This is a genomic window from Pseudomonas sp. S49 (genome assembly GCF_009866785.1).
Classification (GTDB): domain Bacteria; phylum Pseudomonadota; class Gammaproteobacteria; order Pseudomonadales; family Pseudomonadaceae; genus Aquipseudomonas.
In genome coordinates, this window is the sequence record NZ_CP019432.1 from 2,824,600 (window position 1) to 3,055,285 (window position 230,686).

Below are 230,686 nucleotides of genomic sequence, written 5' to 3' on the forward strand. Positions count from 1 at the left end.
TTCACTGTTGTCTTCCTGCGGATTACCGATGCGAATGCGCTGGGCGCGTTCGACCAGTCGATTGACGAACTCGTCGTAGATTTCGTCCTGCACCAACAGCCGTGAACCCGACACGCAACTCTGCCCGGACGCGGCATAGATCCCGGCGATCGCGCCGTTGATCGCGCTGTCCAGATCGGCGTCGGCGAAGATGATGTTCGGCGACTTGCCGCCCAGTTCCAGCGACAACTTGGCGAAGTTTTCGGCGCTGCTGCGTACCACATGCCGTGCCGTCGCCGCACCGCCAGTGAAGGCGATCTTGCGGATCAGCGGATGGCGGGTGAGGGCGGCGCCAGTGCTTGGGCCGTAACCGGTGACGACGTTGACCACGCCCGGCGGGATCCCGGCTTCGAGGGCCAGACGCGCCAGTTCAAGAATCGTTGCGGAAGCGTGCTCGGACGGCTTGATCACAATCGTGTTGCCGGCGGCGAGGGCCGGGGCGAGTTTGATCGCGGTCAGGTACAGCGGGCTGTTCCACGGAATGATCGCCGCGACTACGCCCATCGCCTCGTGCACGGTGTAGGCGAACAGATCCGGCTTGTCCAGCGGCAGGGTGCCGCCTTCGAGCTTGTCGGCTAGGCCTGCGGTGTAGTGGAAGAACTCCGGCAGATAACTGACCTGGCCACGGGTTTCGCGGATCAGCTTGCCGTTGTCGCGGCTTTCCAGCTGCGCCAGTTGTTCCTTGTTTTCCGCGATCAAGTCACCGAGACGACGCAGCAATTTGCCGCGCGCGGTGGCAGTCAGACCACGCCATGCCGGGCTGTCGAAAGCGCTCTGCGCGGACTGCACGGCGCGTTCGACATCGGCTTCGTCAGCGTCGGGCAGTTGCGCCCAGGCTTGTGCCGTGGCCGGGTTGAGGCTTTCGAAGGTCTTGCCGGAGAGGGCGTCTACCCATTCTCCGCCGATGCACATCTGGAAGCGTGCGAGTGTCATGCAACGATCCCCTTTATAGGGTTTTGTCGGGAGTGTGCGAATTGGAGAAATTCCAGCAGCGTCTGATTGACCAGACGCGGCGACTCTACGGGCATCATATGCCGTTGCTCGGGCAGCACAGCAACCTTCGCACCGGGGATGCGCCGGGCCAGTTGCTCGGCCATTTCCGGGGTTGAACCGGGGTCGAGTTCACCGGTGGCGATCAGCGTCGGCGCCTGAATGCTGCCCAGGTCGTCGGCGCGGTACATGTCTTGGGTGGCGAACAATTCATAAGTGGTCAGGTAACCCTGCGGATCATTATTGGCTAGGGTCTGGCGCAATGCGGCGATCTGCGCCGGATTGGCCGCCTGATATTCGCGACTGAACCAGCGTGACAACGCCGCTTCGGCATTGGCGTCCGGGCCATGTTCGGCGGCTTGCGCGGTGCGCGCGATGACGCCGGCACGCTGTTCTTCACTGCGGTTGAACACGCTGTTCAACACCACCAGGCTTTGCAGGCGCTCCGGGTAATGCAGGGCAAAGGCCCGCGCGACCAGACCGCCCATGGAGAAACCGATCACCGCTGCCTGCGGCAGATTGAGGTGATCGAGCAACTCCAGCAACTGATCGGCGTAGCCGAGCAGGGCGGTGCCGCTGGCCGGTCGCGGGCTGGCGCCATGACCGAGCATGTCGTAGGCGATCACCCGGTACTGGCTGGACAGGCCGACAATCTGCCCGCCCCACATTTCTTTGTTCAGGCCCACGCCGTGGATCAAAACCACGGGCTGGCCTTGGCCGGTCGCCAGGTAACTGGTGCCAGCCGGGGTGAGTTCAGCGGTGAGCCGAATCATGGAGCGCTCCTGCAGTGCCTTTTTATTGTGATTACTGGGCTTTTTCGGCGGCCAGTTCTTCCAGATCGATGTAGCGGTTGCCGATGCGCGGGTGCAGGCGACCACCGTCGGCGCAACCCAGCACCACAACGATTTCGTCGGCACGCGGCGCGTCTTCGATCTGCATTTCCAGAGTGATGTAGTGCGAACGCTGGCCTTCGTCGTCCTTGTGCATCATCGGGATCTGAATCGAGGTGCCCGGACCGCCGCGCTTGTTGGTGAAGCTCAGGTAGCTCTTGGCGTTGACGGCTTCGCGGTAGTGGTTGCCGAAGCGCAGGGTGTGGATCACGGCGGAGGCGTGTTCGATCTCGCCATCAGCGCCGACCACGGCCGCTTTACCGTAGGCCTCGATTTTTTCCGCACCGCCGATGATGCCGATCAGACGCTCGACCATCAGTGCGCCGAGGTCAGAGCAATTGGCGCGGATCTGCGGCTTGAGGTCTTCAATGAAACCGTTGCCCACCCATGGGTTTTTCATCACCACGGCGAGGCCGACCATGGTCACTGGCTTGTCAGTGGCTTTGCCGCCTTCGATAAAGGTTTCTTCGACATAGCTGACGATCTTGCGAATTTCGAAACTCATGAGCTGCTCCGTAGGGGGATTGAGAGTGTCTGTGCGTCTGATGGTATACCATAATACCAATCGTGCAAGTCCCCCGCGCAAGAATTGCGTCATACATCCGGCGAATGGCGCTGCATTCACTGGCAACCACAAATACCAAGACCACCCCTAACCCCTGTGGGAGCGAGCCTGCTCGCGAAAGCGGTGGGTCAGCCAATAAACTGGGTGACTGGTGCACCGCATTCGCGAGCAGGCTCGCTCCCACAATGGAAATCAGCGTCGGTAGAGGGCCGCTTTCGGTTAACAAAAGATAACGTGGCGCCGATTGTCAGACGTTTCGAAAGCCCGATAGGATGAGCCAGCTTCCGAAGTGGCTCTGGATTGCGGGTTTCAGGACTATGCTCCTGAGCAGCCATCAGCGGAGCACACTTGCGGCGCCCTTGAAGGTCAGATGGCCTAACAATAATAAATAGGGGAAGGTCTATGAGTCGTTGCCGCCCGCCGGCGTTACGCAACACCGCGTTGCTGGCCACAGCACTCTCTCTGCTGGGCTTTGCCACGTTGTCGGCACCTGTGATTGCCGCCGAGGCCCCGGCCGATGTGGTCTATGCCACCGAATCCGCCAAAGCCGCGAAAAGCCTGATTCTCGACGTCGTCCACGCCGGTGCGCGACTGGTCGCGGTCGGCGATCGCGGGCACATCCTTTATTCCGATGACCAGGGCAAAACCTGGAAACAGGCCAAGGTGCCGAGCCGGCAACTGCTGACGGCTGTGTATTTTGTCGACGACAAGCACGGCTGGGCGGTCGGTCACGACGCACAAATCCTCGCCAGCGCAGACGGCGGTCTGACCTGGACCAAACAATTCGAAGACCTCAAACGTGAATCGCCGCTGCTCGACGTCTGGTTCAAGGACGTCAACAGCGGTCTCGCCGTGGGCGCGTACGGCGCGTTGATGGAAACCACCGACGGCGGTAAAAACTGGCAAGACGTCAGCGACCGCCTCGACAACGAAGACCAGTTCCACCTCAACGCCATCGCGGCGGTGAAGGATGCCGGGCTGTTCATCGTCGGCGAGTCGGGCAGCATGTTTCGCTCCGCCGACGACGGCCAGACCTGGGAAAAACTCGAAGGCCCGTACGAAGGTTCGCTGTTCGGTGTGATCGGCACGGCGCAGCCGCAGACCCTGCTGGCGTACGGCTTGCGCGGCAATCTTTATCGCTCCACGGATTTCGGCAGCACCTGGGAGCAGGTCGAACTGAAAGCTGCACGTGGGGCGCTGGAGTTCGGCCTGTCAGGTGCGACCCTTCTTGAAGACGGCTCGATCGTGATCGTCGGTAACGGCGGCTCGGTGATCAGCAGCAGCGACAACGGCGAGACCTTCAGTGTGTTCAACCGTCCGGACCGCATTTCGCTGTCATCGGTCACTGCTGCCGGCGACGGCAACCTGATTCTGAGCGGGCAGGGCGGCGTTCACACCACACTGCCTAACGGTGCCGAGATCAATAACAAGAAGGCGGGGCTATGACTTCCTTGATCACTCCTCAGCAGGACAAGGCGACGTTTCTTGAACGCCTGATCTTCAACAACCGCCCGGCAGTGATCCTGATCTGTCTGGTGGTGAGCATTTTCCTGTTCTGGCAGGCCACGCTGATCCGGCCGTCGACCAGTTTCGAAAAAATGATCCCGCTCCAGCATCCGTTCATCGAGAAGATGATGGAGCACCGCAATGATCTGGCGAACCTCGGTAACACCGTGCGTATTTCGGTGGAAGCCAAGGACGGCGACATCTTCTCCAAGGAGTACATGGAGACCCTGCGGCAGATCAACGACGAGGTGTTCTACATCTCCGGCGTCGACCGCTCCGGCCTGAAGTCGCTGTGGAGTCCGAGCGTACGCTGGACCGAAGTGACCGAAGAGGGTTTTGCCGGCGGTGAAGTGATCCCGCAGAGCTACAACGGCTCGCAGGACAGCCTCGATCTGCTGCGCAACAACGTGCTCAAATCCGGCCAGGTCGGGCGTCTGGTGGCCAACGACTTCAAGTCGAGCATCGTCGACATTCCGCTGCTGGAGTCCTACCCGGACCCGGAAGACCAGGGCAAGTTGCTCGCGCTGGACTACCGCAAGTTCTCCCATGAGCTTGAAGACAAGATCCGCAACAAGTTCGAAGCGCAGAATCCCAACGTCAAAATCCACATCGTCGGTTTCGCCAAGAAGGTCGGTGACCTGATCGACGGTCTGGTGATGGTGGTGCTGTTCTTCGGCATCGCCTTCGTCATCACCCTGATCCTGCTGCTGTGGTTCACCAACTGCGTGCGCAGCACCATCGCCGTATTGAGTACGACGCTGGTGGCGGTGGTCTGGCAGCTCGGCTTGATGCACTTCTTCGGTTTCGGACTCGATCCGTATTCGATGCTGGTGCCGTTCCTGATCTTCGCCATCGGTATTTCCCACGGCGTGCAGAAGATCAACGGTATCGCCCTGCAATCCAGCGAGGCCGACAACGCCCTGACCGCAGCGCGGCGTACCTTCCGGCAACTGTTCCTGCCGGGGATGATCGCGATTCTCGCGGATGCGGTGGGTTTCATCACGCTGCTGATCATCGACATCGGCGTGATCCGTGAACTGGCGATTGGCGCGTCGATCGGCGTGGCAGTGATCGTGTTCACCAACCTGATTCTGCTGCCGGTGGCGATTTCCTATGTCGGCATCAGCAAGCGCGCGATTGCCCGGAGCAAGAAGGACGCCAACCGCGAGCATCCGTTCTGGCGCCTGCTGTCGAACTTCGCCAACCCGAAAGTCGCCCGCATCTCGGTGCTGCTGGCATTGATCGCCTTCGGTGGCGGCCTCTGGTACAGCCAGAACCTGAAAATCGGCGACCTCGACCAGGGCGCACCGGAACTGCGTCCGGACTCGCGCTACAACAAGGACAACAACTTCATCATCAGCAATTACTCCACCAGCTCTGACGTATTGGTGGTGATGGTCAAGACCAAGGCCGAAGGTTGTTCGCGTTATGAAGCCATGGCGCCGATCGACGAGTTGATGTGGAAGATGCAGAACACCGAGGGCGTGCAGTCGGCGATCTCGCTGGTGACCGTGTCCAAGCAGATGATCAAGGGCATGAACGAGGGCAACCTGAAATGGGAAACCCTGTCGCGCAACCCGGACGTGCTGAACAACTCGATTGCCCGCGCCGACGGTCTGTACAACAACAGTTGCTCGCTGGCGCCGGTGCTGGTGTTCCTCAACGATCACAAGGCTGAAACCCTTGATCGTGCGGTGCACGCGGTGCAGGAATTCGCCAAGGACAACAACAAGGACGGCCTGGAATTCATCCTCGCGGCCGGTAACGCCGGGATCGAAGCGGCTACCAACGAAGTCATCAAGCAGGCTGAGCTGACCATCCTGATTCTGGTGTACATCTGCGTGGCGGTGATGTGCATGATCACCTTCCGTTCGTGGGCGGCGACCCTGTGCATCGTCCTGCCGCTGGTGCTGACCTCGGTACTCGGCAACGCGCTGATGGCGTTCATGGGCATCGGCGTGAAGGTTGCGACCTTGCCGGTGGTGGCGTTGGGTGTGGGGATTGGTGTCGACTACGGCATCTACATCTACAGCCGTCTGGAAAGTTTCCTGCGTGCCGGGTTGCCGTTGCAGGAAGCCTATTACCAGACGCTGAAATCCACCGGTAAAGCGGTGCTGTTCACCGGCCTGTGCCTGGCAATTGGTGTGTGCACCTGGATCTTCTCGGCGATCAAGTTCCAGGCCGACATGGGCCTGATGCTGACCTTCATGCTGCTGTGGAACATGTTCGGTGCGCTGTGGCTGCTGCCGGCACTGGCGAAGTTCCTGATCAAGCCGGAGAAACTGGCGGGGCAGAAGGGGAACTCGTTGTTTGCCCACTGATCTGAAGGGCTGAAAAGACAAAGCCGCAACCTTAGGGGTGCGGCTTTTTTTGTGTTTTAAGATCAAGAGCCCCTCACCCTAACCCTCTCCCGGAGGGAGAGGGGACTGACCGAGGTGTGCGGCTTGATCCATCGACCTGAGATACCGAGTCGATTATGGATTCACAGCAAATCGTTCAAGTCGGCGTAAATCTCGAATATTCCCCAATCGGTCCCCTCTACCTCTGGGAGAGGGCTAGGGTGAGGGCAGAGGATCTCAAGCGTTAAGTGAGTTCAGCGCCAAGCACAACACTCAACGCACTACGCGCATCATCCAGCTGCACCAACGTCGCATGCCGAGCACCCAGGGCATCACGATTTTCAATGGCGGTCAAAATCGCCTTATGCCGTGGCAACGCCAATTCATGCAGATTCGGCCGCTGATTCGAATGCTTCAATGCCTCGGCAATCGCCACCGACAACATGTTGCACAGGTTCGCCAGCAAATCATTGTGCGTCGCATCGGCAATCCGGCTGTGGAAGTCCAGATCCGGCTGCAACAACGCTTCCGGCGTCGGCGCGGCTTCCATGCGCTGGTAAGCCTCACCGATCCCGGCAATTTCGGCATCGGTGGCATGCTGGGCGGCGAGGGCAGCAGCGGCCGGTTCGATAATGCTGCGCACACTGGTCAGCACATTGAAGAATTCATTCTGCGGGCTGCTTTGCATCAGCCAGTGCAGAACGTCCGGGTCGAGCATGTGCCATTCGCGGCGGGCCTTGACCACCGTGCCGACGCGTGGCTTCGAATACACCAGACCCTTGGCTACCAGTACTCGCGTGGCTTCGCGCAACACTGGCCGGCTGACCGCGTACTCCTCGCACAGCAGGGCTTCGGCGGGCAGTTTGTCGTCGGGCTTGAAGCGTCCGGAGACGATCTGCATGCCCAGTTCCTGGACGATGCGCGAGTGCATGCTTTTGCGGTCGGAGGGTTTGCGGTAATCCATGGGGAGTGGCGCGATCCTGAGCGATGGAGATGCCGCGCATCATAGCAGGCACCAGACAATCTTGAGGCGGGTAATGATCGTTCCCACGCTCTGCGTGGGAATGCTGCCCGGGACGCTCTGCGTCCCATTTCAGAGCTGGAACGCGGAGCGTCCCTTGAGGCATTCCCACGCGGAGCATGGGAACGATCGGTGGAGAAGGTCAGTGAGAGTGGCGGGGGACTTCCGCGCCTCGGCAACCGACCAGGAAGTCAAAGTCACAACCCTGATCCGCCTGCAGCACATGGTCGATGTACAGCTGACGATAACCGCCCACCAGCAACTGCTGCGGCGGCTGCAGATCCGCCATGCGTGCCGCCAGTTCGGCGTCCGAAATGTCCAGGTGCAAGCGTCCGGTGGCGCAGTCCAGCTCGATCCAGTCGCCTTCTTTCACCGTCGCCAAAGGCCCGCCAGCCGCGGCTTCCGGCGCCACGTGCAAAACCACCGTGCCGTACGCCGTGCCGCTCATCCGCGCATCAGAAATGCGCACCATGTCGGTCACGCCCTGCGCCAACAGTTTGGCCGGCAAGCCCATGTTGCCGACTTCAGCCATGCCCGGATAACCCTTCGGCCCGCAGTTCTTCATCACCAGAATCGAATCTTTATCGACATCCAGCTCCGGATCATTGATCCGCGCCTTGTACATATCGAAGTTTTCAAACACCACCGCACGACCGCGATGCTGCATCAGTTCCGGCGTTGCAGCGGAAGGCTTGAGCACCGCACCGAGTGGCGCCAGGTTGCCACGCAGCACACAGATGCCACCGTCAGCACGGATCGGATTGTCGAGCGTGCGGATCACCTCGTCTTCGCCATAGATCGGCGCGTCCTTGGTGTTCTCGCCGATCGACTTGCCGTTGACGGTCAACGCATTCGGGTTAGGAATCAGATTGGCCTCACCGAGACGACGCAACACCGCTGGCAAACCACCGGCGTAATAGAACTCTTCCATCAGGAAGCGCCCCGACGGTTGCAGGTCGACGATGGTCGGCATGCCGCGCCCGATACGGGTCCAGTCGTCCAGATCCAGCTCGACGCCAATGCGCCCGGCGATGGCTTTCAAGTGAATCACCGCGTTGGTCGAGCCGCCGATCGCGGCGTTGACCCGGATGGCGTTTTCGAAAGCTTCCTTGGTCAGAATCTTCGACAGTTTCAAATCTTCGCGAACCATCTCCACCGCCCGCATGCCGGACATGTGCGCCAGCACATAACGCCGCGCATCCACGGCCGGAATCGCCGCGTTGTGCGGCAGCGAAGTGCCGAGTGCTTCAGCCATGCAGGCCATCGTCGACGCCGTGCCCATGGTGTTGCAGGTGCCCGCCGAGCGCGACATGCCGCCCTCGGCTGCAAGGAAATCGTCGATGGTGATGGTGCCAGCCTTGACCTGTTCGCTGAGCTGCCAGACCACCGTGCCGGAACCAATGTCCTTGCCCTTGTGCTTGCCGTTCAACATCGGCCCGCCGGTGACAACAATCGCCGGCACGTCGCAACTCGCCGCGCCCATCAGCAGCGCCGGGGTGGTTTTGTCGCAACCGGTCAGCAGCACCACGCCGTCGATCGGGTTGCCGCGAATCGCTTCCTCAACGTCCATGCTCGCCAGGTTACGGGTGAGCATGGCGGTCGGGCGCAGGTTCGATTCGCCGTTGGAGAACACCGGGAATTCCACTGGGAAGCCACCGGCCTCGATCACCCCGCGTTTGACGTGCTCCGCGATCTGGCGGAAGTGCGCGTTGCACGGGGTCAATTCCGACCAGGTATTGCAGATGCCGATGATCGGCTTGCCATGGAACTGGTGGTCGGCGATGCCCTGATTCTTCATCCAGCTGCGGTACATGAAGCCGTTCTTGTCGGCCGTGCCAAACCATTGGGCGGAGCGCAGGGTGGGTTTCTTATCAGACATGATCGATTCTCTTATTGTATGACTATAGTGTTCCAACTACGGCTTAATCTAAGCGCAAAATCCTAGGTTTGGAAGTGTTGTTGGTAAATTAGTATTACTATATAGTCGTTTTCGACGGAGGGATGGCCCTGACGGTTTTCCGTGAGAGGCGTCCCCCGAGGTTCTATAAAAACAACAATCGGAGACCGATCTCATGAGCCAGGAACTGCGGCTGATACGGCGCATTACGCTGAAACTGATTCCCTTCCTGATCCTGCTGTACCTGATCGCCTATGTGGATCGCTCCGCCGTCGGCTTCGCCAAGCTGCACATGGGCGCCGACATTGGCATTGGCGATGCGGCTTACGGCCTCGGCGCCGGGCTGTTCTTCATTGGCTACTTCCTCTTCGAAATTCCCAGCAACCTGATGCTCGAACGCTTCGGCGCACGACGCTGGTTCGCGCGGATCATGATCACCTGGGGCGCCATCACTATCGGCATGGCCTTCGTCCAGGGCCCGCACAGTTTCTACGTGATGCGCTTTCTGCTCGGCGCGGCCGAGGCGGGGTTCTTCCCCGGTGTTCTCTACTACATCACTCAATGGTTCCCGGTGCGCCATCGCGGCAAGATCCTCGGGCTGTTCATCCTCTCGCAACCGATCGCAATGATGATCACCGGCCCGGTGTCTGGCGGTTTGCTTGGCATGGACGGCGTCCTTGGCCTGCATGGCTGGCAGTGGCTGTTCATCGTCATCGGTACTCCGGCGATCCTGCTCACCTGGCCGGTGTTGCGCTGGTTGCCGGATGGCCCGCAGCAAGTGAAGTGGATGGATCAGGCAGAGAAAAACTGGCTGACCGGCGAGCTGAAAAAGGATTTGCAGGAATACGGCCAGACTCGCCACGGCAATCCGCTGCATGCGCTGAAAGACAAACGTGTGTTGTTGCTGGCGCTGTTCTATCTGCCGGTGACGTTGAGCATTTATGGCTTGGGTTTGTGGTTGCCGACATTGATCAAACAGTTTGGCGGCAGTGATCTGGTCACCGGTTTCGTCTCGTCGGTGCCGTACATCTTCGGGATCATCGGCTTGCTCATCATCCCGCGCAGTTCCGATCGTTTGAATGATCGTTACGGGCATCTGGCTGTTCTGTATGTGCTGGGCGCGATTGGCTTGTTCCTCAGTGCGTGGCTGTCGTTGCCGGTGGCGCAACTGGCGGCGCTGTGTCTGGTGGCGTTTGCGCTGTTTTCCTGTACGGCGGTGTTCTGGACCTTGCCGGGGCGGTTCTTTGCTGGTGCGAGTGCGGCGGCGGGGATTGCCTTGATCAACTCGGTAGGGAATCTCGGCGGGTACATCGGGCCGTTCGTGATTGGTGCGTTGAAGGAGTACACCGGCAATTTGGCTTCGGGATTGTATTTCCTCTCTGGAGTGATGGTGTTTGGCTTGATCCTGACGGGCGTTGTCTACCGTGTGCTGGAACGCAAACATGTCCTGCCGGTTGACCAATTTGCCGCCAGTGCCCGAGGCGCTACCCGCACCTGAATTTTTAAAGCAACGCAAATCCCTTGTGGGAGCGAGCCTGCTCGCGAAGAGGCCGGCACATTCAACATTTGAGGTGACTGACACACCGCTTTCGCGAGCAGGCTCGCTCCCACAGGGGATAGCGGTGTTTTTGAGAGAATAGGAGAAGAACATGCATCTGGTTCAATTCGAATTAAGCAACCGCGAACGCCGCGTCGGCGTGGTCGACAACGGTCTGGTGCGCGAAGTCCAGGACGCCCGCAGCGTGCGCGATCTGGCACTGGCCGCCATCGAAGCCGGCAACACTTTTGAGCAGCAAGTGCAAACCCTCGGACTCGGCATCAGCCACGACTACGCCGAGTTGCTGTCCCAGTTGCGCATCCTGCCGCCACTCGACCACCCGGACCCGGCGCACATGCTGATCAGCGGCACCGGCCTGACGCATCTGGGCAGCGCCTCGGCGCGGGACAAAATGCACCAGCAGGCCGGCGATGAAGCGACGATGACCGACACCATGCGCATCTTCAAATGGGGCGTGGAGGGCGGCAAACCGGCGGCGGGGCAGGCTGGCGTACAACCTGAATGGTTTTACAAAGGCGACGGCAGCATCGTCGTCCGCCCGGGCCAACCCTTCCCGGTACCGCCATTTGCCGAAGACGCCGGTGAAGAGCCGGAAATGGCCGGCCTGTACATCATCGGCAACGACGGCAAGCCTTATCGCCTGGGTTTTGCAGTCGGCAACGAGTTCTCCGATCACATCATGGAACGCAAGAATTACCTGTACCTCGCGCACTCGAAATTGCGCAGTTGCAGTTACGGCCCGGAACTTCGCACTGGTGAACTGCCTCAACATCTGGCAGGCACCAGTCGCATTCTGCGTGACGGCGAAGTGCTCTGGCAGAACGAATTTCTCAGCGGCGAAGCGAACATGTGCCACAGCCTCGCCAACCTCGAATACCACCACTTCAAGTACAGCCAGTTCCTGCGTCCCGGCGACGTGCACATTCATTTCTTCGGCACTGCTACCCTGTCGTTCGCCGATGGCATCCGCACCCAGCCGGGCGACGTCTTCGAAATCAGCCAGGCCGAATTCGGCGCGCCGCTGGTCAATGGCATCGTTCCGGTTCCAGCGGCTTTTGTACCGGACAGCATCGGCACCCTTTAAGGAGATCCCATGACTCAGATTCTCGGTCACAACTACATCGGCGGTCAGCGCAGCGCCGCTGGCAACGTCAAACTGCAATCGGTCGACGCCACGACGGGCGAACAGCTGCCGCACGATTTCATCCAGGCCACGGCTGAAGAAGTCGACGCCGCCGCTAAAGCCGCCGCTGCCGCGTATCCGACTTACCGCAGCCTCAGCGCCGAACGCCGCGCGCAGTTTCTCGACGCGATCGCCGATGAGCTGGATGCGCTCGGTGATGATTTTGTCGCCGTGGTCTGCCGCGAAACGGCGTTGCCGGCCGGACGCATTCAAGGCGAGCGCGGTCGCACCAGCGGGCAGATGCGTCTGTTCGCCAAAGTGCTGCGTCGCGGTGATTTCTACGGTGCGCGGATCGACCTGCCGCTGCCGGATCGTCAGCCGCTGCCGCGCCCGGATCTGCGTCAATACCGCATTGGTCTTGGCCCGGTGGCGGTGTTCGGCGCGAGCAACTTTCCACTGGCATTCTCCACCGCTGGCGGCGACACCGCATCGGCGCTGGCCGCCGGTTGCCCGGTGGTGTTCAAGGCCCACAGCGGTCACATGGCCACGGCTGAACGGGTCGCCGATGCGCTGATTCGCGCCGCCGAAAAAACCGCCATGCCCGCCGGTGTGTTCAACATGATCTACGGTGGCGGCGTCGGCGAATGGCTGGTCAAACATCCGGCGATCCAGGCAGTGGGTTTCACCGGTTCGCTCAAGGGCGGACGTGCACTGTGCGACATGGCCGCGGCACGCCCGCAACCGATTCCGGTGTTTGCCGAGATGTCGAGCATCAACCCGGTGATCATCCTGCCGCAGGCCCTTGCCGAGCGTTCGGAAACGGTCGCCCGCGACCTGACTGCTTCGGTGGTGCAGGGCTGCGGTCAGTTTTGCACCAATCCGGGCCTGGTCATCGGCATCCGCTCGCCAGAGTTCAGCGCGTTCGTGCAGCAGGTTGCGGGTTTGATCGGTGATCAACCGGCGCAAACCATGCTCAACGCCGGCACCCTCGGCAGCTACGGTAAAGGCTTGCAGAAACTGCTGGCGCATCCCGGCATTGAGCATCTGGCCGGCAATCCACAGCAGGGCAATCAAGCGCAGCCGCAGTTGTTCAAGGCCGATGCCAGCCTGTTGATCGATGGCGATGAAGTGCTGCAGGAAGAAGTGTTCGGCCCGACCACGGTGATTGTCGAAGTGGCGGACAAGGCGCAACTCAGCGCTGCCTTACACGGCCTGCATGGGCAACTGACGGCGACCATCATTGGCGAGCAGGCGGACTTCGAACGCTTCGCTGAATTGACGCCGTTGCTGGAACAGAAGGTCGGGCGGATCCTGCTCAACGGTTATCCGACCGGTGTCGAGGTGTGTGATTCGATGGTGCACGGCGGGCCGTATCCGGCGACATCCGACGCACGCGGCACCTCCGTCGGTACGCTGGCCATCGACCGCTTTCTGCGCCCGGTGTGCTTCCAGAACTACCCGGACAGCTTGCTGCCCGAGCCGCTGAAAAATGCCAACCCGTTGCGTATCCAGCGCCTGGTTGACGGCAAGTCCTCACGCGACGCGCTCTGACATCACACCAATCCCGTGTAGGAGTGAGCCTGCTCGCGATAGCGGTTTCACATTCAACATATCTGTTGGATGACACAACGCGATCGCGAGCAGGCTCACTCCTACAAGGGCCGCGTACGACAATGAGCTATCATTGGCCCTTTCCCCCCTAGAAAGACTGTTTGCCATGACTGCCCAAACCCTTCTCGACGTCCTCGAACAATCCGATATGGTCGAAATCGACGGCTTGCACGCCTTCGAATTTTTCCTCGATGAAGACGACAATCTGCACATCGAATGCATCGACGGCCGAGCGGCCAAGCATTGGGAATTCACCCCGGTTCAGGTTGCCGCTGCAACTTTCGACGACTCTTTGCAGAGCTGGTTGATCGTCGGTTATTTCAATGAAACCAAAGCGATCGGCGAACACCGCTTGGTTTGTCATGGCGACGTAGTCAGCAGCAGCGATGACGAGGATGACAATCAATGAAAATGCGTAAATTCTGGCCGCTGCTGATGGCCGGCAGCGTCGGTGCCATGGGGCTTTCCAGCGCATCCGCCGAGAACTTCCAGTTGCTGGTCGGTTCCTACACCGCCAACACCAGCCAGGGCCTCTATCGAATGAACTTCGACAGTGCCACCGGCCAGATCGCCGCCAAACCGCTACAGGTGGTCAAGAGCGAAAACCCGTCATGGCTGACCCTGTCCAAAGACCAGCGTCGCCTGTTCGTGGTCAACGAAAACGGCCCGGGCCAGAAAGACCCGGTCGGCCGTGTCAGCAGCTATTCGATCGATCCGAAAACCCACACGCTGACCCTGATCAATCAAGTGCAGAGCCTGGGCAACGAGCCGACCCATTCGAGCCTCAGTGGTGATGCCAGCCACTTGTTCGTCAGCAACTATTCGGTGATGGAAGATCCGGGTGGAACGCTGGCGGTATTGCCGGTCGGTGCCGACGGCAAACTCAAACCCGTCGTGCAGATGAGCGCGCACCCGGCGAGCCGGATCAATCTTGAGCGCCAGGCCTCCAACCACGTGCACTCGACGGTTTCTTCGCCTGACGGCCGCTACGTGTTCTCCAACGATCTGGGCGCGGACAAAGTCTTCGTTTACCTGTTCGATCCGAAGGCCAACCCGGACTTGCCGCTGACGCCGGCGATGACCGCCGCAGTGCCCTTGCCGGCCGGCAGCGGTCCGCGTCATCTGCTGTTCAGTGCTGACGGCAAACACGCCTGGCTGACCATGGAAATGAGCGCGCAAGTCGCGGTGTTCGATTACCACGATGGCGTGCTGAGCCAGACGCAACTGGTCGATCTGGCCGCTGGTCAGCCAACGTCGGACAAGGCCGGCGCCGCGCTGCATGCCTCGGCCGATGGCAAGTTCCTCTACGTCAGCAACCGCGGTACCGCCAATCAATTGGTGGTGTTCGCGATCGATCCGGCCACCGGCCAGCTCAAAGAGCTGCAAAAGCGTTCGGTGGACGGTGATCACCCGCGCGAGTTCAGCCTCGATCCAAGTGGCAAATTCCTGCTGATTGCCAACCAGAAGAGCAACGAAATTGTCGTCGTCGAGCGCGATGGCAAGACCGGTCTGCTCGGCAAAACCGTGCAGAAACTGCCGATGGACGCGCCCAGTGACCTCAAGTTCATAGTGCGACAATAAGCCACAGGCCCCGGTTTACGGGGCCTGTCTCTTTGTATTAATCGCGCTGATATCGGGTAATGCTACAAAGCATTTCAAGCGATCAACCCTCGAGCGTTAAGTTTGCTTCACGGCCCAACCGGGCAAACCAGCTAACTGAACACGAGGGTTACCGCCATGAACTTCAATCTCTTCTCCGTGATTGCCGCTTCCGCCATCTCTGCCACCGTTGTGCTGCCAGCCAGTGCCAACGTTGAAATCAACAGCAAAAAATCCCACACCCAGAGCTACACCCAGAAATACCTGCAACAAAGCGCCAACTTCTACGCCGCCCTGGATCACAAAGCCCAACACTGAAATGCCCGTTCTGCACAACTCCCTGTAGGAGCTGCCGAAGGCTGCAGTCTTGATCTTGCCCTTGGGATCGTTCCCACGCTCCGCGTGGGAACGCAGCCCGTGACGCTCCGCGTCACTGGACGCAGAGCGTCCCGAGAGGCATTCCCACGCTGAGCATGGGAACGATCAGATCGCAGCCTTCGGCAGCTCCTGCACGTGTGTTTTTCGCAGCACGATAGTTTTGTTCAAACACGCAAATAGACTGGCTAAATAATCAACGAAGCTGATGTTTACTATGGCAAACCCTGAGTGGTTAGCGCGGCTTTTTTGATTGATTCTGTGGACATCGAAACATGCCCACGGGAGAACACCATGGCCAGCGCAATCCTTCATTCAGCCAAACGCGGCGCCTACCTGGTCATCGGTCTGTACCTGGCCGTGGTGCTGGTCGTCAGCATCGCCTCGCAGATGGAACACAGCTTTGACGCACCGATTCAAGTCGACCACCCCGGCATCCAGTTCGAAGTCCGCTCGCAAAGCGTGATGGTCCACCGGGCCGAACTCGCAGGAGTCGGCGGAGCATGAAAGGCTACAGACTTTGGGTAGTCGCCGGTTTGGCGTTTTTCACCAACGGCGCTTCATTATTGGGTATCGGTCAAGGCTCGGTGGGCGCACTGGCCCGGGCCATAGAGGCCAATCACAACATTGCGCACAATATCGAACGGGCGAACACGCTGGGGCTGATGGCCGGCAATCCACCGGTAAAGGCTTCGGCCGATTTTCTCGGACCGTTCGAAGTCGATTGCATGGCACTCGGCATGTGCCAAGCGCTGGCCTGACTGATCGTTCCCACGCTCCGCGTGGGAATGCAGCCCCGGACGCTCCGCGTCCGATTGGAACGCAGAGCGTCCCTTGAGGCATTCCCACGCAGAGCGTGGGAACGATCATCAAGCAGGAAGGTGAGGGTTATTTCTTCATGATCGAGGTGAATAGCTCGGATTCGAGGAAGCGCTGCAACCAGGCCTGTAAGCGAACATAAGGCGTCTGTGCAAACCACTCACGATCAACATGGGCAAACTGCCGAACGAAGGGCAGCAGGGCGATATCGGCCAGGCACGGATGGTCAGCCAACAGGTAGTCGTATTCACCCAGCGTCAGATCCAGATGATGCGCAATCATTGAGCATCGCATCCGATAGACCTCCATCGGCTCCTCGGGAAAGCGCTCGGCGTATTTGTAGTGGTTCAGCGATGTTTTGAAAACCTCATCGTTGGTTTTGATCAGCATGTCCATGATGACTTGCGCACCTGCGTCATCTTTGAGCAACCAATCATCCGGATCATTCTGCGCCAACGCCCAGCGCATGATCTCCAGGCTCTCATCAATCACCCGCCCATCGGCATCCAGCACCGGCACTGTGCCCTTCGGCGAGATCGCCAGCATCTCCGCTGGCTTGGCCTTGAGGCTGACTTCAACGATGTCCACCGCCACGCCCGAATAACGCAGCGCCATCCGCGCCCGCATCGCGTACGGGCAGCGGCGGAAGGAGTACAGCGTGTTCATTTCACCTCCAGCGTGCTCAAACCATTGCCTTGGCGCTGCACCTGAATCTGCACCGGAATCCGCTCGTGCATTTCCTGCACATGGGAAATCACCGCGACCTTGCGCCCCTGCGCCTGCAAACCATCGAGCGCATCCATCGCCAGTTGCAGCGATTCCGGATCAAGGCTGCCAAAGCCTTCATCGATAAACAGCGATTCGATTTTCAGCGTGCTCGACGCCATCGACGCTAGTCCCAATGCCAACGCCAGCGACACCAGGAACGTCTCGCCGCCGGACAACGAGTGCACCGAACGCAGTTCATCGCCCATTTCGGTGTCCATCACCAGCAGGCCAAGCATGCTGCCACCGCGCTTGAGGCGATAGCGTTTGACCAGTTGGCGCAACTGCACGTTGGCGTGGTGCACCAGCAGGTCGAGGTTGTAGGCCTGGGCGATCTTGCGGAAGGTGTCACCGGTGGCCGAGCCGATCAAGGCACTCAGTCGCGCCCAGCGTTGATATTCGGCGTAGGCATCGGCGATCTGCTGGGCCAGCGCCTGGTTGGCGTTCTGCCGGCGCTGATCTTCAGCCTGTTCGGCACGCAGTTCGGCACATTGCTGCTCGCTGACATTGAACTGATTCTGCAAATCGCTCAGGGCGGTGGCCAGTTGCTCGGCATCAAGATTGCCGTTGTGTTGCGACTGATGATCGAGCAACAACCGATCACGCTCCTGCAGCAAGACCCTGGCTTGTTCGATGGCTTTTTCATTGAGCTGCAAGCGCTGGCGCAATTGCGCGACATGCTCATCATCGACCCGCAACAAGTCTTCGAGGCCGCCGTCATCCAGCTCGGGATGACGAGCGCGCCAGTCGGCAATCTTGCTTGCCAGATCCTGTTCCTCGCTTTGCAGCGCCTGCAAACTCTGTTGCTGCGCCTTGAGTTCAGCGGCGATCTGCACAATCTGCGTGCGTACGTTTTGCAGGTCTTGAGCGGTGCCAGTTTCGGCAGAGCGCGCTTGCTCCACAGCCTGTTCCAGTTGCTGCTGCCACTGCTCGGCGCTGCCGTGTTCACCCAGCAACTGCGCAAGTTTGTCCTGGCAGAGTCGTTGCTGTTCGGCCAGCGCATTGAACTGTTGCTCAGCCGTTTGCGCCTGCTGGACGCGGGTCTGCTGGCGATCCTGCTCTTTCTCCAGCGTCTGCTGACGCTGTTGCTGCTCGGTGAGTTCTTCCTTCTGCTGGTCGACTTGCGCCAGACGCTCGGCGATCTGCCGGTCGAGCTGCATGAAGGTCGCCGCCGGTTCCAGGCGCAAGGCTTCAAGGGTATCGGCGGGGAGCAGCGTGGCGAACGCTGTCAGTTCCTCATCAAGGCGCTGACGGTCGCTGCCGAGTTCGCGCTGCTGATTGCTCAGGTGCTGCGCGGCTTGCTGATGCGCAGTTTCGGCCTGACGCAATTGCTGGGTCAGGCGCGCAGCATCCTGTTGCAGGGTGAGCAGGGCGCTCTGGCGTTGCTCGTCCTGAGTAATGCTCTGGTTCAGTTGCTCGTTTTGCCGGGCGAGCCAGGCATCGCGCTTGTCGGCGTCCTGATTGAACAACTGCGCGGACAGCGGATGCGCATCGAGGCTTGGCGCCAACGCTTGCTGCTGGTTCACCAGTTGTTCTTGCTGTTGCAGCAGTTCTTTCTGTTGCGCAATCACGCCACCGACTTCGGCGCGCAGTTCGATGAGCTTTTCCTTGAGCTGATCGACCACTTGCTGGGCGTTGGCCTGTTCGCTTTCATCATGGCGACCAAGACTTTGCAGCAGCGCTTCGGGCTGATGATACGGATGCTCGTTGCTGCCGCAGACCGGGCATGGCTGATCGTCCTGCAACTGCGCGCGCAACTCTTCGACACTGGCACTGCGCGCCAGCCGCTGGCGTTCAAGCAGCTCGCGGGTGACGTTGAGGGTTTGTTCGGCGACGGTCAGTTCGGCTTTGCTTTTCACCCCGTCTTGAGTCAGGCGATCACGCTCCTGCTGGGCGTTGAGTTGACGCTGTTGCAACTCGGTGCTGCGCTTGTCGAGATCCTGCTGCGTGGCCCACAGGCGCGACAGGTCTTCGAAGGCGCGCAGTTGTTTGCGGTTGTCCTGCAGCAGCGTGCCGAGGAGGCCGATTTGCTCGGCGACGGCATCGGGTTCGGCGCCGGCCTCTTTGAACAGCACTTCCAGTTGCTGCTTCTGCGTGGTCAGTTCTGCGGCGCTGCGCGTGGCATTTTCTTCGAGGCTCGCCAGTTCGGCTTGGCCCTTGTTCAAGCGGTTGCCGATCAGCATCAGCTGTTGCAGGCGATCGCGGTAGGCATTCCACGCGTCGCTCAATGGCGCCAGATGAGCACTCTGCTCAAGCTCGGCGGCGATACGTTGCAGGCGTTCGCCGACCTGGGTCTGTTTTTCCAGCAAGGCTTGAATGGCGTTTTGGCCGTCAGTGCAAGCCTGCTGCGCACTGAGCCTGGCTTCGGCACTTTGCGCGACATCCTTGGCCAGACGGGCGAGGGTGCTTTGCTCATCAAAGGCCTGACGCAACAGCGGCGCGTTTTCACTCTGCCGTTGCTGCGCTTCGCTCAGGGCGACTTTCGCCGTTTCGAGGTTGTGCTCCAGTTGCGTTTGGCGCTCGGTCAGCTCGGTGTGTTGCTGCGAGTGCGCAGCAATCTGTGCGGCCAACGGCGTCAGCAGCGCATCGAGTTCGGTTTTACGCGCGAACTGGTGCCGCTGCGGGCCGAGCTGCTCCAGTCGCGTCAGTGTCACCCGCTCGCCGGCCAGACTTTCCGATTGCTGCTGGGCGCTGTGCAGTTGTTCTGCGGCGGCTTGCTGCGCGTCCTGCAATACACGCAAGTCCTTGAGCCAGCCGTGCTGCTGCTCAAGTTGTTTGAGCTGCGCCTGCTGCAACTTCAACTGCTGTTGCGCGGCGTTGAAGCGCTCGTCCAGCTCGGCCCGGGCTTCGGGCGCCAACGGGGTCACGCCGGTGGCCTGATCCTGCAACAGCTTGTGCGCTTCGCGGGCCTCTTTGGTCTTGTCGAAGGCGCGGCGGCCGAGGCGGGTATACAGCGCGGTGTCGGTGAGTTTTTCCAGCAGTTCGCTGCGGTCGTTGTCGTCCGCTTTGAGGAACGCACTGAACTCGCTCTGCGCCAGCAGCACGGCGCGGGTGAACTGTTCGAAGTTCAGGCCGAGTGCGGCTTCCAGTTGGGTTTTGTATTCGCCTTTCTGGCTGGCGAGCAGTTGATCCTGATCGATGTCGCGCAGACTCTGACGGCTGGCTTGCAGCTTGCCGCCGGCCTTCTCACGGGCGCGATTGGCCTCCCAGCGCGCACGGTAGCGCCGGCCATCGACACCGACGAAATCCACTTCGGCGTAGCCTTCACCGGTACCGCGACGCAGCAACGTGCGCGGGTCGCCGGTGGCGATTTCGCCGTCGGCATCGGGGACTTTGGCGTCGCGGCCAGTGTTGTTCAGGCGCGGCACGGCGCCGAAGAGCGCCAGGCACAAGGCGTCGAGCAAAGTACTTTTACCGGCGCCGGTCGGGCCGGTGATCGCGAACAAACCGGCACTGGCCAGCGGTTCAGCGGTGAAATCGATTTCGAAAGGGCCGGCCAGCGAGGCGAGGTTTTTCAAACGAATGGCGAGAATCTTCATGGCTGCTCGCCCTCCAGTTGTACGTCTTGCAGCAGTTCGGCGAAGTCCTTCAGCGTCTGTTCATCGACCTCGTTGCCGTAGTTGTCGAACCAGGCGCGGCTGAACAATTCCTGCGGGGTGAGTTGGTCGAGTTCGATCAGGGAGGTGCCATCTTCGACGCCGTCAGCGCCACGGTTGCCAGCGTATTCAGCGGCGATACGCACCAGGCGCACGGCTTTGCCTTGCAGGGCGCTTTCGACTTGATGGCGCAGATCCGGCTGTGGTTCATCGAGGGTTACGCGCACTTCTAGCCACGGCTGCCGCTGGGTTTCGGCGAGCAGGTCGATGTTCGGCAGATCCGCCAGTTGCAGCAGAATATCGGCCAGCGGTGCCGGGCCGATGCGCTGCAGGTTGACCGAGCGCGGGATCAGTTTCGGCTCGACGCTGACCAGGGTTTCGCCGTCGAGGGTGATGTCGAGTATCTGGTGCTGATAGCTGATTTCCGAAAACGACAACGGGATCGGCGAGCCGCTGTAACGAATGCGTTCTTCACCATTGACCTTCTGCGGCTTGTGCAGGTGGCCGAGGGCAACGTAGCTGATGCTCGGCCCGAACAGGCTGGCGGGCAGGGCTTCGGCGTTGCCGATGATCAGGCTGCGTTCGGAGTCTTCCGACACCGAACCGCCAGCCATGTGCGCGTGGCTGATGGCGATCAGCGCCTGACCGGGTTGGCGCTTGGCGTTGGCGGCTTCGATCAGCCATTCATGCACCTGACCGATGCCACGCAAATAGTTGTCGCCCAGATGCGCGCCGGTCACCTCCGCCGGGCGCAGAAACGGCAGCGCCAGGCACCACGCGGCGACTTCGCCGGTTTTATCCGGCAACGGCAGCAGCAGGCGTTCGGCATCCAGTTGCCCGTCATCCAGCCACAACACCCGACCCAGCGCATGCGTGCGCAAACGCCTCATCAACGGCGCGGGCAGTTCGATCCGCGAGCCGGAATCGTGGTTGCCGGCAATCATCACGATGGTCAGCAACGGCTGCTGCTCGTGGGCGCTGACGATGAAATCGTAGAGGCGTTCCTGGGCTTTGACCGGCGGATTGACCGTGTCAAAGATATCCCCGGCAATCAGCAGCACATCCGGCTGCGCCAGTTGCAGTTGGCGCAGCAGCCATTCGAGAAAACAGGCGTGCTCGAAATCGCGCTCCTGGCCGTGCAGGTTTTGCCCAAGGTGCCAGTCGGAGGTGTGAAACAGACGCAAGGTGGACTCCGCAACAATTAAAGAGGTGATGGCCGCAGGTAAAATGATGGCGGCGAAAGAGGGGAGAGTTTACAGATTATTGCGGCGGGAGGGCTTGTTATACGGGTGAGCAACTATTACCCAGGACGCGGTTTTATTCATACCGCTCATCGGGATCGACGGCTCAAGTGATTCAAAAATTGACGCCAAAATAGTGGCCATCTAATATCGCGCCACGATGTTGATATCAATACGCTACTACCGGGGTGCAATGGGGCGTTTCGCGATCTGCTCCGTGATTGACTGCGCTCTGACGTTATCTCCCTTTACCCGTTATTGGCTCTGATTGGCACCCGTGTGGGTGCCAGTCAGCAGGTAGTGCGCCTGCCGTCAATCCAACTATTACTGCCGTTGTAAAGAGATCTTCAACATGGACGTTCGCCAGTACGCCTTTCTCGCTCGTCAGCCTGCTGCTGCCGTGAAATCCCGCGAGTCATTCCTCGGCATGCCCAAGCGCGGCCTGGCGTTCCTGCTGGCGAACGTCATGTTCTGGCAACCGATGTGGGCGCAGGCCGACGGCATTGTGGTGGCCAACCCCAACACCTCGCTGGATCGCGCCGGTAACGGCGTGCCGATCATCAATATCGCCACGCCCAATGCCAGCGGCCTGTCGCACAACCAGTTCTACGACTACAACGTCGGTGCGCAGGGGCTGATCCTCAACAACGGCTCGACGCAGAACAATCTCACCCAGCTGGGCGGGCACATCATCGACAACCCGAACCTGAAAAACAGCGGTTCGGCGCAGGCGATTCTCAACGAAGTCATCAGCGGCAACCCGAGCCAGCTGCGCGGCTACACCGAAGTGGCGGGGCAGTCGGCGCGGGTCATCGTTGCCAACCCTTATGGCATTACCTGCAACGGTTGCGGCTTTATCAACTCGCCGCGCGTCACGTTGACCACCGGCAAACCGGTGCTCGACAACGGTCGGCTAGACCGTTTTCAGGTTGATCAGGGTTCGGTGGCCATCGAAGGCGCGGGCCTTAACGCGACCAATGTCGACCGCTTCGAAATCATCACCCGCAGCGCAAAGATCAACGCGCAACTTCAGGCGCAGAACCTGACCATCGTTGCCGGTCGCAATGACGTCAACGCACAAACCCTCGATGCCACGGCCCGCGCCGATGACGGCAGCAGCAAACCGCAACTGGCCATCGATTCCTCGGCGCTGGGCGGCATGTACGCTGGCGCGATCAAACTGGTTGGCACCGAGGCCGGGGTCGGGGTGAAACTCGACGGCAAGCTGATTGCCAGCGGCGGTGATATTCAACTGGATGCCAACGGCCAGTTGAGTCTGGTCGACACCTCGGCCACCGGCGCAGTCAACGTCAAGGCCGCGAGCCTTGATGCACGCGGCCCGGTCTACGCCGGCACCGCGCTCAACGTACAAACCCAGGGCAACCTGACCAACCGCCAGACCCTCGCGGCTCGCGACAGCATTAACCTCAGTGCTGGCGGCCAACTGACCAACGCCGGCGCCATCGATGCCGGCGTCAATACCGACGGCAGCCGCAATGCCAACGGCGATCTGAGTATCACCGCGCAGAACCTCGACAACACCGGCAAAAGCCTCACCGCCAGCCGCAGTCTGACGGTCAACACCGCGCAAACCCTGAACAACCAGGGCGGCACGCTCAGCGGGCAAACCGCGGCCATTACTGCCGGCACACTGGACAACCGCAACGCCGGCAAAGTGCAGAGCAACACCACCCTGAACCTAAACGCCGCGCAGGTGCTCAACAGCCAAGGCGTGATCAACAGCAACGCCATTCTTGCCGCCAACATCGGCCAGTTGATCAACAGCAACGGCGAACTCAGCAGCCAGACCGACGCGGTTCTCAACGTCACCTCGCTGGACAACGTTGCCGGCCTGATGAGCGCCGGCCGTCTGCTCGACATCAGCGCCCTCGGCGCGATCAACAACCGCACCGGCAAGATCGGCGCCAAACAGACCCTCACGCTAAAAGCCCAACAACTCGACAATAGCCAGCAAGGCCAGTTGACCAGCGAAGGCACACTGACCACGCGGATCCGCGAGCAACTGAACAACCAGAACAAGGGCCTGATCCAGGCCAACGGCGCCATGGACGTGCAGGCCACGCGCCTGGATAACCGTGCCGGCAAGATTTCCAGCCTCAACACCCTGACCGTCAGCAGCGCCAACACCGACAACCGCGGCGGGACGATTCGCGCCGATCAGGCTGCCAAACTGCTGATCGACAACCTGGACAACCGCGACAAGGGCCGCCTCGAAAGCAAAACCGCGCTGACCTTCGACGGCAACACGCTGGATAACAGCAATGGCGGCCTGCTCACCGCAACCGGTCTGTTGAGCCTCAAAGCCAAAGCCGTGACCAACGACGGTGGACGGATTTCCACCAAGGGCGATATCGACGCCAACATCGACAGCCTCAATCAAGAACACGGTGAACTGGTCGCCGAAGGCAACCTGTTGCTGACCGGCAAAACCCTCAACAACCATCAGGACAGTCTGGTTGGTTCGCTCAAGACTTTGACCGTCAATGTCGAGCAGATCGACAACCGTGCCAGCACACTCTCCAGCCAGCTGGACCTGCACATCAACGGCGCACGGCTGGACAACAGCGATGGCGGCAAGGTGCTGTCCGACACCACGCTGGCGCTGAAGGTCGCGCAGATCATCAATGCCAGCAACGGCCTGATTTTCAGCAAAGGCGCGAGCACCCTCAGCGGCATCGGCCTGAGCAACGTTGGCGGGCGCATCGTCAGCCAGAACACTCTCGGGCTGACCTTTGACGAGACCATGGACAACCAGCAAGGCCTGATCAGCAGCGAAGGGCAGATGACCCTCAGCGCCGGCAGCCTCGACAACCGTCTGGGCAAACTGTCGAGCCTTGAAGCGATGGCGCTGACCGCCAGCGGTTCCGTGCTGAGTCAGGGCGGCCTGATCGTTTCGCAGAAAGGCCTGACCTTTAAAAGTGGCAGTCTGGATAACAGCGACAACGGCATCATCAGTGCCAAGGCCGATTCGACCCTGACCACCGGTGAGTTGAAGAACCGACAGGGCGGCAGTATCGCCACCGATGGCTCACTATTATTGACCGCCGCGCACCTGGACAACTCCGGTGGTAGCCTCGGCAGTCAGCAGAAACTCGAGGCGTCGGTGACCTCGCTGGAACAGGACGGCGGCGAGCTGTTCAGCAACGGCGACCTGACCCTGGACATGAACAACGGTCTGCTCAATAACCAGCGCGGCAATATCCATACGCCGGGCCAGTTGCTGCTGAAAAACCTCAAGGACGTCAACAACAGCGCCGGCGAAATCTCCGCCGCCAAGGCCTGGAGTGTCAACGCGCAAAGCCTGGACAACGACGACGGCAAACTGCTCAGCAACGAAAAGCTCACCCTGGTCATCGAGCGTGCGCTGAGCAACGTCAAAGGTGTGATCGCTTCCGCCAGCCTCGACAGTCGCAGCGACAGTCTGAACAACAACAGCGGTGACATTCGTGTACGCGGTGATGTCGATTTCCGCGTCACCGGAATGTTCGATAACCAGAACGGTGTGGTCATCGCCGACAACGGCCTGACGATTACGGCCGCGAGTCTGGATAACCGTCAGGAAGGTCTGATCGGTTCGACTAATGCGCTGAAGCTCAACGTCGAGCGTGTCGACAACCGCAGCGGCGAGCTGTCGAGCAAGAGCGATGTCAGCCTGATCGGCGCCTGGCTCGATAACAGCGACAGCGGCTACATGCTCGCCGGCGGCAATCTGGCGCTGACGGTCAACGACGTCATCAACCGCAATAAAGGCCTGCTGTCCGGTGATACCGGGCTGACGCTGAGCGGCGAGACGCTGGAAAACAGTGGTCGCCTGACCAGCCAGAAAGACCTCGCGATCAATCTCTCCGGGGATCTGAATAACGCACAGGGCAGCCTCGTCAACGAAGGCGCCCTGGCGATCAACGCCGCTAGCCTCAACAACGACGCCGGCACGGTCTCCAGCGCCAAAGCGCTGACCGTCGACACGCGTGGCGCCATCAGCAACCAGGGCGGCAGCCTGCTGACCGATGGCGATCTCACCCTCAACAGCAGCGCGCTGGATAACCAGCAAAAAGGTGTGATCAGCAGCAAGGCCAATCTCAGCATCAACACCGGTGCACTCAACAACAACCAGGCGAACATTTACGCTGACGACCACGTCGACATCACTGCCGCTCAGGTGACCAATACCGGTGGCAGCCTCGGCGCCGGCAAGACACTGACCGCCAATGTCCAGGGCCTCGACCAGCAGGGCGGCAAGCTGTTCAGCGGCGGGACTGTCAGCGTCGATCTGAACGGCGGCGCGCTGAATAACCAGGGCGGCGTGATTAACGCGCCGGACCAGTTACTGCTGAAAAACCTCACCGACGTGAACAACCGTGGCGGCGAGATTTCCAGCGACCAGGCTTTTGAACTGATCGCCAAGTCGCTGGACAACAGCGGCGGGCAACTGCTGAGCAACCAGAAACTCACCCTGACCCTCGACAATGCACTGACCTCGATCAAAGGCACGATTGCCGCCGCTGCATTGCAGGTTCGCGCGGAAAGTCTGGATAACAGCGACGGCGGTGTGTTGCTCAGTGACAGCGACATCGAGGTCAGCGTCGATGGCCTGCTGAACAACCAGAACAAGGGCAGCATTCGCGCCGCACAACAACTGACCCTGAACAGCACCGGCCTGAACAATCAGGGCGGCACGCTGGTCGGTGTCTCAGGCCTGAATATGGATCTGGGCGCCAGCGCGCAGGATCTGAATAACCAGGACGGTGTGATCAGCAGCAAAGGCGGGTTGAGCATTGCCCATCTGCGCGACCTGAATAACCAGAACGGCGTGATCAACAGCAAAGGCGTGCTGAGCATCGCCACCCTGCGTGACCTGAATAACCAGCAGGGCGAAATCTCCAGCGTCAACAGCTTCAGCCTCACCGGCAACCGTTTCGATAACCGCGGCGGCAACCTGATCAGCAACGATCAACTGACCGTAAAAGCGGCCGACCTGAACAACCAGAACGGTCTGCTCTCCGGCTGGAAAGGCGTGAGCCTCAGCGGCGGCACCCTCGACAACAGCCTGGAAGGCGCGATCTCCAGCCAGCTCGGCAACGTCAACATCGACCTCAGCGGCGCACTGCTCAACCACAGCAAGGGCGGCATCGGCGGCCTCGGCGAAGTGACCATCACCGCCGCCAGTCTCGACAACAGCGCCGGCACGGTCAGCAGTGACGGCAAACAAACCCTGACCATGGCCGGCGGCGCGATCAATAACGCTGCCGGAGGCTTGATCAAAAGTGGCGACACCCTCGACGTCCGCGCGGCCAGCCTGAACAACACCTCCGGCAACGTCATGGCGAAAAAAGCCCTGACCTTCACCGGCGGCCCGCTGAACAATACGAAGGGCAGTCTGGTCGGTGACGACAGCGTCACCCTCGATCTGCTCGGCGCCCTGACCAACGTCAATGGCGCACTCGGCAGCGGCGCTGCGCTGCTGATCAAACGCGCTGCCAGCGTCGACAACCAGGGCGGCCAGTTGATCAGCCAGACTCTGCTGAGCCTGCTCACCAGCGGCGATCTGAACAACAGCCAACGCGGCACCGTTTCGGCCAACGGCCAACTGGACCTCACCGCCGGCGGCACGTTGCGCAACGACGCCGACGGCCTGCTCTCCAGCCGCGATGCCGGCGTGTCCATCACCGCCGCCGCACTGAACAACGCTAAAGGCGCGGTGCAAAGCATGACCGCGCTGACCGTGAACACCGGCAACGGCGCGATCGACAACCAGGGCGGCAAAATTATCGCCCAGAACGGCGACCTGACCCTCAACGCTGCCAGCCTCGACAGCCGTGGCGGGGTGCTCTCAAGCCTTAACGGTTTGCTGCAAACCCGTCTGAGCGGCGTGTTGCGCAACGGTCAGGGCGGCAAGATCGAAGGCAGCCGCCTCGACCTGCAAGCACTGGGCGGTATCTACAGCGACAGCGGGCGCATCGCGGCCAACACCGGCAACATCCTGCTCAACGCCGGCGGCAACACCCTCGATAACAGCGGCGGCGGGATCTATGCCAAAGGCGTGGTGAAAACCATCGCCGGCCTGATGAGCAACAACAACGGCCAGATCAGCGGCAGCAGCATCGAGCTGGGTGCCGACGGCAACTTGAGCAACCGCAGCGGCCTGATCGAAAGCGCCAGCACACTGGCGATTCGCGCCGCCAATCTCGACAACCAGGGCGGCAAACTGCGCGCGCTCGGCACCAGCGGCAAAACCGATTTCCAGATCGGCAGCCTGTTCGACAACCGCAACGGTCTGGTGGAAACCGCCAACACCGATTTCACCCTTGCAGCCCCGAGCTTTCTCAATGCCGGTGGTTCAGTAACGCATGTCGGTCTGGGTGAATTCGGCATCTCCACCGCCAACGTGATGAACGCCGGCGGCTCGCTGGTGACCCGTGGCGGCCTGACGCTGAACGCGGACAGCTGGACCAACAGCAGCGTGATTCAGGCCGGGCGGTTGACGGTGAATGTCGGCAATTTTGTGCAGACTGCGAGTGGGCAGTTGCTGGCTTCCAATCAACTGGTGGGGCGTGGTGGTAACTGGACGAATGAAGGCTTGATTGCCAGCGATGGCAACATGGATATCCAGCTCTCCGGCAACTATGGCGGCAACGGTCGGGTGAGCAGCGTCGGCGATCTGGGGCTTACTGCTTCGCGCATTGACTTGAGCAATGTGGCGAGCATCACCGGAGCTTCCACCGCCACGATTACCAGCCGTGGCAACCTGACCAATCTGGGCCGACTCACCTCGGTCGACAGTCTGACCGTCAACGCCGCGTCGTTGGTCAACAACGGTACCTTGGGCAGCGCCGGCAATCTGCGGATCAACAGTGATTCGTTGCTCAACCAGAACGGGCTGATCTTCAGCGGCCGCGACATGAACCTGCGCGTGGGTTCGCTCACCAACCGTTATGCCGATATTTACGGCATGGGCAACATCAGCATTGCCCGCGATGACAGCAATGGATGGAGTTCATCGATCAATAACATTTCGGCGACCATCGAAAGCGTTGGTGATCTGAGTCTGGCGGCTGATCACATCGAGAACCGCAAGGATGTGTTTGAAGTAACCGGCGGGGCACTTATCTCCGGAGCCATCGGAGTTCGATGCGAAACCTGTACCGATTTCCGTAACATTTTTTACGAAACCCGCCTGCCAAGCCACATGGTGTGGGTCGAAAAATATCAGGCAACCGTCGTTCAGGATTCGGCGTCAGGCACATTGACCGCAGGTCGTAACCTGACCGGTATCGGGCGGGAGTTCATCAATAACGCCTCGGTGGTCAGTGCCGGGCGCGATATGACACTTAACGTTCAGGACTTCTCGAATAAGGGCGCCAGTGTCGGCGAATACATGGTCACTCGCTGGTTCGCTGCGCCAGGGCGTTTCGATGTGCCTTTCTGGAGGTCTGTCCTCAATTACAACGCTGCCAATGATCCGGATTACGATTCCGGCAAGACGGGGGTTTCCGACGGGAAAATCAAGATGATTCCCAACCTCCATACCTGGAACAAGGACAACGTCGAAACGTTGACCACGGTGGGAGGCCGTCACTCTGGGGGTGAAGCGGCAAATTTCTTCCTGTTCGGTTCGATCCTTCTCGATTACGACGGTAAGTTGTCTTTTCCCGCGCCGAGCTATAGCAGTGGGGTGCGCGTAGAAGCTCCTGACGTTGTCAAGAACGCGGCTTTTACCCAAAACACCATCACCGAAAGTAGCCCGACAGCCAATGCCAACGCTGTAGTTCAAGCAGGCGGCACCGTTTACATAAACGCCACGAACAAACTCGACAATGGCGTGGTTCGCAACGGCAATGCATCGGCCGCCGGCGCATCGCGTCTGGGTTCCACCCAACTGGCCGGCCAGGTCACGCCGACCGTCATCCGCATCAACTCACAGCTACCGCCAGACCTCGCCCAACAACAGGTCAACCCGCTGGCCTTGCCGGGCTTCACCCTGCCAACCGGCGATAACGGTCTGTTTCGACTCAGCCGCAAGGACGGCAGCGAACAATCGATCTCGCCGATCAAAGACTGGACGATCGGCTCGATCACGGCTGCATCCTCTGGACATACCACCGGAATGCCGGTCAGACATGCGACCGATTTCCAGATCGACAAAGACGCTCCGGTCTCGATGAAAAAACGCGATCTGGCGTTGAGTGATGCCGCTTCGCTGAATCTCAACGACAGAACGGCTCAGTTCAACGTGGGCGCAACTGCGGCTGACGGTCCGGTCGGTGTGCTGGTGCCTGGCCGTGGCAGCCCTTCCTTTGACGTACCGCGCGTACAAGGCTTGCCCGACACCAGCGTGCGCTCCAATCCGCACAAATACCTGATCGAAACCAACCCGGTGCTGACCAACCTCAAGCAGTTCATGAGCTCGGACTATCTGTTGGGCAAGCTCGGTTACGACCCCGACACCAGCGCCAAACGTCTGGGCGATGGCCTGTTCGAGCAGCGCATGGTCCAGCAGGCCGTGGTGGCCCGCACCGGCCAACGCTTCATCGACGGCCAGACCTCTGACGAAGGCATGTTCAAGTACCTGATGAACAACGCCATCGCCAGCAAGGATCAGCTCAACCTGTCAGTGGGCGTCACCCTGACCGCGCAACAAGTGGCGGCACTGACCCACGACATCGTCTGGCTCGAAGAGCACGAAGTGAATGGTGAAAAAGTGCTGGTGCCGGTGCTGTATCTGGCCCAGGCGAATAACCGACTGGCGCCGAACGGGGCGTTGATTCAGGGCGGCGACGTCACTCTGATCGCTGGCGTCAACCTCGATAACGCCGGCACGCTGCGAGCCTCCAACAACCTGTCGGCCGAAGCCGGTAACAACCTCACCAACACCGGACTGATCGAAGCTGGCGAACGCCTCACGCTCAAGGCCGGCAACGACATCATCAACAAGTCCGGCGGCATCATCTCCGGCAAGGACGTCAGCCTGACGGCCACCAACGGCAGTGTGATCAACCAGCGTGATGTGACCAGTGTCGATGTCAGCCGCGGTGGCAGTGTGTACCACCGTGACTATCTGGATAACGCTGCGCGGATCGAAGCGGCCAATGATCTTACGATCAAGGCTGGGCAGGACATCAACAACATCGGCGGGGTGCTGAAAAGCGGCCAAGACATGAAGCTGGATGCTGATCGCGATGTGAACATCACCTCGGTGCAGAATCGCAGCACCGATGCACGGGGCGGCAGTTACCTCAATCAGACGATCACTCAGCACGGCGCTGAAGTGAAGTCCGGGCGGGATCTGTCGATCAGTGCTGATCGGGACGTGGCGATTGTGGCCAGTCGGCTGGATGCCAAGCGCGATGTCAACCTGAATGCGGGCAACGATTTGCTGGTGACTTCCGCGGCGAATGAAAGCGAGTATGTAGCGCGCAGCAAACGCACGCAGGTCGAATCCCTCAATGTTTCCCAGCAATCGAGCGTTATCAGCTCGGGCCGTGACATTGCTGCCAGCGCCGGCAAAGACCTGAACCTGATTGCCAGTCGCATCAGCGCCAGCAACGAGGCGTACTTGTTCGCTGGTGATGACGTCAATATCGCGACGGCAGAAGACGTCGATTACGACTACTACTCGAAAACCAAAAAGGGCTCCTTCGGCAAGAAGAAATCGACGATGAGTGAAAGCGAGACGGTCTTGTCCGTCAGTTCGACAGTCGAGGCGGGTACCAAGCTGGTGGTGTCGGCAGGTCAGGACATTAATCTGACCGGAGCCAAGCTCAACAGTGATGGGACTTTGCTTACTACCGCGGGGCGCGACATCAACTTGTTGGCTGCTGAAGATTCTTACAGCCAAGCCAACGCGTCATCGAAGAAAAGCTGGAACAAGAGCAAGTCCAGCAGCAGTGAGCAGACGCAGACACGTCTGAACAGCACCGAACTCAGCGCCAAGGATATCGAGCTCAAATCGAGTCACGACATCACTTTGCAAGCGGCTGCCCTGCGCGCGGAAAACGAAGTGAAGCTGACAGCGGCCAATGATGTTCTGATCGGCACCGCTGAAGAAACCCAGACATCCAGTCAGTCCAAGAGCTCCAGCAAGACCGGGATGACAGTTACCGGCTGGCTCTCCAATACGCAGAAAACCCAGCAATCACAGCAATCATCCACACAGAGCATCGGCAGCGATATCAGCGCTGGCAGCATTCAGATCAACAGTGGCCGTGATTCTGTTGTTGAAGGCAGCACGCTGGTGGCCGACAAGAATATTGGCATCAATGCCGGGCGAAATCTGGAAATCACCAGTGCAGAGAACTCGGCGTCGTCCAGCTCGAAATCCGGCAGTAAAAAAGTCGGCGAGGTGGGCTCCTGGTGGCAAGGCGCGACCGGGATCGTCAAAACCAAAGAAACCGATGACAGCACTTCAACGCGCCAGTCGGGCAGTCAAATCGCCTCCCTCGGCGGCAATATTTCCCTGACCGCCGGGGATCATTACACCCAGAGCGCGAGCCAGTTGGTCACCCCTCAGGGTGACATCAGCATCAAAGCCAAGCATGTCGATATCGAGGCCGGATTCGACACGCTCAACACCAATAAAACCGCGAGCACCAGCCGCACGGCAATCGGCGGCACCGTCAGCATTCCGCTGGTCGATGCCCTGCGTGGCATTCAGCAAATGGGCGAAGCGGCGCAGAAAACCAGCGATGATCGAATGGTCGCACTGGCAGCGGTGAACGCCGCCATGAGTGCCAATCAGGCGCTGGATGCCGGACAGGCGATGATGCAGAACCCGGTGGGCGGGGTGAAGGTCAGTGTCAATCTGAGCAACAGCCAGAGCAAAATGAACAGCAGCCAGAGCGGCCGCAATGTGGTTGCCAGCGATGTTGTCGCGGGTGGCAACGTCAACATCGTTGCAACGGGAGCCGGTGCTGACAGTGACATCAATGTCGTAGGCAGCCGAATCGAAGGCGGCGGCGATGTCAGCCTGAAAGCTGACGGCGAAATCAATCTGTTGTCCGCACAAAACACCGCACATCAACAAAGCGCCAACAGCAACAGCGGCTGGAGCGCAGGCATCGGTTTTGGCTTCGGTGAAAGCAACGGCTTCACCTTCGAACTCGCCGCCAACGTGGGACGGGGCAATAGCGATGGCGATGACGTCACTCACACCAACACCTCGATCAAGTCCGGTCATACGCTCAACCTGGAGAGCGGTGGCGACACCAACATCAAAGGCGCTGTCGCCACCGGTGAAACGGTCAAGGTAAAAGTCGGCGGTGACCTCAATGTCGAGAGTCAGCAGGACACCAGCACCTATACCTCCAAACAGATGAGTGCGAACGTCGGCCTGAGTGTCTGTATACCGCCGTTCTGCTACGGCACCAGCAGCGTCAGCGGCGGTATTGCTGCGCAGCACATGCAAAGCGAGTACGCCAGTGTGTCCGAGCAATCGGGCATCAAGGCCGGCGACGGCGGCTTCCAGGTTGAGGTCAAGGGCAATACTGATCTGGTCGGGGCGATAATCGCCAGCACCGACAAAGCGGTCGCCGACGGCAAAAACACCCTGAGCACTGGCACGCTGACGAGTTCTGATATCAAGAACAAGGCCGAGTACGACGCCAGTAGCATCAATCTCAGCGGCGGCTACGGCTTCAATGTGAAGGGCGGCGGCAATGCCAGTGGTACCCCGACCCGAGGCGGGCCGGTCGTAAGCACCAAGGAAGGTGCGAACGCCAATACACCGATCGTCCTGTTTGCCAGCGGTGATTCAAGCAGCACCACGCACAGCGGGATCAGCGGTGCTGCAGTCACCATCACCAACGGTGCCAAACAACAGGAATTAACCGGCAAAACAGCTGAGCAAACCATAGCCGCGATCAATACGGATGTGTCCAGCGACCGTGACGGCAGCAACAAGCTCAAGCCGATTTTCGACGCCCAGGAAATTGGCGTGGATTTCGAAATCGTCGGCAAGTTTGTGCAGAATGTTTCGCAGTTTATCGAAAACCGTGCAAACGAAGCTGATAGCAAGAAGAAGGAGGCTGAAAGAGAGTACCTCGCAGCACATGACGACAGCCTTTCGCAGGAAAAAAAGGATGCCCATCATGAAAAATATGTAGAGCTCACTCAGCAAATCAAGGACATCAACAAGAACTGGGGGCCTGGAGGCACTTATCGGCAGATCACTACCGCGTTGGTCGCCGGGATCACCGGCGGTGTCACCGGTACTAGCGCGCAGTTCGCGCAAAACATGGTGGTCAATTACGTCCAGCAGCAGGGATCGGATTACATCGGGCAATTGGTCCTCAAGGGACTCAAAGAGGGCAGCCCGGTACACGCAGGCTTGCATGCGATTCTTGGTTGCGCAGGCGCTGCTGCCAGTAGCCAAAGCTGTTCGGCGGGTGCGTTGGGTGGAGCGGCAGCCAGTGTGCTGACAGCACTGTTTGCGGACCCTGATCCAAACGAAACAGCTGCGGATCGCGAAACCAAGCGCAACCTCATCACCAGCCTGGTGACCGCTATTGCTGCGGCTAGCGATCCAAGCGGTGCAGCGACGGCCAACAACGCTGCGATTGCAAACGTTGATAACAACTGGTTGGCAACGCAGCAGAAAATACAAAGAGATAAAGAGCTGGAAGCAGCGCCAAGTCTTATTGAAAAGATAAAGATATGGCGGAAGTGGGCGAGCGTTGATAGCACCCAAGATATGGCTACAGGCCTTGGTGTAATCATTGGCCTGCAGGAAGGTGGCTGGAGGGATCTGGATGGCCTATCGGGCTTCTTGGCAAGTCCGTTGGAGAGTCTCAGCGGTCTACGACAAATTGTCGAAAGCGAAGCGCTGCGAGCCAAGCTTGGTAATGCCGCGGTGGACAGTTTGCTCGCGACTATTGGTAGGATGGAGTACGCACTGGAGTTTGGTGGAACCGATCAGGCGTTGCAGCTTGGACGCGATCTAGGTTTGCTTTTGTATACCGTCGGTGGCGTTGTATCGGACGTAGGTGGTCTGGCAAAGGGAGCCGCCGCTTTAGGGAAGGTGGGAGTAACCGTTTCGAGTAAAACTTTGGGCCAACTTTTAGGAAAAGATGGAGCAGAGATTGGAGCAACAATCGCGCGTTTGGAATTGGACAGCGCGGGCAATCTGAAGTCAGTTGTCATGCCTAGCGGCGGGAAACTACTCAATCAATACAACCCGCTCAATCAAGGTCCTCTGCCAGCTTCGATTGCAGACACGTTCCGGAGCGCTACCTACGCAGAGGTCGTAACTCAGAAACCGACAACTTTGTATCGGGTATATGGAGGCTCGGCTAAGGAGCTTGGGGCTTATTGGACCGCGACAAAACCGACAGGCCCTGTGCAATCGATCATAGACAGTGCTTTGAATCCTCAATGGGGAAATACGGCGGTAAATGTGGTGAAGATTGAAGTTCCAGCAGGTACTAAGTATTTTGAAGGTGTAGCCGCCCCTCAGGGAGGGCTTGTGGGAGGGGGAAGTCAGGTTCTTTTTCCAAAAGACTTCAAAATTGATCCATCCTGGGTGAGATAAAGTATGGCGGGCTGTGGCTGGGAAGTAATAGAGAGCTTTTTTTCGCCGGACGAATACCGTCGATTTGTTGTTTGGATCAATAACCAAGTAGTAAATGGTCGAGTAGAAAGTGTTCGCGTATTAGATGATTACGCTGGACCTGGATTTGATGAGTTTTGGTTCAAGTGTTGTGATTCCGCAGAGGTTTGGAGATTGGTTGCGCCGCAACCTCCTTTTCGCGGATATTGGGGGCCAGTAGCAACTGAGGAGAATAATAGGGCGGAGGATAATGGGGCAGATCACATTTAAATGGGTAAATGGGGACAGACCACGTTTAGAAAGTGCTCCGAAAACGTAGTCTGTCCCCGTTTTACTCTGTGTTCGATCTCTGATGAAAAATTAATCTTCCAGACCCTTTTTGGCGGGCGTTTTCAGGAGGTTGGCAGGTGGACTTTGCATTTTTGCTGTTCGGCGCGGTAGGGCCGCTGAATGGAACTCTGGTCAGAGCACAGGCGTGCAGCCTGTTGGGCAGGGCTTCGAAGTGTTCAGAGGGATAAATGGGACAGACTACGTTTAAATAAACGTGGTCTGTCCCCGGTTCCGCTTGAATTTCATGGATCTTGCGAATTTTTTCAGGGATATCTATGACGATCTGGATGCGTTGCTCGTAAAACCAGTTTGGCCTGACATTCCCGAAGGGTTTGATTATGGAAAGAACTCGAATTAACGGGCCTTATCCTCTGGCTGGGAGGATATTGGGACAGACCACGTTTAGAAAGTACTGCGAAAACGTAGTCTGTCCCCGTTTTACACTGCAGGGAGTCATTTCGGGTGAAGAATTCGATGCGACGGTGAAGTTTCATCTGCTGCGCCCAGGGGAAACCTGGCTGAGCGATGACCTTGAGGGGTATGAAGAAGCAGTGCTTACCGTTGAATCGAGTGACAAGGGGTTTCTTGAGACATACGGGTAAATGATGGGAAATGATGGGGACAGACCACGTTTAGAAAGTACTCCGAAAACGTAGTTTGTCCCCGTTTTACTCCTGAAGAGGTTTGTATGCTTTGCCCAAGATGTCAGCAGGACTATGTTGTTAAGGCGAAAATCAAAGTAACCGAAGCTGTTATTTTCACTTGTCCGGAGTGTGATGCAACGTGGTTCAAGATCGAAGAAATCGGGGTTGTGCCTTTTCTGGATTACGCTACTTACATGAATAGTATTGGCCTTGCCGGAATATGGGAAGAGCTAGAGATTATTGCTGAAAGAATATGAGTTTAATTAATTTCGGGCGAGGAGTGAAAAGGTCAACGTGTCGTTAGGGACAAGCCTGCCCTAGATGACAGTGCGGTATAGCCTGCTCTGGGAGTTGGTGTAAATTCCCACGCTAGCTTCCCGGCGTTAGTGGGATAAAAGGGACAGACCCCGTTTAAATTAACGTGGTTTGTCCCCGGTTCTGCACGATTGATGGCAAGACCAAGTCTGTAGTGTTTGAGAACGAAGCCCGAAAAATACCGGAGATAATCGAGTGATTACAGATGATCTAGAAATCGTCAAAAAAATTTTTCAGATGGTCCACGAGGGTATTGTTCACGGATACGACGCCTTCCGTTACGAGATAGAGATGGGTGAAGGGTTCATGGAGGCCGAACTGACAGTCGAAAAAGACGGAGTTGAGGTAACGGACGCTGAAATCGATTTCGATGTCTCCGACGTGTATTTTTTGGCAAAAGATTTAAAGGCGAATGCCGTGCAGCGTGGCGAGCCCTGGAAATCTTTTGTCATGTCTTATCGCGACGGTGAGCAAGTGAAGACCAAATTCAATTATTGATTCACCCAAGTCTTTTCAAAACGTGACCTTATGTCCGGAACCACGGACGGCACTCGCCGTCCGTTTTTTTGCATTTGAACTACTTCGTTGCCTGCGCTTCGTGGCAGCATCTCGAAGCGTTTCCTCCTTCATACCGGAGGATAATGGGACAGACCACGTTTAAATAAACGTGGTCTGTCTCGAGGGATCAAAGGTCTTTAATTTATGACAGTTGTGAATGAAGAAGGCCATCTCCTGACTGTTATTGCTGGAATTGGCGTATTGGAGTGGCAAAAGTATCAACAGCGTTTTCCAAAAGTAAGGGTGGGGAATGAAATGCAGCGGGAGGATCATTCTGCGCTGCCACCCTTCATCGCTTTCAGGTTTGAGTGTATTAGCAAGGTTGATATCGACAAGTTGAAGGTCGCCGTGGAAGGCTACAAGGGGGCTTTATCATGGTCGATTGTTGGCCGGTCACGCGAAGGGCTACCCGGGATTAACTGGATGATTGCACCGTCAAGGATGTGGGAGGTGGGTGAGTGTGCTCTGCAAGCAAACATGACGGCAGCGGTCTATTTGTCCATTCATGAACCTTTACTTGCTCCGCTGGCATACAAGGATTTAATTGGACTTGCGGAACATGTTCGTTCTGCGGTAAATGGGGAAGACTACGTTTAAATAAACGTGGGCTGTCCCCGGTTCTGCCCCGGTTCTGCCGGTTCTGCGGTTGAACTAGTTGCTTGGGATTGGGCGATTGAAGTTGACAGGATGTCGAGGCCAACTGTGTCGAGTTTTTCCGCACACATTTAGAAGAGGGGATGATTGGAACAATCAATTTCCGGAGGTGAGAGAGTGATTGCTGAAGATTTTGAACTTGTGACAGCTATTTTTCAGCTGGTTGAGGCCGGAATTGTTCACGGTTATGACGCCTTTCGATACCGCGTTGAATGGGGGGGTAACTATATGGAGGCAGACCTCGCCGTTGAAAAAAATGGCTCAGAAATCTGGGACGCTGAAACTGATTTCAATCATTCGAAAATCTATGCGCTTGTAGAAAAATTACACGAGCATGCAGTCGCTCGCGGTGAGCCCTGGAAGGCATTTGTTCTCTCCTATCGCGAAGGCGAACAAGTGAAAACGAAATTCGACTATTGATTCCGATTGTCTTCTGCCTGTTATCCCTAAAGCAAAATCGAAAGATCGCAGCCTTTGGCAGCGCCTACACATACCCTCTGTAGGAGTTGCCGAAGGCTGCGATCTTTTGCTTTTACTTCGGATAAAGCGGCGGCAACCCGCTATCACCCACCGGATCCTGCACCCGTTCCGCCGCTGGAATCGTGCGGATCGCCCGCCACAAATCCTCACCCTGCCAATGCTGCCCCGTCTCACTGTACAGCGCACCATTCAACCCATCCAGCGCATCTGACAACGGCACAAACCGCGCCGCCATGTCCGCCAGTGTCTCCGGCTGCTGCCGCGCCCAGGCATCCAAGGCCTGCCGCGTCGCCTGCGGATCATTCGCCTGGCTCGCGCGCTTGATGTCATCCATCAAGGTGCGCGGGCTCGGGCCGGTTTGTGCGGCACGATGCACCGCCGGTTGCCAGCGTGCGCGCCACCACAGGCCGAAGCCGAGGAGGGTGGTGCAGGCGAGGATCAGGGTGCTGAGTTTCCACCACCACAACACGTCGTTATCGACGGCGCTCACTTGCAGATTGCCGGCCGGGGTGTCGACTTGCAGGCTCGGGTTGTTGGCCACTTGCAGCGTGCGCGCGGGCAGGCTGCTGTGTTCCAGATGGTCTTCGAAGGTGTTCCACCAAACCACGTCCACCGTCGGCAAATCGATGGCGCCGCTGCGGCTCGGCACCAAGGCTTCGCGCTCTTCGCGGCTGCCGACAATGCCGCGGTCGGTGCTTTGGTTGCTCAGCACCGGTTGATCGGGGTAGCGGCGCAGGCCGTTGACGTCGGTGGCGGGCAGCGCTGGCAGTTGCGAGCTGGCGAGGCCTTCGACTTTCAGGGTCAGGCTGCGCGTCATCGAATCGCCGACCTGAGTGTGTTCCGGTTCCGGGTTCCAGCTTTCGCTGAGACTTAGGCTGCGCGCGGGAAGCCATGGTGCGTCGACCGGATAAGTCAGGGGTTTGGGTTTCACGGTCAGGGGGATTTCGGCGGAACTGACGCGCATCAGTTTGCCCGGTTTCGGTCCCTGCGCATTCGCGTCCTGAGACGGCTGCGTGTCGACCAGTGTCGCGCTGAAAGTCTGCGGGGCGATGGTCAGCAAACCGCTGTGTTGCGGGTAGATCGCATAGCGCATCTCGATCACGCCATGACGGACACCGTTGAGGTCTTTCTCGTAGGTGCGTGTGTCACCGAGTTGCTCGATGCGCGCATCGGCGATTTGCAGCGGCGTCAGGCTGCTGTCGTCGTACAGCGACACCGAATGGTAGATGCGCAACGTCAGGATCGCCTGCGCCTGCACGTAGACGCTGGACTGATCGAGACTGGCTTCGATGAACACCGGATCAAGGCTGTTCTTGTTCTCGCGGGTGTCGCTTTCGACCACTTGTACGGTGATCGGCTGGCTCTGCGCGTCGCCCAGTTGCAGCGGCGGGATCACCACGCTGCCGTTCTCTTTCGGCAGCAGGGTGATGATCCAGCGCGTGGTCGCGCGGTTGTCACCGTTGAGGGTGTTGAGCTGGTTGACCTGGCGCGTGCCGCGCACTTCGAACAACGCTTCGAGCGCGGTCAGGTCGGGTTTGCCGAACTGGGTGACGTCGCTGGTTTCGAGGGTGAGTTCGACCGTCTCGCCGGAGTTCAGGCGACTGCGATCCACGCTGGCCGTCAGCTCGGCCGCCTGGGCGGTGGCCGTGCAGAGCAGCAGGGGCAGCAAGAGAGCGGTGAAGCGGGTCATCGAGTGTTTTCCTGATCCTGATGTTGTTGCTGTTCGTACCAGAATTTGCGTCGCAGCAGTTCGCCCGGATCATCCGGGATCTTGCCCAGCCATTGTTCCAGTGCCTGGCGTTGCTCGCCTTCGAGGTTGTCTTCACTCGGGCGCAGCGTCGGCACGGTGTCCGTTTGTTCTTCCTCGTCGCTGCCCGGCACTTCGTTGGGGCCTGGCTGCGGCGGTGTAGTCGGTGGCGGTTCGCTGGCCGATTCGCTCGGTTGCGCTTCGCTCTGGGTTTCACTTTTTACCGCCGGTGGCGGCGTGGTCGCGGGCGCTGGTTCGTCGCCCGGCAGACTTTGCTGCTCGCTTGGCTTGGTGTCCGGCTCGGCGGGCGGGGGGGCGTTTTTCTGCTTGAGCAGATTTTCCACCAGCGCCTTGTTGGTCTGCGCCGGACGTAAATCCGGTTGCTGTTCCAGTGCCTGCTCATAGGCGTCGATCGCCGCTTCCAGCTCACCGCTTTTCGCTAGCGCGTTGCCACGATTGTAGTGGGCGCGGGCATCGCTGCCTTCGGCGAAACGCTGGGCGGCGCCACTGTAGTCGCCGGCCTCGTACAACGCCACCCCTTGCCACTGGTGATCGTCAAAATGCTGCGCGGCTTCGGCCGGGCGTTTTTGTTTGAGCAGGTGCAGGCCCTGTTGATCGGGGCGCAGCCACAAATCCTCAAAGTCAAAAGCGTAGCTCGGCTGTGGCAAGCAAAACAGCAAAGGCAGGCAAAACAACCAGCCGCGTCGCCCGGCGCACGCCGCGAGCAGCAACAGCGGCAACAGCAGCCAGTAACCCTGATCGGCCCAGGTATCGAGGCGCACGGTCTGGCCGTCGTCGCGCAGGCTGCGTGGGCCGTTGAGCAGGCCGAGCGCGCCGAGATCAGCCTCGTCGAGACGGGCAGGGTGGTATTCGCCGCCGACACTGTTGAGGAACGCACTCAAGGCCGGGCTGTCGAGCTGCGGCACGCGGATCGCGCCTTGTTCGTCCTTGAGGAAACTGCCGTCCTCTTGAGCGATTGGCGCACCTTCGGCAGTGCCGACGCCGAGCATCAACAATTGTGCCGACTGTCCGCTGAGTGCGCGGCGAATGCCTTGGCGTTCTTCTTCGTTCAATGACGAACCAATCAGCAGAATTCGTCCCTGACCGAGCGCGCCCTGTTTCAGCAGGGCCAGCGCTTTGCTCACGGCCAGATCGGCGCGATGACCGCTTTCCGGCATCAACGACGGTTTGAGCGCGTCGAGCAAATTGCGACTGGTCGCGAGGTCATCCGACAGCGGCACCAGCGTGTGCGCGCTGCCGGCGTAAACGACGATCGCGGTCTGCGCATCGCTGCGCGCCTGCAACAGATCAAAGAGCTTACGCCGCGCCTGTTCCAGCCGCGTCGGTGGTGAGTCGGTGGCGAGCATTTCCGGGGTCAGTTCCAGCACCACCACCAACGGGTCGGCGGGTTTCTGGCTGGTCTGTTCGACGCGCTCCCAGCTCGGCCCGAGCAGCGCCAGAATGGTCAGCAACCACGCCACGCCGAGGGCAATCCACGGTAGTTTGCTGTCGCGACCGTTCCCGCCACTGAGCAGGGTGGCATGAAACGCCGGTGGCAAGATCATCTGCCAGCGCCCTGCACGTTTCTGCCGGTGCCAGAGTTGCCAGATCAGCCAGCCCAGCAGCGGTAGCAACAGCAACCACCAAGGACGGAACCAGTGCGGCCAGAGCGCGATCATCGGCGCCTCCGCAGACGCAGGCGTTTGAGGCGCTCGCGCCAGTCAGGCAACGGACTTTGCAGATACAGCTCCTTGGTAAACAGGCGTTGCAACGGGTTGTCCGGCCACAATTCACGGGTGACCAGCAACAGGCTCAACCACAGCGCCAACGCCAGGGGCCAGTGATACAAGGCTTGCGCCGGGCGCGCCTGGGTCGGTTGTTGAGTCACCGGTTCGAGCTGGTCGAGTGTGTCTTTGATGGCTTGCAGTTCTTTGCCGTCGTGGGCACGGAAATACTGGCCGCCGGTGACTTCGGCGATGGCTTTGAGCGCCGGTTCGTCGAGGTCCAGGCTCGGATTGACGCCCAGCAGGCCGGTTGAGCCGCTGTCTTCAGGATTGGCGCCGATGCCGATCGGATAGATTTTCACGCCTTCGCTGGCCGCCAGTTTTGCCGCCGTCAGCGGATCGATTTCGCCGCCGTTGTTCGCGCCGTCAGTGACCAGAATCAGCACACGACTTTGCGCCGGACGCATGCGCAGGCGTTTCAGCGCCAGACCGATGGCGTCGCCGATCGCAGTGTTCTTACCGGCAATGCCGATCCGCGCTTCGTCGAGCCAGACGCGCACGGTGTGGCGATCAAAGGTCAGCGGCGCTTGCAGATAGGCCTGGCTGCCGAACAGGATCAGGCCGACACGGTCGCCATCGCGGCTTTCAAGGAAGTCGCCCAGCAGATGCTGAACCAAGGTGAGACGACTGACTTCTTCGTCCTGCCACTGCATATCGGGGAAATCCATCGAGCCGGACACGTCCACCGCCACCAGCAGATCACGCCCACTGGCGGCAATCGGCAGTGGTTCGCCGAGCCATTGCGGGCGCGCGGCGGCGGTCAACAGCAACAACCACAGGAGCATGAACGGCGCTTGTTGACGCCATGCAGGCAGATTGGCGCGAGCGCGACGGCGGGCGAGGCCTTCGAGGTCGGCGAGAAAACTCACTTTCAAGGCTGGCTCGCCACTGTCGGCGACCGGCAGCACCAGACGCATCAGCCACGGCAGCGGCACCAGCACAAAGATCCACGGCCAGGCGAACTCAAACATGTTTGCGAATCCACGTGTCGACGGCTTGGGTCAGGCCGGCGATGGCTTTGTCGTCGAGTTTGCATTCCGGTTTGTACGCGCCTTCGACTAGCACCATCCAGCGCGTGAGGCCAGCGGCCGGGCAACGATTGTCGAGAAAGGCCAGCCATTTACGCCCGTTGAGGGTGTGGCTCTGGCTGTAGGGATAGTGGTTGCGGCACAGGCGTTTGAGCAGGCCGTTGAGTTGCTGCAGCCAGGCACCGGCCGGGGCGCCGTCGTAGGGTTTGGGCATTTGTGCGAGTTCAGCGAGGGCGGCGATGCGCACCGGGTCGAGCGGCTGTTCAGCACGGACGATCGGGCGCTTCTTCAGCGGAATGAAACGGCGCAGGCGCCACACGGCAAAACCCAGCAGCGGCAACAACAGAAGCAGCAGCCACCAACCCGGTGCCGGCGGCCAGAAGGCGATCGGTGGCGGCGAGATCAGCGGTTGCAGTTGTTCGAGGCCGTTCATCGACCTTTCCCCGGACGCTGCGGATTGAGGAATTCGCGCATCTGCTCGACCATTTCGCTTTGCGTGCTTAGCGGCATCAGCAATACCCGCAGCTTCTGCGCGAGCAATTCCCAGCGCGCGATGCGCGCTTCGGCCTGGGCGCGATAGGTCTGGCGCAGGTCGAAGTTCAACGTGTCGAGCTCCAGTTGTGCACCGCGTTGCGCGAACCGCAAAAGCCCGGCGGCGGGCAGGGCGTGATCGAGCGGATCGGACAGCGGCAACATCAGCAGATCGCAATGCCGCGACAACAGACTCAGCTGCTGTTCGGCGCTGTCGGACAACGCACGCTCGTCGCAGATGACGATCACCAGACTGCCCGGGCGCAGCACTTCACGGGCACGGCGCAAGGCCACGCCGAAGGCATCGCGATCCGGCTCACGCTCGCTGTGCAGTGACTGGTTGACCTTGACCAAACGGTTGAGCAATTGCAGCAGGCTTTGTTTGCTGCGCCGTGGCTTGATTTCGTAGTGCTCGTTGTCACCGAACACCAGCCCGCCAACGCGGTCGTTATGGCCGAGCGCGGCCCAGCCGATCAGTGCTGCGACTTGCGCCGCGAGCACCGATTTGAACATCAGCCCGGAGCCGAAAAACAGCCGCGTGCTTTGCTCGACCATAATGAAAATCGGCCGCTCGCGCTCTTCATGGAACAGTTTGGTGTGCGGCTCCTGCGTGCGTGCGGTGACGCGCCAGTCGATGGTGCGCACGTCGTCGCCGGCCTGATAGACCCGCACCTGATCGAAGTCGACGCCGCGACCACGGAATTTCGAGTGATGCAGGCCGATCAGCGGGCTGCGCTGACTCGGCGTGGAAAACAGCTGCACTTCACGCACGCGGTGGCGCATCTCGATCAGCTCGGCGAGGCTGACGCGGATGCCCGGTTCGGACGGCAGGGGGGCGTTCATGGGGGTCAAGCGACGGCTACGACGTCGAGAATCCGCTGCACCACCCGATCCTGATCGATGCCGGCGGCTTCGGCTTCAAACGACAGAATGATGCGGTGACGCAACACATCGAACAGCACGGCCTGAATGTCTTCCGGGCTGACGAAATCGCGACCTGCCAGCCAGGCGTGGGCGCGGGCACAACGGTCGAGGGCAATCGAGCCGCGCGGGCTGGCGCCGTAGGCGATCCACTCGGCCATTTCCGGGTCGAATTTGGCCGGGTTGCGCGTGGCCATGACCAGTTGCACGAGGTATTCCTCCACGGCGTCGGCCATGTACAGACCGAGGATTTCCTTGCGCGCGGCGAAAATCGCCTGCTGGCTCACACGGCGCTCGGGCTTGGTCTCACCGTTCAGCGCTTCGCCACGGGCCTGCTGCAGGATGCGGCGTTCGACGGCGGCGTCCGGGAAACCGATTTTCACGTGCATCAGGAAACGGTCGAGCTGCGCTTCCGGCAGCGGGTAAGTGCCTTCCTGCTCGATCGGGTTCTGCGTGGCCATCACCAGAAACAGCGGCGACAACTCATAGGTGCTGCGGCCGACACTGACCTGACGCTCGGCCATGGCTTCGAGCAGCGCCGATTGCACCTTGGCCGGGGCGCGGTTGATTTCGTCCGCCAGCACCAGGTTGTGGAAGATCGGCCCTTGCTGGAACACGAAACTGCCGGTTTCCGGGCGATAGATCTCGGTGCCGGTGATGTCGGCCGGCAGCAGGTCCGGGGTGAACTGGATGCGATGGAACTGGGCTTCGATGCCCTCGGCGAGTTCTTTGATCGCTTTGGTCTTGGCCAGACCCGGAGCGCCCTCGACCAGCATGTGGCCGTCGGCGAGCAGGGCGATGAGCAAACGCTCGATGAGTTTTTCCTGGCCGAGAATCTGCGTTGAAAGAAAGGTTCGCAGCGCCAGTAGCGCTTCACGATGTTCCATCGATGACTGTTCCTGGAAAGGGGTGGCCACCGGCGTTCGGATAACGCCGGGGCTGGGGGCGTTACTTTAATCCATCGCGGGGGGTGGCGACTAACGGCATTTTGCGCAAAGTGCGGGAAATGACTGGGGGATTTGTTGGATTTTTGTAGTGCCGGGGAGGGGTAGTGTTCTTTCGGGCCTCTTCGCGAGCAGGCTCGCTCCCACATTTTGAGCGGCGTACATCCGTCAATGTGGGAGCGAGCCTGCTCGCGAAGGGGCCAGCCCAGACACCATCAAACCTCGTTGATGAAGGTGCCAGTCCCATCAAGGATATTGGTCAAGGTCTCGACAACCTCATCCATATCCACCATATCCGGGTTAAAGCTGATCTCCAGCACATCATCCCCGTTCAACGCATCGGCATCCGCCGCCGCGATCTCGATCTTCAGCAGATTCGAAGTCAGCGTGACTTTCACGCCATCTAGAGTCGAAGGCTCGCCATCCAGCGTAATCTCCAGCTCATCCTCGTCCGGATAGCGGCTCATCAGGAACATGTCGCCCTTGTCGCTGTGGCAGCAGAGCATGGCCATGTTGTCTTCTTCGTCATCGCACGGGTTGACGATGAGTAGGGCGGTGTTCATTTGCATGGTCAATTCCTGCCTCGAGGGACGTGTTGGTCGCTAATGGGCGCGATTCTGCCAGTCCTCGGGAATTTCTGCATGTGAGAGTGTCAGAGGATGTGTCGTGAACGCGACGTGGGTCAATGGTCATTTCTGGCACGCATGTACCGTAAAAACGGGCATTCAGACCAGCGTTTTGCGCCACGAGTGCTAGTGTTTACCGATGCCAAACCCTCGGTTTACGTGCCAATGACCGAATATGTCGCAGCACCGCAAGCAGACACATTGTCGCACCCTTTAAGCTGCGCAACGGATGAGCACCCGTAAAGGCATTGTCGGCACCTCTGGCAGTCGCTTTTGCAGATGCCCATTCAATGGAAGGTGAATGTGACCTGAGTGTCCCGTCCAGCTTCACCCACCTGTCCCCCTGTTTCCTCTGCCCGAGAATCAGGAACAGGGCGACACAAGCCCCGAAAGGGGTGTTGCACGCGACGCTTTCCATCAATAACAAGCTTAAGCGGAGTACCACAGATGGCGTTCTTCACCGCAGCCAGCAAAGCCGACTTCCAGCACCAACTGCAAGCGGCACTGGCGCAGCACATCAGTGAACAGGCACTGCCACAAGTGGCGCTGTTCGCTGAACAATTCTTCGGCATCATTTCCCTGGACGAGCTGACTCAACGTCGCCTCTCCGACCTCGCTGGCTGTACTCTTTCTGCGTGGCGCCTGCTTGAGCGCTTCGATCACGCGCAACCGCAAGTGCGCGTCTACAACCCTGATTACGAGCGTCATGGCTGGCAGTCGACCCACACCGCGGTCGAAGTCCTGCACCATGACCTGCCATTTCTGGTCGACTCGGTTCGCACCGAGCTGAACCGTCGCGGCTACAGCATCCACACCCTGCAAACCACCGTGCTCAGCGTGCGTCGTGGCAGCAAGGGCGAGTTGCTGGAAATCCTGCCGAAGGGCAGCACCGGCGAAGGCGTTCTGCACGAATCGCTGATGTACCTGGAAATCGACCGCTGCGCCAACGCGGCCGAACTGAATGTGCTGAGCAAAGAGCTGGAACAGGTTCTCGGTGAAGTCCGCGTTGCGGTCGCCGATTTCGAGCCGATGAAAGCCAAGGTGCAGGAAATCCTCACCAAACTCGACAACAGCGCGTTTGCCGTCGATACCGACGAAAAGAACGAAATCAAGAGCTTCCTGGAATGGCTGGTGGGCAACCACTTCACCTTCCTCGGCTACGAAGAATTCGTGGTCACCGATCAGGCCGATGGCGGCCATATCGAGTACGACCAGAACTCCTTCCTCGGCCTGACCAAACTGCTGCGCACCGGCCTGACCTACGAAGACCTGCGCATCGAAGACTACGCCGTTGCCTACCTGCGCGAACCGACCCTGCTGTCGTTTGCCAAGGCTGCGCACCCGAGCCGTGTCCACCGTCCGGCGTACCCGGACTACGTGTCGATCCGTGAAATCGACGCCGATGGCAAAGTCATCAAGGAACACCGCTTCATGGGCCTGTACACCTCCTCGGTGTATGGCGAGAGCGTGCGGGTCATCCCGTTCATCCGCCGCAAGGTCGAAGAAATCGAAACGCGCTCCGGCTTCCAGTCCAAGGCTCACCTGGGCAAGGAACTGGCGCAGGTCCTCGAAGTGCTGCCGCGTGACGACCTGTTCCAGACCCCGGTCGACGAGCTGTTCACCACCGTCATGTCGATCGTGCAGATCCAGGAGCGCAACAAGATCCGCGTGTTCCTGCGCAAAGACCCGTACGGTCGTTTCTGCTACTGCCTGGCCTACGTGCCGCGCGACATCTACTCCACCGAAGTTCGCCAGAAGATCCAGCAAGTGCTGATGGAGCGCCTGAAGGCCTCCGATTGCGAATTCTGGACGTTCTTCTCCGAGTCCGTGCTGGCGCGTGTGCAGTTGATTCTGCGTGTCGACCCGAAAAACCGTCTCGACATCGACCCGGTGCTGCTGGAAAAAGAAGTCGTGCAAGCCTGCCGCAGCTGGCAGGACGACTACGCCGCACTGACCGTCGAAAGCTTCGGCGAAGCTCACGGCACCAACGTGCTGGCCGACTTCCCGAAAGGCTTCCCGGCTGGTTACCGCGAGCGTTTCGCTGCGCATTCGGCCGTGGTCGACATGCAGCACCTGCTGAGCCTCAACGAAAAAAATCCGCTGGTGATGAGCTTCTATCAGCCGCTCGGTCAGGTCTCCGGCCAGCGCGAGCTGCATTGCAAGCTGTACCACGCCGACACCCCGCTGGCGCTGTCCGACGTCTTGCCGATTCTGGAAAACCTCGGCCTGCGCGTGCTGGGTGAATTCCCGTACCGTCTGCGTCACACCAATGGCCGCGAGTTCTGGATTCACGACTTCGCGTTCACTGCCGCTGAAGGTCTGGACCTCGACATCCAGCAACTCAACGACACCCTGCAGGACGCCTTCGTCCACATCGTTCGCGGCGACGCCGAGAACGATGCGTTCAACCGTCTGGTACTGACCGCCGGCCTGCCTTGGCGCGACGTCGCGCTGCTGCGTGCTTACGCGCGTTACCTGAAGCAGATTCGTCTGGGCTTCGATCTGGGTTACATCGCCAGCACCCTGAACAACCACACCGACATCGCTCGCGAGCTGACCCGGTTGTTCAAGACCCGCTTCTATCTGGCGCGCAAACTCAGCGACGACGATCTGGAAGACAAGCAACTGCGTCTGGAACAAGCGATTCTGACCGCACTGGACGATGTTCAGGTGCTCAACGAAGACCGCATCCTGCGTCGTTACCTCGACCTGATCAAAGCCACCCTGCGCACCAACTTCTACCAGACTGACGCCAACGGCCAGAACAAGTCGTACTTCAGCTTCAAGTTTAATCCGCACGCGATCCCTGAACTGCCGAAGCCAGTGCCGAAGTTCGAAATCTTCGTTTACTCGCCACGCGTTGAAGGCGTGCACCTGCGCTTCGGTAACGTTGCCCGTGGTGGTCTGCGCTGGTCCGACCGTGAAGAAGACTTCCGTACCGAAGTCCTCGGCCTGGTAAAAGCTCAACAAGTGAAGAACTCGGTCATCGTGCCAGTGGGTGCGAAGGGCGGCTTCCTGCCGCGTCGTCTGCCACTGGGCGGCAGCCGTGACGAGATCGCGGCTGAGGGCATCGCCTGCTACCGCATCTTCATTTCCGGTCTGTTGGACATCACCGACAACCTGAAAGACGGCGCACTGGTACCGCCATTGAACGTGGTTCGCCACGACGATGACGACCCGTACCTGGTAGTCGCGGCGGACAAGGGCACTGCGACCTTCTCCGACATCGCCAACGGCATCGCTATCGACTACGGCTTCTGGCTGGGTGACGCGTTTGCGTCCGGTGGTTCGGCCGGTTACGACCACAAGAAAATGGGCATTACCGCCAAAGGCGCGTGGGTTGGCGTACAGCGTCACTTCCGCGAGCGCGGCATCAATGTTCAGGAAGACAGCATCACTGTGGTCGGCGTCGGCGATATGGCCGGTGACGTGTTCGGTAACGGCCTGTTGATGTCCGACAAGCTGCAACTGGTCGCTGCCTTCAACCACATGCACATCTTCATCGACCCGAACCCGAACCCGGCGACCAGCTTCGTCGAGCGTCAGCGCATGTTCGACCTGCCGCGTTCGGCCTGGACCGACTACGACACCAGCATCATGTCCGAAGGTGGCGGTATCTTCTCGCGCAGCGCGAAGAGCATCGCAATCTCCCCGCAGATGCAGGAACGCTTCGACATCAAGGCTGACAAGCTGACCCCGACCGAACTGCTGAACGCCTTGCTCAAGGCGCCGGTGGATCTGCTGTGGAACGGCGGTATCGGTACTTACGTCAAGGCCAGCACCGAGAGCCACGCCGATGTCGGCGACAAGGCCAACGACGCACTGCGCGTCAACGGCAACGAGCTGCGCTGCAAAGTCGTGGGCGAGGGCGGTAACCTCGGCATGACCCAACTGGGTCGTGTCGAATTCGGTCTGAATGGCGGCGGCTCCAACACCGACTTCATCGACAACGCCGGTGGTGTGGACTGCTCCGACCACGAAGTGAACATCAAGATCCTGCTGAACGAAGTGGTTCAGGCCGGTGACATGACCGACAAGCAACGCAACCAGTTGCTGGCGAGCATGACCGACGAAGTCGGCAATCTGGTGCTGGGCAACAACTACAAGCAGACTCAGGCCCTGTCCCTGGCGGCACGTCGTGCGTATGCGCGCATCGCTGAGTACAAGCGTCTGATGGGCGATCTGGAAGGCCGTGGCAAGCTGGACCGTGCCATCGAGTTCCTGCCGACCGAAGAGCAACTGGCCGAGCGTATTGCTGAAGGCCACGGTTTGACCCGTCCTGAGCTGTCGGTGCTGATTTCTTACAGCAAAATCGACCTGAAAGAGCAGCTGTTGGGCTCGCTGGTACCGGACGACGATTACCTGACCCGCGACATGGAAACGGCGTTCCCGCCGACCCTGGTCAGCAAGTTCTCCGAAGCCATGCGTCGTCACCGCCTGAAGCGCGAGATCGTCAGCACCCAGATCGCCAACGACCTGGTCAACCACATGGGCATCACCTTCGTTCAACGACTCAAAGAGTCGACCGGCATGAGCCCGGCGAACGTCGCTGGCGCTTATGTAATCGTGCGCGACATCTTCCATCTCCCGCACTGGTTCCGTCAGATCGAAGCGCTGGACTACCAAGTCAGCGCTGACGTTCAGCTGGAGCTGATGGACGAGCTGATGCGTCTGGGCCGTCGCGCTACGCGCTGGTTCCTGCGTGCCCGTCGCAACGAGCAGAACGCTGCCCGTGACGTCGCGCATTTCGGTCCGCACCTGAAAGAGCTGGGCCTGAAACTCGACGAACTGCTGAGCGGCGAAATCCGTGAAAACTGGCAGTCGCGTTATCAGGCGTACGTCGAAGCCGGTGTACCGGAACTGCTGGCGCGTATGGTTGCGGGCACCTCGCACCTGTACACGCTGCTGCCGATCATCGAAGCGTCCGACGTGACTGGCCAGAACCCTGCCGAAGTGGCCAAGGCTTACTTCGCCGTGGGCAGTGCGCTGGACATCACCTGGTACCTGCAACAGATCAGCGCTCTGCCGGTTGAAAACAACTGGCAGGCTCTGGCCCGTGAAGCGTTCCGTGATGACGTCGACTGGCAGCAACGGGCGATCACCATCTCCGTCCTGCAACAGGGCGACGGCACACTGGATGTGGAAGCACGTCTGGCGCTGTGGATGGAACAGCACGAAAGCATGATCTCGCGCTGGCGCGCCATGCTGGTGGAAATCCGCGCGGCAAGCGGCACGGACTACGCCATGTATGCCGTGGCCAACCGTGAACTGCTGGATCTGGCATTGAGCGGGCAAGCGGTCGTGCCTGCGGCTGCTGCGAATGCCGAGCTTGAATTGGCGTAAGTAGTGGTTGAATGAAAAAGCCCCGCTCTCGGAAGAGGCGGGGCTTTTTCATTGTTCTTATTTACACCAGTTCCGAACAACGAAAGGCGAAACTGCGTACGCCATCGGCATGAGGCAAGGAAGTGCCAGCCCCGATAATCTGATCATTTTGGGTGGCTATGGATACGCCTAAGTCGAGAACGTCAGTTAGATTAATGGTCAAAAAACCTTTATCTGCAAAATGGGTGTCTTGAACACCGTCCAGGTCGAACTTGGCAATGATCGTTTTTGAGTCCTCCTCTCCTAAGGTGTCGGCGATAACCATTATGTGCTTACCCTGTCGCAGGGTTCCTTGATGCCATTGAATACCCATCGGCGCCCGTGGATATGCGGTAATCAATGGCTCGCCTTGATTAAAGGAAGAGACCAATGCGCCTTTGTTGTCGATACAAAACAATAGGCCACTTTGAATCCCGTGTGACGACGTGCTACCAATACCCAGGATATTGCCGTCAGGTAATTCTATAAGTTGACTTGTACCGCCACTATGCTGATCAGTTTCAATCACAACGAAGCCTTTGTTTCCGAACTCTTTAATGATCTCGCCCTGTGCATTGAAGCGAGCAATCATCGGCATCATTTTGCCTTCCACAGCAGTGTTTCCACCAACGACAAACGATCCATCCTGGAGCCTTATCAGTGAGTTAGCCGTTGTGTAATTAGCAAGGTACTGGACAGCGACATAGCCTTTTTCATGAAAATCCATGTCCAGCGAACCGTTCTTTTCCAGCCTGATTAATAAACCGATATTGTCGCTGAAGCTATATAGATGATTGCTGATAATCATCAGCTTGCCGTCTGGCAACTCAATGGAGTGTCCACCTTCGCGGGACGTCGATGCGTCTTTATTGGCGATCTCTTCTTTGGACAATCGGTAGGCGGGTGTCGAGATCGGATCAACGATCAGTACCCCATCGTTTCCAAATGCCTTGACGGGCATTCCTTTATCGTCAAAAAGAGCCAACCCACGCAGCAATGGGGACGAAGGATCGTACTCGAACCACCCTTCAAGCAGTATTGTCTTGTCTTTGAGTACGCGAACACCCCTGCCCGTTGATAGATCGCCGACTGCGAACTCACCAATGACACTTCCTTGATCACCGAAATCGGGATCTTGTCGACCATCAGTCTTCAGGCGCACGATTGAGAAACGTTTTCCAGCTCTGCCTGCGATCAACAGTTTGTTGTCCGGCGCGACGGTGATGCCCCACACAAATCCATTGGTGCCATCCGGATATTTTAACCAACTCACGCCTGATTCATCAGATCCGAAAGTCGGGTCGAGAGCTTCCACGTTGGCGCTATTGATAATGTTAGACATTGCCTGCTCCTCAAACCTGTGGTTTCTGCATACGCCGATAACCGACCTGGGATCGAGAGATCAATACAGTCAGATTATTGGAAGCCAATTTGGCGAGACGGTCTACTGTCAGGGTTGACAGTAGACAGATGAGCATATGTGTGAAGTTCGAGCGCGCGGTATCTCGCCTTTGCTGCCAATGCCGAGTTTTACTCGGCTTGGGCAGTGGTTGAACGAGAAAGCCCCGGTGTCGTGAGATGCCGGGGCTGTTTTATGTCTGAGGTTTTTTTGGTGGCTGTTATGGCGCCATCGCGAGCAGGCTCGCTCCCACAGGGGAATGCATTTCAAATGTGGGAGCGAGCCTGCTCGCGAAAGGGCCCTTACATTCAATACAACTTCTGACCGTGTTGACTATTCAGCATTGACACTTTATTCGCAGGCATCGCGACTAAATTGCTGAGCGACTGGTCAAACTTCTGCAACGCCCGTACTTGCACATCCTGCTGCTGATTAATATCCGCCACTATCTCCTCCGAACCCTTGAAGTCCGCCCATACCGGCGTCAATTCCCGTGCATCCGAACCTTTCGCCGTGCCGATATAGTTCAACTGCGCATCATAAAAGTCGGCACTGACATCCGCCTTGATGTCGGAACTGCGCGAGGTGATCAACTGGCTGTGGGTGTCGACGATTGCGACTACATCCGGTCTGGCCGCGCGCAGGCTTTGCATGTCCGGATACACCGTCACCGAGCCAAACTGGCGTTGCAGCGAGGCATTGACCCATTCCACCGCCATGTCCGGTTTCGAGCTGGCGACGTAGGCGTCATGGATCGGCTGCACCAGCAGGCTCTGGCCGAAACCGGTGCCGGCGTTGGCCTGATAGTCGCGCAGGTATTCGCGGTTGGTCTGGGTGCTTGGGCTGTAGACCACGCCGAGCGATACGCCGGGACCGCTTTTTACCTGGGTGGCGCTGCTGCGGCCGGTGGGATGGGGGAGCAGGGTGTCGAGTGAAGAAACGGCTTGGGGCGCGGTGGGTACCGAACAGGCTGACAGAGCTAAAACCGATATCGCCAGTACACTGGTGAGCGCAAGTTTCATGGTGTTTCTCCCGTGAAACAACAGACGGAAAGTTTGCAATGCCGTCGGCGACGACAGTTGATTCAGACTAAACCCGCCAAGCTGACAATTTGCTGTAATAAAAGCAGAGCAATAGTTTTATTGGCTTTAACCCGTAACCGCTAATTTCGCCGCGAAATAAAAAGGTGCCAATCGTCGATTTGCGCCTGTTTATTTATGGCTGGTTAAACAGCCATCAGTTTTTCAGCGGGATCAACACTTCTTCATCCGGAGCCAGGACCATGAACACCAGCAACTTGGCAGGCTTGGTCTGGCTGGCGTTTTTCGAGACCAAATGTTCGGAACCAGCAGGTTCGTACCAGAACTGACCCTTGTTGTAGGTGATCGGTTGTTCACCTTTGACCTGGGAAATCACTTCGCCTTCGAGCACGTAGGCCATGGCGGTGCCGTCGTGTTTATGGGCGATAGAGGACTGACCGGGTTTGTAATCGACCTCGATCATCATGGCTTTTTTGCCGGGGGCGTTTTTCAGCATCTGGTCTTGCAGGACGGTGACTTTTTCCGAGGGATCGTGGGCTAAAACGGCCGAAGTGCAGAGGCTTAAGGCGAGGGCGGCGGCGAAGAAGGGCAGGGCTTTCATGGCGGGTTACCTGTGAGGGTTGGGGTTGCTGATCACAGTAGTCCGCAGGGTAGGGCATTCAAACGGCCAATATTCGGGAAGATTGGGTGACCAATTGGCGGTGTTTCAGAAAGGTTGTCGGTGCGGCTGAATACGCCTTCGCGAGCAGGCTCGCTCCCACAGGGTTCAGCGTCGTTCGATAATTAATGTACGACACAAAAACCTGTGGGAGCGAGCTTGCTCGCGAAGGCGTCAGATCAGACGATAGGGAAGCTATTGAAGTCGACGCTATTGGCCAACCGACTATCGATCAGGTCAATAAACCCCTGCGCCTCGGGCCGGTTGAAATGCGCCTGCATCGCCGCTTCCGACTGCCAGCGGGCACTGACCGTCCAGCGGTGGCTGTCCTCGGGGCAGCGGTCGACCAGGTAGGAATCGCAGCCCGGCGTTTCGCGCAAGGTTTCGACGATCTTCTGCAGTTGCCTGCCCAGTTCATCCGAGCGGCCGGCCGCAGCCTGCACCTGGACCGTATTGATCACTTCGTTGGACATTGCTCACACTCCTGAATCAGGCCGGACGAATCCTGCTCATTGAGGGATAACGCCTGTGCAGGATAGGCCTGCACCCCCGGAACACCAATAACCAATCGGCGGTTAAATCTTTAGGCCAATCGCTCAGGCGACTTGCTGGAGGATGTCGCGCAGGCGATCCAGAGCGATATCGATGTCGAGGGTTTCGATCGCGCCGAAGCCGAAATACAGGCCATTCTTTGCCGGTTGTTGATGGTAGAAACCATTGATCGAGTACAAACCGACTTCGACCTTTTTCGCCAGTTCGATCACCAATGGCAGGTCGATCGGCACCTTGCAGAACACCGCCATATGAAACCCGGCGCTGGCCGGCACCGCCTCCAGCCATGGCGCCAGATCGCTGGCCATACGCGCCAGAATCCGCTCGCGGCGCTGGGCGTAGATCGCGTGACAGCGGCGGATATGCTTGAGCAGGCAGCCCTCGGCGATGAACTTGGCCAGAGCCCATTGCGGCAGGGTCGAGGCGTGCAGATCGGTGAGCTGCTTGGCGCGGATCACCGCCTCAAGGATCGCCGGCGGCAGAATCGCATAGCCCAGACGCAACTCCGGCAGCAGGGTTTTCGAGAAGGTGCCGACGTAAGCGACGATGCCGCGCTGATCGAGATTGAACAGCGAATCGGTGGGCCGGCCTTCGTAGCGAAACTCGCTGTCGTAGTCGTCCTCGATGATGATCGCACCCAACTCATGAGCGCGGGCCAGCAAGGCTTCACGGCGCGCCTGACTCATCGGCATGCCCAGCGGGAACTGGTGCGACGGCGTGACATAAATGAGGCGCGTGCCATCGGGAATGTGCTCGACCTGAATACCCTCGGCATCCACCGGAATCCCGACCACCTCGGCGCCATGGGTGCCGAACAACAGGCGTGCTGGCGGATAACCGGGATCTTCCATCGCCACCAGACTGCCGGGGCGGATCAACACGCGGGTGATCAGGTCCAGCGCCTGTTGCGCGCCGTTGCACACGACGATGTCTTCGTCCTGACAGTTGATCCCGCGGGAAAACGCGATGTGCCGGGCAATCGCATTGCGCAGCGCCGGCAGGCCTTCGGCGACACTGTAGAAACCCTTGGACTGGCTCATCTGGCGCATCGCATGGGCGACGCAGCGGCGCCAGTCATCCTGCGGAAACTGGCCCTTGCTGGTCGCGCCGCCGATGAAGTCGTAGCGCAGCGAGCCTTCCAGCGTCGGGTGGCGCAGAAACACCGGCAGATTGCGCCAGCTCTCGATCACCTCGGCACTGGCCAGTTCGGTGTGGCTTTGCTTGTGCTGGATCTGCGCCGGACGCGCGTTGACGTAGGTGCCTTTGCCGATCACCCCGGTGAGGAAGTTTTCGTAGTTCAGTTGCGCGTAGGTGTCGGAAATGGTCTTGCGCGAGATGCCCAGTTGCTCGGCGAGCAGACGGCTGGGCGGCAACTGCGTGCCAGCGGCCAAGCGCCCGGATTCAATGGCGCCGCGCAGTTGCTGATACAACTGACCGGCAAGATCCTTGCGGCCGTTGATCACGACGTGAAGTTCCATACCGACGAGGCTCCCGGGGCTATTTGGCGTGCCTGCCAGATTAGCGCTGTTGCGGGATCGGCAATAGTTGCCTACCCGAAAAAACCAAAATTGGCCCCAATCCCCTGTAGGAGTGAGCCTGCTCGCGATGACGGTGGCATATCCGACAACAATGTTGCCTGACACACCGCTATCGCGAGCAGGCTCACTCCTACAGGGATTTGTGCTCGGCTCATGGTGATTGGTGTAGCGGTTTTCCGTGCAATTGGGGCTGTAATGCATAGCTGTCGGCGTTTACGGTGAACTCATCATTCCGTCCACCGAGAACCGCCCATGTCCCCGCGCCTGGATTACTACAACACTTCGCCCAAGGCGATGAAAGCGATGATTGCCATGGAGGCTCTGACCGCCAACCTCAGTATCGAACAGCCGATACTGCAACTGATCAGGATCCGTGCCTCGCAGCTCAACGGCTGCGCCTTCTGCACCGACATGCATTCGGTGGACGCGCGGCGAGCCGGGGAGAGTGATCGGCGTTTGTATGCGATCGCGGTGTGGCGCGACAGCAACTTCTTCAACCCGCGCGAGCGTGCGGCGCTGGCTTGGGCGGAGGCGGTGACGTTGTTGGCGGAGAGCCGTGTGCCTGATGAGGTGTATCAGCAAGCGCGCGAGCAATTCAACGAAGGCGAACTGGTCGACCTGACCATGGCCGTGACCACCATCAACAGCTGGAACCGCCTCGCAGTAAGCTTCCGCCAAACCCCAAGCGATTGAGCCCGCCCTGATCGTTCCCACGCTCTGCGTGGGAATGCAGCCCGGGACGCTCCGCGTCCCCTCCAGAGTCGAACGCGGAGCGTCCGTTGAGGCATTCCTTTGCTGCGCGTGGGAACGATCGGTGGGGTGTCATTGCGGTGGGCGTTGTGGTTTCACCGACGTGCCGAAGGTGTTGCCCATCCGCGTACTGGTCGCCGCCGGTGTCGCCAGTCCAACCTGATTCGGTGGCCGCTTGTTCACCGGCACATTCAGCGCTTCCTGATTCCTCTCCGCCGCCGCAGCGCCTTCCGGGTTGTTGCCCATCTGCTGGCTCAAACAATCGTAATTCGGCGCCTTGTAACCGCCGACCGTCACCTCGACACAGCCCAACGGCTGCTCGGCATAAGCGCTCGACAGCGCCATCAACAACAGCCCGCCAAGGCTCAATCGCCACAGTGTATTCATGCTCGCCTCCTGGCCGGCCGAAAGGGGCCGCGCTTTGGCTTGAGTCTAGTGCAAGCCTTGCGCAATTCCCGTGATGGTTTTTTTGCACCGCCCGTCACACCAGATTCATAAACAGCCCTCAGGATGACGATTTCCAAGGATTCGTCAGCCGTGCAGCGAGGCAATTCCACGGACGGTTTTCAGCGTTCAACGAGGCTTGTGCGCCGGATGTGTCTGGGGTGGCTGCTCGGCTGTTCAGTGGGCCACGCCATGGCCGATGCGGTGCCGGCGGATTTGCGCATGACGCTGCACATTCCGGCACAGGATCTGGCGCACGCGCTGGATCAGTACAGCCACGCCACCGGCGTTGCGGTGCTGGTCGACAGTCAGTTGAGTCGCGGTCGTCGTTCGTTGGCGGTGGACGGTGAATACACCGCCGCCGATGCCCTGCGTCGGTTGCTCGGCGGCAGCGGGTTGATGGCGCGGTATGCCCGCGACGATGCGTTTACGTTGCAAGTGGCGCAGGTCGAAGACGTACCGGCGCCGGCACAAAAACAGACGCCTGAAAGCGTCGCCGTCAACCGCAGTTACGCGACAGCGGTGCAAGCGGCGATCGAGCGCAACCTGTGCCGCTCGCCGCTGACCCGTCCGGGCAGTTATCGCGCGGTGTTGCAGGTGTGGGTCGGCCGCGACGGCGTGGTGCAGCACAACCGGTTGGTCACTTCGACCGGTGATGTACGGCGCGACAACGCGCTGGTGGAGAGCTTTCGCAATCTCAAAATCGACCGACCGACGCCCAGCGCCTTGCGTCAGCCGGTCACGTTGCTGTTGTTACCGGAGTCGTCAGGGAAACGCATGGAATGCACCAAATGGGAAGGAGTTTCCGGGGGATGAAAGACACCGGACAAGGTTCGATGGTCCAACTGTTCCTGACGTCCTACGAGGACTTTCGGGTGCGCCTGCGCAGGCGTCTCGGTTCGGAAGATCTGGCCAACGACGTGCTGCACGAAACCTACCTGCGCGTCGACCGCATGGAGACGCCGCCGAACGTCCTGCGGCCCAATGCCTACCTCTATCGCATGGCCCTGAACATCGCCGCCGACCGCCGCCAGGCCGATGCGCGCCTGCTCACCGGCGAGGAAGTCGAAGAGCTGCTGCAAATCGGCGACGAAGCGCTTGATCCCGCGCGAGTTGTGGGCGGGCAAAAGGAAATCCAGTCGCTGCTCAGTGCGTTGTACGAGCTGCCCGCACGGCGCCGGAAGATCTTCATCGCGGCGCGTCTGGAAGAGGCGCCGCATCTGGAAATCTCGCAGCGCTTCGGCATTTCCACGCGCATGGTCGAGAAGGAAATCAAAGCCGCGCTGGGCTTCTGCGCCGCGAAACTGGAAAGAAAAGTGTTTCAGCGGTTCGGTCGCGGGGCCGGAAAACCGTCTTCTGAATAGTGCCCGATCAATTCGTTGAGAATCTGCGCGTTTGAACATCTTTCGACTGACACCTGCCGAGCCATCGGCGGCCGACAATCTGCACAGCGAAGCTCGCGACTGGCTGGTCCTGCTGACCTCCGGCCGCGCCACCGTGGCCGACGCCCGCGCCCTGCGCGAATGGTGCGCCCAGAGTGCCGAGCATGCCCGCGCGTTCGAAGAGGCCAAGCGGTTGTGGCAGCAACTGCAACCGGCCGTGGAGCAGATGCAGGCGCCACGCGGGTTTGGTCGACGTGCTTTTCTCGGTGGGGCGATTGCTGCGTCGGCTGCGTTTTTGCTGGTGCGCGGGACGATTCCTGGTGGTTTTGAAGGGCTGGGCGCGGACTACATTACTGAGGTTGGCCAGCAGCGTCGTTTTGAACCGGCGCAGGGTGTGAGTCTGGAGCTGAATACTCAGACGCGGATCAATCAGCGTGCGGTGTCTGAGGGTGTGCAGGGTTTTGAGCTGGTCAGCGGCGAAGTCGAAGTGCAGACCGCTCGATTGCCGCTGGCGATGCAGGCTGGGGGAGGGTGGTTGCGCGCCAGTCAGGCACGTTTCAACCTGCGTAACACTGATCAGCAAGTTTGCGTGACCTGTCTTGACGGTGCGGTGGAAGTCGACGTGGAAGGCCGCAGCATGCGCCTCGAATCGGGGCAGCAAGTGACCTATGACGCGCGGCAAGTCGGCAGCGTACAAAGCGTCGACACAGCCGCAGTGATGAACTGGCGCCAACAAGTGCTGGTCTTCAACGGCGCGACCCTCAGCCAGATGATCGACGAAATCAACCGCTACCGCCCCGGCATGTTGCTGCTGCTCAACCGTGAGCTCGGCCAACGCCGCGTCCAGGCCCGATTCAGCCTCGACCAACTTGCTGGCGTTGCACTGCTGATTCGGGATGCCTATGGCGTCAAATGCACCGAACTACCCGGCGGCGTCGTCGTTTTGAGTTAGTGAGTTTGACTGGGTACATATCCGTTGCTGCGGTAACGGCTGCTTAGGGTTTCGCCCTTACGGCGACTCACTTTTTTTACAAACGCCTAAAAAAAGTAAGCAAAAAAACGCTTGCTCCTACGTACGGCCCGCTCGCTGAGGCTCGGGGTTCCTTCGCTCCGGGATCCATCCGGGCGCATCGCCTACGGTTTGCTTCGCTGCACCTCCTCTCGATGCATTTGGCTGCGCCAAACGGTCGCTGCGCTCCCACCCCCGGATGAATCCCTCCACTCAGCCTTCCGACGTCGCCCGTGGATCAAGATCAAAAGCTGCAGCCGAGCTAACGCTCATCCTGTTGAGTGGGGCGGCTTTGCCGCAGGGTGTACGCAAATTAAAAACGGTGGGAGTGAGCCTGCTCGCGATGACGCCCTCACAGCCAACCACCCCCCAACTGACTACCCCAAATCCAAATGTAGGAGCTGCCGAAGGCTGCGATCTTTTGATCTTCAAAATCAAAGTCAAAAGATCGCAGCCTTCGGCAGCTCCTACAGGAGTATCCGATCAGAAGGGATATATGTCACTCCAACGGCCCAATCACCTGCCGATACTTCTCCACCCCCTGCGCCGTCCCCCGACTCAACCGAATCTCCAACCCCAACGGATCCTCCCGCCGATTCCCACTCAACTGCCGCCAGCCTTTATAGATTTCCCAAACCCGCACCTGCACATCACTGACATCACTCAAAACAGCCACCCCATTCCCAGGCGCCGGCAACGGATACCGACTCCGCGCCTCAGCCACCGCCCGATACAAAGTGTCGCCCTTGACCCACCACCGCACCCGCTGCAACGCCCCCGGCTGATCCGCCGCCGTACGAATAATGTCCAGCCGAAACCCCTTACTGTCGCTACTGCGCACAGTCAGAGCGGCCGGCGCCGTCACCGGCTCATCATCCACCCCAACCTTCCTCGGCTCAGTCAACTCAATCCCCGCGCGCATCTCCACATCCCGCTGCAACTGATTCAGCGCCCGCAACAAACCGTCACTCTGCTCACTGCTCGCCTGCAAATGACTGTCAGCCCGCGTCACACTGTCCAGCCCCCGCCAGGCAATCAGACTCACCACCGCCATCAACAAAATCGCGACCATCACCTCAATCAACGTAAACCCTTGCTGGCGCTTCATTGCAGGCTGATCCTTCCGCTGCCATCACGCAACACACTCAAGCGATTCAACCCATCCGACAACGTCAATTGCAGCGGCGGATTGATCCACTCAGCGTTCAGCACGACCCTCTGTTTCGGCTCCACCCGCACCTCCATCTTCGGACTCTGCCAGGCACGCGGCCGCAACTGCGGATCCTGCGCGAAATGATCAAACCCCTTGCCACTGTCACTGCGCCGACTAAAGCGAAACCCCTTGGCATCACTCACCCACACAATCGGCCGACCATCCGCGCGCGCCTCGGCCTGCGCCACCTGCAGCAACTGCGCCACACGTTCGGCATCCTTGCGCAGCAACTGCAACGGATCGGGCTTGATACTCAGGCTGATCGCCGCACTGGCGATGCCGATGATCACCAGCACCACCATCAACTCGATCAGCGTAAAACCCTGTTGCCTGTTCATCGCGCGCGCGCTCCTTTGCGTCCTGCACCATCGTGCACGGCCAACATGTAAGGCGTGTGAAATAAAACGGAGAGAATTGCCGCGTAGGCTGACAGCAGGGATAAAAAGGAGATTCAACCCATGACCTTCACCGCACGCTTTTCCCCACCCCAAATTGTCCAGGCCCTTGCGCTGCTCGCCGCGCTGGTCGGCGTGGCGACGTGGTCGTCGCTGCTGCTGACCTCCGCCGAATCCCACACCCCGGCAGCGGCCCCGCAATTGCTGGCCGCGCGCAGTGATAGCCCGGCGTTGCAGTGGTTTTCCAATCAAACGGCGCCGGTGGATATCAAGGTGAGCGGGGTGATGGCGGGGAGTCGGGGGGCGGTGGCGATACTGAGCCTGAACGATGGGCCGCCGAGGAGTTTTTTGCAGGGGGAGAAGGTTGGGCCTGGGGTGAAGTTGTTGGTGGTGGAGGGGGATGGGGTGGTGATTGAGCAGGGGGGGAGAGGGTGAGGTTGGGGGTGGAGAGGTTGGGGGAGGGGGTTGAGATGCCTCAGTTGGTGAGGCCGTGATTTGCTGAGTTGAAGGCAGTATGCTGCTGATTTAGATGTTGTGGTGCGTTTTGGATTGCGGGGAATGTGCTTGGTTGGGAGTGTCGTAAATGTCTTCTATCGGCCAATTACGGTCACTGATCCCATCGGTTAAAAATTAGTAGCAGCCACCATTCGTGAGGCGTCCTGCCCGTGGGATTCGTATTTTGGCGGATGGAACATAGGGAAATGGTTGCGCGATGAAACAATTACATTTCCAAGTGGGCTCATGCCTAGCAACACTGCTCAGCCATGAATACTCATCCACTGAGAAGGCATTGAAGGAGCTGGTAGTTTTCCCACAATCACTGAAAACGCCACTTTCTTGTCAAGCTGCGTGTCAGTAGTCGCTGCCTTTGCTCTTAATCCGAGCCCAAAAGTCTTCGGTGCTCCTACTTTTTTGCTTGGAAAAAGCTTTAGCTGCGTATCTGATGGGGGAGTGGTGAGACCGGTTTAATCTGACACGCCGCGATCAATGACCTCCTGATGTCTTTAGCTTTGCCAACTTGCTTGATGCTGGCCCAGACGATCTGTAGCTTTGTAGGGCGCGTAGCCCTCAAGTACCTGTTGCATCTCAGGGCCGTGACAAATTCGTGGGAAAACTAGCTACGCGTCAGGCATGCTCTTTCCTGGGATGATGAACGCCGCCATTGCATCTGCTGGATTCTGGCCATACCCGATCCATCTCTATCAGGAACAGTTCTTTGCGCTTCTGTTTGTGCTTGTAGGCGTACTCAGCGTCGGCGAAGCTCAACTGCTTCATCGAAAAACTTGGTGAGTGGTGTCCAGGTACTTTTCTAAAGTCAGGAAGCCTTTTTCAAAGTTCCCTTAGATGCAAGTTTCTGGGCAAACTTGCTCATCTGCGTATCGTCCCCACGAAGGAAATCTTTACATCCAAAATTGGAAGGGGTGTATGAGCAGCCAGTTTTAGAGCTGCTCAAACGACATTTAAGTTTAGTGCGACCGACCAGTACCGTTGCAGCATCTGCAGTTCGAACCGGATGGGAGTGCAGAAATGGTATTTGCGTATGCTTCCATAGAGGCGCGTTCGCTGAGTTTTTGTTTTTTGTTTCGAGTAATAGTTACTGTGAAGATTTCATCTGGAACTTCTGCGTAGGTGAAATTGGTTTCGCTAATAGCATTATTGCTTTTGGCGAAATCAATGATGGCTCGGGCGACTGATTTGTCCTTCATTTTACCTTCCTTGCTATAAGTTATTTATTTTATGCGATCTTGATTAAGTCTTTCATCGTTTAGGTGGGTGTAAAAAACTACGGCCGCCCTATTTTGTTGTAGTAAGGCTTCTCCGTCAATGTTCAAGAGAGGGAGGTTTTTGCATCTTTTAATTTGCTCGAAGTGTTTCATGTATTGATCCCTAAAAGTGCGCATGATGACGGCTTTGTCAACCATGCCACCTTCACAGCAAAGGGCGACGAGCTCAAGAGTGTTAACGACTTTTATTATGTCTGGTACCACGGGTTCATCTGGATTGATGTCGCTGAGAGAAGCCATATGATCCCACAGAGGAAGCAGTAGTTGCCGTTGAGACAACAACTTTTGGTTCTTTTGAACGTGGTAAGACAAATACACTGCCGCAGCAGTTGCCGTGCCGGAAAGAAATGCGCCTACTGCTGATACTATGGCGATAGTTGTGTTGGTATCCATATGTCCCTATAAGTCTTTCTTGATAATCAGTTCCTGAAGCCACGGGCTGGCCGTAGTTTTAAGCATTCTTCGGCAGTTTACCGTACTTAGGGACTTTTTCTAGAGCACTGTGGTGAAATTTCGGCGGGGGGGCAAGACATCCGATTCTGGCGTGTGCCACTCACACCCAAGCTCTGCCAAGTCGTCTCAACATCGCCTTCTGGCTAACGATGTTTGCACAAAATATGCAAGTCATCTCACAGGGACAGTCCCGCTGGGCTTACTCGAAGAGAGATGATATGCCTGTCGTGTTCTGTGAACAATGTCCGGAGGTAACCGACAAACCGGTTCTTTTTTTCCGTTTCCGCCACCGTAGAAGGCTTCGAAACCCATTGCAAATGACGGCTCAAGCAGAACGCAAATCGGTGGTCAGGTCGAATGCACACAAATGTTCAGATACCGTGCAATTTCTCGCAGGGCCTCAAATGTCGGGTCTCAGGATCGCTCGGATGCGATACAGGTCGTCGTTCACGTAGGCTAAACGAGCTATGAAGTTGTCGAGAAATTCGTTGGTGACTTCGAAATACTTTGGCGGCTTTTCGTAGCCCTTCGGCGTGCCCTTTTTCTTGGTCTGCGCTGGGTACTGGCGTCGGTGCAAGATCTGGACATGGGTTGGGCTCGTGATCGGGTAGGCGTGGATAATGTCGGATCGTTCATCGTTCAATGTTGTGAACAATTTTCCAGCCAGCTCCCCAGCAGCAAACGCTTGAGGTTGCGAGTTTTCGATCTTCCCCACTGCTTGCTTGAAAGTGGCGGCGAGTGGGCCGCCCATTTTCGCTTCCAGATCGCTGCGTGACTGCTCAGGATCCATGTAACAGATCACCTCGGCCATGAAGCTGCTGACTGAGGCGAAGCCATAGACCGCAACCCCTAAGCGATACAGGTAGCTGTCGCTTTCCGGCAGGGCGATCCTAGTCAACATTCTGATGTCTGCTAAATCCTTCTCGATACCGGTCATTCGTTTCTCCTTGATGGCTACAGGCCCTGACTTAATGGGCGGTCAGCGGTGGGCGGTCATGTCGTGTTCCAGGGCGCACACGCTACTCAGATCATCGCCTAAACGCATCTCATCGCGTAGAGTCAGCCTCGTGCTTCGCCCGCGTCGACCGGTCTGATACGGCGGAAGGGGGCGGATTGGGTAGCTTACGACTGTGGTGGCGCGGGATTCTTCTCGTCATCAGGTCAACGATGGAATGTAAGGGGCGCGAATGCAAATCAGCCGGAAGCTCAACATTTACGAGATCGAGGATCTTTACCAGTCGCACGGTACGGATCCCAATCTCAGGCTTCCCAACAGCATGAGCCACGGCGGTGGGCTGGGCGTGGACGCCGCTTTGGCTCAGTTCATCGTCACTTGGGCCCGCACCTGCGAAAAAAGCGTCCTTCACCTCTACGCCTCCGCTGGCGACGACGCCATAGCGCAGATCACTCAATTGGCCCAGAGCGCTGCCGGGTTCTTCGCGTTGATCATGTGCAATGAAGTCCACGCTCAAGATCATCAAGTCATTGATCGACGCGCGGCCCTTATCGCGATCAGACCCTTGGTTGATGCCATGTTCGAGGGTGAATTGCGTTATACGGCGAGCACTCGTGGCGCCCGCCCTACGGTCATCAATCTGTTCAGCGTCAACAACGCCAAGCGTGAATTCATCAAGCCGTTCTACTTTGATCACGCGTTGCCGAAAGTCCAACCCAAGTCCTGGTTTTCGACGCTTGTGGAAACGTCGTCGAAGCTGATGAATGCCAGGGGCGACCAGGGGGTGTTGCTCAAGGCAGGCTTGCCAGCATTAGGCAGCGTGCTATGGGAGCTGATTTCCAACGCCGACCAGCACGCCGTCACGGACGTGGACGGGGTCAAGTACAAAAAGGCCCTGCGCGGCACCTCCATCAAATTCAACCGCATGAATCGTCAGGATGCGCTGGAGTATTCGGCCAACGAGCCCGAGCTGGCGCGGTTTATCTTGAAGCACTTCCTGAAAGCCGAAATGTTGGAATTTTTGGAAATCTCGGTCATCGACAGTGGCCCAGGATTGGCGCGGCGATGGCTGACTGCTAAGGAGAAGCGGCCAGTTGAAAGCCTCGAAACGCTAAGCCTTGAGGCAGAACTTGAGGCGACACTCGATTGCTTCAAAAAGCACATTACGTCCAAAGCTCAGTCTCCGAACTCAGGTATGGGGCTGCATAACGCCGTTCAGGCACTCAACAAGCTTGAGGCGTTCGTGCGAATCCGGACGGGCCGACTTTCGCTGCATCAGGCTTTTCAGGGAAGTAATGAGATCATGGAGTTCGCCCCGTCGACTCGATACGGGGGGCGGGTGCTGGCGGCTGTGGAAGGCACTGTGTTCACCATCTGCATTCCGGTGAGCTGACATGTTCGATCTGATGGATTTTGAAGTCGAGTTGAGCCAGGCCGGCAACCCGGTCTATGCGGTTTTTTTCTTCACCGGTCTAGATTTGCTCACGGACACGCAAGCCGCGCATGCACTTCAGCATCAGTTGTCCGGCCACATCATGCCTGATCTGTTGGTGTTTCTGATGCCAGGTTATGCCCTGGACGAATTTCGCGCCCAGCAGGCGGCCCCTACATCGCCGCTGATGGCGGAGTTGAGTCGTAAAGGCCCAGGCTCACCCCGCACCTACGCATGTGCTTTCTACGACGTAGATGGCGCCATAACTGAGTACATTCACATCTCAGGCCCGAAGCGGCGTTTCGAGACGCTCATCAAAGGCAATTCCAGTGAAATTGCGAAGGCTGGCCTGAATCACCTCGTCGATCGTTCCAACGTGCTGAAGAAGGCGCCTGCAGGCTTCTTCTACTCAAAACCGTCGTCTCGGGCCTCGAACTATTTCATCCGGGCGGAAGACTTGTTGTCCGAGACCTTGCACGCCCACTACCTAGCATTTACCTGCTTACCCCTCATCAAGAAGGCCACGGAAGATGGCATGGCGGCACCCGATTCCCTGTATCTGGACACGATCGCCTTGCTGCCCTTAGGAATGGCGATGCAGATGTACCTCATGAGGTTCGGGCAGGTGGGCTTTGCTAACATCCGGTCATTCCATTCGCACGAAGGCCTTCTAAAAGATGGGCCTTTACCTAAGGCCGTTTCTGCCCTATGCCTTATTTCCGCATCGAGCCAGTGTGGCCTTGCGCAGCAGTGGTTAAAGGTAAACAGCGCTTCGCCGACGCGCGTGGCGACCCTTCTGTCTTTTGATGAAAAATCGAGTTCTTGCACCATCTTGCATGCGCTCAGGAAACCTGAAGACTTCGAAGTACTGGGCGAGGGCGAAGCGGGTGGGATTCGTCTGATCCGTATCCATGGCGAACGGTTCGTTGCCGAGCACAGCGAGACCAAGGTGCTGAATATAGGCACTGATCATGCGCCAGACTCGCTGCAAGCCAAGTTCTACTCCTTCATGGGGGCCGACTTGTTCAGCTGCTATACACAAGATCGACCGGGGCTTAGGCCTCGGACGGTGCATGTCCATAAAGACAGCCTAGTGGTTGCCAGTGATTTTGGCGGCTGGTACGAACGGGTATTGCGGGAGGAGGCCGTCGCGTCGACCAAGTGGATCATCCACGACGATGACCCGGCCAGTGAAGCCTTGGCCGACCGGGCGATCGTTTACCTGGCATCGTGTGGCGTCACGGTCGAGAACAAGGTGTCCTTCGATAGATTCGATGCCAGCGTGAACTTTGAAGGGTCTGTCATCGTCATTGCCGCTGCTGCCGAGCGTGGGTCGCGCCTGCTGAGCGTCAGCCGTCGGCTACGTACTGCGCAGAACGCCGAGAAACCAGGCACTCGTCTGTACATCACGGGTGCGCTTTTCGGGCGTAGCTATCAGATGATGAAGGAACTGCAGAGCAACCTGACGCAACCACCCAAAGGGCACAGTCGCTACGTCTTCAAGACGTTCGTGGAAATCCCCGCAGCTGAACTTGCCTGCACGAGTCATTGGGTAGAAGAGCAGCGCTTGCTCCGTTCATTGCACTCGGTTACCACCACGTTCTCGCCGGCAGTCACTCAGCGCATGGCTGTGTTTGATAACGCTGCTGCCGGTGGGCTTGGTCTGAATCCGTTCTGGCCAAGCAGCCTCACCGGTCAGCCGATGACACTCAGCCGAGGTTTTGCGTTTGTCGACGGCAAGAAGGACGTGAGAGGGGCTTCGTCGACTGACATCTATCTAACCATTCTGTGGATTCTGCAGAACGCCCGGTACAGCGATAAGGTGCAGAATGCCAAGCGGTTGGAATCCGGGGAGCTTCAGCAGGTGCTTCTCTCGCCAGATGTGTTCTCGCGTTTCGACGATGGTGTCATCCAGGGGGCATTCTTGCGCGCCGCGCTCCCGACGGAGCTTGATTATCGAGCTCAGGAAACCCACAGCTTGTCGATGGCGGACATCATTCAGCGCGTTGCTGCAGGATATGGGCAAGAGCGCGGGGAAGCCGCCATGGAATTCGTGATGGCGTTAGCGATCGGCAAAATCCGCCTGCATAAGGATGTCGACAGCCGCCTGCGGGCCAGCCTGATTGCGATGTTGTCGCCGCACGTCCCTGAGACGCTTTACCTGCTTGATCCTGAGTACGAGCCGCCGCTGTGATCAATATTTGTTAAACCGTTGTAGCGATGGTTTATTTGCTAGCAACGACGCCTTGGCCCGGTTCGTGTTTGGGCTGAGGTCAGAGCATTTGGCGGCTGAAGCGTGCCAAAGGGGTGGGCGCCGGGATTGTAGCCCATGTGCGATGCGTCAATGTGCTATCAATAATCTGGACGGGTGAGGGAGATTGTCATAAATTCGATGGCTAAAATTGCCATGGATGTCGAGATGGAACCTAATGATGCTGGCGGAGTCGCTGCCAAGCACGGCTTCATCTTCCAAGATTGTGTCGCAGCCTACTACGTAACCCAGATGTTGCGGGACAAAACTATTCAACGCGTTCGATGTGAAGTCACCGATGACATTGATGTTGTTTTCGATGATTTCGTCGAATTCGTGCAGGTGAAAACCACCACGAAGACACTCTGGGCGAGAAGCGACCTTGTCGTCCTCAGTTCAGGTGCCGGCAACAAAAAGATTAAAGACAGCTCGATCATGCATAAGTCCATGCAATGCGAGCCCACGCTCTCCATGCCTAGGAAGTTCAGGATCGTCACGGAGCATCCGACTAATGTCACCCTCGAATACCTGCTCATCAACCGTGAAGAACGCGTTGGAAAAGCTGGGCGCGGTGATCTGGTCGCCTACCTCAACTCCAAAACCTCCGACTACGTCGCACCCAGTGGGGTGGACGTGGCGACCTGGGTCGACGCAGCGTGTTGGGAAGTCTTTCGCACGATGCGCGAGATTGAGCTTTTGGGCATCAGGAACATTCGACTAGCCTCGTATGATCTTCACGGCGTCTTATTGAGCACCGAAGCCTCGGCGGAGAACATCTGGCAGGGGATTCTGGATACGATCACCCGTAAAGGAGCCCTGTCCCGCAAAATTCACTCCGTAGACAGCAAATCTTACCTGCGTGCGGATCTAAACGCGTGGTTCCAGAGGCTGGTCGAGGAAGATCAGAAGCGTGCGGGTCGCAAAGTTTACGTCAAACGGCAACTGCCCCATATCCTTGTTCCGTTTCGCAGCTCGCTGGCCACTCCATGTGCAAAGCGCAATGGTCACGTCCTGCACCAGCAATACAGCTTCAAGCGCTATCGCTACAAACACATTGTGGAAAATGTGTGCAAATGGCTGGATGAAGTGTTCCTTCGTCCCAATGAGCTCGCAGACATCCACAAGTTGTCTCTAGTCGAGCAAGCTCAGCGCCTGAAAAACACGGTGTTTGCTTCCTTGGCAGACGTCCGCTCATTCTTGGGGCGAGTGCTACTCCATGCCACGATACGCCAGATGCATGCGAGTCAGCCCATCCCCTGTCTGCTTTACCTCGAAGGTAGGGGCGAAGAAAAGATCCTTGAAAACGTCCATATCGTCAGGCGAGATCCGGAGGGCGATCAGCTGTGGGTCGGCTTCAGTGAGCTGGTCACGGCAGCCAACATCACCACGCGTCTTCCGGAGATCCGCCAACAGCTTTACGAAGAGATCGTGGAAAGTTTCAGTAACGCCCGGGGCAAGATTCTCGACATCAAGGATGATGAATACCTGCTGCGTCATGACATCGATGTGATCCTAGACGAGAGCAACCCGTTCGATGCACACCTGGATCGGTTCAGATTTGTGCTGTTCGTTGGGTACGACTCCTCGTTGCTCACCGACCCTGAGACACCCGGGCATGAAGATCATTTGGAACGAGAAACGACAGCTCTCTTCGAAACGTTTGCTGACGACCTGAAACACGACCCAACGTTCGCCGAGCTTGCGATCGACGTGTTCATCTATCCCGCACCGAGCTTGGAGACGTTGACCCGATTGGTGGACGAAAAGGTCAGGGAGGCCGTATGACCGAAGTTTATGATGCAGCCAAGCTGAGCTTGGGCGGTGATGGATTCTCCGCATTCCGCTACCTGTCAGCGGTCAACACCCTCCTGTCCAACCCTGTCTCCACCCCTCTGGGCCGAGACCTGACAATCCGAGCGCTCGATGCCCGTGAGAAATTCACCGACCACGTTGGCATTCTGCGCAACATGGTCAGAAAGGCTGGGCTGTTCCCCTACTTAAAGAAAGAGTTTTCTGAGTTGTCCCAGGGTGACCTGATTGCGCTCGACGTTTACCGCACGCCATTCTCAGAGGATTTTGTTTTCCACTCAATGCAGTTCCGGATCTTCGACTTGCTCAAGGACGGTCGCAACGTTGTGCTCAGTGCGCCCACAAGCATGGGCAAGAGTGCCATCGTTGACTCGCTACTGGGGCTCGGTCGCTTTAATCGCGTCGTGCTGGTGGTACCCACGGTCGCGCTAGCTGATGAGACGCGCAGACGCCTTCAGGAGCGCTTCGGAGAGGTCTATCAGATCATCCATCACAGCTCGCAAGAATGTCGCAGCGAGCGGGTCGTGTACGTCCTGACCCAGGAGCGGGTCAATGAGCGTGATGACATCAAGGCCATCGACCTCTTCGTTATCGACGAATTTTACAAACTGGCCTTCCAGCAGCTCAAAAGTGGCACCACGGACTTTAATGATGAGCGGGTCATCGAACTGAATATCGCCCTTAGCAAGCTGCTAAAGGTGTCCAAGCAGTTCTACCTGACTGGGCCTTTCGTCAACAGCGTTCGAGGCCTGACGGAACTTGGGTACGACCACACCTTCATTTCCGCCGACTTCAACACGGTGGCTGTCGATGTGCAGACGTTCGGTGTGGATGCCAATGACGAAGAAGGCAAGCTGGCAATGTTGGCGACTATCGCGCCCCAGTGCGAAGGCGCCACGATCATCTACTGCAAGTCCTCTGGCGTGGCCGGCAAGGTTGCACGCGAACTCGTCAGGCTTGGGTATGGCCGTCCGTTCCAGAGTGAGCACATTGATTGGGTTGCTGAGGAATTCGACCCAGAGTGGGACTATACCTATGCCCTCAGGAACGGCATTGGCCTGCATTTCGGTGGTCTCCCCAGAGCGCTTCAGCAGTACACCGCCGACCGGTTCAATGCCGGCGACCTTCGTTTTCTACTTTGCACGGCCACCATCATTGAGGGGGTGAACACAGTTGCGAAGAACGTGGTCATCTACGACAACCGTAATGGCACTCGCGGGATCGACAAATTCACCCATGGGAACATCAAGGGACGCGCGGGCCGGATGGGTATCCATTTTGTGGGCAAAGTGTTCTGTCTGGAAGATGTTCCGGAGGACAATCTGAACCAAGAGGTTGTTGTGCCTCTGGGAATTCAGGATGCGGATACGCCACTGAATCTGCTCGCCAGTGCACAGCCGGATCACTTGTCAGAATATTCTCAGGAGAGGTTTGAGGCCGCCTTTGCCCAAGATAGATTTTCCATCGATCTGCTCAAGAAGCACTCCTACTTCAGGATGGAGCAGTTCGAGCAGCTCTACAGCATGGTCGAGATGCTCAGCGAGAACGAATTCGAGTCCCTTCTGTTCCACTGGTCGCCAGCGCCTGGTTTCCTGACCACCCTGGCCATGATCAGCAGCAGGCTCGTGCCCAGGGCGTTTTCCACGAATGGACTGCAGACCAAAACTCCCGATGCCATCCTGGCCAAGCTGACGAGCTTTCAGAGAGCTGAGAGCTACTCTGCTTATCTGAAGGGCCAGATCGAATACACCAAGCAGCGGATCAAGGATGATGAGAAACGGATCAGGACTGGTCAAAAACGGATCAAAGCTGATGAGAAGTTGACCCTTTCCACTGGGCTCAACAACGACTTGAAGCTAGTGAGCAATACTTTCGGCTACACCATTCCCAAGGTGCTGGCGCTGCTGGAAGACGTGGTTCGCTTGCACGCTATCAAGAAGGGCATCCGGAGTACGATTGACTACAGCTACGTCAGAATCAAATTCGAGAACCTTCATTTACCGCCAGGGGTGAATGCCCTTGAGGAGATTGGGATCCCCATCCAGACGCTGCACCGCATGTGTGAGCTGCTGGAGTTCCCCGAAGGGGCCGGGGTGGATGAGCTGGCTGACTATCTCCGCCGTAACGAGCCGGATTGGGGTTTTATGGGATACGTCGACCAGAGCTTCGTGAGGCGGGCGCTCGGGTCTGTGTGAGAGAGGCTGGCAGTTGAGTGGAAGGCGTGGCTAACCATCTGGTTGGCTTGCTGGCACGGCTCCGCGCTCTTTCTGCGACGAAGGTCTAACAGGGGTAGGGTGGCACTTGGCTTGCTCACCCTGGTTGATCTCGCCATTATTTCTAGCCCAAGCTTTTGTGAGGTTCGAGCTATATGGAAATGACGTCTCTCAGGCTGCTTCATCGCGGCATGATTTCAATTGGCAGCGACATGCAGCAGTTCTTGGTGACGACGGGCGCCGCAAGCTTTGATTGCCTCTTCTCCACTCGCGACACGCCCTTCATACTGACACTCACCGCCCGTGGCGAGGTCAGAGGTTTCTTCCGCTTTGACGTGCTCAATGGGTACAGAATTCGGGACTATCTGGGCGATATGTATGGCGACCTGCTTGCTGTGCTTCGGTCGGACGGGACAAGCGGTGAGCTGTTGAAGCCCAAGGACTTCCTAGAGCAACTGAACCAGGCCATTCCAACCCAAGCTACTGTGCCGGCCAACCCCAAACCTTCTGAAATTGTCCGTTTGCGCCCTGACATCATGGAGGAGCGCGAGAAGCCGTATTTCAATGCCTGGATTTACTGGAAGGCAGACAGCGGTAAAAGTCCGAGCAAGGAAAACCAGCACAAGACATTGCTGCTGCTCGGGCCCGAAGCCGCGCGTCATAGTCGGGAGCGAAATGCTTCGTCGCGATGGAGTTCTACCGATACTGGTGGAAGTTGGGAGCAATCCTGAACAGTTGGGGCATTGCGAGAATGGAAAGCTTGTTGGCTTGTAGTAACACATCTAACTTAATGTTTTTAGGGACTTGCTTGTCGTGCCAGGACGGAGGCAATGAGTTGTGCTGTATTACCCGCCTCGGTCGTGGCGGTGTCTTTTGCATTGAGTTATTTATAATATTAAGGAACGAGTCAGATGGATCTATTTACTCCAGTCGTGAAAGAAGAGCGGCAGCATGAAAATTTTAGACGCGTTCTGGTGCCGGGACGAATGTCAGAAAGGGCGATCGTTGCAGGTTGGGCTGAAGGCTTTCAGGATCGAGATAAAAAATTCCTAAATGAGTTTCAGACGACATTTAATTCATCATTTTGGGAAGTGTACTTGTATGGATTATTTAAATCGTATTCGTTTGGCTTGAATTGGTCGCAGGCTAGCCCTGACTTTTGGCTCATGACACCCTACGGAGAAATTATTGTTGAGGCTGTAACTGCTAATGCTGCCGAAGGTAAGGAGCCTGAATGGGACAAGAAAAGCCTGATGAGTGACGAAGTAAGGAAGAAGAATTTTTGGCCTCTCAATCGCGAGGCAATTATCCGACTTTCGAATGCATTGAGCGCAAAGGTGAGGAAGTACGAAGACAAGTACAAAAAACTACCTCATGTGCCGTGCAAGCCATTCGTGATCGCTGTAGCTCCGTTTGAACAGCCCGATTTTCAACATCAGTATGACCGTGCCATGCGCGCCTTGCTTTACAACGATTACGTAGATGAGACAGCGTATTTCAAAGATCCAACTCGATTTCCGGATGGTCCACCTAGCGTTAGGCTTGATGAAATCGAAAAGGACAATGGCTCGACTTTCGAATTAGGTATTTTCGAGAATGATGATTGGGCGGAGGTTAGTGCAGTTATTTTTTCTTGTGTGGCTACGTGGGGGAAAGCAGTCGCGATGTCAAATGACCTTCGTGAAGGATTCATCATGGCGAATTGGGGCACTGATGAATCCGGCAAGTCAGAGTCAAGAAAGAGTCGGGTCGGCATCCCTAGTGAAGAGATTCATGACGGACTTCAGATATTCCACAATCCACACGCTTCGAATCCAGTTGACCTGCGAGTCTTTCGTCGAAAGGGGGTAGTACAGCACTATCTATCTCAAGGGGTTTGGATTCGCGAAGGTTATGATGACTGCCTGCAATTCAGATTTACCTACGCATCAGGAGCACCTTTTAGGGATTCTCCACATAGGTGATAGCGTGCGCTTTGCTTGAATGCTAGGGTGACTTGGCGGTTCGGAAGATGACTTGGCCGGACGCCTGCTCCATAGCTACAACGACCACCTGTCGCCAATAGGCATAGAGCGAACAGTGGAGTAAAAACACTAGTCGGTGTCCGGTTTCATTGGACCACTACAGTTTAGCAACGTCTCAGGATATGGGGACGGATCTATTTAGGGCCAAGTGGTGGAATGATGTCTCGATAAACACCAACGTTTAAAAAGACATCTCCAAACACTCTCCCAGGCTACACATCCTTGCGCCATTGCCTACAGCTACGCCAGAATCCGCCGGCTTGTGCGCCTTGGGGGCGGGTTCTATTGTGGTCCGGTCGCTGACGAATCAGCGATCGGGTTTGGTAGCCCGGCTAGACTTGGCGCATAGCGTCACCCGATACAGGCCTTTTTTGGGGCTGTGTATTTATGGTGGCCATGCGCAGGGCGTCTTCGGGCGCGCCGGTTCTCCAAGTCACCGGTCTACCAACCTTCGTATGGCCACCACCCCTTCGTTTGGTAGCGAAAGATGATGGCTCCTTTTCTATGATTTGGAGATTCACTCATGATCAAACCAACACCCAACCCGCCCGAAACCGCCTCGGTTTCCCCCTACGAATCCATCGATTCCAAAAAACTCCACGAAGCCGCCGACCGCGCGCTCGACCATTACCTCTGTCCACCCGGTTCCACGCCGCCCCCACGTAAAAACCGTGGGATGTATGCCGTGACGGCGGACAACAAAACCGAAGAACTGCTGGTCGATGCCAGTGCAACACTCGCTTCGGCCAAAACCATCGCCCAGAACGTCTCCAGCCTGTTGCCGGCATCGCAGCGCCATGCGCTGGCGGGGATCGCGCAGTTGATCATGCTCGGGGAGTTGGCGGTGAATCGGGCGCTGGATAATTTGCAGTTGCCGGGGTGACTCGGAGTAGGGCTGGCAGCTATGGTGATGACACATGCGCTGTTTCTGCTGCCTGATATTCCGCTATCGCCAGCAGGCTGGCTCCCACAGGGTTTTGTGTTGGTCACGGATATCGTGTTCGGCGCTTGGACCTGTGGGAGCGGTCGGCTACTGTCCTGTGCCGTTTTGATGTGTTATAGAACAAAAAAAGGGACTGATTTATTTCCATAAAATAAATCAGTCCCCTTTGTTATCTTTTGTTATCGGATTATGGCTCCAGATCAGTCTCATGCCAATATTTCTACAGCCGGTTACAAGGCCGCACACCCAGGAAGAGTACGCTGCAATGACGTCTGGTTCCCGATTGAGGTTGAAGGCACAACGGGGAATAGCAGTCGGTATATTCACATCGGTCATTTATCAGAAGGCTGCGTGACCTTTTACGAATTACTGAAGTGGAATGATATTTACGACTACTTAATTGATAAGCGCATGAAAGAAGGTAAAGGGAAATACATTGGCAAACTTATCGTGGAGAAATAAATGAACAGATTAATCTCCTTACTTTTTTTGATAAGTTTATCAATGCTTGCCAGCTGCGCGATGGCTAAGCCTCGATGCGATGACTTTCTGGCAAAACTAAGCGACAAGCCTGATTTTGTAGAGTACGTGGAATGCACTCAAAACAATGATGAACAAGGAAAGCCTCTCATTGCTCGGTACCGCGTAAAAGGCTCAGACGCCCTTGAGGCGGAAAAATACATGAACCAGACTTTCAACCTTCCGATGCTCCGGTTTATCTGCTGCGGCTGGGACTCAACATTTTATTCTTATCGCGATAAAAAAACACAGCGATGGTATCTGCTCGGCATGGGCTCCGAGGAGACGCCGGTGAACAAACGTAATTCGTGGTCAGAAATAAAATTCTTCAACATCACTGTATCAATCAATACCGAAGAGATCTGAGCACACTTAGTAAACGGACAGCACAGATGCTCACCTCAGGTGATGTGTCGGTGGGTACATGTTGACGGTTCCTTATGTATGAACACTCGGGAGATCTAAGGCTACGAAAGCAAGTTCGGCCGATCGGCTGTACCCCAGTCAGCAATTGGCATTCGATAAACACCAACGTTTAAAAAGACATCTCCAGACACTCTCTCAGGCTACACACCCTTGCGCCTTTGCCTACAGCTACGCCAGAATCCGCCGGCTTGTGCGCTTTGTACCTGGTCTTTATCGTCTACGTGTCGCTGGCAACCCAGCGACCGGGTTTAGCGACCTGACTAGGTATAAGTACAACGACGCTCCAGTTTGTCGCAGACGTTTGCGATGACGATATGGTGGCTGTGCGTGGGAGACCTTCGGGTCTGCCGGGTCTTATACCTCTCGGTTCGCTAACCCGCGTACAGCTGCCACCCTTACTTGTTTAGCGACAGGTGTTGGTGGTTCCACCAGGTATAAATATGGAGCTTCACCATGATCAAACCAACACCCAACCCGCCCGAAACCGCCTCGGTTTCCCCCTACGAATCCATCGATTCCAAAAAACTCCACGAAGCCGCCGACCGCGCGCTCGACCATTACCTCTGTCCACCCGGCTCCACGCCGCCTCCACGTAAAAAACGTGGGATGTATGCAGTGACGGCGGACAACAAAAACGAAGAACTGCTGATCGATGCCAGTGAAACGCTCGCTTCGGCCAAAACCATCGCCCAGAACGTCTCCAGCCTGTTGCCGGCATCGCAGCGCCATGCGCTGGCGGGGATTGCGCAGTTGATCATGCTCGGGGAGTTGGCGGTGAATCGGGCGTTGGATAATTTGCAATTGCCGGAGTGATGCGGGTGTCGGGATCACTTGGTGATTGATCGGGTGTTCATTCTGGCGCTTTCGCGAGCAAGCTCGCTCCCACAGGGTTTTATGCTGATGGCAGATGTTGTGTACGACGCTGACATCTGTGGGAGCAGTTGATTATTACCATGCCGTCTTCGTGTGGTTATTGAGTCGCTTCAGGACATTCGCGGGTCCATCGCGTCACCGTCATGTCATTGAATTGCTCTCCGATGGTATCGACGCGTAGGCAAGTTCCTTTCTTCGCGTAGTACAAGATGCAACGCGTGCTATCAAGCGAGCAGGCATCCAGTTCGAAGAACTTGCGTGCAGCCAACTCCTTCTCCACGCCACTGTATTCATAGCCATCGGTGGTATGCATCCGCGTCGGCTTCCAGCCTTGTTTGACTAGCTTGGCCCTGGCCGCCACTAAACGCTCACCAACGACGATGCCTGCTGGCCCGTGCTTTTCGCGTGACGCCTGTGAGCCACCGGCAAACGCTGCGCTGATACCCATACAATAAACTGCGACAAGTACGAGGGTTGAGGCCTTCATAGGACAGTGCCTCCGCAGATTTGTAGGTCGATAAAAAGTCCGGATACTCGGCGTAAGGTTGCGGAGGATAGCGATTCTTCTTGCCTGGACCTTCGGGAAGCGCTGCCCACTTTGTTGTCGATTTCTGGTTTCAATCCTTTTCAGGGCATTTGAAGTTCCAGGAATAAACTTTCATGTCTTTGACTTCTTCGCCGACAGTTCCTACACCTAAACAATCTCCGTTCTTGATGTAGTTGAAGCTGCAGAACCGGACGCCCTCCGTGCAAGACTCGATTTCATTGAAGCCTTTTCTTTGGATGGCGTTTTCAACCCCGAACTCACCTGAGTAGGACGGATTCGGCTTCCAGCCATTTTTGATCAAAGCTTTTCGGGCTTTCGAAAATGGCATTCGCTCTTTGATAGGAACGTCTGCTGCGCTTGAAAATAAACTGACGCAACATAAAAGGCTGATGGCTAATATTTTTAGTTTCATTTAACAGTTCCGCCAAAAATCTACCGTCCATGTACATTTGCGTCGCACAGAATGCCTGAGTCAAAAGTTGCGCTCAACATTTGTTACATTCCTTTGATTGACTGTTGGTGAGTGGCTTCTGTCGAGTCGCTCGCAATGCCTTTACGCCCCGACTGGGTTTACGTTTTGTGCGCGGGAAAAATTGCCGGTAATGGGGCAGATTTGTTTAAGTGGTGGGGTACCGCAATAAGGCCTCGATAAACACTAGCGTTTAAAAAGACATCTCCAAACACTCTCCCAGGCTACACATCCTTGCGCCATTGCCTACAGCTACGCCAGAATCCGCCGGCTTGTGCGCTTTGGGGGCGGATTCTATTGTGGTCCGGTCGCTGACGAATCAGCGATCGGGTTTGGTAGCCCGGCTTAGACTTGGCGCAGAGCGTCACCCGATACAGGCCTTTTGGGGCTGTGTATTTATGGTGGTCATGCGCAGGGCGTCTTCGGGCGCGCCGGTTCTCCAAGTCACCGGTCTACCAACCTTCGTATGGCCACCACCCCTTCGTTTGGTAGCGAAAGATGATGGCTCCTTTTCTATGATTTGGAGATTCACTCATGATCAAACCAACACCCAACCCGCCCGAAACCGCCTCGGTTTCCCCCTACGAATCCATCGATTCCAGAAAACTCCACGAAGCCGCCGACCGCGCGCTCGACCATTACCTCTGTCCGCCCGGTTCCACGCCGCCCCCACGTAAAAACCGTGGGATGTACGCCGTGACGGCGGACAACAAAACCGAAGAACTGCTGGTCGATGCCAGTGCAACACTCGCTTCGGCCAAAACCATCGCCCAGAACGTCTCCAGCCTGTTGCCGGCATCGCAGCGCCATGCGCTGGCGGGGATTGCGCAGTTGATCATGCTCGGGGAGCTGGCGGTGAATCGGGCGCTGGATAATTTGCAGTTGCCGGAGTGATGCGGGTGCCGGGGGCACTTGGTGATTGATCAGGTGTGAACTCTGGCGCTTTCGCGAGCAGGCTCGCTCCCACCTTTGAGTGTGTTCCAAGGTGGGAGTGTGCTGGCTCTCCAGCCGCGAGTGTCGGGTCGCTTTCTTTGCGTCAATCGACTGCCAGGTTGTCTCGAGCCCACTGTTCAGCCGTAGTGACCTGAATCGACTGCTGTTCGTTGAACGTACCCGCTTTTGGCCACGACACGCCTCTGCCTTGGGCAAATACGGCGCGGTATTTTTTGATGTGGTGAGTGGGGTCTTTTTCCAGTTCCTGCATCAGGTACGGAACCGTCCAGACGTTACGCTTGAACGGACGCCCCAGCACACGTTCAAGCAGGCTCGCCACTTGTCCATAGGTCACCGTGTCGCCAGACAGGTACACGATCTCATTGCGAAAGCGCGGTTCGAAGAAAACGATGTCCGCTGACAGCTTACCGATGTCCTCGGGTGTCGTGAGCGTCACGCTGGTTTCCAGGCTGCCCAAGGCGTTGACGGTGTGGTTCTCAAAGTCGACGACTTCGAATACCGGCTCGAACAGAAAACTGGTGAACATGCCGGTCGAGATGATCACCCATTCGGTTTTATCTTGTGCACGAAGCAACTCGCGCACGTCGAGTTGCGCATCGAACAAGTCCTGCGGGCTGCCCCGGCCAATCACTTCGAAATCGACGCCAAACTGCCAAGGGAAGTAGCGCTTCACGCCGGACTTGAGCGCTGCGGTCGCCAGTTTCATCGGCGTTTCACGGCCCGCGACCATGCCTGCGCAGCCTATGACGGTGTCGAATGCTGCGAACACTTCGGCCAGTTGATCGATGGAGTCGTTAACCAAGTCTGCAGCGACCAGTTGGATGCCCAGACTGCGCAGTTCATCGACTTCCAGTTTTTTCTCGGGGGCTTGCGTGTTGATGGTCGAATCCCTGAGCAGGACGCTGATGGTGCTGCCGGTCGAGCGCTCGGCTACCCGCGCAAGATTGCGCAGCACCGGCAGGCCGAGTTCGCCGGCGCCGAGTACGAGAATGGATTGTGGGGAAGGGTGGGTCGCTGCGGTCATGATGTCTCCTGAGATCCGTCGTCTGTATGATTTGGCGATGCTGGCACGATTGCGCAGCGCTCAGAAGAAGGCACACGCGTGATACCAGGGGGACACATGACCGATGAGGAAACCCTTAGCCAGGCAGAAGCGATCTGCCAGACGCTAAGACGAGACGATGATGGCGTGCGGCGCGAAGTCCTGGCTCACGCCGGTAGCCGCTGGTCACTGGGTATCCTGCATGCCCTGGGTGTGTACGGCACGATGCGTCATGCCGAGATCAAACGGCAAATGACGGGCGTGACTCAGCGCATGTTGACCAAGACGCTGCGGGCGCTGGAACGCGATGGTCTGCTGATACGGCGGGAGTTGGATCAAGTGCCGCCCCATGTCGAGTACGAGCTGACGGCGTTGGGTATGGAGCTGTTGGTTCGTATGTCGCCGATTTGGACTTGGGTTGTGGAGCACGTCGATGATTTTCGCGAGGCGCGTCGGGTGTTTGATGGTCAGAGTGGGAAAAAGCCTGCTTGGCAGGTTCCGGTGGTGGGGCTGGTTGATTTGGATGGGGCTGATTGATTGGTTGCTTTGGTTCAGGCCATTGCGCAGAACGTGGCGAATCTGTTGCCGGGTTTGGGGGCTTGCGAGCAGAAACGGCCCTCACCCCAGCCCTCTCCCGGAGGGAGAGGGGGCCGACCGAGGTGTCTTGTGGGGTACGTCGACCTGGAAGATTTTGGTGATTATGGTTTTGGTGAAGTGCCTTAGCGGTTATGGCTTTGGTGATTCTGGAGGCTGCGTGAGTAGAAGCGGCCCTCACCCCAGCCCTCTCCCGGAGGGAGAGGGGGCCGACCGAGGTGTCTTGTGGGGTACGTCGACCTGTAAGATTTTGGCGATTATGGTTTTGGTGAAGGGCCTTGGGGATTATGGCTTTGGTGATTCTGGGGGTTGCGATTAGAAGCGGCCCTCACCCCAGCCCTCTCCCGGAGGGAGAGGGGGCCGACCGAGGTGTCTTGCGGGGTACGTCGACCTGAAAGATTTTGGCGATTATGGTTTTGGTTAAGGGTCTTCGATTTGGCTTTGTGAGCTTGGCGAATTTGGATTCAATGAAAGACGTTCAAGTCGGTGTAGCTCTCGAATATTCCCGAATCGGTTCCCTCTACCTCTGGGCGGTCCGACGTTTCGGGAGGGCTAGGGTGAGGGGCTTTCCGTTCGGGACAACAAGGTCTCAAGCCTGGCCAACGGCGGAGCATCCTGGTTGCGGTCGAATACCTGAATACCAATCTTGAGTAAGCGGCCGTTTTCGGCTGCGCTAATCACCTGCTCACACCGCAGCAACAACCGCCCCTGATCACATTCCTGCGCTTTCATACCCATCGGCAACTTGCCTTCCAGCCGCAACTCCGCCATCCGACTCTGCGCCGCAATCATCGCCACCGACCGATCCCGCAAAAGCCCACTGCTCTGCGTCATCAACCCCGCCACCCGCACAGCCGCCGACATCGCCACGGCAATAATCGCCAGCGCTACCAGCACCTCAATCAACGTGAAACCCGTTTCCCGCGGACGCGCACGCATACATGGCCCAAAACCCAAACCCAGCCCTCGACGCTAACCCGCGTCCTTGACGGCTTGACGACGAAAACACCCGAGGATTTTCAACATCACTGACATATCTTCTTGCAACACTGCGCGTCGAATCGAATCAAGCCAGGGTATGTCGAGATGGATATCGCACCTTTCAAATCGCTTCAGCAACCGATGCGCACGCCGCGTGGGCAGCAGGGTTTTACCCTGATCGAGATCATGGTGGTCGTGGTGATTCTGGGGATTTTGGCGGCGATGGTGGTGCCCAAGGTGCTTGACCGGCCGGATCAGGCGCGGGCGACGGCGGCGAAGCAGGATATTGGTGGGTTGATGCAGGCGTTGAAGTTGTATCGCCTCGATCACGGCACTTACCCGAGCATGAATCAGGGGCTGAAGGTGTTGGTGGAGCGGCCGGCGGATGCGAAGAACAGTAATTGGCGCTCGTACCTGGAGCGCTTGCCGAACGATCCGTGGGGGCGTCCTTATCAATACCTCAACCCCGGCGCCAATGGCGAGATCGACATCTTTTCCCTCGGTGCCGACGGTCAGCCTGACGGCGACGGTGTGAATGCCGATATCGGTTCCTGGCAGTTGTAAGGCCGGCCATGAACAGCCGCTCGCCTGAGGGGGCGAAGCAACAGGGCATGGCGATTATCAGCGCGTTGTTGATTGCGGCCGTGGTGGCGGTGATTGCGGCGGGCATGTTGACGCGCCAGAGCGTGTCGACCCGTGCGCTGGAGGCGGATCAGCAGCGTGTGCAGGGGCGCTGGGTGGTGCTGGGCGGGTTGGAGATCAGCCGTCAATTGTTGTGGGACGCACGTCAGCGCGACCCGTTGACCCGGCTCGATCAGCCGTGGGCGCAGCGTCTCTCCGCGCAAGGTTTTGAAGGACGACTGGAGGATGAGCAGGGCAAGTTCAACCTGCGCAATCTGGTGGCTAATGAGCGGGTGGATGAGGCACAGGTGGCGGCGTTTCAGCGTTTGTGCGAGTTGATCGGGGTCAGTGCCGGGTTGAGTCAGCGCATCAGTCAGCGGGTGATTGCTTCTTACCCGAGGCTGCTGAATGCGCAGATGGCCGAGGCGCCGAAAAGTGGTTTCGACAGTGGTCGCGCGACCTCGCCCAACGCTTCACACAAACCGCAGAAGCCGACGTTGCCGATGCTGCGCAGCATCGATGATTTGCGCAGTGTCGACGGTGTGAATGAGGCGCTGATCGGCAAACTGGCGTCGTACCTGACGGTGATCCCCGCGACCACTTGGCTTAACGGTAACACCGCCACCGCGCCAGTCTTGGCTGCGTATGTGCCGGGGCTGTCGCTGGAGCGTGCCAATGCGCTGATCGCCGAGCGCGATGCCGGGCGCTGGTTTATCAACCGTGGCGATTTCGTTAACCGTTTGCGCATGCCGCAACTGGAGCTGACCAGCGTCAAGGTCGGCATCACCAGTGACTGGTTTCGTCTGCGCGGTGAGGCGCGGCGCGATCAGCGGCGGGTCAGTCTTGAGGCGTTGCTGCATCGCAGCCAGGACCGCTTGCCGCAGGTGATCTGGTCGCGGGTGGGCGTATGAGCCAGTTGAAAGTGGCGTTGCCGCCGTTGGCGGAGCTGGATCTGCACAGTCAATTGCACTGCGCCTGGCTGGATCGTCAGGGCGTGGTCACGCGGGAAGAACGCCTCAGTCTGAGCCAGTTGAGTCAGCAGGCGAAACTGCCGCCGCTGGTGTGTTTTCTGCACCCGGCTGACAGCCTGTTGGCGAGTCTCGATTTACCGCCGTTGCCTGCGAACAAGATTTTCGCGGCGGTGCAGTGTGCGGCGCAGGCCTTGATGCTGGGCGACAGCAGCGAGATGCACATTGCGCACAGCGCGCGGGATGAGGCAGGGCAGGTGCAGATCGCCTGGGTGCCTCGGCAGCACTTGTTGCGGTTTGGTCAGTTGCTGAAAAGTGCTGGGCTGAACCTGCGCGGACTCTACCCGGCGCCGTACTGTTTGCCGGTGCTGCCAGGTACCGTCGCGTGCGTGCAGGACGGGCATTTATTGTTGCGCGACAGTGTGCAGGCGGCGCGGGTGCAGCCGTTGTTCGATGACGGCCTCGACGGTGTCGTGTGGGAGCCGGGCATCACTTTGCATTGGATCGGTGAGCAACCGCCGCCGGGCGCTGAGCTGCCGATGGCGGATGCGCAGCGCTGGACCGGGCCGCTACCGGGTTGGGGACTGCATGGCGCGGTCCAGCAGCAAAAAACCGAGCATCGCGGTTGGGGCCGAGCCATTGGCTTGTCGGCGTTGGCGGTGGCCGTTTGGGTGATTGGTTTGAACCTGTATGCCGCTCGCGAGGCCGGGCAGGGCCAGCAACTGAAAACCCAGATGAACCTGCGGGTAAAGCAGGCCTTTCCCGAGTTGCCGGTGATCCTCAACCCGTTGCAACAGGCCCGTCAGCAACTGGCGGCGCGGCAGAAGGGCGCGGCGGATGATCCGGCGCAGACGTTCAATCGTCTGGTGTTGCAGGCCGGCAGCGGCATGCCGTCGATGGCTGGCAGTGTCGAACGGCTGACATTTGTCGACGGCGTCTTGCAACTGAGTCTGCTGAGTGAAGCCCGTCGCGGCGGCAATGATCAGGAGTGGCAAAGCACCTTGGCCCAGGCCGGCATCAGCGTTACGGCAGATGATGAAGGTTGGACCTTGCGTCCGGCCACTGAATCCAGCCCAAGCGACAGCGATGACAGCGGCGGAGCAGAAGAAGATGAATAAGGCCTCGCTCGCGCTGTACCGCGCCAAGTGGCAACGCTTTAACACTCAGGTGCAGGCCCGCTGGCAGCCGTTGGCGTTGCGTGAAAAACGCATGGTTGCCGGCATGGCCATTGCGCTGATCGGACTGCTGCTGTGGGTCGCGTTGATCCAGCCACCGCTGAAGAAAATCGCTTATTGGCAAGCCGAAACGCCAAAACTGCGCGCCCTGACCGAAGCGTTGGAAGTGCTGCTGCGCGAAGTCAGCGTGCGTCCGGACGGGCAAAGCGTGGCGCAGTCGCTGGAGCAGACTCTGCAGGCCAGCGGCCTGGCGGGGCATTACCAATTACAGGAGGCACAGGGCGCCTGGCAGTTGACCTTCGACGCGGCGCCGGCCGATGCCGTGCTCGACTGGCTGTTGAGCAACCCGGCACAACTTTCTCTGCAAGTGGTCGAGGCCCGTTTGCAACGCGCGGACAACCCCTCGACCGAAGTCACCGCCGGCACTTTGTCAGGCACCGTTCGCATGGATCAGGCGCTGGGCGCTAAGGAAGCTTCATGAAGGGGTCAGGATCCAAACCAGCACGTCTGGCGTTGCCGATGCTGCTGATGGCGTTGAGCGCATGCAGCAACACCAGCACCACGCCGCAGAATCAGCCGCCGTTGCTGGTCGACAGTGAACTCGGTCGACCTCTGGCCAACACCCAGCGCAGCGGCGACGCGGTGCTCGACCGCGAGCGCGCGCAGGCGCAAGCGCGACCTGTGCCGAAGCAATTGCACAACATCAGCAAGACTGGGCGCAGTGGTGCGGCGGCGTCGGGCATTGCGTTGCCGAGCAATCCGCTGGGCGATCAACCGGTGACGCTGAATTTTGTCGACGCCGATATTCAAGCGGTGGTGCGCGCGTTGTCGCGTTCGACTGGTCAGCAGTTTCTGGTCGATCCTCGGGTGAAGGGCACGTTGACGCTGGTCTCGGAAGGTCAGGTGCCCGCGCGGCAGGCTTACGACATGTTGCTGGCGGCGCTGCGCATGCAGGGTTTCAGTGTGGTTGATGTCGGTGGTGTGGCGCAGGTAGTGCCGGAGGCGGATGCGAAGTTGCTCGGCGGGCCGATTTACAGCGCTGACAAACCCGCGGGTAACGGCATGCTCACGCGCACGTTTCGCCTGCAATACGAGAACGCGGTGAACCTGATTCCGGTGCTGCGGCCGATCGTTTCGCCGAACAATCCGATCAACGCCTATCCGGGCAATAACACCATCGTCATCACCGACTACGCCGAGAACCTGACCCGCGTTGCGCAGTTGATCGCGAGTATTGATTCGCCGAGTGCGATCGACACGGATGTGGTGCAGATTCAGAACGGCATCGCTGCTGACATTGCGCCGATGGTCGCGGATTTACTCGATGCGCCGGGCAATGATCCGACGCAGAAAATTGCGGTGATTGGTGATCCGCGTTCCAACACCATCATCATTCGCGCTGGCAGCCCAGAGCGTACCGAGCTGGCGCGCAACCTGATCTACAAACTCGATAACGCGCAGAGCAATCCGAGTAATTTGCACGTGGTTTATCTGCGTAACGCACAGGCGGCGAAACTGGCGCAGGCGTTGCGCGGTTTGCTGACGGGCGAGAGTGACAGCGGCACCAGTGACAGTGCGCGTTCGGTGCTTAGTGCGATGGGTGCTAGCACTGGCGGCAATGCTGGGCAGAGCGGCCAGAGCGGTACGCAAAGCAGCGGCACAACATCGACCAGCAATAGCAGCGGCAGTACCGGCGGCAGTTACGCACAAGGCAGTGGCGGCACCAGTAGCAGCGCTAATCAGACGAGCGAGCAGAACGTCGCCTTCAGTGCCGGCGGCGTGACCATTCAGGCTGACGCCACCACAAACACCTTGCTGATTTCTGCGCCGGAGCCGTTGTATCGCAACTTGCGTGAGGTGATTGATCTGCTCGACCAGCGTCGTGCGCAAGTGGTGATTGAAAGCCTGATCGTCGAGGTCGGCGAGGACGATGCCAGTGAGTTTGGAGTGCAGTGGCAGACCGGTAATCTCGGTGGCAATGGCGTGATCGGCGGCGCGAATTTGGGTGGTTCGGGGATAAACACCAACGGCAAGACCAGCATTGACGTACTGCCGCAAGGTTTGAACCTGGGCTACGTCAACGGCACCGTCGACATCCCCGGTATCGGCAAGATTCTCGACCTGAAAGTGCTGGCCCGGGCCTTGAAGAGCAAGGGCGGCACCAATGTGCTGTCGACGCCGAACCTGCTGACCCTCGACAACGAAGCGGCGAGTATTTTCGTCGGCCAGACCATTCCGTTTGTCAGCGGCAGCTATGTGACTGGCGGTGGCGGAACCAGCAATAACCCGTTCCAGACCGTGACCCGAGAAGAGGTCGGTTTGAAGCTCAATGTGCGCCCGCAAATTTCCGAGGGCGGTACGGTGAAGCTCGATATCTATCAGGAAGTCAGCAGCATTGATGAGCGGGCTTCGGCCAGTGCCAATTCTGCGGGGATTGTCACCAACAAACGCGCGATCGATACCAGCATCCTGCTCGATGACGGGCAGATCATGGTGCTTGGTGGGTTGCTACAGGACGGTTACAGCCAGAGCAATGACGCGGTGCCATGGCTGGGCAGCCTGCCGGGGATTGGCGCACTGTTTCGCAACGAGCGCCGGGCGATTACCAAGACCAACCTGATGGTATTCCTGCGTCCGTACATCATCCGCGACAGCGAAGCGGGGCGCAGCATCACCCTGAACCGCTACGACTTTATGCGCCGCGCTCAGGGCGGTTTGCAGCCGGAGCGCAGCTGGGCGATGCCGGACATGCAGGCGCCGCAGTTGCCGACGGCGGCGCAGGGTGTGCCGGCGGTTATGCCCGCCTCAGGGCCTCGCGCGACGATCAAAGCGGTGCCGATCCAATGAGTGCATTGCCTTACGCCTGGGCCAAGGCGCAGCGCATTCTGTTGTGCGATGGCGTGTTGACCGTTTGCCCGTCGACGCCGGGCTGGTCGATCAGCGAGGCGCGGCGTCAGTTTGGCGCGACCACGATTCAGCGGGTGCGCGATGATGAGCTGGATGGCTTGCTTGCCAGCGCTTATGCCGACACGGGTAGTGCGGCAGCCGTGGTCGGGGCGGCGGAGAATGAAGTCGACCTCGACCGCTTGATGCAGGACATGCCGGAAATCACCGACCTGCTCGACACTCAGGACGGCGCGCCGGTGATTCGCATGATCAACGCCTTGCTTACCCAAGCGGCGCGCGACGAGGCCAGCGACATTCATATCGAACCGTTCGAAACCCATTCGGTGGTGCGCTACCGCGTCGACGGTACGCTGCGCGATGTGGTCTCACCGCGCAAGGCTCTGCACGGCGCGCTGGTGTCGCGGATCAAGATCATGGCCCAGCTCGACATCGCCGAAAAACGCCTGCCGCAGGACGGTCGCATCGCCCTGCGGGTGGCCGGTCGACCAATCGATATCCGTGTTTCCACCGTACCGACCGGCCATGGCGAACGGGTGGTGATGCGCTTGCTCGACAAACAGGCTGGGCGCCTGCATCTGGAAACGTTGGGCATGGACGCACAGGTGTTGGCCAAACTTGATCACCTGATCCGCCAGCCCCACGGTATCGTTTTAGTCACCGGGCCAACCGGCAGCGGCAAAACCACCAGCCTTTACGCCGCACTGGCGCGGCTCGACGCGAGTACCAGCAACATCCTCACCGTTGAAGATCCGGTGGAATACGACCTGCCGGGGATCAGCCAGATTCAGGTGAATGCCAAGATTGACATGACCTTCGCGCTGGCATTGCGGGCGATCCTGCGCCAGGACCCGGACATCATCATGATCGGCGAAATCCGCGATCTCGAAACCGCGCAAATCGCCGTGCAGGCGTCGCTGACCGGGCATTTGGTGTTGGCAACCTTGCACACCAACGACGCGGTGTCGGCGGTCAACCGCTTGATCGACATGGGCGTCGAACCGTTTCTGCTGGCGTCTTCAATGCTCGGGGTTTTGGCGCAGCGACTGGTGAGGCGGCTGTGCAATCAATGCAAGGAAGAAGACCCCACTGCGCCCGGCACCTGGCGCCCGGTCGGTTGCCCAGCGTGCAATCAAACCGGCTACAGCGGCCGCACCGGCATCCACGAATTGTTCTGCATCGACGACGATATCCGCACCCTGATTCACCAAGGCGCAGGCGAGCAGGCCCTACGCACATCAGCCGCCAAGGCCGGGATGTTCAGCCTGCGCGAGGACGGTGAACGCTGGATCCGCAGCGGCGCCACTGCGCCTGAAGAAATCCTCCGTGTGACACGGGACGCCTGATGAATCGCTATCGTTTTGAAGCTGCCGATGCGACCGGCAAGATCGAATCCGGGCACCTTGAGGCGGACAGCCAGGCTGCCGCGTTCACAACATTACGCGGGCGCGGTTTGACCGCGTTATCGGTGCACAAGGAAAGCAACGTCGCCCAGCACGGTGGCGGTGGACTGTTCAGCGCCAAACTCTCGGACAACGATCTGGCCTGGGCCACGCGGCAATTGGCGAGCTTGTTGGGCGCGAGTCTGCCGCTTGAAGCTGCGCTGAGTGCCACGGTCGAGCAGGCTGAGAAAAAACACATCGCCCATACGCTCAGCGCCGTACGTGCGGATGTGCGCAGCGGTATGCGTCTGGCGGAATCGTTGGCCGCACGGCCACGGGACTTTCCGGAGATTTATCGCGCGTTGATTGCGGCGGGGGAAGAGTCCGGCGATCTGGCGCAAGTGATGGAACGGCTCGCCGACTACATCGAGGAGCGCAACAACCTGCGTGGCAAGATTCTCACCGCGTTCATCTATCCGGGTGTGGTTGGGCTGGTGTCGATTGGCATCGTGATTTTTCTGCTCAGTTACGTGGTGCCGCAGGTGGTCAGCGCGTTTTCCCAAGCGCGGCAGGATTTGCCGGGGCTGACCCTGGCGATGCTCAATGCCAGCGATTTCATTCGTGCGTGGGGCTGGTTGTGTGCGGCGCTGATTGCCGGGGCGTTCTGGAGCTGGCGTCTGTACCTGCGCAATCCGGCGGCGCGTTTGAGTTGGCATCATCGGGTGCTGAAGTTGCCGTTATTTGGGCGTTTCATCTTGGGCCTGAACACCGCGCGTTTTGCCTCGACCCTGGCGATTCTCGGCGGCGCCGGGGTGCCGTTGTTGCGTGCGCTGGAGGCAGCGCGGCAGACGCTGTCCAACGATTGCTTGAGTTTGAGCGTCACTGAAGCAACGGCCAAGGTGCGCGAGGGTGTGAACCTGGCGGCAGCGTTGCGCGTGGAAAATGTATTCCCACCGGTGCTGATTCATTTGATTGCCAGTGGCGAGAAAACCGGTTCATTGCCACCGATGCTCGAACGCGCAGCGCAAACCCTGTCGCGTGATATCGAGCGGCGGGCGATGGGCATGACCGCGCTGCTGGAGCCGCTGATGATTGTGGTGATGGGCGGGGTGGTGCTGGTGATTGTGATGGCGGTGTTGTTGCCGATCATTGAGATCAACCAGTTGGTCCAGTAGAAGTCTGCTGTTTTGTGGGTGTCTGGTCGGGCCTCATCGCGAGCAGGCTCACTCCTACAGGGGAACGCATTTCAAATGTGGGAGCGAGCCTGCTCGCGAAGAGGCCAGTCCGGGCAACAAATAATCCATATTTTTTTCCAGCACTTCAGCATCACCCGACCCTCAAAAGAACCATCCTCGGGTTCTCCTTTCTGTCATCTGCAACCACCCGCCAACGCCTCCAGCCCGATTCCGCCAAACCCCCGATCCAGACGCTGCACGACACCCGACAAACACCCGAGAAAATCCCTTCGGAAACACCTCGCAGCTCCCGAGGTTTTTTCCTTTATCTGTCACCGGAAACTGCGAATTTCTCAGTGCGACTTAACCAAGGCCAACGCTAGCGAGGGCCCCGGTGAGTCCTCCCAGTGTCATGCAAGTCACCCGAAAACCTGTGTTCCCAAACCTAGTTGAAAAGGAGATTCTTCATGTTCAAGCGCACTCTGATCGCAGCCTCATTGACCGTCGCCGCTCTGGCATCCGCCCAAGCCATGGCCGTAACCGGTGGTGGCGCCTCACTGCCTGCCGCTCTGTACAAAGGTTCTGCCAACAGCATCCTGCCTGCCAACTTCAGCTACGCCGTGACCGGTAGCGGCATCGGCAAAAGTGCTTTCCTCTCCAACACCGCTTCGCAATTCGGCACCACCGGCACTGTACACTTCGCTGCCAGCGATTCGATTCTCAACGCTACGGAACTCAGCAACTACACCGCCAACTTCGGTACTTCCTACGGCCCGCTGATTCAGTTGCCATCGGTTGCCACCTCGGTAGCGATCCCTTACAAAAAGACTGGCAACACCACCCTCAACCTGACCAGCGCGCAACTGTGCGACGCCTTGTCCGGTGCCAAGACCACTTGGGGTGAACTGCTCAACAACGACGCCAAAACCGACCCGACCCTGATCCGCGTGGTCTATCGCACGGCTTCCAGCGGCACCACTGAAATTCTCACTCGTCACCTGAACTCGGTGTGCCCTGGCCAGTTCGCCGTCAACACTACCTTTACCAGCGCTCGTCTGGGTGGCTCTCCGCTGCCGGGCAACTGGGTAGGTGTGGTCAACACGGCTGACGTCGCTACCGCCGTGAACGCTGTAAACGGTTCGATCGGTTATGTCGGTCCGGACGGTGTGAACGCGTCGAGCAACGCCGTAGTGGCGCGCATCAACGGTGTTCAGCCTACCAGCGCCAACGTCAATGCTGCCCTGTCATCGGCTGCTCTGCCAGCCACTCCATCCAACCCGGCGCAGTGGGTACCGGTCGTAGCCAACCCAGGGACCGGCTATGCCATGGCGGCCTACACCAACTTCATCTTCGGCCAGTGCTACAAGGACGCCGCTGTTGCCGCTGACGTGAAGGCCTTCCTGACCCAGCACTACAGCACTCCAGGCAACGCTGTTGCTACCGCTGCCCACGGCTTCATTCCGGTTCCAACCAACTGGAAAAACGCTGTGACCGCCAACTTCATCACCAACTCCTCCGGCAACAACCTGGACATCAACAACGCCAGCGTCTGCAACGGCGTGGGTCGTCCTTTGTAAGTCCTGCTACACGCACAATGAAATGGCAGCAGCCTTAGGGCTGCTGCCATTTTTTTTGGCCGATTTACACCTCAATCATGAAGTTTGTGTGACATCCGTTCGGTCGTGGCCCTCGCCAACAGCCTATGTCGTAACAGCAGGTTTTTGCTGGCCTGCAGCTTCGTGTGGCAATCAAAAAGGATCTCGTAGTGATGCTCGCTCGCCCATCCCGTCGCAATATCCCCGGCCAGACTTTCAGGCGTGACGTTGCCGATCCGGCGCTGTGGTTGCTCAAGCCCCTGGCGCACGCGGTGGCATTGTGTCTGGTAGCCGGCAGTGCCGAGGCGGCGACCGCGTTCAGCTCTGGCTGGTTCGCGGCCAAGGGCGCTGCGCAACAAGCCGCGGCCGCCCGGCCCGGTGCGGCTGGTTTGCCGGGGATGACGCCACCCTTGGCGCAGCAGCAAAAAGCCAACCAGCAACTGCAACGCTCGTTGCAGACCCTCAACAACACCGTGGCGGCCATTGCCGCACAGCAGGCGGCTCAGGCTGCCGGGCGCGCGGTGGCCTTGGGCAGTCTGCAGACCGTTCCGGACGGGCTGGGCGAGGGCGGCCTCAAGGTCGACAACAGCCTGACTCAGGGTTGGCTGAACGCCAAAGGCCCGCAGCAGACGCAAGCCGATGGCAAGACCAACGTGAAGATCGAGCAGACGGCCGACAAGGCCATTCTCAACTGGGAGACCTTCAACGTCGGGCGAAATACCACAGTCGAATTTGCTCAGCAGTCGAATTGGGCCGTGCTCAACCGTGTCAACGATCCGAACACACGCGCCAGTCAGATCCAGGGCCAGATCAAGGGCGACGGCACGGTGATGCTGATCAACCGCAACGGCATCGTGTTCAGCGGCAGCAGCCAGGTCAACGTGCGCAACCTGGTGGCCGCCGCTGCCAATATCACCGACATCCAGTTCCGGGATCGTGGTCTGTATTTCGACAGCAACGGCAGCCAGCCGACGTTCACCGATGCCGCCGGCAAGGTGCTGGTGGAGCGCGGTGCGCTGATTGAAACCCACAAGCCCGCCGTCTCGACCGACGCCGGTGGCTATACGCTGTTGCTCGGCAAAGACGTTGTCAATGACGGCACCCTCAACACCGCCAAAGGCCAGACCGTGCTGGGTGCCGGTGATCGTTTTTACATCCGCAAAGGCTCAGGCACAGAAGGCAACACGTTTTCGACAACCTTTGGCAACGAAGTCACGCCCGGCTTCAAGGCTGGCGAGAGTGGCGGCCGGGTCAGCAACAGCGGGTTGATTCAGGCTGCCACGGGTGACATCACCCTGACCGGGCATGAAGTGGAGCAGGGCGGCGTGTTGCTGAGCAGCACCTCGGTCGCCACTCGCGGGACCATTCACCTGCTCAATCCGGCGAGTGACACGAGCGGCAGCGTGACCCTGGCGCCCGGCAGTGTCACGGCGGTCATGCTCGACAGTAGCGACCTGACGGCGCTGGACAGTCAGCATCAGGCGGCCCTGAGCGGGGTCAACCTCAATAACAGGATTCGCGACGATCAGTCGCGTATCGATCTCCAGAGCGGCGGCAGTGTCGAATTCCAGAACGGTTCGATCACCCTGGCCACCGGGGGGCAGGTCGCTGTCACCGCGCAGCGTCGCAGCCTGGTTGGCGAAGGCGCGGTGATCGACGTTGCCGGCGCTGTCGGCGTCAAGGTGGCGATGGAATCGAACAACATCAAGATCAACGTGCAGGGTAACGAGCAGCGCGATGCGTCGGTCAATCGCGAGAACGGCGCGCTCAATAGCAACGATGTCTGGGTCGATGTGCGTGAACTGGTCTACGTGCCGGCCGGCACCAATGGCTATGCGACGGACCGTTGGTACACCGCGGGTGGCCTGCTGGAAGTCGGCGGTTATCTGGGCACCCAGGGGCATGGCATCGGCGAGTGGATGGCGCAGGGCGGCACAGTGAGTTTTGCCGGCAACGACGTGGTCACGCGTAAAGGATCACTGATCAACCTGTCCGGCGGCACCCTCGATGTGCAAAGCGGCGAGATTCGACAGAGCTGGCTGCGCGGTGCAGACGGTCGTCTTTATGAAGTCTCGCGTGCGCCGGGGGATCAGCTCTACAACGGTTTGTACAAGGGCTACGAGGATCACAGTGAGCGGTGGGGCCAGACCCGCACGTTCTACAACCCGCTGATTGCACCGTCCAGTCGTACAGAGTCGGGTTACACCGTGGGTCGCGATGCCGGGCAACTGGTGGTCAGCACTGGAAACGCGGTGCTGGACGGGCAACTGCTGGGTGAGGTTTTCCAGGGTGAACGACAGACTCAGGCGCCGCGTGCGGTCATCGACGGTTATGAGCAGAGCCAGACTGCGCTGGCACGGCGCGCGCAGTTGATTGTCGGCAGTTATCTGCCGAGCTATCAGGCGGCGTCCGGCGGATTGCGCTACACCCTCAATCCGCTGCTGGATCAGGTTCTGATCGGCGGCGAACGGCGGGACGAGGAATTCACCGGGGATCTGAACGGCGCCGTCGCGCAAGACCGTCAGGGCAAGTTGTTTCTCGACGCCGGCCAGCTCAATGGCTTTGATCTCGGCGCACTGAAGATTTCGGCGCTTGAGCGGATTGAAGTCAACGACGCGCTCAAGGTAGACACCGGGGGTGACATCACGCTGTACGCACCGGATGTCCGTGTTGCGGCCGATCTGACGGCGCGCGGCGGCAGTCTGAATCTGGGCAACGTGCTGAACCAGCTGCGCAGCAGCACCCTTGACGACATGCTGATTGCTGCACCGGCGGGTGAACCGGTGCAGGTGACAATCGCCAGGGATGTACGCCTCGACACCCGTGGTCTCTGGAGCAATCTGCGTACCGATCCGGACGATGTGGCAAGTCTCGGATACCTGAACGGAGGCCGGGTCTCGATCCGCAGCAGTGGCGATATCGATGTGGCGACGGGCAGCTTGATCGATGTGTCGTCCGGTGGTGCGATTCTGGCCAATGGCAAGACCCGGGGCGGCAAGGGTGGCGACGTGAGTCTTGAGTCCAGCGCGATTTCTGCGCTGGGCGATTCGCATCTGACGATGGCCGGCGACATTCTCGGTCATGGCGTGACGGGCGGCGGTACGCTCGCTATTCAGGCCAATCGGGTGCGGATCGGTGCGTCCGCAGACACGCTGCCCGAACATGCCTTGCAGCTGACGCCCGAGTTGTTCGACAACGGTTTCTCTGCCTACCGGGTTACCGGTCTGAACGGTCTGGAGGTGACGGCGGGCACACAAATCGATGTGACGATGCCGGTCTACCGTTTTGCCGACACAACGCTGAATCCGGTCAGCGGGGTCGACCCGAGCCAGGCGATGGAGCGGTGGACACCCACGCTGTATCAGGAAGACCCGCTCAAGGGCGTACTCAGTCAGCGCGCCGGTGCGAGTCTGGCGCTGCAAGCCGGCTCGAGTGAACTCGACCGGTTCGACACCGCCAGCACCCTGACGCTGGGACGCGGATCGCGCATCACGGTCGATCCCGGACAACGGATCAATCTGCGCGGGACCGGGCAGATCACCCTGGAAGGCGAACTGCAGGCCTGGGGCGGAACCCTGGATATACGTCAGCAACAGTTCGGCTCGATCGACGTTGCCACTTCACAGCAACAAGCCGACAGCAAGGCGCACAACCGCTCGATCTGGATCGGCGAGCAGGCGCTGCTGGACGTCGCGGGGCGTGCCCACACGGCGGTCGATGCGTCGGGTCGGGTCTACGGTCAGGTCGACAAGGGCGGCAGCATTATCATCGGCGGCGAAATCGATCCCAAGCGTGCGACGGCGACGGCGGCCGATGCATTTCTGATTGTGCGCGAAGGTGCACGTCTGGATGCCTCCGGGACGCAGGCCGTGCTGGACATCTCCGGGCAGGGTCCGACCCGCGTTGCCTCGGATGGCGGACGTATCAGCCTGAGTTCGTATAACGGCCTGTGGATCAATGGTCAATTGCGCGCCGCTTCAGGTGGCAGCGGTGCTGCCGGCGGACGGCTGGAGGTAGCTCTGGAGACCCCGCTGTACGCTACGCAGAAGGCGGGTGCCGAGGTTCTGCGAGCTCGGGAAATCGTCATTGGTCACGGACCGGGCGATGCAGTGTTGCCCGTGGACCTCAAGCCCGGTGACGCCGCGAACACTCTTCGTTACGGGCATGCCCGCCTGAGCACCGATACGTTGATGTCGGGCGGATTCGACAATCTGAGCGTGTTCAGCAACGGCCTCTTGTCATTTGACGGCGACGTCGACCTGCACATGAATCAGAGTCTGAATCTCTATGCTGGGGCCTTGTCCCTGGCGCAGACTTCCAGCGACTCGACGCGGGTCAATCTATCAGCGCCTTCGGTGCGGCTGTCCGGTGTGGGGACTTATTACGGTGTGGTGGGCACCATTCGTCCCCGGGTCCTGAACAGTCCGACTGCGCAAGTTTCACCGGCGCAGTTCAACGTCAATGCCAACGTACTGGATATTGCCAACAGCCTGTCGTTCGGCGCGCAAGGGTCGATCTTGCAGAACAACGACGCCCCGGTTGAAGTCAGCCGTCGCGGCTTTGACCAGGTATCGCTGACCAGCACCGGGGACGTGCGGTTTCTTGCGCCCACCAGTGGCCAGGTGAAGTCAGAGTTGTGGACACCGGGGGACCTGAATCTGCGCGCCGCGCAGATCTACCCTGCGAGCGGGGTCTCGGCCGAAGTCCGGGTCGGCTATCAGAGTCAGAGTTCTCTCGCCGATACCCATCGGACATTGCGCATCACTGGCCAGGGGCCGGCGCCGACAGCGCTGCCGTACTCGGTGTTTGGCACGCTGGCGATGAGCGCCAGCCGGATCGATCAGGGCGGTGTTCTGCGTGCGCCTCTGGGCGTCATCAGTCTGGGTGATCTGCTGACCAAAACCCAGGAACTGCGCCTGCTGCCCGGGAGTACGACGTCGGTCAGTGCGGCCGGTCTGGTGATGCCTTATGGCGGCACCACCGACGGTATCGAATACCTTTACAACGGCGCGCCGATCATATTGAAAGGCATCAGTGGCGACAGCGCCGGGGTGAGCCTGCGCTCGCAGTACGTGGATGTGCAGCCCGGCGCGTTGATCGACCTGTCGGGCGGCGGAGATTTGCGCGGTGCCGGGTTTGTCTCCGGTCGCGGTGGCTCCACCGATGCGCGGTTCAGTCCACTGGTGCGTAATGCCAGCGATGGAACGTTCAGTCTGCCGGGGCTGGCCAGCAACCCGGTGTACGCCATTGTCCCGGGCGATCAGAGTGCCTACGCACCGATACTGGGGGAAGCGGGAGCGGTCGATCCGCGCATCGGTCAGCAGATCACCCTGGGCAGCGGCGTGCCAGGGTTGGCGGCAGGCACTTATACATTGTTGCCTTCCACCTTCACGTTGCTGCCGGGCGCGTTCCGGGTGGAAGTGAACGGCCAGGCCGCCCCGGGCGCCACCAACGGCGCGATTGCAATGCGCAACGGCTCGTGGACAAGCAGTGCGCGGATGTCGATTGCCAATACCGGTGTGCGGGACAACCTCGCCAGCCAGGTCATCGTGACATCGGCGGATGTGTTGCGGCGTTACTCGCAATACAACGAAACCACACTGGAGCAGTTCATCGTCAGCGATGCGGCGCGCCGGGGTGTTCCGCGTGCTTTGGCGCCCATGGACGCCAAAGCGCTCAACCTGTTCGTCATTGCTGGGGGCAAGCAGGATACCGCGCTGGACTTCAACGGCCGGATCGCCTTCGCAGCCGCCAAGGGAGGCGTGGCCGGGACGGCGGTGATTCGTGGCGGCAGTGGCGACAGCTTTGAGATTCTCGCCACCGGGCAGTCAGCCACGAAAGGCTTTGCCGGCGTTTCGCTGAATGCCGATACGCTCAACCGGCTGGGCGCTTCTCGTCTGGCGATCGGTGCGACCCCGACGGTGAATTACGGCACGGCCGGTAACATCGTCAGTTTCACGGGCAGTACCTACAACATCACCTTGCGTGAAGGTGCGCTGCTTTCAGCACCCGAAGTGCTGCTCTGGACCAACAGTGGGGACGGTGCCATCACGGTCGAAGCCGGTGCCGGCATCAACTCTCTGGGACGCGGCGAGGTGCCGTACGACTCCTCAAGCGGTTTCGTCTATCAGCCCGGCGCCGCGAGTCTGCTGGTGGTGTCCAACGGCTGGACGAATGTGCTGGCGCCAGAGGTCAACGTCAGCACTGCGTCTGGCAGCATCCGCATCGGTACCTGCGATCGCCAGGCATGCGCCAATCCGGCGATGCTTTATTCGAATGGCAGCATTACGGCGGCCACCAACAATCAGTTCGAACTGGCCGAAGCGGTGCGTTTCGGCACCCGTCACCTGGCATTGGCTGTGGGTGCGGTCAACATCGGTACCACTGAAACACTGGCGGCGGTCGGTCGCCTGCCTGCCGGCCTGACGTTGAATCAGGGCGTGCTGGACCGGTTGCTGCGCGGCGATACCCAGTTTGCTGCGCCAGCCCTGGAAACGCTCAGCCTGACCACTCGCGACGCGTTCAACTTCTACGGCAGCGTCGCGCTGGACACTCTGGATCCTCAGACCGGGCGCAGCAGGTTGCAGAATCTGATGATCACGACCCCGGCCATCTACGGCCTGGGGGATACGAGCGACGTGGCGACCATCCGCACGGCCAACCTGATCTGGAACGGCACCACTCAGGCGCCCGGGGCCGTGGCCAGCGGCGGTGCGGGCACCGGGCACGGCACGCTGAACATCGAGGCTCAGCGCATCGATTTTGGCTACGGCCCTTATTCCCAACCCAACGGCCTGGATCAGAACGCTCGTCTTGCGCTGGGCTTTGCCAACGTCAACCTCAACGCCAGTGACCGCATTACCGCCAACCACAAGGGCAGCCTCGCGGTTTATGAAACGCAGGGGGCTTACGACCCGATCAAGGGTTATCTCTACAGCGGCGGCAACCTGAACCTGCGCACACCTCTGCTGACCGGGGAGGGCGGCTCGGTGAATGCGCTCAAGGCCGGCGGCAGTCTGGTATTGAGCGGGCCGACCGGGGTGGCGCCCGCCGATGCACTGGGTGCCGAACTGACGCTGGAGGGGCGTAATGTGGTGCTCGACGGCCGGATTGCGCTGGCCAGCGGCAAATTGCAGGTCAAGGCCGAGGGCGATCTGACCCTGACGAGCGGGGCTACCCTAGACTTGGCAGGCCGCACCCTGCCATTCAACGATATCAATCAGTACAGCTGGGGCGGCGACGTGGCGTTGTACAGCCGCGACGGCAATATTCGTCAGGCGGCCGGCTCGCGCATCGATCTGTCAGCGCAGAACAATCAGGCCGGCAATCTGAGTGTCGTGGCACTGTCAGACACCGCGGGCGAGGTCGATCTGCAAGGCGAAATCCGTGGCAGCAGTACAGGGCATTACGATGCCGGCGGCACGTGGGTACCCTACAAATCCGCTGGCGTGGACATACGCGCGCAACACCTGGGTGGAGCGCTGAATGAACAGTTTGCTGCGCTCAACCAACGCTTGAACGCCGGGCAAGTCTTCGGCAGTCGCAGCTTCCAGTTCAAACAGGGCGACCTGGTGATCGGCGATGGCCTCAAGGCGGGCGAGGTCTCGGTATCGGTGGACAACGGCAGCCTGACGGTGAACGGCCTGGTCGATGCCAGCGGCGAACGTGTCGGCAATATTCGCCTGTCGGCCACCCATGGCCTGAATGTGGCGGGCGGCGCGGTACTGGATGCTCACGGTCGGGTACTGCGGGTCGACAGTTACGGCAAGATTATCGACGCGCCCAACCGGGCCATGGTCGAGCTCAGCTCCGGCGACGGCCTGCTGACCCTCGCTCCCGGTGCACGGATAGACCTGCGCCATGGCACGGACGCGGCAGTCGGCACCCTGGCGGGTCAGAATGACGGTCGTCTGCGCGGCACACTGGAACTGAACGCACCGCGACTGGGCGCCGATGACATCGCCATCGATGCCCGTGGCGCGTTGATCATCCAGGGTGCGCGGTCCATCGGGCTCAATGCCGTGCGCCGCTATACCGATGCCGCCGACGGGGTAGATCCGGCGGCCAGCGGTCGGCCTTATCAAATCATCGACCAGGCTTACCTGAACCGCATCCACGGTGACAACGACCTGTTCATCAACGCAGCCTTGGGCAACGCTGATCTGTTGCAGCGCAAACTGGCAGGGTTGAACAATGCGGGGTATGCCGATGCCTTCCATTTGCGACCAGGTGTAGAGATTGCGAGTAAAACCGCCGACGGCGATATGGTGGTGCAGGGCGATCTGGACTTGTCCGGCTATCGCTACGCCAGTCTCAACCCGAACACCGGCAAAACTTCGCTCTACGGTTCTGGCGAGGCGGGGAGCCTGGTGATTCGAGCCGGGGGTGACCTGGACATCTACGGCAGCATCAACGATGGCTTCGCGCCGCCACCGGAAACCGTGGACGATGCGGGATGGAAACTGCTGCCGGGCGTCCAGCCGTTTGGCGGCGATCTGATTGTGCCGGGGGCGGGCGTGACGCTGGCCGAGGGCACGTTGTTCCCAGCGGGCGTCAAGCTGAACTATGACTTGCCGATCCAGGCCGCCGTCCTCGCCAGCGGTACGCTGTTGCCCACCGAGGGCGTGCTCGCCGGCCCCTACACGTTGCCGGCCGGCACCGTGTTGAGCGCAGCCGTACACGATGCCTCCGGTAACCTGCTGTATGGCGCCGGAACGCTGCTCAATGACAGTGTGATATTGCCGGCCGGCAGCCGCCTGGGCGCCGGGACCCGACTCGCTCAGGCTACCGGGATGCAGGCCATGCTCTGGCCAAAAGGCGTGCCGCTGCCCAGTGTTCTGGATGACCAACAGCGTGCGGTGGGGGCGAAGTTGAGTGGGTCGCTGGCGCTGCTGCGCGGCTCCCTGATTCCGTCCATGACCGATGTGGTGCTGGCTGCCGACACACCCTTTATCGAACTTCGTTCATTGAACGGTACACGCCAGGGCGCGAACTGGGCGATCGCGAGCATGTTGCCGTCGGGCAGCGCATCGTGGTCGATGCGGATAGTTGCAGGTGCCGACCTGGAAGCCGCTGACAGTCGTGTGGTGAAACCCGTCACCAGTGGCGGTGACTTACGGCTGGCAGACACTCACCTCGGGATTATCGTCACCGAGAAAAAGCTCGACAGCACCTGGTCGGCGGATAACCCGTTGGGGTATCCGGCGGGCAGCGTCGTCAGCGATGAGGACAGTTTCTGGTGCGATCTGATTCCCGGGGTCTGTCTCCCACCGGCCAAGTTCCTGTGGGCGGATGGCAACATGATGGGCATACCCGCCGGAACCCCGGTCAGTGACGACGATCTGTTCTGGTGCGACATCGATCCGGGGAACTGCCTGGCCAACAAGGGCGGGATAACCGCCAATCCCCACTCGCAGATGTTCAGCGTGCTGCGCACCGGTACTGGCGATCTGGATTTGATGGCTGCGGGCAATCTGCGCATGGACTCACCGTTCGGCGTTTATACGGCGGGCACTCAGTCCAGCGATGTCGATTCACGTTTCAACCAGGCCCGCGGCCGCCTGTCTGACGATGGATCGGTACTGGGCAGCGCCGGTAGCGCTTACGAAAAATGGGTCAATGGCGGTTCAGAAAGCCTGTATCAGGCGTGGTATCCGCAGATGGGCGGCAACCTGACGATCGGTGCCGGTGGTTCGGTGTCGGGGGACACGCTCGGGCGGCGCAGCTACGCAATGAACGCGCCACTGCGTGAACAGGTCCCCAGCGTTGCTGTGGGCAACTGGCTCTGGCGTCAGGGCGACGCAAAGGCGGATCTTCCTACGGCCTGGTGGATCAACTTCGGCAGCTACGCCACGCAGCCCTTGCCGGACCAGAGCACCGACACCGGGTCGTACCTGGTCGGGTTCACCGGCTTCGGCACGTTGGGCGGCGGCAATATCAGCCTGCGCGCTGGCGCGGATGCAGGCATGCTCAGGGCCATAGGCGATCAGTTGCTTAACCCCCGCAGTCAGGGACTGATCGTGGCAGTGGGCAGCACCGGCCGCGTTGGCGCTGACGGTAGCCTGCAGTTGACCGGCGGTGGCGACATGGACATTCGTCTTGGCGGCATGCTCAATCCGTCATTGCAGGCGAGGTCGGGGCAGAACGGCACGACACCGCCGCGACACGACCTTCAAGGCGCCCTGATCAATCTACGGGGTGCGGCACAGCTGACCGGCGCTGCTGCGGGTGCGATCAACCTGCAATATGGCGTCGAGCAATTCCAGCAGGACGCCCGGGAAACCAGAGCCTACGATTTGTTCAGTGCCAGCACCGGAGCGGCCGGCGGTGGCGTGGTCTTGATACCGGGTGATTCGGGGATGCGCATCAGCACACGCGGCGACCTGGTGATAGGGGGCGCGGCGGATCCGGGTCGGGTCAGGCTGCAGAACTCCACGCCGTTCACCACTGACAATGGCGAGGTCCATGCGGGTGGTGGACTGAGCGGCTTCTCGTTGTGGACCGGGCACACGGCCATCGATCTGTTTTCCGCCGGAGGCAATCTCACACCGAGCACACAGATGGCTGAAGTCATCACGACGTCGTCTCAAACCGTAAGTGGAATGAACAGCTCGCCGACTGATGGTCGCTTTGTATACCCCTCGATTCTTCGGGCCGTTGCAGGCCAGGGTTCCATCTATGCGGGACCGTCGGCCGCTTTCGGTGCATCAAGCAATCTGTTTCCGGCGGTGGGGTACTCGTTATTGCTGGCGCCTTCGACAAACGGGCAACTGTCGTTGCTGGCCGGTGACTCCATCTACGCCGGCGGTTATGCGATCAATCAGTCCGGCGCGAGCCCGGCAGCCATTGCGACCCCCTTTGCGCCTGCCTTCTCGGGATACGGAGCCAGCGCGAACGTGCCGTTGGTCAGCAACTACAGCCCCGATGGTGTGATCCCGAAGGGAAACCTGCGTTATCCGCTGTTTGCCTTTGGCGCCGACACCTTCTCGGGGTTAAGCGATGTACAGGGCCCGGCGCGTTTCTATGCCTTGACTGGTGATCTGGTCGGTTTACGCAGCGGCGAAACGCTGAGTTTTTCCCCGTCCGCTCGTACCTGGTATGAAGCGGCGGGGCCGGTGTGGATGATGGCCGGTCGCGATATCGTCGCGTCCGGTACTTTCCTGGGGCAGCCGACAATCGCGCCGAATGAGGAATTGGGCGGAACCCGACAAAACGTCAGTTCGACCGGCAACCTGTTCATTCACAACGACCCGCGGGATGTCTCGCGCGTATCTGCCGGGCGCGACATTCTCTACAGCAGCTTCGATATCGCCGGCCCGGGCCTTTTGGATGTCAATGCCGGGCGCAACATCCTGATGGAGAATCAGGCCGCTATTACCAGCCTCGGACCGATCACGGCGGGAGACAGCCGATCGGGGGCAAGCATCGTGTTGCAGGCCGGCGCAGGAGTGCAGGGGCCGGACTACACGCGATTCATTGCGCGTTACCTTAACGCGCAGAACCTGGCCGATCCGAACGCTTCCCTCAACGGGCAACCGGGCAAAGTGGTCAAGACCTACCTGGACGAGTTGCAGAGCTGGCTGACCCTCGGCTACGGCTTCAGCGGCAGCGAAGAACAGGCGCAAGCCCTCTTCGCCGCACTGCCGAGTACCGAACAGGCGATCTTCGCCCGCCAGGTGTACTTCGCCGAACTGCGTGCCGGCGGCCTCGAATACAACGACGTCGATGGCCCGCGCACTGGCAGTTATCTACGCGGTCGCAACGCGATTGCGGCGCTGTTCCCGACCAGCGATGTGGCGGGTAATTCGATCCGTTACGACGGCGATATCACGATGTACGGCGGTGCCGGGGTCAAGACGCTGTTTGGCGGCGACATCCAGATGCTCACGCCGGGCGGCGGTCAGGTGTTTGGCATCGAAGGCGCGGCGCCGCCATCGACAGCGGGGATCATCACCCAGGGTTCGGGCAATATTCAGCTCTATTCGCAGGGCAGCATTTTGCTCGGCCAGAGCCGGATCATGACCACGTTCGGCGGTTCGATTCTCGGCTGGTCGGCCGAGGGCGATATCAACGCCGGTCGTGGCTCGAAAACCACCGTGGTCTACACCCCGCCGAAACGCGTCTACGACACCTGGGGCAACGTGACCCTGTCGCCGTCGGTGCCAAGCACCGGTGCCGGTATCGCCACGCTTAACCCGATCGCCGAAGTGGCACCGGGCGACATCGACCTGATCGCGCCGCTGGGCACCATCGATGCCGGCGAGGCGGGGATTCGCGTGTCGGGTAACGTCAACATCGCCGCGCTGACGGTGGTCAACGCCGCCAACATCTCGGTGCAGGGCAAGGCGACGGGTGTGCCGGTGGTGTCGGCGGTGAATACCGGGGCGATCACCTCGGCCAGTTCGGCGGCATCGTCGGCCACCCAAGCGGCGGAAGATGTCGCGCGTCAGCAGCAGGCGGCTTCGCGACAGAATCAGGCGTCGGTGTTCACCGTGCAGGTGTTGAGCTTCGGCAATGAACAACTTGCGCCGTCCCGCGATGGCGCTAGCCGTGCACCGGCCCCGGGTTACAACCCGAACAGCCCGGTGCAGGTGTTGGGCGCCGGGGCGCTGGATGAACAGGCGAAGCAGCAGTTGACCGAGGAGGAACGTGGGCAACTGTCGTTGTAAAAGACTCTCGTGTAGTACGTTTGGGCGACCGGTTGGTCGCCCTTTTTTATGTTGATGAAGTTAAAGGGTATTTTTGCCGGGCGTGAAGCACCCTCAGTATTCTGATGCGCCCATTCACTCGATAGACCAGCAGATAGTTCGGATGAATCACCATCTCACGAGTACCAGGCACTCGGCCAGGTCGGTAACCGTAAGGTATTGATGAAAGCCGTTGTGCTGCCGCACCAACCTTGTGTCTTAGCGAAATTGAAGCGTTGGTGTTGTGTTGCTCGATGTATTTGAAGATGTCAGCCAGTTGACGCGAGGACTTGCTGCTCCATTCAAGCAGCAGAGCGGCGCTTCCTGCGCATCTCTTCCAGCATCTGGTCGAGCATCGCCATAGCCTCATCATGGGGAATACCAGGACTAGGATCATCGAGTGCAGCCTGTACCTCTGCACGAAACCAGCGATCGTAGCTCTCGGCCTCTTCTTCGGATTCGAAGTCAGAGTAAAACGGGGAAAGTAATATGCTCATAGTGATCTCCGTGATCAATCTCGGCAGTTTAAGGGGGGACATGGTCCATTGTCGTCACTGGCAGACGATGCACCCCATGAGCCCTTGAGCAACCATGGGATAACGGAGCCCAGTATCTGCAAGCGCACCCTTTAAATCTGCCAGACGTTTCCCCCTGTTGTCCGGTAATCTCGACCGTCGCTGTAGGCGTATTCCACCCATGCGTTTTTCAGGTTTTCAGGCTACAAATCCAGGTGCGCTTTCCTACAAATACACTCAGAACGCATAGGGAATACTCACCTTCGCCCACAACATTTCCCCCTCCGGCCGGTTCTCCACGTCAAATTCCTTGGCCCAGCGAATCTCCGCACTGGCGTACTTGAGAAAGGTGAAGTGCAGCGCCGGGCCTATCGCGAACACCTTGCCGCGCACACCATCATCGACGTCCTGCCCGGCAAACTGCACGGTGTGGCCGAACTGTTTGTCGTCGGTGGTCTGCTTGAGGAAGTAGCCGTTGACGCCGAGCATCAGGTCGTCGGTGATCTTGTAGCTGGCCGAATAATCGAAGTGGAAGATCTGCCCGGACTTGTAGTCAGTGTCCTTGTTCTTCTCGTTGAAGCTGTAGGTGGTCTTCATCGAGACTTCGGTGCGTTCAGTCGGCAGCCAGGTGAACGAGAACAGCGGCTTGTAGGTGTAGAAATTGTTGCTGGTGTTGGCCAGTCGATCGACGCTGTATTCGCCGGTGGGCACGGTGATTTCCACGGCGGCGCCGAGGGTCAGGTTTTTGCCCATGTCCCACAGAATGATCGGCGCGAAGGTGGTATCGCCCATGCCTTCGCGGGTGTCGCTCAAGCCGAACACCGAGACTTCCTGCTTCAACCACGGCTGGGCGATGTACCCGGCCAGACGTCCGCCGAACACGCGCACCGGGCTTAAATAATCGAGGCGCGGAATCACGGCCGTGGATTCGATCTCGACATTCGGCACCTTGCCGCCCAGCGAGCTGATGTTGAGCTTGGTCGATTTGTAATGGTTGTAGTAGAGGTTGAACGCGACCATGTTCTGCGGAAGGCTGTCGACTTCCAGCGGCAGCATGAAGAAACCGTCGGTGCCGGTGCCGATGTTGTCGACGCCGGCTTCGGTGGCCAGGGCGGGCAACGTCAGAGGGCAACCCGCGATGAAAAGGGCGAGCGGCAAGAAGGATGTTGCACGGTTCTGGCTCATGACTGTCCTCATTATTATTGTGATTGGGACCTGGTACCGGTCGCTCGGAGCGCCGGTACGCTAGAAATAAGCGTTTGGCGTACGTTGGGGCAGGGTATTGGCGGACACCGAGGGGGGCATCTGCGGACAGTTCGCGCACCCTGTGCTAACTTCCTTCGACATAACCGGTTACAAAAATAACAATCAAGCGTGATCCGGAATGTCAGCCCCCATGAACGTAAAAGTCCAAGACCCGACCTTTGAACTGGCGCTGGTCTCGCCGTTTCTTTTGCAAACCCTCGCCGAAGTCGCGCAGAACAAAGGCATCGATCCCCAGAGCCTGTGCCGTGGGCTGGGTTTCACCCTTGAGGATCTTCAGGATCCGGCGCAGCGGATTTCCTATCGTCAGGCGGTGGCGATGATTCAGCGCGCGCTCAAAGTGCTGCCCAATCAAGGTCTGGGGCTGTGGGTTGGGGCGCAGAATGTACTCGGCACCCTGGGTCTGCTTGGGCATGTGTTGTCGCTGTGCAAGACCTTGCGTGATGCCTTTGCGCTAGGCATTCGTCATCAACACACCTCGGGCGGGATTGTGGTGTCCAGTGTTGATGTGGTTGGCGCTCAGGTGCATCTCGATGCTGAATGTCGCTTGCCATTCGCTGATGTGCAGGTGTTTGCGGTCGAGGAGTTCTTCGCCAGTTTGCTGGTGTATGGCCGCGCGCTGGTGGGGGGTGAGTTCAAGGCGATTGCCGTGGAATTTGTGCATGCCGCACCGGATTACCTCAGCGAATACCAGCGCCTGCTCGGGCCGGACGTGCGCTTCGGTTGCCTGCACAATCGCATGCTGATCGATGCGCAATGGCTGGACGTGAATCTGCCCAATCATCATTCGCTGGCGTTGCGTCAGGCGGTGGCATTGCTGGAGCTGGAAGCGGCGCAGGTGCATCAGAAACTTGATTTGATTCAGGCTGTGGAACGGGCGATTGCGCGGGATTTGAGTAGCGGCAGTCACATTGAAAAGATTGCTGGCGATTTGAATATGAGCAGCCGCACCTTGCGCCGGCGGCTGACCGAGCATGCGTTGACGTTTGAGGCTTTGCTGGAGCAGGTGAGGCAGGCGCGGACCCTGAGTTTGCTGGCCAATCCTGATATGCCGATTGAGCGGATTACCGAGGAAGTCGGCTACAGCGATGTGCGCAGTTTTCGCCGGGCGTTCAAGCGCTGGACGGGGCTGAGCCCTAGCGCCTGGCGTAATGACGCTAACCCTCACCCCAGCCCTCTCCCAGAGGGAGAGGGGGCCGACCGAGGTGTCTTGCGTCATGCATCGACCTGAAAGATTGTGCCGATTATGGACTTGAGAGAATGATGGCCGACCGCAGTTGTCTTGAGTCATGCACTGACCTGAAATTATGGATTCACTGATGCACGTTCAAGTCGGCGTAGCTCTTCAATATCCCCGAATCAGTTCCCTCTCCCCCCGGGAGAGGGCTAGGGTGAGGGGCTTTTGACTTCCATCCAAACCCACACAAACCCTCCGGCCACAGGTAAACTCCCGCGCACTTTCCCAAGGAGTTCACATGAGTTACTACCAGCCGGGCATTCTCGCCACCCCAGTTCCTGCGCAAGCACGTCACCTGTTTTTCGCTCTTGAGTCGGTTGAAGCACTGCCACAGGCGATCGACAACCTGATGAATCAGGTGGACGGCAAGTCGGCAGTGGTCGGTTTTGGTGAATCCCTGGCCAAGGCCCTCAACGTGCAGATCGACGGTCTGCGCAGCTTCCCGGCGCTGACCGGCGTCGGCGTTGAGAACCCGTCGACCCAGCACGCGCTGTGGGTGTGGCTGCACGGCGTCGACCGTGGTGAACTGCTCAACCGCTGCAACGCCCTCGAAGCCGCACTGGCCCCGGCCCTGCGTCTGGTCGAGATGCAGGAAGCCTTCCGCCACAAGGACGGCCACGACCTGACCGGCTACGAAGACGGCACCGAAAACCCGCACGACGAAGCCGCCATCGCGGCCGCCCTGCAAAGCGCAGGCGTTGACGGCATGGTCGGCGGCAGCTTCGCCGCGATCCAGCAGTGGCAGCATGACCTCAAGGGTTTCCACAAGCTTTCGGCCGACGACAAAGACAACATCATGGGCCGTCGCCTCAGCGACAACGAAGAGATCGACGACGCGCCAGTCTCCGCCCACGTCAAACGCACCGCGCAGGAAAGCTTCGCGCCGGAAGCGTTCGTTGTGCGCCGCTCGATGCCGTGGATCGAAGGTGATCGTGCCGGCCTGATGTTCCTCGCTTTCGGCTTTTCGCTGGATGCCTTCGAAGCACAACTGCGCCGTATGAGCGGCCTGGAAGACGGCATCATCGATGGTCTGTATCGCATCAGCCGGCCGATCACTGGCGGCTATTACTGGTGCCCGCCGCTGAAGGACGGTCACCTCGATCTGCGCGCCTTGCGCATCGGCTAAAGGAAGAGACATGAACGTGGTGCGCTGGGGCATGATCGGTTGCGGCAGCGTCGCTGAACGCAAGAGCGGCCCGGCCTTCTACAAGGCGCCCGGTTCGGCGTTGGTGGCGGTGATGGGCCGACGCCTTGAGGCCGTGACTGACTATGCCGCGCGCCACGGCATCGAGCGGGTTTACACCGACGTCGATGCGCTGATCAACGATCCCGAGGTGGACGCGGTGTACATCGCCACACCGCCCGACAGCCACCACGCCTACAGCCTCAAGGTTGCCGCTGCCGGCAAACATTGCTGCGTGGAAAAACCCATGGCGCTGCATGCCGGGCAAAGTCGCGAGATGCAGCAGGCGTTTGCCGATGCCGGTTTGCATTTGTTCGTTGCCTACTATCGCCGTTCGTTGCCGCGTTTTGCGCAGGTGCGGCAGTGGCTGGAGAAGGGGCGCATTGGTGAGGTTCGGCATCTGAGCTGGACATTGACCAAGGCACCGTCGCCGGCGGATCTGCAGGGGCGCGACAATTGGCGCACCGATCCGGCGGTGGCCGGTGGCGGTTACTTCGCTGATCTGGCCAGCCATGGTTTTGACCTGTTCCAGTACCTGCTCGGCGACATTGTCGAGGTCGCCGGATTCACCGCACGTCAGGCCGGGTTGTATGCGGCGGAAGATGCCGTCAGCGCCAGTTGGCGGTTCGCGTCAGGCGCGCTGGGCATGGGTTGCTGGAGCTTTGTCGCGGATCGGCGTGAGGATCGGGTCGAGATCATCGGCAGCCTCGGGCGGATCGGTTTTTCGGTGTTTGATGAGCATCCTGTGCAGTTGCATGCCGATGAAATCATCAGCCTGGAAATCCCTCATCACGAACACATTCAGTGGCATCACGTGCTGGGCATGAATGCGCACATTCGTGGTGATTCACAACATCCCGCCGTCGCCGAACAAGCGCTCAAGACCGACTGGGTCATGGACCAGATCCTCAAACGCCACTGATTTTCCCGGCGTACACAATCCCCTGTGGGAGCGAGCCTGCTCGCGAAGGCGGCGTGTCAGTCACCATCATTGTTGAAAGAACCACCGCTTTCGCGAGCAGGCTCGCTCCCACATTGGGCAGTGCGTCGTCGCATCTAAGGTTATGCCCAAACAATATTTCTCAACCTCGTCATAACAACTCTAAGATCACGTCATAACTCGTTATAACAAGTGATCCCGTGATGACCGATAACGTTCTCTCCCTTAGCAGCGTTCCTCTGCACACCCAACTGCGCGACGTCCTCCGTGCGCGGATACTCGACGGCGAATACCCGCAAGACAGCCAGATGCCATCCGAAAGCGAACTCGGTGCGCTGTTCAAAGTCAGCCGCATCACCGTGCGCCAAGCCTTGGGCGATCTGCAAAAGGAAGGGCTGATCTTCAAGATCCACGGCAAAGGCACCTTCGTTGCCAAGCCGAAAACCTTTCAAAACGTCAGCAGCCTGCAAGGCCTCGCCGAGTCGATGACCGGGCGCGGTTACGAGGTGATCAACCGCCTGCGCAGCTTCAAATTCATCCCGGCTGACAAACGCGTCGCCGAGCGTTTGCAGGTCGCCGAAGGCGAGACCGTCGCGCAGATCAAACGTGTACGGTTGATCAATCGCGAGCCGATCTCGCTGGAAATCACCTACCTGCCCAAAGCCGTCGGCGAGCGCCTGGAGAAGGCCGATCTGGTCACTCGCGACATCTTCCTGATCCTCGAAAACGACTGCGGCATTGCCCTCGGCCACGCTGATCTGGCCATCGACGCAGTGCTCGCCGACAGCGACCTGACCCAGGCGCTGAACGTCGAGGCCGGCTCGCCGATCATGCGCATCGAGCGTCTGACCCACGACGCGCAAGGCCAGCCGCTGGACTTCGAACACCTTTACTACCGTGGCGATGCGTTCCAGTACCGCCTGCGGATCGACCGGCAAAAAGGGGAGCAGGCATGACCCGCAACGTGCTCGAACAGGAATACGACATCGTCGTCATTGGCGGCGGCACTGCCGGCCCGATGGCCGCGATCAAGGCCAAGGAAAAGAACCGCGACTTGCGCGTGTTGCTGGTCGACAAGGCCAACGTCAAACGCAGCGGCGCGATCAGCATGGGCATGGACGGCCTGAACAACGCGATCATCCCCGGCCACTCGACGCCCGAGCAGTACACCAAGGAAATCACCATCGCCAACGATGGCATCGTCAATCAGGCCGCCGTTTACGCCTACGCGACCCATAGCTTCGAAACCATCGAGCAACTCGACCGTTGGGGCGTGAAGTTCGAGAAAGATGAAACCGGCGATTACGCGGTGAAAAAGGTCCACCACATGGGCGCCTACGTGCTGCCGATGCCGGAAGGGCACGACATCAAAAAAGTGCTGTATCGCCAGTTGAAACGCGCACGGGTGAGCATCACCAATCGCCTGGTTTGCACGCGGTTGCTGACCGACGCGGAGGGCACCGTCAACGGTGTGATGGGCTTCGATTGCCGCACCGCCGACTTCCATGTGATCAAGGCCAAAGCGGTGATCCTCGCCTGTGGCGCTGCCGGGCGCCTCGGTCTGCCGTCGTCGGGCTACCTGATGGGCACCTACGAAAACCCGACCAACGCTGGCGACGGTTACGCGATGGCCTATCACGCCGGCGCCGAACTGGCCAACCTCGAGTGCTTCCAGATCAACCCGCTGATCAAGGATTACAACGGCCCGGCCTGCGCCTACGTCACCGGCCCGTTGGGCGGCTACACCGCCAACAACAAGGGCGAACGCTTCATCGAGTGCGACTACTGGAGCGGGCAGATGATGTGGGAGTTTCACCAGGAACTGGAGAGCGGCAACGGTCCGGTGTTCCTCAAACTCGATCACCTGGCCGAAGAAACCATCCAGAACATCGAGGAGATCCTGCACAGCAACGAGCGCCCGAGTCGCGGCCAGTTTCACGCCAATCGCGGCACCGATTACCGCACGCAAATGGTCGAAATGCATATTTCCGAAATCGGTTTTTGCAGCGGTCACTCGGCGTCCGGTGTGTGGGTCAACGAACGCGCCGAGACCTCGGTGAAGGGTTTGTATTCGGCGGGTGACATGGCCGCTGTGCCGCACAATTACATGCTCGGTGCCTTCACCTACGGCTGGTTCGCCGGGCATAACGCCGCAGATTTTGTCGCCGGCCGCGAGTTTTCTGCGCTGGACGCCGAGCAGATCGAGAAGGAAAAGGCCCGGGTCTACGCACCGCTGGATCGCGAACACGGTCTGCCGCCGGCGCAGGTCGAGTACAAGCTGCGGCGTTTCGTCAACGATTACCTGCAACCGCCGAAAGTCACCAAGAAGATGCAGATCGGCCTGCAACGCTTCAGCGACATCGAACGCGATCTCGAGCAGATGAAGGCCAACAACGCCCACGAACTGATGCGCGCGATGGAAACCAGCGTGATCCGCGACTGCGCCGAAATGGCCGCGCGCGCCTCGTTGTTCCGCGCCGAAAGCCGCTGGGGTCTGTACCACTATCGCGTTGATCATCCGCAGCGCAACGACAGCGAATGGTTCTGCCATTGCCACCTGAAGAAGGGCGAGGACGGCCAGATGACCAGTTTCAAGAAAGCCGTCGAGCCTTACATCATCCCGCTCGATGCTGAAGAAATGCAGGCTTATGACCGTTTGCGGGTCGGCGCTTTCGCCGCTTGATACATCAATAACCAGAGAGCCCGAACCATGGCCTATCAAGCTCAGGAAATCTTCTTCCGCTCCAACGCCCCCGTCACCGTGGACGAGGACAAATGCATCGCCGAAAAGGGCTGCACCGTGTGTGTCGACGTTTGCCCGATGGACTTGCTGGCGATCAACCCGGCGACGCAGAAGGCCTACATGGCGTTCGATGAATGCTGGTACTGCATGCCGTGCGAGAAGGACTGCCCGACCGGTGCCGTGAAAGTCGAAATCCCCTATCTCCTGCGTTGAAACCCGATCCCCTGTAGGAGTGAGCCTGCTCGCGATAGCGGTGGGTCAGATGTAGATGTGTTAGCTGACACACCGCTATCGCGAGCAGGCTCACTCCTACATTGGATGTGTGACAACCCAAAGCCATCCGGTGAACCCCGGACGCTGGATTCACCGAACACCCCTCGTTTCCCACCGCGCCCTGATCGCGGCGGAGACGAACTCAAATAAATGATTCGAGGGGAAACAACCATGTTGCGTGCAGCAATCGCCGGTCTGGTACTGGCTTCGTTCACCTTGTCGGCCTCAGCCGAAACCATCCGCATTGCCATCGGCACCCAGGACACCACCATCAACTGCGCCGCTGGCGGGTTGTTGATTCGTGAGCTGGGCCTGCTCGACAAATACCTGCCCCACGACGGCGCCTACAAAGACGCCAAGTACGACGTGCAGTGGAAGAACTTCACCAGCGGCGCGCCGCTGACCAACGAGATGGTCGCCGGCAAACTCGACTTCGGCGCCATGGCTGATTTCCCCGGCGCGTTCAACGGTGTCGCGTTCGAAACCGCCGGCAAGCACAGCCTGTTCATCAGCGTGCTGTCGGGGAGCATCAAGGGCAGCGGCAACGCCATCGTCGTGCCGAGCGCGTCTGGCGTGCAGTCGCTGAGCGAGCTCAAGGGCAAGACGATTTCCGTACCGTTCGCCTCCACCGCCCACGGCATGCTGCTGCGTGCGGTGGCGGCACAGGGTTGGGATCCGCTCAAGGACGTGAACATCATCGCCCAGCCGCCGGAAGTCGCCGGCTCGGCATTGCAGGCCGGCAAGATCGACGCCCACGCCGATTTTGTGCCGTTCGCCGAACTGTTCCCGAGCCGGGGTTTCGCCCGCAAGATCTACGACGGCGCTCAGGCCAATGCGCCGACTTTCCACGGTGCGCTGGTGGATCAGGCGTATGCGAAGAAGTACCCGGAGATTGTCGTCGCTTACCTGCGCGCCAGCATCGAGGCCAGTCAATTGCTCGCCGCCGAGCCTGAGAAGTACAGCGAACTGATCGCCAAAGTCACTGGTGTCGACGCCGAGGTGAATTATCTGTTCCACGGCCCGCTCGGCGTGCAGTCCCGCGACCTGAGCTGGAAGCCGGAATATCGTCAGGCGGTTGGTACGGCTATCGATACGTTGAAGCTGCTGAAGAAGGCTGATCGCGGGCTCGATCTGAATACCTTTGTCGACGATCAGTACATTCGTGCGGCGTTCAAGGCGTCGAACCTGGATTACACGGCGCAACTGGCCAACTACGCGCAGACACCGTTGCAGGCGACGGATGCGGCGACCGGTAAAGCGATTACTGACTTCAGTCATGTTGCGGAAATCTGGGTGCGTGGTGAGGACAAAGTGCGGCAGTACGCGTCTGCGGAAGAGGCGTTTACCGCGCTGGCCGCGTTGAAGCAGGCAGGCAAAAACGTCCGTGCGGTGTATGCGCAGGCCAGTGACAGCGGGATCAAGTTGCTCGCCGAGCAGGCGTGGTTTGCCAGTGATGCGAAAGGGCGGCTGAGTGCTTTCCTGCTCAAGGGGCAGGCTCAGCAATACGCCTCGACGCAGGGCGGCAAGGTTTTCGACTTTACGGATGCCACGACCCAAGCGGTTGCAGCCCGCTAATTGAAGATCAAGAGCCCCTCACCCTAGCCCTCTCCCGGAGGGAGAGGGAACTGATCGCGGTGTTTGGGCAAGGTACACCGACCTGAAATACCGAGTTGAACTCAGGTTTTGAAAAGAGTCTGTCGAGCCGAACTCAGGTTCTGAAAACCATGAAGATCTGCTCCCTTTCCCCCTCGCCCCCTTGGGGGCGGTCCGACGTTTCGGGAGGGCTGGGGTGAGGGGGTAAATCTCAGCCACAACACAGATCCAGAACTGGAAACCCGCTCCATGAAAACACCCATCCGCTGGACATCAAGAGCCGCCTCACTGCTGCTCTGCCTGCTGTTCTGGCAACTCGCTGCCAGCCACCACTGGAACCTCGGCCTCGTCACCTTCGCCAACGTGCCGACACCCATCGCGGTGATCGAAGCGGCGCTCGGTTTGGGCGATTCTGGCAAGTTGCTCCAGCACCTGACCGCCAGCCTCAGCCGCGTCTTCGCCGGCTACCTCGCTGCGCTAGTCATCGGCATCGCCCTCGGTTTAGCCATCGGCCGTTCAAAATGGGCCGAAGACCTGCTGCTGCCCCCACTGGAAGTCCTGCGTCCAATCCCTGCCGTCGCATGGATTCCACTGGCGATCCTGATGTTCCCATCCTCGGAACTGTCGATGGTCTTCATCACCTTCACCGGCGCGCTGTTCCCGATCCTGCTCAACACCGTGCACGGCGTCGAAGGCGTCGACCCACGCCTGATCGCCTCGGCGAAAAGCCTCGGGGCCGGGCGCAGGGCGATACTGCTGGAAGTGATTTTGCCGGGCGCCGCACCCAGCATCATCACCGGCCTGGCGATCGGCATGGGCACCTCGTGGTTCTGTCTGGTCACGGCGGAAATGATCTCCGGCCAGTTCGGCATTGGTTACTACACCTGGGAGTCCTACACCATTCAGAACTACGCCGACATCGTCGTCGGCATGCTCCTGATCGGCGTGCTGGGCATGGGCAGCAGTCTGCTGATCAAACGCCTGGGCGGGTTGTTCACGCCCTGGCATCGACCGCGAGGAAAAGCCTGATGAGCGTGATGCAAACCCCGGAAGGGCGGATCGACATTCGCCAGTTGTCCATCGTCCTTGGGCAGGGAAAGGAAGCCTTCGAAGCGGTGCGCGAACTCAATTGCCAGATCGAACCGGGCCAGTTCGTCTGTATTCTCGGCCCGTCCGGTTGCGGCAAGTCGACCCTGCTCGGCGCTCTGGCCGGGCACCTGAGCGCTCATGCCGGCAGTCTCAAAGTCGATGGCGGCGAAGTGTCCGGGCCGTCGCCGCAGCGCGGCATGGTGTTCCAGCATCACACGCTGTTTCCGTGGCGCACGGTGCGTGACAACGTTGCCTTTGGCCTGAAAATGCGCGGCATCGGCAAGGCCGAACGTCATCGCGCCGCCGACGAAATCCTCAAACTGGTTGGCCTCGAAGGTTTCGCCGAACGCTGGCCCGATCAGCTGTCCGGCGGCATGCAGCAACGCGTCGAAATCGCCCGTGTGCTGGTCAATCGCCCGCGCCTGTTGCTGATGGACGAACCGTTCGGTGCACTGGATGCGCTTACTCGCTTGAACATGCAGGAACTGCTGTTGGACATCTGGACGCGGATCCGTACCACGGTGGTGTTCGTCACCCACGACATCGACGAGGCGCTGTTCCTCGCCGACCGCTTGCTGGTGATGAGCGCACGACCGGGGCGAATCATCGAAGACTTGCGCCTGGATTTCGCCCGGCCACGCACCAGCGAACTGGTCACCAGTCCTGAATTCTCGCGCCTCAAACGCCACTGCCTCGACCTGCTGCGTCACGACGATGACCGACCGCTGCCGCGCCTCAATCCGCTCGGCCTGCCTCCCGAAAACCCTTTGCCGCGATTTGCCCTATGACCTCTATCTTTGCTGTGACCGATAACCAAGACATTCTCGATCTGCAACCGCGCCTGACTGCTGAAGATGCTGGCGTGCGACGCATTGCGCTGATTGATCTGGCGGATCTGGAGGAGCCCGATGGCTTGCTCTGGCTGGTCGATCGCCTCGGCCAGGATCCCGCTGAAGACGTCCGCGCTGAAGCCGCGCGTTTGCTGGAAGCCTGGGAGGATGAAGACGTTGTGCAGGCCTTGTGCGAGGCGCTGACCGACTCGTCGCCCACCGTGCAATCCGCTGCTGCGCAGAGCTTGAGTCTGCTCAAGACGCAAGCAGCGGGGCGGGTGATTCTGCCGTGGACCGATCATGCCGACGTCAGCGTGCGCATCGCCGCGTTCCGCGCCTTGCGCGAATTGCGTTTCGCCGACGCCGCACCGGCTGCCGTCGCCGCACTCAACGATGCTGACGCCAACGTTCGCCGTGAAGCGGTCGGCGTGCTCGGCTGGCTCAAGCAGCTCGACGCGCTACCTGCTTTGGCACGATTGGCCAGCGATGACCCGGACACCGAAGTACGCCGCGCCGCCACCGGTGCCCTCGGTTTGGCCTCCAGCGCCGAAGTCTTGCCAGCCCTGCGCCAGGCCCTGCAGGACACTGCCTGGCAAGTACGTGAAGAAGCCGCGACAACCCTGGGCAAAGTCGGCCACCGCGACGCCGGCCCGGCGCTGGTCGAAGCGCTGAGCGATGACTACTGGCAAGTACGCCTGCGCGCCACTCGCAGCCTCGGCCGTTTGCAATTTGCCCCGGCGCTGGACGCCTTGATCGACACCCTCGGCCATCGCATCAGCAACCTGCGAAAAGAGGCCGCGCTGGCCTTGGGCGAGTTGAATGATCGCGGTGCCGTGGCCGCGTTGCAGGCCGCGCAGGACGACGGCGACCCGGAAGTGCGCAAAGCCGTGCGCATTGCCCTGAGTCAGTTGCAATGAACCCGCTGTCAGTCGGTAACTCGCAAAGCGAAGGCACCTTGCGCTTGAGCTGGCCGGACGGTCGCGAGCAGCAGCTCAACCATGCCGAACTGCGCCGCCAGTGCCCGTGCTCGCAATGCCGCGCGTTGCGCCTCAAAGGCATGACGCCCATGGTCGATGACCGCGTACGCCTGATCGAACTCAACCCGCAGGGCTACGGCGTTCAACTGGTGTTCAGCGACGGCCACCAGCGCGGCATTTACCCGTGGGCCTATCTGGCAAACCTCAATTCTTGACCCACACAAATATCCAAATATGGGAGCGAGCCTGCTCGCGAATGCGGTGGTTCATTCAGCATTGATGGCGACTGTTTCACCGCCTTCGCGAGCAGGCTCGCTCCCACAGGTGGTCAGCGCTTTTTCAGAAAGATTTGCTGACGCTGGCGACGACGGTCGCAGTGCAGACGTCTTTGAAACCCCAGTTGCTCAGGCACTGGCTCTGCGACAGGTTAGTGTCGATGTAGCTAAGGCCCAGCACCACGCCGGCCAGATTGTGGGTGACTTTGACTTCCCATTCGCGATAACTGTCCTCAGCCTGCCCCGACGCCGAGTACAAATGCGGATCCTTGAAATCCATATTGCCGTAACGCAGCTTCAGACCTGAATCAAACGGCAACTCGGTTTCATAACCGATGTAGCTGTACAGCGAACTCTGTTTGCTATCGATCCCCGGTGCATCGCTGGAGTAATACGCCGCCAGTTTCACCCCGTAAACCCCGAGAATCCCGTAGACCTCGCTTTGATTGAACTGGCTTTCCTTGGGGTAGGCGTACTTGATGTAGCCCAGATCGAGGCTGACCTCCTCGGTCGCCTGCCACAGCCAGCCGCCGTAGTAATCGACTTCCTGACGGGTTTTCAGGCCGCCGCCGAAATCGACGTTGGAGCTCCACGCGCCGAGGTACAGACCGCTGCTGTGAGCGAGGGTCAGACCGGCCTGCACCGCCGGGTCGTTCTGGGTTTGCGAGATGCCGCGAGTGCGGTAATCGCTGGCCAGGGTCAGGTCTACCTCGAGCGCAAAGTCATCGTTCAAGGGGATCGCTTGGCTGCTCAACGGCAGCAGACTGAAAAAACTCAGGGCGAACAGGGGCAAGGCTTTCATGTGAAGTCCCGATGTTGTGATTATTTTTGGGCAGAAAGAGAACTGCGGGGGGATTCTATTTCGACCACCCTCACAGACCCTGTGGGAGCGAGCCTGCTCGCGAAAGCGGTGGTTCATTCAGCATTGATGGCGACTGATACGCCGCCTTCGCGAGCAGGCTCGCTCCCACAGGGGAACAGTGTTGTTATTTTGCGGCGGTGTAGACCTGACGGCCGCCGAACCAGGTCTGCAGGACCTGGGTGTCATGCAGGGCTTTGTTGTCGACGCTGAACACGTCGCGGTCGAGCACGATAAAGTCGGCTTGCTTGCCCGGCGTCAGCGAGCCGATCTGTTTCTCCAGGCCAATCGTGCGCGCCGCGTTGACGGTGTAGGCATAGAACATGGTGTCGCGGTCCAGACGCTCGTCGGCATTGAGCACACCCAACGGGCCGACACGAGTAATCGCCTGAGCCATGGCATTGAACGGGTTCGGCGTCGACACCGGCCAGTCACTGGCGCCGGCAATCGTCGCGCCCTGTTTCAGCAACGAGTGCGCTGGATATTGATAGCGAAAGGCGAGGGCGCTGACGTAGGGCTTGATCATGTCGGTGGTGTAGTCGTCGGCGCTGGCCCACAGCAGTTGCATCGAGGCGATCACGTTGAGCGGTTTGAAACGGGCGAACTCTTTTGGGTTGACCATTTGCAGGTGAGTGATCGAGTGGGTCACGCCGCTCTGGCGATCCTTGCGTGCCTGAGCGATGCCGTTCAGCGCTTCACGCACCGCGCGATCGCCGATCGCGTGGATGTGTACCAGCCAGCCGCGCTGATCGATGGCGCTGACCAGTTCGCCAAAATGCTGCGGATCGATCAGCAGTTCGCCCTGTTTGTGCGAGTTGCTGTAGGGGTCGATCATCGCCGCGCTCTGTGCCGGGAATTCGATCACGCCGTCGGCGAAGATCTTGATCCCGGGCAGCGTCAGGTTGGGGATGCCCTGAAATTGCTGGCGCACCTTTTCCAGCGTGTCGAGGTCGGCCGGCACGCTTTTCGGGTTGGCCACCAGCAGCGCCGCGACGTGCACGCTCATGTCGCCGCTTTCTGACAGCGCTTTATAGGCTGGCAGCACGCCGACGGTTTTTTCGGTCGGCTTGAGCGCGAACACTGCTTCGCCCGGTGCGGCGTTGGCGGCCGGGTCCATCCACGCGGTGATGCCGAGGCTGTTGTTATAGCGCACCGCTGACTTGGCGGCGTTCAACATGTCGGCGGGGCTTGGTACCGGCATTTTCGAGGCGACCCGATCCCAACCGGCGTCGACCACAAAACCGTTCGGCTCGCCGTTGGCCAGTTTGCCGATGGTGTCTTTTTCCGCGTCGGGCAGGGTTTTCAGCAGGGCCGCATCAATCCCGGCGCGCTTGAGCATGACGTTATTGGCCCACGCGGTGTGGTGGTCGCTGCCAATGAACACCACCGGCACATCAGCCCATTCGCCGCTGTTGAAGGTGTTGCCCAAGGCTTCGGCCTGCGCCCAGTAAACCGAACTCATGCCAGCGATGCTCAGCACATCGCCGTGCCTGGCCTTGCCGTCTGCACGCCAGCTGCGCAGGCGTTTTTGCAGTTCGCCAAGGTCGACGACTTCGTCTTCCATGTTCGCCGAGACCATTTCCAGTCCGCCGAAAATCGCGTGGGAATGGGTGTCGATCAGGCCGGGCATCAGCGCTTTGCCCTTGAGGTCGATGACTTTTGTGCCAGGTTCGATCAAGGCTTTGATCTGCGCGTCGCTGCCGACTTTCAGCACTTTGCCGTTCTCCACGGCCAGCGCTTGTACTTTGGGTTGCGCGCGGTCGGCGGTGAAAATCTTGCCGTTGAGCAGGATCAGATCGGCGGCGGCCATGGCTTCCATCGAGGCAAAACTTACAGCGGCTACCAACAGACTCGGGATGAATCTTTTCATTGAAGATTTCCTTGTTATTGCGTCTGATGGCGAGATTAGTGGCTGACACCAGCCGACAGAACGCCTCCCTCACGAAAAACGTTTTTGCCTGAATGGAAAAAGCATGGACAAGTTGGGTGCATTGAAAATGTTCGTGGTCACCGCGCAGCTCGGCAGTTTCAGTCGCGCCGCCGAGCAGTTGGGCAAGACCCCGTCGGCGCTGACCAAAGCGGTCAATCACCTGGAATCGGAGCTGGGCGCACGGCTGTTCGAGCGCAGCACGCGGCGGATTTTGCTCACTGAAATCGGCCGTGTGTACCTGGAAACCGCACGGCTGGTGTTGCAGCGGCTGGACGAGGCCAGCGAGGAAATCGAGCAGTTGCAGCACGGCTTGCGCGGCAGCCTGAAAATCACCGCACCGCTGGCGTATGGCCGGGCGTTTCTCGATCAAGTGTGTGACGGATTTTTGCAGCAATATCCGCAGATCAGCCTGCAAGTGGACCTGTGCGATGCGTTCGTCAATCTGCTGGAAAGCGGTTACGACCTGGCGTTGCGTGAGGGCCACGATGACTTGCCGGGGCTGATTGCGCGGGTGGTCGGCAGCAATCGTCTGGCGTTGTGCGGCAGCCCCGAATACCTGACGCGCAAGGGCTTGCCGGTGAATCCGCAAACCCTTGAGCAGCATGAATGGCTGCTCTATCAGCACCCGTTGCTTAGCCGCGAATTCTGGTGGGCCGAACGCGACGGGCAGCGCTTGAGCCTGGCGCAACCGACGGCGCCGCTGTTACGCAGTGACAATTACGATCTGTTGCTGGCCAGTGCCTTGGCCGGACGCGGTTTGCTGCACACGCCGCTGTGGAGCGCCGCGCCGTACATTGCCGACGGGCGACTGGTGCGGGTCATGGCCGATTATGAGATCGACCCGGATACCTTCGGCCCGCACATCCTGGCGGTGTATCCGAGTCATCGGCGAGCCACGGCGAAGGTCGTTGCCTTCATCGATTACATCGCAGCATTTCTCGCCGAACGCGGCCTTGGCTAACACCCACGCACTGATCGTTCCCACGCTCCGGCATGGGAATGCAGCCCGTGACGCTCCGCGTCACTGGACGCAGAGCGTCCCTAGAGGCATTCCCACGCAGAGCGTGGGAACGATCAAGAACGTAGGAACGATCAACGTGGGGTGGGCCGACCTGCGGCGCTTGTCAGGAAAATCCTACAGGAGTACAAATGTACTCCATGACGAACCTGACTCCCCGCCGTACCGCCATCCTGACCTTTATCCGCGATCGAATCGCCGAACACGGTCAGCCCCCAAGCCTCGCTGAAATCAGCGAGGCTTTTGGCTTTGCCTCGCGCAGCGTGGCGCGCAAGCACGTGCTCGCGCTCACCGAAGCCGGGTTTATCGAGGTCAATCCGCATCAGGCCCGCGGCATTCGCCTGCTCGGGCAAGCGCCGCGCCCGGAACTGCTCGACATCCCCGTGCTTGGCCGCGTCGCTGCCGGTGCGCCGATTGGCGCCGATGCCGACATCCATAGTCGCTTGCTGCTCGACCCGGCGCTGTTCTCGCGCACACCCGATTACATGCTGCGAGTGCAGGGCGATTCGATGATCGAGGACGGCATCCTCGACGGCGATCTGGTCGGCGTGCGGCGCAATCCCGAAGCGCTCAACGGCCAGATTGTCGTGGCGCGGCTCGACGGCGAAGTCACCATCAAACGCTTCGAACGGCTCGGCGCAGAAGTGCGCCTGTTGCCACGCAACCCGGCGTATCAGCCGATTGTCGTGCGCGACGATCAGGATCTGGCCATCGAAGGGGTGTTCTGCGGTCTGGTGAGGCAAGGCTGATGGGCGCCGTCGTTGCGTTGGATACGCTGTTCAATGGCGGCCAGGTCTGGAAGGGCCGGCCTGCGCCACCCACCGCCAGCCCGCAACCGACCGGGCATGCCGCGCTGGACGCGGCCCTGCCCAGCGGCGGCTGGCCGGAAGCGGCATTGAGCGAAATCCTTTTGGCCGGCCCGGGTGTCGGTGAACTGCAACTGGTCTGGCCGACGCTGGCGCGGTTGTCGGCGGCGGGCGAGCGCATTGTGCTGGTGGCGCCGCCGTTCGTGCCGTACCCGCAGGCGTGGGCAAACGCCGGGGTCGATCTGCGCCAGTTGTCAGTGATTCAGGCCACTGAGCGCGATGCCTTGTGGGCGGCGGAACAGTGCCTGCGTTCGGGCAGTTGCGGCGCCGTACTGTGCTGGCCGCACAAGGCCGATGACCGTGCGTTGCGGCGTTTGCAGGTGGCGGCAGAAACCGGCCAGACCCTGGCATTTGCCTGGCGTCCGTTGAGCGAAGCGGTCAACCCGTCACCGGCGGCGTTGCGCATCGCCATCGACGCCAAACCCGCGCAGTTACGCGTGCTCAAGTGCCGTGGCGGACTCGCGCGTACAGCGCCAATTGCTTTTGCTGTGGGTCACTGAGGTCGCCATGCGCTGGGTGTGTATTCTGTTTCCGCAATTGGCCCTCGACGCCGTGCTGCGTCAGCGTCCCGATCCCGATGAACCGTTGGTGCTGCTCAGCGGCCCGGCCCAGCGCCGGGTGCTGCAAGCGGTTAATCCTGCCGCGCGCAAACTCGGTCTGCGCGCCGGCCAGTCGATGACTGCCGCCCAGGCCATGAGCAAGGGGTTTGTCACTGCCGATTACGAGGCTGCCGAGGTCGAGCACTGGCAGCAGTTTCTCGCCGCGTGGGCCTACGGTTTCAGTGCGCAGGTCAGCGTGCATTACCCGCGTTCCGTGGTGTTCGAGATCGAATCCAGCCTGGGCCTGTTTGGTTCCTGGGCACAGTTCGAAGCACGGTTGCGCAAGGAACTGAGCGATCTGGGTTTCCGTCATCGCATCGTCGCCGCGCCGAATCCAGTGGCGGCGCGGGTGCTGGCCAATGCTTACGACGGCTTGGTGGTGCCCGACGGCGAGGCTTTGCAGCATCACCTCGGCCAGTTGCCCGTCGACCGCGTCGGCCTGGAACCGGCGGTGGCCACGGCGTTGTCGCGCATGGGCCTGCGCAACCTCAGTCAGGTGCAGAGCCTGCCGCGTCAGGCGCTGGCGCGGCGTTTCGAAGCGCAGATGTTCAAACACCTCGACACCTTGTTCGGTGCGCGCCCGTTGGCGCTGGCGTTTTACCTGCCGCCGGATCGCTTCGATGTGCGCATCGAACTGAATTTCGACGTGCAGTCGCATCAGGCCTTGTTGTTCCCGTTACGCCGTTTGACCGCTGACCTGTCGGCGTTCCTCTGCGGGCGTGACAGCGGCGTGCAGCGTTTCGACCTGCATCTGGAACACGCCGGGCTGCCGGACAGCGTGATCAAGGTCGGTTTGCTCAGCGCCGAACGTGATCCGGCGATGCTTTTCGAACTGGCGCGCGGGCGGCTGGAACAGGTGCAAGTCGAGGCGCCCGTGCGCGGCTTTCGTCTGCGCGCCGAGGACCTGCCGAGTTTCGTCCCGCAGTTTCAGGAACTGTTCGACGACCGTCCGCAACAGACCTTGCCCTGGGAGCAGTTGCGTGAACGCCTGCGCGCACGGCTTGGTGATGACGCCGTGCAGGGGCTGCGTTTTCAGGCTGATCATCGCCCGGAGTGCGCGTGGCAGCACGGCGTCGACAAACAACGCTGCGCAGGCTTGCCGAATGTGCAGCGTCCGGGCTGGTTATTGGGTGAACCGCAGAGCGTGGCGCAAGGTTCGGCGCGGATTCTCATGGGCCCGGAGCGCATCGAGTCCGGCTGGTGGGACGGCGACGATGTGCGCCGCGATTATTACCTGATCCAGAACCGCGCCGGCCAACAGGGCTGGGCTTATCGCGCGGTGGGCGAGGGCGGTCCGTTGTGGCTGCAGGGCTGGTTTGCATGAGCGACGGTTATGCCGAACTGCACTGCCTGTCGAACTTCAGTTTTCAGCGCGGTGCTTCCAGTGCCCTTGAGCTGTTTCAACGGGCGAAGAAACACGGCTATCAGGCGCTGGCGATCACCGATGAATGCACACTGGCCGGGATTGTGCGGGCGTGGCAAGCGGCGAAGTCAGTTGAGCTGCCGCTGATCATTGGCAGTGAAGTGCGCATCGAAAACGGCCCGAAACTGGTGCTGCTGGTGGAGAACCTTGCGGGCTATCAAGCGCTGTGCGGCTTGATCACCCGCGCCCGGCGGCGCACGCAAAAAGGCCAGTATCAGGTGCTGCGCGAGGACTTCGACGAGCCGCTGCCGGGATTGCTGGTGTTATGGGTGCCAGACTCGCTTGATCAGGTGGAGGAGGGCCGTTGGCTGAAACAAACCTTCACTGAACGCCTGTGGCTGGCGGTGCAATTGCATCGCGGCCAGGACGATCAGCAGCGGCTGACGGCGTTGTTAAGTCTGGCCGCCGAGTTGCAGGTTCCGGCCGTGGCCAGCGGCGATGTGCACATGCACGCCCGTGGCCGACGCGCCTTGCAGGACACCATGACCGCGATACGTCATCACGTGCCGGTGGCCGAGGCCGGGCTGCGATTACACCCCAATGGCGAGCGGCATTTGCGCAGTGTCGAAGTATTGCGTGAGTTGTATCCGCAGGCCTTGCTCGACGAATCGGTGAATCTGGCCCGGCGCTGCACCTTCGATCTGGGTGAATTGCGTTATCAGTATCCGAAAGAACTGGTGCCCGAGGGGCACAGCGCCAGTTCCTGGCTAAGGCAACTGACCAAGGAAGGCATCGCCTGGCGCTGGAAAAAGGGCGCGCCCTTCAAGGTGCTGCGGCAGATCAACAAGGAGCTGAAGCTGATCGCCGAACTCGGCTATGAAAGCTACTTCCTCACCGTACATGACGTGGTGCGCTTTGCCCGCGAGCAGAGCATTCTCTGTCAGGGCCGTGGCTCGGCGGCCAACTCGGCGGTGTGCTTTGCCTTGGGCATCACCGAGATCGACCCGGACCGCACCACGCTGCTGTTCGAGCGTTTCATGTCCAAGGAGCGCAACGAACCGCCGGACATCGACGTCGACTTCGAGCACGAACGCCGCGAAGAAGTCCTGCAATACGTGTTCCGTCGCTATGGCCGCCGTCGCGCAGCACTGACCGCAGTGGTCAGCACCTACCACGCCGCTGGCGCCGTACGCGATGTGGCCAAGGCCTTGGGCCTGCCGCCGGATCAGATCAACGCACTGGCCGATTGCTGCGGCCACTGGAGCGATGAAACGCCGCCAGTCGAGCGTTTGCTCGAGGGTGGTTTCGACCCGGAGAGCCCGGTGTTGCACCGGGTGCTGAGCCTGACCGGACAACTGATCGGCTTCCCCCGACATTTGTCGCAACACCCCGGTGGTTTCGTGATCTCCGAGCAGCCGCTGGACACGCTGGTGCCGGTGGAGAACGCCGCGATGGCCGAGCGCACGATCATCCAGTGGGACAAGGACGACCTCGATGCGGTCGGCCTGCTCAAGGTGGATATCCTCGCCCTCGGCATGCTCAGCGCGATTCGTCGTTGCTTCGACCTGCTGCGTCGCCATCGCAATCTGGACTTGAGTCTGGCGACGATTCCGGCCGAAGACAAACCGACCTACGAGATGATCAGCCGCGCTGACACCATTGGCGTGTTCCAGATCGAATCTCGCGCACAGATGTCGATGCTGCCGCGCCTGAAACCAGCGAAGTTCTACGATCTGGTGATTGAAGTGGCCATCGTCCGCCCCGGGCCGATTCAGGGCGGGATGGTCCATCCGTACCTGCGCCGCCGGAACAAGGAAGAAGAGGAAACCTACCCGTCGCCAGAACTCAAGGTCGTACTGGAAAGAACCCTCGGCGTGCCGCTGTTTCAGGAGCAGGTGATGCAGATCGCCATTGTCGCCGCCGATTACAGCCCCGGCGAGGCCGATCAATTACGTCGCTCGATGGCCGCGTGGAAACGCCACGGTGGATTGGAGCCGCACAAGGAACGCCTCGCCGCCGGCATGAAGAAGAATGGCTACACACCGGAGTTCGCCGCGCAGATCTTCGAGCAGATCAAAGGCTTCGGCAGCTACGGTTTTCCCGAATCCCACGCCGCCAGTTTTGCCTTGCTGACCTACGCCAGTTGCTGGCTCAAGTGCCACGAACCGGCGGCGTTTGCCTGTGCGCTGATCAATAGCTGGCCGATGGGTTTCTACAGCCCGGACCAGATTCTCCAGGATGCGCGCCGGCATCAGTTGCAGATCCGCCCGGTCGACGTGCGCGCCAGTGACTGGGATTGCAGCCTGGAAACCACCACCGCGGCGCAACCGGCGATTCGCATGGGCCTGCGGATGATCAAGGGTTTTCGTGAAGACGATGCCCGGCGCATCGAGGCGGCGCGGGCGCACGGGGCGTTTGCCGATGTCGCCGACCTGGGCGAGCGGGCGGCGCTCGACAGTCGGGCGCAGGCCTTGCTGGCCGACTCCGGGGCGTTGCGCGGTTTGGCCGGGCATCGGCATCGGGCGCGCTGGGAAGTCGCCGGGGTGCAGAAACAGTTGGGTCTGTTTGCCGGGCTGCCGAGTCAGGAGGAGGCCGAGGTGGTGCTGCCCAAACCCAGCGTTGGCGAGGACCTGCATGCCGATTACAGCACCGTCGGCACCACGCTGGGGCCGCATCCGTTGGCGCTGTTGCGCGGCGAGTTGAAGACCTTGCGCTGCCGCAGTTCGCAGGAGTTGCTCGACGTCGAGCACGGTCGGCCGGTGAGCGTCGCCGGGCTGGTCACCGGACGCCAACGACCGGGCACCGCCAGTGGCGTGACCTTCGTGACCCTTGAAGACGAGTTCGGCAACGTCAACGTGGTGGTCTGGCGTGATCTGGCCGAGCGTCAGCGGCAAGTACTGGTCGGTTCGCAATTGCTCAAGGTCGATGGCCGCTGGGAGCGCGAGGGCGAAGTGCGCCACCTGATCGCCGGGCGCCTGAGCGACCTCAGCCCGCTGCTCAACGGCATCCGCGTGCAGAGCCGCGATTTCCATTAGCGCGCCCTGATCTGATCGTTCCCACGCTCTGCGTGGTAACGCCTCCCGTGACGCTCCGCGTCACAGCGGACGCGGAGCGTCCGTGGCTGCATTCCCACGCAGAGCGTGGGAACGATCAAGTCCGGAACAGCCAATTCACTGGCGTCAAAAAAACCTGTCACGAATGATGGCACTTTGTCATAATGCCGACCCTTTTCAGCTCCCGCTGCGCATTGCCGTGCCGGGACATCCCCGTTTTTCAAAGGAATACTCAGTGAGAATGATCTCCCGGATGCTGGTCTCAGGCGTCGCGATTGCTGTGCTTGGCACGATGGCTGGCACACTCTCAGGTTGCGCGACCGAAAGCTCGCGCGCCTTGCCGGTGGCCAAGGTTGAAAGCGCCTCCCAGGTCTGGACCGGCGTTCGCGTGCCAATGGCCGTGGGCAAGTTCGACAACCGCTCCAGCTACATGCGCGGGATCTTCTCCGACGGTGTCGACCGTCTCGGCGGTCAGGCCAAGACCATCCTCATCACTCACCTGCAGCAGACCAACCGCTTCAGCGTGCTGGACCGCGACAACATGGGTGAGATCCAGCAGGAAGCGGCAATCAAGGGCCAGGCCCAGCGTCTCAAAGGTGCCGATTACGTGGTTACCGGTGACGTCACCGAGTTCGGCCGCAAAGAGACCGGCGATCACCAGTTGTTCGGCATTCTTGGCCGTGGCAAGACCCAGGTCGCCTACGCCAAGGTCAACCTGAACATCGTCAACATCAGCACCTCGGAAGTGGTGTATTCCACTCAGGGCGCTGGCGAATACGCGCTGTCCAACCGCGAAATCATCGGCTTCGGCGGCACCGCTGCCTACGACTCGACCCTCAACGGCAAAGTACTGGATCTGGCCATGCGCGAGGCGATCAATCGTCTGGTGGATGGCATGAACGCCGGCGCCTGGAAACCGGGCAACTGATCGACGCCCATTGCAAGGAGCAACACCCCATGACTCTGAATCTGTCGCGCTCGTTGATGGCGCTGACGCTGGCCGCCAGCGCCTTGCTGGCCGGTTGTGCCTCCGGCCCGCAAACGCTGTACCAGTGGGAAGGCTACGAACCGCAGGTCTACGAATACTTCAAAGGCGAAGAGCCGAAAGAAGCCCAGGCTGAAGCACTGGAACGTGACCTGCAGAAAATCCGCTCCACCGGCAAAGCCGTACCGCCGGGATACCACGCGCACCTTGGCCTGCTCTATCTGAGCATGGGCAAGGACGACCAGATGGTGCAGCAGTTCAAAACCGAGAAAACCCTGTTCCCCGAGTCCGGGACGTACATGGATTTCCTGCTCAAGAACGCCAAGAGCGGAGACGCGAAATGATCGCGCGTACCTTGAAGTTGCTGGCCGCCGGTCTGGCCCTGACCGTGCTGGGTGGCTGCGTTGCGCCCAAGACCGTGGATTACTCGGCCTACAAGCAGGCGCGGCCGAAGACCATTCTGGTGCTGCCACCGCTGAACACCTCGCCGGATGTGAAGGCGTCGTACAGCCTGCTGTCGCAAGTGACGTTTCCGCTGGCCGAGGCCGGTTACTACGTGCTGCCGATCGCACTGGTTGACGAGACGTTCCGCCAGAACGGCCTGACCACCCCGGACGATATCCATCAGGCGCCGCCGAGCAAGCTGAAGGAGATCTTCGGTGCGGACGCGGCGCTGTACATCACCGTGACCGAATACGGTACGCGTTACATGGTGATCAGCAGTGAAACCGCAGTGACCGCAACGGCGAAACTGGTCGACCTGAAATCCGGCACCACGCTGTGGACCGGTTCGGCACGGGCGTCCAGCGAAGAGGGCGGCAATAGCAATGCCGGCGGTATCGTCGGCATGCTGATCTCGGCGGCGGTGAAGCAGATCATCAACAGCGCCACCGATGCCGGCTACCCGATTGCCGGTGTGGCGAGCAATCGTCTGCTCTCGGCCGGGCATAGGGCAGGCCTGCTGTACGGTCCGCGCTCGCCGAAGTACGGCACCGACTGAGCCCGGTAATGATCGTTCCCACGCTCTGCGTGGGAACGCATCCCGTGACGCTCCGCGTCACAGTGGACGCAGAGCGTCCATGGCGGCATTCCCACGCAGAGCGTGGGAACGATCAGTAGTCAACGCTCTGGCCAAAACCGCTCACCACCGCCTGATCGCATCCAGGCCCAATTGATCGATGTACAGCGTCTTCGGATCGATCAACTCATCGCGCACATGCGCCATCACCACCTCGCCAAAAATGATCTCCCGCGACTGACCGATGTTCAGCGCCATCCTCCGTCGGTATGCAATATATGAATGCAATTTGCCAAGGCCCGGATTAACCTGCGTCTGCCGCCCTTTTTCCATGGCCAGGCATCGCCGGGGAGGGTTGCCCGACGCTAAAGGAGTGTTCGAATGACCGACAAGAAACCGGAAACCACGGTCGACCGCGTCTACCAAGGGGTTTACGAGGCGATCAGCAAGCGTTCGTTGCGCCCGGGGATGAAGCTGGGTGAGGCCTCGCTGGCCGAGTTATTCAATGTCAGCCGCACGTCGGTGCGCGCGGCATTGAAGCAACTGGAGGCCGATGGGCTGGTCACCACCGAGCCCAATAAAGGGGCATCGGTGTCGCTGCCGAGCAACGAAGAGCTCCGTTCACTGTTCGAAACCCGGCGGCTGATCGAGATCGGCATCGTCACTGAACTGTGCCGGCGCAAGGACAGCACCGCGATGCAGGACCTGCGCGAACACCTGCTGCTGGAAGATGAAGCCCATGCGGCGGGCGATCACGAACGGCTGATCCATCTGCTCGGCGAGTTCCACATCAAACTGGCGCGCAGCCTCAATAATCCGGTGTTGCTCGACTGGTTCCAGAAGCTGATTTCCCGCGCTTCGCTGTACGCCGCTGCGCTGGACGACGACAGTCATGAAGTGTGCCGCGACGACGAGCATTTGCGCCTGATCGAGTACATCGAGGCCGGCAATCAGGGTGCCGCCATCGAGCTGACCTGCATGCATTTGAACGGTATCGAGAAGGCCATCCTCGACGTCGCCGCGAAGATGAAAACTGGCTACCATCCGCTCAAGCACCTGATCGGGGTCTAGACTCCGAGCCGGGATGAAATCGGCTATACCTCTAATGAAACCAATGCGACTGAAGACGCTCGAAACAGACGGGCGTCGCGTCGTTATGGCGTCGCGATTTATCGGGCAACCACCTAAGGACACTGAGTCAGTCGATGCAGTTTTTATCCGATAGCCATGGTTGTGAGGGCTGGAAAGGCGAAATGGCCGGACGCATCAGTGCGTTCGACTGGAGCCACACCGAACTCGGCCCGCTGAACAGGTGGCCGGCCAGCCTGTGCAGCGCGGTGCAACTGATGCTGGCGTCGCCGCTGCCGATGGTCATGCTCTGGGGCCGCGCCGGCTACATGATCTACAACGATGCCTATTCGATATTTGCCGGTGGTCGGCACCCGTATCTACTCGGTGCGCCGGTGGAGCTGGGTTGGCCGGAAGTCGCTGATTTCAACCGGCACGTGGTCGATACCTGCCTGGCCGGCGGCACTTTGTCTTTCCGCAATAAAGAACTGGTGCTGTTGCGCGATGGCGTCCCCGAAGACGTCTGGATGGATTTGTATTACAGCCCGATCGCCAACGATGACGGGGTGCCCGCCGGGGTGATGGCGATGGTGGTGGAAACCACCGAATTCATGCACTCCGAGCGCCGCCGTCAGGCCGCCGAAAAGGCTTACCGCGCTGACAATGAGCGGGTACGTCTGGCGCTGAATGCCGGTGCCTTGCTCGGCTCGTTTGTCTGGGACGTGAAAAACAACACATTGTCAGCAGATGAGCGTTTTGCCCGTACGTTCTCTTATCCGCCGGATCATGACCTGAGCAATCTGGCCCAGGACATTGCCGAGTCGCGCATCCATCCCGATGACCACGCCTGGGTACAGGAGCGCGTCGCCCATTCCGTGCAGACCGGTGAGCCGTATAACGCCGAATATCGCGTCCGGCGCAGTGACGGCAGTTATCTATGGGTGCTGGCCAGCGGCGCTTGCGAGTTTGACGAACACGGCAAACCGCTGCGCTTTCCCGGTGTGCTGATCGACATTCATGAACGCAAGATTGCCGAAGAATCACTGCTCAAATTTACCCGCAACCTCGAACAGCGCGTCGGCGAAGAAGTTGAGGCGCGGCTGGCGGCTGAAGAGCAGTTGCGCCAATCACAGAAGCTCGAAGCCATTGGCGGGCTGACCGGCGGCGTCGCTCACGACTTCAACAATTTGCTGCAAGTGATCGCCGGCAATCTGCATTTGCTTGCACGTCACGAACTGAACAACGCCAACGTGCAGCGCCGGGTCAGTGCCTCGCTGGCGGCGGTCGAACGCGGTGCCAAGCTGTCTTCGCAATTGCTCGCGTTTGCCCGGCGCCAGCCGTTGTCGCCGGCGGTGTGCAACCCGCAGCAGATTTTCGAAGGCGTTGGCGAATTGCTGCAGCGGGCGCTGGGCGAAACCATTCAGATCGACGTGCAGTTGCCGACCGCGCCGTGGCACATCAACGTCGACCGCAATCAACTGGAAAACGCGATTCTCAATCTGGCGATCAACGCCCGGGATGCGATGAAGGGCGAGGGCACCATCGGCCTCAGCGCTGCCAACGTGCGACTCGATCGCGAGTTCTGTGCCGGTAAAGGCATCGTTCCCGGCGAGTTTGTCCGAGTCGCCGTCAGTGACAGCGGCGCCGGCATTGAGCCGGAAATTCTCGAGCAAGTGTTCGAACCGTTTTTCACCACCAAGGCCGATGGCCAGGGCACCGGGTTGGGCCTGAGCATGGTGTTCGGCTTCGTCAAACAGAGCGGCGGGCATGTCGACATTGCCAGTGCCGTCGGCGAGGGCACGCAGGTGCAGTTGTACTTCCCGCGCAGCCTGCGCCCGATCCTTGATGAGTCACCCAATCTGCAACGGCAGCAAAGTGGCGGCCACGAGACGCTGCTGGTGGTCGAAGACAACGACGCGGTGCGCGCCTCGGCGGTCGAGTTGCTGCGCGAGGAAGGTTATCGCGTGCTGACCGCCGGCAATGGCGATGCGGCGATGCAGATGCTGCTCGAAGGTGTCGAGGTCGACCTGATTTTCACTGACGTGGTCATGCCGGGGCTGATCAAGAGCTCCGACCTGTTCGCCTGGGCCAAGGTACAGACGCCGCCGGTGGCGGTGCTGTTCACCTCTGGGCACACCCGCGACATCATTTCGCGCAATCACCAGCTCAGTCCCGACACGCATCTGCTCGGCAAACCGTATAGCCCGGAAGCCATGTTGCAGATGATTCGCGTGGTGCTCGGTAGCTGAGCGTTGAACATTCCTTCACCAAGGCAGGTCGATGACTTCCAAACGCACCTCCAAAGCGCCCGCCGGCATGGTCCGGGTGCGCGGCGCCCGTGAACATAATCTGAAAAACGTCGATGTCGACATTCCCCGTGATGCGCTGGTGGTGTTTACCGGTGTCTCTGGGTCGGGCAAATCGTCGCTGGCGTTTTCCACGTTGTACGCCGAAGCCCAGCGCCGCTATTTCGAATCGGTGGCGCCGTATGCGCGGCGCCTGATCGATCAGGTCGGCGTACCGGATGTCGACTCCATTGAAGGCCTGCCACCGGCCGTGGCCCTGCAGCAGCAGCGCGGCACGCCAAGTACGCGTTCGTCGGTGGGCAGTGTCACCACGTTGTCGAGCCTGATCCGCATGCTGTATTCGCGCGCCGGCAGCTATCCGCCGGGGCAGCCGATGTTGTACGCCGAGGATTTCTCGCCGAACACCCCGCAAGGCGCCTGCCCGGAGTGCCATGGCCTCGGCCGGGTGTATGAGGTCACCGAAGCGCTGATGGTGCCGGATCCGAACCTGACCATCCGCCAGCGCGCGGTGGCGTCCTGGCCGTTGGCGTGGCAGGGCCAGAACCTGCGCGACATCCTCGTGACCATGGGCATCGACGTCGACATCCCGTGGAAAAATCTGCCGAAAAAGCAGCGTGACTGGATTCTCTTCACCGAAGAAACCCCGACCGTGCCGGTGTACGCCGGGCTGACCCCGGAAGAAACCCGCGTCGCCCTCAAACGCAAGATGGAGCCGAGTTATCAGGGCACCTTCACCGGCGCCCGACGCTACATCCTGCACACGTTTACTCACTCGCAAAGTGCGCTGATGAAGAAGCGCGTTGCGCAGTTCATGCTCGGCAGCCCTTGCCCGTTGTGTGACGGCAAACGCCTCAAGCGTGAAGCGTTGTCGGTGACGTTTGCCGGTTATGACATCGGTGAACTGGCGCAGATGCCGCTGCTGCAAGTGGCCGAGGTTTTGAAACCCGTGGCGGCGCAAAGTTATCTGGAGCACGCCGAGGAAACCGGCGAGACCTTGAGCCATGCGCAAACCCGCGAGGCCCGCCAGCAACGGGTGGCCCACGGCGCCAGCGGCCATGCCAGCGCGCCGGATGTGCGGCACACGCCGAACCTGTCGCTGGAGAAACGCCTGGCGGCGCAGCGCATTGCCGAGGACTTGCTGGAGCGGGTCAGCACCCTGACCGATCTGGGCCTCGGCTATCTGGCGCTGGAGCGCAGCACGCCGACGCTGTCGTCGGGTGAGTTGCAGCGCTTGCGTTTGGCGACGCAGTTGGGCTCGCAATTGTTCGGGGTGATTTATGTACTCGACGAGCCATCCGCCGGTTTGCATCCGGCCGATGGCGAGGCGCTGTTCGAGGCCTTGCAACGCTTGAAGGCGGACGGCAACACGCTGTTCGTGGTCGAGCATGATCTGGAAACCATGCGCCGTGCCGACTGGCTGATCGACGTGGGTCCGGCGGCGGGCGAGCAGGGTGGTCAGGTGTTGTACAGCGGCCCGCCGGCAGGTCTGGCCGAGATCGCACAGTCGCAGACTCGCGCGTATCTGTTTGCCGAGTCGCAGCGCCAGACCAGAACGGCGCGCAAACCGACGGCGTGGCTGAAACTCGAGGGCATTACCCGCAATAATCTGAACAACCTAAGTTCGGAATTTCCCTTGGGCTGCTTTACCTCGGTGACGGGTGTGTCCGGCTCCGGCAAGTCGAGTCTGGTCAGTCAGGCGTTGCTGGAATTGGTCGGCGCGCAGTTGGGGCGACCGACGGTGGACAGCGAGCCGGAAGAACTCAGCCTCGAAGACGACGCGCCGCAGGTCAGCAGTGGTCAGGTTACGTCCGGGCTGGAGTCGATCAAGCGACTGGTGCAGGTCGATCAGAAACCGATCGGCCGCACGCCACGCTCCAATCTGGCGACCTATACCGGTTTGTTCGACAACGTGCGCAAGCTGTATGCCGCGACTGACGATGCACGGGCGGCAGGCTATGACGCCGGGCAGTTTTCCTTCAACGTCGCCAAGGGTCGTTGCGCCACCTGCGAAGGTGAGGGCTTTGTCAGTGTTGAATTGTTGTTCATGCCCAGTGTTTATGCGCCGTGCCCGACCTGCCATGGCGCACGCTATAACCCGCAAACGCTGGCGATTCTCTGGGAGGGTTTGAGCATCGCCCAAGTGCTGCAATTGACCGTCGCTGAAGCGGTGACGGTGTTTGCCGGGCAACCGGGGATTCGTCGGTCACTGGAGGTGTTGCGCGATATTGGCCTGGGTTATCTGCGCCTGGGTCAGCCGGCCACGGAGCTGTCCGGCGGTGAAGCGCAGCGGATCAAACTGGCCACCGAGTTGCAGCGCAACCAGCGCGGCGCGACCTTGTATGTGCTGGATGAACCAACCACCGGGCTGCACCCGCGCGATGTCGACCGGCTGCTCGAGCAGCTGGATTCGCTGGTGACGGCGGGGCATACGGTGATCGTGGTCGAGCACGAAATGCGCGTGGTCGCGCAGAGTGACTGGGTGATCGACATCGGGCCGGGGGCGGGGGATCAGGGCGGCAGGATTGTCGTGGCGGGTACACCGCAGAAGGTTGCGGCGAGCAAGAAGAGCAAGACTGCGCCGTTTCTGGCTCGGGCTTTGAGCCGATAGGTGTGTTGGCTGGGCTGACGTCTTCGTCGGAACGCCGCCCGGAGCAAGCTCGCCCACCCATATCCCGCGTGCACGCCGACCCCTGTAGGAGTGAGCCTGCTCGCGATAGCGGGGTGTCAGCCACAGATGAATTGGCTGACCTGACGCCATCGCGAGCAGGCTCACTCCTACATTAGATCTGTGTTCGACATTAATCCCTGTGAAGCTGTGGTCAGGCACCATCGAGCGTGCGGCGGACCTTGTCGAGCAGTTCGCTGATCTGAAACGGCTTGACCAGCATGTCCATGCCGCTGCCGAGAAATACCTGGCGATTGATCGCCGTTTCCGCATACCCGGTCATGAACAGAATCGGCAATCTGTCACGCCAACCCCGGGCAACATCCGCCAACTCCCGCCCGCTCATGCGCGGCAGGCCAACGTCGGTCAGCAGCAGGTTGATCGACGGATCATTCTGCAAGAGCTCCAACGCCGTTTCGATATCTGCCGCCTGGGTGCAGCGATAACCCGCGTCTTCCAGCACTTCAGTGACAAACATGCGCACCGACGGCATGTCCTCGACAATCAGCACATGCTCTCCAGTGCCTTGCGGGTCAACCACTGGCGCGGGGATGTCGGCCCCGGTGGGGTCGGTGGTGGCCGGCAACATGATCGTCACTTCGGTGCCGCGCCGCGCGACGCTGCGGATGTGCGCATCGCCGCCCGACTGGCGGGCAAAACCATAGATCGTCGACAACCCCAGCCCCGTGCCCTGGCCCAACGGTTTGGTGGTGAAAAACGGATCGAAGACTTTATCGATGACGTTGTGCTCGATCCCGGTCCCGTCGTCACGCACCGACAGTGCCACGTACGCGCCATCGGCCAGATTCGGGTCGCCATGGGAGTAAGCGGCGTACGTGCTGACCCAGATATTGCCACCCACCGGCAGCGCATCGCGGGCGTTGATCACCAGGTTCAACACCGCACTTTCCAGTTGCACCGGGTCGACCAGAGCGATCGCCGGTTTGTTGGTCAGCTCAAGCTTGAGGCTGATGCGTTCACCGATGGTGCGCATCAGCAGTTCTTCCAGCGAACGTACGTGCTCGTTGATGTCCACCGGCCGCGTGTCCAAAGGCTGCTGGCGGGCAAAGGCCAGCAGGCGGTGGGTGAGCGACGCCGCGCTCATCGCCGAATTCAGCGCCGCTTCGGAATAAAACTGCACTTTGTCCAGACGCTCGTCGGCGACACGTTTCTGGATCAGTTCCAGGCTGGTGATGATCCCGGTCAGCAGGTTGTTGAAGTCGTGAGCAATACCGCCCGTGAGCTTGCCCAGCGCATCCATTTTCTGCACTTGCAGCAATTGCGCCTCGGCCCGCACGCGTTCGGCGGTTTCCTTGACCAGTTGCGTGGTGGTGTCGTCCAGGCGCGCCAGATGCGAGCGCTCGCGATGGCGGTGTTCGGTGACGTCTTCGACAAACACCAGGCTCAGCTCTGGCGTGCGGTACGGCGAAATTTGCCACTCGGTCTCGCGAATCTGGCCCTGCACGCACATGTTCAGCGTGCCTTTCCAGCGCTCGCCATCGACCAGGCGCAGGCGCAGTTCATTGAGGATGGCGCTCTGCTCCTCTGCGAAGCATTCACGCAGGATTTGCGGGTCCTGATTGTCGAGAATCAGTTGCGCGAAGGCATGGTTGCACTCATGCACCTTGAGGCTGGCATCGAGTACCGCGATCGGCGCGGACACATTGACGAAAATCTCGCGGAAGCGCGCCTCGCTTTCGCGCAGGGCATTTTCCGTGTCGCGTACCCGCAGCAACGTGCGCAGGGTGGCCAGCAGCACGTCGGGGTCGACCGGGTGAATCAGGTAGGCATCGGCGCCGGCGTCGAGGCCGGTGATGATGTCGCCGGTCTGGATCGACGCCGCAGACACATGGATCACTGGCAGCAGCGCCGTGCGGCTGTCCGCGCGCAGAATCCGCACGATGTCGAAGCCGCTCATGTCCGGCAGATTGACGTCGAGGATCAGTGCGTCGAGCACTTCACTTTCGATCAACGCCAGCCCCTCGCCGCCGGTGCCGGCCTCCAGCACCTCATAGCCGTGACGCTCCAGTCGCCGGCGCAAGGCGTAGCGGGTGGCGACGTTGTCGTCGACGATCAACAGGCGGATGTCACGTTTCATCGACGTTCTCCAGAGCGATCGCCAACGGGATGATCACGAAAAAGGTCGAGCCGACCCCCGGCGCACTGTCCATCCCGACTTCACCGCCGAGCAGGGCGGCGAAGCGTTTACACAGCGACAGGCCCAGCCCGGTGCCGCGCAGACGTTTCTGCAACGGCGAGTCGACCTGGGAAAAGTCTTCGAACAATGCGCCATGCAGCTCGGCAGCGATACCTATTCCGGTGTCACTGACGGCAAAGCGCACCTTGTCCGCCCCTTCGAGCCGCGCGGAAACCCGCACTTCGCCACGGGTGGTGAACTTCAGCGAGTTGGAAATGAAGTTGCGCAGGATCTGCGCGAGTTTCTTGTCATCGGTGTACAGGCGCGGCAAACCGACCGGCTCTTCGAAGATCAGGTCCACGGCGCTGGCGTCGACGATCGGTCGGAACATCCCGCGCAGGGCCGAGAACAGGTCGAACATGTCGAACCATGCCGGGGAAATGCTGATGCGTCCGGCCTCGATCTTCGCCAGATCGAGCAGGTCATCGACCATGTCGCTGAGTTCGCGCGCAGCCGTGCTGACGAACGCCACCTGCTTGTGTTGCTCGGGACTGAGCGGGCCGTCGAGCTCATCGGCGAGCAGGCTGTTGATGCTCAGGATCGAACCCAGCGGCGTGCGGAACTCGTGGCTCATGTACGACAAAAAGCGGCTTTTCAGATCCGAGGCCTGGCGCAGTTCCTCTGCCTGTACATCGAGTTCGGCGTACAGCGCCAGCACACCCTGATTGGTTTCATCGAGTTCTTCGCGCAGCGCCGCGGTTTCGCTCTGCAACTGCGCAATCAGTGCGGCCTGTTCCATGCTGCTCAGAATGGGCGACTCAGCCATGTGCGGCCTCCAGGGCAACGACCAGCACCGTTACATCGTCGCGCCCGCGACAGAAGTCGCGGTGCAGGACGCTGGCTATCACGGCGGGGTGGCGGTGCACCAGGCCGGGGTAGTCTTGAAGGTTCCAACGGGACTGCAAGCCGTCGCTGTACATGATCAATAGATGTCCGTTCACGTGAGCATAGTCAAAGGGCCGGGCTTTCCGGTATTGCACGCCGACAATGCCCGGGTGCGAAGCAAGGCCGCGGGACTTGTCGGCGTTGATCAGGCTGGCGCCGATGTTGCCGACGCCGGCAAAGGTCAGGCTGTCGCGTCGCGCATCGAACCGGGCAAACGCGACAGCGCCGCCGCGAGTGCCGATCATGTCGCGGTGCAGGTCTTCCATCAGCATCACCGGCTCGGCGAAAGGCGCCAGAGCGAAGGTTTGCGCTCCGGCGCGGCCGGCGCGTTCGGCCTCTTCACCGTGACCGAGGCCGTCGATGATCAGCGCGCTGATGCTGCCGTTGTCATACGCCAGGTGCCAGACATCGCCGCACGCCGGATCGTTGTGCAGCGAGTGCTGGCTGACGCCAAAACGCATGTCAGGGGCGCGATCCGAGCGCGCGTACAGGCGGGCCAATAACACCGCGCCACGGGCATCGGCGTACACATCGAACTCTTCGGCCTGACGTGATATCGAGCCGAGGCCGATGCCTTGGGTGCCGCCGGTCGAGAATCCGTCGGCCATACAGGCTTCCAGATCAAACCCCTGCGCACGGTCGATGGCGAGCAATTCAATGCCAAAACCATTGGCGCGCGGCAACACCCGCAGATGCATTTCACCGTGGCTGGCGTGCTTGAGCACGTTACTCGCCAGCTCCGTCGCCACCAGTGCCACGCGCCCGGCATCGCGCTCGTCGAAGCCGTGTTGTTCGGCCAGTTGTTGCGCCGTGCGGCGGGCATGGCCGATCTGGCTGCTGTCCTCGATCAGTAAAACCTGGGTCATCGACCCGCTGATATTCATGTCCATCGGGTAATCGTTATGCGCGTGCCTTTGCCGGGCTCGGTGTCCAGTTCGAACTCTTCAACCAAGCGTTTCGCCCCGGTCAGACCCAGGCCCATGCCGCTGCCGGAGGTCCAACCGTCGGTCATCGCCAGCTTGATGTCGGCAATGCCCGGGCCTTCGTCGCGGAAGGTCAAGCGCAGACCGACCCTGTGATCTTCATCGAGAATCTGCCAGTCCATGTCGCCGCCGCCACCGTAAACCATCGTGTTACGCGCCAGTTCGCTGACCGCTGTGACCATTTTGGTCAGGTCGATCAGGCGCATCCCGCATTCGGTGGCCAGTTTGCGTGCGGTCTGGCGCGCGAGCACGACATCCTGCTCGATGTGGATGGGTTGAGTACCGCTGCTGCGTACGGTCATTGCCAGTCTACTCGTTCCTGCAGCAGTTTCATCCCGCGCTCGACATTCAGTGCCGTACTGACGCCGGGCAAGGTCAGGCCGAGTTCGACCAGGGTGATCGCCACGGCCGGTTGCATGCCGACCAGCATGGTTTCGGCGTCCATGATTTTCGACAGGCCGGAGATCGTGCTGATCATCCGGCCAATGAACGAGTCGACCATGTCCAGCGCCGAGATGTCGATCAGCACGCCACGCGCCGAGGTCTTGCTGATGCGCTCGGACAAGTCGTCCTGCAAAGTGAGGGCGAGCTGGTCATGCATGTCGACCTGAATGGTCACCAGCAGGAACTTGCCCATTTGAAGAATCGGAATTCTTTCCATGGGCTCAGACCGCTTTGCCGATGCTGATGCCCAGGCGGGTCAGGGCCAGTTTCAACGCATCCGCCAAATTGGCCTTGGTCACCACGCCTTGCAGGTCGAGGCCGAGGTGGACGATGGTTTGCGCGATCTGCGGACGCACACCGCTGATGATGCAGTCGGCGCCCATCAGGCGGATCGCGGTCACGGTTTTCAGCAGGTGCTGGGCGACCAGCGTATCGACAGTCGGCACGCCGGTGATGTCGATGATGGCGATTTCCGAACCGGTGTCGACGATGCGTTGCAGCAGCGATTCCATGACCACTTGCGTGCGCTGCGAATCGAGGGTGCCGATCATCGGCAGCGCCAGCACGCCGTCCCACAGCTTGACCACCGGGGTCGACAATTCCAGCAGTTCTTCCTGCTGACGCTTGATCACCGCTTCGCGGGATTTCTGGAAGGTGCGGATGGTGTGCATGCCGAACGCGTCGAGCAGTTCCGAGACTTCCCAGAGCTGTTCGGCGAGCAGCGCAGGCTGGTCTTTGTAATGGCTCTGCAGCAGGTTAAACAGCGGGCCCTTGAGGGCGAAGATGAAACTGGCGGTCTGCTGCGAATCCTGGCCGAGCAGGGCGCGGCTGTGGGAGAGCTTTTCGAGGAACTGGCGGGTGGCTTCCCAACCCGGTGCGGCGATGTTGGTGCCGTTGTCGTTCTCGATGCCACTGACCACCAGTTGCAGGAATTCCGTGGTCTGTTGCTGCAGATCGTGATCTTTCAGATTACGCGTGGCGCCGCTGGCTTGCAGGCCGTTGATCCATTCGCCCAGCAGTTGTGCTTGTTTGTTTTTCATCGCATCGAGTGTGCTGTTCTGCAGTGCTGCCATGTGCCTGTTGCTCCGTCGCGAATTGGGGGGCGATCGTGAAAATGATCGCCGCGAAGTGATCGACATTTGCCGTTCGAAATAGTTGTTCGTTCATGCACGTATATTTTTGATCTGGCGCAAGGAACGTCCCGGTAACTCTAGTCGGGGTGACGGCGAGCGGCGATGTTTTGAACGTTGGCGCGCGGCAGGCTTCGAATCTTTGACACCCGGCGGATGTGCGTCGGGGGTGTTTGACCAACGAGGTGGCCATGAACGAGCAAACGAAGCAGAGCCAATCTGGCGAACCGATCAATCGCAATGATCCGGCCATTGACCCGCAGGTGCCGGGGCAGCCGGCGCCCGCGCAGCAGCAGCAGGGCGATGACGGGCAGGCGCAGAGTGGCGATCCGGCGGTGGATCAGAAGAACAAGCACACGGACAACGACAATGAGTTCAGTCCGGGCTTCAAACCGCAGCCGGATCGGGCGAAACCGGGGGAGGAGACGGATGCGGATATTGATACGGATGGCGGTTGATTTCGACGGATATGACAAGGCCGCATCTATCTATTGGATGCGGCCTTTTTTTGCTTTGGATTTGTGGTGTTGCGTACATCGATCCCCCTCACCCCAGCCCTCTCCCCCAAGGGGGCGAGGGGGAAAGGGAGCCGATTGGGGAATGTTCAAAACCTGCGTTCAACTCGAGACTGTCAGGTCGATGCAACTCAAACATTCACCTCGGTCGGCTCCCTCTCCCTCCGGGAGAGGGCTGGGGTGAGGGTAAAGCTTTTACTTGCTCGGATGCTTGGCCTGCAATTCTTTGGCAGCCGCGAGGTGTTTCTCCAGCGCCGGCAGCATTTTCTGCGCAAAGGCCTTCAGTTCAGGAGCGCCTTTGACCTTGTCATCGGTCACAGTATTGGCTTGTTTCTTGAACAGCTCGATGGTCTCTTCGTGCGCCTTCACCTGATTGTTGGCGTACGCCGCGTCGAAAGACTCATCACGCACTTCAAGGATTTTTTCCTTGGCCTGTTTGACCAGCGTTGTGGTGTCCGGGACCTCGATGTCATTGGCCTTGGCAATGGTTGCCAGCTCATCGTTGGCATTGCCGTGATCGGTGATCATCATGTTGGCAAACGCCTTGATGTCTGCCGATTGGCTTTTTTCCAGGGCCAGACGACTGGTTTCGATTTCCGCGATGCCACCGGCCGCGGCGTTATCGACAAAGTCGTTGTCAGTCGCAGCGAAGGCGCTGCCCATGCCGCTGCTCAAAGCGACAGCCAAAACCAGATGACGCAGGTTGAATCCGTCCATTGGTGTATCTCCACGCAGTTTTTGTTGGTGTTAAGCAATGGAGGCAATGCGGCGAATAAAGGTTTGATCGCATTTGCGACAGGGCGACGAACGGGCACCGCTGGTCTGACAGGTGGTCGACAGAACCCTTCAACCGAGGCCATTCTGATAACTGGCCAGCGCAATCGGTCGCGCTGGCCAGCCGATCAACTGACGGAGGTGTTCCATGCCGGTGACCCATGATCTGTTACAGGATTTGAAGCTTACGAAGGAAGAGATCCAGCAAAAACGCACCGCGGATCCCCATCTGGACGCACTGATCAACAAGTATTCCCAGGCGGACGCCGACGTGGTCAAGGCCGAGACAGCCACCTCGGATGCACCCAGCGATGACACGCTGAAAAAACTCAAAGAGAAACGCTTGCAGGTCAAGGACAAGATCGTCGAGCAAATACAGGCGCGATCCTGATAACCCATTGATCCGCCGACCTACGGTTGCGGATTGACTGGAACGACAGCCACGACCGGCACCTCGAATGTACAGAGTCTTCCATCCGACTCATTGCGAGGTGCCTTATGAACGATCCCAAATTCCCCAGTGAAGAGCAGGGCGCATTCGACCCGGTTCCCACGCATCCCGAACCCAACAGCCCGGCGCATACCACGGCCAATCCCGAAGAGCCGGATGAGGATCTGCCTGAAGACGAAGATCCGGACAAGTTCGATAAATCAAGTAACTGACAGACCGCATTCGCGAGCAGGCTCGCTCCCACAAGGTTCTCGGCTGACCACAGCATTTGTGGTCAACACAATCCAATGTGGGAGCGAGCCTGCTCGCGAAGGCGTCAGTCCATGCAACACAAAAACATCAGGTTCACTTAAGGGCCGCATCCAACGGCATCCGTGCCATATGTGTGGCTTTCAGCGAGCCAAAATACAACCACGATCCATACTCGCGCACCGTGGTAATCGGCGAATAATTGCCACTGCTCGCATCCTGCAAATTGGCAATCACCTTGCCCTCCAGATCCAGCCCCAGAACAAACCCGCGCTTTTCCACCGGTTTCGGTAAAACCTTCAGCGCCCGCACGATCATCTTGCGCACGAACGGATGCTCCGCTGTGCCGTCGAGCAAGGCATTACGCGGCGCATACAACGCCACCCAAAAGCGATTACTGCCATTGAACGCCAGGTTGTCCGGCAGCCCTGGCAGATTGTCGATGAACAAATCGTGAGTGCCGGCTTTCGGCCCGGTCAGCCAATAACGGCTGATGCGGTAGGCGCCGGTTTCATTGACCAGCACATAGGCGTCGTCCGGGCCGAGGGTCACGCCGTTGGCGAACTCAAGCTTATCGAGCAGGACACTGGTTTTGCCGCTCTGGAAGTCATAGCGCAGCAGGCGTCCGTCGCCGCCGTGCTCAATGATCGCCTCGCCGTCATGGCCATAGCCCCAACGGCTGGAAGCATCGCTGAAATAGGCGTAATGCCCGGACTTATCGATGGCCACATCATCAGTGAAACCGAAGGCCAGACCATTGGCCTCCGTGGTCAAAGGAACCAGCTGACCTTGCGCATCGAGGGACAGCAAGCCCTTGACCCCGTCGGCGATCACCAGCAAGCCGTTCGGATGTCGGGCCAAGCCCAGCGGACGGCCACCGGTGTCGGCGAGTACTTTGCGTTGCTGGCCGTCGAGGCTGGTACGGATCAGTCGGCCGTCGTGCAGCCCGGTGATCAAGAAATCACTCTCCAGCAGCAAGGCTTCCGGCCCTTCGATGTCGCTCGGCCCGACCTGCGCTGCGCCTTTGAGTTTCTGGTTCTCGGCGTAGATGCCTTCTGTCAGCGATGGCGCTGGCGGCGGCGTCCAGGCCACGGGTTCGACGTTGGTCGGCATCAACAATAAAAACGCGATGACGATGAGGATCAGCAGCAACAACAGATGCCGTAGCTTCACGCGCTGGCCCTCGTCGATGACAGGTATTGCGCGGCCATGTCACGCAGCGCCAGCATCGATGCGGCGGATTCGCGCTCGATGCGCCGTTTCAGCAGCAGGTGATTGGCGATGCGCATGCCCAGACCGCCGAAGCGATAATCCAGCGTGCGCACAAATCGCGTACCGCTGTCGCCGGCGCTGCATTCATAGGTCAGCAGCAACGACAGGCCATGATCGCCTTGTGCCCGTGCGCACCAGCGCCGGCCGGGCAGGTATTCGCTGACTTCCCAACTCAAATGGCCGGCCCGACCGCCGGCATGAATGTCCTCTTCGAAGCGCGAGCCGGCATGCAGTGGGCCGTGGGCGCCGTCGATCTTCAGCGACGACGGGTGCCATTCCGGCCAGCGACTGACACTGGCGGCATAGGCAAGCACGGCAGTGGGTTCGCCAGCGATATCGATGGTGTGCTGCATGCGGGTCATGGCTTGTCTCGAACAATTCAACGGGGCGGTTTCCGGCTCCCAGTAAAGGGTGCCGAACAGGTAGTCCATCAGCGGCAGGACGATGTTGAAATTGCGCTCCTGCATGCGCTCGCGGCGGTGATGCAACTCGTGCAAGCGGCGCATCTGGCGGATCCATGGCAAGCGTGTCAGCGGGTTGTGCGGCGGCAGGTGTTCGCAGGCATGGAACACCTCGTAAGTCAGATAACCCAGCACCATGCAGCCACCGAACAAACCGGCGACGTTGGCGTTTACCTGTGCCAACAGCCACCACAACGGCAGGGTAATCACCAGCGTGTGCAGTACGATCAGCCAGGCGGGGAACAGGATCACCCGCCAGTCGCGGGCGCCGTCGTAGGTCATATGGCCGGGGGTGAAGAAGCTGTGATGATCGCCCGCATGTCGGGCATAGAACATTTTTGCGAAGGTCTTTTTGTGGTGACCGAGATGGCGATGGACCATGTACACGCCGAAATTGAACAGCAGCAGGGTCAACGGCACCGTCAGCCACTCCAGCAGGGCGACCTGCTGCACGCTGCTCCAGAACCCGCCGATGGCCAGCACCCCGAACAGCAGCACGAAGGCGCCGTGCAGCCACGGGTTGTACAGCGGATGAATGGCCGCGCGGTAGCGGCTGCGGAAAATCTCGGTGGTTTGCCTCACTGCATCACCTGCGGGGATTGTTGTTATACCCGGCAGATTAGCCGATCCGGCCGTTTGTGCAGGCCGGACCTCGATGGCACATGCGCCATGCTCCGGTACGAAGCCGCTGCTTCAGCTCAGAGGGTTCCAGCGCTGCGACCAGTCGTCATCGGTGCGGATCACTTCACGCAGCAGATTGAAGGCCTGTTGCAGCGTCGCCGAATCGCGATCGCGGGAGTAGACCAGGTAAGTCGGATAGCCGAACTCCGGGGCTTTGGTCACCGCTTCGAGGGCGCCGCTTTCCAGATAGGTGCGCACCACGCGGGTGCGGAAGTAGCCGCTGCCGCCGTGTTCGAGGATGTATTGCAGGGCCAGCGGGCCGAGGTTGAAACTCAGCGCCGCTTTGGCTTTTTCCGGCAGGGCGGCGTCATGCTGGCGGCGGAAGTCCGGGCCCCAGTCGATGTAGACGTAGGGATCGGGGCGCTCGGGCGCGCGCACCAGAATCAGCTTTTCTTCCAGCACTTGCTCGACCTGCAAGCCCGGCCAGTATTCCGGCTGATAGACCAACGCGGCGTCGAGCACACCGAGTTCGAGCTGGCGCAGCAGGTTTTCGCCATCGCGGATTTCCATGCGCAGGGCATGCCCGGGAATCTTCTCGCGCAGCTCTGCCGCCCAACTGAGCATCAACGGGTTGCACAGGCTGACTTCGCCACCGATGTGCAGCACGTTGTGATAGCCCTCGGGCAGCGGCAGATCGCGCCGCGCGGCTTCCCAGGTCTGCACCAGTTGATTGGCGTAGACCACAAAGGCCTCACCATTGGGCGTCAGCTTCGCCCCGGCGCGGTTGCGCACGAACAGCGTGCTACCCAATTGGCTTTCGAGTTTCTGCACCCGGGCAGTGATCGCCGTTTGCGTGACGAACAGCTTCTGCGCGGCAGCGGCGAGGCTGCCGTGGCGGACGATTTCCAGAAAGGTGCGAGCGAGATCGATGTCCATGGGCGGGCCGGTGTTTGAGGTGTCGGGCATTGTAAAGGCAAAAGCCCCTCACCCTAACCCTCTCCCGGAGGGAGAGGGGACTGACCGAGGTGTCTTGCGTCATACATCGACCTGAAAGACCGAGTCGATTATGGATTCAGAGCAAGACTCTCAGGTCGGTGTAAATCTTCAATATCCACGGCTCGGTTCCCTCTCCTTGGGAGAGGGGAGTGACCGAGGTGTCTTGCGTCATACATCGATCGATTATGGATTCAGTAGAGATCGTTCATGTCGGCGAACCTCTACAGCATCCCCCAATCAGTTCCCTCTCCCTTGGGAGAGGGCTAGGGTGAGGGGAAAGCAGTCACCGCAAAATCAACTGGCCAACTCGGTCAAACGCACCCGCGCCCACTCTTCAATCAACCGTGCCGGCGTGCCACACACCTTGCGCTTGTACACGAAGTTGCGGCACTTCTCGGCAAACTGATTGCGGTTGTACAGCATGTCTTCCTGCATTTCCTGCAACTCGGTTTCACGGCACTGCTGGATCAACACCTGATCAACCCGCGCCTTGCGCTCGCGCACCGCAGCATAGGTCGGATCGCTCACTACTCCGTTGGCCCGCTGCAGCAACCACAGGGAAAACTCGTCCGGGCAACGCGGGCCGATTTCCTGAACCATGCCCAGTTGCCACGCCTGCACCGCGCTCACTGGCAGGCAGGCCTGGGTCAGTTGTTCGGCCATGGCCGGGCCGACGGCGCGGGGCAGGCTGTAGGTCCAGTATTCGGAGCCATACAAACCCATGCTCTTGTAATGCGGGTTGAGCACGATATCGGCGCGGGCAAACACAATATCGGCGGCCAGCGCGAGCATCACACCGCCGGCGCCGGCATTGCCGGTGACACCGCTGACCACCAACTGCCGGGCCGTGAGCAGTTCTGCGCAGACATCGTCGATCGCCTGAATATTCGCCCAGGCTTCAGCTCCGGGATCCTGCGCGGCCTGAATCACGTTCAAATGCACGCCGTTGGAAAAACTGCCGCGCCCGCCCTTGATCAGCAACACCTGCGTATCACGGGATTTGGCCCAGCGTAGCGCGGCGACCATGCGCTGGCATTGCTCGGTGCTCATGGCGCCGTTGTAGAACTCGAAGGTCAGCTCACCGACGATGCCGGATTCGCGATACCGCAGCGGTTGATAGGCTTCGTCACTGAACGGCTGTGTAGCGATCGACCAGTCCAGCACCGGCACGTCGGCCAATTGCTCGGCCAATACATGCCGCGCTGGCTGTTTGAAGGTTTCTTCGCCGGATTGCGGTTTGCGCCGCAGCGAACCAATCCACAAACTTTGATCGCCAGCGGCGACCAGCACCGCATCGTCATGCACCGCGAGAATTTCGCCGGGCATACCGCTGCGCGAATCGAGGTGCGCGTCGTACACGTAATACTGACCGCCGGCCAGGCTCGCCAGCACACCGGGCTGGCCGTCGGCGGCATCGATGCAACGTTTGATGAAGCGCGCGCAGTCGTGCCAACTGAAACTGCGGTCGACCTGCTTCATGTTCGGCTGCAAACGCCCGCGCACTTTCGCATCGGCATAGTCGAGGGCAACCGGTTCATAGCCTTCGATGAATTTCTCCACCACTTCGCGTATGCAGCGGATCGCTGCATCACTGACCCGGCCGTTGTACAGCTCGGATTTGCGCAGGCCCGCCGGCAGGTTGAATTCGCAAGTGGCCCACACCGGGCCGGCGTCCATTTCTTCGACCGCTTGCAACGCGGTGACGCCCCAACTCGGCAGCTCGTTGGTAATCGCCCAGTCGAGGGCACTGGCGCCGCGATCGCCGACGATACCCGGGTGGATGATCACCATCGGGCGCTGGGCATTGCTCCACAGCGCCTGCGGTACGCGGTCCTTGAGGAACGGGCAGATCACCAGATCGGCGCCGCTGTGTTCGATCTGTTCGCATACGGCTTGTTCATCGGTAAACAGCACGACGCTGGGCGAGTGACCGGCCTCGCGAAGTTCCAGCCAGGCGCGTTGGGTCAGGCCGTTGAACGCTGACGACAGCAGAATGATGTTGAGTGGTCGCATGCTTGCTCTTCCTTGAGTGGGTTCAGCCACGGGCTCTCGCTGAGCCGTCCCTGGCTTTCGATGGAGCCGCGAGATTAATCAGCGGCCGCCCACGCGCCAGTGATCGAAGTCAACGTTGTGTCAGCCAATGTTTCTGCGGCGACGAAGCGACTTATGCTCAATAGTTTGCTTGTGCTGATTTTTTATTACTTCAAATGTTTGAGAGGCTATTGCACAGTCGCGCCTGATCAGAGCCGGACGATCCCGGCAGAACGATGGTTTTTCGCAGCGGGTGGGACCCGTTTCAGGGAGCAAGGCATGGGTGGGTACAACCCGCATTACCAGATCATCGGGCAGATGTTCCAAAAGGACTATCGCTGGCTGTGTGCTGCCGTTGGCCGCACGCTGGGTTGCCCGCACAGTGCGCAGGACATCGCTTCGGAAACCTTTCTGCGGGTGCTGGCATTGCCGGACCCCACGGCCATTCGCGAGCCACGGGCGCTGCTGACCACCATCGCCCGCCGACTCGTATACGAAGGCTGGCGTCGCCAGGACCTTGAACGTGCTTATCTGGAAAGCCTGGCGCTGGCGCCCGAACCGGTGCATCCATCCCCGGAAGAGCGGGCGCTGGTGATTGAAGCGCTGCTGGCCGTCGATCGCTTGCTCAATGGCCTGTCGGCCAAAGCCAAAGCGGCGTTTCTCTACCATCAACTCGACGGTTTGACCTACAGCGAGATCGGCGAGCGCCTCGGCGTGTCGACCAGCCGCGTGCAGCAATACATGGTCGAAGCGTTCAAGCGCTGCTATCAGGCGATGCAGGCATGAGGCCGGACGAGGCGGTGATCGACGAGGCGGCGCAATGGCTGGCGTTGCTGCAGTCGGGCGAGGCGGGCATGGCCGAGCGGGCCGCATTCGAGGCGTGGCGCGTTGCCGATCCTCGCCATCAACAGGTCATTGAACAAATGGGCGGCGGCCTGAATCTGCTGCGCAACCCGAGCCTGCGCAGCGTGCCGCGCAACAGCCTGCTGCACAGTCTCAATGCGCCGTCGAGTCGTCGACGCTTCATCAGCGGCAGTTTGAGTGTGCTCGGTGTTGCGCTGTTAGCCGGATTGCTCGGGCGACGTTACGGCTGGCTGCCGGAGGCGGGGGAGTTGTCGACCGGGACCGGCGAGCGGCGTGACTTCACACTCGCGGACGGCAGTGCGCTGACCCTCAATGCGCGCAGTCGTGTGGTGCCTTTGTTCGACCATCAGCAACGGCTGCTCGCCTTGCGCAGCGGCGAATTGTTGGTCGATGTGGCGAAAGAGTCGGCGCGACCCTTTGTGGTCGAAACCGAGCACGGCCGCATGCGGGCGCTGGGGACGAAGTTTCTCGTACAGTACAGCGAAGAGACGACGCGATTGGTGATGCTCCATTCGCAGGTTGAAGTGGTCACCACCGGTGGCGCGCGGCAAGTGGTGGCGGCCGGCGAGAGCCTGCTGTTCAACGGCGCCGGGTTGCTGTCGCTGGAGCGCAGCAACGGTCAGGAAAGTGCCTGGGTGCAAGGTCGACTGGAGGTGCGCGACCGGCCTTTGTACGAAGTCATCGACAGCCTGCGCCGCTACCGTCGCGGCATCTTGCATCTGAGCCCGGAAGTCGCCGACCTGCGCCTCAGCGGCCTCTATCCGCTCGACGACAGCGATCGTACGTTGCAACTGCTGGAACGCTCGCTGCCGATCCGCGTCACCTGGCACAACCCGTTCTGGGTCAGCATCGACGCGCGGTTATAAACCCATAACTTCTTGGCCTAATCGCCGCCCTATAAAAAGCGCTGGCCCGCTGCTCATTCCCTGCAGATGCCTCCAACAGGGAAACCCTTCGATGTTCTCAATCAAACAACAATTACCTCGATTGACCCTCGCCGCTGCGTTGGCGATGGGCATCAGTCCATGGGCGGCGGTTGCCCAGGAACCTGCTGCAGCGGTGTTTACCTTCGACATCGCTACCGGACCGCTCGACGAAGTGCTGCTGGGCATCTCACGGCAGAGCGGCGTGCCGATTTCCTTTAGTCAGGAATTGGTGCAGGGCAAACGCAGCGCGGCAGTGCGCGGCGCGTTGGGCGGTCGTCAGGCAGTGGAAAAAGCTTTGCTCGGCAGTGGTCTGCAAGTCGAGCAAAGCGCTCAGGGCCTGACCGTTCGCGCAGCCGATGCGCCGGCGAAAGTCACTGCCGTGGCACCGGTCACCAGCGCCGATTACCGCATGGAAAAAGTCACCGTGACCGGTTCGCGCATCGCCCGCGCGCAGAGCGATGGCGCCACGCCGGTCAACGTCATCACCCACGAGGAAATGGAAGCGCGCGGCTACAAAAATGTCTACGACGCCCTCGCGACGCAGACGCAAAACACCGGCATGACCCAAGGCGAAGATTACGGCAACACCTGGCAACCGGCGGCCAGCGCGCTGAACCTGCGCGGCCTCGGCCCGAACCATACGCTGGTGCTGATCAACGGCCGTCGCGTCGCCGATTACCCGACGCCGTACGACGGCAAGGTCAACTTCACCAACCTGGCGAACATTCCGTCGGCGGTTATCGAACGCATCGAAATCCTCAGCAGCGGCGCCTCGGCGATTTACGGCTCGGACGCGATCGCCGGAGTGGTCAACATCATCCTCAAGGACAAGATCAACGGCGTCGACGTCAACCTCAAGGGCGGCACCAGTGAGCGCGGCGGCGGTGACAACCAGCGTTTGCAGATCAGCGGCGGCGGCAGTTGGGGGGATTTTGACGGCTTGTTCGGTCTGGAACTGACTAACCGTGATCCGATCTGGGCCGATGACCGTGGCTTTATGCAAAGCGGCCCGCTGGCAGATGTCGGTTACCGCCGCGACCTGACCAATAGTCGCTATCTCGGGCCGGGATGCGGCGCTTATCAAGGTACGTTCGACAACAAACTGGTCAACAGTGGCGGGCGCTGCCGCACCGACCAGATGTACAACGATTACTGGACTGTGCAGACCCAGAAGGAAAACTACGACGGCTACACCCGTGGCACTTGGCATTTCAGCGACAGCGGTCAGGTCTTCGCCGATTTGATGTACGGCCTCGACCATATCCAGAACAACACGCGCGGGCCGACCTTCACCTCGCCGGATTTCATCAACCAGAACAGCGGCAATCTGGAGCGCTGGTATCGACGCTTCGGCGAAGAGGAAATCGGTGGCCGCACCAGCAACAACAGCAAGTGGCGCGACACCTCGTGGACCGGCACCCTCGGCCTCTCGGACAAGATCGCCGACACCGGCTGGAGTTACGATCTGGCGGCCAATCGCTCGGAATATCGCAGCGTCAGGACCACCCGTTACACACCGCTGTCATCGATTCAGGATTTCTACCTCGGTCCGCAACTCGGTGTCAGCGGTGGTTATCCGGTATTTGCTCCGGATGCTTCACGGCTCGACCGGCCGCTGACGCCGCAGGAATGGCAGCAGTTTCGCGGCAACCTGACCCAGAGCAGCAAGTCGGTGTCGACCAGTTACAACGCCTCGGTCAATGGCGATCTGTTTGATTTGCCGGCCGGCCCCGTCGGTTTCGCCGGGGTGCTGGAGGCGGGCAAGCAGGAGTATCGCGTTGACCCGGATGACGGCCTCAACGACGGTACCTTTTACGGCGTGAGCCCACAGCAAAGCTCCGGTGGCTCGCGCAAACGTTATGCGGCGGGCGGCGAGTTCAGCATTCCGGTGACTGACACGATTCTGGCGACCGCCGCCGGGCGCTGGGACCAATACAAATTCAGCGGCCGCACCGAGCAGCAGAAAACCTACAACCTCGGGCTTGAGTGGCGCCCGGTGACCAGCCTGTTGCTGCGCGGCAGTTATGGCACCAGTTTCCGTGCGCCGGACCTGAATTACATCTATCAGTCCGACAGCAACGGCTACTACCCGGCGCAAATCGATTACTACGGTTGCAGTCAGGGCGTGGAGGGCGCCTGTGATCGTGGGCGGGTCGACTACACCCAAAGCGGCACGGCGAACCTGGAGTCGGAACGCGGTAAATCATGGACCTACGGATTTGTCTGGTCACCGTCGCGCAATTTCGATTTCTCCACGGATTTCTGGCGCGTGGAGATCGACGATCTGCTGACTACGGTCGATGAAAACCGGCTGCTGCAACAGGAAAACGAATGCCGCAATGGCACTCAGGACATCAACTCGGCCAACTGCCAATCGACGCTGGCGCGCATTGATCGTAACGCCGGCAATGCGGCGGTCGACCCGAACCAGTTGAATCGCGTGCGGGTCAACGCGATCAACGCCGCCAGCGAGCGGGTCAGCGGTCTGGATTTCAAGAGCAACATCCGCTGGGGCGCCGGACAGTACGGCGCGTTCAGTTCGGCGCTGGGCTATACCTTGGTGCTTTCGCATTACTACAAGGAGTCGGAAGAAGCCCCCACGCAAGACTGGCGCACCTCACGCACCAACTACGACTGGCGCAGCAAGGTCAACGCCAGCCTGACCTGGGATTACCAGAAGGCCACGGCGACGCTGATAGGCATTCGTTATGGTTCGGTCACCAATGGCGCGGGAGACGGGCGCCTGTCGCCGTGGACGGTGTTCAACGCCAGTGCGCGTTACAAGCTCAATGACCGGGCGAGTGTCGGGCTGACCGTGAACAACGTGCTCAATCAGGTCAAACACGATGACTCGGCAGGGTGGCCGTATTACCCGACCGGCAACTATGACCCGTACGGGCGGCAATGGTGGCTCGATGTGAGTTATCACTTCGGCGGCTGAGGGCAGGCATTTTGCGTTGACGTCCTACGGAAAAAGCCTTGGTTTGCGGCAGGCAGGGGATATTTCCGACGACCTTTTCAGGTTGGTCGTCGGAAGCGCGATCTATAGCATCGGACCTGACATTGAAGTCGCTGAGCGGCTTGAACGCTCAGGCTCCCAGATAAAGGATCGATTATGCGTACCCCCCACATCGAGCATGAAACGCCTGCTTATTCCCTGCGCAACTTCTGGATCGACGATCGCGCCAGATGCCCCATGGAGGATGTCGCAATGCCCACCCCCAAACCACCCCGGCTGACGGGGCTGAAGAAGGTCGCGGGCAAGCCTGTCGATTTGCTCGTGCATGGCCAGGACCTCGGTGACGATGCCATGCTGATTATTCGCCTTACCGACCAGGGCTTTGAGCTGAGCGACGTCGTCAACATGCTTTCAACTTCCGAAATGTACCTGCGCGAAGACATGGTCAAACGCATCACCGGCAGGTCTGTCAGAACCGTGCAGCGGCTGTTGAAGGAAGGCAAATCGATACGGCTTGACTCGCAGCAGAGTGTCGTCGCCTACCAATATGCGCTGGTGCTGGAGATGGCCACTCGGGCGTTCGGGGGGCTGTCACAGGCGGAGATATGGATGCAAAAACCCACCCCTTACCTTAATGGCTACGTGCCGTTGGAACTGACCCGCCATCCACTGGGTTTCCAGATGGTCGAGCAATACTTGTGTCAGCTCCTGTACGGGGGTTACCCATGAATCCCTTGCCCTGGGAAGGGCACTGGTATGGCTGGCGCCTGGATCAGGAGGCCTACGGAGATACGTGGGACAGCGGGATGGGTTCAAAACTGAAGGGCGGTCGATGGAATGCGCCTGGCCGGCGAGTCGTCTATGCATCGGTTGACCCGTCCTCGGCCATTCTGGAGGTGGCATCCAATAATAGTTTTGATGCACTGGACAGAGAGCCTTATGTGCTGACGTGCTTTGAGGTCATCCGCGATGCACGGGTCAAAGTCGTTCAGCCCGAAGAGGTACCGAATCCTTACTGGTTGAGTCCCGCGTGGCCGTCGCCCAATCAACAGCGGTTTGCCGACGCTTTACTGGATGAGCACCCATTTGTCCTGATTCCCTCGGCGGCAACCCGCCACTCGTGGAATCTGCTGGTGAGCTGCGACCTGGCAGAGGGGCAGTTCAAGATGGTCTCCCAGGAGCGGTTTGGCCTGGATACCCGGTTGTTGAGGGAGGTGACATCGGCTTGATAAGGACGCACGGCATTTTGTGCATAACCTCATCACCCAACGGTCTAAACCGCCCTCTATAAATCCTTATTCTTCATCGCACATCCCTGCATAAACCAAAACGCAGGGATGGCTGTTCATGATTCAGTTTTCACCCGTCAAATCACCTTTGAGCCTGGCCTTGCTGCTGGCAATCAACACGCTGCCGGCCATCGCTGCCGACAGCACGGTATCCGAACCGACGACTCAACTGCAGCGCGTCGAAGTCACGGGGACGGCAATCCGTCGGGTCGATGCAGAAACTGCGGTGCCGGTGACCATCCTGCGCGTAGAAGAGCTGCGCGAGCAGGGCGTGTCCACTACCGAGGAACTGGTCAGCCGGATATCCGCCAACCAGTCTTCGGTGGGTTCCGGTCGCTCGGTAGGGTCGAGCAGTGGGGGTGCGTCGTATGCGGATTTGCGTGGCATTGGCCCGAATAAAACCCTGGTGCTGCTCAACGGCCGTCGCCTGAGCAACAACGCGACCAACGCAATCAATGGCTCCGGTGTCGACCTCAACACCATTCCGTTCGCCGCCATTGACCGTGTCGAAGTACTGCGCGATGGCGCCTCGGCGTTGTACGGCACCGACGCGATTGGCGGGGTGATCAACTTCATCACAAAGACCAGCCTCACCGAAGGGCAGATCAGCACCAACTACGACACGCCCACCCATTCGGGGGGCGGTGAAAGCCGTAACTTCAGCGGCAGTTGGGGTTTCGGTGATTTGCAGGATGATCGCTTCAACGTGTTTGGCGTGGTCAGTTACGACAAGCAACAACGCCTGGCCGCCGAAGATCGCGGCTACACCTATAACTACCAGCCGAATCGTGGACTCGACTACACCTCCGGCACCGCCTCGCCGGCCAACTGGAGCCAGGGCAGTAACGCCACCAATCCATTGGCCGGTTCCGGCTGCAACGCACCGGGATTGCTGGCACGCAACGGAATCTGCCGGCAGAGCCTGTGGAACTACCTCGATCTGGTGCCGGAAACCGAGAAGACCTCGGCCTTCGCCAAAGCCACGGGCAAGCTGTCGGACGATCACAACGTCAGCCTCGAATACTTCTGGGCGCGCAACGAAAACCGCACGCAAATCGGCCCCGGCACGTTGATGGGTAATCAGGTCAATCCCGGCACCGCGTTCTATCCGGGTAACGGCATTACCCCTGGGCCGAACGGATTCGCCCTCGATCCGACACAACCGGTTGACGTCAACTGGCGTGAAACCGCTGTTGGCGCGCGCCAGCACGAAGACGACAACACCAGTCAGCGTTTGCTTTTGAGTTTTGATGGCACGCTGGTCGGCTGGGATTACAACGTCGGCGCTTCGTACAACCAGAACAAAGTGGTCAACAGCATCGAGGACGGCTACGTCAATGATCGTGCGGTCAGCGCCGGCATTGCCAACGGCGTGATTAACCCGTTCGGTCCGCAGACAGCTGCCGGTTCCGCGCTGTTGGCGGCCAACGCGGTGGACGGTGATTACGCCACGGCGGTAGGGCGGGTGAAGGCCATCGACGGGCGCATCAGTCGTGAAATCGGCGACTGGTTCGGTGCCGGCCCTTCAGCATTGGCGCTGGGCGGCGAGTATCGCAAGGAAGACTTCCATCAGGATTTCGCAGCATTTGCCGGCGACGTGCAAAGTCTTGGTGTTGATCCGAACGGCAGCGTTGCCGGGGATCGCAGCGTCTCCGCCGAATACGCCGAGGTCAACGTACCGGTGCTCGACAGCCTCGAACTGTCCGCCGCCGTACGCCATGACAAGTACAGCGATTTCGGCAGCACCACCAATCCGAAGTACTCGTTCCGCTTCCAGCCGTTCAAGGAACTGGTCGTGCGCGGTGCCTACAGCGAAGGGTTTCGCGCGCCATCGTTGTATGAGTTGTACAACCCGACTTTCACCAGTTTTACCAACGCCAACTACAACGATCCGCGCTTGTGCGCTGGCGGCAATCCGAGCAATGGCGGCATCGCCAACCGCGATTGCGCGCAGCAGTTCAATCGCACCAGCGGCGGCAATACCGACCTCAGCCCGGAAACCGCGCGCAACGTCACCCTCGGGTTTGTCTATCAACCGTTCGAGCGTCTGAGCGTCGGGCTGGATTTCTGGTGGATCGACATCGCCAACCAGATTGCCGAGTTCCCCGAATCGGCGGTGTTCGAGAATCCTGAGCTGTACCCGGATCGCCTGATCCGCAAGCCGGACGGCTCCATCGATCACATCGTCACCGGGCTGGCCAACCTCGGCAAGATCAAGACCAACGGCGTCGACGTCAGCTTCGATTACCGTTTACCGAGCACGCCGTACGGCAACTTCGGCATCGGCCTGCAAGGCACTTACGTCACCCGTTATGACTATCAGCAGCAACTCAAGGGCGACTACATCGACAAGCTGGGCGATTTCCGTGGCGGTGACTTTGCGTCGGCGGGTGCCGTGGCGCGCTGGCGCCACAGCCTGACCGGCAGCTGGAATTACGGTCCGTTCGGTGCGGCCCTTACCAACCGCTACACCAGCGGTTACCACGACTCTGATCGCGACACTCACGATTATGTGGGTTCGTACAACGTCTGGGATCTGGCCGGCACTTACACCTGGCGCAAGACCCTGAGCGTGACCCTCGGCGCGAAAAACCTGTTTGACCGCGAACCACCGTTCAGCAACCAGACCTACACGTTCCAGAGCGGCTACGACCCGAAATACGGCGACCCGTTTGGGCGGACGCTGTACACGCGAGTCAGTTACAAGTTCTGAAAGTGGTCAGTTGTGGCGGGTTTTAGTCACCGATTGATCTAAAGCCTGCTCTATAAAAATCGCCGGCCTGTTGCACATCACAGGTAGGCAGAAGGTGTGTTGACTGCATTGACGCTTTCGCGAGCAAGCTCGCTCCCACAGGGATTTGTGTTCACGGAAGATCCATGTGGGAGCGAGCTTGCTCGCGAAGAGGCCGACAGCGACACCGTGTAAAAGGATCTGCCCATGTTCTCCAGGCTCATTTTATTCAGCGCATGTGCGCTTTTGACTCCGTTCAGTTGGGCCGCCCCGCAACCGGCGTTAACGGTCTACGGCGAACCCGCCAAATATGCCCCCGACTTCCAGCACCTGGCCTACGCCAATCCCGACGCACCGAAGGGCGGCAGCCTGCGCCGTTCTTCGCTGGAAAGCGGCCCGTTCGATCACCTGATTCCTTACACCGACAAAGGCACCGGCGTGGCCGATATCGATGGCTGGCTCTACGCGCCACTGGCCTATCGCAGCAAGGACGAACCCTACAGCGTCTACGGTCTGGTGGCGCAGCAGATGGAGCTCGATCCGGATCGCCGCTGGTTGCGTTTTTACCTCAACCCCAAGGCACGTTTCGACGACGGCACGCCGATCACCGCCGAAGACGTGCGTTACACCTTCGAGCTGTTCACCACTCAGGGCAGCCTCAAATACCGTCAGCAGTTTCGCGATGTCGCCGAGGTTGTCGTGGAGTCGCCGACGCAAGTGCGCTTCCTCTTCAAGAACAACGACAGCCGCACCTTGCCGCTGGACCTGGCGACACTGCCAGTGCTGCCCGAACATTGGTGGCGCACCCGCGATTTCGCCGAGGGCGGCGGTTTCGAGATTCCGCCGGGCAGCGGCCCGTACCGCATCAGCGCGGTGGATGCCGGGCGCAGCGTGAAATTTCAACGGGTGCAGGACTGGTGGGCCAAAGATCTGGCGATCACTCGTGGCCTGTACAACTTCGATCAACTGAGCGTGGAGTTCTTCGCCGACACCGACGTGTCGCGGCAGGTGCTCAAGGCTGGCGGTTTCGATTACAACCGCGAGTTTTCCGCCACCAGTTTCACCATCGGCTACGCGGGCGCTGCACTCGAGCAAGGCAAATTGCTTCGTGAACACCTCGCACCCGGTGCTGCGCAAGGCGCGCAGGGCTTTGTGTTCAACCTGCAAAAACCGCTGTTTCAGGATCGCCGGGTGCGTCAGGCCATCGCCATGCTCTGGGATTTCGAATGGAGCAACCGGCAAATGATGCGCAGCATGTACCTGCGTCAGCGCAGCTTCTTCTCCCACAGCGCACTGGCGGCCACCGCGTTGCCGGATGCCGAAGAGCTGAAGATTCTTGAGCCGTTGCGCGGAAAGATTCCCGATGAAGTGTTCACCACGGTGTTTGAAGCACCGAAAACCGACGGCAGTGGCAATATCCGCGCGGAACAATTGCAGGCGCTGAAACTGCTGGAGGCCGCTGGCTGGAAACCTCAGGGCGATCAGTTGGTGAACGCCAATGGCGAGCCGCTGCACTTCACGTTTCTCAATGGCCAGAAAGGTTTCGAACGGCTGTTGTTACCGTTCAAACGCAACCTGGCGCAGATCGGCATCGGCTTCGATATCCGCCAGGTCGACACCGCGCAATACACCAACCGCGTGCGCAATCGCGATTACGACATGATCGTCGCCGGTTACCCGGTAAGTCAGGCGCCGGGGCGCGAAATGTTCAATTACTTTGGCTCCGATGGCGCCGCTGATCCCGGCTCGAACAATTACATGGTGCTGCGCGATCCGGCCGTCGATGCACTGCTCGAAGGGCTGGTGCAGGCCGACAATCGCGAGAGTTTGCTGCGTCATGCTCATGCGTTGGATCGGGTGTTGCAGTGGGGCTATTACTGGGTGCCCAACTATTACCCGCCGGGGATTTCCACGGTGTGGTGGAACCGCTTCGGCCGACCGGCGATTGCCCCGCTGTACGACGCCGGTCTCGACACCTGGTGGGAAATCAGCCCGACCGCGCTGACCGCCACCCAGATGCCCAAGGAGTACAGCCATGTGGGGTTATAGCCTGCGGCGTCTGCTGCTGATCGTGCCGACCTTGCTCGCGATCCTGCTGGTCAATTTCGTCATCGTGCAAGCCGCGCCCGGAGGCCCGGTAGAACAGGCCATCGCGCGCTTGCAAGGCATCGGTGTCGGCGCGGCAGTGGGCTCCAGCCATGTCGAAACGGTTGGCGGCGAATCCCGCGCGACGCGTGGGCTGGACCCGAAACTGGTGGCCGATATCGAGCGCCAGTACGGCTTCGATAAACCGCCCAGCGAGCGCTTGTGGCTGATGCTCACAAGCTATGCACAACTGGATTTCGGTCAGAGTTTCTTTCGCGGTGCCAGCGTCACTGAGCTGATCTGGCAGAAGCTGCCGGTGACCTTGTCGCTGGGCCTGTGGGCGACACTGATCACCTATCTGGTGTCGATTCCGCTGGGCATTCGCAAAGCCGTGCACAACGGCTCGGCGTTCGATGTCTGGAGCAGCGTGGCGATCATCATCGGTTATGCGTTGCCCGGATTTCTCTTCGCACTGCTGCTGATCGTGGTGTTTGCCGGCGGCACGGCGCTGGACTGGTTTCCGGTGCGCGGACTGGTTTCGGACAACTTCGCCGAACTGTCGCCGTGGGCCAAGGTGGCCGACTATTTCTGGCACTTGGTGTTGCCGGTGACTGCCTTGGTCATTGGCGGCTTTGCGACCTTGACGATCCTCACCAAGAACAGCTTTCTCAACGAGATCTCACGGCTGTACGTGGTGACCGCGCGCGCCAAAGGGCTGAATCAAAGGCAGGTGTTGTACGGCCATGTGTTTCGCAATGCGATGCTGCTGGTCGTTGCCGGTTTGCCGCAAGCATTGGTGACGGTGTTCTTCGGCGGCTCGCTGCTGATTGAAGTGATCTTTTCCCTCGATGGCCTCGGGCGCCTCAGTTACGAAGCGGCAGTGGCGCGCGACTATCCGGTAGTGTTCGGCTCGCTGTTTATCTTCACCCTGTTTGGCCTGCTGATAAAACTGCTCGGCGACCTTTGCTACACGCTGGTCGACCCGCGCATCGACTTCACCGCGAGGGCTGCCTGATGCTGACATTGTCTCCAATCGGCCAGCGCCGCTGGGCTCGGTTCAAGGCGCATCGGCGCGGCTGGTGGTCGTTGTGGCTGTTTCTTGCGCTGTTCGGCCTGAGCCTCGGCGGTGAGCTGGTGGCCAATGACAAACCGCTGCTGGTGACGTATCAGGGCGACTGGTATTTCCCGGCGTTCAAGCGCTACACCGAGCAGGACTTCGGCGGTGAGTTGCCGTTTCAACCGGACTATCGCAGTGCTCAGGTGCGGCAGTTGATCGAGGGGCAGGGCGGGCGAATGTGGTTTGCGCCGATTCCGTTCGCGTTCGACACGGTCAATTACGACCTCACGGAGCCGGCGCCGAGTCCGCCCACCGGCGACAACTGGCTGGGCACCGATGATCAGGCGCGCGACGTGCTGGCGCGGGTGATTTTCGGCACACGTGTATCGCTGCTGTTTGCCTTGGCGCTGACGGCGGCGAGTGCAGTGATTGGCATCGCTGCCGGCGCGTTGCAGGGTTACTACGGCGGTTGGGTCGACTTGATCGGTCAGCGCTTGCTGGAGGTCTGGTCGGGGCTGCCGGTGTTGTACCTGCTGATCATTCTGTCCGGGTTTGTCGAGCCGAATTTCTGGTGGTTGCTGGGGATCATGGCGCTGTTTTCCTGGTTGAGCCTGGTCGATGTGGTGCGGGCCGAGTTCCTGCGCAGCCGTGGCCTGGAATATGTGAAAGCGGCGCGGGCTCTGGGTGTCGGCGATGCGCAGGTAATCGTTCGACACATTCTGCCCAATGCCATGAGCGCCACGCTGACCTATCTGCCGTTCATTCTCACCGGGGCAATTGCGACTTTGTCGGCGCTGGATTTTCTCGGTTTCGGCATGCCGGCCGGCAGCGCTTCGCTGGGCGAGTTGATCGGCCAGGGCAAGAGCAATCTGCAAGCGCCGTGGCTGGGTTTGACCGCGTTCTTTGCCTTGGCACTGATTCTTTCGCTACTGGTATTTATCGGCGAAGCCTGCCGCGATGCGTTTGATCCGAGGACTTGATATGCCAGAACATCTGATCGAAATACGCGACCTGCGCGTCGCCTTCAATGGCCAGTCTGTGGTGCACGGCATCGACCTTGATATCCGCCCCGGCGAATGTCTGGCGCTGGTCGGCGAATCCGGCTCGGGCAAATCGGTAACGGCGCACAGCATTCTGCAATTGCTCGACCTGGCCATCACCCGGATCGACGGCAGCATCCGCTATGCCGGCGAAGAGCTGCTGGGCGTGCATGAACGCTACTTGCGGCAATTGCGTGGCAACCGCATCGCGATGATTTTTCAGGAGCCGATGAGTTCGCTGAACCCTTTGCACACGATTGAGCGGCAGTTGGGCGAGAGCCTGGCGCTGCACAAGGGGCTGGCCGGGGCGGCGGCGCGTCAGCGAATTGTGCAGTTGCTCGAACTGGTGGGTATTCAGCGCCCGCGCGAGCGGCTCAAGGCCTATCCGCATCAACTGTCGGGCGGTCAGCGACAACGGGTGATGATTGCCATGGCGCTGGCCTGCGAGCCGCAGTTGCTGATCGCCGACGAGCCGACCACCGCGCTGGACGTGACCGTGCAACGCAAGATTCTGCTGTTGCTCAAAGAACTGCAGGAGCGCCTGGGCATGGCGCTGTTGATCATCAGTCATGATCTGAATCTGGTGCGCAATATCGCTCAGCGGGTGGCGGTCATGCGCGGCGGGGTGATTGTCGAACAGGCGTCGTGTGAACAGTTGTTCAACGCACCGCAACATCCTTACAGCATCGAGTTGCTCAACGCCGAACCGGGTGGCGAAGCGTTGTGCCGGGAGCCTGCGGAGGATTTGCTGGAGGTGCGTGATCTCAATGTGCGCTTCCGTTTGGGCGGTGGCTGGCTGCGCGCGAAGTCGTACTTGCACGCGGTCAACGGCATTGACTTGAAGCTTCAGCGCGGCAAGACCTTGGGGATTGTCGGCGAATCCGGTTCCGGCAAGTCGACGCTGGGCCAGGCGATTCTGCGTTTGCTCGATGCGCAAGGCAGTATTCGCTTTCAAGGCGAGGCGCTGGAGCACTTGAGCGGCAAACAACTCCGGCCGCTACGCAAACGCCTGCAAGTGGTGTTTCAGGATCCGTTTGGCAGCCTCAGTCCGCGCCTGTGTGTGGAGCAGATCATCGCCGAAGGACTACAGGTGCACAGCGATTTGGATGCCGCTGAGCGCGAACGGGCGGTGATCGATGTGTTGCGTGAAGTCGGTCTCGACCCTGCCACACGGCATCGCTATCCCCACGAGTTTTCCGGTGGTCAGCGGCAACGCATCGCGATTGCCCGGGCGCTGGTGCTCAAGCCCGACTTGATCCTGCTGGATGAGCCGACGTCGGCACTGGATCGCACGGTGCAAAAGCAGATCGTCGCTTTGCTGCGGCGTTTGCAGGCGGAGCACGGCCTGACCTATCTGTTCATCAGCCACGATCTGGCGGTGGTGCGAGCACTGGCGCATGACTTGATCGTGATGAAGGACGGTGAAGTGGTGGAGCGTGGCGAGACAAATACGCTGTTTCATGCAGCGCAGCATCCGTATACCCGAGAGTTGCTGGCCGCTTCGTTCAGCGGGTAACCCTGTAGGAGCTGTCGAGTGAAACGAGGCTGCGATCTTTTGACTTTGCGTTCTAAAAAAACAGGGTCAAAAGATCGCAGCGTGCCGCAGCTCCTACAGGGCCGAAACGCAAAAATCCCGCCACAGGGGGCGGGATTCTTGTGTCACTGAACGTCGCTATTACGACGGGAACAGCTCGGACAGTTTCATCGACAGCATCATGTCGCCTTCAACGCGCAGCTTGCCGCCCATGAACGCCTGCATGCCGTCGGTTTCGCCGCTGACGATACCTTTCAGGGTTTCGCTGTCCAGCACCAGCGTGCAGTTGGCGTCCGGGTTTTCGCCTTCCTGGATGTCGCAGGTGCCGTCTTTGACGATCAGCGAGTACTGCTTGTCTTCGTCAGTGATGTTGAAACCGAAGACCAGATCCAGACCGGCAGCAGCGGCTGGGTTGAACTTGGCTTGCATTGCTTTTACGGCATCGGCTACGGAGGTCATGGTTCGATCCTTTCTTGGATAATAGGAGCTGGTTGATTACAGCAAGGTTCACAGTTAACCGGACTCAGCGGAAAGTGATGAGTTCCGGAGCCTTCAACAGCTGCAGATGCGCATGACTGTTGAAGGAGGCCAAAGCCACCTCGCGACCGCGGAACTTCAGCTGGTTGAGCGAGGTGTTGACGATTTGCCAGTTCAATTCAAAGGCCTGTTTCGCAGGCATTTGCGTAATGAGGTGGAGCAGGGCAGTGATGGTGCCGCCGGAGGTGAACACGGCGATTTTCTGGTTTTTATCGGCCAGATCGAGAATCCGCTGCAGCCCGGCCTGGACGCGTTCGACGAAACCCAGCCAGCTTTCCAGCCCGGGCGGGTCGTAAGTGCCGGCCAGCCAGCGTTCGATGATCAGGGCGAAAATACGTTGGAATTCGCCACGGTTCTGCGCGGCGTTGCGCAAGATGTCGAGGGCTTCCGGCTCGTCTGCCAGCATGTCTGGGAGCAGGGCGCGGATCACCGCGTCGGCATCGAATTCGTTGAAGGCAGAATCGGTTTCCAGGATCGGCACCGACAGACCTTTGGCGGCGAACTGTTCCAGCGCGCTGGTGGCCGTGTGCTGCTGACGACGCAGGTCTCCGGCGAGGCAGCGATCGAAGCTGATCCCCAGTTCAGCGAGGTGCTGACCGAGGATTTCTGCCTGACGCACACCGGTCGGCGACAGGACGTCATAGTCGTCTGCACCAAAGGAGGCCTGGCCATGTCGAATCAAATAGATACTGCCCACGTCCGCGTCATCCCGGTACGTTGAAGGTTTGGCGAGGTTATGAGGATGACGGGTAGCTGTCAATGAAAAAACATACGCTTGTTTGAAATGCCCGTTACAGGGGTGTTGCCAGAGGTTTCACGGCTGGCCGATGAGCCGGCGCATGGGTATGCTGGAGCCATCCCGCGTGTGTTTCACATCCACGCACTGTTCTAAGGAGTCTCTGTGGAGTTTTTCACCGAATACGCCAGCTTCCTGGCCAAGACCGTCACGTTGGTGATAGCCATTCTGGTAGTGCTCGCCAGTTTTGCTGCATTGCGCAGCAAAGGCCGGCGCAAATCTGCCGGTCAGTTGCAGGTCAGCAAGCTCAATGATTTCTACAAGGGCCTGCGCGAGCGGCTGGAGCAGACCTTGCTCGACAAGGATCAGCTCAAGGCCTTGCGCAAGGGCGAAGCCAAGTCCGAGAAAAGCGAGAAGAAGCAGAAGAACAAGCCCGAGGCCAAACCTCGTGTGTTCGTGCTGGATTTCGACGGCGACATCAAAGCCTCGGCCACCGAGAGCCTGCGCCATGAAATCACCGCACTGCTGACCCTCGCCACGTCGAAAGACGAAGTCGTCCTGCGCCTGGAAAGCGGCGGCGGCATGGTCCACAGCTACGGCCTGGCGTCGTCGCAACTGGCGCGTATTCGCGAAGCCGGCGTGCCGTTGACCGTGTGCATCGACAAGGTCGCAGCCAGCGGCGGCTACATGATGGCGTGCATCGGCGAGAAGATCATCAGCGCGCCGTTCGCGATCCTCGGTTCGATCGGTGTTGTGGCGCAATTGCCTAACGTCAATCGCTTGCTGAAGAAGCACGATATCGACTTTGAAGTCCTCACCGCCGGCGAGTACAAACGCACCCTGACCGTGTTTGGCGAAAACACCGAGAAGGGCCGGGAGAAGTTCCAGGAAGACCTGGACATCACTCATCAGCTGTTCAAGAACTTCGTCGCCCGCTATCGCCCGCAACTGGCGATTGACGATGTGGCCACTGGTGAAGTCTGGCTCGGCGTCGCGGCGCTGGATAAACAACTGGTCGATGAACTCAAGACCAGCGATGAGTACCTCGCAGACCGGGCGAAAAAGGCCGAGGTCTATCACCTGCACTATGCCGAGCGCAAAAGCTTGCAAGAGCGCATTGGCATGGCCGCCAGCGGTTCAGTCGACCGCGTGCTGCTGAGCTGGTGGAGCCGCTTGACCCAGCAGCGCTTCTGGTAAATCGAACAGGCATAAAAAAACGCCGGTCACATGACCGGCGTTTTTTTGTTCGCGCTAAACCTGAAGACTTAGCGGCGACGGAACAGCGGCAGTGGCTCGTCGGTGGCGGCCTGATAGGTCACCGAGAAGTCCTTGAGACCTTCAAGGGCTTCGTACGGGTCTTTATCGGCGCGCACGGCGAAGGCGTCGAAGCCACAGCGGTGCATGTAGAACAGCTGATCACGCAGCACGTCGCCAATCGCCCGCAGTTCACCTTTGAAACCGTAACGGTCACGCAGCAGACGGGCGTTGGAGTAGTTGCGGCCGTCGGTGAACGCCGGGAAGTTCAAGGCAATCACCTGAAACTCGGCGACGTCTTCACCGATTTCTTCGGCTTCTTCGTCGGCGTCCAGCCACACACCCAGACCGCCGTCGCGAGCCTTGAGCATGCGGCTGTGTTCGCGCCACAGTTGCAGCGGCACGATCAGATCGTCGCAGTTGCTGATCTCGTCGATGTTGAAATCCTTGGGCAGCAAGTGCCAGGTTTCGTCGACGACCTCGTTGTTCTTAATGATTCGCTGCATAGACGCGTTCCTTGAAGAGGTCGATGCCAATACGCTGGTAGGTGTCGATGAAGCGCTCGTCTTCGGTACGTTGTTCAACGTACACGTCGATCAGCTTCGAGATCACGTCAGGCATGGCTTCCTGAGCGAAGGACGGGCCGAGGATCTTGCCCAGGCTCGCATCACGGCTGGCACTGCCGCCGAGGGAGACCTGATAGAACTCTTCGCCTTTCTTGTCGACGCCGAGGATGCCGATGTGGCCGACATGGTGGTGACCGCAGGCGTTCATGCAACCGGAGATGTTCAGGTCCAGCTCACCGATGTCGAACAGGTAGTCGAGATCATCGAAGCGGCGCTGGATCGATTCGGCAATCGGGATCGACTTGGCGTTGGCCAGCGAGCAGAAATCACCGCCAGGGCAGCAGATGATGTCGGTCAGCAGGCCGATGTTCGGCGTGGCGAAACCGCCTTCACGCAGTTCGCCCCAGAGGGTGAACAGTTGGCTTTGCTCGACGTCGGCAAGAATGATGTTCTGCTCGTGCGAGGTGCGCAACTGACCGAAGCTGTAGCGGTCGGCCAGATCGGCGACGGCATCGAGCTGCTTGTCAGTGATGTCGCCCGGGGCAACGCCGGTCGGCTTCAGCGACAGGGTTACGGCGACATAACCCGGCTTTTTGTGCGCCAGGGTGTTGCGGGTGCGCCAGCGAGCGAAACCCGGATGCTCTTTGTCGAGATCGGCGAGTTGCGCGGTCTGGTTTTCCAGCGCTTTGTAGTCCGGGTCGACGAAGTGCTTGGCCACGCGCTGCAGTTCAGCGTCGGTCAGTGTGGTCTGGCCACCGCGCAGGTGTTCCATTTCCGCATCGACTTTCTGCGCAAACACTTCAGGCGTGAGGGCTTTGACGAGGATCTTGATCCGCGCCTTGTATTTGTTGTCGCGACGGCCGTAGCGGTTGTACACGCGCAGGATGGCGTCGAGGTAGCTCAGCAGGTCCTGCCACGGCAGGAACTCGTTGATGAACGCGCCAACCACCGGCGTACGACCGAGGCCACCGCCCACCAGCACACGGAAACCCAGTTCGCCAGCGGCGTTGTGCACCGGCTCAAGGCCAATGTCGTGGACTTCAATGGCGGCACGGTCAGCGGTCGAACCGTTGACGGCGATCTTGAATTTGCGCGGCAGGTAGGCGAATTCCGGGTGGAATGTAGTCCACTGGCGGACGATTTCGCACCATGGGCGCGGGTCGATCACTTCGTCGGCGGCGACGCCGGCGAACTGGTCGGTGGTGACGTTGCGCAGGCAGTTGCCGCTGGTCTGGATCGCGTGCATCTGCACGGTGGCCAGTTCAGCCAGAATGTCCGGGATGTCTTCCACCGCCGGCCAGTTGAACTGCACGTTCTGCCGCGTACTGATGTGGGCGTAGCCCTTGTCGTAGTCGCGGGCAATCTTGGCCATCATGCGCGTCTGACGCGAAGTCAGCTGGCCGTAAGGCACCGCCACACGCAACATCGGCGCGAAGCGCTGGATGTAGAGGCCATTTTGCAGGCGCAGGGGGCGGAATTCTTCTTCGCTCAGCTCACCTGCCAGATAGCGTCGGGTCTGATCACGGAACTGCTTGACGCGGTCCTCGATGATCCGCTGATCGTACTCGTCGTATACGTACATATAAGTCCTGTTCTCAGGCTTTGGGCTGCTCGGAAAACGCTGCGTTTTCGCTTGCTGAAGTCCGATGGTGCCTCTGCAATTCTGCGCGCACGGCCGCGCGCTCCCTAAGGGAGCCGGGGCAATATACCTGTTTGCAGTTATGCGCAAAAGTGATGTTTGAGTATATGGAAAGAACCAAATCGCCTAACGAGAATGGCTGTCAACTAACCCACATTTGTCGTGCGGACAATCATCGTCTTAACTGTGGTCGAGTCTTTCTGCAATCACCGATAAAACCGACAAGAGGCGATGCAATGAGCAACCCGACCAAGGCAAGAAAAAGCGACAGCAGTGTCGATGCGTGGGCCATTTTGTTCCTGATCATTCTCGTAGTAGGAACAGCGGTATTCTGGGTCAGCCATCAGTAAACGACCCATCCGGGCCCGCACCCGACGAATTGTCGGACAAAAACGGGATCAGGCATCAATAGCCGGTGGATCGATGGCTATAATGCGCGGCCATTTTTCCTTGGGCCCGGATGTTTCATGTTCAAGCTCTTCCACATCAGTCTTCTGTTGTTCGGCGCGCTGTTCCAGAGCGGCGCGCGGGCCGAGTCTGTGCTGTTTCTGAATCCGGGCTCGACGCAGGAAACCTTCTGGGTCAGTTATTCGCAATTCATGCAGGCGGCCGCCCGGGATCTGGGTATCGATCTGCACATCCTCTATTCCCAGCGCCAGCCCGAATTGACCCTGGCGCAGGCACGCCTGGCGTTGCAGGGGCCGAATCGTCCCGACTACCTGATTTTCGTCAATGAACAATACGTCGCCCCGCAAATCCTGCGCCTGGCCGAGAACAGCGGCGTGAAGCTCTTCATGGTCAACGCCGTGCTGACACCTGACCAACAGGCGCTGGTCGGCGAGCGTGACGATCGCATCGGCAGTCTGGTGCCGAATGACGAGGAGGGCGGCTACTTGATGATGAAGGAGTTGATCCGCCTGCATCCGGCTGCGGCAGGCACTGAGCCGATTGAAGTGTTGGCGTTTTCCGGGCTGAAGGTCACCCCTTCGGCGCAACTGCGCGAGCGCGGCATGCAGCGGGCGTTGGCCGAACACCCACAGACACGCTTGCGACAGCTGGTTTACAGCGGCTGGACGCAAGAACGCGCCTATGAGCAGGCCAAACAGCTGTTTGCCCGTTACCCGAAGGTGTCGCTGGTGTGGTCGGCCAATGATGAAATGGCCTTCGGCGCGATGCGTGCGTATGCCGAGACGGGCAAAGTCCCCGGCAAAGATGCATTGTTCAGCGCGGTCAACACCTCACCGGCAGCCTTGCAGGCATTGGTCGACGGACGCCTGAGCGCATTGGTTGGCGAGCATTTCACCCTGGGTGGCTGGGCGTTGGTCGAGGTGCATGACGTTGCGCAAGGCGTCGAACTGGATCGTTACGGTGGCCGCGACCGACAGATTCCCTTGCTGCAATTGATCGACAAACAGCATGCCCGACAAATGCTGGCCATGGGCAAGTCGCCGAACTACGGCGTGAATTTCCGCAAGCTCTCAGCCAAGGGGCAGCCGGATTCCTACCGCTACCCGTTCAACTTGCAGACGCTGATGCGCTGACCGCATCAGACCCCGGCGAAATGCAGCACCAGTTTGACGATGGCAAACAATGCCAGCGCAAACACCGCGGTGAAGAGAATGCCCAGGATGACGAAATGGCTGGGCTTGCCATGGGTGAAGTCCCTTGCCCGGTTCTTGCCGCTCTGCACACCGAATGCCGCAGCCATCACGCTGTGCAGCATCTGCCAGAAGGTCGGTGGCTTGTTGTCGACTGGATCGTCCATAAATCCCTCTTTGAAAATCGTGCCTCACAAGCATAGTCAAAATACGCGCAGGCGCCTGAGGTGGCCGCCCAGACATATCGTTACAACTGCGTCATGGCGCGATAACTATGTACCGCAGAGGCGTTCGCCCGGGATGGTCTGCTGACGCTCCATTTACAGGAGCGATGTATGTCCCCCGATTCCAGCCCCCAGCAGGTCAACGACAAACCGGCCAAACCTGTGGTCACGGGCAGTCTCCACGCTGAGTATCTCGAAGGCGCGGTTGCGCAATGGCTGGTCGACGCTGCTGCGCAAAGGAAGAATGAGATCAAACAGGCCAGGCCAGTGATACCGGCCTGGTACAGACAAGCGTCGTCGCAGCAACGCCAGGCGCTGGACAGCAGTTTCAGGGACAGTGTCATGGCCCAGTCTGCACTGGACAAAACAATGTCCCCGCTCAAGGACATCGACGCGTTTGCCCGGCCGCTACTGACGCAAACGCTGCACGAGCACTACAAGATCACTGTCGATGTCGACAAGACTTTCCTCAGCCTCAGGCGTTCTTTGGCCGTGAGTATTTTCAGTGTGGAAATCGGCTCATTCGAAGTCTTGAACCTGACGATGCTTCAGGCTGCACTGCACAATTTCGAAATCCGCGAATGCCTGCCCGGTGCCTTTCACGACAGTTCGGGTTTTGAGGAAGAAACCACCACGGCCGGTACTTTTGCCCCGGTAACGGTCAACCTGAGCGTTATGGAGTTTCTGCGTTTGTGCCGTCATCTGGACCTTGGCGCGAAGTACCAGGCGTATCTCAAGGCGTTTTTCCACACTGCGGACCCAGACCTGGCAAAGACATTACGCACGCAGTTCATTGCCAGCCAGAAAGCCGCCATGCGGGCGGCGGCCGAGCAAGCGTTGCTGACCAAGGATATTCGGCCGGAAGATCACGCGATGATCCTCTCGGTCATCGCCGGTGAAAAACATCCTGAAGTGCGCGGCAGACAGGTCTGGTTTCATGATCTGGGCCTGATGCGACACAGACTGACCGGCTGCGTCGCTTTTGCTATCGGCCAGAGGCGTCGGGCCCCTGAAGCGGTCATTGTCTACGTGCCCAATGATCCTGAGCATCCGCTGAAGCGCTACACCGGGACGCAAATGGAGGAGACGTTCAAGCACCGGTTGACTGCCCGGGATGCACAAACCGCGCAGAGTGCCGAGCCGACGCCTTACCAGCGGTTCTTCAGCCAGTTCCTGCCTTACGACCAGCGCCCTTACTATTTCAGTCAGTTCGTGCGCGAGTCTGGCGATTCACCGCCGAGTGTCATTTCGTCGTCCTGGCGCAGAATTCCAGCGGCCTTCGGCTTGCTGTCGGCTTTTGTCGATTTCCGGGAATTGCCACCCGAACACCCGGAAATGCAGCCGGATCCTGATCCCTATATTGGCGTTTCGATCATTGCGCGAGACGAACACGATCCATGGGCTGAAAACAGCGACCTCTGGGCCAGGCTGTATGAGCGGCATCGCGACAAAGTACTGGCCGATGCTCGTAGTCATGCGGTGCCGTCGAGTGACATCGACGCCAAGGTGCGCGATGCAAAGCTTGCGGCCCTGCTGCAAGTCGGGCTGCTGGCGCTCAACCTGGTGTCCATGTTCGTGCCGGTTCTCGGCGAGGTCATGCTGGCGATCATGGCGGGGCAACTGCTGTACGAAACCTTCGAGGGCGCGCTCGAATGGAGTGAGGGCGACAAGCACGCTGCCAAGGCGCATTTGATCGATGTCGCGGAAAACCTCGCCCTCATCGGCGTAATGAGCGCTGCCGGGGCTGGGCTCAGCAAGCTCACGGCGGTCAAGCCGGAACCGGTGATCGAGGACTTGCACCCGGTGACCTTGCCCAACGGGGAAACACGCCTGTGGAAAGCAGATCTGAGCGGCTATGAGCAAGACATCAGCTTAAGCGCCGCGACCGGCCCGGATCAGCTGGGTCGCTATCAACTCAACGGCAAAACGTATCTGCGTCAGGGCGAAAAGGTCTACGAGCTGATTGTCGATCCGGCCACCGCGCAGTGGCGGATCAAACATCCCGGTGCGCCCAACGCTTACCAACCAGTGCTGCAACACAATGGCCAAGGTGCCTGGCGCCATACGCTGGAACAACCGATGAGCTGGAATCGCCTGACGCTGTTGCGGCGCATGGGGCATGTCACCGATGGGCTGTCCGATGAAACGTTACTGACGCTGGCCGACGTCAGCGGCGTCAGCGAAAACAGCTTACGCAAGATGCACCTGGATCACGCGTGCGCGCCGCCCGAATTGCGCGACGCCCTGCGCTTGTTCAAAGCCGATGCGCAGGTCGCGCAAATGATCGAGCAATTACGCGGTGCGACACCGATTGATGATCGTTATTTGCTTGCTTTACCGCAGGTCACGCACATGCCGCGCTGGCCGTACGATCGGGAATTGGAGGTCTTCGCCGGCCCCGAGCTGTCGGGGCCGGCGATTGGCTATGGCAGCGAAAAAACCGTGCCCGGCGTCAGCACCAAACCAGCGATCCAGCTCACGCGCGCACAGGTGCTGAATGGGGAAATGCCTGAGCGGATTCTTGCGGCACTGGAAGAGAACGAGATCAACTATTTGCTTGGCAGGGCCACCGCGCAATTTCGCGTAGCGAGGCCCGAGGCGTTCGGCCGGCAGTTGGCGGAGCATGTTTATACGCGCCAGGCTTCAATTGTTGACAGCCTGTACCGCAGCAGTGAGCCGGACAGTGTTCGCCTGCGTATCCTGCGACGCGAAACGCCCGGTCTGAGCGAGGCTGCCGCGCAGGATGTGCTCGATCACGCCACGCCGGCGGAGCTGGTGCGTCTGGACACCATCAAACGGGCACCGCTGAACCTGCTTGAAGAGGCGCGCTGGCATGCCGGTCGCGGTCGCCAGACTCGCGCATTTGCCGGTTTGCACAGCGAAAACCTCGCGTCGGCGGATAGCCGCCGCCTCGCTTTGCACGCGATGTCACAGTTGCCGGGCTGGCCGCAGTCGTTACGTCTGGAGATTCGCGAGGGCAGTCCGACTGGCGCGTTGCTCGACAGCCTCGGTGAAAACTCCGCGGCCAACCGAACCTATCTGATCAAGGACGGGCCGTTTTATCAGGCCTTCGACGACCGAGGGCAGCCGCTGAACAGCACGCCCAGACCGGCTGACAGCTTTTACCGCGCGATCATGCGCGTGCTGCCCGATGACGATGCTGCCGCGATGGGCTTGAGCGATGGCAGCCGAAGTCATCAGTTGCAGCGCAAGGTTATCGAGTCTGCGCTCAAGCACCGTGAGGGTGTTGCGCAATTGCTGGCGCCACAGGCCAAGCGGTTCAAAGCGCCGAGCCGAGTTGGCGCCACGCTGAAGGGCTATTACGCGAGTGGGCGAGGCTCCGGCCTGCGTCCCTCGCTTTGGGTACGGGTGATGGACCTCTATCCGGGGCCGCAACAGGCAGAGGCATTTCTCCAGCAGCAACGTGGCCGGACTGACCAGCAAATCTACTCGGTGCTGCAGACGCGCCGACGTGAGTGGGAAGGGCTCAACGCTGCGCTTGACCAGTGGCAGGCCGGTCCGTCCGGCAGCGAGGCCGCGCAGGGCAGATTGCGGTTTGCCCAGGCCGTCCGGGACGCCTGGCGCAACGCACCACTCGCCGCGCAGGTTGCGGACGCAGCACGCTTGTCGCTGGTGTGTGATGCGCCGTTGCCAGAGCTGAACACTTCTTTTGTTCACATACGCGAGCTGTCGGTGGCTGGCAGCGGCTTGACGGACGCTAATGCGAATGCCTTTCTGGCGCAGTTTCCCGAGGTGACTCATCTGTCGATAGGCAACCTTGAGCGGGGTCTCGAATACCTGTCGTCCAGAACCCGTCCGCTCACGTCAGTGCCGTCGGCGGTCGCCCGGTTGCCCCGGCTTGTCAGCCTGCGCTTTTCCACCCATGCGCCGGTACTGGCGGCGGATTTTCCGGCAACGCTGGGCACGCTTACGTCGCTGGAAACGCTGCACCTCGACTATGCCGGCTTCGATGCCAGAAGCCTGCATGCGCTGGATCTGAGCCCTTTGCGGCACTTGCGTACCTTGCGCATCGACGCGCCCTATGCGTTATGGCAATGGCCGGCGTACGTCGAGGGGCTTGCGCAACTGCAACGTCTGGATCTGACGCACAGCGCAATCCGCGCGCTGCCCGAATCCCTGTATAGCGGACAAGAGCGGCTCTGGTCCGGTTTGTCGCTGGACTGGGCGGCGCTGGCTCCGGCGCAGTTCATGCGTGCTTACGAATATGTCCGCAACTACTCCGGTGAGCTCGGCCATCTGGTCGATCTGAATCAGATGGTCAGCCAGTATTGCCGGGCGGAGCTGGACTTCATGGCGACCTTGCCCGATCCGCACGACCCCTTACCGGCAAGCTTCGATGCCGCATGGACAACGCCCGAGGCGCGAATGACGGCGATTGCCCGACTCAGGGCTGAGCACGACGCAATCTTTGCCCGGTTTCATATGCCGACCCATCCGCAGGCGATGCGCTTTACAGGGCTCCGCTGGCAATGGGCAACGGGGCGCAACGCGGCGACTTTACGCGCCCTCAAGCAAAGCTGGAATGCCGCCATCCGCCAACGTTATGGCGTGCCCGGCGACATTGCCACGTTTGAATTGCCGGTATCGAGAGTGGGGCTGGTTGAGCAGGCAGGCATGGAGCAAATCATCGAATTGCCTCCCTTGCCCGCCGGTAGCTTTGCCCACATCCGCACACTGCGTCTGGGGCAGCTGGATGTTCCCGTCGGGCAGGCGCGGGCCTTTATCCGGGGGTTCAGTGCGACCGAAACGCTGGTCATGACGGGGAACAATTTCACTGAGTTACCGTTTGCCGCTGCTGATCTGCCAGCGTTGATGCAACTCGACGTATCGGCCAACAGCATCGTGGTCACCCCGGCGGTGCAGGCGCAATTCAATGGTCTGCAGCGACTCAGAAGCCTGAACCTGCAAGCCAACCCGCTGGGCCAACTGGATGCAAGTGCCTTCAGCCAGCTTCAGGCGCTGAACCTCAGAGCGACGCGCTTGCAAGCCTGGCCTGCCGGTGCCGAGCGTCTTGAGCAGTTGTACTGGCTCGACTTGCGTGACAACGCGATCGCCGCGCTCTCGCCACAAGTCTTGGCCGATCCGCACGCGCTGATGAAAGTCAATCTGCGCGGCAATGCGTTCAGTCCTGCCGGTGAGGCTGCCCTGAACGCCGCGTTACAGCGCATCGAACACGACGTCGTGTTACCCGAAGGCTCACTCGCGCGTTTTGCCGAGGAGCCCGTCCCTGACAACACTTTGCCGAGCCAGTCGGGCTGGTCGTTGAGGAGCCTGTTAATGGCGCTTCCCGAACCCGCGCAAATCGCTCAATGGCATCAGGCTTGCGAAGGACTGATCCGGCAGTTGAACGGCTGGCTGTTTACGCGGGGTGTGTCCACGGGCGAGCGCCGAGTGTCTGCGCAAAGCCGTTCCCGCGCTGCGGTACGTATCCGCGATGCCTGGCTTGCGGGACTCGGGCATGGCCCCGGTGCAGAAGGGCTGACGCTCAGCCTTGAGGGCTTGCAGACCGGCGATTTGCCAAGCCTGATGGTGCCGCTTGTGAGCGTCACCGTGCTGGATCTGAGCGGTGTGGGTATGACCACCGCCGGCGCATCCGGTTTTCTGCAAGCCTTTGCCAATCTCAGGACGTTGAGGCTCAGTGGCAATCAGCTGATGGGTGTTCCCCTGCCGTTACTGCACATGAGTCAGCTGGAGCGCCTGGAAATGCAGTATTGCGAGCTGTCCAGCGCCACCAGCGTCTATCCGTTGCTCGCTAGTACCCGGTTGCGCTGGCTCGACCTCAGTTATAACGATCTTCAGGTATTCAACCCGCCTGGATTAGCTGCTGTCGAAACGCTTGATCTGCGCTTCAACGAGCTGATTGATTGGCCCGGCGCTGTACTCGAAGCGCCAAACCTGCGGACGTTGAACCTCAGTGGCAACGACATCACCGACATTCCCGATGAAATCTTCGACGGTAGTCACGCGCAACTGATCGCGGGCACAGACTTGTCGGAGAACACGGAACTGTCACTTCACGCGTTGCAGCGACTCAGGTTCCACAGCCGCGTCAACCACGCTCCGGAGCTATTGGGCATTGCGCGCGAGGACATTGACGGCATGATCGACGCGCAAGTCTTTGGCATCGACGAAAGCGGTTTTTCAGAGGCGGGCAGTGACAGCAACGGTTCTGCCGAGGGAGCTGTCGGCATTGATATACATGCCGTGGTGGCGCCCGTTGAACCGCTCTTTGATCCGGCTCTGGCTATATCGCCTGAATCATTGAATCCCTGGCTGGCGGGTGCTCCGCCGGCATTGGCCACCACGCGAACAACCCTTTGGACGCGGTTGGCGGAAGAACCGAATCACGAGCGTTTTTTTCAGCTGATCTACCTGTTGCGTTATGCCCAGGACTTTCGCCTTGCGCGCGCCGATCTGACCCAAAGGTTGTGGCGTGTCATGGAGGCTGCCAGTGAAAACAGCGAACTGCGCGAATTGATGTTCCACAACGCCGAGACGCACGGTGCGTGTCCGGATGGCCGAATTCTGACGTTCAGCGAGCTGGAGGTGCGCGCTTATGAATACACCGCGCTGCGCGATATTCCGCACGACCGCCCGGACCTTCGCGGACGGGCCTTGCTCGATCTGACTCGACGGCTGTTTCGACTGGAGCGGGTCGACAGGTTGGCAGAAGCTGCCGGACGCCATCAGGACCGGGCGCAAATCCGCCTGCGCTACCGGATCGGCATGACTCGCGGCTGGCCGGACGGGCTGGAGTTGCCGGGCCAGCCGGAACACGCGCTGTACGACACGCCGATCAGCGGGCAGCGCTTGATCGATGCTCGGGCTGCGGTGTTGGCGGATGAGGCGTCCAGCCTGTTCCTCGACGACCTGATCTCGCGGGATTACTGGAGTCGTTACCTGAAAGATATTTACCCTGACGTTTTCGACGAACTGGAACGCAACGCCACACAACGCCTGGAAGAGGTCGAGGACGCCCATCCGGACAAACACGGCGATGACGCGTCACGCGAACGCTATCTGCAGGCCATGAACCTGCTGGAGATCGAGTTGGCGCTGGCACGCGCCGACAGGCTGAAGGAGCTGTCCCGAACGGAACTGCAAAAGCTGGCGACGGTGGTTATCGATGCACCCCCCGCGCCATCGTCACCGCAACCGGGGCCCTCAAGACGCCAATGAGTGACTGAACGGACCTGGGGCTGAGCGCCCAGGTCCTTGGCGGGTTTCAGTTGTCGTAGCCGAGGTTCGGTGCCAGCCAGCGCTCGGTCACGCTCAACTCCTGGCCTTTACGCGAGGTGTAGCTGGCGACCTGATCCTTGTCGATCTTGCCCACGGCAAAGTACTGCGCCTGCGGATGGGCGAAGTACCAGCCGCTGACGGCAGCCGCCGGGAACATCGCGTAGTGCTCGGTGAGGAACACTCCGCTGCGACCAGCGCGCATCTCTTCAGCTTCCGGATCGAGCAGGGCAAACAACGCCGCCTTCTCGGTGTGATCCGGGCACGCCGGGTAACCCGGAGCAGGGCGGATGCCGCTGTATTGCTCTTTGATCAGCGCTTCGTTGTCGAGGGTTTCACCCTTGGCATAACCCCAGTGCTCTTTACGCACCTGCTGGTGCAGCCATTCGGCGCAAGCTTCGGCCAGACGGTCGGCCAAGGCTTTGACCATGATCGAATTGTAGTCGTCGCCAGCGTCCTGATAAGCCTTGGCGACTTCTTCGGCGCCGATGCCGGCGGTGGTGATGAAACCACCGACGTAGTCGGTCACTTCGCTGTCCTTCGGCGCCACGAAGTCGGCCAGCGAGAAGTTTGGTTTGCCGTCGGTCTTGATGATCTGCTGGCGCAGGTGATGCAGTTTGGCCAATGGCTGGCCGTCATCGCCGTACAGTTCGATGTCGTCGTCATGCACCTGATTGGCCGGCCAGAAACCGAACACCGCACGGGCGCTGATCAGCTTCTCGTCGATCAGTTTGGCGAGCATCTCTTGCGCGTCCTTGTACAGCGCGGTGGCGGCTTCACCGACCACTTCGTCTTCAAGGATGCGCGGGAACTTGCCGGCCAAATCCCAGGAGATGAAGAACGGCGTCCAGTCGATGTATTCGGCCAGAACCTTGAGATCGATGTTGTCCAGCACCTTGCTGCCGGTGAAGCTCGGTTTGACCGGCTGGTACGCCGCCCAGTCGAACTGCGGCTTCTTGGCAATCGCGGCGGCGTAGCTCAGGCGCTCGGTACGGGCACTGCGATTCGAGGTGCGTTCGCGCACATCGACGTATTCCAGACGCGTCTTCTCGACGAAACCGGCCTTCAGTTCCTTGGACAGCAACTGGGTTGCTACACCTACCGCACGGGAGGCGTCGGTCACGTAGACCACGGCATCGTTGCTGTACTTCGGCTCGATCTTCACTGCCGTGTGCGCTTTGGAGGTGGTTGCGCCACCGATCATCAGCGGCAGATGGAAGTCCTGACGCTGCATCTCGCGAGCGACGTGGACCATTTCATCCAGCGACGGTGTGATCAGACCAGAGAGACCGATGATGTCGCACTTCTGCTCTTTGGCTACCTGCAGGATCTTCTCCGCCGGGACCATCACGCCGAGGTCGACGATGTCATAGCCGTTGCAACCGAGTACCACGCCAACGATGTTCTTGCCGATGTCGTGCACGTCGCCTTTTACGGTGGCCATGAGGATCTTGCCCTTGGCTTCCGGCTTGTCGCCTTTTTCCAGTTCGATGAACGGGATCAAGTGGGCCACGGCCTGCTTCATTACGCGGGCGGATTTCACTACTTGCGGGAGGAACATTTTGCCGGCGCCGAACAGGTCGCCGACGATGTTCATGCCGGACATCAGCGGGCCTTCGATCACTTCGATCGGGCGGGCGAACGACTGGCGCGACTCTTCGGTGTCTTCAACGATGTGCGTGGTGATGCCTTTGACCAGCGCATGTTCCAGACGCTTGTTGACCTCCCAGCTGCGCCACTCTTCGGTCTCGGCTTCCTTGACGCTGCCGTCGCCCTTGTACTTGTCGGCGATGGCGAGGAGGGCGTCGGTGCCTTCCGGGGTGCGGTTGAGGATCACGTCTTCCACGGCATCGCGCAGTTCCTGCGGGATCTGGTCGTAGATCTCCAGCTGCCCGGCGTTGACGATGCCCATGGTCAGGCCTGCGCGGATCGCGTACAGCAGGAACACCGAGTGAATTGCTTCACGCACCGGATTGTTGCCACGGAACGAGAACGACACGTTGGACACGCCGCCCGAGGTCAGCGCATACGGCAGTTCGTCGCGGATGTAGGCACAGGCGTTGATGAAGTCCACAGCGTAGTTGTTGTGTTCTTCGATGCCGGTGGCGACGGCAAAGATGTTCGGGTCGAAGATGATGTCTTCCGGCGGGAAGCCGACTTCGTTGACCAGAATGTCGTAGGAGCGTTTGCAGATTTCTTTCTTGCGCGCTTCGGTGTCGGCCTGGCCGGCTTCGTCGAACGCCATCACCACCACCGCAGCGCCGTAGCGCTTGCACAATTTGGCGTGATGGATGAACTGCTCGACGCCTTCTTTCATGCTGATCGAGTTGACGATGCCTTTGCCCTGAATGCACTTCAGGCCGGCTTCGATGACTTCCCATTTCGACGAGTCGATCATGATCGGCACGCGCGAGATGTCCGGTTCACCGGCGATCAGATTGAGGAAGGTCACCATGGCCTTCTTCGAATCGAGCATCCCTTCGTCCATGTTGATGTCGATCACCTGCGCGCCAGCTTCGACCTGTTGCAGGGCGACTTCCAGCGCTTCGGTGTAGTTGTCTTCACGGATCAGACGGGCGAACTTCGCCGAGCCGGTGATGTTGGTGCGCTCGCCGACGTTAACGAACAGCGAGTTGCGATCGATGGTGAACGGCTCCAGACCCGAGAGGCGGCAAGCCTTGGGAATGTCCGGAATTTCACGCGGTGCGTAACCGGCGACGGCTTTGGCGATGGCTTCGATGTGCCCTGGCGTGGTGCCACAGCAACCGCCGACGATGTTGAGGAAGCCGCTCTGGGCAAACTCTTCGATGACCTTCGCCGTTTCCGACGGCAGTTCGTCGTACTCGCCGAATTCGTTCGGCAGGCCGGCGTTCGGGTGCGCGGAAACGTGGGTGCTGGCCTTGTTCGACAGCTCTTCCAGGTACGGACGCAGTTCACTGGCGCCGAGCGCGCAGTTGAGGCCGACGGAGATTGGCTTGGCGTGCGCCACCGAGTTCCAGAACGCTTCGGTGGTCTGGCCCGACAGGGTGCGGCCGGAAGCGTCGGTGATGGTCCCGGAAATCATGATCGGCAGTTCGATGTGCAGCTCTTCGAACACGCCTTGCACAGCGAAGATCGCCGCTTTGGCGTTGAGGGTGTCGAAAATGGTTTCGATCAGGATCAGGTCCGCGCCGCCCTCGATCAGGCCTTTGGTGGCTTCGGTGTAGTTCTCCACCAGCTCATCGAAGGTGACGTTGCGATAGCCGGGGTTGTTGACGTCCGGCGACAGCGAACAGGTGCGGCTGGTCGGACCGAGCACGCCGGCGACGAAACGCGGCTTGGCCGGGTTCTCGGCGGTCTTGGCGTCGGCGACCTTGCGGGCCAGACGTGCGCCTTCTACGTTTAGTTCGTAGGCCAGTTCTTCCATACCGTAGTCGGCCATGGAAATGCGCGTAGCGTTGAAGGTGTTGGTCTCGAGGATGTCGGCGCCGGCATCCAGGTAGGCTTTCTCGATGCCGCCGATCACGTCCGGACGGGTGATCACCAGCAGGTCGTTGTTGCCCTTGACGTCACTCGGCCAGTCCGCGAAGCGTTTGCCGCGATAATCCTGCTCTTCGAGCTTGTAGCTCTGGATCATCGTGCCCATACCGCCGTCGAGTATCAGGATGCGCTCTTTGAGAGCTTGCTTGAGAGCTTGAAGGCGGACGCTGCGATCGGACATTTGGACTACTCGGAAAGACCATTACGAAGGAGCGGGATCATAGCAAACCTGTGCGCTTTTAGAGCATGTGGGGCTTTTGCATGAATATCGTTCATGTTGGTACGAGCGTCATACTGTAGACTCGCGGCGTTTTTTTCAGGATCGGGATCAAGGGCATGTCGTACCGCGTCATCAGCATGGTTTTGCTGTTCTTAAGCTGGGGCGCCGTTGCGCAAGAGCCCACGATCTCATACAGCCGTGATATCCAACCGATCTTCACCGAGAAGTGCGTGGCCTGCCACGCCTGCTACGACTCGGCCTGCCAATTGAATCTGGGCAGTGGCGAGGGCGCGGCCCGTGGCGCGAGCAAGATGCCGGTCTATGACGGCGAGCGCACACAAGCGGCACCGACCACTCGGCTGTTCTACGACGCCTTCGGCAAACGTGCCTGGCAGCAGAAAGACTTCTATTCGGTGCTCGATGCGCAGGGCAGTCAGGCGGCGCTGATGGCGCGCATGCTCGAGCTGGGGCATAAAACGCCATTGACGCCGAACGCCAAACTCCCGGAAGAGATTGTGCTGGGCCTGAACCGCGAGAACATGTGCTCGCTGCCCGCCGAGTTTGAAGGCTACGCCGGTGCCCATCCGAAAGAGGGCATGCCACTGGCGGTGACCGGGCTGACCGATCAGCAATATCAGACGCTGCAGCGCTGGCTGGCCTCGGGTGCGCCGATTGACGAACAAGGCCTGGCGCCGAGCGCGAAAGAGGCGCTGCAGATCGTTCAGTGGGAAAACCTGCTCAACACCCCCGGCGCCCGGCAGAGTCTGGTCGGCCGCTGGTTGTACGAGCACTGGTACCTCGCGCACATCTACTTCAAGGACGGCGAGCCTGGGCATTATTTCCAGTGGGTGCGATCACGTACACCCAGCGGTCAGCCGATCGACCTGATTGCCACCCGTCGTCCCAACGACGATCCGGGCACTCAGGTGTATTACCGCTTGTGGCCGGTGCAGGGCGTGATTGTGCATAAAACCCACATCACCTACCCGCTGAGCGCGGCGAAGATGGCGCGGGTGAAAAGCCTGTTCTACAGCGGCAACTGGCAGGTCAATGCGTTGCCCGGTTACGGCCCGCAGAGCCGTGCCAATCCATTCGCGACGTTCGAAGCGATTCCGGCGCAGGCGCGTTACCAGTTCATGCTCGACAACGCCGAATACTTCGTCCGCACGTTTATTCGCGGCCCGGTGTGCCGGGGGCAGATTGCGACCGACGTGATCCGCGACAACTTCTGGGCACTGTTCCAGGCACCGGAACACGACCTCTATATCACCGACCCGAATTATCGCGGTCAGGCCACACCGTTGCTGGCCATGCCGGGGCAGAACGACGATGTCGGCAGTGTGTTGAGTCTGTGGCACAACTATCGCAACAAACGTAATGAGTACGAGGCCCTGCGCCGCGACAGCTACGCCGATGTGCCCGCGCCGAGCTGGTCGACGTTGTGGGCCGGCAACGACAACGCGTTGCTGAGCATCTTCCGCCACTTCGACAGCGCTTCGGTGACCAAAGGCTTGATTGGCGAGGTGCCGCAGACGATGTGGCTGTTCGACTATCCCTTGCTCGAACGCACCTATTACCAGTTGGCGGTCAACTTCGACGTGTTCGGCAACGTCTCCCATCAGGCGCAAACCCGCCTGTATTTCGATCTGATCCGCAACGGCGCCGAGCAAAACTTCCTGCGCCTGATGCCCGCCGATTCCCGCGAGGATTACCTCGACGATTGGTATCAGAGCAGCGGCCAGTTCAAGATGTGGCTCGATTACGAAGCGATTGACGACGATAAGCCGACCGCGCTGAAACTCGACGAGAAAGACCCGAAATACGACTTCGCCATGCAATTACTGGCGCGTTACGGCGATCTCAATGCGCGGCCCGATCCGATCAATCGCTGCGATGGCGCTTATTGCTCGCGGCCGAATATCGACCCGGGGCTGCAAAATGCCGAACAGGCCTTGAGTCGCCTGACCTCACGTCCGGCGGCCGGTTTGAAGGTGATCGAGCAGTTGCCGGAAGCGACGATGCTGCGCATTGAAACCGCCAGCGGCAAACGCGAGGTCTACAGCCTGCTGCGCAATCGTGCACACAGCAACGTGGCGTTCCTGCTCGGTGAGTCGCTGCGCTATCAGCCCGGGCTGGACACACTGACCATTTACCCGGGCGTGCTCAGCAGTTATCCGAACTTCATCTTTAATGTCCCGGCCGATCAGGTGCCGGCGTTTGTCGATGCAATGGAAAACGCCAAAGACGCCAACCGCTTCGAGAAAATCGTCGAACGTTGGGGGATCCGCCGTAGTCATCCACAATTCTGGTTCTATTTCCACGATCTGAGCCAGTACCTGCACGAAACCGACCCGGTGGAAGAGGGTGTGCTGGACATGAACCGCTACGAGAATCTTTGATCGTTTGAAACAGGCCGACTGTCACAGCTTCAGGTAACACACAAATCCCCTGTAGGAGCTGTCGAGTGAAACGAGGCTGCGATCTTTTGATCTTTCAGAATCAAGATCAAAAGATCGCAGCGTGCCGCAGCTCCTACAGGGATTGAGGTGGATTTGAGGTTGTGATCGGGAGCAGGTGATGTTGATTTCAGTGCAAGCCCTGCGTGCGCTTGCCGCGTGGACGGTGGTCTGCCATCACTTCATGCAGATTTTCTTCGACTTCAAGGCACGCGGGCCGATCGGGCAACTGTTCATCGACAAAGGCGCAGTGGGCGTGGATATTTTCTTCGTCATCAGCGGCCTGGTGATTTTCCTCTCGACCGAAAACAAACCGCTGCCGCCCGCGCGTTTTCTGCTTTATCGGCTGTTTCGCATCGTCCCGGCGTATTGGCTGTACACGCTGTTGATGGCGGTGCTGGTGGTATTCGCCCAGCCGTTGCTGCCTGACCAGACCGTGGATTGGGGTCATCTGCTGTTGTCGCTGCTGTTCATTCCGACTGAGAACCCTGGCGGTTACGGCATCTATCCGACGTTGAACGTCGGCTGGACGCTCAATTACGAAATACTTTTCTATGTGCTGTTCGCCTGGGCGCTGCTGTTTCGCTTGCAGGTGCGCCTGCTGGTGGTCGCGGCGCTGCTGTTTGCAGTGAGTCAGGCGTGGACCGGGTTTGGCTGGATTAGCGAGTTTTACCGTTCGGACATCGTCTACGAGTTTCTGCTGGGGATCGGCATCGGCATGCTCTATCGCCGGGGCTGGATTGGCCCGGGTTTCTGGCTGCCGCTGACCGCGATTGGCGCTGCGTTGCTGGCGATCTATCACTGGGCACCGGCGCCGAGGCTGTTGAATTGGGGTGTGCCGAGCGCCGTACTGGTGATGGCGTGTATCTCGCTTGAGCGTTATGTCGAGCGCAGTCGCGTGCTCAAACTGCTCGGCGATTGCTCGTATTCGGTGTACTTGATGCACGTTCTGGTGCTGTCGGTGGGTGGATTTATCGCGCGACGCTACGGCATCAACCCGTATTTGATGTTTGTCGTGTGTGCGCTGGCCATCGGCGTCGGCTCCTGGTTGAGCTACGAATGGGTGGAAAAACGCAGCTATCGCTGGCTCAAGGCGCGAATCGACGACGAGCCCGACGAGAATCTTTCCCGACAAAAATACTAGGACTTTGTCCGGCGCAACGATTGGCGTAAACTGCGCCCAAGCCTGCGAGGAGTTTCCATGACCGCTATTACCATTACCGACGCCGCCCACGATTACCTGGCTGATCTGCTCTCCAAGCAGAACACCCCGGGCATCGGCATCCGCGTCTTCATCACCCAGCCTGGCACCCAGTACGCCGAAACCTGCATTGCCTACTGCAAGCCGGGCGAAGAAAAACCTGAAGACACCGCGCTGGGGCTGAAAAGCTTCACCGCTTATATCGATCATTTCAGCGAAGCGTTTCTCGATGACGCCGTCGTCGACTACGCCACCGACCGCATGGGCGGCCAGCTGACCATCAAGGCGCCAAACGCCAAAGTCCCGATGGTCAACGCCGACAGCCCGGTCAACGAGCGCATCAACTACTACCTGCAAACCGAGATCAACCCGGGGCTGGCCAGCCACGGCGGTCAGGTCAGCCTGATCGATGTGGTTGAAGACGGCATCGCCGTGTTGCAGTTCGGTGGCGGTTGCCAGGGCTGCGGTCAGGCGGACGTGACCTTGAAGGAAGGCATCGAGCGCACCTTGCTTGAGCGTATTCCTGAGCTGAAGGGCGTACGCGACGTGACCGACCACACGCAGAAAGAAAACGCCTATTACTAAGGTGTTCGCTGCGGACATGAAAAACGGCGCCCCGTGAGCGCCGTTTTTTTATGGCTGAGTTTTTTATGGATGAAATGTACTGACGCCTTCGCGAGCAGGCTCGCTCCCACCTTGATCGTTCCCACGCTCTGCGTGGGAATGCAGCCCGGGACGCTCCGCGTTCCATTTCACGGTCTGTACAAATGCGCATGCCCGGCGCGATACAGCGATGACTCGCTAAACACCTCACTGCCCAAAACGCGACCCACCAGAATCAACGCCGTACGCCGAAACCCTTTGGCCTCGACCTTCCCGGCGATATCCGCCAGCGTTCCCACCACCCAATCCTGATCCGGCCACGTCGCCCGGTGAATCACCGCAATCGGGCAATCCGCGCCGTAATGCGGCAGCAGTTCCACCAGAATCTTCGGCAAATGGTTAACCCCCAGATGAATCGCCATGGTCGCGCCATGCTGCGCCAGACTGCCGAGTTCCTCACCGGCCGGCATCGCGGTTTTATCGGCGTAGCGGGTCAGAATCACGCTTTGCGAGACGTCCGGCAACGTCAGTTCCGCGCCGAGCAACGCCGCACAGGCTGCCGTTGCCGTCACTCCCGGAATAATCTCGAACGGAATATCCAGCTCGCGCAGATAGCGAATCTGCTCACCAATCGCGCCATACAGGCTCGGATCACCGGAATGCACGCGCGCCACATCATCACCGTTGGCGTGCGCGGTTTTGATCAATTCGATGATCTGTTCCAGATGCAATTCAGCGCTGTTGACCACGGTTTGCGCTTGATGACCGTCCAGCACCGCCGCCGGTACCAGCGAGCCTGCATAAATGATCACCGGGCAGCTGCGAATCAGCCGCTGGCCTTTGACAGTGATCAGTTCCGGGTCGCCGGGGCCGGCACCGATGAAGTAGACGGTCATGGTTGAATCCTGTGAAAAAGGGGCACGGCAATCGCTTCAGATGAAGATTGCTCATGATCGGTGGCGAGGATTATCGGGAATTTATGCTGCGCCGGCCAATGCGAAGGTGGCCTGAGCGTATTTTTGCCGGGAAATCAGCAGTTTTGCCGGTGCCTGAATCAGCTGTTCGGCAAGGGCCAGCGCGGCGCTTTCGGCGACGCCATAGCAACCGGTACGTTCGTAAGCGATCTCGGAACGGTGGCTGAGTCGTTCCTGATAACTGGCCAGTTCTGCGCTGCTGAAGTACAGCAACGGCAGCGCCAGCTGTGCGGCGAGTTCCTGGAGACCGGGCTCATCACGCTTCAGGTCGATACTGGCCAAGGCCTTGACTGCTTGCAGCTCAATCCGATGAGCCTGTAACGCCTGATCAAGTAACGCGCGCAGCGTACTGGCCGGGCAGCCGCGCTGGCAGCCCAGGCCGATCACGAAGGTCGGCGCTGCGCTGTCATCGGTCATGCGTGGTATTGGCCATCGCTTTTGCGGCGGAACAACCAGGCGCTGATCAGGCCGAGGGCCAGCCAGAACACCACGTTGGTCAACTGAGAAGCGATTTTGAACTGAGCTTCCAATGCCTCGGGAGCGAGCATCGAATGCACTTGCGGCTGGGGTGCGCCGATTACGTGCGGCACAGCAAGGATGGCCACGCCGAGGATTTTCATCAGCCAGTGACGGCTGAACGCAATCAACGACAGGCCGACAGCGGTCGACGCGGCCGTGCCGATCCACCACATCTGGCGTGAGGCCAGATCAGCAGCGGCAGTGCCCGGCAATTCAGGTGGCAGGCCCATCGTCGGTGCCAGTACGAATGTCGCGTAACCGGCCAGGCCCCAGAGCAAGCCTTGGGAGGTTTTGGTCGGTGCGCGCAGGGTGTACAGGCCCGCGAGCATCAGGGCGAAACCCACCGCCACCACCAGGTTGCCGCCAGTGGTCGAAACCACGCGCTGCCAACCGTCTTCCGGCTCCCAGGCTTCAGCATCGTGGGTGTGCGCAGCGGTGCCTGCGGCGTGTTCATGAACTTCAGCGACCGGTTCGGCTTTCTCGAAGGTTTCCGCCTCAAGGATCAGCGGCGACACCCAGAAGCTTTGCAGCAGGGTGAGGAGCAGGGCGGCCAGCAGACCGGTGAAACCTGCGGTTTGCGCAATACGCTTGATCATGTCGACAGGTCTCAGTGGCACGGGAACGCGGCGCTGTGGCGGGTATCGTGGGCGGCGTTGTGCACCGCTTCGATGTGCGAGAAACCGGCAAAGTAGACCAGGCTGGCGCCGAGGATCGACGCGAAGATCGCGGCGGCCAGGCGTTGGCTCAGGGTGGTGGTGCTGGCGATTTTGTCCGTGTTGCTGCCGGTGCTGCTGATGATCGACATGGCGCTTCCCTCTGGAATGTCAGTGGGTGAATCGAGCGCATGAAAACCCCTGCGGGTCGGGCTCGCAGAGGTTCGAACAGCGCCCGCCCACCGCGGGTTTGTTATGTTCAGCGACGCACAAGGTGCGGGCTGTGTGTTGCGGGCCGGTCTCCGGGCTCACGAGGGGTTGGCGTCAGGCCGACCTGCAAGCGTCACCTTCCCATGCCGTACAGACACAGTGGTTTTGACGCTTCGCTCGCTTACCGTTGCGGGGGCAGCACCGGACTGACATGGCTCTGAGTAAAGCACATGATTCACCGGTTTCCCGTTTCACCCTGTGAAGGGCACCCGTAACAAGGTGTGTAGGAGAGCATGGGGGTGGGGTTTTGGTCAATTTTTGGGTGTATATCCGTTGCTGCGGGTGTGGCTGATTAGGGTTCCGCCCTTACGGCGGGTCACTTTTTCCAGACGCCGAAAAAGTAACCAAAAAGGCTTGCTCCTACGTGCGGCCCGCTCGCTGGGGCTCGGGGTTCCTTCGCTCCGGGATCGATCCGGGGGCAGCGCCTACGGTTTGCTTCGCTGCACCTCCTCTCGCTGTGTTTGGCTGCGCCAAACGGTCGCTGCGCTCCCACGCCCGGATCAACCCCTCCACTCAGCCTTCCGACGTCGCCCGTGGATCAAGATCAAGAGCAGGCGAGCTGACACTCGGCCTATTGAGTGGTGAAGAGCGTGGGTGTTCGGCTTTTGATTTGCGTTGTTGCTGCCCCTCACCCCAGCCCTCTCCCGAGGGAGAGGGAGCCGATTTTCGGGCGTTTCAAAACCTGAGTTCAACGCGGTATTGCACGTCGGCGTAGCTCTCCCAAACACCACGATCAGTCCCCTCTCCCTCCGGGAGAGGGCTAGGGTGAGGGGCTCTTGATCTGGTTTTTGATCCTGCTTTGGCTTTGGCTTTGGCTTTTGATCTTTTGCCCCTTCGGCAGGCCGAGCGAAGGTGTTCATCCGGGGGTAGGCGCGCAGCGCCGTGCGGCGAAGCCGCATTCATCGAGAGGAGGTGCAGCGAAGCAAACCGTAGGCGATGCCCCCGGATGGACACCGTAGCGAGGGAACACTGAGCCTCAGCGAAGTGCCGTACGCCGGGGCAAAGCCTTTTGGTTCCTTTTTGGCGTTTGAAAAAGGGACTCGCTGTAAGAGCGAAACCGCCGGCGGCAGCACCCGCAGCAACGGATATGCTCACATAACCAAAACCCAACCCATTGACCCATAACCACCCGATGCGTAGCCTTGCGCTTTCGAGGTTCTTCGGCCGTTGCCGAAGCTAAGAAGGGAACGCGGTCAATGCCGCGGCTGCCCCCGCAACTGTGAACGGTGATGTTCGCTGCCACGCCACTGCCAGCTCAACCCATGAGCCAGCGGGAAGGCGCAGCCAACGCCAGGCCCAATGCCTGAACACCGTCAGCCAGGAGACCTGCCTCGTCACAGATTCTCACTACAACCGGGCGGGGTGATCCGGTGGCGAACGCTTCCGGCGCGCACGCGCGTGGCCGGTTCTCGTCCCGTATGCCCGCCGCTTGCCAAAGGGCATACCGATGAAAACACTGGCCAAACTCCCCGTCACCATCGTCACCGGCTTCCTCGGCTCGGGCAAAACCACGCTGCTGCGGCACATGCTCGATAACGCCCAAGGCCGTCGTATCGCGGTGATCGTCAATGAGTTCGGCGAGCTGGGCATCGACGGTGAAATTCTCAAGCAATGCACCATCGGCTGCACCGAAGAAGAAGCCACCGGCCGCGTCTACGAACTGGCCAACGGCTGCCTGTGCTGCACCGTTCAGGAAGAATTCTTCCCGGTGATGCGTGAACTGGTCGCGCGTCGCGGTGACCTCGATCACATCCTCATCGAAACCTCGGGCCTGGCCCTGCCGAAGCCACTGGTGCAAGCGTTCCAGTGGCCGGAAATCCGCAGCGCCTGCACCGTTGACGCGGTGATCACCGTGGTCGACAGCCCGGCCGTAGCCGCTGGCACCTTCGCCGCGTTCCCGGATCAAGTCGATGCGCAGCGCAAACTCGACCCGAACCTCGATCACGAATCGCCGCTGCACGAACTGTTCGCCGACCAACTGGCCAGCGCCGACCTCGTCATCCTCAACAAGGCCGATCAGACCAGCCCGGAAGACTTGGCGCGCGTCCGCGCTGAAGTCGCCGAAGAGCTGCCACCGGCGGTGAAAATCATCGAAGCCAGCAACGGTCGTCTGCCGCTGGACGTGCTGATCGGCCTCGGCGCCGGTTCCGAAGAACACATCGACAGCCGCCACAGCCACCATGATCACCACCACGGTGAAGGCGATGACGACCACGATGACCACGATCACGACGCCTTCGATTCGATCTCCATCGAACTTCCGCAAGCTGATGAAAGCCTGCTGCTCGACGCCTTGACGCAACTGGTGGTCAAGCACGGCATCTTGCGCGTGAAGGGCTTTGCGGCCATTCCAAACAAGCCAATGCGTTTGCTGATTCAAGGCGTGGGTACGCGTTTCGACAAGCATTTCGACCGTCAGTGGGGCGCCGATGAAGCGCGCGTCACGCGTCTGGTGCTGATCGGTCAGGAACTCGACGCCGCCCAACTCGAAGCGCAACTGCGCGCTGCGCTCAGCGTTTAAACCATGCACCTGCTCAGGACTCAGCCCGGCGGATTCGTCTCGGATGACAACATTGCCGACCTTGGCCAAACCCCCGCCGAGCTGGTGATCCTGTGCAGCGGCGACTCCAGCCTGGCGCTGCTCGCCGAAGCCGCGCAGCAGTTGCCGGAAGATTATCCGAGCCTGCGTCTGGCCAATCCGATGCAGGTGCAGAATCACGCTTCGGTCGATCTGTACGTCGACGAAGTGCTGCGTCACGCCAAGGTCATTCTGATCTCGCTGCACGGCGGCATTGCCTATTGGCGTTATGGCGTCGAGCGCTTGGTCGAGCTGGCCGAACGTGGCGTGCAGGTGATTCTGGTACCGGGCGATGACCGTCCCGATCCGGAGCTCAGCGACTTGAGCACCGTCAATGCAGAAGATCGCGACCGGCTCTGGCAATTCCTGCGGCAGGGCGGTCTGGGCAATGCGCTGGATTTCTTCCGCTGTCTGGCCAGCCGTTGGCTCGCCCGCGATTACGCCTGGGAAGAACCGCAAACCCTGCCGCGCACGGCGATTTACCACCCGAACAAAACCAGCGCCGCACTGAGTGACTGGCAAGCCGAATGGCTGCCGGAAAACCCGGTGGCGGCGGTGCTGTTTTACCGCTCGCACCTGCAAGCGGCGAACACCGCGTTCATCGATGTTTTCTGCCAGCGCTTGCAGGCAGCGGGGTTGAATCCGCTGCCGATCGCGGTGGCCAGTCTGAAAGAACCCGGCTGCCTGGCGATGGTCGAGGATTGGCTGGATGAAGTCGAGGCGGGGGTGATTCTCAACACCACCGGATTCGCTCAGTCCAGCCCTGAAGCGCCGCATCTGCGGCCGTTTCGCCGCAATATTCCGGTGATCCAGGCGATCTGCGCGCAGGACAACGAGCCCGGCTGGCGTGACAGCGAGCAAGGTCTGGGGCCACGGGATCTGGCGATGCACATTGCCTTGCCGGAACTCGACGGGCGCATCATCAGTCGGCCGATCAGTTTCAAGGATCTGGCCTGGCGCAGTGAGCGCAGCCAGTCCGATGTGGTCTGCTACCGCGCGCAGCCTGAGCGCATGGATTTTGTCGCGGAACTGGCGCGGCGCTGGATTGCTCTGGCACGGGTGCCGAATGGCGAAAAACGCATTGCGCTGATTCTCGCCAATTACCCGACCCGCGACGGACGCATCGGCAACGGCGTCGGCCTCGACACGCCCGCAGCGGCGCTGAATATCCTGCGCGCGTTGCAGGCTGAGGGTTATCCGCTCACCGCTGAACTGCCGGGCAGCGGCACCGAGTTGATCCAGCAATTGCTCGGCGGCGTCAGCAACGATCTCGACACGATTGATCTGCGCCCGTGCCAGCAAAGCCTGGCGATGGACGCGTACCTGACGATGTTCAATGCGCTGCCCGAGGCCAATCGCGCCGCCGTTGTCGAACGCTGGGGCCCGCCGCAAAACGATCCGATGTGCCGCGACGGGCGGATGATGATTGCTGGTCTGCGCTTCGGCCTGACCTTCGTCGGCATTCAGCCGGCGCGCGGTTATCAGGTCGATCCGAGCGCGGTCTATCACGATCCGGATCTGGTGCCGCCGCACGGTTATCTGGCGTTTTATTTCTGGTTGCGCAACACCTACGGCGCCCACGGCGTGATTCACGTCGGCAAGCACGGCAACCTCGAATGGCTGCCGGGCAAAGGCGTTGGCCTTTCGGAAAACTGCTGGCCGGACGCATTGCTCGGGCCGCTGCCGAACATCTATCCGTTTATCGTCAATGACCCGGGCGAGGGCGCCCAGGCCAAGCGGCGCACGCAGGCGGTGATCATCGACCACCTGATGCCGCCGCTGACCCGCGCCGAAACCTATGGGCCGTTGCGCAATCTGGAGCTGCTGGCCGACGAATATTACGAAGCGCAGTTGCTCGATCCGCGTCGCGCCCGCGAGTTGCAGCGCGACATTCTGCAACTGGTGCGGGACACGCAGATCGACCGCGAACTGCAACTCGACGCCGGGATGGACAGCGACGCCGACGCGGCGATCTGGTTGCCGCGTCTCGATACCTATTTGTGTGATTTGAAGGAATCGCAGATTCGCGATGGCTTGCACATTTTTGGCGAGTCACCGAGCGGGCGATTGCGCATTGATACGTTGTTGGCGTTGTTGCGTATTCCGCGCGGAGACGGGAAGGGCGCGCAGTCGAGCCTGCTGCGCGCACTGGCCAAAGCATTCGAACTTGGTTTCGATCCGCTCGACTGTGCGTTGGCCGATCCATGGACCGGCCCGCGTCCCGCAGAGCTGCAAGAGCAAAGCGACGAAGTCTGGCGCACCGCCGGCGACACCCGCGAACGCCTCGAACTGTTTGCCACTGAACTGATTTTCCAGACGCTGCAATCCCCTTGTAGGAGTGAGCCTGCTCGCGATAGCGGAGTGTCATTCGATACAGATTTGCCTGATACACCGCCATCGCGAGCAGGCTCACTCCTACAAGGACCGCGTTGGGCTGAAGTCGGCGCAATCATCGACAATCTGCGCGAAGTCGTCGCCCCACGCCTGGACGCCTGCGGCCCCGCTGAAATGCGCGGCCTGCTCGACGCCCTCAGCGGTCGTTTCGTCCCCGCCGGCCCGAGCGGCGCGCCCAGCCGTGGTCGCCTCGACGTGCTACCGACCGGACGCAATTTCTACTCGGTCGACGTACGCAATCTGCCGACCACCACCGCATGGCGCATCGGTTTCCAGTCGGCGACGTTGATTCTCGAGCGTCACCTGCAGGACCACGGCGATCACCTGCGTCAGCTCGGATTATCGGTGTGGGGCACCGCGACCATGCGCACCGGCGGCGACGACATCGCCCAGGCCATGGCGCTGATGGGCGTGCGCCCGGTGTGGGCCACTGGCAGTCAGCGTGTCGATGATTTCGAGATTCTGCCGCTGAGCCTGCTCGACCGCCCGCGCGTTGATGTCACCCTGCGAGTCTCCGGATTCTTCCGCGATGCCTTTGCCAACCTGATCCGCCTGTTCGACGCTGCTGTGCAAGCAGTGGCGGCACTGGATGAGCCGGACGATCTCAATCCGCTGGCGGCTAAAGTGCGCGCCGAGCGTGAGTTTTTGCTGCAATCGGGTCTTGATGACGAAACGGCGCGGCGTCAGGCCGGTTGGCGGATCTTCGGGGCCAAGCCCGGTGCCTACGGTGCGGGCGTGCAGGGCGCTATCGACGGGCGTTTGTGGCAGAGCCGCGACGATCTGGCCGAGGTTTATCTGAATTGGGGCGCCTACGCTTACGGCGGTTCCGACGAAGGCACCGCCGCCCGTGAACAATTCGTGCAGCGCCTGAGTCAGGTGCAAGCGGTGTTGCAAAATCAGGACAATCGCGAGCACGACTTGCTCGATTCCAACGACTATTACCAGTTCCAGGGCGGCATGCTCGCCGCCGTGGAAACCCTGCGCGGCGAAGCGGCGGCCAGTTATCACGGCGATCACAGCCAGCCGGATCTGCCGAAGATTCGCACCTTGAAAGAAGAGCTGAACCGGGTGATTCGCTCGCGGGCGGCTAATCCGAAATGGATCGACGGGGTCAAGCGGCACGGCTATAAAGGTGCGTTTGAAATGGCGGCGACGGTTGATAACCTGTTTGCGTTCGATGCCACCACGCAGTTGATCGATGACCACCAGTACGCGTTGTTGGCGGATGCTTATTTGCTCGATCCGGCGACTCGGGAATTTGTTCGCGAGCATAATCCGCATGCGCTGCGGGATATGACCGAACGCATGCTTGAGGCGCAACAGCGGGGGATGTGGCAGGAGCCGGGGGCTTATAAAGAGGCGCTGGAAAATCTGCTGCTGGATATAGAGGAAGATATGTAGCCGCTCAAAAGCTACCCTCACCCCAGCCCTCTCCCGGAGGGAGAGGGGGCCGATCTATGTTGCTGTCAAAACTTGAGCTCGGCTCGATATATCAGGTCGGCGTAACTCGCCAGAACACCTCGGTCAGTTCCCTCTCCCTCTGGGAGAGGGCTAGGGTGAGGGCCATCCCAACTGACACACCACAATGCCAAGAACACCAATGACCACGACAGAGAAAATCCAAATGACCGACACACCACATTTCCCGCTCTCCGCCGTGGTCGGCGCCGATGACTTGAAACTCGCCCTGTGCCTCACCGCCATCGACCCGAAAATCGGCGGTGTGTTGATCGAAGGCCCGCGTGGCATGGCCAAGTCCACGCTGGCCCGTGGCCTGGCCGATCTTCTCGCCAGTGGTCAATTCGTCACCTTGCCGCTGGGCGCCACCGAAGAACGTTTGGTCGGCACCCTCGACCTCGACGCTGCCCTCAGTGAGGGGCGTGCGCAGTTTTCGCCGGGTGTGCTGGCCAAGGCTGACGGCGGTGTGCTCTACGTCGATGAAGTCAATCTGCTGCCAGATCACCTCGTCGACCTGCTGCTCGATGTCGCCGCCAGCGGCACCAACCTGATCGAGCGCGACGGTATTTCCCATCGGCATTCGGCGAACTTCGTACTGATCGGCACCATGAATCCGGAAGAGGGCGAGTTGCGTCCTCAGTTGCTCGACCGCTTCGGCTTGAACGTCGCCCTCAGTGGCCACACGGCACCGACCGAACGCGGACAGATCATTCGTCGGCGACTGGATTTCGACAGCGATCCGCAAGCGTTCTGCGCGCAGTGGGAAGCTGAGCAACAAGCCCTGCGTACTCGCTGCGAAACCGCTCGCGTTGCCTTGGTCAACATAGCGCTGGACGACGTGTCGCTGGCACAGATTACCGAGCGCTGTTTTGCCGCCGGGGTCGATGGTCTGCGTGCCGACCTGGTCTGGTTGCGCGCCGCCCGGGCTCATGCTGCATGGCGCGGGGCTGAGGTGATTGGTGAAGAAGATATCGACGCCGTGGCCGAGTTTGCCCTGCGCCATCGTCGTCGCGAGCAACCGGCATCGAGCCCTCAACAATCAGCCCAATCACCCGCCGAGGCTCAGGCTTCGCCGAGCGAAGGGCAGGGTCAGTGGGGTGACATGCCGGCGCCCGCGCTCGCCACGGGCGCTCGCCGTGAAGTGCCGAGCTGGCCAAAAAAGCCTTAGGCATTCGCCCCCGGTCCGACGCGGGGGCGAATGCCAGACCCCGCGCCGGACGACTGGACAACGGACGCCAAGGCAAGCGTCATGTCGCTCGCAGCGGTACGGTGAACTGGCCGGGCACGTTGCTCAACGGGCGTCCTCGGGGGCGTGAGGATCTGCTGTTTCAACTGCGCACGCGCTCGCCGCATGAACTATGGCTGGTCATCGTCGATGCGTCGGCCTCGACACGGCGCCATCAGGCTTTGAGCGATGCCAAAGGCCTGCTCGCGCAACTGTTCGATGACGCTTACCGCCAACGTGCGCGCCTGGCGTTGTTGACGGCCAGTGGCGCGGCGCCGAAATGGCAGGTGCAAGGGTTGAAAGCGTCGAGCGGCTTGCGCGTCTGGCTGGAGACTTTGGGTGCCGGCGGCGGCACGCCGTTAATGGCGGCACTGATGCAGGCCGAGCAATGGCTGGCGGTGCGGCGCAAGCGTTTTCCTGCGGAGCAGCAGCGGTTGCTGGTGGTGACCGATGGGCGTTTGAAACAGTGGTCGGGATTGCCGACGCTGGCGTGTCCGGGGTTGTTGATCGATATCGAGCGCGGGCCGATCCGGTTGGGCCGGGCGCGGGATCTGGCCGAGGCGTTGGGGTCAGAGTATCGACATATCGATGAACTGATTTCTCTCTGAGCTTTTCGGCGATTGTTCGAACGTCTTCGCGAGCAGGCTCGCTCCCACCCTGGAATGCGTTCAAATGTGGGAGCGAGCCTGCTCGCGAAGGCATCACCTCGGTTTTTCATTTAAACACTCAAACCCGCATCCCTGCTCTATGCTGCACCCAGCCCCAATCACAAGGAGTGAGCGATGCGCGTACTGGTCAGAAATCCCGCAGACGATTTCCGCGTCAAAGCCTACGCCGGCACGAACGGCGTGCTGCTCGCCATGGATCTGGCCGAGCCCCGGCGCAAAGGCCTGCTGGGGTTTGCCATCGAAAAGCAGCAGGGCGCCAAACCCTGGTTGTTTCTGTTTAACAGCCTGACCTTCCCCGGCAAGCCGCACACCTTTGCGCAGTTCCACGCCACACCGAGCGATACCGCCCCGCTGCAGAAATTTCGCTGGGCTGATTACGCGGTCAATCCGGGCATGACCCTTCACTATCGTGTGCACCTGGCCTACGGCTCTGCCGACGCCGTGCAGTTGGGTGAATCGCTGGAGCTGACGATCACTTCCGATGACGGTCACCCGAGCAACCAAAGCGTGATCTTCAATCGCGCCGTTGCCGCCAGTCAGGCATTCCAGCGCAAGTTTCCCGATCTCGACGCACAGATCAGCGCCAACAAAAACATGCCCATCGAAGCCTGGCCCGATGCGGCCCGTCAGTGGCTGGAAAACGGCTTGCTCGGGCGCTTGCTGGGTTTTATCGAGCGCGCCGTCGACGAGCAATGGGCGCTGGACATTGCCATCTATGAATACCAATTGCAGGCGATCATCGAGGCGGTGAACGCGGCATTCGCGCGGGGCGTAAAGGTGCGGGTGCTGTATCACGCGCGGCTGGATGACGAAGACACCACGATCAACCAAGCGAGTCTGGCGGCGCTGCCGCTCGAGAGCAAACGCGGGCGGGTGACCCATAACATCTTTCACAACAAGTTCATCGTTCTGAGTCGCGTCGATGGCAGCGGCGAGCATCAGCCTGCAGCGGTTCTGTGTGGCAGCACCAACTTCACCGCCAACGGGGTCTATCGTCAGGCCAATGTGGTGCATGTGCTGGACGACGAATCGGTTGCTGCCAGTTATCTGCAAATGTTCGAGCAGATCTGGGTGCAGCCGGATGATGTCGGTGTAACCCGCGACTGGGTCACCGAACACAACCCGATGAATGCGCAACAGCCGTTATTCGCCGGTTTTTCACCGCGTACCGGCGGGGCTGACCTGAAAGCGTTCGTTGAGATCATCAGCGCGGCAAAAAAGGACGTGCTGTTCGTCACGGCGTTTTCGCTGCCGGACGCGATTCTTAACGCGTTACTCGGCCAGCCGCACGATGACATTCTGCGTTATGGTCTGCAGAACACTGCCAGTCGCATCAGCGGATTCCACGCCGACCGCAGCGCCGAATTCGCCGCCACTGCGTTGCTCAATACCGGGCTGGAAGGCTGGCTGCGCGAGAACATGAAAGGCCAGAAAGGCAATCTGCTGGTGCACACCAAAGCGGTGGTCACTGACTTCACCACAGACACCCCGACCATCATCAGCGGCAGCCACAACCTCAGCGCTTCGGCCAGTAATGGCAATGATGAAAACTACCTGATCATTCGTGGCGACACCGATCTTGCCGACCGCTATGGTCTGGAACTGCTGCGGTTCTACGAGCATTACCGCTTTCGTTATTTCGCGAAGAAACTGGCGTTGAAGCAGGTGAGTCCATTGGCGATAGACGACAGTTGGACCAACGATTACTACCTCGAAGGGGATTTGCGCCAGCTGTCACGTCTGCGCTTTGCCGGACGTTAGCGTTTTTTGACCTATTCACCAAATCTATTCTTGGGTTGCTCGTACGAGCTGGAGCGTGTCATGGATAACAAAAGAGAGAATTCGAAAAAACTTGACGAGAGCTCGCAAAAGCGTGACGAGAATTCGAAAAGACCTGACGAGAGCTTGCAAAAGCGTGACACGAACTCGACTAGGCCCGACGAAAGTTCGACTTACCGGCACCAAACGGACCCATTAGAGGGACAGCGTTCAAGGCAGCGTATTCCGCCTGAAAATCTTTATCGAGCACTAGAAACCCTGCAACCTGTACGTGAAAAGTCCAAGACGGCATCGAATAAAACTTCCGCAGTATCAGAGGAACCTCGAAAAGATCCACCACTTCAGGTGTCCGATGAGGTGGAGGAGGTGGCGCAGGTCTTTGTCTCGGGCCAGGAAAAGCCTACCAGCCGCCCAGCCACTACCTCCATTGTAATTACTCAGAATGATGATCCTTGGGCAACTGATCTAGACGATCGCCTGGGTGCCAACGATGAAGCTAAAGCTTTTGCACGCCTTGCCGTAGCCAAGGATTTCACTCCGCCTCTAGCCATCGGATTATTTGGCAACTGGGGCAGCGGAAAGTCATTTTTCATGCGGCTGATCTATCAGCACATCGAGCGTTTGATCAAGGGAGAACCAAGCGTCCAAGCACCCGAAGCGGGTTCTAAAGCCTTCCATACGGATGTCGTACAGATTCGATTCAATGCTTGGCACTACGCAGAAACCAATCTGTGGGCGAGTCTGGTCAACCATTTGTTCATTGAACTGGATCGCTGGTACACGAAGCACAATCCTGAGGTACGCGACCCTTTGCTCGAGCATTTATCAACTTCTCGAATGTTGACGCTGGATGCGGCGAAGGAATTGGTTCGGCGCCGCCGGGACCAACGTGCGGCCGCCGAACAACTGCTCAAGGCTCGTAAAGAACTGGAAGATGCTCACGCAAAAGTTGTTTCTTCGCCCATGATCTATTTTAAAACGCTGAGCAAAATATTGGGCGCCGAAAATAAAGATGAAGAGGTTGAAACTGCAAAAAACCAGATGACGAGCGCCATGCAGTTGCTTGGGATCGACACATTGGCTGTGGACGTCAAAGACTTTCAAGAGGTATCCAATGCTCTGCGCAACGAGACCGTAAGGGCGAAATTGCTCGCCAGCGGTTACAAGTCTCAATTACTGAGTTGGAGGAGCGTGGGCGTTTTCACGGGGCTCGTGTTGGCATTGCCATGGATTGCGACAGGACTGACAGTGCTAAAAAACCAGGTTCCTTCGTTAGGCAGCCTGCATGAAGATCTGATCCTGTTGAGTGTTGCAGTGACAGCTGTCACTGCGCGCCTGCGTTACGTCTGGGGCAAAATTCGCGGCGCACTGGAGAAGCTGGAGTCGGGCAAGAAGGCACTGGATGACGTCATCAATCGTCGGCTTGCCAAGGAGCAAGGGACATTTAAGGTGGCAAGCCAAGATCTGGCGAGGATGAATGCAGCCGTCGATGAGGCCAAGGCCTTGGTGCAAGTCACCAGTGAACAGTTGGCTCACGCAACACACGATTTCTCTCAGGGAACCGGTGCGGGGCGTTTGAAGAAGTTTGTTCGCGCTCGTGCGACTGACGGTGACTATGCGCAGCACCTTGGGTTGATCGCTACAGTACGCAAGGATTTCGAAGAGCTGGCCTTCAATGTGGCTGAGGCGAGCAGTCTTCGTGAGTCGGTCGAGGCAGAGCGAGAGGCATTCGTAGCGAAGATGGAGGCGTTTCTGGAAGCCAATGGCGGGCTACTGGAGGAGAGTGACATCGAGAAGTTGCGTGCCGCTGCAACACAACCACCCGATGAAGTTCGATCGTTCAAACGTATTGCGCTATACATCGACGACCTGGATCGTTGCCCACCGGATAAGGTCGTCGAAGTACTGCAGGCTGTGCATCTGCTGCTTACTTTCCCGTTGTTTGTGGTCATGGTTGCTGTAGATGTGCGTTGGGTGCGCAAGGCATTGCTTGAGCGTTACCCGAATTTGATGACGGGTAATGAAGAGCAATCTCAGACCGCGTCTGTGTCTGATTACTTGGAGAAAATCTTCCAGATACCCTATTGGATGCGCCCAATGGACAGTGCATCGAGTGAGCAGTTTTTGAAGAGCCAACTGGAAAGAATAAAGAACGCGGAGTCGATGAACGGTGTTGTTCCGGTTCCTGATATGCCTCTCCCGGTCGAGGTCGTCAATGTTGAAGGTGTTGCGTCGGAACCGATGCGCCTCACCGAAGGCGAGACGCAAACGCTGCAAAAACTGGCGCGGTTCATGGGGGCATCGCCTCGACGTGCACTTCGATTTCTGAATGTCTATCGTTTGATCAAAGTTAGCCTCAAATCCGACGATTTAAAGGTTCTGGAGGACGGGGAGTACAACGCACTGCTCACCCTTTTGGCTATTGCAATGGCGACTCCACTCTGTTTTTCGAACTTGCTACGTTCCGTTAATGAGAGGTCAGACATCTTTGAGATGAAAGCGATCAGAACACTGACCATGGGCACGACCACCCAATATGAAAAAAATATAGCCGAATACAATCGGCTTGACGAAATATTGAAGATATACGATGACTTGGTCTTGAAGTCTCTGGGCGGAGCAAACCACCGGGTAAAAAATTACACTGGAATTATCCAGCGTTACTCGTTTGATGGCTGATGCAATAGTGTGTGAGGCTTCAGCGGCCATCAGGCAATACGGTGGCCAGTGCTGACGGGCGCGACCGAGGTACAACCGGTCGCGGATCTGCGCCCAGAGTGCCGACACTTCGGGACAAGGTTTGTGGCCCGCGGCACTCAGCGCAGGTGCTGTCCTCCCTTAACCCGTTAGGAGGAAGCAAAGCTGACGGCGTACAGATTTTGAAATGATTTGCCGCTGTAGGAAATGTTCCCAAAGCCTGTACGCTCCAAGGCCATTTTTCATTCAGGATCTACATGAACACCCTCTCGGAGCCTCCCAGTTACCGCTTCCCCTCGCGCCATGGCGCGGTCTTGATGCACTCGCAACATCCAGTTTTCCGACATCCGACTATCGTTGCTAACGCGGCTCCAGAGCTTTCGCGTTGCGCTTTGCCGTGTCCGGCAGCCTGAATTTACTGAGAGAGATCGAGACGTTTTATGGAATGGTTAGCGGATCCCACAGCCTGGTTAGGCTTGTTGACATTGATCGTGCTGGAACTGGTGCTGGGTATCGACAACCTGGTGTTCATCGCAATCCTGGCGGACAAACTGCCGCCGCATCAGCGCGACCGTGCGCGGATTATCGGCCTGTCGCTGGCGCTGATCATGCGCTTGGGCCTGTTGGCGAGTATTTCCTGGCTGGTGACCCTCACGCAGCCGTTGTTCGAGGTATTCGACAAGAGCTTCTCCGGCCGTGACCTGATCATGCTGTTCGGTGGTGTGTTCCTGCTGTTCAAGGCGACCATGGAATTGCACGAACGTCTTGAAGGTCATGTCGGTGAACGCACGACCAACAGCGCTTATGCGATGTTCTGGCCGATCGTTGCGCAGATCGTGGTACTCGACGCGGTGTTCTCGCTGGATGCGGTGATTACCGCCGTGGGCATGGTCGATGAACTGGCGGTGATGATGATTGCGGTGATCATCTCGATTGGCTTGATGATCGTTGCCAGCAAGCCGTTGACGCGCTTCGTCAACGCGCACCCGACGGTAATCATGCTGTGTCTGGGCTTCCTGATGATGATCGGTTTTGCCCTGACGGCCGAAGGTCTGGGCTTCCACATTCCGAAAGGCTATCTGTATGCCGCCATCGGCTTCTCGATTCTGATCGAGGTGTTCAACCAGATTGCCCGGGCTCGCCGCAAACGTTCGATGCAAGGCCTGCGACCGATACGCGAACGTACTGCTCACGCGGTCATGCGCTTGCTGGGCGGGCGCAAACTGGCGGCGGAAGACGTCGGCGAGGAAATCTCCGACCTGCTCGACGACGGTGACGCGCCAAGTGCCGAACTGTTCGACCGTCGCGAGCGGGTGATGATCAGCGGCGTGCTGCAACTGGCCGAGCGGCCGATTCGCGGGCTGATGACCGTGCGCGCCGATGTCGACACAATTGATCTGGCCGATGACCGCGAGGCGATTCGTACCCGCTTGATGCACTCGTCCTACTCGCGTCTGCCGTTGATTCGCAACGGTGCGGTGGATGAGCCGTTGGGCTTCGTGCACAAGAAGGAACTGCTCAAGGAGTACCTGGCCGGTACCGAGCCGAATCTGGAACATCTGGCGCGCAAGACCATCAACCTGCTCGACAGTTATTCGATCCTCAACGCACTGGAGCAGATGCGCGCTGCGTCGACGCACATTGCTTTCGTGGTTAATGAGTTCGGTGATTTTGTCGGCGTGTTGACCATGACCGACATTCTCGAATCGATTGCCGGTGAGTTGCCGGATGCCAGCGAAATCGAAGGCCCGGATGTCGTCGAGGAGCAGGGCGGGTTTATGGTCAGCGGTGCGCTCAACCTGGCGCGGGTGCGCCAACGCACCGGGTTTGGCGCCAAGCCGACCGAGGACTATCAGACCATGGCCGGGTTGGTGATGAGCCTTCTGGATCGATTGCCGGTGATCGGTGATCGTCTGGAGCTTGAAGGCTGGCACATGACGGTCAAAGCCGTGGAAGAGCGGCGGGTGACGCGGGTGTTGTTGGTGCGCGCGCCAGCGTAATCCTGGAGTTCTCTACTCACTGTGCCGGCCTCTTCGCGAGCAGGCTCGCTCCCACACTGGAACGCGTTGCAAATGTGGGAGCGAGCCTGCTAGTGAATGCTTGGGTTCAGGCACCGCAGTATTTACTGATGAAAAGTGTAGCGATCCTTCCTGTTCCCACCCAAGTGCGAGAAATATCTGACGGACAACACAGAAACGTCGTTGGAAATCACGTGGTATCGTCAAATGGATCGAAGTTAAGAGCTTCGAGGGTGCTATTTTAGGTGCTGTTAAAAGTACTTCAGGAAGCACCTTAATGGCACACATCGTTCTTTCTCACGTAGTAGCGAGTATTTCCGAATTGAAAAAAAATCCGATGGGCACTGTAGCTGCTGGAGGTGGACGCTCTGTAGCGATTCTCAACCGAAATGAACCAGCGTTTTATTGCGTACCTGCCAAAGAATACGAGGCAATGATGACGCGCCTTGATGATCTGGAGTTGATCGCGCTTTGCAAGGAGCGAGAAAACGACCCCACCATCAAGGTCTCAATAGATGACCTATGAGCTGGAATTTTCTGAAAAGGCCTGGAAAGAGTGGGAGAAGCTGGGCGCAGGTCTACGAGATCAGTTCAAGAAAAAACTAGCGGAGCGGCTGCTTAATCCACATGTACCGGCGGATCGACTCAAAGGCCTCGGTAATGCATACAAAATTAAGCTGCGGAGCGCCGGATATCGGATGGTGTATCGGGTCAAGGATGAAGTATTGGTGGTCGCGGTGATAGCCGTTGGCAAGCGAGCGCGAGGCGAAATCTATACAGAGGCTGCCAAGCGCTGAAATAGATTTCCAAAGGACGTCCGTTGCCTGACACGCTGGATTTATCCCCTGGCACCGAACAGGGATCTCCACCACACCACGATTCGCTCAAGAGTGTTTTTCGCTTCTCTAGTCTCCAGACTCATTAGCGTCAGACTGCCAAGTTGCGCGGCGGCGACGCCGATTGCTCCATCTGTCTGGAGTTTGACCGTGGCTCCGGTCGTGCCGGCTGGCGCGAGGATCCAGTCGGTTCGCACTTGCCAGTTGGGATCGTCTGTCAGCGCCAACTCAAGTTCGTCGCCAGCAGGATGTAGCGTCAATATCACGCGAGCCGTGGAGGCGGATGCAGTCTTCATTCTGGCGGACAGTGCATATTCTTCGGCTTCAGATTGGAAAATGACGTCCTGACTGATGTATCCGGGTGAAGTGATCTCGCAGTCATCCTTGTTAAATTTCACGTGCTCTGGAAGGCTCACTGACCAGTCTTTTTCGCCTTCGTAAAACTCGCCATTGCTGATCAAATTCGTCATGTCCTATCCTTCTCTGAGACTTTTTGGTTAACGCGGCGTCGGAACCTTCAGCCTGTTCAGCACTGACTCCGCAGACGCGCACGTGCAACAGTGCGCAGAGTACGAAGTGTCTGACGCAGCCAAGACAGATCATGCGTTCGCTTTCGGGGCGCAGTGGGCGCTTTGGTCTTGCCGATGTGCTCGGCAAAATCCCGTGCGAGGGTTTCTTCCGTGCCGATGCCTTTGAGTTTTTTCACCAGCCTGCCGTTCTTGTAGAACAGTACGGTGGGCGTACCGGTGACCAGCGGATGACGGGCAGTTTCGCTGGTATTGAGCATGTAGATATTGGCGCGATGCCGGTACGGCTCGGCCGTCTGGCGAAAAATCGGGCCGGCCCATTCGCAGGCGGGGCAGTGTTCGTTGGCGAAATACAGGATCACTGGGCGCCAGGTTTTCAGGGCTTTGCGGTAGGTGGCCGGCAAGGCTTCGAAAGGGGTTGTCGAGTCCATTGGAAACTCCCTTTTTCGGAATGCAGTGGTGATGCGTTCACGGAGAAAGCAAGCCGTCACGAGATGAAAGCTTGCTTTCAAGAGTATTGGCTCAGAGCAGCCTGGATAGCGTTACATCGCCGAAATAAGAGCCAAGTTCATCAAACGTACCGTCATTGCACTCTACCGTCACCGTGAACTTGAGTGTCGCGAGAGGGGCGTCGAACTCTTGGAACTTGATCGTCCAGCCTTGGTTACCTCCGACGTCAAGTTGAACCGGGTTGCCTGTCGGATGTGGTTGCACAGTGATGCGGCCCGCATAGCCATGCAGTGTTTTCATTCTTGCCGAGATCATGAATTTACCGCCGCCCTCGCTACCCAGGAGAACGTCCTGACTAATGGAGTCAGGAGGCGCGATTATGCAGTGACCAACTACGTAACTGACGTTACTCGGGGTTGTTGCTGTCCAGTGATCGCCTTGATTCGCAAAATCACCATTTTTAATCAGATTGGCCATTTCAAAAGTCCTTATTGAGATTTTAAGTTCGGTTCCTGACCCGTTCGGTCCGGACCAGTAGGCCTATCAATTCACCGGTCAACAACTGTCAACTCTGACAGGTCGAGCGGTAAATCCGATGAGCGGTCACTTGCGATCAAGCCATTTTCCAAGTCCGATTCAATGCTTTATCTGTGCATCAATCGGTCGCGCACACGCCCTTAAATGTGACATTACTTCCCAATCGGTTGCCTTCAGTAGCGAAGGTGAAATTTCTACTGGCAATAGTCGCGCGCAGATCCGCGGGCTAACTTGTTGAACCGATTAATGTTTCCGAAGGCCTGGGTTTTATTGCCAAAGCTATGGCACACTTTCTGCTGTCTATTCCGTAGTAACAAACCGTGTTCCGGTATAGCGGAATAAACACAATTCTGGAGTGCTTGCCATGCATCGCCGTCCTTCGTTGTTCAAAGCATGTGTTTTTGTTCTTGCGGCTTCGTCCGCTGTCATGGGTATGGCCCAGGCAGCCGACAGTAAGCTCGACAGTGTTCTGGCCCGTGGCAAATTGATTGTCGGCACTGGCAGCACCAATGCGCCGTGGCACTTTCAGGGCGCGGACGGCAAGTTGCAGGGTTTTGATATCGACATCGCCAGAATCGTCGCCAAGGGTCTGTTCAACGACCCGAGCAAAGTCGAGTTCGTCGTGCAGTCGTCTGATGCGCGGATTCCCAATCTGCTCACCGACAAGGTCGACATGAGCTGCCAGTTCATCACCGTTACCGCCAGCCGCGCGCAGCAAGTGGCGTTCACGCTGCCGTACTACCGCGAAGGCGTCGGCCTGCTGCTGCCGAACAACAGCAAGTACAAGGAAGTCGAAGACCTGCAAGCCGCTGGTGACAGCGTCACCGTGGCCGTGCTGCAGAACGTGTACGCGGAAGAGCTGGTGCATCAGGCCCTGCCGAAAGCCAAGGTCGATCAGTACGACAGCGTCGACCTGATGTACCAAGCCGTGAACTCCGGGCGTGCCGATGCTGCCGCCACCGACCAGTCTTCGGTCAAATACCTGATGGTGCAGAACCCTGGCCGCTATCGCAGCCCAACCTACGCGTGGAGCCCGCAAACCTACGCGTGTGCGGTTAAACGCGGCGATCAGGACTGGCTGAACTTCGTCAACACCGCATTGCATGAAGCCATGACCGGCGTTGAATTCCCGACCTACGCCGCCTCGTTCAAGCAATGGTTTGGTGTAGACCTGCCGTCGCCTGCGATCGGTTTCCCTGTCGAATTCAAATGATCCCGTGAGGGTGGGGCGACTTCACATCGCCCCGCTCAAGGTACTGCTGACCATGAACTATCAGTTGAACTTTGCCGCCGTGTGGCGCGATTTCGACACTTTGCTGGCGGGGCTCGGTCTGGGTCTTGAACTGGCGCTGGTGTCGATCGCCATCGGCTGCGTGATCGGCCTGCTGATGGCGTTTGCCTTGCTTTCCAGGCATCGCGCCTTGCGGGTGCTGGCTTCGGTGTACGTCACGGTGGTGCGTAACACGCCGATTCTGGTGTTGATTCTGTTGATCTACTTTGCCTTGCCGAGTCTCGGCATTCGGCTGGACAAGATTCCGTCGTTCATCATCACCCTGTCGCTGTATGCCGGGGCATACCTGACCGAAGTGTTCCGTGGTGGTTTGCTGAGTATTCCCAAAGGTCAGCGCGAAGCCGGGCTGGCGATCGGTCTCGGCGAGTGGCAGGTCAAGGCGTACGTCACCGTGCCGGTGATGTTGCGCAACGTCTTGCCGGCGCTGTCGAACAACTTCATCTCGCTGTTCAAGGACACCTCGCTGGCCGCCGCAATTGCAGTCCCGGAGCTGACCTATTACGCGCGCAAGATCAACGTCGAAAGCTACCGGGTGATCGAAACCTGGCTGGTGACCACGGCGTTGTATGTCGCGGCCTGTTACCTCATTGCCATGCTGCTGCGTTACCTCGAGCAGCGTCTGGCGATCCGCCGATAGGAGGCTGCGATGTACGAATCTCCCAGTTGGTTACATGAATTGTGGATTGCGCGTGAGCCGCTGTGGCAGGGCTTTTTGACCAGTGTGCAAGTGTCGGCGCTGGCGATTCTGCTCGGCACTGTGCTCGGCGTGGTCACCGGTCTGGTGCTGACCTACGGCAAATTCTGGATGCGCGCGCCGTTTCGTTTTTACGTCGACCTGATTCGCGGCACACCGGTATTTGTGCTGGTACTGGCCTGCTTCTATATGGCACCGGCGCTGGGCTGGCAGATCAGCGCGTTCCAGGCCGGCGCCTTGGGTCTGACCTTGTTTTGCGGTTCTCATGTGGCTGAGATTGTCCGTGGTGCGCTGCAAGCCTTGCCGCGCGGGCAGATGGAAGCGAGCCAGGCCATCGGCCTGACGTTCTATCAATCCCTTGGCTACGTATTGTTGCCTCAGGCGCTGCGGCAGATCCTGCCGACCTGGGTCAACTCGTCCACTGAAATCGTCAAGGCATCGACCTTGCTGTCGGTGATCGGCGTCGCCGAATTGCTCCTCAGTACCCAACAGATCATCGCCCGGAACTTCATGACTCTGGAGTTCTACCTGTTCGCCGGTTTTCTGTTCTTCGTCATCAACTACGGCATCGAATTACTCGGCCGGCACATTGAAAAGCGGGTGGCCTTGCCATGACTCAAGCTCAAGTTTCCCCACAGCCTCAGGCGTTGCTGGACATCCGTGGCCTGCATAAACAGTACGGCGCGGTCGAAGTGCTCAAGGGTGTCGATCTGAGCATGCAGCGCGGCAACGTGGTCACGCTGATCGGCTCCAGCGGTTCGGGCAAGACCACGCTGCTGCGTTGCGTGAACATGCTCGAGGAATTCCAGGGCGGGCAGATCCTGCTCGACGGTGAATCCATCGGTTACGACGAGGTCAACGGCAAGCGTGTTCGGCATGCAGAAAAAGTCATCGCCCGCCATCGTGCGATGACCGGCATGGCGTTCCAGCAATTCAACCTGTTCCCGCATCTGACCGCGTTGCAAAACGTCACCCTGGGTTTGCTCAAGGTGAAGAAAATGCACAAGGACGAAGCCGTCGTCCTCGCGGAAAAATGGCTGGAGCGCGTCGGCTTGCTGGAGCGGCGCAATCACTTTCCCGGCCAGTTGTCCGGCGGTCAGCAACAGCGCGTGGCGATTGCCCGGGCGATTGCGATGAACCCGAGTTTGATGCTGTTTGATGAGGTCACCTCGGCCCTCGATCCGGAACTGGTCGGCGAAGTGCTCAACGTGATCAAGGGCCTGGCCGAAGACGGCATGACCATGTTGCTGGTGACCCACGAGATGCGTTTTGCCTTCGAGGTCTCGGACAAAATCGTTTTCATGAATCAGGGGCGGATCGAAGAGCAGGGGCCTCCCAAGGATCTGTTCGAGCGCCCGCAATCGCCGCGTCTGGCGGAATTTCTCAAGAGCACGCGGTTTTGACTTTTCACATTTTCAATCAGGAGAAACACCCATGAGCATTACGCGTTACGGCACCGGCAGCACCGCCGCTGGCGGCCAGCCACGGCCATTTGCTCGCGCCGTTGAAGCGGATGGCTGGCTGCACGTTTCCGGCCAGGTACCGGCGGTGGATGGCGAGATCATTGTCGGCGGCATCGTCGAGCAGACCCACCAGACCATGAAGAACCTGATCGCGATTCTCGAAGAAGCCGGTTATGGCCTGGAAGACGTGGTGCGTGCTGGCGTGTGGCTGGACGATCCGCGGGACTTCAGCAGTTTCAACAAGGTTTTTGGCGAGTACTTCAAGCCTGAGCACGCACCGGCCCGCGCCTGTGTGCAGGCGAGCATGATGGTTGATTGCAAGGTCGAGATCGACTGCATTGCGTACAAGAAGAAACCCTGACCAATACGCGGATCGTTCCCACGCTCTGCGTGGGAATGCCTCTCGGAACGCTCCGCGTTCCAAGGGACGCAGAGCGTCCCGGGCTGCATTCCCACGCGGAGCATGGGAACGATCATTAGCGGTAAACTCCCGGCGACTTTGAATGGGAACCACTGAAATGACCGAAGACACCATCAAGCGCCGGGCCCGCGGTCTGGACCGGGCGTTCGATATCCTCGATTTCCTCAAGGAAGTCGGCCAGCCGCTGCGTCCGAACGACATCGCCAACGGCATCGGCAGCCCGAAATCCACCGTCTACGAACTGGTCGCTTCGTTACTCGAACGACGGATTCTGGAGCCGGTGGGCAAGGACGGTCACGTCTATCTCGGCCGGCAGTTGTACTTCCTCGGTCAGGCGCATTTGCGTCATTTCGACCTCAGTCGCGAAGCCGATCACGCCTTGCAGGAGATCGTCAGCCAGACCCATGAAACCGCGCAGATGTGCCTGCTCAACGGGCGCAAATACACGGTGGCGTTGATGAAGGAGGGCGAGCGGCACTTCCGTATTTCCTCCGACATCGGTGAAAACGCGCCGATCCCGTGGACGGCTTCCGGGCGCCTGCTGCTCGCACACCTGAGCGATCAGCAGATCATCGACCTCATCGACGAGGACGATTACATCCTGCCCGACGGCGAACGTTTGCCATTGGAGCGTTTTCTCGCCGAAATCCGTCAGGCCGGCATCGATGGATTTTTCTCCTTCGACAGCGTTGCCGACACCTTTACCCATTGCTTCGCCGCACCGGTCAAAGACTCTCAAGGCGTAGCGATTTGCACGTTGTGCATCGTCGCCCCACGGGCCGATGCGAAGAACAATTACAACGACTATCGCCGGGTGCTGATCGAGAGTGCCAACAGCCTCGCCCGGCGTATCAACGAATAACCGCGGCTGCCTGCGGCCGTGAAAAAAGTGAGGAGTTCGACCATGACGACTGCCATCAATACTGCTGTGGAAAAGGGCGACGCGGCCATTGGCGCGCACCTGACGCGTGACGTCAGCCTGCCGGCGCTGGTGCTGCACCGCGAAGCGCTGGAGCACAACATCCGCTGGATGCAGAAGTTTGTCAGCGACAGCGGCGCGGAACTCGCGCCCCACGGCAAAACCAGCATGACCCCGGCACTGTTCAAGCGTCAGCTCGACGCCGGCGCGTGGGGCATCACCCTCGCCAGCGCGACCCAGACCCAGGCTGCTTACGCCCATGGCGTGCGCCGCGTGCTGATGGCCAACCAATTGGTCGGCACGCCGAACATGGCATTGATCGCCGATCTGCTCGCCGATCCGTCGTTCGATTTCTATTGCATGGTCGATCACCCGGACAACGTTGCCGATCTCGGTGCCTACTTCGCCTCGCGTGGAGTGAAGCTCAACGTGATGATCGAATACGGCGTGGTTGGCGGACGTTGCGGTTGCCGTAGCGAGCAGGAAGTCATTGAACTGGCCAAGGCGATCAACGCGCAACCGGCGCTGGCCCTGACCGGCATTGAAGGTTACGAAGGGGTGATTCACGGCGATCACGCGGTCAGCGGGATTCGTGAGTTTGCTGCATCCCTGGTGCGTCTGGCGGTGCAGTTGCAGGACAGCGGCGCGTTCGCCATCGCCAAACCGATCATCACCGCCTCGGGTTCGGCATGGTACGACCTGATTGCCGAATCGTTCGAAACGCAGAACGCGGCGGGGCGTTTCCTCAGCGTGTTGCGCCCGGGCAGTTACGTGGCGCACGACCATGGCATCTACAAAGAGGCGCAGTGCTGCGTGCTCGACCGCCGCAGTGATCTTCACGAAGGTTTGCGTCCGGCGCTGGAAGTCTGGGCCCACGTGCAGTCGCTGCCGGAGCCGGGTTTTGCGGTGATCGCACTGGGCAAACGTGATGTCGCGTTCGATGCCGGTTTGCCGGTGCCGTTGCTGCGTTATCAGGCGGGTGTAGTGCCGGCGCTGGGCGAGGATGTCGGTGCGTGCAAGGTCACGGCGGTAATGGATCAGCACGCGTTCATGACGGTAGCGCCGGGCGTAGAGTTGCGCGTGGGTGACATCGTTTCTTTTGGTACGTCGCATCCGTGCCTGACGTTCGACAAGTGGCGTGTGGGGTTGTTGGTGGATGAAGAGTTGTCGGTGATCGAGAGCATGGAGACTTGTTTCTAGGACTCGATACCGAGTCGCGGCCATTCGCGAGCAGGCTCGCTCCCACACTTGGAATGCATTCCCCTGTGGGAGCGAGCTTGCTCGCGAAGGCGCCATTCCAGACACCATCGATCAACAGAGACAGCACAAGATGAACACCCTCAGCCCTCTGGGCCCGAACACCCCGCGTATCGCCCTGATCGGCGAATGCATGATCGAACTGCAGCAACGCGCCGACGGCAGCCTGCAGCAAAGCTTCGGTGGCGACACCCTGAACACCGCGGTGTATCTGTCGCGTGCGATGGGCGACAAGGCCCGGGTCGATTATGTCACCGCGCTGGGCGATGACAGCTTCAGCGATGCCATGTGCCGGATATGGACCAGCGAAGGCATTGGTCTGGATCTGGTGCAGCGTCTGCCGGGTCGCTTGCCGGGCCTGTATTGCATCCAGACCGATGCCAGCGGCGAGCGGCGTTTTCTCTACTGGCGCAATGAAGCGGCGGTTCGCGACTGTTTCACCACCCCGGCCGCCGAGCCGATTCTGGCGGCGCTGCCGGATTACGATGTGTTGTATTTCAGCGGTATCACCTTGGCCGTCCTCGGTGCATCGGGCCGGGAAAAACTGATCCAGACGCTGATCGAAGCGCGCCAGCGTGATGCGCGGATTGTCTTCGACAACAACTATCGGCCACGGCTTTGGGCCTCGGTAGAAGACGCGCGCGCGGCCTATCGCAGCGTGTTGCCCTACGTCGATCTGGCGTTGCTGACAGTGGATGACGAGCAGGCGCTGTTCGGTTTCGCCGATGGCGACGCGGTGTTTGCCGCTTACGCGCAATTCGGCACGCCGGAAGTGGTGCTCAAGCGTGGCGCCGAGGCGTGCCTGATTCGCTGTGATGGCGAGGCTTTTGAGGTGCCGGCGCAGAAGGTCGAGAAGGTGGTGGACACCACGGCGGCGGGGGATTCGTTCAGTGCGGCGTATCTGGCCAGTCGATTGCTGGGCGCAAGTCCGGCGGAGGCTGCCGAGGCCGGGCACTTGCTGGCCAGCCAGGTGATTCAGGTGCCGGGGGCATTGATTCCGAAACAGGCTTGAATGGCCGCTTGCTGCGCAATCGGTTCGCGAGCAGGCTCGCTTGTATGGTAGGACTTGAAGGGAGGAGGAGGGACAAGGCTCGATTCTGACTGTTGACGCAGCACAGACCGTGGGAGATTTCGCCCCTCCTCCTTTCACCCAAGCGCCGATAAAGAATGCATCTGGCTAGACCGACGATAGGAACAAGCCTGCGCCTCTGGGTGAGCCCTTCAAGTGCTCAAACCTTATCCCGGAGGAAATCCTGTGGCAATGCCAGTCGCTCTATCAAATCCGATCGTTGGCGTGGATGTCGCCAAAAATGAACTGGTGATTTATCAGGCCGATAGCGATCTGCTTGAAGCGATTCCCAACACCAAAACATCCATCAAGCAGTGGCTGAAGGCCTTGCTCGGCCCCGTGTCTATTGCCATTGAGGCAACCAACATCTACCACCTGGAATTCGCTGACTTGGCCTATGCGGCCGGTTGCACGATTTACATGGTGGGCGGCTATGAACTCAAACATTACCGCGAAGGAGTGAAGATCCGCGCCAAAACCGACGCCTTGGACGCCAAGCTGCTGGCCCGTTACCTGAAGAACGAAGCCGAGGAGTTGCGCCCCTGGACCCCGCCATCACCGCTGTACCGCCAGCTCCTGAGCCTTTTCCGCCGCCGCGCGGCTTTGGTCCAGGCAAGGGTCGGCCTGGTGCAGAGCTGGTCGAATGAGCCGCTGTTGAAGGCAGCTTTTGCTGAACAAATAAAATCCATGCAGCGGCTTGAAACGATGATCGAAAAGACGATCAACGATCAGCTCAAACAAGCCGGTTTGCTCGGCCAATTGAAGCGTTGCCTGAAAGTTGAGGGCATTGGATTTCTGACCGGAGCGCGCCTGCTCACGGCGTTTCAGCGGGGGGAATTTAGCAACGCGGATGCGTTTATCGCCTTCCTGGGCATGGATTTACGGGTATCGAAATCAGGGCAAAAGGACGGTCGCCGCAGCTTGACCAAGCGCGGAGACCCCGAGGCCCGCCGACTTTTGCACAACGCAGCGATGTCGGCTAGCCGTACGATAGCCTGGAAAGGGTTTTACGAAGCCCAAAGAGCACGGGGTTTCAGCACCACGCAGGCGTTGGTGATGCTGGCTCGCAAACTTGCTCGGGTGGTATTCGCCTTGCTGAAAGGGCAAAGCGAATATCAGACAAAAGTCAGTTGAGGGCTTCCCCTCAACCATAGAATCTCCCACAGGGGAATGCATTCCAAATGTGGGAGCGAGCCTGCTCGCGAAAGGGCCCTGAAGCCAACCCGTCAATCGCGGTAAAACACCTGCACCAGGTGATACCCGAACTTGCTCTTGATCGGCCCATGCACGGTCCGCAGTGGCTTTTTGAAGATCACCGCATCAATCGCGCCGACCATCTGCCCCGGCCGCACTTCACCCAGATCGCCGCCGCGCTTGCCGGACGGGCAGGTGGAAAATTTCTTCGCCAGCACATCGAACGCTTCACCCTTGGCGATGCGTTGTTTGAGCTGTTCGGCCTCTTCGGCGGTTTTCACCAGAATGTGGCGGGCTTGGGCTTTCATCGTGCGGTACCTGATAACGGGGTGACGGCGGGGCGCGGATTATGCCTCAAGTCACGGGGTTTGGCTGAGCATCGTGCGGATCTTGCTGGCCAGCAGCTCAATGGCAAACGGTTTGGCGACCATGTCCATGCCGTCCTCGAGGAAACCCTGGCGCTCGGCAGCTTTCTGCGCGTAACCGGTCATGAACAGCACCTTGAGGCCCGGCCGATGCTGACGGGCGATTTCCGCCAGTTGCCGGCCATTCATGCCGGGCAGGCCGACGTCGGTGACCAGCAGATCCACGCGCAGATCGGACTCAAGCAGCGGCAGGGCGGTCTTGGCATCTTCGGCTTCGTGGGCTTGATAACCCAACTCCCGGAGCAGATCGAGCACCAGCATGCGCACGGCCGGGTCATCTTCGACGACCACCACGGTTTCGCCGGTCGCCGTCGTCGGCGCTTGCTCAAGCGGCACGATCGCTGGCCGTTCCGGCTCGATGCCGTACAGACGCGGCAAGTACAACCGCACACAGGTGCCCTGGCCCGGCAAGCTGTCGAGGCTGACATGCCCGCCCGACTGCTGGGCAAAACCATAAATCATCGACAGGCCCAGCCCGGTGCCCTGGCCAATGGGCTTGGTGGTGAAGAATGGATCAAAAGCCTTGGAACGCACCGAGGGCGTCATCCCGGTGCCGTTGTCGCTGACTGCCAGCATCAGGTAATCGCCGGCCTTGACCGGTTCCAGCGTGGTGATGTCACTGCCATCGAGATACACGTTGGCGGTTTCAATCACCAGTTCGCCGCCATCAGGCATCGCATCCCGGGCATTGATGACCAGGTTGAGCAGGGCGTTTTCCAGTTGGCTGACGTCGGTGCTGACCGGCCATACATTCTCGGCCAGATGCAGTGTGAGTTCGATCGGATCGCCCTTGGTCCGGCGGATCAGGTCTTCCAGAGAATGCACCAGCTCATTGACGTTCAGGGTTTTGCGATCCAGTGATTGTCGCCGCGAAAACGCCAGCAACCGGTGGGTCAGTGCTGCCGCACGATTTGCCGAGGACACCGCCGCTTCGGTAAATCGACCAATTTCGTCGGCCCGGCCGTTGGCAATGTAGCGCTGCATCAAATCGAGACTGCCGATGATCCCGGTGAGCATGTTGTTGAAGTCGTGGGCGATACCGCCGGTGAGCTGACCGACAGCCTCCATCTTCTGCGCATGTCGCAAGGCATCTTCGGCACGCTCGCGTTCGAACATCTCGTTCTGCAAACGCTGGTTGGCCTGCGCCAGTTGTTCGGTGCGAGCGCTGACCCGTTCTTCAAGGGTTTCGTTGAGATTGCGCAAGGCTTCTTCGGTTTTCTTGCGCTCGGTCTCGTCGATCACAAAGATGTAGAAACCATTCACCGCGCCGTCCGCACCGTAACGTGGAAGGTAATTCATCAGCGCGTGGCGACTGCTGCCATCGCGGTGCGGGGTGTACAGGCTGAACGAACACGGTCTGCCGGCCAGGGCTTCGGCAATGTAAGGCAGACGCAGGAAATAGGCCTCTTCACCGATGACTTCACGAATCGTGCGGCCGTAGAGTTCCTGTGGCGTGAGTCCGTACCAGTCCAGATAGGCCGCGTTGTTCAGGCGAAAGCGCTCTTCACAGTCGACATAGCTGATCAGGATCGGCATGGCGTTGATGATCAGTTGCAGTTCAGTCTGACTCTGGCGTAACGCCTGTTCGGTGTGTTTGCGCTCGGTCAGGTCCAGCGCCGCGCCGAGGAAGCGCATGGGCCGGCCATGATGATCCTTGTAGCAGCGCCCGCGAGCGAACACCCAGCGGACCTCGCCGTCAGCCTGCAACAAGCGGTATTCCTCAGCGTATTCGGTGCCGTGGGTGATGCAGTGTTTGATGCTGCGCGCGACCATCGCGCGGTCTTCGGGATGCACGCCCTGCAAGTAATCGCTGATCGGCAATTGACCGGACAGGGCGGGGTCGACGCCATGCAGTTGGGCGAAATGCGCATCGGCGATAAAGCGATCTTCGCCGATATCCCAATCCCAGGTGCCGACGGCATCGGTCGCGGCCAGGGCCAGTTGCAGGCGTTCCTCGGTTTCGCGTTGGGCCTTGAGGCTTTCCTCGGAGCGTCGTTGCAGTTCCAGAGCAATGCGCCGGCGTTCGTTGGTTTCGATGGCAGTCACCAGAATTCCGGCGACTTGCGCGGTTTCATCACGGATCGGACTGTAAGTCAGATCCAGCCAGAAGTCGGACTCTTTGCCGTCACGTTGCAGGGTGAAGCGTCTTTCGCTGTAGGTGCGCACCTGGCCTTGCAGGACTGCTCTGTAAATGGGGTCGGTAAACTCTTGAAGTTCTGGCCAGATCTGGTGCGCAGGCTGTCCGAAAGCGTGGGGATGCTTGTGCCCGGCGAGCAGGGCGAAACCGTTGTTGTAGATCTGCGTGAGCTGCGGGCCCCACAACAACAGCATCGGCATGGGCGAGTGAATCACGATGTCCACCGCCGTGCGCAGGCTCTGCGGCCAGTTGCCGGCAGCACCCAGCGGGCCACGGCTCCAGTCGGTGCGGGCGATCAATGCCTGCGCGTCGTCGGTGTTCGGTACAGCATTCATTACATCAGTCCTGAGCGTGGTTCGGTGAGGCGACGTCTATCATTGTTGCAGTTGAGCTGCGCCAGGCGCAGGCCATTTTCTGTTCATTGAATGCTTCGCGGGTGTTTTTTGCCATGGAAATCGATGCACTGTTGTCAGTTTTGTCCAATAAAAACGGTTCGGATCTGTTCCTGTCCACGGGCGCACCGCCCAGCGCGCGGGTCGACGGCGTGCTCACGGCATTGAGCGAGCAGCCTTTCAAGATCGGTGAAACCGCCGCCATCGCCGCCTCCCTGATGGACGCCGAGCAACGACGGGAGTTCGACCGGGATCTGGAAATGAACCTGGCAATTTCGCGAACGGGCATCGGCCGCTTTCGCGTGAACATCTTCAAACAGCGCAACGATGTATCGATCGTTATCCGCAACGTCAAACTCGACATCCCGCGCTTCGCTGACCTGAAACTGCCGCCGGTACTGCTCGACACCGTCATGTTCAAGCAAGGGCTGATCCTGTTTGTCGGCGCCACCGATTCGGGTAAGTCGACTTCGCTGGCGGCATTGATCGACCACCGCAACCGCCACAGCACCGGGCACATCATCACCATCGAAGATCCGATCGAGTACATCCATCGGCACCAGCGTTCAATCATCAATCAACGTGAAGTCGGGGTCGATACGCGCAGTTTTCATGCGGCGTTGAAGAACACTTTGCGCCAGGCGCCGGATGTAGTGCTGATCGGTGAAATCCGTGATCGCGAAACCATGGAACATGCATTGGCGTTTGCCGATACCGGACATCTGGTGCTATCGACGTTGCATGCCACTAACGCCAATCAGGCGCTGGATCGAATTATCAATATGTTCCCGGAAGAGCGGCGACCGCAGTTATTGCAGACGCTGGGCAATAACCTGAAAGCATTTATCTCGCAACGATTGGTGCGCACTGTCGATGGCCAACGACGGGCTGCTGTCGAGGTGCTGTTGGGCACGCCAACCATCGCTGATCTGATCCGACGCGGTCAGTTCGATGAACTCAAACCGATCATGGAGAAATCCCCCGAACTGGGTATGCAGACATTTGATGCAGCGTTGTTTTCGTTGGTTGCCGAAGGTGCAATCAGTGCGCAGGAGGCTTTGAAAAATGCAGACTCGATCAATAATCTTAAATTACGAATCAAACTGGCTGGAGATGAAAGTAGTAATAATGGTTCGCCGTCAGGGGAGTGGGGACTAATGGATTGATGTTTAATTGATTGCTTTGAATATCCGTCAGGAAATAGTGCCTCATATTTTTGAAGTGGAAGGGGTGTGTCAAAAACAGTAGAACGTCATCGAGCTGAAGTTGTCGGCTGGTTAACTTGATGAGGTTCTAAGTATGAATGATAAAACCAGAGGTAAAACATTCTGGTCTTCGGCTGTCGCTCTTTCCGAGTGGAAATACAGGGCTGAAGCAGATGCAGTAGAGCGCCAATTGGTCCTGGCTCAACTGGAACAAGCGTTAAGCCAATACACGGATGATCAAAAGATCAATTGGTATACACACGAAGTGGCGTTGCAGGCGGGATCTTCGTTGTATGAAATTTATAATCCCGGCAGGCTTATGCTCAGCGAACTGCTTGAGACCGGTCCGGTCGTCGGTGCACTTGCCCGGGAAGATGCGCGCGACCATGACGGACTTGTACGAGTTACACCTGACGGCAAGATGGAAGTCCGAGCAGACAGGGGGTGGGTGGATCTGGTAGCAGCGCGTCACTTTGAAAAAAGTGTTCCGATACAATCTGCATTGACGTTGATTTCGGATATAGCAGCGGTCGTCGGCGGCTACGTTTGGCCTGATATCGATTTGACGCTCGATCAATGGTTTCGATTCCATGACATAAGTTTGCCCGAGAACAACGTGAAGGTCAGAGAGCTGATCGCCTTGTTCAAGTTTGATCCGCAAGTGAAAGAGCCTTCAAACTATTGGGAGCACTTTCAAACAGAGGGCCAGACATCGATTGCATTGTCCGGGGAGCAGTTTTTCGCCATTCGTAATGCGACTGCCAAGTTGATGAGTGGGAAAAAGCTCCTGACAGCCCTCTACAATGTTACCGGCCGCGCCGCTGTCACCCATGAAAGTGCGGCTCAATTGGTTGTCGAATTCGTCAATCATCCAGTTACCCGGAATCTCGCAAAAGAGTATCTGAAAGAGCTGGGTTGGTTTGGCGTAAACAAGGGGCAGGAAGTCGCTGATGACATCCTCGGCCAATTGCTGATGACGGCAATATTGCTTGATCTGGATCCGTCAGTTGGTCATGACATACAGCGCAATCACGTCGCTGGACTTGATCTGTATGCGCCGAAAAATGTTGACTGTCACCCGTCGGTCATACGAGAGGAGCTAACGACTGTTCTGCGAACCAGAAAATGGGTTGATAGTGGTTTGGAACCGCTGGTAGCTCACCTGCTGTTGGCACGTAATGCCCCAGAGTTTCTGGTCAGGGAGATTCCATCGTCGATCACCCTCGGCTCGATTGGCTGGATCAATTTTTGTCGTGCCGTCATGCTCGTCGAGACTGTAAAAACCGGTGCGACGCGAGTCATGACGTATGCCCAGATAATGGCTTATGGCGAACTGCAACCGGTCAGTGAGTCGCAGAAGCACAAGCGTGACCTGGCCATGATCGACCCTATCGTCGATTGGGCGCTGATCAACCAGATTGTGACAACGGCGGAACTCGAGCAGGCCGAAGAAACCAGCACCCGGCGTGCAATTGACGCATTCGAGCAACACTCGGAAAAGTTCGCTCAAATCGCCAAGGTATTTTCGACACCGTTACCCGACAGAGCGAAGATTGCCCGTGCGGCTTTGAAAATTGCCGCACCGGGTTGTGACACCTTGGACGCAAAAGCACTGTCCGAGCGAGGCGGGCAGCAGGTCATGTCCATGGTCGACCTGCATCAATCGGGCGACTTGGTCACTGGTCAGTGGGACAGGCGTACGGTGCGTCTGGTTACTAACGGTGTCCCCAAGCCGGCCATCAACTACAACCCGTCCGGTGTCAGCCTCTACAAACGTTATCCGGGTTTATTGAAACTTGCATCCTGTGACGAGGAGATGGATCGGCAGTTGGCCGTGCATTTCAATGATTTGAACAGCGCCATGTTATCTACCGTGAAACTGGCTTTGGCGCAGATGCCAGAGGCGGATCTGCGCGTCTTCATGAATGCCGATATTCACTTCCTCACGGTACGCGAGTCCGCCGTTTATTATAAATCGCGTCGGGCGAGCGGCCCCCTGACTGTCAAAGTGACACAAGAAACACGACAAAGCAGAGATGCCGCCACAGGACGTTTTGGCATCGTGATGTATGCGTCTTGCGAGAATGCGGACCTCTGCTATGAACTGTTTACGTCGCGCGCAGAAACTCGAAAAAATGACGCCTTGGCTGCTTTCATCAAACGAGAGCAGAAACTGCAACAACGCTCGAGAATGAGTGCGAGCGGGGATGTAACGTTTCCACTGAGTATTACCGCGACGCAAAGCCTCCCGCTCGACGTAAAGCGCTATACCCATGCCACTGCCGAAGACTCTTCGGTTACCAGCAGCATGGCCATCATCGATAATTTTGGCATGCTGAAAGGATCGCAGACACCTTCGACGCCACCATCCGGGTTCTATCGGAAATTCAACGATCCGAATATCGAACGTATCGCCGAGTTTCTCGTCAAGAATCGACCCTACCTGAATAAAAATGAGCTGAGAGAAATAGTCCGAATACCGACCCCGCTCGAGCTCTCCAGGGAAGAGGGTGATCGACTGCTGACGTATTTCATCGACTTGCTGGTGCCTTTCAAAAAATGCATCGAGGATATTGCCTCGGGTGAACATGACAAGGTGGTGGATGGGATCTACGGATGTTTGATGGACGGTATCGGTCTGGTCGGAACGGTGGCGGGAGCCAGTTCCAAAGTGTTGAGCATTTCGGCCAAGGCTATTTCAACGACATCCAAAGCTGCGCGGTTTACCCGGTTGGCATTCACCTCGGCCATTGGCCTTTTCAATCCGCTGGATGGTGTGCCGTCTGGCATCCAGGCGGGCGCTAAACTGGTGCGCAAGGGCTTGTTGCGCTTTAACAAAAACAGCCATGAACTCGTCGCTATAGCGAACAGCCAGTTGCACAGACTCAGTGGCCGCCGGCAATCCTATGATCTGATCAGTGCTTCCGAGAGTGCACATCGGGGAGTGGGGCACTGGCAACCACGTGGCAGCACCGGCAACCTCGTTACGGTTCTGGCCGCACGCAGTGGCAACAAATGGTATGCCTTGAACCGTCGTGGCAATCTGTGGGGGAAACCACTGACAGGCTTCACCTATCAAGCGCCTCTACAGTTGCCGTACTCACTCAAGACACTGCCGGCAAGTTACACGCGCAACTTCATCGAAAAAAGCCTGCCCCGTGCTCGGGCGAAGATCGACAACGCCATCGAAGCCATCAGCCGACATGAATTCAAGCGAGATGGCGATCTGCTAATGAAGGCACTGTTCGGTAACACCTCGCAGACGGCTACTAATCGGCTGGTTAATTATTTGCGGTTGATTCGCTTTGACTTTGCTGGTTTCTCGATGAGCAATACGCTGCTCAATGCGTTCAAGCATAACGAGACAATCGCCTCTTTTGACGTGAACAACTACAAGCGCTGGAAAAGCGCTAGCTCCAGCGACGCGGCTGATATCGCGTTTGTCGAGATTTACACTCAAAACCTGAACAAGCATTTCGTCAATCTAGGCTTCAACCATGATGTGGTGGCAGACGACCTGATTCATGAACTGTTCCACGGTAGTGCGCAGACCGCGGATGTTGGCTACGCCACCGATACCGAGCATCAAAGCAACACCGGGCAGCGGCTGGATGTGGCGCAACTTCTGAATCTTGCGTCCGGCAACCTGGCTGTGGCGGACTCGATCGCGAGTTACCATGCGGTGTCCGAAGCTTTTGAAAATGCTGACTCTCTAGCAGTTGCCACCTCGTTACTGAGTCAAATGGCTACGGACAAAGCTACATTCGACCACAACATGACGATCATCCGCGATGCACTCGACCGTAGTGGCGGTAGAGCGATTGTTCAGCCGGTTGTCATTACGCTGAACAAACCCCTCTGACGACCAGCGCTGCCAGCAACGTTTATTGTCAGAGCGTCAGCGCGCGATTCAAGTATCAAGCTCCGGCCGATCCCGAAACTGCTCCAGCGCTTCGGGATTGGCCAGCGCATCGGTGTTTTTCACCGGTCGGCCGTGCACCACTTCCCGCACGGCCAGCTCCACAACCTTGCCACTGATGGTGCGCGGAATGTCCGTCACCGCAACGATCTTCGCCGGTACATGCCTTGGAGTGGTATTGGCGCGGATCACCTGCCGGATTCGTTGTTCCAGCGCCTCGTCGAGTGTCAGCCCTTCACGCAACCTGACAAACAGCACAACCCGCACATCGTTCTGCCACTGCTGACCGATGGCGACGCTGTCCAGTACTTCAGCGACTTTCTCGACCTGACGATAAATCTCCGCGGTGCCGATGCGCACGCCGCCGGGATTGAGCACGGCGTCCGAGCGCCCATGGATCAGCATCCCGCCATAAGGCCGTTGTTCAGCGTAATCGCCCTGTGCCCAGACACCGGGAAACAGGCTGAAATACGATTGGCGCAGTTTTGCGCCGTCCGGGTCATTCCACAGACCGATCGGCATCGCCGGGAAGTGCCGGGTGCAGACCAGTTCGCCTTTTTCGCCCACGACCGGCTGGCCGGCGTCATTCCAGACTTCAACCGCCATGCCCAGGCTTTTGCCCATGTTCTCGCCGCGACGCACGGGCGACAGCGGGTTGCCATTGACGAAGCACGAAACGATGTCGGTGCCGCCAGACATCGAAGCCAGACACACATCAGGTTTGAAGTCGCGATAGACGAAGTCATAGCTTTGCGGCGACAGCGCCGAGCCGGTGCACAGCAGCGTTTTCAGGCTTCCCAGATCATGGCTTTCGCGGGGTTTGGTGCCGCTGCTTTCCAGGGTGGCGAGGAACTTGGGGCTGGTGCCGAACACGCTGATGCGTTCATCGTCGATCAAGTCGAGCAAACGCTGGTTGTCCGGGTAAAACGGCGAACCGTCATACAGCACCACGGCGCTGCCGACCGCGAGCGCGGAGACCAGCCAGTTCCACATCATCCAGCCGCACGTCGTGTAGTAAAACAGTCGATCGCCAGGACCCAGATCGCAATGCAGGCCGTGTTCCTTGACGTGTTGCAGAAGCACGCCGCCGGTGCTGTGGATGATGCATTTCGGCACGCCAGTGGTGCCGCTGGAATACAACACGTACAGCGGATGATTGAACGGCACCGCGACAAAATCCGCTTCGCCACCCGCTTGATAGAAGTCATCCCACAAGGTCACTTCGGCGCGAGTCCGGTAAGTCTCGATGCGGGCGTGCGGGTGAGCGTAAGGCACGATGATCAACTGCCTTAACGTTGGCAGTTGTTCGAGTATTTCGTTGATTTTGTCGCTCTGGTCGATCGCCTTGCCGGCATAGCGATAACCGGCGCAGGTGATCAGTACCTTCGGTTCGATCTGACCGAAGCGGTCGATTACGCCGTGGGTGCCGAAGTCCGGCGAAGAGCACGACCAGATCGCGCCAACGCTGGTGGTGGCGAGCATTGCGACCAGCGTCTGCCAGGTATTGGGCATGCAAGCTGCGACGCGATCGCCGAGGCCAACCCCGGCGGCCTGCAAGCTCGCCTGAAACCCGGCGACATGCTCGGCCAGTTCAGCCCAGGACAATTGCTCACGCTGGCCATTTTCCGCCACGCTGACCACGGCCACAGAATCGTCGCGACGACGCAGCAAATGTTCGGCGAAGTTCAGCGTAGCGCCGGGAAACCACTCGGCATCCGGCATTTGCGCGCCTTCACGCAGCACGGCATCCGGTTGTGTGTGGAAGCGGATATCGAAGAAATCGACGATCGCCTGCCAGAACTCGGCGCGCTGCTCGACGCTCCATTGGTGCAGGGCCGGGTAGTCGTCGAGTTTCAGGTTGTGGCGTTGATTGGCCGCACGACGGAAAGTGTCCATGCGCGACTTGGCGATACGGTTGGCATCGGGCTGCCAGAGGATGTCGGACATTGGTTGCCTCTTGTTATCGGATTACAAAAATTCCCTTGTAGGCCTTCGCCTGCTCGCGATAGCGGTGTGTCAGTTAACTGTTACGGGTCTGACACACCGCTATCGCGAGCAGGCGAAGGCCTACAGGGACGCAGCATTACTGCGCCAACCACCCACCATCAATATTCCACGCCGCTCCACGCACTTGGCTACCCGCCTCGCTGCACAGGAACAGCACCAGTTCGCCCAGATGCTGCGGTGTCACGAACTCGAGTGACGGCTGCTTCTCTGCCAGCAGATCATGCTGCGCCTGCTGCGGATCGACACCTTTGGCCGCACGGTCGTCGATCTGCTTCTGCACCAGCGGCGTCAGCACCCAGCCCGGACAAATCGCGTTGCAGGTGACGTTGCTGGTCGCGGTTTCCAGGCCGACTACTTTGGTCAAACCGATCACCCCATGCTTGGCGGCGACGTAAGCGGCTTTGCCGGTCGAGCCCACCTGACCATGCACGGAGGCGATATTGATGATTCGTCCCCAGCCTTTGGTGCGCATCCCCGGCAGGCTCAGGCGCGTGCTGTGAAACACCGAAGACAGGTTGATGGCAATGATCGAATCCCAGCGCTCGATCGGGAACTCCTCGACGGCGGCGACATGCTGGATGCCGGCGTTGTTGACCAGAATGTCGACACCGCCGAACTCGCGCTCGGCGTAATGGATCATCTCGGCGATCTGCGCCGGGTCACTGACATCCGCCGGATGATGGCCAACCTTGCCGCCAAACCGGGCGACTTCAGCGATGACTTTCGACGCATCGCCGAAACCGTTGAGAATCAGGTTCGCGCCTGCCTTGGCCAGGCTCAGTGCGATGCCCAGACCGATGCCGCTGGTGGAGCCGGTAACCAATGCAGTCTTGCCGGAAAGAGTGGTCATGAATACCTCACACAATGCCAGTGGCGTAGAAAGTGCCGATCACTACGAAAACCGCCAGGGTCTTGATCAGCGTAATACAGAAAATGTCTTTATAGGCTTCGCGGTGGGTCAGACCCGTCACCGCAAGCAAGGTGATGACCGCGCCGTTGTGCGGCAGGGTGTCCATACCGCCGCTGGCCATCGCGGCGACGCGGTGCAGCACTTCCAGCGGAATGTTCGCGGCATGAGCGGCGGCAATGAACTGCTCGGACATCGCCGCCAGCGCAATGCTCATGCCGCCCGACGCCGAGCCGGTGATACCGGCCAGCAGCGTCACGGTGATGGCTTCGTTGACCAGCGGATTGGGGATCTGCTTGAGCCAGTCAGCCAGTACCAGAAAGCCCGGCAGCGAAGCGATCACTGCGCCGAAGCCGTATTCCGACGCGGTGTTCATTGCCGCCAGCAACGCACCGCTGACCGCGCTTTTGCTGCCCTCGGCGAGCTTGCTGCGAATCGCCTGAAAACCGAACGCCAACACCATCAGAATGCCAACCAGCAAAGCCGCTTGCACCGCCCAGATCGCCGTCAGTTTGGCGATTTCGGTGGTGACCGGTGTGGCCATGCCCGGCAGCGCAAGGCTGTGAGTCTTGCCATACCACTGCGGAATCCACTGGGTGAACAGCAGGTTCATGATGCCCACTGCCAGTAGCGGCGACAGGGCAATCCATGGGTTCGGCAGCTTCAGGTCTTCGGCGGTTTCCGGTTCGTTGCGCAGTTCAGTGCCGTAGCCTTCACCGGCACGCTGCGCTTTGTTGCGTTGACGCTGGAGAAACAGCATGCCGGCGCAGAACACGAAAATCGTACCGATCACGCCCAGCCACGGCGCCGCCCAAGCGGTGGTGTTGAAGAACGTGCTGGGGATGATGTTCTGGATCTGCGGGGTGCCGGGCAGGGCGTCCATGGTGAACGAGAACGCGCCAAGGGCGATGGTTGCCGGGATCAGCCGTTTGGGGATATTGCTCTGGCGAAACATCTCGGCGGCAAACGGGTACACCGCAAACACCACCACGAACAGCGACACGCCGCCATAAGTGAGCAGGGCGCAGACCAGCACGATCACCAGCATTGCCTGTTTGGTGCCGAGCAGCCGAATGGCGGCGGCAACGATCGAGCGGGAGAATCCCGACAGTTCGATCAATTTGCCGAATACGGCACCGAGCAGGAACACAGGAAAATACAGTTTGATGAACCCGACCATTTTTTCCATGAACACCCCGGTGAAGGCAGGGGCGACGGCGGAGGGGTCGGTAAGCAGCACCGCGCCAAGGGCGGCAATCGGCGCGAAGAGGATAACGCTGTAGCCACGGTAGGCGGCGAGCATCAGCAGCGCGAGGGCCGCCAAGGCAATGATCACACTCATGGTGTGTCTCTCCAGAATTGTTATTTTTGTGGGTGGAACGGGTGTGGGAGAGGCGTTAGCGAGATCTGTGCCAGATATGTAAGTTGCTGAAATATATGGAATTTACTGGTTGTAGATAAAGGTTTTCAACGGTTTTGTCTCGTTTTAGAGACTACGTTAAACCGAAAAGATCGCAGCCTTCGGCAGTTCCTACAGTGCGAACGCGAATTTCCCCTGTAGGAGCTGCCGAAGGCTGCGATCGTTTGATCTTCAAACAATCCATCTACAGAAAGAGATCATTGTCTCTATTTAGAGACTCAGGCAATCCCCAACGCCACCATTTTCTTGTACAGCGTCGAACGTCCCAGCCCCAGTCGAGCCGCAGCTTCCGGCACTTTCCCCTGACATTGCGCAAGAGCTGCCTGAATCAATTGCCGATCAAATCGCTCCCGCGCCTGCGCGTAAGTCTCGGTCGTCAACGCTTCAGCCATCGGCGCCAGCGCACGTTCAACCGGCGTCAATGTACCAATCGCCGCACGAATATCCTGCTCGGTCAGCATCAAGTCATCACTGAGCAACGCCGCCCGTTCCAGCACATTACGCAGTTCGCGAATGTTCCCCGGCCACGCGTGCTGTCCGAGCAACGCCAGCGCATCCCGGTGCAGTTCATGCTGGCTGCGCAGCTCTTCAAGAATCGCTTCGCTGAGCGCCGGCAGATCATCAAGACGCTCACGCAATGGCGGCACCTGGATCGGCAACACATTGAGGCGGTAGTACAAATCGGCACGGAATTCACCGCGTTTGATCGCCGCTTGCAGATCGGTCGAAGTCGCGGCGATCACGCGAACGTCGCTCTGAATCACCTCGTTGGAACCGACCGGTTCGAATTCCTTTTCCTGCAGCACACGCAGCAGCTTGCTCTGCAAGGGCAGCGGCATGTCACCGATCTCGTCGAGAAACAGCGTGCCGCCCTGGGCGATCTGCAGCTTGCCGGTGCGGCCCTTGCGGTCGGCGCCGGTGAACGCACCGGGTGCCGTGCCGAAAAATTCCGCCTCCAGCAGTGCCTCGGGAATCGCCGCGCTGTTGATGCTGACGAACGCTTTGTGCGCCCGTGGCGAGGCGCTGTGAATGGCCTGGGCCAGCAACTCTTTGCCGGTGCCGGTCTCGCCGAGCAGCAACACCGGCGATTCGGCGCTGGCACTGCGTCGGGCACGGCGCTTGACTTCGAGGCTGGCGGCGCTGGTGCCGATGAAATGGGCGAAGTTGTATTTGGTCTGCCGGGCGCGCAGCAGAGAACGGGTCGAGGCCAATTCTTCCTGCATGCTCAAGTAGCGTTTGAGCATCGGCGACAGCGTGCGCAATTCGTCGAACAGGGCAAACCCGATCGCGCCGATCACCGTGCCGGCGTCATCGTGGATCGGCAGGCGCATCACCACCAATGGCTCTTTCGGCGTGTCCTGCATGTCCAGAAGGATGGGGCGACCGGTGCGCACGACTTCGCGCAACAGACTGCCGGGGATCACGCTTTCACAGGGCTTGCCGATTGCGCCTGCCGCCGATTCAAGACCAAAACGCCGGGCGTAGCGCTCGTTCATCCAGACGATGTTGGCATCGCGGTCGACAATCACCGTGCCTTCGCTGGACTGCTCGATGATCTCGAACAACGAACGGATCGCCAGGCTGCGAACCCGTTGGTAGTCCTTGAGGCTTTCGGTGGTGTTCATGGCGGCTGATCCTGATTGTGTATGGCCTGTGCCGGCCCCTTCGCGAGCAGGCTCGCTCCCACAGTAGATTGGGTCGTTCCCAAATTTTGTGTCCGGCGTGAACCTTGTGGGAGCGAGCCTGCTCGCGAAAGCCTCGACCCGGTTTCAAGCCGAACACATATGACGCCTACCCCGGATGCGCCGCCGCCAACAGCTCTTTGGTGTACGGATGCTGCGGCGCGTCGAACACATCATGACTGGCGCCACGCTCGACCACTTTGCCGTCCTTGATCACGATCATGTCGTGGGCCAGCGCGCGTACCACTGCCAGATCATGGCTGATGAACAGATAGGTCAAACCGTGTTTTTCCTGAAGCTGACGGAGCAAGGCGACCACTTGTTTTTGCACCGTACGATCCAGCGCTGACGTCGGCTCATCAAGCAGGATCAGCGCCGGTTTCAACACCAGCGCCCGCGCGATGGCAATGCGCTGGCGCTGACCACCGGAGAACTCGTGGGGGTAGCGATGGCGACTATCCGGGTCCAGGCCGACTTCTTTAAGCACGCGGATCACTTGTTCATCGCACTCATCGGCAGTCGACTCGCAGTGCACTTCCAGGCCTTCGCTAATGATCTGCGCCACTGACATGCGCGGGCTGAGGCTGCCGAACGGATCTTGAAACACCACCTGCATCTGTCGGCGCCATGGGCGCATCTGTTTCTGATTGAGGCCGTCGAGCGCTTCACCCTGAAAGCGGATACTGCCTTCGGAGTCGAGCAGACGCAGGATCGCCTGACCCAGCGTCGACTTGCCGGAACCGGACTCGCCGACGATGCCCAACGTCTTGCCACGCTGGATGCTCAGGCTGATGCCATCCACCGCCCGCAGGTATTGCTTGCGCTGGAACAGGCTGCCGCCGACGACAAACTCAACCTTCAGATCATTGACCTCCAGCACGTTTTCGCGTTCATCCCGGGGCAGGGCTTCGCCTTCGGGTTCGGCGTTGAGCAGCACGCAGCTGTAAGGATGTTTCGGCTCGGTAAACAGGGTTTCGCAGGGCGCCTGTTCGACGATTTCCCCGGCCTTCATCACGCACACGCGCTGAGCAATGCTGCGCACCAGATTGAGATCATGGCTGATCAGTAGCAGCGACATGCCCAGGCGTTGTTGCAGGGATTTGAGCAGCAGCAGGATCTTGCGCTGCACGGTCACATCGAGCGCCGTGGTCGGTTCGTCGGCGATCAACAGCTCGGGTTCGCAGGCCAGGGCCATGGCGATCATCACCCGTTGCCGTTGCCCGCCAGAGAGTTGATGCGGGTAAGCCTTGAGGCGTTCCTTGGGTTTCTGGATGCCCACCAGACCGAGCAGTTCGAGGATGCGCGCCTGCGCCGCTTTGCCGCCGAGGCCACGATGCAACAGCAGGGTTTCGCCAATCTGTTTTTCGATGGTGTGCAGCGGATTGAGCGAGGTCATCGGCTCCTGAAAGATCATGGCGATGCGGTTGCCGCGCAATTCGCGCAAGACCTTGGGATCCGCACCGATCAGCTCCTGTCCGCGATAGCGAATGCTGCCAGTGGTTTGCGCTTCGCTTTCCGGCAGCAATTGCAGAATCGAATGAGCGGTTACCGATTTGCCCGAGCCCGATTCGCCCACCAACGCCAGACACTCGCCGGGGCGAATGTCCAGGCACAGGTTGCGCACCACGCTCTGGCCATGGAAGGCAACGTTGAGGTTACGGATTTCAATCAGGTTGTCAGTCATGGCCACGCTTCAGGATCGAGGGTCGAACGCGTCTCGCAACGCTTCGCCGATAAACACCAATAAGGAAAGGATCAGCGCCAGGGTGAAAAACGCCGTCAACCCAAGCCAAGGTGCTTGCAGGTTCTGTTTGCCCTGACCGATCAACTCACCCAGCGAAGCACTGCCGGCAGGCATGCCGAAACCGAGAAAATCCAGCGCGGTGAGGGTGGAAATCGCCCCGGTCAGAATGAACGGCAAGTAGCTCAGTGTCGCGTTCATGGCGTTGGGCAGAATATGCCGGAAAATCACCTTGCGGTCGCTCAGGCCCAGCGCACGGGCGGCTTTGACGTACTCCAGGTTGCGTCCGCGCAGGAACTCGGCGCGCACCACATCCACCAGTGCCAGCCATGAAAACAGCGCCATGATCCCCAGCAGCCACCAGAAATTCGGTTCGACAAAACCGGAGAGGATGATCAGCAGGTACAACACCGGCAGCCCTGACCAGACCTCCAGCAAACGTTGCCCGAGCAGATCGACCCAGCCACCGTAGTAGCCCTGCAATGCCCCGGCGGCGATGCCTATCAGGGCGCTGACAAAGGTCAGCATCAAGGCAAACAGAATCGACACCCGCGCGCCGAATATGACCCGTGCCAGCACATCCCGCGACTGGTCGTCAGTGCCCAGCCAATTGACTGACGTCGGCGGGCTCGGCGCCGGTTTGGTGAGGTCGTAGTTCGGCGTGTCGTCACTGAACGGGATCGGCGGGAACAGCAGCCAGCCACCGTCCTTGCGAATCAGGTTCTGCACGTAATCGCTGCGATAATCAGCCTGGAACGGCAGTTGTCCGCCGAACTCCTGCTCGGTGTAGCGCTTGAACACCGGGAAGTACCATTGGCCTTGATAGTTGACGACCAGAGGCTTGTCATTGGCGATCAACTCGCCCCCCAGTGTCAGCACAAACAGGCCGATGAACAGCCACAGCGACCACCAGCCACGACGGTTTTTCTTGAAGCGCTCGAAGCGCCGACGGCCCAGAGGCGAGAGCTTGAGCATCAGGCGTTCCTCGCGGCGAAGTCGATACGCGGATCGACCAGCGTGTAACACAGGTCGCCGACCAGTTTTATCAGCAGGCCGAAGAGGGTGAAGATGAACAGCGAACCGAACACCACCGGGTAGTCCCGCGAAACCGCAGCTTCGTAGCTCATGCGCCCGAGACCGTCGAGGGAGAAGATCACTTCGATCAGCAACGAACCGGCGAAGAACACACTGATGAACGCCTGCGGGATACCGGACACCACCAGCAGCATCGCATTGCGGAACACATGGCCGTACAGCACACGGCGTTCGCTCAGGCCTTTGGCGCGGGCGGTTACCACGTACTGGCGAGTGATTTCATTGAGAAACGAGTTTTTCGTCAGGATCGTCAGTGTGGCGAAACCACCAATCACCAGCGCCGTCACCGGTAGCACCAGGTGCCAGAAATAGTCGGCGATTTTGCCGAGAGTCGACAGCGATTCGAAGTTGTCCGACACCAGGCCACGCACCGGAAACCAGTTCAGCGACGTGCCGCCGGCAAACACCACGATCAGGAACATCGCAAACAGAAACGCTGGCATCGCGTAACCGATGATGATCGCCGTGCTGCTCCAGATATCGAAATGACTGCCATGATGCACGGCCTTGCGGATCCCCAGCGGGATCGACACCAGATAGGTGATCAGCGTCGCCCACAACCCGAGGGAAATGGTCACCGGCATTTTTTCCAGGATCAGATCGGTGACCGTCGCGCCACGGAAAAAGCTCTTGCCGAAATCCAGTTGCGCGTAGTTCTTCAACATCAGCCACAAGCGTTCGTGGGCCGGTTTGTCGAAGCCGTACTGTTTTTCGATGTCCTTGATCAGTTGCGGATCGAGGCCGCGACTGGCACGTGACGTGCCGCTCATGGTTTCGCTGGCGCCGCCACCGACACTCGCGCCGCCGATCCCTTGCAGGTGGGCGATGGCCTGCTCTACCGGGCCGCCGGGCGCGGCCTGAATGATCACGAAATTGACCAGCAGAATGATCACCAGCGTCGGGATGATCAGCAGCAGGCGCCGCAGTATGTAACCCCACATCAGTGCGGTCCTCCGGGTCTGCCACGGGCAATTTTTTCGGCGGTCATCTGCTGATTGGTCAATGGTGTGCTGCTTATTTCCCACCAGCTCTCGATGGCTTCGTCATTGCTGGCTTGCACCGACGGTATGCCGAAACGGTTCCACCAGACGGTCGATGTGCCGGGTGGATAGTAGTTGGGAATCCAGTAGTAATTCCATTGCAGCACCCGATCCAGAGCATGGGCGTAATGCAGCATGTCGGACTGGGTTGAGGCGCGAATCAGGCCGTTGATCAGCGTATCCACCGCCGGGTTTTTCAACACCATGTAATTGTTCGCGCCCGGGTCGTTGGCCGACGCGGAAGCAAAGTAATTGAGCAACTCGCCTCCCGGCGAAGTGCTGACCGGGTAGCCCGTGACG

171 protein-coding genes, 4 pseudogenes and 2 riboswitches (2 of these 177 running past the window's edge) are annotated in these 230,686 nt (G+C 59.5%); of the genes and pseudogenes, 103 read left to right on the plus strand and 72 right to left on the minus strand.

Going from position 1 to position 230,686, the window contains the following annotated elements; genetic code table 11:
* The 3 genes in view from PspS49_RS12610 to PspS49_RS12620 are tightly spaced (at most 31 nt apart) and all read right to left on the minus strand, a layout consistent with a single transcriptional unit that may run on beyond the window.
* A protein-coding gene (locus PspS49_RS12610) for an aldehyde dehydrogenase (protein WP_127926904.1) crosses the window boundary here: on the minus strand, positions 1-972 show its 5' portion. It extends 510 nt beyond the left edge of the window; 972 of the gene's 1,482 nt are visible here — the first part of the coding sequence; its start codon is at positions 970-972; its stop codon lies off the left edge, out of view.
* Positions 969-1,802: an alpha/beta fold hydrolase gene (locus PspS49_RS12615; protein ID WP_127926905.1), complete on the minus strand. Its 834-nt coding sequence runs from the start codon at positions 1,800-1,802 to the stop codon at positions 969-971. The genes PspS49_RS12610 and PspS49_RS12615 overlap by 4 nt, the downstream gene beginning before the upstream one ends.
* A gap of 31 nt (positions 1,803-1,833) precedes the next feature.
* The gene (locus PspS49_RS12620) at positions 1,834-2,424 is read right to left on the minus strand and encodes an amino acid synthesis family protein (protein WP_160039547.1); all 591 of its coding nucleotides are present in this window, start codon (positions 2,422-2,424) and stop codon (positions 1,834-1,836) included.
* 462 nt (positions 2,425-2,886) lie between these two features.
* On the opposite strand from PspS49_RS12620, the gene PspS49_RS12625 reads away from it, so the two are divergent.
* Positions 2,887-3,930 (plus strand): YCF48-related protein, encoded by a 1,044-nt coding sequence (locus tag PspS49_RS12625; protein WP_127926907.1) that lies wholly within the window; start codon positions 2,887-2,889, stop codon positions 3,928-3,930.
* A complete protein-coding gene (locus tag PspS49_RS12630) occupies positions 3,927-6,311 on the plus strand; it encodes an RND family transporter (RefSeq protein ID WP_127926908.1) in 2,385 nt (794 codons plus the stop codon). Before PspS49_RS12625 ends, PspS49_RS12630 begins: the two co-directional genes overlap by 4 nt.
* A gap of 262 nt (positions 6,312-6,573) precedes the next feature.
* On the opposite strand, the gene PspS49_RS12635 is transcribed toward PspS49_RS12630, so the two are convergent.
* Both PspS49_RS12635 and PspS49_RS12640 read right to left on the minus strand, forming a co-directional pair.
* Positions 6,574-7,293, minus strand: coding sequence for a FadR/GntR family transcriptional regulator (locus PspS49_RS12635; protein ID WP_122600168.1), 720 nt, complete (start codon positions 7,291-7,293; stop codon positions 6,574-6,576).
* A gap of 199 nt (positions 7,294-7,492) precedes the next feature.
* Positions 7,493-9,229, minus strand: coding sequence for an IlvD/Edd family dehydratase (locus PspS49_RS12640; protein WP_077573250.1), 1,737 nt, complete (start codon positions 9,227-9,229; stop codon positions 7,493-7,495).
* A gap of 193 nt (positions 9,230-9,422) precedes the next feature.
* On the opposite strand from PspS49_RS12640, the gene PspS49_RS12645 reads away from it, so the two are divergent.
* The 8 genes from PspS49_RS12645 to PspS49_RS12680 all read left to right on the plus strand — a co-directional run bounded on the left by PspS49_RS12645 (position 9,423) and on the right by PspS49_RS12680 (position 16,274).
* Positions 9,423-10,745, plus strand: a complete 1,323-nt coding sequence (locus PspS49_RS12645) for an MFS transporter (RefSeq protein WP_160039549.1) — start codon at positions 9,423-9,425, stop codon at positions 10,743-10,745.
* Between the two features lie 151 nt (positions 10,746-10,896).
* On the plus strand, positions 10,897-11,889 hold the full coding sequence (gene araD1 / locus PspS49_RS12650) for an AraD1 family protein (RefSeq protein ID WP_160039551.1): 993 nt from the start codon (positions 10,897-10,899) through the stop codon (positions 11,887-11,889).
* Positions 11,890-11,898: 9 nt separating this feature from the next.
* On the plus strand, positions 11,899-13,479 hold the full coding sequence (locus PspS49_RS12655; RefSeq protein ID WP_160039553.1) for an aldehyde dehydrogenase (NADP(+)): 1,581 nt from the start codon (positions 11,899-11,901) through the stop codon (positions 13,477-13,479).
* A gap of 166 nt (positions 13,480-13,645) precedes the next feature.
* The gene (locus PspS49_RS12660) at positions 13,646-13,948 is read left to right on the plus strand and encodes a DUF5629 family protein (RefSeq protein WP_095050106.1); all 303 of its coding nucleotides are present in this window, start codon (positions 13,646-13,648) and stop codon (positions 13,946-13,948) included.
* Positions 13,945-15,120 carry a lactonase family protein gene (locus tag PspS49_RS12665; protein ID WP_160039555.1) on the plus strand — a complete coding sequence of 392 codons (1,176 nt, stop codon included), beginning with the start codon at positions 13,945-13,947 and terminating at the stop codon, positions 15,118-15,120. The genes PspS49_RS12660 and PspS49_RS12665 overlap by 4 nt, the downstream gene beginning before the upstream one ends.
* A 156-nt stretch (positions 15,121-15,276) precedes the next feature.
* Entirely contained in the window at positions 15,277-15,456 is a 180-nt protein-coding gene (locus PspS49_RS12670) for a hypothetical protein (RefSeq protein ID WP_007917967.1), read from the plus strand.
* Between the two features lie 351 nt (positions 15,457-15,807).
* Positions 15,808-16,020, plus strand: coding sequence for a hypothetical protein (locus PspS49_RS12675; RefSeq protein ID WP_160039557.1), 213 nt, complete (start codon positions 15,808-15,810; stop codon positions 16,018-16,020).
* Positions 16,017-16,274, plus strand: coding sequence for a hypothetical protein (locus PspS49_RS12680; RefSeq protein WP_127926921.1), 258 nt, complete (start codon positions 16,017-16,019; stop codon positions 16,272-16,274). Before PspS49_RS12675 ends, PspS49_RS12680 begins: the two co-directional genes overlap by 4 nt.
* A gap of 127 nt (positions 16,275-16,401) precedes the next feature.
* Here PspS49_RS12680 and PspS49_RS12685 read toward each other — a convergent pair whose 3' ends face one another.
* From PspS49_RS12685 to PspS49_RS12695, 3 genes are read right to left on the minus strand one after another with little or no spacing between them, the layout of a single operon-like run.
* On the minus strand, positions 16,402-16,998 hold the full coding sequence (locus PspS49_RS12685) for a glutathione S-transferase (protein ID WP_127926923.1): 597 nt from the start codon (positions 16,996-16,998) through the stop codon (positions 16,402-16,404).
* The gene (locus PspS49_RS12690) at positions 16,995-20,636 is read right to left on the minus strand and encodes an SbcC/MukB-like Walker B domain-containing protein (RefSeq protein WP_160039559.1); all 3,642 of its coding nucleotides are present in this window, start codon (positions 20,634-20,636) and stop codon (positions 16,995-16,997) included. Before PspS49_RS12690 ends, PspS49_RS12685 begins: the two co-directional genes overlap by 4 nt.
* Positions 20,633-21,877: an exonuclease SbcCD subunit D C-terminal domain-containing protein gene (locus PspS49_RS12695; RefSeq protein WP_160039561.1), complete on the minus strand. Its 1,245-nt coding sequence runs from the start codon at positions 21,875-21,877 to the stop codon at positions 20,633-20,635. Before PspS49_RS12695 ends, PspS49_RS12690 begins: the two co-directional genes overlap by 4 nt.
* 409 nt (positions 21,878-22,286) lie before the next feature.
* Between PspS49_RS12695 and PspS49_RS12700 the strand changes: the two genes are divergently transcribed.
* The 5 genes from PspS49_RS12700 to PspS49_RS12720 all read left to right on the plus strand — a co-directional run bounded on the left by PspS49_RS12700 (position 22,287) and on the right by PspS49_RS12720 (position 38,416).
* Entirely contained in the window at positions 22,287-35,477 is a 13,191-nt protein-coding gene (locus tag PspS49_RS12700; protein WP_160039563.1) for a hemagglutinin repeat-containing protein, read from the plus strand.
* Positions 35,478-36,513: 1,036 nt separating this feature from the next.
* Complete coding sequence (locus PspS49_RS12705) at positions 36,514-36,726, plus strand: zf-TFIIB domain-containing protein (RefSeq protein WP_160039565.1); 213 nt, start codon at positions 36,514-36,516, stop codon at positions 36,724-36,726.
* Positions 36,727-36,979: 253 nt separating this feature from the next.
* The gene (locus tag PspS49_RS12710) at positions 36,980-37,282 is read left to right on the plus strand and encodes a hypothetical protein (RefSeq protein WP_095050112.1); all 303 of its coding nucleotides are present in this window, start codon (positions 36,980-36,982) and stop codon (positions 37,280-37,282) included.
* A gap of 204 nt (positions 37,283-37,486) precedes the next feature.
* On the plus strand, positions 37,487-37,939 hold the full coding sequence (locus PspS49_RS12715; protein ID WP_160039567.1) for a hypothetical protein: 453 nt from the start codon (positions 37,487-37,489) through the stop codon (positions 37,937-37,939).
* A gap of 174 nt (positions 37,940-38,113) precedes the next feature.
* Positions 38,114-38,416, plus strand: a complete 303-nt coding sequence (locus PspS49_RS12720) for a hypothetical protein (protein WP_007916505.1) — start codon at positions 38,114-38,116, stop codon at positions 38,414-38,416.
* A gap of 112 nt (positions 38,417-38,528) precedes the next feature.
* Here PspS49_RS12720 and PspS49_RS12725 read toward each other — a convergent pair whose 3' ends face one another.
* From PspS49_RS12725 to PspS49_RS12755, 7 genes are all read right to left on the minus strand, one after another.
* Entirely contained in the window at positions 38,529-40,166 is a 1,638-nt protein-coding gene (locus tag PspS49_RS12725; RefSeq protein ID WP_160039569.1) for a BatD family protein, read from the minus strand.
* Positions 40,163-41,902, minus strand: coding sequence for a tetratricopeptide repeat protein (locus PspS49_RS12730; RefSeq protein WP_160039571.1), 1,740 nt, complete (start codon positions 41,900-41,902; stop codon positions 40,163-40,165). Before PspS49_RS12730 ends, PspS49_RS12725 begins: the two co-directional genes overlap by 4 nt.
* Positions 41,899-42,978 carry a VWA domain-containing protein gene (locus tag PspS49_RS12735; RefSeq protein ID WP_160039573.1) on the minus strand — a complete coding sequence of 360 codons (1,080 nt, stop codon included), beginning with the start codon at positions 42,976-42,978 and terminating at the stop codon, positions 41,899-41,901. Before PspS49_RS12735 ends, PspS49_RS12730 begins: the two co-directional genes overlap by 4 nt.
* Positions 42,971-43,468: a DUF4381 domain-containing protein gene (locus PspS49_RS12740; RefSeq protein ID WP_034155614.1), complete on the minus strand. Its 498-nt coding sequence runs from the start codon at positions 43,466-43,468 to the stop codon at positions 42,971-42,973. Before PspS49_RS12740 ends, PspS49_RS12735 begins: the two co-directional genes overlap by 8 nt.
* On the minus strand, positions 43,465-44,409 hold the full coding sequence (locus PspS49_RS12745; RefSeq protein WP_127926941.1) for a DUF58 domain-containing protein: 945 nt from the start codon (positions 44,407-44,409) through the stop codon (positions 43,465-43,467). Before PspS49_RS12745 ends, PspS49_RS12740 begins: the two co-directional genes overlap by 4 nt.
* Positions 44,410-44,414: 5 nt before the next feature.
* Positions 44,415-45,374: a MoxR family ATPase gene (locus tag PspS49_RS12750; RefSeq protein ID WP_007913915.1), complete on the minus strand. Its 960-nt coding sequence runs from the start codon at positions 45,372-45,374 to the stop codon at positions 44,415-44,417.
* A 272-nt stretch (positions 45,375-45,646) separates the two neighbouring features.
* A complete protein-coding gene (locus tag PspS49_RS12755) occupies positions 45,647-46,000 on the minus strand; it encodes a hypothetical protein (RefSeq protein WP_127926943.1) in 354 nt (117 codons plus the stop codon).
* A 504-nt stretch (positions 46,001-46,504) separates the two neighbouring features.
* Between PspS49_RS12755 and PspS49_RS12760 the strand changes: the two genes are divergently transcribed.
* On the plus strand, positions 46,505-51,400 hold the full coding sequence (locus tag PspS49_RS12760; RefSeq protein ID WP_160039575.1) for an NAD-glutamate dehydrogenase: 4,896 nt from the start codon (positions 46,505-46,507) through the stop codon (positions 51,398-51,400).
* Positions 51,401-51,461: 61 nt separating this feature from the next.
* Here the strand turns inward: PspS49_RS12760 and PspS49_RS12765 are convergent, their stop codons facing one another.
* The 5 genes from PspS49_RS12765 to PspS49_RS12785 form a co-directional block, all read right to left on the minus strand.
* Positions 51,462-52,760 (minus strand): hypothetical protein, encoded by a 1,299-nt coding sequence (locus tag PspS49_RS12765; protein ID WP_160039577.1) that lies wholly within the window; start codon positions 52,758-52,760, stop codon positions 51,462-51,464.
* 365 nt (positions 52,761-53,125) lie between these two features.
* A complete protein-coding gene (locus PspS49_RS12770; protein WP_127926949.1) occupies positions 53,126-53,839 on the minus strand; it encodes an ATPase in 714 nt (237 codons plus the stop codon).
* A gap of 214 nt (positions 53,840-54,053) precedes the next feature.
* Positions 54,054-54,458, minus strand: coding sequence for a cupin domain-containing protein (locus PspS49_RS12775; protein WP_160039579.1), 405 nt, complete (start codon positions 54,456-54,458; stop codon positions 54,054-54,056).
* 236 nt (positions 54,459-54,694) lie between these two features.
* Positions 54,695-54,988 carry a putative quinol monooxygenase gene (locus tag PspS49_RS12780; RefSeq protein ID WP_016984406.1) on the minus strand — a complete coding sequence of 98 codons (294 nt, stop codon included), beginning with the start codon at positions 54,986-54,988 and terminating at the stop codon, positions 54,695-54,697.
* A 123-nt stretch (positions 54,989-55,111) separates the two neighbouring features.
* Positions 55,112-56,545, minus strand: a complete 1,434-nt coding sequence (locus PspS49_RS12785; RefSeq protein WP_160039581.1) for a PLP-dependent aminotransferase family protein — start codon at positions 56,543-56,545, stop codon at positions 55,112-55,114.
* Between the two features lie 312 nt (positions 56,546-56,857).
* Here PspS49_RS12785 and PspS49_RS12790 point away from each other — a divergent pair, with 312 nt between their 5' ends.
* On the plus strand, positions 56,858-57,298 hold the full coding sequence (locus PspS49_RS12790) for a carboxymuconolactone decarboxylase family protein (protein WP_160039583.1): 441 nt from the start codon (positions 56,858-56,860) through the stop codon (positions 57,296-57,298).
* A 129-nt stretch (positions 57,299-57,427) separates the two neighbouring features.
* Here the strand turns inward: PspS49_RS12790 and PspS49_RS12795 are convergent, their stop codons facing one another.
* On the minus strand, positions 57,428-57,742 hold the full coding sequence (locus PspS49_RS12795) for a hypothetical protein (RefSeq protein ID WP_160039585.1): 315 nt from the start codon (positions 57,740-57,742) through the stop codon (positions 57,428-57,430).
* Between the two features lie 207 nt (positions 57,743-57,949).
* Between PspS49_RS12795 and PspS49_RS12800 the strand changes: the two genes are divergently transcribed.
* The 3 genes from PspS49_RS12800 to PspS49_RS12810 are packed head-to-tail and all read left to right on the plus strand — an operon-like array spanning position 57,950 to position 60,133.
* Positions 57,950-58,615, plus strand: a complete 666-nt coding sequence (locus PspS49_RS12800) for a secretin and TonB N-terminal domain-containing protein (protein ID WP_160039587.1) — start codon at positions 57,950-57,952, stop codon at positions 58,613-58,615.
* Positions 58,612-59,163, plus strand: coding sequence for an RNA polymerase sigma factor (locus PspS49_RS12805; protein ID WP_007913935.1), 552 nt, complete (start codon positions 58,612-58,614; stop codon positions 59,161-59,163). Before PspS49_RS12800 ends, PspS49_RS12805 begins: the two co-directional genes overlap by 4 nt.
* A gap of 31 nt (positions 59,164-59,194) precedes the next feature.
* Positions 59,195-60,133: a DUF4880 domain-containing protein gene (locus PspS49_RS12810; protein ID WP_160039589.1), complete on the plus strand. Its 939-nt coding sequence runs from the start codon at positions 59,195-59,197 to the stop codon at positions 60,131-60,133.
* 556 nt (positions 60,134-60,689) lie between these two features.
* On the opposite strand, the gene PspS49_RS12815 is transcribed toward PspS49_RS12810, so the two are convergent.
* Both PspS49_RS12815 and gspH read right to left on the minus strand, forming a co-directional pair.
* Complete coding sequence (locus PspS49_RS12815) at positions 60,690-61,298, minus strand: prepilin-type N-terminal cleavage/methylation domain-containing protein (protein ID WP_160039591.1); 609 nt, start codon at positions 61,296-61,298, stop codon at positions 60,690-60,692.
* On the minus strand, positions 61,295-61,741 hold the full coding sequence (gspH, locus tag PspS49_RS12820) for a type II secretion system minor pseudopilin GspH (protein ID WP_008087980.1): 447 nt from the start codon (positions 61,739-61,741) through the stop codon (positions 61,295-61,297). The genes PspS49_RS12815 and gspH overlap by 4 nt, the downstream gene beginning before the upstream one ends.
* A gap of 120 nt (positions 61,742-61,861) precedes the next feature.
* Here gspH and PspS49_RS12825 point away from each other — a divergent pair.
* Positions 61,862-62,292 (plus strand): annotated as a pseudogene (locus PspS49_RS12825) (type II secretion system protein N).
* Positions 62,293-63,264: 972 nt separating this feature from the next.
* On the opposite strand, the gene PspS49_RS12835 reads toward PspS49_RS12825, so the two are convergent.
* From PspS49_RS12835 to PspS49_RS12845, 3 genes are all read right to left on the minus strand, one after another.
* Positions 63,265-63,504, minus strand: a complete 240-nt coding sequence (locus tag PspS49_RS12835; protein WP_160039595.1) for a hypothetical protein — start codon at positions 63,502-63,504, stop codon at positions 63,265-63,267.
* A 24-nt stretch (positions 63,505-63,528) separates the two neighbouring features.
* Positions 63,529-63,975 carry a hypothetical protein gene (locus tag PspS49_RS12840; protein ID WP_160039597.1) on the minus strand — a complete coding sequence of 149 codons (447 nt, stop codon included), beginning with the start codon at positions 63,973-63,975 and terminating at the stop codon, positions 63,529-63,531.
* Positions 63,976-64,435: 460 nt separating this feature from the next.
* Complete coding sequence (locus tag PspS49_RS12845) at positions 64,436-64,972, minus strand: hypothetical protein (protein WP_160039599.1); 537 nt, start codon at positions 64,970-64,972, stop codon at positions 64,436-64,438.
* 250 nt (positions 64,973-65,222) lie between these two features.
* Between PspS49_RS12845 and PspS49_RS12850 the strand changes: the two genes are divergently transcribed.
* From PspS49_RS12850 to PspS49_RS12895, 10 genes are all read left to right on the plus strand, one after another.
* The gene (locus PspS49_RS12850; RefSeq protein ID WP_160039601.1) at positions 65,223-66,383 is read left to right on the plus strand and encodes an ATP-binding protein; all 1,161 of its coding nucleotides are present in this window, start codon (positions 65,223-65,225) and stop codon (positions 66,381-66,383) included.
* Between the two features lies 1 nt (position 66,384).
* A complete protein-coding gene (locus tag PspS49_RS12855; protein WP_160039603.1) occupies positions 66,385-68,616 on the plus strand; it encodes a hypothetical protein in 2,232 nt (743 codons plus the stop codon).
* A 198-nt stretch (positions 68,617-68,814) separates the two neighbouring features.
* Entirely contained in the window at positions 68,815-70,458 is a 1,644-nt protein-coding gene (locus PspS49_RS12860; RefSeq protein WP_275113742.1) for a dsDNA nuclease domain-containing protein, read from the plus strand.
* Positions 70,455-72,677 carry a DEAD/DEAH box helicase gene (locus PspS49_RS12865; protein ID WP_160039605.1) on the plus strand — a complete coding sequence of 741 codons (2,223 nt, stop codon included), beginning with the start codon at positions 70,455-70,457 and terminating at the stop codon, positions 72,675-72,677. The genes PspS49_RS12860 and PspS49_RS12865 overlap by 4 nt, the downstream gene beginning before the upstream one ends.
* A 173-nt stretch (positions 72,678-72,850) precedes the next feature.
* Entirely contained in the window at positions 72,851-73,426 is a 576-nt protein-coding gene (locus PspS49_RS12870; protein WP_160039607.1) for a DUF6037 family protein, read from the plus strand.
* A gap of 180 nt (positions 73,427-73,606) precedes the next feature.
* On the plus strand, positions 73,607-74,659 hold the full coding sequence (locus PspS49_RS12875; protein ID WP_160039609.1) for a hypothetical protein: 1,053 nt from the start codon (positions 73,607-73,609) through the stop codon (positions 74,657-74,659).
* Positions 74,660-75,242: 583 nt separating this feature from the next.
* A complete protein-coding gene (locus PspS49_RS12880; protein WP_064119814.1) occupies positions 75,243-75,602 on the plus strand; it encodes a hypothetical protein in 360 nt (119 codons plus the stop codon).
* Positions 75,603-75,851: 249 nt separating this feature from the next.
* Positions 75,852-76,124, plus strand: coding sequence for a hypothetical protein (locus tag PspS49_RS12885; RefSeq protein ID WP_178124309.1), 273 nt, complete (start codon positions 75,852-75,854; stop codon positions 76,122-76,124).
* Entirely contained in the window at positions 76,125-76,547 is a 423-nt protein-coding gene (locus PspS49_RS12890) for a DUF4952 domain-containing protein (RefSeq protein ID WP_160039611.1), read from the plus strand.
* Positions 76,548-77,060: 513 nt separating this feature from the next.
* Positions 77,061-77,420: a hypothetical protein gene (locus PspS49_RS12895; RefSeq protein WP_160039613.1), complete on the plus strand. Its 360-nt coding sequence runs from the start codon at positions 77,061-77,063 to the stop codon at positions 77,418-77,420.
* Positions 77,421-77,577: 157 nt separating this feature from the next.
* On the opposite strand, the gene PspS49_RS12900 is transcribed toward PspS49_RS12895, so the two are convergent.
* Both PspS49_RS12900 and PspS49_RS12905 read right to left on the minus strand, forming a co-directional pair.
* Entirely contained in the window at positions 77,578-77,967 is a 390-nt protein-coding gene (locus PspS49_RS12900; RefSeq protein WP_160039615.1) for a hypothetical protein, read from the minus strand.
* Positions 77,968-78,097: 130 nt separating this feature from the next.
* Positions 78,098-78,439 (minus strand): hypothetical protein, encoded by a 342-nt coding sequence (locus tag PspS49_RS12905; RefSeq protein WP_238786343.1) that lies wholly within the window; start codon positions 78,437-78,439, stop codon positions 78,098-78,100.
* A gap of 591 nt (positions 78,440-79,030) precedes the next feature.
* Here PspS49_RS12905 and PspS49_RS12910 point away from each other — a divergent pair.
* Entirely contained in the window at positions 79,031-79,390 is a 360-nt protein-coding gene (locus PspS49_RS12910) for a hypothetical protein (protein WP_034155636.1), read from the plus strand.
* A gap of 142 nt (positions 79,391-79,532) precedes the next feature.
* Here PspS49_RS12910 and PspS49_RS12915 read toward each other — a convergent pair whose 3' ends face one another.
* A complete protein-coding gene (locus PspS49_RS12915) occupies positions 79,533-80,474 on the minus strand; it encodes an aromatic alcohol reductase (RefSeq protein WP_160039617.1) in 942 nt (313 codons plus the stop codon).
* A gap of 96 nt (positions 80,475-80,570) precedes the next feature.
* Here PspS49_RS12915 and PspS49_RS12920 point away from each other — a divergent pair, with 96 nt between their 5' ends.
* Entirely contained in the window at positions 80,571-81,029 is a 459-nt protein-coding gene (locus PspS49_RS12920) for a helix-turn-helix domain-containing protein (protein WP_093442434.1), read from the plus strand.
* Between the two features lie 609 nt (positions 81,030-81,638).
* On the opposite strand, the gene gspI is transcribed toward PspS49_RS12920, so the two are convergent.
* Positions 81,639-82,025: a type II secretion system minor pseudopilin GspI gene (gene gspI / locus PspS49_RS12925; protein ID WP_160039620.1), complete on the minus strand. Its 387-nt coding sequence runs from the start codon at positions 82,023-82,025 to the stop codon at positions 81,639-81,641.
* A gap of 183 nt (positions 82,026-82,208) precedes the next feature.
* On the opposite strand from gspI, the gene gspG reads away from it, so the two are divergent.
* The 9 genes from gspG to PspS49_RS12970 all read left to right on the plus strand — a co-directional run bounded on the left by gspG (position 82,209) and on the right by PspS49_RS12970 (position 104,555).
* Positions 82,209-82,631: a type II secretion system major pseudopilin GspG gene (gene gspG / locus PspS49_RS12930; protein WP_171057322.1), complete on the plus strand. Its 423-nt coding sequence runs from the start codon at positions 82,209-82,211 to the stop codon at positions 82,629-82,631.
* Between the two features lie 8 nt (positions 82,632-82,639).
* A complete protein-coding gene (gene gspK, locus PspS49_RS12935; protein WP_160039622.1) occupies positions 82,640-83,599 on the plus strand; it encodes a type II secretion system minor pseudopilin GspK in 960 nt (319 codons plus the stop codon).
* Positions 83,596-84,774, plus strand: coding sequence for a type II secretion system protein GspL (gene gspL / locus PspS49_RS12940; RefSeq protein ID WP_160039624.1), 1,179 nt, complete (start codon positions 83,596-83,598; stop codon positions 84,772-84,774). Before gspK ends, gspL begins: the two co-directional genes overlap by 4 nt.
* A complete protein-coding gene (gene gspM / locus PspS49_RS12945; RefSeq protein WP_160039626.1) occupies positions 84,767-85,312 on the plus strand; it encodes a type II secretion system protein GspM in 546 nt (181 codons plus the stop codon). The genes gspL and gspM overlap by 8 nt, the downstream gene beginning before the upstream one ends.
* Positions 85,309-87,678, plus strand: a complete 2,370-nt coding sequence (gene gspD / locus PspS49_RS12950) for a type II secretion system secretin GspD (protein ID WP_160039628.1) — start codon at positions 85,309-85,311, stop codon at positions 87,676-87,678. The genes gspM and gspD overlap by 4 nt, the downstream gene beginning before the upstream one ends.
* Positions 87,675-89,081, plus strand: coding sequence for a type II secretion system ATPase GspE (gspE, locus tag PspS49_RS12955; protein ID WP_160039630.1), 1,407 nt, complete (start codon positions 87,675-87,677; stop codon positions 89,079-89,081). Before gspD ends, gspE begins: the two co-directional genes overlap by 4 nt.
* Positions 89,081-90,292 carry a type II secretion system inner membrane protein GspF gene (gene gspF, locus PspS49_RS12960; protein ID WP_160039632.1) on the plus strand — a complete coding sequence of 404 codons (1,212 nt, stop codon included), beginning with the start codon at positions 89,081-89,083 and terminating at the stop codon, positions 90,290-90,292. The genes gspE and gspF overlap by 1 nt, the downstream gene beginning before the upstream one ends.
* Before the next feature lie 467 nt (positions 90,293-90,759).
* A complete protein-coding gene (locus PspS49_RS12965) occupies positions 90,760-91,869 on the plus strand; it encodes a substrate-binding domain-containing protein (RefSeq protein ID WP_095049840.1) in 1,110 nt (369 codons plus the stop codon).
* Between the two features lie 191 nt (positions 91,870-92,060).
* Positions 92,061-104,555 carry a filamentous haemagglutinin family protein gene (locus PspS49_RS12970; protein ID WP_160039634.1) on the plus strand — a complete coding sequence of 4,165 codons (12,495 nt, stop codon included), beginning with the start codon at positions 92,061-92,063 and terminating at the stop codon, positions 104,553-104,555.
* Positions 104,556-104,601: 46 nt separating this feature from the next.
* On the opposite strand, the gene PspS49_RS12975 is transcribed toward PspS49_RS12970, so the two are convergent.
* The 3 genes from PspS49_RS12975 to PspS49_RS12985 all read right to left on the minus strand — a co-directional run bounded on the left by PspS49_RS12975 (position 104,602) and on the right by PspS49_RS12985 (position 106,273).
* Positions 104,602-104,886 carry a type II toxin-antitoxin system RelE/ParE family toxin gene (locus PspS49_RS12975; RefSeq protein WP_224790155.1) on the minus strand — a complete coding sequence of 95 codons (285 nt, stop codon included), beginning with the start codon at positions 104,884-104,886 and terminating at the stop codon, positions 104,602-104,604.
* On the minus strand, positions 104,876-105,070 hold the full coding sequence (locus PspS49_RS12980; protein WP_095123340.1) for a stability determinant: 195 nt from the start codon (positions 105,068-105,070) through the stop codon (positions 104,876-104,878). The genes PspS49_RS12975 and PspS49_RS12980 overlap by 11 nt, the downstream gene beginning before the upstream one ends.
* Positions 105,071-105,325: 255 nt before the next feature.
* Positions 105,326-106,273: a transporter gene (locus PspS49_RS12985; RefSeq protein ID WP_095123320.1), complete on the minus strand. Its 948-nt coding sequence runs from the start codon at positions 106,271-106,273 to the stop codon at positions 105,326-105,328.
* A 211-nt stretch (positions 106,274-106,484) separates the two neighbouring features.
* Between PspS49_RS12985 and PspS49_RS12990 the strand changes: the two genes are divergently transcribed.
* The 11 genes from PspS49_RS12990 to PspS49_RS13040 all read left to right on the plus strand — a co-directional run bounded on the left by PspS49_RS12990 (position 106,485) and on the right by PspS49_RS13040 (position 117,431).
* Positions 106,485-107,582, plus strand: coding sequence for an AraC family transcriptional regulator (locus PspS49_RS12990; RefSeq protein WP_160039636.1), 1,098 nt, complete (start codon positions 106,485-106,487; stop codon positions 107,580-107,582).
* A 244-nt stretch (positions 107,583-107,826) separates the two neighbouring features.
* Positions 107,827-108,714, plus strand: coding sequence for a Dyp-type peroxidase (locus PspS49_RS12995; protein ID WP_160039638.1), 888 nt, complete (start codon positions 107,827-107,829; stop codon positions 108,712-108,714).
* 10 nt (positions 108,715-108,724) lie between these two features.
* Positions 108,725-109,693, plus strand: a complete 969-nt coding sequence (locus PspS49_RS13000) for a Gfo/Idh/MocA family oxidoreductase (RefSeq protein ID WP_160039640.1) — start codon at positions 108,725-108,727, stop codon at positions 109,691-109,693.
* Between the two features lie 221 nt (positions 109,694-109,914).
* Positions 109,915-110,667 carry a GntR family transcriptional regulator gene (locus tag PspS49_RS13005; protein WP_038368826.1) on the plus strand — a complete coding sequence of 251 codons (753 nt, stop codon included), beginning with the start codon at positions 109,915-109,917 and terminating at the stop codon, positions 110,665-110,667.
* Positions 110,664-112,394, plus strand: a complete 1,731-nt coding sequence (locus tag PspS49_RS13010) for a fumarate reductase/succinate dehydrogenase flavoprotein subunit (RefSeq protein WP_160039643.1) — start codon at positions 110,664-110,666, stop codon at positions 112,392-112,394. Before PspS49_RS13005 ends, PspS49_RS13010 begins: the two co-directional genes overlap by 4 nt.
* A 27-nt stretch (positions 112,395-112,421) precedes the next feature.
* On the plus strand, positions 112,422-112,667 hold the full coding sequence (locus tag PspS49_RS13015) for a ferredoxin family protein (RefSeq protein ID WP_007959413.1): 246 nt from the start codon (positions 112,422-112,424) through the stop codon (positions 112,665-112,667).
* 231 nt (positions 112,668-112,898) lie between these two features.
* Positions 112,899-114,302, plus strand: a complete 1,404-nt coding sequence (locus PspS49_RS13020) for an ABC transporter substrate-binding protein (protein WP_160039645.1) — start codon at positions 112,899-112,901, stop codon at positions 114,300-114,302.
* Positions 114,303-114,569: 267 nt separating this feature from the next.
* Positions 114,570-115,349, plus strand: a complete 780-nt coding sequence (locus tag PspS49_RS13025; protein WP_102901951.1) for an ABC transporter permease — start codon at positions 114,570-114,572, stop codon at positions 115,347-115,349.
* Positions 115,349-116,197 carry an ABC transporter ATP-binding protein gene (locus tag PspS49_RS13030; protein ID WP_160039647.1) on the plus strand — a complete coding sequence of 283 codons (849 nt, stop codon included), beginning with the start codon at positions 115,349-115,351 and terminating at the stop codon, positions 116,195-116,197. Before PspS49_RS13025 ends, PspS49_RS13030 begins: the two co-directional genes overlap by 1 nt.
* Positions 116,194-117,156 carry a HEAT repeat domain-containing protein gene (locus PspS49_RS13035; RefSeq protein WP_150776058.1) on the plus strand — a complete coding sequence of 321 codons (963 nt, stop codon included), beginning with the start codon at positions 116,194-116,196 and terminating at the stop codon, positions 117,154-117,156. Before PspS49_RS13030 ends, PspS49_RS13035 begins: the two co-directional genes overlap by 4 nt.
* The gene (locus PspS49_RS13040) at positions 117,153-117,431 is read left to right on the plus strand and encodes a DUF971 domain-containing protein (RefSeq protein ID WP_160039649.1); all 279 of its coding nucleotides are present in this window, start codon (positions 117,153-117,155) and stop codon (positions 117,429-117,431) included. The genes PspS49_RS13035 and PspS49_RS13040 overlap by 4 nt, the downstream gene beginning before the upstream one ends.
* A gap of 20 nt (positions 117,432-117,451) precedes the next feature.
* On the opposite strand, the pseudogene PspS49_RS29820 reads toward PspS49_RS13040, so the two are convergent.
* The 4 genes and pseudogenes from PspS49_RS29820 to PspS49_RS13050 all read right to left on the minus strand — a co-directional run.
* Positions 117,452-117,538: pseudogene (locus PspS49_RS29820) on the minus strand (metal ABC transporter ATP-binding protein); the annotation flags it as partial.
* Between the two features lie 17 nt (positions 117,539-117,555).
* Complete coding sequence (locus PspS49_RS13045) at positions 117,556-118,293, minus strand: TorF family putative porin (protein ID WP_160039651.1); 738 nt, start codon at positions 118,291-118,293, stop codon at positions 117,556-117,558.
* Between the two features lie 79 nt (positions 118,294-118,372).
* Positions 118,373-118,462: pseudogene (locus PspS49_RS29825) on the minus strand (metal ABC transporter ATP-binding protein); the annotation flags it as partial.
* A gap of 15 nt (positions 118,463-118,477) precedes the next feature.
* A complete protein-coding gene (locus tag PspS49_RS13050) occupies positions 118,478-120,220 on the minus strand; it encodes an amidohydrolase (protein ID WP_160039653.1) in 1,743 nt (580 codons plus the stop codon).
* Between the two features lie 103 nt (positions 120,221-120,323).
* Between PspS49_RS13050 and PspS49_RS13055 the strand changes: the two genes are divergently transcribed.
* From PspS49_RS13055 to PspS49_RS13090, 8 genes are all read left to right on the plus strand, one after another.
* Positions 120,324-121,241 (plus strand): LysR family transcriptional regulator, encoded by a 918-nt coding sequence (locus tag PspS49_RS13055; protein ID WP_127927015.1) that lies wholly within the window; start codon positions 120,324-120,326, stop codon positions 121,239-121,241.
* Positions 121,242-121,429: 188 nt separating this feature from the next.
* Complete coding sequence (lexA, locus tag PspS49_RS13060; RefSeq protein ID WP_127927017.1) at positions 121,430-122,047, plus strand: transcriptional repressor LexA; 618 nt, start codon at positions 121,430-121,432, stop codon at positions 122,045-122,047.
* On the plus strand, positions 122,047-122,664 hold the full coding sequence (imuA, locus tag PspS49_RS13065; protein ID WP_150752010.1) for a translesion DNA synthesis-associated protein ImuA: 618 nt from the start codon (positions 122,047-122,049) through the stop codon (positions 122,662-122,664). Before lexA ends, imuA begins: the two co-directional genes overlap by 1 nt.
* A 7-nt stretch (positions 122,665-122,671) precedes the next feature.
* Positions 122,672-124,087, plus strand: coding sequence for a DNA polymerase Y family protein (locus PspS49_RS13070; RefSeq protein WP_160039655.1), 1,416 nt, complete (start codon positions 122,672-122,674; stop codon positions 124,085-124,087).
* Positions 124,063-127,161, plus strand: coding sequence for an error-prone DNA polymerase (locus tag PspS49_RS13075; RefSeq protein WP_202982102.1), 3,099 nt, complete (start codon positions 124,063-124,065; stop codon positions 127,159-127,161). Before PspS49_RS13070 ends, PspS49_RS13075 begins: the two co-directional genes overlap by 25 nt.
* A gap of 259 nt (positions 127,162-127,420) precedes the next feature.
* Positions 127,421-128,107 carry a CsgG/HfaB family protein gene (locus PspS49_RS13080; protein WP_162483052.1) on the plus strand — a complete coding sequence of 229 codons (687 nt, stop codon included), beginning with the start codon at positions 127,421-127,423 and terminating at the stop codon, positions 128,105-128,107.
* Positions 128,108-128,136: 29 nt separating this feature from the next.
* A complete protein-coding gene (locus PspS49_RS13085; RefSeq protein ID WP_007912524.1) occupies positions 128,137-128,508 on the plus strand; it encodes a DUF4810 domain-containing protein in 372 nt (123 codons plus the stop codon).
* Positions 128,505-129,164, plus strand: a complete 660-nt coding sequence (locus PspS49_RS13090) for a DUF799 domain-containing protein (RefSeq protein WP_150752013.1) — start codon at positions 128,505-128,507, stop codon at positions 129,162-129,164. Before PspS49_RS13085 ends, PspS49_RS13090 begins: the two co-directional genes overlap by 4 nt.
* Before the next feature lie 153 nt (positions 129,165-129,317).
* Here PspS49_RS13090 and PspS49_RS13095 read toward each other — a convergent pair.
* Positions 129,318-129,449 (minus strand): annotated as a pseudogene (locus PspS49_RS13095) (flavin reductase family protein); the annotation flags it as partial.
* A gap of 114 nt (positions 129,450-129,563) precedes the next feature.
* Between PspS49_RS13095 and PspS49_RS13100 the strand changes: the two are divergent.
* The 3 genes from PspS49_RS13100 to PspS49_RS13110 all read left to right on the plus strand — a co-directional run bounded on the left by PspS49_RS13100 (position 129,564) and on the right by PspS49_RS13110 (position 135,164).
* Positions 129,564-130,253 carry a GntR family transcriptional regulator gene (locus PspS49_RS13100; RefSeq protein ID WP_127927029.1) on the plus strand — a complete coding sequence of 230 codons (690 nt, stop codon included), beginning with the start codon at positions 129,564-129,566 and terminating at the stop codon, positions 130,251-130,253.
* Positions 130,254-130,387: 134 nt separating this feature from the next.
* Positions 130,388-132,499 (plus strand): hybrid sensor histidine kinase/response regulator, encoded by a 2,112-nt coding sequence (locus PspS49_RS13105; RefSeq protein ID WP_160039659.1) that lies wholly within the window; start codon positions 130,388-130,390, stop codon positions 132,497-132,499.
* Between the two features lie 31 nt (positions 132,500-132,530).
* A complete protein-coding gene (locus PspS49_RS13110) occupies positions 132,531-135,164 on the plus strand; it encodes an excinuclease ABC subunit UvrA (RefSeq protein ID WP_160039661.1) in 2,634 nt (877 codons plus the stop codon).
* A gap of 211 nt (positions 135,165-135,375) precedes the next feature.
* Here the strand turns inward: PspS49_RS13110 and PspS49_RS13115 are convergent, their stop codons facing one another.
* The 6 genes from PspS49_RS13115 to PspS49_RS13140 are packed head-to-tail and all read right to left on the minus strand — an operon-like array spanning position 135,376 to position 140,803.
* A complete protein-coding gene (locus PspS49_RS13115) occupies positions 135,376-137,319 on the minus strand; it encodes a response regulator (RefSeq protein WP_160039663.1) in 1,944 nt (647 codons plus the stop codon).
* On the minus strand, positions 137,309-138,184 hold the full coding sequence (locus tag PspS49_RS13120) for an ATP-binding protein (protein ID WP_160039665.1): 876 nt from the start codon (positions 138,182-138,184) through the stop codon (positions 137,309-137,311). The genes PspS49_RS13115 and PspS49_RS13120 overlap by 11 nt, the downstream gene beginning before the upstream one ends.
* Positions 138,177-139,187, minus strand: a complete 1,011-nt coding sequence (locus tag PspS49_RS13125; protein ID WP_127930383.1) for an ATP-binding protein — start codon at positions 139,185-139,187, stop codon at positions 138,177-138,179. Before PspS49_RS13125 ends, PspS49_RS13120 begins: the two co-directional genes overlap by 8 nt.
* Complete coding sequence (locus PspS49_RS13130; RefSeq protein WP_160039667.1) at positions 139,184-139,588, minus strand: anti-sigma regulatory factor; 405 nt, start codon at positions 139,586-139,588, stop codon at positions 139,184-139,186. The genes PspS49_RS13125 and PspS49_RS13130 overlap by 4 nt, the downstream gene beginning before the upstream one ends.
* Positions 139,585-139,947, minus strand: coding sequence for an STAS domain-containing protein (locus PspS49_RS13135; RefSeq protein WP_160039669.1), 363 nt, complete (start codon positions 139,945-139,947; stop codon positions 139,585-139,587). Before PspS49_RS13135 ends, PspS49_RS13130 begins: the two co-directional genes overlap by 4 nt.
* 4 nt (positions 139,948-139,951) lie before the next feature.
* Entirely contained in the window at positions 139,952-140,803 is an 852-nt protein-coding gene (locus PspS49_RS13140) for an STAS domain-containing protein (protein ID WP_095120999.1), read from the minus strand.
* 248 nt (positions 140,804-141,051) lie between these two features.
* Here PspS49_RS13140 and PspS49_RS13145 point away from each other — a divergent pair, with 248 nt between their 5' ends.
* Complete coding sequence (locus tag PspS49_RS13145; RefSeq protein ID WP_160039671.1) at positions 141,052-141,318, plus strand: hypothetical protein; 267 nt, start codon at positions 141,052-141,054, stop codon at positions 141,316-141,318.
* A 252-nt stretch (positions 141,319-141,570) separates the two neighbouring features.
* On the opposite strand, the gene PspS49_RS13150 is transcribed toward PspS49_RS13145, so the two are convergent.
* Entirely contained in the window at positions 141,571-142,092 is a 522-nt protein-coding gene (locus PspS49_RS13150; protein WP_127927042.1) for a DUF4142 domain-containing protein, read from the minus strand.
* A gap of 205 nt (positions 142,093-142,297) precedes the next feature.
* Here PspS49_RS13150 and PspS49_RS13155 point away from each other — a divergent pair, with 205 nt between their 5' ends.
* Positions 142,298-142,540, plus strand: coding sequence for a DUF465 domain-containing protein (locus tag PspS49_RS13155; protein ID WP_150752018.1), 243 nt, complete (start codon positions 142,298-142,300; stop codon positions 142,538-142,540).
* A gap of 107 nt (positions 142,541-142,647) precedes the next feature.
* Positions 142,648-142,812 (plus strand): hypothetical protein, encoded by a 165-nt coding sequence (locus PspS49_RS29685; RefSeq protein ID WP_007912545.1) that lies wholly within the window; start codon positions 142,648-142,650, stop codon positions 142,810-142,812.
* 133 nt (positions 142,813-142,945) lie between these two features.
* Here PspS49_RS29685 and PspS49_RS13160 read toward each other — a convergent pair whose 3' ends face one another.
* The 4 genes from PspS49_RS13160 to PspS49_RS13175 all read right to left on the minus strand — a co-directional run bounded on the left by PspS49_RS13160 (position 142,946) and on the right by PspS49_RS13175 (position 148,212).
* Positions 142,946-144,022: an SMP-30/gluconolactonase/LRE family protein gene (locus PspS49_RS13160; RefSeq protein WP_160039673.1), complete on the minus strand. Its 1,077-nt coding sequence runs from the start codon at positions 144,020-144,022 to the stop codon at positions 142,946-142,948.
* Positions 144,019-145,164 carry an SRPBCC family protein gene (locus PspS49_RS13165; protein WP_150774528.1) on the minus strand — a complete coding sequence of 382 codons (1,146 nt, stop codon included), beginning with the start codon at positions 145,162-145,164 and terminating at the stop codon, positions 144,019-144,021. The genes PspS49_RS13160 and PspS49_RS13165 overlap by 4 nt, the downstream gene beginning before the upstream one ends.
* A gap of 111 nt (positions 145,165-145,275) precedes the next feature.
* Positions 145,276-146,139: a LysR family transcriptional regulator gene (locus PspS49_RS13170; protein WP_127927050.1), complete on the minus strand. Its 864-nt coding sequence runs from the start codon at positions 146,137-146,139 to the stop codon at positions 145,276-145,278.
* Between the two features lie 354 nt (positions 146,140-146,493).
* Positions 146,494-148,212, minus strand: coding sequence for a hydrogenase maturation protein (locus tag PspS49_RS13175; RefSeq protein WP_160039675.1), 1,719 nt, complete (start codon positions 148,210-148,212; stop codon positions 146,494-146,496).
* A 297-nt stretch (positions 148,213-148,509) separates the two neighbouring features.
* Between PspS49_RS13175 and PspS49_RS13180 the strand changes: the two genes are divergently transcribed.
* The 10 genes from PspS49_RS13180 (at position 148,510) to PspS49_RS13225 (ending at position 162,697) form a co-directional block, all read left to right on the plus strand.
* Positions 148,510-149,016 carry a sigma-70 family RNA polymerase sigma factor gene (locus tag PspS49_RS13180; protein WP_034152323.1) on the plus strand — a complete coding sequence of 169 codons (507 nt, stop codon included), beginning with the start codon at positions 148,510-148,512 and terminating at the stop codon, positions 149,014-149,016.
* On the plus strand, positions 149,013-149,960 hold the full coding sequence (locus PspS49_RS13185; protein WP_160039677.1) for a FecR family protein: 948 nt from the start codon (positions 149,013-149,015) through the stop codon (positions 149,958-149,960). The genes PspS49_RS13180 and PspS49_RS13185 overlap by 4 nt, the downstream gene beginning before the upstream one ends.
* 91 nt (positions 149,961-150,051) lie before the next feature.
* Positions 150,052-152,961: a TonB-dependent receptor gene (locus PspS49_RS13190; protein ID WP_160039679.1), complete on the plus strand. Its 2,910-nt coding sequence runs from the start codon at positions 150,052-150,054 to the stop codon at positions 152,959-152,961.
* Between the two features lie 270 nt (positions 152,962-153,231).
* Positions 153,232-153,708, plus strand: a complete 477-nt coding sequence (locus tag PspS49_RS13195) for an antitoxin Xre/MbcA/ParS toxin-binding domain-containing protein (RefSeq protein ID WP_174245116.1) — start codon at positions 153,232-153,234, stop codon at positions 153,706-153,708.
* Positions 153,705-154,208, plus strand: a complete 504-nt coding sequence (locus tag PspS49_RS13200) for an RES family NAD+ phosphorylase (RefSeq protein WP_160039681.1) — start codon at positions 153,705-153,707, stop codon at positions 154,206-154,208. Before PspS49_RS13195 ends, PspS49_RS13200 begins: the two co-directional genes overlap by 4 nt.
* Before the next feature lie 118 nt (positions 154,209-154,326).
* Entirely contained in the window at positions 154,327-156,981 is a 2,655-nt protein-coding gene (locus tag PspS49_RS13205) for a TonB-dependent receptor (protein ID WP_160039683.1), read from the plus strand.
* A gap of 225 nt (positions 156,982-157,206) precedes the next feature.
* On the plus strand, positions 157,207-159,048 hold the full coding sequence (locus PspS49_RS13210; RefSeq protein ID WP_127927063.1) for an extracellular solute-binding protein: 1,842 nt from the start codon (positions 157,207-157,209) through the stop codon (positions 159,046-159,048).
* Positions 159,035-160,099, plus strand: coding sequence for a microcin C ABC transporter permease YejB (locus PspS49_RS13215; protein ID WP_127927065.1), 1,065 nt, complete (start codon positions 159,035-159,037; stop codon positions 160,097-160,099). Before PspS49_RS13210 ends, PspS49_RS13215 begins: the two co-directional genes overlap by 14 nt.
* Positions 160,099-161,121 carry an ABC transporter permease gene (locus PspS49_RS13220; protein ID WP_160039685.1) on the plus strand — a complete coding sequence of 341 codons (1,023 nt, stop codon included), beginning with the start codon at positions 160,099-160,101 and terminating at the stop codon, positions 161,119-161,121. The genes PspS49_RS13215 and PspS49_RS13220 overlap by 1 nt, the downstream gene beginning before the upstream one ends.
* Position 161,122: 1 nt before the next feature.
* Positions 161,123-162,697 (plus strand): ABC transporter ATP-binding protein, encoded by a 1,575-nt coding sequence (locus PspS49_RS13225; protein ID WP_160039687.1) that lies wholly within the window; start codon positions 161,123-161,125, stop codon positions 162,695-162,697.
* Positions 162,698-162,856: 159 nt separating this feature from the next.
* On the opposite strand, the gene PspS49_RS13230 is transcribed toward PspS49_RS13225, so the two are convergent.
* Both PspS49_RS13230 and PspS49_RS13235 read right to left on the minus strand, forming a co-directional pair.
* Positions 162,857-163,174, minus strand: a complete 318-nt coding sequence (locus PspS49_RS13230) for an SCP2 sterol-binding domain-containing protein (protein ID WP_007912567.1) — start codon at positions 163,172-163,174, stop codon at positions 162,857-162,859.
* 64 nt (positions 163,175-163,238) lie between these two features.
* The gene (locus PspS49_RS13235; RefSeq protein WP_150774536.1) at positions 163,239-163,949 is read right to left on the minus strand and encodes a histidine phosphatase family protein; all 711 of its coding nucleotides are present in this window, start codon (positions 163,947-163,949) and stop codon (positions 163,239-163,241) included.
* 204 nt (positions 163,950-164,153) lie between these two features.
* Between PspS49_RS13235 and sohB the strand changes: the two genes are divergently transcribed.
* Positions 164,154-165,185, plus strand: coding sequence for a protease SohB (gene sohB, locus PspS49_RS13240; RefSeq protein WP_127927073.1), 1,032 nt, complete (start codon positions 164,154-164,156; stop codon positions 165,183-165,185).
* A 68-nt stretch (positions 165,186-165,253) separates the two neighbouring features.
* Here sohB and PspS49_RS13245 read toward each other — a convergent pair whose 3' ends face one another.
* Together PspS49_RS13245 and PspS49_RS13250 are read right to left on the minus strand one after the other, a co-directional pair.
* Entirely contained in the window at positions 165,254-165,748 is a 495-nt protein-coding gene (locus tag PspS49_RS13245; RefSeq protein WP_007912572.1) for a DUF934 domain-containing protein, read from the minus strand.
* Entirely contained in the window at positions 165,732-167,390 is a 1,659-nt protein-coding gene (locus tag PspS49_RS13250; protein ID WP_105708966.1) for a nitrite/sulfite reductase, read from the minus strand. Before PspS49_RS13250 ends, PspS49_RS13245 begins: the two co-directional genes overlap by 17 nt.
* A gap of 524 nt (positions 167,391-167,914) precedes the next feature.
* Between PspS49_RS13250 and PspS49_RS13255 the strand changes: the two genes are divergently transcribed.
* Entirely contained in the window at positions 167,915-168,988 is a 1,074-nt protein-coding gene (locus tag PspS49_RS13255; protein WP_160039689.1) for an ABC transporter substrate-binding protein, read from the plus strand.
* 5 nt (positions 168,989-168,993) lie between these two features.
* Here PspS49_RS13255 and PspS49_RS13260 read toward each other — a convergent pair whose 3' ends face one another.
* Positions 168,994-169,212, minus strand: a complete 219-nt coding sequence (locus tag PspS49_RS13260; protein ID WP_127927077.1) for a DUF2970 domain-containing protein — start codon at positions 169,210-169,212, stop codon at positions 168,994-168,996.
* 168 nt (positions 169,213-169,380) lie between these two features.
* On the opposite strand from PspS49_RS13260, the gene PspS49_RS13265 reads away from it, so the two are divergent.
* On the plus strand, positions 169,381-176,469 hold the full coding sequence (locus tag PspS49_RS13265; RefSeq protein WP_160039691.1) for a DUF6543 domain-containing protein: 7,089 nt from the start codon (positions 169,381-169,383) through the stop codon (positions 176,467-176,469).
* Between the two features lie 46 nt (positions 176,470-176,515).
* On the opposite strand, the gene metH is transcribed toward PspS49_RS13265, so the two are convergent.
* Entirely contained in the window at positions 176,516-180,226 is a 3,711-nt protein-coding gene (metH, locus tag PspS49_RS13270; protein WP_150752034.1) for a methionine synthase, read from the minus strand.
* Positions 180,227-180,381: 155 nt separating this feature from the next.
* Between metH and PspS49_RS13275 the strand changes: the two genes are divergently transcribed.
* From PspS49_RS13275 to nfuA, 3 genes are all read left to right on the plus strand, one after another.
* Positions 180,382-182,664: a fatty acid cis/trans isomerase gene (locus tag PspS49_RS13275; protein ID WP_160039693.1), complete on the plus strand. Its 2,283-nt coding sequence runs from the start codon at positions 180,382-180,384 to the stop codon at positions 182,662-182,664.
* Between the two features lie 178 nt (positions 182,665-182,842).
* Complete coding sequence (locus tag PspS49_RS13280) at positions 182,843-183,865, plus strand: acyltransferase (protein ID WP_160039695.1); 1,023 nt, start codon at positions 182,843-182,845, stop codon at positions 183,863-183,865.
* 57 nt (positions 183,866-183,922) lie between these two features.
* Positions 183,923-184,507, plus strand: a complete 585-nt coding sequence (gene nfuA, locus PspS49_RS13285) for a Fe-S biogenesis protein NfuA (RefSeq protein ID WP_007912592.1) — start codon at positions 183,923-183,925, stop codon at positions 184,505-184,507.
* Between the two features lie 167 nt (positions 184,508-184,674).
* Here nfuA and cobM read toward each other — a convergent pair whose 3' ends face one another.
* From cobM to PspS49_RS13305, 4 genes are all read right to left on the minus strand, one after another.
* On the minus strand, positions 184,675-185,421 hold the full coding sequence (gene cobM / locus PspS49_RS13290; protein WP_150752036.1) for a precorrin-4 C(11)-methyltransferase: 747 nt from the start codon (positions 185,419-185,421) through the stop codon (positions 184,675-184,677).
* A gap of 81 nt (positions 185,422-185,502) precedes the next feature.
* Positions 185,503-185,916 carry a cobalamin biosynthesis protein gene (locus tag PspS49_RS13295; RefSeq protein ID WP_127927090.1) on the minus strand — a complete coding sequence of 138 codons (414 nt, stop codon included), beginning with the start codon at positions 185,914-185,916 and terminating at the stop codon, positions 185,503-185,505.
* Positions 185,913-186,614, minus strand: a complete 702-nt coding sequence (locus tag PspS49_RS13300) for a CbtA family protein (protein WP_160039697.1) — start codon at positions 186,612-186,614, stop codon at positions 185,913-185,915. The genes PspS49_RS13295 and PspS49_RS13300 overlap by 4 nt, the downstream gene beginning before the upstream one ends.
* A gap of 11 nt (positions 186,615-186,625) precedes the next feature.
* Positions 186,626-186,823, minus strand: a complete 198-nt coding sequence (locus tag PspS49_RS13305) for a CbtB domain-containing protein (protein ID WP_122844784.1) — start codon at positions 186,821-186,823, stop codon at positions 186,626-186,628.
* Between the two features lie 123 nt (positions 186,824-186,946).
* Positions 186,947-187,169, minus strand: a riboswitch (cobalamin riboswitch).
* A gap of 908 nt (positions 187,170-188,077) precedes the next feature.
* Positions 188,078-188,290: riboswitch (cobalamin riboswitch) on the plus strand.
* Positions 188,291-188,388: 98 nt separating this feature from the next.
* Here PspS49_RS13305 and cobW point away from each other — a divergent pair.
* The 9 genes from cobW to PspS49_RS13350 all read left to right on the plus strand — a co-directional run bounded on the left by cobW (position 188,389) and on the right by PspS49_RS13350 (position 202,555).
* Positions 188,389-189,462, plus strand: coding sequence for a cobalamin biosynthesis protein CobW (gene cobW, locus PspS49_RS13310; RefSeq protein ID WP_034154301.1), 1,074 nt, complete (start codon positions 188,389-188,391; stop codon positions 189,460-189,462).
* 3 nt (positions 189,463-189,465) lie between these two features.
* Positions 189,466-193,314 carry a cobaltochelatase subunit CobN gene (gene cobN, locus PspS49_RS13315; protein ID WP_160039699.1) on the plus strand — a complete coding sequence of 1,283 codons (3,849 nt, stop codon included), beginning with the start codon at positions 189,466-189,468 and terminating at the stop codon, positions 193,312-193,314.
* Positions 193,315-193,537: 223 nt separating this feature from the next.
* On the plus strand, positions 193,538-194,539 hold the full coding sequence (locus PspS49_RS13320) for an AAA family ATPase (RefSeq protein ID WP_160039701.1): 1,002 nt from the start codon (positions 193,538-193,540) through the stop codon (positions 194,537-194,539).
* A 53-nt stretch (positions 194,540-194,592) separates the two neighbouring features.
* Positions 194,593-195,204 carry a VWA domain-containing protein gene (locus PspS49_RS13325; protein ID WP_160042512.1) on the plus strand — a complete coding sequence of 204 codons (612 nt, stop codon included), beginning with the start codon at positions 194,593-194,595 and terminating at the stop codon, positions 195,202-195,204.
* A gap of 174 nt (positions 195,205-195,378) precedes the next feature.
* Positions 195,379-197,025, plus strand: coding sequence for a phospholipase D-like domain-containing protein (locus PspS49_RS13330; RefSeq protein WP_160039703.1), 1,647 nt, complete (start codon positions 195,379-195,381; stop codon positions 197,023-197,025).
* Between the two features lie 60 nt (positions 197,026-197,085).
* Complete coding sequence (locus PspS49_RS13335; protein ID WP_160039705.1) at positions 197,086-199,722, plus strand: P-loop NTPase fold protein; 2,637 nt, start codon at positions 197,086-197,088, stop codon at positions 199,720-199,722.
* Between the two features lie 458 nt (positions 199,723-200,180).
* Positions 200,181-201,740, plus strand: coding sequence for a TerC family protein (locus PspS49_RS13340; RefSeq protein WP_160039707.1), 1,560 nt, complete (start codon positions 200,181-200,183; stop codon positions 201,738-201,740).
* Positions 201,741-202,035: 295 nt separating this feature from the next.
* Complete coding sequence (locus PspS49_RS13345; protein ID WP_038368375.1) at positions 202,036-202,284, plus strand: type II toxin-antitoxin system Phd/YefM family antitoxin; 249 nt, start codon at positions 202,036-202,038, stop codon at positions 202,282-202,284.
* The gene (locus PspS49_RS13350) at positions 202,274-202,555 is read left to right on the plus strand and encodes a type II toxin-antitoxin system RelE/ParE family toxin (protein ID WP_127927109.1); all 282 of its coding nucleotides are present in this window, start codon (positions 202,274-202,276) and stop codon (positions 202,553-202,555) included. Before PspS49_RS13345 ends, PspS49_RS13350 begins: the two co-directional genes overlap by 11 nt.
* Before the next feature lie 41 nt (positions 202,556-202,596).
* Here the strand turns inward: PspS49_RS13350 and PspS49_RS13355 are convergent, their stop codons facing one another.
* The 3 genes from PspS49_RS13355 to PspS49_RS13365 all read right to left on the minus strand — a co-directional run bounded on the left by PspS49_RS13355 (position 202,597) and on the right by PspS49_RS13365 (position 204,048).
* Complete coding sequence (locus PspS49_RS13355; protein ID WP_127927111.1) at positions 202,597-203,064, minus strand: hypothetical protein; 468 nt, start codon at positions 203,062-203,064, stop codon at positions 202,597-202,599.
* A gap of 56 nt (positions 203,065-203,120) precedes the next feature.
* Positions 203,121-203,552, minus strand: coding sequence for a thioredoxin family protein (locus PspS49_RS13360; protein WP_127927113.1), 432 nt, complete (start codon positions 203,550-203,552; stop codon positions 203,121-203,123).
* A gap of 91 nt (positions 203,553-203,643) precedes the next feature.
* Positions 203,644-204,048 (minus strand): hypothetical protein, encoded by a 405-nt coding sequence (locus PspS49_RS13365; protein WP_150774548.1) that lies wholly within the window; start codon positions 204,046-204,048, stop codon positions 203,644-203,646.
* A gap of 424 nt (positions 204,049-204,472) precedes the next feature.
* Between PspS49_RS13365 and PspS49_RS13370 the strand changes: the two genes are divergently transcribed.
* The 9 genes from PspS49_RS13370 to PspS49_RS13410 all read left to right on the plus strand — a co-directional run bounded on the left by PspS49_RS13370 (position 204,473) and on the right by PspS49_RS13410 (position 212,356).
* Positions 204,473-205,321 (plus strand): transporter substrate-binding domain-containing protein, encoded by an 849-nt coding sequence (locus PspS49_RS13370; protein ID WP_160039709.1) that lies wholly within the window; start codon positions 204,473-204,475, stop codon positions 205,319-205,321.
* A 52-nt stretch (positions 205,322-205,373) separates the two neighbouring features.
* Positions 205,374-206,036 carry an amino acid ABC transporter permease gene (locus PspS49_RS13375; RefSeq protein WP_038368362.1) on the plus strand — a complete coding sequence of 221 codons (663 nt, stop codon included), beginning with the start codon at positions 205,374-205,376 and terminating at the stop codon, positions 206,034-206,036.
* A gap of 9 nt (positions 206,037-206,045) precedes the next feature.
* Positions 206,046-206,708, plus strand: coding sequence for an amino acid ABC transporter permease (locus PspS49_RS13380; protein WP_127927117.1), 663 nt, complete (start codon positions 206,046-206,048; stop codon positions 206,706-206,708).
* Positions 206,705-207,496 (plus strand): amino acid ABC transporter ATP-binding protein, encoded by a 792-nt coding sequence (locus tag PspS49_RS13385; RefSeq protein ID WP_150752044.1) that lies wholly within the window; start codon positions 206,705-206,707, stop codon positions 207,494-207,496. Before PspS49_RS13380 ends, PspS49_RS13385 begins: the two co-directional genes overlap by 4 nt.
* Positions 207,497-207,527: 31 nt before the next feature.
* Positions 207,528-207,917, plus strand: a complete 390-nt coding sequence (locus tag PspS49_RS13390) for a RidA family protein (RefSeq protein WP_003225452.1) — start codon at positions 207,528-207,530, stop codon at positions 207,915-207,917.
* Between the two features lie 157 nt (positions 207,918-208,074).
* Positions 208,075-208,839 carry an IclR family transcriptional regulator gene (locus PspS49_RS13395; protein ID WP_160042514.1) on the plus strand — a complete coding sequence of 255 codons (765 nt, stop codon included), beginning with the start codon at positions 208,075-208,077 and terminating at the stop codon, positions 208,837-208,839.
* A 42-nt stretch (positions 208,840-208,881) separates the two neighbouring features.
* Positions 208,882-210,096 (plus strand): amino acid deaminase, encoded by a 1,215-nt coding sequence (locus PspS49_RS13400; protein WP_160039711.1) that lies wholly within the window; start codon positions 208,882-208,884, stop codon positions 210,094-210,096.
* Positions 210,097-210,226: 130 nt separating this feature from the next.
* On the plus strand, positions 210,227-211,165 hold the full coding sequence (locus tag PspS49_RS13405) for a sugar kinase (RefSeq protein ID WP_150752047.1): 939 nt from the start codon (positions 210,227-210,229) through the stop codon (positions 211,163-211,165).
* Between the two features lie 249 nt (positions 211,166-211,414).
* Positions 211,415-212,356 carry a transposase gene (locus PspS49_RS13410; protein ID WP_108227338.1) on the plus strand — a complete coding sequence of 314 codons (942 nt, stop codon included), beginning with the start codon at positions 211,415-211,417 and terminating at the stop codon, positions 212,354-212,356.
* Between the two features lie 92 nt (positions 212,357-212,448).
* Here PspS49_RS13410 and PspS49_RS13415 read toward each other — a convergent pair whose 3' ends face one another.
* Together PspS49_RS13415 and PspS49_RS13420 are read right to left on the minus strand one after the other, a co-directional pair.
* Positions 212,449-212,724, minus strand: coding sequence for a peptidylprolyl isomerase (locus tag PspS49_RS13415; protein WP_007912322.1), 276 nt, complete (start codon positions 212,722-212,724; stop codon positions 212,449-212,451).
* A gap of 51 nt (positions 212,725-212,775) precedes the next feature.
* Positions 212,776-215,313 (minus strand): PAS domain S-box protein, encoded by a 2,538-nt coding sequence (locus tag PspS49_RS13420; protein WP_160039713.1) that lies wholly within the window; start codon positions 215,311-215,313, stop codon positions 212,776-212,778.
* A 113-nt stretch (positions 215,314-215,426) separates the two neighbouring features.
* Between PspS49_RS13420 and PspS49_RS13425 the strand changes: the two genes are divergently transcribed.
* Both PspS49_RS13425 and PspS49_RS13430 read left to right on the plus strand, forming a co-directional pair.
* On the plus strand, positions 215,427-216,536 hold the full coding sequence (locus PspS49_RS13425; protein ID WP_160039715.1) for a PilT/PilU family type 4a pilus ATPase: 1,110 nt from the start codon (positions 215,427-215,429) through the stop codon (positions 216,534-216,536).
* A 133-nt stretch (positions 216,537-216,669) separates the two neighbouring features.
* On the plus strand, positions 216,670-220,437 hold the full coding sequence (locus PspS49_RS13430) for a hypothetical protein (protein WP_160039717.1): 3,768 nt from the start codon (positions 216,670-216,672) through the stop codon (positions 220,435-220,437).
* A 48-nt stretch (positions 220,438-220,485) separates the two neighbouring features.
* Here PspS49_RS13430 and PspS49_RS13435 read toward each other — a convergent pair whose 3' ends face one another.
* From PspS49_RS13435 to PspS49_RS13470, 8 genes are all read right to left on the minus strand, one after another.
* Positions 220,486-222,441 (minus strand): acetoacetate--CoA ligase, encoded by a 1,956-nt coding sequence (locus tag PspS49_RS13435; RefSeq protein WP_160039719.1) that lies wholly within the window; start codon positions 222,439-222,441, stop codon positions 220,486-220,488.
* A 136-nt stretch (positions 222,442-222,577) separates the two neighbouring features.
* Positions 222,578-223,351 (minus strand): 3-hydroxybutyrate dehydrogenase, encoded by a 774-nt coding sequence (gene hbdH / locus PspS49_RS13440; protein ID WP_160039721.1) that lies wholly within the window; start codon positions 223,349-223,351, stop codon positions 222,578-222,580.
* Positions 223,352-223,358: 7 nt separating this feature from the next.
* Positions 223,359-224,750 (minus strand): GntP family permease, encoded by a 1,392-nt coding sequence (locus tag PspS49_RS13445; protein WP_127927139.1) that lies wholly within the window; start codon positions 224,748-224,750, stop codon positions 223,359-223,361.
* Between the two features lie 296 nt (positions 224,751-225,046).
* Complete coding sequence (locus PspS49_RS13450) at positions 225,047-226,453, minus strand: sigma 54-interacting transcriptional regulator (RefSeq protein WP_160039723.1); 1,407 nt, start codon at positions 226,451-226,453, stop codon at positions 225,047-225,049.
* A 166-nt stretch (positions 226,454-226,619) separates the two neighbouring features.
* A complete protein-coding gene (locus PspS49_RS13455; RefSeq protein ID WP_160039725.1) occupies positions 226,620-228,194 on the minus strand; it encodes an ABC transporter ATP-binding protein in 1,575 nt (524 codons plus the stop codon).
* A gap of 9 nt (positions 228,195-228,203) precedes the next feature.
* Complete coding sequence (locus tag PspS49_RS13460; protein ID WP_127927145.1) at positions 228,204-229,226, minus strand: ABC transporter permease; 1,023 nt, start codon at positions 229,224-229,226, stop codon at positions 228,204-228,206.
* Complete coding sequence (locus tag PspS49_RS13465; protein ID WP_034154280.1) at positions 229,226-230,287, minus strand: microcin C ABC transporter permease YejB; 1,062 nt, start codon at positions 230,285-230,287, stop codon at positions 229,226-229,228. Before PspS49_RS13465 ends, PspS49_RS13460 begins: the two co-directional genes overlap by 1 nt.
* Positions 230,287-230,686 carry the end of an extracellular solute-binding protein gene (locus tag PspS49_RS13470; protein ID WP_160039727.1) on the minus strand. The gene runs 1,469 nt beyond the window's last position, so 400 of the gene's 1,869 nt are visible here — the last part of the coding sequence; its start codon lies beyond the right edge, outside the window; it ends in the stop codon at positions 230,287-230,289. Before PspS49_RS13470 ends, PspS49_RS13465 begins: the two co-directional genes overlap by 1 nt.

Excerpts from the sequence above, each read along its gene's own strand:
- PspS49_RS12615 (WP_127926905.1), bottom strand. The coding sequence starts at position 1,802 with ATGATTCGGCTCACCGCTGAACTCACCCCGGCTGGCACCAGTTACCTG.
- PspS49_RS12620 (WP_160039547.1), bottom strand. The coding sequence starts at position 2,424 with ATGAGTTTCGAAATTCGCAAGATCGTCAGCTATGTCGAAGAAACCTTT.
- PspS49_RS12625 (WP_127926907.1), top strand. The coding sequence starts at position 2,887 with ATGAGTCGTTGCCGCCCGCCGGCGTTACGCAACACCGCGTTGCTGGCC.
- PspS49_RS12630 (WP_127926908.1), top strand. The coding sequence starts at position 3,927 with ATGACTTCCTTGATCACTCCTCAGCAGGACAAGGCGACGTTTCTTGAA.
- PspS49_RS12635 (WP_122600168.1), bottom strand. The coding sequence starts at position 7,293 with ATGGATTACCGCAAACCCTCCGACCGCAAAAGCATGCACTCGCGCATC.
- PspS49_RS12640 (WP_077573250.1), bottom strand. The coding sequence starts at position 9,229 with ATGTCTGATAAGAAACCCACCCTGCGCTCCGCCCAATGGTTTGGCACG.
- PspS49_RS12645 (WP_160039549.1), top strand. The coding sequence starts at position 9,423 with ATGAGCCAGGAACTGCGGCTGATACGGCGCATTACGCTGAAACTGATT.
- araD1 (WP_160039551.1), top strand. The coding sequence starts at position 10,897 with ATGCATCTGGTTCAATTCGAATTAAGCAACCGCGAACGCCGCGTCGGC.
- PspS49_RS12655 (WP_160039553.1), top strand. The coding sequence starts at position 11,899 with ATGACTCAGATTCTCGGTCACAACTACATCGGCGGTCAGCGCAGCGCC.
- PspS49_RS12660 (WP_095050106.1), top strand. The coding sequence starts at position 13,646 with ATGACTGCCCAAACCCTTCTCGACGTCCTCGAACAATCCGATATGGTC.
- PspS49_RS12665 (WP_160039555.1), top strand. The coding sequence starts at position 13,945 with ATGAAAATGCGTAAATTCTGGCCGCTGCTGATGGCCGGCAGCGTCGGT.
- PspS49_RS12670 (WP_007917967.1), top strand. The coding sequence starts at position 15,277 with ATGAACTTCAATCTCTTCTCCGTGATTGCCGCTTCCGCCATCTCTGCC.
- PspS49_RS12675 (WP_160039557.1), top strand. The coding sequence starts at position 15,808 with ATGGCCAGCGCAATCCTTCATTCAGCCAAACGCGGCGCCTACCTGGTC.
- PspS49_RS12680 (WP_127926921.1), top strand. The coding sequence starts at position 16,017 with ATGAAAGGCTACAGACTTTGGGTAGTCGCCGGTTTGGCGTTTTTCACC.
- PspS49_RS12685 (WP_127926923.1), bottom strand. The coding sequence starts at position 16,998 with ATGAACACGCTGTACTCCTTCCGCCGCTGCCCGTACGCGATGCGGGCG.
- PspS49_RS12690 (WP_160039559.1), bottom strand. The coding sequence starts at position 20,636 with ATGAAGATTCTCGCCATTCGTTTGAAAAACCTCGCCTCGCTGGCCGGC.
- PspS49_RS12700 (WP_160039563.1), top strand. The coding sequence starts at position 22,287 with ATGGACGTTCGCCAGTACGCCTTTCTCGCTCGTCAGCCTGCTGCTGCC.
- PspS49_RS12705 (WP_160039565.1), top strand. The coding sequence starts at position 36,514 with ATGCTTTGCCCAAGATGTCAGCAGGACTATGTTGTTAAGGCGAAAATC.
- PspS49_RS12715 (WP_160039567.1), top strand. The coding sequence starts at position 37,487 with ATGACAGTTGTGAATGAAGAAGGCCATCTCCTGACTGTTATTGCTGGA.
- PspS49_RS12725 (WP_160039569.1), bottom strand. The coding sequence starts at position 40,166 with ATGACCCGCTTCACCGCTCTCTTGCTGCCCCTGCTGCTCTGCACGGCC.
- PspS49_RS12730 (WP_160039571.1), bottom strand. The coding sequence starts at position 41,902 with ATGATCGCGCTCTGGCCGCACTGGTTCCGTCCTTGGTGGTTGCTGTTG.
- PspS49_RS12735 (WP_160039573.1), bottom strand. The coding sequence starts at position 42,978 with ATGTTTGAGTTCGCCTGGCCGTGGATCTTTGTGCTGGTGCCGCTGCCG.
- PspS49_RS12740 (WP_034155614.1), bottom strand. The coding sequence starts at position 43,468 with ATGAACGGCCTCGAACAACTGCAACCGCTGATCTCGCCGCCACCGATC.
- PspS49_RS12745 (WP_127926941.1), bottom strand. The coding sequence starts at position 44,409 with ATGAACGCCCCCCTGCCGTCCGAACCGGGCATCCGCGTCAGCCTCGCC.
- PspS49_RS12750 (WP_007913915.1), bottom strand. The coding sequence starts at position 45,374 with ATGGAACATCGTGAAGCGCTACTGGCGCTGCGAACCTTTCTTTCAACG.
- PspS49_RS12755 (WP_127926943.1), bottom strand. The coding sequence starts at position 46,000 with ATGCAAATGAACACCGCCCTACTCATCGTCAACCCGTGCGATGACGAA.
- PspS49_RS12760 (WP_160039575.1), top strand. The coding sequence starts at position 46,505 with ATGGCGTTCTTCACCGCAGCCAGCAAAGCCGACTTCCAGCACCAACTG.
- PspS49_RS12765 (WP_160039577.1), bottom strand. The coding sequence starts at position 52,760 with ATGTCTAACATTATCAATAGCGCCAACGTGGAAGCTCTCGACCCGACT.
- PspS49_RS12770 (WP_127926949.1), bottom strand. The coding sequence starts at position 53,839 with ATGAAACTTGCGCTCACCAGTGTACTGGCGATATCGGTTTTAGCTCTG.
- PspS49_RS12775 (WP_160039579.1), bottom strand. The coding sequence starts at position 54,458 with ATGAAAGCCCTGCCCTTCTTCGCCGCCGCCCTCGCCTTAAGCCTCTGC.
- PspS49_RS12780 (WP_016984406.1), bottom strand. The coding sequence starts at position 54,988 with ATGTCCAACGAAGTGATCAATACGGTCCAGGTGCAGGCTGCGGCCGGC.
- PspS49_RS12785 (WP_160039581.1), bottom strand. The coding sequence starts at position 56,545 with ATGGAACTTCACGTCGTGATCAACGGCCGCAAGGATCTTGCCGGTCAG.
- PspS49_RS12790 (WP_160039583.1), top strand. The coding sequence starts at position 56,858 with ATGTCCCCGCGCCTGGATTACTACAACACTTCGCCCAAGGCGATGAAA.
- PspS49_RS12795 (WP_160039585.1), bottom strand. The coding sequence starts at position 57,742 with ATGAATACACTGTGGCGATTGAGCCTTGGCGGGCTGTTGTTGATGGCG.
- PspS49_RS12800 (WP_160039587.1), top strand. The coding sequence starts at position 57,950 with ATGTGTCTGGGGTGGCTGCTCGGCTGTTCAGTGGGCCACGCCATGGCC.
- PspS49_RS12805 (WP_007913935.1), top strand. The coding sequence starts at position 58,612 with ATGAAAGACACCGGACAAGGTTCGATGGTCCAACTGTTCCTGACGTCC.
- PspS49_RS12815 (WP_160039591.1), bottom strand. The coding sequence starts at position 61,298 with ATGAAGCGCCAGCAAGGGTTTACGTTGATTGAGGTGATGGTCGCGATT.
- gspH (WP_008087980.1), bottom strand. The coding sequence starts at position 61,741 with ATGAACAGGCAACAGGGTTTTACGCTGATCGAGTTGATGGTGGTGCTG.
- PspS49_RS12835 (WP_160039595.1), bottom strand. The coding sequence starts at position 63,504 with ATGAAGGACAAATCAGTCGCCCGAGCCATCATTGATTTCGCCAAAAGC.
- PspS49_RS12840 (WP_160039597.1), bottom strand. The coding sequence starts at position 63,975 with ATGGATACCAACACAACTATCGCCATAGTATCAGCAGTAGGCGCATTT.
- PspS49_RS12845 (WP_160039599.1), bottom strand. The coding sequence starts at position 64,972 with ATGACCGGTATCGAGAAGGATTTAGCAGACATCAGAATGTTGACTAGG.
- PspS49_RS12850 (WP_160039601.1), top strand. The coding sequence starts at position 65,223 with ATGCAAATCAGCCGGAAGCTCAACATTTACGAGATCGAGGATCTTTAC.
- PspS49_RS12855 (WP_160039603.1), top strand. The coding sequence starts at position 66,385 with ATGTTCGATCTGATGGATTTTGAAGTCGAGTTGAGCCAGGCCGGCAAC.
- PspS49_RS12860 (WP_275113742.1), top strand. The coding sequence starts at position 68,815 with ATGGCTAAAATTGCCATGGATGTCGAGATGGAACCTAATGATGCTGGC.
- PspS49_RS12865 (WP_160039605.1), top strand. The coding sequence starts at position 70,455 with ATGACCGAAGTTTATGATGCAGCCAAGCTGAGCTTGGGCGGTGATGGA.
- PspS49_RS12870 (WP_160039607.1), top strand. The coding sequence starts at position 72,851 with ATGGAAATGACGTCTCTCAGGCTGCTTCATCGCGGCATGATTTCAATT.
- PspS49_RS12875 (WP_160039609.1), top strand. The coding sequence starts at position 73,607 with ATGGATCTATTTACTCCAGTCGTGAAAGAAGAGCGGCAGCATGAAAAT.
- PspS49_RS12880 (WP_064119814.1), top strand. The coding sequence starts at position 75,243 with ATGATCAAACCAACACCCAACCCGCCCGAAACCGCCTCGGTTTCCCCC.
- PspS49_RS12885 (WP_178124309.1), top strand. The coding sequence starts at position 75,852 with ATGGCTCCAGATCAGTCTCATGCCAATATTTCTACAGCCGGTTACAAG.
- PspS49_RS12890 (WP_160039611.1), top strand. The coding sequence starts at position 76,125 with ATGAACAGATTAATCTCCTTACTTTTTTTGATAAGTTTATCAATGCTT.
- PspS49_RS12895 (WP_160039613.1), top strand. The coding sequence starts at position 77,061 with ATGATCAAACCAACACCCAACCCGCCCGAAACCGCCTCGGTTTCCCCC.
- PspS49_RS12900 (WP_160039615.1), bottom strand. The coding sequence starts at position 77,967 with ATGAAGGCCTCAACCCTCGTACTTGTCGCAGTTTATTGTATGGGTATC.
- PspS49_RS12905 (WP_238786343.1), bottom strand. The coding sequence starts at position 78,439 with ATGAAACTAAAAATATTAGCCATCAGCCTTTTATGTTGCGTCAGTTTA.
- PspS49_RS12910 (WP_034155636.1), top strand. The coding sequence starts at position 79,031 with ATGATCAAACCAACACCCAACCCGCCCGAAACCGCCTCGGTTTCCCCC.
- PspS49_RS12915 (WP_160039617.1), bottom strand. The coding sequence starts at position 80,474 with ATGACCGCAGCGACCCACCCTTCCCCACAATCCATTCTCGTACTCGGC.
- PspS49_RS12920 (WP_093442434.1), top strand. The coding sequence starts at position 80,571 with ATGACCGATGAGGAAACCCTTAGCCAGGCAGAAGCGATCTGCCAGACG.
- gspI (WP_160039620.1), bottom strand. The coding sequence starts at position 82,025 with ATGCGTGCGCGTCCGCGGGAAACGGGTTTCACGTTGATTGAGGTGCTG.
- gspG (WP_171057322.1), top strand. The coding sequence starts at position 82,209 with ATGCGCACGCCGCGTGGGCAGCAGGGTTTTACCCTGATCGAGATCATG.
- gspK (WP_160039622.1), top strand. The coding sequence starts at position 82,640 with ATGAACAGCCGCTCGCCTGAGGGGGCGAAGCAACAGGGCATGGCGATT.
- gspL (WP_160039624.1), top strand. The coding sequence starts at position 83,596 with ATGAGCCAGTTGAAAGTGGCGTTGCCGCCGTTGGCGGAGCTGGATCTG.
- gspM (WP_160039626.1), top strand. The coding sequence starts at position 84,767 with ATGAATAAGGCCTCGCTCGCGCTGTACCGCGCCAAGTGGCAACGCTTT.
- gspD (WP_160039628.1), top strand. The coding sequence starts at position 85,309 with ATGAAGGGGTCAGGATCCAAACCAGCACGTCTGGCGTTGCCGATGCTG.
- gspE (WP_160039630.1), top strand. The coding sequence starts at position 87,675 with ATGAGTGCATTGCCTTACGCCTGGGCCAAGGCGCAGCGCATTCTGTTG.
- gspF (WP_160039632.1), top strand. The coding sequence starts at position 89,081 with ATGAATCGCTATCGTTTTGAAGCTGCCGATGCGACCGGCAAGATCGAA.
- PspS49_RS12965 (WP_095049840.1), top strand. The coding sequence starts at position 90,760 with ATGTTCAAGCGCACTCTGATCGCAGCCTCATTGACCGTCGCCGCTCTG.
- PspS49_RS12970 (WP_160039634.1), top strand. The coding sequence starts at position 92,061 with ATGCTCGCTCGCCCATCCCGTCGCAATATCCCCGGCCAGACTTTCAGG.
- PspS49_RS12980 (WP_095123340.1), bottom strand. The coding sequence starts at position 105,070 with ATGAGCATATTACTTTCCCCGTTTTACTCTGACTTCGAATCCGAAGAA.
- PspS49_RS12985 (WP_095123320.1), bottom strand. The coding sequence starts at position 106,273 with ATGAGCCAGAACCGTGCAACATCCTTCTTGCCGCTCGCCCTTTTCATC.
- PspS49_RS12990 (WP_160039636.1), top strand. The coding sequence starts at position 106,485 with ATGAACGTAAAAGTCCAAGACCCGACCTTTGAACTGGCGCTGGTCTCG.
- PspS49_RS12995 (WP_160039638.1), top strand. The coding sequence starts at position 107,827 with ATGAGTTACTACCAGCCGGGCATTCTCGCCACCCCAGTTCCTGCGCAA.
- PspS49_RS13000 (WP_160039640.1), top strand. The coding sequence starts at position 108,725 with ATGAACGTGGTGCGCTGGGGCATGATCGGTTGCGGCAGCGTCGCTGAA.
- PspS49_RS13005 (WP_038368826.1), top strand. The coding sequence starts at position 109,915 with ATGACCGATAACGTTCTCTCCCTTAGCAGCGTTCCTCTGCACACCCAA.
- PspS49_RS13010 (WP_160039643.1), top strand. The coding sequence starts at position 110,664 with ATGACCCGCAACGTGCTCGAACAGGAATACGACATCGTCGTCATTGGC.
- PspS49_RS13015 (WP_007959413.1), top strand. The coding sequence starts at position 112,422 with ATGGCCTATCAAGCTCAGGAAATCTTCTTCCGCTCCAACGCCCCCGTC.
- PspS49_RS13020 (WP_160039645.1), top strand. The coding sequence starts at position 112,899 with ATGTTGCGTGCAGCAATCGCCGGTCTGGTACTGGCTTCGTTCACCTTG.
- PspS49_RS13025 (WP_102901951.1), top strand. The coding sequence starts at position 114,570 with ATGAAAACACCCATCCGCTGGACATCAAGAGCCGCCTCACTGCTGCTC.
- PspS49_RS13030 (WP_160039647.1), top strand. The coding sequence starts at position 115,349 with ATGAGCGTGATGCAAACCCCGGAAGGGCGGATCGACATTCGCCAGTTG.
- PspS49_RS13035 (WP_150776058.1), top strand. The coding sequence starts at position 116,194 with ATGACCTCTATCTTTGCTGTGACCGATAACCAAGACATTCTCGATCTG.
- PspS49_RS13040 (WP_160039649.1), top strand. The coding sequence starts at position 117,153 with ATGAACCCGCTGTCAGTCGGTAACTCGCAAAGCGAAGGCACCTTGCGC.
- PspS49_RS13045 (WP_160039651.1), bottom strand. The coding sequence starts at position 118,293 with ATGAAAGCCTTGCCCCTGTTCGCCCTGAGTTTTTTCAGTCTGCTGCCG.
- PspS49_RS13050 (WP_160039653.1), bottom strand. The coding sequence starts at position 120,220 with ATGAAAAGATTCATCCCGAGTCTGTTGGTAGCCGCTGTAAGTTTTGCC.
- PspS49_RS13055 (WP_127927015.1), top strand. The coding sequence starts at position 120,324 with ATGGACAAGTTGGGTGCATTGAAAATGTTCGTGGTCACCGCGCAGCTC.
- lexA (WP_127927017.1), top strand. The coding sequence starts at position 121,430 with ATGTACTCCATGACGAACCTGACTCCCCGCCGTACCGCCATCCTGACC.
- imuA (WP_150752010.1), top strand. The coding sequence starts at position 122,047 with ATGGGCGCCGTCGTTGCGTTGGATACGCTGTTCAATGGCGGCCAGGTC.
- PspS49_RS13070 (WP_160039655.1), top strand. The coding sequence starts at position 122,672 with ATGCGCTGGGTGTGTATTCTGTTTCCGCAATTGGCCCTCGACGCCGTG.
- PspS49_RS13080 (WP_162483052.1), top strand. The coding sequence starts at position 127,421 with ATGATCTCCCGGATGCTGGTCTCAGGCGTCGCGATTGCTGTGCTTGGC.
- PspS49_RS13085 (WP_007912524.1), top strand. The coding sequence starts at position 128,137 with ATGACTCTGAATCTGTCGCGCTCGTTGATGGCGCTGACGCTGGCCGCC.
- PspS49_RS13090 (WP_150752013.1), top strand. The coding sequence starts at position 128,505 with ATGATCGCGCGTACCTTGAAGTTGCTGGCCGCCGGTCTGGCCCTGACC.
- PspS49_RS13100 (WP_127927029.1), top strand. The coding sequence starts at position 129,564 with ATGACCGACAAGAAACCGGAAACCACGGTCGACCGCGTCTACCAAGGG.
- PspS49_RS13105 (WP_160039659.1), top strand. The coding sequence starts at position 130,388 with ATGCAGTTTTTATCCGATAGCCATGGTTGTGAGGGCTGGAAAGGCGAA.
- PspS49_RS13110 (WP_160039661.1), top strand. The coding sequence starts at position 132,531 with ATGACTTCCAAACGCACCTCCAAAGCGCCCGCCGGCATGGTCCGGGTG.
- PspS49_RS13115 (WP_160039663.1), bottom strand. The coding sequence starts at position 137,319 with ATGAAACGTGACATCCGCCTGTTGATCGTCGACGACAACGTCGCCACC.
- PspS49_RS13120 (WP_160039665.1), bottom strand. The coding sequence starts at position 138,184 with ATGGCTGAGTCGCCCATTCTGAGCAGCATGGAACAGGCCGCACTGATT.
- PspS49_RS13125 (WP_127930383.1), bottom strand. The coding sequence starts at position 139,187 with ATGAATATCAGCGGGTCGATGACCCAGGTTTTACTGATCGAGGACAGC.
- PspS49_RS13130 (WP_160039667.1), bottom strand. The coding sequence starts at position 139,588 with ATGACCGTACGCAGCAGCGGTACTCAACCCATCCACATCGAGCAGGAT.
- PspS49_RS13135 (WP_160039669.1), bottom strand. The coding sequence starts at position 139,947 with ATGGAAAGAATTCCGATTCTTCAAATGGGCAAGTTCCTGCTGGTGACC.
- PspS49_RS13140 (WP_095120999.1), bottom strand. The coding sequence starts at position 140,803 with ATGGCAGCACTGCAGAACAGCACACTCGATGCGATGAAAAACAAACAA.
- PspS49_RS13145 (WP_160039671.1), top strand. The coding sequence starts at position 141,052 with ATGAACGAGCAAACGAAGCAGAGCCAATCTGGCGAACCGATCAATCGC.
- PspS49_RS13150 (WP_127927042.1), bottom strand. The coding sequence starts at position 142,092 with ATGGACGGATTCAACCTGCGTCATCTGGTTTTGGCTGTCGCTTTGAGC.
- PspS49_RS13155 (WP_150752018.1), top strand. The coding sequence starts at position 142,298 with ATGCCGGTGACCCATGATCTGTTACAGGATTTGAAGCTTACGAAGGAA.
- PspS49_RS29685 (WP_007912545.1), top strand. The coding sequence starts at position 142,648 with ATGAACGATCCCAAATTCCCCAGTGAAGAGCAGGGCGCATTCGACCCG.
- PspS49_RS13170 (WP_127927050.1), bottom strand. The coding sequence starts at position 146,139 with ATGGACATCGATCTCGCTCGCACCTTTCTGGAAATCGTCCGCCACGGC.
- PspS49_RS13175 (WP_160039675.1), bottom strand. The coding sequence starts at position 148,212 with ATGCGACCACTCAACATCATTCTGCTGTCGTCAGCGTTCAACGGCCTG.
- PspS49_RS13180 (WP_034152323.1), top strand. The coding sequence starts at position 148,510 with ATGGGTGGGTACAACCCGCATTACCAGATCATCGGGCAGATGTTCCAA.
- PspS49_RS13185 (WP_160039677.1), top strand. The coding sequence starts at position 149,013 with ATGAGGCCGGACGAGGCGGTGATCGACGAGGCGGCGCAATGGCTGGCG.
- PspS49_RS13190 (WP_160039679.1), top strand. The coding sequence starts at position 150,052 with ATGTTCTCAATCAAACAACAATTACCTCGATTGACCCTCGCCGCTGCG.
- PspS49_RS13195 (WP_174245116.1), top strand. The coding sequence starts at position 153,232 with ATGCCCACCCCCAAACCACCCCGGCTGACGGGGCTGAAGAAGGTCGCG.
- PspS49_RS13200 (WP_160039681.1), top strand. The coding sequence starts at position 153,705 with ATGAATCCCTTGCCCTGGGAAGGGCACTGGTATGGCTGGCGCCTGGAT.
- PspS49_RS13205 (WP_160039683.1), top strand. The coding sequence starts at position 154,327 with ATGATTCAGTTTTCACCCGTCAAATCACCTTTGAGCCTGGCCTTGCTG.
- PspS49_RS13210 (WP_127927063.1), top strand. The coding sequence starts at position 157,207 with ATGTTCTCCAGGCTCATTTTATTCAGCGCATGTGCGCTTTTGACTCCG.
- PspS49_RS13215 (WP_127927065.1), top strand. The coding sequence starts at position 159,035 with ATGTGGGGTTATAGCCTGCGGCGTCTGCTGCTGATCGTGCCGACCTTG.
- PspS49_RS13220 (WP_160039685.1), top strand. The coding sequence starts at position 160,099 with ATGCTGACATTGTCTCCAATCGGCCAGCGCCGCTGGGCTCGGTTCAAG.
- PspS49_RS13225 (WP_160039687.1), top strand. The coding sequence starts at position 161,123 with ATGCCAGAACATCTGATCGAAATACGCGACCTGCGCGTCGCCTTCAAT.
- PspS49_RS13230 (WP_007912567.1), bottom strand. The coding sequence starts at position 163,174 with ATGACCTCCGTAGCCGATGCCGTAAAAGCAATGCAAGCCAAGTTCAAC.
- PspS49_RS13245 (WP_007912572.1), bottom strand. The coding sequence starts at position 165,748 with ATGCAGCGAATCATTAAGAACAACGAGGTCGTCGACGAAACCTGGCAC.
- PspS49_RS13250 (WP_105708966.1), bottom strand. The coding sequence starts at position 167,390 with ATGTACGTATACGACGAGTACGATCAGCGGATCATCGAGGACCGCGTC.
- PspS49_RS13255 (WP_160039689.1), top strand. The coding sequence starts at position 167,915 with ATGTTCAAGCTCTTCCACATCAGTCTTCTGTTGTTCGGCGCGCTGTTC.
- PspS49_RS13260 (WP_127927077.1), bottom strand. The coding sequence starts at position 169,212 with ATGGACGATCCAGTCGACAACAAGCCACCGACCTTCTGGCAGATGCTG.
- PspS49_RS13265 (WP_160039691.1), top strand. The coding sequence starts at position 169,381 with ATGTCCCCCGATTCCAGCCCCCAGCAGGTCAACGACAAACCGGCCAAA.
- metH (WP_150752034.1), bottom strand. The coding sequence starts at position 180,226 with ATGTCCGATCGCAGCGTCCGCCTTCAAGCTCTCAAGCAAGCTCTCAAA.
- PspS49_RS13275 (WP_160039693.1), top strand. The coding sequence starts at position 180,382 with ATGTCGTACCGCGTCATCAGCATGGTTTTGCTGTTCTTAAGCTGGGGC.
- PspS49_RS13280 (WP_160039695.1), top strand. The coding sequence starts at position 182,843 with ATGTTGATTTCAGTGCAAGCCCTGCGTGCGCTTGCCGCGTGGACGGTG.
- nfuA (WP_007912592.1), top strand. The coding sequence starts at position 183,923 with ATGACCGCTATTACCATTACCGACGCCGCCCACGATTACCTGGCTGAT.
- cobM (WP_150752036.1), bottom strand. The coding sequence starts at position 185,421 with ATGACCGTCTACTTCATCGGTGCCGGCCCCGGCGACCCGGAACTGATC.
- PspS49_RS13295 (WP_127927090.1), bottom strand. The coding sequence starts at position 185,916 with ATGACCGATGACAGCGCAGCGCCGACCTTCGTGATCGGCCTGGGCTGC.
- PspS49_RS13300 (WP_160039697.1), bottom strand. The coding sequence starts at position 186,614 with ATGATCAAGCGTATTGCGCAAACCGCAGGTTTCACCGGTCTGCTGGCC.
- PspS49_RS13305 (WP_122844784.1), bottom strand. The coding sequence starts at position 186,823 with ATGTCGATCATCAGCAGCACCGGCAGCAACACGGACAAAATCGCCAGC.
- cobW (WP_034154301.1), top strand. The coding sequence starts at position 188,389 with ATGAAAACACTGGCCAAACTCCCCGTCACCATCGTCACCGGCTTCCTC.
- cobN (WP_160039699.1), top strand. The coding sequence starts at position 189,466 with ATGCACCTGCTCAGGACTCAGCCCGGCGGATTCGTCTCGGATGACAAC.
- PspS49_RS13320 (WP_160039701.1), top strand. The coding sequence starts at position 193,538 with ATGACCGACACACCACATTTCCCGCTCTCCGCCGTGGTCGGCGCCGAT.
- PspS49_RS13330 (WP_160039703.1), top strand. The coding sequence starts at position 195,379 with ATGCGCGTACTGGTCAGAAATCCCGCAGACGATTTCCGCGTCAAAGCC.
- PspS49_RS13335 (WP_160039705.1), top strand. The coding sequence starts at position 197,086 with ATGGATAACAAAAGAGAGAATTCGAAAAAACTTGACGAGAGCTCGCAA.
- PspS49_RS13340 (WP_160039707.1), top strand. The coding sequence starts at position 200,181 with ATGGAATGGTTAGCGGATCCCACAGCCTGGTTAGGCTTGTTGACATTG.
- PspS49_RS13345 (WP_038368375.1), top strand. The coding sequence starts at position 202,036 with ATGGCACACATCGTTCTTTCTCACGTAGTAGCGAGTATTTCCGAATTG.
- PspS49_RS13350 (WP_127927109.1), top strand. The coding sequence starts at position 202,274 with ATGACCTATGAGCTGGAATTTTCTGAAAAGGCCTGGAAAGAGTGGGAG.
- PspS49_RS13355 (WP_127927111.1), bottom strand. The coding sequence starts at position 203,064 with ATGACGAATTTGATCAGCAATGGCGAGTTTTACGAAGGCGAAAAAGAC.
- PspS49_RS13360 (WP_127927113.1), bottom strand. The coding sequence starts at position 203,552 with ATGGACTCGACAACCCCTTTCGAAGCCTTGCCGGCCACCTACCGCAAA.
- PspS49_RS13365 (WP_150774548.1), bottom strand. The coding sequence starts at position 204,048 with ATGGCCAATCTGATTAAAAATGGTGATTTTGCGAATCAAGGCGATCAC.
- PspS49_RS13370 (WP_160039709.1), top strand. The coding sequence starts at position 204,473 with ATGCATCGCCGTCCTTCGTTGTTCAAAGCATGTGTTTTTGTTCTTGCG.
- PspS49_RS13375 (WP_038368362.1), top strand. The coding sequence starts at position 205,374 with ATGAACTATCAGTTGAACTTTGCCGCCGTGTGGCGCGATTTCGACACT.
- PspS49_RS13380 (WP_127927117.1), top strand. The coding sequence starts at position 206,046 with ATGTACGAATCTCCCAGTTGGTTACATGAATTGTGGATTGCGCGTGAG.
- PspS49_RS13385 (WP_150752044.1), top strand. The coding sequence starts at position 206,705 with ATGACTCAAGCTCAAGTTTCCCCACAGCCTCAGGCGTTGCTGGACATC.
- PspS49_RS13390 (WP_003225452.1), top strand. The coding sequence starts at position 207,528 with ATGAGCATTACGCGTTACGGCACCGGCAGCACCGCCGCTGGCGGCCAG.
- PspS49_RS13395 (WP_160042514.1), top strand. The coding sequence starts at position 208,075 with ATGACCGAAGACACCATCAAGCGCCGGGCCCGCGGTCTGGACCGGGCG.
- PspS49_RS13400 (WP_160039711.1), top strand. The coding sequence starts at position 208,882 with ATGACGACTGCCATCAATACTGCTGTGGAAAAGGGCGACGCGGCCATT.
- PspS49_RS13405 (WP_150752047.1), top strand. The coding sequence starts at position 210,227 with ATGAACACCCTCAGCCCTCTGGGCCCGAACACCCCGCGTATCGCCCTG.
- PspS49_RS13410 (WP_108227338.1), top strand. The coding sequence starts at position 211,415 with ATGCCAGTCGCTCTATCAAATCCGATCGTTGGCGTGGATGTCGCCAAA.
- PspS49_RS13415 (WP_007912322.1), bottom strand. The coding sequence starts at position 212,724 with ATGAAAGCCCAAGCCCGCCACATTCTGGTGAAAACCGCCGAAGAGGCC.
- PspS49_RS13420 (WP_160039713.1), bottom strand. The coding sequence starts at position 215,313 with ATGAATGCTGTACCGAACACCGACGACGCGCAGGCATTGATCGCCCGC.
- PspS49_RS13425 (WP_160039715.1), top strand. The coding sequence starts at position 215,427 with ATGGAAATCGATGCACTGTTGTCAGTTTTGTCCAATAAAAACGGTTCG.
- PspS49_RS13430 (WP_160039717.1), top strand. The coding sequence starts at position 216,670 with ATGAATGATAAAACCAGAGGTAAAACATTCTGGTCTTCGGCTGTCGCT.
- PspS49_RS13435 (WP_160039719.1), bottom strand. The coding sequence starts at position 222,441 with ATGTCCGACATCCTCTGGCAGCCCGATGCCAACCGTATCGCCAAGTCG.
- hbdH (WP_160039721.1), bottom strand. The coding sequence starts at position 223,351 with ATGACCACTCTTTCCGGCAAGACTGCATTGGTTACCGGCTCCACCAGC.
- PspS49_RS13445 (WP_127927139.1), bottom strand. The coding sequence starts at position 224,750 with ATGAGTGTGATCATTGCCTTGGCGGCCCTCGCGCTGCTGATGCTCGCC.
- PspS49_RS13450 (WP_160039723.1), bottom strand. The coding sequence starts at position 226,453 with ATGAACACCACCGAAAGCCTCAAGGACTACCAACGGGTTCGCAGCCTG.
- PspS49_RS13455 (WP_160039725.1), bottom strand. The coding sequence starts at position 228,194 with ATGACTGACAACCTGATTGAAATCCGTAACCTCAACGTTGCCTTCCAT.
- PspS49_RS13460 (WP_127927145.1), bottom strand. The coding sequence starts at position 229,226 with ATGCTCAAGCTCTCGCCTCTGGGCCGTCGGCGCTTCGAGCGCTTCAAG.
- PspS49_RS13465 (WP_034154280.1), bottom strand. The coding sequence starts at position 230,287 with ATGTGGGGTTACATACTGCGGCGCCTGCTGCTGATCATCCCGACGCTG.